The sequence below is a fragment of the Ureibacillus sp. FSL W8-0352 genome (genome assembly GCF_038004345.1).
GTDB lineage: Bacteria > Bacillota > Bacilli > Bacillales_A > Planococcaceae > Ureibacillus > Ureibacillus thermosphaericus.
In genome coordinates this window covers 1384117-1614802 of the sequence record NZ_JBBOQT010000001.1, presented here as the reverse complement: position 1 = coordinate 1614802, position 230686 = coordinate 1384117, and the positions used below count along the sequence as shown (strand labels likewise).

Annotated in this window: 214 protein-coding genes, 1 tRNA gene, 1 other RNA gene, 10 pseudogenes and 4 riboswitches (1 of these 230 cut by a window edge); of the genes and pseudogenes, 169 read left to right on the top strand and 57 right to left on the bottom strand. The window is 35.5% G+C overall.

Annotation, left to right across the window (positions count from 1 at the left end):
- Positions 1–185 precede the first annotated feature (185 nt).
- A complete protein-coding gene (locus tag NST98_RS08280) occupies positions 186–329 on the top strand; it encodes a hypothetical protein (protein ID WP_340714232.1) in 144 nt (47 codons plus the stop codon).
- Between the two features lie 212 nt (positions 330–541).
- Here NST98_RS08280 and NST98_RS08275 read toward each other — a convergent pair whose 3' ends face one another.
- Positions 542–1033 carry a helix-turn-helix domain-containing protein gene (locus NST98_RS08275; RefSeq protein WP_340714884.1) on the bottom strand — a complete coding sequence of 164 codons (492 nt, stop codon included), beginning with the start codon at positions 1031–1033 and terminating at the stop codon, positions 542–544.
- A 132-nt stretch (positions 1034–1165) separates the two neighbouring features.
- On the opposite strand from NST98_RS08275, the gene NST98_RS08270 reads away from it, so the two are divergent.
- Together NST98_RS08270 and NST98_RS08265 are read left to right on the top strand one after the other, a co-directional pair.
- Positions 1166–2494 (top strand): MFS transporter, encoded by a 1329-nt coding sequence (locus NST98_RS08270; protein WP_340714883.1) that lies wholly within the window; start codon positions 1166–1168, stop codon positions 2492–2494.
- A 21-nt stretch (positions 2495–2515) separates the two neighbouring features.
- Positions 2516–3502, top strand: coding sequence for an ornithine cyclodeaminase family protein (locus NST98_RS08265; RefSeq protein WP_340714882.1), 987 nt, complete (start codon positions 2516–2518; stop codon positions 3500–3502).
- A 270-nt stretch (positions 3503–3772) separates the two neighbouring features.
- Here the strand turns inward: NST98_RS08265 and NST98_RS08260 are convergent, their stop codons facing one another.
- The gene (locus NST98_RS08260) at positions 3773–4300 is read right to left on the bottom strand and encodes an antibiotic biosynthesis monooxygenase family protein (protein ID WP_340714881.1); all 528 of its coding nucleotides are present in this window, start codon (positions 4298–4300) and stop codon (positions 3773–3775) included.
- Positions 4301–4604: 304 nt separating this feature from the next.
- Between NST98_RS08260 and hemE the strand changes: the two genes are divergently transcribed.
- The 9 genes from hemE (at position 4605) to NST98_RS08215 (ending at position 12361) form a co-directional block, all read left to right on the top strand.
- Complete coding sequence (gene hemE, locus NST98_RS08255; RefSeq protein ID WP_096551932.1) at positions 4605–5660, top strand: uroporphyrinogen decarboxylase; 1056 nt, start codon at positions 4605–4607, stop codon at positions 5658–5660.
- 27 nt (positions 5661–5687) lie between these two features.
- Positions 5688–6620: a ferrochelatase gene (gene hemH / locus NST98_RS08250; protein ID WP_096551930.1), complete on the top strand. Its 933-nt coding sequence runs from the start codon at positions 5688–5690 to the stop codon at positions 6618–6620.
- Between the two features lie 12 nt (positions 6621–6632).
- Positions 6633–8057 (top strand): protoporphyrinogen oxidase, encoded by a 1425-nt coding sequence (hemY, locus tag NST98_RS08245; protein ID WP_340715700.1) that lies wholly within the window; start codon positions 6633–6635, stop codon positions 8055–8057.
- A 213-nt stretch (positions 8058–8270) separates the two neighbouring features.
- On the top strand, positions 8271–8489 hold the full coding sequence (locus tag NST98_RS08240; protein ID WP_340714880.1) for a hypothetical protein: 219 nt from the start codon (positions 8271–8273) through the stop codon (positions 8487–8489).
- Positions 8480–8809, top strand: coding sequence for a hypothetical protein (locus tag NST98_RS08235; RefSeq protein ID WP_340714879.1), 330 nt, complete (start codon positions 8480–8482; stop codon positions 8807–8809). The genes NST98_RS08240 and NST98_RS08235 overlap by 10 nt, the downstream gene beginning before the upstream one ends.
- A 16-nt stretch (positions 8810–8825) precedes the next feature.
- The gene (locus NST98_RS08230; protein WP_339288056.1) at positions 8826–9779 is read left to right on the top strand and encodes a YncE family protein; all 954 of its coding nucleotides are present in this window, start codon (positions 8826–8828) and stop codon (positions 9777–9779) included.
- 2 nt (positions 9780–9781) lie between these two features.
- Entirely contained in the window at positions 9782–10459 is a 678-nt protein-coding gene (locus tag NST98_RS08225) for a response regulator transcription factor (RefSeq protein ID WP_016838123.1), read from the top strand.
- Positions 10456–11841, top strand: coding sequence for a sensor histidine kinase (locus NST98_RS08220; protein WP_340714878.1), 1386 nt, complete (start codon positions 10456–10458; stop codon positions 11839–11841). Before NST98_RS08225 ends, NST98_RS08220 begins: the two co-directional genes overlap by 4 nt.
- Before the next feature lies 1 nt (position 11842).
- A complete protein-coding gene (locus tag NST98_RS08215) occupies positions 11843–12361 on the top strand; it encodes a FixH family protein (protein WP_096551920.1) in 519 nt (172 codons plus the stop codon).
- Between the two features lie 212 nt (positions 12362–12573).
- On the opposite strand, the gene NST98_RS08210 is transcribed toward NST98_RS08215, so the two are convergent.
- Together NST98_RS08210 and NST98_RS08205 are read right to left on the bottom strand one after the other, a co-directional pair.
- Entirely contained in the window at positions 12574–13185 is a 612-nt protein-coding gene (locus tag NST98_RS08210; protein WP_340714877.1) for a transposase, read from the bottom strand.
- Positions 13130–13849 carry a transposase family protein gene (locus NST98_RS08205; RefSeq protein WP_340714876.1) on the bottom strand — a complete coding sequence of 240 codons (720 nt, stop codon included), beginning with the start codon at positions 13847–13849 and terminating at the stop codon, positions 13130–13132. Before NST98_RS08205 ends, NST98_RS08210 begins: the two co-directional genes overlap by 56 nt.
- A gap of 285 nt (positions 13850–14134) precedes the next feature.
- Between NST98_RS08205 and NST98_RS08200 the strand changes: the two genes are divergently transcribed.
- Entirely contained in the window at positions 14135–14914 is a 780-nt protein-coding gene (locus NST98_RS08200; protein ID WP_340714875.1) for a hypothetical protein, read from the top strand.
- A 297-nt stretch (positions 14915–15211) separates the two neighbouring features.
- Here NST98_RS08200 and yhfH read toward each other — a convergent pair whose 3' ends face one another.
- On the bottom strand, positions 15212–15337 hold the full coding sequence (gene yhfH / locus NST98_RS08195; RefSeq protein ID WP_016838724.1) for a protein YhfH: 126 nt from the start codon (positions 15335–15337) through the stop codon (positions 15212–15214).
- 236 nt (positions 15338–15573) lie between these two features.
- On the opposite strand from yhfH, the gene NST98_RS08190 reads away from it, so the two are divergent.
- From NST98_RS08190 to NST98_RS08060, 27 genes are all read left to right on the top strand, one after another.
- Complete coding sequence (locus NST98_RS08190) at positions 15574–16278, top strand: response regulator transcription factor (protein ID WP_016838723.1); 705 nt, start codon at positions 15574–15576, stop codon at positions 16276–16278.
- Between the two features lie 2 nt (positions 16279–16280).
- Positions 16281–17261, top strand: a complete 981-nt coding sequence (locus NST98_RS08185) for a sensor histidine kinase (RefSeq protein WP_096551914.1) — start codon at positions 16281–16283, stop codon at positions 17259–17261.
- 56 nt (positions 17262–17317) lie between these two features.
- Positions 17318–18091, top strand: coding sequence for an ABC transporter ATP-binding protein (locus tag NST98_RS08180; RefSeq protein ID WP_168412530.1), 774 nt, complete (start codon positions 17318–17320; stop codon positions 18089–18091).
- Positions 18063–19994, top strand: coding sequence for an ABC transporter permease (locus NST98_RS08175; RefSeq protein ID WP_340714874.1), 1932 nt, complete (start codon positions 18063–18065; stop codon positions 19992–19994). The genes NST98_RS08180 and NST98_RS08175 overlap by 29 nt, the downstream gene beginning before the upstream one ends.
- A 15-nt stretch (positions 19995–20009) precedes the next feature.
- Positions 20010–21551: a long-chain-fatty-acid--CoA ligase gene (locus NST98_RS08170; RefSeq protein WP_340714873.1), complete on the top strand. Its 1542-nt coding sequence runs from the start codon at positions 20010–20012 to the stop codon at positions 21549–21551.
- Between the two features lie 70 nt (positions 21552–21621).
- Entirely contained in the window at positions 21622–22089 is a 468-nt protein-coding gene (locus tag NST98_RS08165; RefSeq protein ID WP_340714872.1) for an S-ribosylhomocysteine lyase, read from the top strand.
- Between the two features lie 339 nt (positions 22090–22428).
- A complete protein-coding gene (locus NST98_RS08160) occupies positions 22429–23658 on the top strand; it encodes an EAL and HDOD domain-containing protein (protein ID WP_168412533.1) in 1230 nt (409 codons plus the stop codon).
- 309 nt (positions 23659–23967) lie between these two features.
- Positions 23968–24330 (top strand): cytochrome c551, encoded by a 363-nt coding sequence (cccB, locus tag NST98_RS08155; RefSeq protein ID WP_096551902.1) that lies wholly within the window; start codon positions 23968–23970, stop codon positions 24328–24330.
- A gap of 134 nt (positions 24331–24464) precedes the next feature.
- Positions 24465–25403, top strand: a complete 939-nt coding sequence (gene hprK / locus NST98_RS08150; RefSeq protein WP_016838715.1) for an HPr(Ser) kinase/phosphatase — start codon at positions 24465–24467, stop codon at positions 25401–25403.
- A 36-nt stretch (positions 25404–25439) separates the two neighbouring features.
- Positions 25440–26258, top strand: a complete 819-nt coding sequence (gene lgt, locus NST98_RS08145; protein ID WP_096551900.1) for a prolipoprotein diacylglyceryl transferase — start codon at positions 25440–25442, stop codon at positions 26256–26258.
- Between the two features lie 18 nt (positions 26259–26276).
- A complete protein-coding gene (locus NST98_RS08140) occupies positions 26277–27215 on the top strand; it encodes a nucleoside recognition domain-containing protein (protein ID WP_340709793.1) in 939 nt (312 codons plus the stop codon).
- 2 nt (positions 27216–27217) lie between these two features.
- The gene (gene ppaX, locus NST98_RS08135) at positions 27218–27853 is read left to right on the top strand and encodes a pyrophosphatase PpaX (protein ID WP_016838712.1); all 636 of its coding nucleotides are present in this window, start codon (positions 27218–27220) and stop codon (positions 27851–27853) included.
- Position 27854: 1 nt separating this feature from the next.
- Positions 27855–28394, top strand: coding sequence for an acyltransferase (locus NST98_RS08130; RefSeq protein WP_016838711.1), 540 nt, complete (start codon positions 27855–27857; stop codon positions 28392–28394).
- Between the two features lie 247 nt (positions 28395–28641).
- On the top strand, positions 28642–29805 hold the full coding sequence (locus NST98_RS08125) for an ATP phosphoribosyltransferase regulatory subunit (protein ID WP_340714871.1): 1164 nt from the start codon (positions 28642–28644) through the stop codon (positions 29803–29805).
- Positions 29802–30449 (top strand): ATP phosphoribosyltransferase, encoded by a 648-nt coding sequence (gene hisG / locus NST98_RS08120; protein ID WP_340714870.1) that lies wholly within the window; start codon positions 29802–29804, stop codon positions 30447–30449. The genes NST98_RS08125 and hisG overlap by 4 nt, the downstream gene beginning before the upstream one ends.
- Entirely contained in the window at positions 30446–31726 is a 1281-nt protein-coding gene (gene hisD / locus NST98_RS08115; RefSeq protein ID WP_340714869.1) for a histidinol dehydrogenase, read from the top strand. Before hisG ends, hisD begins: the two co-directional genes overlap by 4 nt.
- The gene (hisB, locus tag NST98_RS08110; protein ID WP_340714868.1) at positions 31727–32332 is read left to right on the top strand and encodes an imidazoleglycerol-phosphate dehydratase HisB; all 606 of its coding nucleotides are present in this window, start codon (positions 31727–31729) and stop codon (positions 32330–32332) included.
- On the top strand, positions 32329–32961 hold the full coding sequence (gene hisH / locus NST98_RS08105) for an imidazole glycerol phosphate synthase subunit HisH (RefSeq protein WP_340435629.1): 633 nt from the start codon (positions 32329–32331) through the stop codon (positions 32959–32961). The genes hisB and hisH overlap by 4 nt, the downstream gene beginning before the upstream one ends.
- Positions 32962–33720 (top strand): imidazole glycerol phosphate synthase subunit HisF, encoded by a 759-nt coding sequence (gene hisF, locus NST98_RS08100; RefSeq protein ID WP_096551886.1) that lies wholly within the window; start codon positions 32962–32964, stop codon positions 33718–33720.
- Positions 33720–34364, top strand: a complete 645-nt coding sequence (hisIE, locus tag NST98_RS08095) for a bifunctional phosphoribosyl-AMP cyclohydrolase/phosphoribosyl-ATP diphosphatase HisIE (protein ID WP_340435637.1) — start codon at positions 33720–33722, stop codon at positions 34362–34364. Before hisF ends, hisIE begins: the two co-directional genes overlap by 1 nt.
- 117 nt (positions 34365–34481) lie before the next feature.
- Entirely contained in the window at positions 34482–36014 is a 1533-nt protein-coding gene (locus tag NST98_RS08090; protein ID WP_340714867.1) for a tetratricopeptide repeat protein, read from the top strand.
- A gap of 62 nt (positions 36015–36076) precedes the next feature.
- Positions 36077–37027, top strand: a complete 951-nt coding sequence (gene trxB / locus NST98_RS08085; protein ID WP_340435624.1) for a thioredoxin-disulfide reductase — start codon at positions 36077–36079, stop codon at positions 37025–37027.
- A 253-nt stretch (positions 37028–37280) separates the two neighbouring features.
- A complete protein-coding gene (locus NST98_RS08080) occupies positions 37281–37772 on the top strand; it encodes an NUDIX hydrolase (protein ID WP_016838699.1) in 492 nt (163 codons plus the stop codon).
- On the top strand, positions 37765–38637 hold the full coding sequence (rapZ, locus tag NST98_RS08075; protein ID WP_096551879.1) for an RNase adapter RapZ: 873 nt from the start codon (positions 37765–37767) through the stop codon (positions 38635–38637). The genes NST98_RS08080 and rapZ overlap by 8 nt, the downstream gene beginning before the upstream one ends.
- Before the next feature lie 14 nt (positions 38638–38651).
- Positions 38652–39611 (top strand): gluconeogenesis factor YvcK family protein, encoded by a 960-nt coding sequence (locus tag NST98_RS08070; RefSeq protein ID WP_340714866.1) that lies wholly within the window; start codon positions 38652–38654, stop codon positions 39609–39611.
- 33 nt (positions 39612–39644) lie between these two features.
- Positions 39645–40592 (top strand): DNA-binding protein WhiA, encoded by a 948-nt coding sequence (whiA, locus tag NST98_RS08065; protein WP_340435616.1) that lies wholly within the window; start codon positions 39645–39647, stop codon positions 40590–40592.
- Between the two features lie 92 nt (positions 40593–40684).
- Positions 40685–40942 (top strand): HPr family phosphocarrier protein, encoded by a 258-nt coding sequence (locus tag NST98_RS08060; protein WP_026019099.1) that lies wholly within the window; start codon positions 40685–40687, stop codon positions 40940–40942.
- A 367-nt stretch (positions 40943–41309) separates the two neighbouring features.
- Here the strand turns inward: NST98_RS08060 and clpP are convergent, their stop codons facing one another.
- Positions 41310–41900 (bottom strand): ATP-dependent Clp endopeptidase proteolytic subunit ClpP, encoded by a 591-nt coding sequence (gene clpP / locus NST98_RS08055; RefSeq protein WP_340714865.1) that lies wholly within the window; start codon positions 41898–41900, stop codon positions 41310–41312.
- Positions 41901–42234: 334 nt separating this feature from the next.
- On the opposite strand from clpP, the gene NST98_RS08050 reads away from it, so the two are divergent.
- The 8 genes from NST98_RS08050 to NST98_RS08015 all read left to right on the top strand — a co-directional run bounded on the left by NST98_RS08050 (position 42235) and on the right by NST98_RS08015 (position 50510).
- A tRNA-Arg gene (locus NST98_RS08050) sits at positions 42235–42306 on the top strand.
- Positions 42307–42759: 453 nt separating this feature from the next.
- Positions 42760–44115, top strand: a complete 1356-nt coding sequence (locus NST98_RS08045; RefSeq protein WP_340714611.1) for a transposase — start codon at positions 42760–42762, stop codon at positions 44113–44115.
- A gap of 349 nt (positions 44116–44464) precedes the next feature.
- Positions 44465–45616: an ATP-grasp domain-containing protein gene (locus NST98_RS08040; RefSeq protein WP_340714864.1), complete on the top strand. Its 1152-nt coding sequence runs from the start codon at positions 44465–44467 to the stop codon at positions 45614–45616.
- A gap of 3 nt (positions 45617–45619) precedes the next feature.
- Complete coding sequence (locus tag NST98_RS08035) at positions 45620–47338, top strand: methyl-accepting chemotaxis protein (RefSeq protein ID WP_340714863.1); 1719 nt, start codon at positions 45620–45622, stop codon at positions 47336–47338.
- A 1-nt stretch (position 47339) separates the two neighbouring features.
- Complete coding sequence (locus NST98_RS08030) at positions 47340–47474, top strand: hypothetical protein (RefSeq protein ID WP_340714862.1); 135 nt, start codon at positions 47340–47342, stop codon at positions 47472–47474.
- Positions 47475–48235: 761 nt separating this feature from the next.
- Positions 48236–49060: a basic amino acid ABC transporter substrate-binding protein gene (locus NST98_RS08025; RefSeq protein ID WP_445684034.1), complete on the top strand. Its 825-nt coding sequence runs from the start codon at positions 48236–48238 to the stop codon at positions 49058–49060.
- A gap of 20 nt (positions 49061–49080) precedes the next feature.
- Positions 49081–49791, top strand: a complete 711-nt coding sequence (locus tag NST98_RS08020) for an amino acid ABC transporter permease (protein WP_340705125.1) — start codon at positions 49081–49083, stop codon at positions 49789–49791.
- On the top strand, positions 49788–50510 hold the full coding sequence (locus NST98_RS08015; protein WP_016838687.1) for an amino acid ABC transporter ATP-binding protein: 723 nt from the start codon (positions 49788–49790) through the stop codon (positions 50508–50510). The genes NST98_RS08020 and NST98_RS08015 overlap by 4 nt, the downstream gene beginning before the upstream one ends.
- 50 nt (positions 50511–50560) lie before the next feature.
- Here the strand turns inward: NST98_RS08015 and NST98_RS08010 are convergent, their stop codons facing one another.
- Complete coding sequence (locus NST98_RS08010; protein ID WP_016838686.1) at positions 50561–51178, bottom strand: spore coat protein; 618 nt, start codon at positions 51176–51178, stop codon at positions 50561–50563.
- Between the two features lie 128 nt (positions 51179–51306).
- On the opposite strand from NST98_RS08010, the gene NST98_RS08005 reads away from it, so the two are divergent.
- The 11 genes from NST98_RS08005 to tnpC (NST98_RS07955) all read left to right on the top strand — a co-directional run bounded on the left by NST98_RS08005 (position 51307) and on the right by tnpC (NST98_RS07955) (position 61189).
- A complete protein-coding gene (locus NST98_RS08005; RefSeq protein ID WP_016838685.1) occupies positions 51307–51543 on the top strand; it encodes a glutaredoxin family protein in 237 nt (78 codons plus the stop codon).
- Between the two features lie 119 nt (positions 51544–51662).
- Entirely contained in the window at positions 51663–52676 is a 1014-nt protein-coding gene (gene gap, locus NST98_RS08000) for a type I glyceraldehyde-3-phosphate dehydrogenase (protein ID WP_340714861.1), read from the top strand.
- A gap of 230 nt (positions 52677–52906) precedes the next feature.
- Positions 52907–54091: a phosphoglycerate kinase gene (locus tag NST98_RS07995; RefSeq protein ID WP_339288086.1), complete on the top strand. Its 1185-nt coding sequence runs from the start codon at positions 52907–52909 to the stop codon at positions 54089–54091.
- Positions 54092–54104: 13 nt separating this feature from the next.
- The gene (gene tpiA / locus NST98_RS07990) at positions 54105–54866 is read left to right on the top strand and encodes a triose-phosphate isomerase (protein ID WP_096551863.1); all 762 of its coding nucleotides are present in this window, start codon (positions 54105–54107) and stop codon (positions 54864–54866) included.
- On the top strand, positions 54859–56400 hold the full coding sequence (gpmI, locus tag NST98_RS07985; protein WP_340714860.1) for a 2,3-bisphosphoglycerate-independent phosphoglycerate mutase: 1542 nt from the start codon (positions 54859–54861) through the stop codon (positions 56398–56400). The genes tpiA and gpmI overlap by 8 nt, the downstream gene beginning before the upstream one ends.
- A gap of 86 nt (positions 56401–56486) precedes the next feature.
- Positions 56487–57782 (top strand): phosphopyruvate hydratase, encoded by a 1296-nt coding sequence (gene eno / locus NST98_RS07980; protein ID WP_340714859.1) that lies wholly within the window; start codon positions 56487–56489, stop codon positions 57780–57782.
- 182 nt (positions 57783–57964) lie between these two features.
- Positions 57965–58450: an IS200/IS605 family transposase gene (gene tnpA, locus NST98_RS07975; RefSeq protein ID WP_340433309.1), complete on the top strand. Its 486-nt coding sequence runs from the start codon at positions 57965–57967 to the stop codon at positions 58448–58450.
- A 133-nt stretch (positions 58451–58583) separates the two neighbouring features.
- Positions 58584–58883, top strand: a complete 300-nt coding sequence (locus NST98_RS07970; RefSeq protein ID WP_340714858.1) for a hypothetical protein — start codon at positions 58584–58586, stop codon at positions 58881–58883.
- A 109-nt stretch (positions 58884–58992) separates the two neighbouring features.
- The gene (locus NST98_RS07965) at positions 58993–59187 is read left to right on the top strand and encodes a hypothetical protein (RefSeq protein WP_340714536.1); all 195 of its coding nucleotides are present in this window, start codon (positions 58993–58995) and stop codon (positions 59185–59187) included.
- On the top strand, positions 59184–59537 hold the full coding sequence (tnpB, locus tag NST98_RS07960; protein WP_340714537.1) for an IS66 family insertion sequence element accessory protein TnpB: 354 nt from the start codon (positions 59184–59186) through the stop codon (positions 59535–59537). The genes NST98_RS07965 and tnpB (NST98_RS07960) overlap by 4 nt, the downstream gene beginning before the upstream one ends.
- A 77-nt stretch (positions 59538–59614) precedes the next feature.
- Positions 59615–61189: an IS66 family transposase gene (tnpC, locus tag NST98_RS07955; protein ID WP_445684053.1), complete on the top strand. Its 1575-nt coding sequence runs from the start codon at positions 59615–59617 to the stop codon at positions 61187–61189.
- 518 nt (positions 61190–61707) lie between these two features.
- Here the strand turns inward: tnpC (NST98_RS07955) and NST98_RS07950 are convergent.
- Both NST98_RS07950 and NST98_RS07945 read right to left on the bottom strand, forming a co-directional pair.
- Positions 61708–62667, bottom strand: a complete 960-nt coding sequence (locus NST98_RS07950; protein ID WP_340714857.1) for a nuclease-related domain-containing protein — start codon at positions 62665–62667, stop codon at positions 61708–61710.
- A 176-nt stretch (positions 62668–62843) separates the two neighbouring features.
- Positions 62844–63782 carry a bile acid:sodium symporter family protein gene (locus NST98_RS07945; protein ID WP_340714856.1) on the bottom strand — a complete coding sequence of 313 codons (939 nt, stop codon included), beginning with the start codon at positions 63780–63782 and terminating at the stop codon, positions 62844–62846.
- 240 nt (positions 63783–64022) lie between these two features.
- On the opposite strand from NST98_RS07945, the gene secG reads away from it, so the two are divergent.
- The 12 genes from secG to NST98_RS07885 all read left to right on the top strand — a co-directional run bounded on the left by secG (position 64023) and on the right by NST98_RS07885 (position 79264).
- Entirely contained in the window at positions 64023–64250 is a 228-nt protein-coding gene (secG, locus tag NST98_RS07940) for a preprotein translocase subunit SecG (protein ID WP_340705131.1), read from the top strand.
- Positions 64251–64384: 134 nt separating this feature from the next.
- Positions 64385–65131: an alpha/beta hydrolase gene (locus NST98_RS07935; RefSeq protein WP_340714855.1), complete on the top strand. Its 747-nt coding sequence runs from the start codon at positions 64385–64387 to the stop codon at positions 65129–65131.
- Positions 65132–65161: 30 nt separating this feature from the next.
- On the top strand, positions 65162–67453 hold the full coding sequence (rnr, locus tag NST98_RS07930) for a ribonuclease R (RefSeq protein WP_340714854.1): 2292 nt from the start codon (positions 65162–65164) through the stop codon (positions 67451–67453).
- Between the two features lie 121 nt (positions 67454–67574).
- Positions 67575–68039 carry an SsrA-binding protein SmpB gene (gene smpB / locus NST98_RS07925; protein ID WP_016838673.1) on the top strand — a complete coding sequence of 155 codons (465 nt, stop codon included), beginning with the start codon at positions 67575–67577 and terminating at the stop codon, positions 68037–68039.
- Positions 68040–68194: 155 nt separating this feature from the next.
- Positions 68195–68549: a transfer-messenger RNA gene (ssrA, locus tag NST98_RS07920) on the top strand.
- 488 nt (positions 68550–69037) lie between these two features.
- Positions 69038–69181, top strand: coding sequence for a hypothetical protein (locus NST98_RS07915; RefSeq protein WP_340714853.1), 144 nt, complete (start codon positions 69038–69040; stop codon positions 69179–69181).
- A gap of 495 nt (positions 69182–69676) precedes the next feature.
- Positions 69677–69826 (top strand): hypothetical protein, encoded by a 150-nt coding sequence (locus NST98_RS07910; protein WP_172597782.1) that lies wholly within the window; start codon positions 69677–69679, stop codon positions 69824–69826.
- 213 nt (positions 69827–70039) lie between these two features.
- Positions 70040–71533: a class I SAM-dependent DNA methyltransferase gene (locus tag NST98_RS07905; protein WP_340714852.1), complete on the top strand. Its 1494-nt coding sequence runs from the start codon at positions 70040–70042 to the stop codon at positions 71531–71533.
- On the top strand, positions 71523–72821 hold the full coding sequence (locus NST98_RS07900; protein WP_340714851.1) for a restriction endonuclease subunit S: 1299 nt from the start codon (positions 71523–71525) through the stop codon (positions 72819–72821). The genes NST98_RS07905 and NST98_RS07900 overlap by 11 nt, the downstream gene beginning before the upstream one ends.
- Positions 72800–75811: a type I restriction endonuclease subunit R gene (locus NST98_RS07895; protein ID WP_340714850.1), complete on the top strand. Its 3012-nt coding sequence runs from the start codon at positions 72800–72802 to the stop codon at positions 75809–75811. Before NST98_RS07900 ends, NST98_RS07895 begins: the two co-directional genes overlap by 22 nt.
- Positions 75812–75987: 176 nt before the next feature.
- Positions 75988–77784 carry an ATP-dependent nuclease gene (locus NST98_RS07890; protein WP_340714848.1) on the top strand — a complete coding sequence of 599 codons (1797 nt, stop codon included), beginning with the start codon at positions 75988–75990 and terminating at the stop codon, positions 77782–77784.
- The gene (locus NST98_RS07885; protein ID WP_340714847.1) at positions 77756–79264 is read left to right on the top strand and encodes a UvrD-helicase domain-containing protein; all 1509 of its coding nucleotides are present in this window, start codon (positions 77756–77758) and stop codon (positions 79262–79264) included. The genes NST98_RS07890 and NST98_RS07885 overlap by 29 nt, the downstream gene beginning before the upstream one ends.
- A gap of 473 nt (positions 79265–79737) precedes the next feature.
- On the opposite strand, the gene NST98_RS07880 is transcribed toward NST98_RS07885, so the two are convergent.
- Positions 79738–79860 carry a hypothetical protein gene (locus tag NST98_RS07880; RefSeq protein ID WP_340714846.1) on the bottom strand — a complete coding sequence of 41 codons (123 nt, stop codon included), beginning with the start codon at positions 79858–79860 and terminating at the stop codon, positions 79738–79740.
- Between the two features lie 4 nt (positions 79861–79864).
- Here NST98_RS07880 and NST98_RS07875 point away from each other — a divergent pair, with 4 nt between their 5' ends.
- The 5 genes from NST98_RS07875 to istB (NST98_RS07855) all read left to right on the top strand — a co-directional run bounded on the left by NST98_RS07875 (position 79865) and on the right by istB (NST98_RS07855) (position 84585).
- Positions 79865–80059: a hypothetical protein gene (locus NST98_RS07875; protein ID WP_340714536.1), complete on the top strand. Its 195-nt coding sequence runs from the start codon at positions 79865–79867 to the stop codon at positions 80057–80059.
- On the top strand, positions 80056–80409 hold the full coding sequence (gene tnpB, locus NST98_RS07870) for an IS66 family insertion sequence element accessory protein TnpB (RefSeq protein ID WP_340714537.1): 354 nt from the start codon (positions 80056–80058) through the stop codon (positions 80407–80409). Before NST98_RS07875 ends, tnpB (NST98_RS07870) begins: the two co-directional genes overlap by 4 nt.
- Positions 80410–80486: 77 nt before the next feature.
- Entirely contained in the window at positions 80487–82061 is a 1575-nt protein-coding gene (tnpC, locus tag NST98_RS07865) for an IS66 family transposase (RefSeq protein WP_445684053.1), read from the top strand.
- Positions 82062–82324: 263 nt separating this feature from the next.
- Positions 82325–83857, top strand: a complete 1533-nt coding sequence (istA, locus tag NST98_RS07860; protein ID WP_016839663.1) for an IS21 family transposase — start codon at positions 82325–82327, stop codon at positions 83855–83857.
- The gene (gene istB / locus NST98_RS07855; protein ID WP_340714845.1) at positions 83854–84585 is read left to right on the top strand and encodes an IS21-like element helper ATPase IstB; all 732 of its coding nucleotides are present in this window, start codon (positions 83854–83856) and stop codon (positions 84583–84585) included. The genes istA (NST98_RS07860) and istB (NST98_RS07855) overlap by 4 nt, the downstream gene beginning before the upstream one ends.
- Positions 84586–84783: 198 nt before the next feature.
- Here istB (NST98_RS07855) and NST98_RS07850 read toward each other — a convergent pair whose 3' ends face one another.
- Complete coding sequence (locus NST98_RS07850) at positions 84784–86220, bottom strand: DDE-type integrase/transposase/recombinase (protein WP_340714634.1); 1437 nt, start codon at positions 86218–86220, stop codon at positions 84784–84786.
- A 168-nt stretch (positions 86221–86388) separates the two neighbouring features.
- On the opposite strand from NST98_RS07850, the gene NST98_RS07845 reads away from it, so the two are divergent.
- The 4 genes and pseudogenes from NST98_RS07845 to NST98_RS07830 form a co-directional block, all read left to right on the top strand.
- Complete coding sequence (locus tag NST98_RS07845; RefSeq protein WP_340714844.1) at positions 86389–87474, top strand: hypothetical protein; 1086 nt, start codon at positions 86389–86391, stop codon at positions 87472–87474.
- Between the two features lie 473 nt (positions 87475–87947).
- Positions 87948–88964 (top strand): phospholipase D family protein, encoded by a 1017-nt coding sequence (locus NST98_RS07840; protein ID WP_340714843.1) that lies wholly within the window; start codon positions 87948–87950, stop codon positions 88962–88964.
- Between the two features lie 997 nt (positions 88965–89961).
- A complete protein-coding gene (locus tag NST98_RS07835; RefSeq protein ID WP_340709819.1) occupies positions 89962–90111 on the top strand; it encodes a hypothetical protein in 150 nt (49 codons plus the stop codon).
- A 202-nt stretch (positions 90112–90313) separates the two neighbouring features.
- Positions 90314–90412, top strand: a pseudogene (locus NST98_RS07830) (IS200/IS605 family transposase); the annotation flags it as partial.
- A 58-nt stretch (positions 90413–90470) separates the two neighbouring features.
- On the opposite strand, the pseudogene NST98_RS17285 reads toward NST98_RS07830, so the two are convergent.
- A pseudogene (locus NST98_RS17285) lies at positions 90471–90635 on the bottom strand (hypothetical protein); the annotation flags it as partial.
- A gap of 740 nt (positions 90636–91375) precedes the next feature.
- On the opposite strand from NST98_RS17285, the gene NST98_RS07825 reads away from it, so the two are divergent.
- The 9 genes and pseudogenes from NST98_RS07825 to NST98_RS07785 all read left to right on the top strand — a co-directional run bounded on the left by NST98_RS07825 (position 91376) and on the right by NST98_RS07785 (position 97900).
- A complete protein-coding gene (locus NST98_RS07825) occupies positions 91376–91951 on the top strand; it encodes a sulfurtransferase TusA family protein (RefSeq protein WP_340714842.1) in 576 nt (191 codons plus the stop codon).
- Positions 91952–91954: 3 nt separating this feature from the next.
- Positions 91955–92350, top strand: a complete 396-nt coding sequence (locus NST98_RS07820) for a DsrE/DsrF/DrsH-like family protein (protein ID WP_016839191.1) — start codon at positions 91955–91957, stop codon at positions 92348–92350.
- A gap of 84 nt (positions 92351–92434) precedes the next feature.
- Complete coding sequence (locus tag NST98_RS07815; RefSeq protein ID WP_340714841.1) at positions 92435–93562, top strand: MBL fold metallo-hydrolase; 1128 nt, start codon at positions 92435–92437, stop codon at positions 93560–93562.
- Between the two features lie 67 nt (positions 93563–93629).
- Positions 93630–93857 carry a sulfurtransferase TusA family protein gene (locus tag NST98_RS07810; RefSeq protein ID WP_340714840.1) on the top strand — a complete coding sequence of 76 codons (228 nt, stop codon included), beginning with the start codon at positions 93630–93632 and terminating at the stop codon, positions 93855–93857.
- Positions 93858–93925: 68 nt separating this feature from the next.
- Positions 93926–94702 (top strand): sulfite exporter TauE/SafE family protein, encoded by a 777-nt coding sequence (locus tag NST98_RS07805; RefSeq protein ID WP_016839194.1) that lies wholly within the window; start codon positions 93926–93928, stop codon positions 94700–94702.
- Between the two features lie 173 nt (positions 94703–94875).
- Positions 94876–94992: pseudogene (locus NST98_RS07800) on the top strand (IS3-like element ISBce13 family transposase); the annotation flags it as partial.
- A gap of 405 nt (positions 94993–95397) precedes the next feature.
- Positions 95398–96699 (top strand): NCS2 family permease, encoded by a 1302-nt coding sequence (locus NST98_RS07795; protein WP_340714839.1) that lies wholly within the window; start codon positions 95398–95400, stop codon positions 96697–96699.
- 129 nt (positions 96700–96828) lie between these two features.
- A pseudogene (locus NST98_RS07790) lies at positions 96829–97188 on the top strand (group II intron maturase-specific domain-containing protein); the annotation flags it as partial.
- 397 nt (positions 97189–97585) lie between these two features.
- A complete protein-coding gene (locus tag NST98_RS07785) occupies positions 97586–97900 on the top strand; it encodes a hypothetical protein (protein ID WP_340714838.1) in 315 nt (104 codons plus the stop codon).
- Positions 97901–98221: 321 nt separating this feature from the next.
- Here NST98_RS07785 and NST98_RS07780 read toward each other — a convergent pair whose 3' ends face one another.
- The 7 genes from NST98_RS07780 to NST98_RS07750 form a co-directional block, all read right to left on the bottom strand.
- Positions 98222–98656, bottom strand: a complete 435-nt coding sequence (locus tag NST98_RS07780) for a hypothetical protein (protein ID WP_340714837.1) — start codon at positions 98654–98656, stop codon at positions 98222–98224.
- 246 nt (positions 98657–98902) lie between these two features.
- Positions 98903–99829 carry an ABC transporter ATP-binding protein gene (locus NST98_RS07775; RefSeq protein WP_096551806.1) on the bottom strand — a complete coding sequence of 309 codons (927 nt, stop codon included), beginning with the start codon at positions 99827–99829 and terminating at the stop codon, positions 98903–98905.
- On the bottom strand, positions 99822–100874 hold the full coding sequence (locus NST98_RS07770) for an ABC transporter ATP-binding protein (protein WP_096551805.1): 1053 nt from the start codon (positions 100872–100874) through the stop codon (positions 99822–99824). Before NST98_RS07770 ends, NST98_RS07775 begins: the two co-directional genes overlap by 8 nt.
- Positions 100875–100888: 14 nt before the next feature.
- Entirely contained in the window at positions 100889–101782 is an 894-nt protein-coding gene (locus NST98_RS07765) for an ABC transporter permease (RefSeq protein ID WP_172597922.1), read from the bottom strand.
- 41 nt (positions 101783–101823) lie between these two features.
- Positions 101824–102756: an ABC transporter permease gene (locus NST98_RS07760; protein WP_096551801.1), complete on the bottom strand. Its 933-nt coding sequence runs from the start codon at positions 102754–102756 to the stop codon at positions 101824–101826.
- A 126-nt stretch (positions 102757–102882) separates the two neighbouring features.
- On the bottom strand, positions 102883–104514 hold the full coding sequence (locus tag NST98_RS07755) for a peptide ABC transporter substrate-binding protein (protein ID WP_340714836.1): 1632 nt from the start codon (positions 104512–104514) through the stop codon (positions 102883–102885).
- Positions 104515–104676: 162 nt separating this feature from the next.
- The gene (locus NST98_RS07750) at positions 104677–106032 is read right to left on the bottom strand and encodes a transposase (protein ID WP_340714835.1); all 1356 of its coding nucleotides are present in this window, start codon (positions 106030–106032) and stop codon (positions 104677–104679) included.
- Positions 106033–106551: 519 nt separating this feature from the next.
- Between NST98_RS07750 and NST98_RS07745 the strand changes: the two genes are divergently transcribed.
- From NST98_RS07745 to NST98_RS07735, 3 genes are all read left to right on the top strand, one after another.
- Positions 106552–107823: a hypothetical protein gene (locus NST98_RS07745; RefSeq protein WP_340714834.1), complete on the top strand. Its 1272-nt coding sequence runs from the start codon at positions 106552–106554 to the stop codon at positions 107821–107823.
- Positions 107824–107846: 23 nt separating this feature from the next.
- Positions 107847–108713: an ATP-binding cassette domain-containing protein gene (locus tag NST98_RS07740; protein ID WP_096551793.1), complete on the top strand. Its 867-nt coding sequence runs from the start codon at positions 107847–107849 to the stop codon at positions 108711–108713.
- Between the two features lie 1224 nt (positions 108714–109937).
- The gene (locus tag NST98_RS07735) at positions 109938–110081 is read left to right on the top strand and encodes a hypothetical protein (RefSeq protein ID WP_340714833.1); all 144 of its coding nucleotides are present in this window, start codon (positions 109938–109940) and stop codon (positions 110079–110081) included.
- Between the two features lie 80 nt (positions 110082–110161).
- Here NST98_RS07735 and NST98_RS07730 read toward each other — a convergent pair whose 3' ends face one another.
- A complete protein-coding gene (locus NST98_RS07730; RefSeq protein WP_340714832.1) occupies positions 110162–110386 on the bottom strand; it encodes a glutaredoxin family protein in 225 nt (74 codons plus the stop codon).
- A gap of 139 nt (positions 110387–110525) precedes the next feature.
- Between NST98_RS07730 and istA (NST98_RS07725) the strand changes: the two genes are divergently transcribed.
- The 11 genes from istA (NST98_RS07725) (at position 110526) to NST98_RS07675 (ending at position 122100) form a co-directional block, all read left to right on the top strand.
- The gene (istA, locus tag NST98_RS07725) at positions 110526–112043 is read left to right on the top strand and encodes an IS21 family transposase (RefSeq protein WP_340714831.1); all 1518 of its coding nucleotides are present in this window, start codon (positions 110526–110528) and stop codon (positions 112041–112043) included.
- Positions 112031–112750, top strand: a complete 720-nt coding sequence (gene istB / locus NST98_RS07720; RefSeq protein ID WP_340714830.1) for an IS21-like element helper ATPase IstB — start codon at positions 112031–112033, stop codon at positions 112748–112750. Before istA (NST98_RS07725) ends, istB (NST98_RS07720) begins: the two co-directional genes overlap by 13 nt.
- Before the next feature lie 283 nt (positions 112751–113033).
- A complete protein-coding gene (locus tag NST98_RS07715; protein WP_340714829.1) occupies positions 113034–113474 on the top strand; it encodes a winged helix-turn-helix transcriptional regulator in 441 nt (146 codons plus the stop codon).
- A gap of 257 nt (positions 113475–113731) precedes the next feature.
- Positions 113732–114502, top strand: coding sequence for an ABC transporter ATP-binding protein (locus tag NST98_RS07710; protein ID WP_340715699.1), 771 nt, complete (start codon positions 113732–113734; stop codon positions 114500–114502).
- 49 nt (positions 114503–114551) lie between these two features.
- Entirely contained in the window at positions 114552–115520 is a 969-nt protein-coding gene (locus NST98_RS07705) for an ABC transporter substrate-binding protein (RefSeq protein ID WP_340714828.1), read from the top strand.
- Between the two features lie 4 nt (positions 115521–115524).
- The gene (locus tag NST98_RS07700) at positions 115525–116289 is read left to right on the top strand and encodes an ABC transporter permease (RefSeq protein WP_340714827.1); all 765 of its coding nucleotides are present in this window, start codon (positions 115525–115527) and stop codon (positions 116287–116289) included.
- Between the two features lie 90 nt (positions 116290–116379).
- Positions 116380–116574: riboswitch (cobalamin riboswitch) on the top strand.
- 603 nt (positions 116575–117177) lie between these two features.
- Entirely contained in the window at positions 117178–118122 is a 945-nt protein-coding gene (gene nikB, locus NST98_RS07695; protein WP_340714826.1) for a nickel ABC transporter permease, read from the top strand.
- Positions 118119–118937, top strand: coding sequence for a nickel transporter permease (gene nikC, locus NST98_RS07690; protein WP_340714825.1), 819 nt, complete (start codon positions 118119–118121; stop codon positions 118935–118937). The genes nikB and nikC overlap by 4 nt, the downstream gene beginning before the upstream one ends.
- Before the next feature lie 15 nt (positions 118938–118952).
- A complete protein-coding gene (locus NST98_RS07685) occupies positions 118953–120494 on the top strand; it encodes an ABC transporter substrate-binding protein (RefSeq protein ID WP_340714824.1) in 1542 nt (513 codons plus the stop codon).
- A gap of 23 nt (positions 120495–120517) precedes the next feature.
- Positions 120518–121309: an ABC transporter ATP-binding protein gene (locus NST98_RS07680; protein WP_340714823.1), complete on the top strand. Its 792-nt coding sequence runs from the start codon at positions 120518–120520 to the stop codon at positions 121307–121309.
- Positions 121310–121317: 8 nt separating this feature from the next.
- Positions 121318–122100, top strand: coding sequence for an ABC transporter ATP-binding protein (locus tag NST98_RS07675; RefSeq protein WP_340714822.1), 783 nt, complete (start codon positions 121318–121320; stop codon positions 122098–122100).
- Positions 122101–122118: 18 nt separating this feature from the next.
- Here the strand turns inward: NST98_RS07675 and NST98_RS07670 are convergent, their stop codons facing one another.
- Positions 122119–122742: a LysE family translocator gene (locus NST98_RS07670; protein ID WP_340714821.1), complete on the bottom strand. Its 624-nt coding sequence runs from the start codon at positions 122740–122742 to the stop codon at positions 122119–122121.
- A gap of 116 nt (positions 122743–122858) precedes the next feature.
- Here NST98_RS07670 and NST98_RS07665 point away from each other — a divergent pair, with 116 nt between their 5' ends.
- Positions 122859–123350: an ABC transporter substrate-binding protein gene (locus NST98_RS07665; RefSeq protein ID WP_340714820.1), complete on the top strand. Its 492-nt coding sequence runs from the start codon at positions 122859–122861 to the stop codon at positions 123348–123350.
- On the opposite strand, the gene NST98_RS07660 is transcribed toward NST98_RS07665, so the two are convergent.
- Both NST98_RS07660 and NST98_RS07655 read right to left on the bottom strand, forming a co-directional pair.
- Positions 123312–123866, bottom strand: coding sequence for a hypothetical protein (locus tag NST98_RS07660; RefSeq protein WP_340714819.1), 555 nt, complete (start codon positions 123864–123866; stop codon positions 123312–123314). The two genes, NST98_RS07665 and NST98_RS07660, sit on opposite strands and share 39 nt — an antisense overlap.
- Before the next feature lie 25 nt (positions 123867–123891).
- Entirely contained in the window at positions 123892–124896 is a 1005-nt protein-coding gene (locus tag NST98_RS07655; RefSeq protein ID WP_340714818.1) for a transposase, read from the bottom strand.
- A 139-nt stretch (positions 124897–125035) separates the two neighbouring features.
- Here NST98_RS07655 and NST98_RS07650 point away from each other — a divergent pair, with 139 nt between their 5' ends.
- The 3 genes from NST98_RS07650 (at position 125036) to NST98_RS07640 (ending at position 127753) form a co-directional block, all read left to right on the top strand.
- Entirely contained in the window at positions 125036–125365 is a 330-nt protein-coding gene (locus NST98_RS07650) for an ABC transporter substrate-binding protein (protein ID WP_445684033.1), read from the top strand.
- Between the two features lie 151 nt (positions 125366–125516).
- Complete coding sequence (locus tag NST98_RS07645; RefSeq protein WP_340714817.1) at positions 125517–125945, top strand: hypothetical protein; 429 nt, start codon at positions 125517–125519, stop codon at positions 125943–125945.
- Positions 125946–126004: 59 nt separating this feature from the next.
- Entirely contained in the window at positions 126005–127753 is a 1749-nt protein-coding gene (locus NST98_RS07640) for a methyl-accepting chemotaxis protein (protein ID WP_340714816.1), read from the top strand.
- 456 nt (positions 127754–128209) lie between these two features.
- On the opposite strand, the gene NST98_RS07635 is transcribed toward NST98_RS07640, so the two are convergent.
- Positions 128210–129325, bottom strand: coding sequence for an IS4 family transposase (locus tag NST98_RS07635; RefSeq protein ID WP_096549683.1), 1116 nt, complete (start codon positions 129323–129325; stop codon positions 128210–128212).
- Between the two features lie 137 nt (positions 129326–129462).
- Between NST98_RS07635 and NST98_RS07630 the strand changes: the two genes are divergently transcribed.
- From NST98_RS07630 to NST98_RS07605, 6 genes and pseudogenes are all read left to right on the top strand, one after another.
- Positions 129463–130299, top strand: coding sequence for a methyl-accepting chemotaxis protein (locus NST98_RS07630; protein ID WP_340714815.1), 837 nt, complete (start codon positions 129463–129465; stop codon positions 130297–130299).
- 220 nt (positions 130300–130519) lie between these two features.
- Positions 130520–131608, top strand: a complete 1089-nt coding sequence (locus NST98_RS07625; RefSeq protein ID WP_340715698.1) for a PQQ-dependent sugar dehydrogenase — start codon at positions 130520–130522, stop codon at positions 131606–131608.
- Between the two features lie 99 nt (positions 131609–131707).
- A complete protein-coding gene (locus tag NST98_RS07620; protein ID WP_340714814.1) occupies positions 131708–132382 on the top strand; it encodes an SOS response-associated peptidase in 675 nt (224 codons plus the stop codon).
- 123 nt (positions 132383–132505) lie between these two features.
- Positions 132506–133227, top strand: a pseudogene (locus NST98_RS07615) (GTP pyrophosphokinase).
- A gap of 460 nt (positions 133228–133687) precedes the next feature.
- A complete protein-coding gene (locus NST98_RS07610) occupies positions 133688–133831 on the top strand; it encodes a hypothetical protein (protein WP_172597780.1) in 144 nt (47 codons plus the stop codon).
- A 497-nt stretch (positions 133832–134328) separates the two neighbouring features.
- On the top strand, positions 134329–134472 hold the full coding sequence (locus NST98_RS07605; RefSeq protein ID WP_340714232.1) for a hypothetical protein: 144 nt from the start codon (positions 134329–134331) through the stop codon (positions 134470–134472).
- Between the two features lie 73 nt (positions 134473–134545).
- Here the strand turns inward: NST98_RS07605 and cobT are convergent, their stop codons facing one another.
- The gene (cobT, locus tag NST98_RS07600) at positions 134546–135619 is read right to left on the bottom strand and encodes a nicotinate-nucleotide--dimethylbenzimidazole phosphoribosyltransferase (protein ID WP_340714813.1); all 1074 of its coding nucleotides are present in this window, start codon (positions 135617–135619) and stop codon (positions 134546–134548) included.
- A 91-nt stretch (positions 135620–135710) separates the two neighbouring features.
- Positions 135711–135883: riboswitch (cobalamin riboswitch) on the bottom strand.
- 72 nt (positions 135884–135955) lie between these two features.
- On the opposite strand from cobT, the gene NST98_RS07595 reads away from it, so the two are divergent.
- Together NST98_RS07595 and NST98_RS07590 are read left to right on the top strand one after the other, a co-directional pair.
- Positions 135956–137695 carry an ABC transporter ATP-binding protein gene (locus tag NST98_RS07595; RefSeq protein ID WP_340714812.1) on the top strand — a complete coding sequence of 580 codons (1740 nt, stop codon included), beginning with the start codon at positions 135956–135958 and terminating at the stop codon, positions 137693–137695.
- A pseudogene (locus NST98_RS07590) lies at positions 137688–139387 on the top strand (ABC transporter ATP-binding protein); the annotation flags it as partial. The gene NST98_RS07595 and the pseudogene NST98_RS07590, both read left to right, overlap by 8 nt.
- A 2-nt stretch (positions 139388–139389) precedes the next feature.
- Here the strand turns inward: NST98_RS07590 and NST98_RS07585 are convergent.
- Complete coding sequence (locus tag NST98_RS07585; protein WP_096550514.1) at positions 139390–140751, bottom strand: IS4 family transposase; 1362 nt, start codon at positions 140749–140751, stop codon at positions 139390–139392.
- An 894-nt stretch (positions 140752–141645) separates the two neighbouring features.
- Between NST98_RS07585 and rarD the strand changes: the two genes are divergently transcribed.
- Positions 141646–142575: an EamA family transporter RarD gene (gene rarD, locus NST98_RS07580; protein ID WP_340714810.1), complete on the top strand. Its 930-nt coding sequence runs from the start codon at positions 141646–141648 to the stop codon at positions 142573–142575.
- A 130-nt stretch (positions 142576–142705) separates the two neighbouring features.
- On the opposite strand, the gene ytaF is transcribed toward rarD, so the two are convergent.
- Positions 142706–143341, bottom strand: a complete 636-nt coding sequence (gene ytaF, locus NST98_RS07575; protein ID WP_340715697.1) for a sporulation membrane protein YtaF — start codon at positions 143339–143341, stop codon at positions 142706–142708.
- Positions 143342–143556: 215 nt separating this feature from the next.
- Positions 143557–143751: riboswitch (cobalamin riboswitch) on the top strand.
- Positions 143752–143945: 194 nt separating this feature from the next.
- On the opposite strand from ytaF, the gene NST98_RS07570 reads away from it, so the two are divergent.
- From NST98_RS07570 to NST98_RS07560, 3 genes are all read left to right on the top strand, one after another.
- Entirely contained in the window at positions 143946–145271 is a 1326-nt protein-coding gene (locus NST98_RS07570; RefSeq protein WP_340714809.1) for an MATE family efflux transporter, read from the top strand.
- Between the two features lie 159 nt (positions 145272–145430).
- Positions 145431–146705 carry an ISL3 family transposase gene (locus tag NST98_RS07565; RefSeq protein WP_340714808.1) on the top strand — a complete coding sequence of 425 codons (1275 nt, stop codon included), beginning with the start codon at positions 145431–145433 and terminating at the stop codon, positions 146703–146705.
- A 154-nt stretch (positions 146706–146859) separates the two neighbouring features.
- Complete coding sequence (locus NST98_RS07560) at positions 146860–146985, top strand: hypothetical protein (RefSeq protein WP_340714807.1); 126 nt, start codon at positions 146860–146862, stop codon at positions 146983–146985.
- Between the two features lie 314 nt (positions 146986–147299).
- On the opposite strand, the gene NST98_RS07555 is transcribed toward NST98_RS07560, so the two are convergent.
- Positions 147300–147992 carry a response regulator gene (locus NST98_RS07555; RefSeq protein ID WP_340714806.1) on the bottom strand — a complete coding sequence of 231 codons (693 nt, stop codon included), beginning with the start codon at positions 147990–147992 and terminating at the stop codon, positions 147300–147302.
- 21 nt (positions 147993–148013) lie between these two features.
- The gene (locus NST98_RS07550) at positions 148014–149591 is read right to left on the bottom strand and encodes a sensor histidine kinase (RefSeq protein WP_340714805.1); all 1578 of its coding nucleotides are present in this window, start codon (positions 149589–149591) and stop codon (positions 148014–148016) included.
- Positions 149592–149724: 133 nt separating this feature from the next.
- Between NST98_RS07550 and NST98_RS07545 the strand changes: the two genes are divergently transcribed.
- The 4 genes from NST98_RS07545 (at position 149725) to NST98_RS07530 (ending at position 153691) form a co-directional block, all read left to right on the top strand.
- Positions 149725–150774: a DctP family TRAP transporter solute-binding subunit gene (locus tag NST98_RS07545; protein ID WP_445684032.1), complete on the top strand. Its 1050-nt coding sequence runs from the start codon at positions 149725–149727 to the stop codon at positions 150772–150774.
- Between the two features lie 704 nt (positions 150775–151478).
- Positions 151479–152765 carry a dicarboxylate/amino acid:cation symporter gene (locus NST98_RS07540; protein ID WP_340714803.1) on the top strand — a complete coding sequence of 429 codons (1287 nt, stop codon included), beginning with the start codon at positions 151479–151481 and terminating at the stop codon, positions 152763–152765.
- A 488-nt stretch (positions 152766–153253) separates the two neighbouring features.
- Positions 153254–153403, top strand: a complete 150-nt coding sequence (locus tag NST98_RS07535; protein ID WP_340714173.1) for a hypothetical protein — start codon at positions 153254–153256, stop codon at positions 153401–153403.
- 120 nt (positions 153404–153523) lie between these two features.
- A complete protein-coding gene (locus NST98_RS07530) occupies positions 153524–153691 on the top strand; it encodes a hypothetical protein (protein WP_340714802.1) in 168 nt (55 codons plus the stop codon).
- A gap of 4 nt (positions 153692–153695) precedes the next feature.
- Here NST98_RS07530 and istB (NST98_RS07525) read toward each other — a convergent pair.
- Together istB (NST98_RS07525) and istA (NST98_RS07515) are read right to left on the bottom strand one after the other, a co-directional pair.
- Positions 153696–154447, bottom strand: a pseudogene (istB, locus tag NST98_RS07525) (IS21-like element helper ATPase IstB).
- A pseudogene (gene istA, locus NST98_RS07515) lies at positions 154447–155991 on the bottom strand (IS21 family transposase). Before istA (NST98_RS07515) ends, istB (NST98_RS07525) begins: the two co-directional pseudogenes overlap by 1 nt.
- Positions 155992–156063: 72 nt before the next feature.
- Between istA (NST98_RS07515) and NST98_RS07510 the strand changes: the two are divergent.
- The 10 genes from NST98_RS07510 to NST98_RS17280 all read left to right on the top strand — a co-directional run bounded on the left by NST98_RS07510 (position 156064) and on the right by NST98_RS17280 (position 166976).
- The gene (locus NST98_RS07510; RefSeq protein ID WP_340714801.1) at positions 156064–156348 is read left to right on the top strand and encodes a hypothetical protein; all 285 of its coding nucleotides are present in this window, start codon (positions 156064–156066) and stop codon (positions 156346–156348) included.
- 152 nt (positions 156349–156500) lie between these two features.
- Complete coding sequence (locus tag NST98_RS07505; RefSeq protein ID WP_096550514.1) at positions 156501–157862, top strand: IS4 family transposase; 1362 nt, start codon at positions 156501–156503, stop codon at positions 157860–157862.
- 295 nt (positions 157863–158157) lie between these two features.
- Positions 158158–160470, top strand: coding sequence for a HelD family protein (locus NST98_RS07500; RefSeq protein ID WP_340714800.1), 2313 nt, complete (start codon positions 158158–158160; stop codon positions 160468–160470).
- A gap of 520 nt (positions 160471–160990) precedes the next feature.
- Entirely contained in the window at positions 160991–161134 is a 144-nt protein-coding gene (locus NST98_RS07495; protein WP_340714232.1) for a hypothetical protein, read from the top strand.
- A 233-nt stretch (positions 161135–161367) separates the two neighbouring features.
- A complete protein-coding gene (locus NST98_RS07490; RefSeq protein ID WP_340714799.1) occupies positions 161368–161883 on the top strand; it encodes a hypothetical protein in 516 nt (171 codons plus the stop codon).
- Positions 161884–161927: 44 nt separating this feature from the next.
- Complete coding sequence (locus NST98_RS07485) at positions 161928–162548, top strand: hypothetical protein (protein ID WP_096551753.1); 621 nt, start codon at positions 161928–161930, stop codon at positions 162546–162548.
- The gene (locus tag NST98_RS07480; RefSeq protein WP_096551751.1) at positions 162548–162745 is read left to right on the top strand and encodes a hypothetical protein; all 198 of its coding nucleotides are present in this window, start codon (positions 162548–162550) and stop codon (positions 162743–162745) included. The genes NST98_RS07485 and NST98_RS07480 overlap by 1 nt, the downstream gene beginning before the upstream one ends.
- 65 nt (positions 162746–162810) lie before the next feature.
- A complete protein-coding gene (locus NST98_RS07475; protein ID WP_340714798.1) occupies positions 162811–165360 on the top strand; it encodes an AAA family ATPase in 2550 nt (849 codons plus the stop codon).
- A 1-nt stretch (position 165361) separates the two neighbouring features.
- Positions 165362–166393 (top strand): McrC family protein, encoded by a 1032-nt coding sequence (locus NST98_RS07470; RefSeq protein WP_096551747.1) that lies wholly within the window; start codon positions 165362–165364, stop codon positions 166391–166393.
- Positions 166394–166895: 502 nt separating this feature from the next.
- Entirely contained in the window at positions 166896–166976 is an 81-nt protein-coding gene (locus NST98_RS17280) for a hypothetical protein (protein WP_331855368.1), read from the top strand.
- Positions 166977–167210: 234 nt separating this feature from the next.
- On the opposite strand, the pseudogene NST98_RS07465 reads toward NST98_RS17280, so the two are convergent.
- Positions 167211–167675, bottom strand: a pseudogene (locus NST98_RS07465) (transposase); the annotation flags it as partial.
- Between the two features lie 37 nt (positions 167676–167712).
- Positions 167713–167850, bottom strand: coding sequence for a hypothetical protein (locus NST98_RS17275; RefSeq protein ID WP_445684031.1), 138 nt, complete (start codon positions 167848–167850; stop codon positions 167713–167715).
- A gap of 277 nt (positions 167851–168127) precedes the next feature.
- Between NST98_RS17275 and NST98_RS17270 the strand changes: the two genes are divergently transcribed.
- From NST98_RS17270 to NST98_RS07455, 3 genes are all read left to right on the top strand, one after another.
- Positions 168128–168745: an accessory gene regulator ArgB-like protein gene (locus NST98_RS17270; RefSeq protein WP_445684055.1), complete on the top strand. Its 618-nt coding sequence runs from the start codon at positions 168128–168130 to the stop codon at positions 168743–168745.
- A complete protein-coding gene (locus NST98_RS07460; protein ID WP_172597880.1) occupies positions 168720–168884 on the top strand; it encodes a hypothetical protein in 165 nt (54 codons plus the stop codon). The genes NST98_RS17270 and NST98_RS07460 overlap by 26 nt, the downstream gene beginning before the upstream one ends.
- 199 nt (positions 168885–169083) lie before the next feature.
- The gene (locus tag NST98_RS07455; protein ID WP_096551743.1) at positions 169084–170403 is read left to right on the top strand and encodes a sensor histidine kinase; all 1320 of its coding nucleotides are present in this window, start codon (positions 169084–169086) and stop codon (positions 170401–170403) included.
- A gap of 78 nt (positions 170404–170481) precedes the next feature.
- On the opposite strand, the gene NST98_RS07450 is transcribed toward NST98_RS07455, so the two are convergent.
- The 3 genes and pseudogenes from NST98_RS07450 to brnQ form a co-directional block, all read right to left on the bottom strand.
- Positions 170482–171204, bottom strand: coding sequence for a PilZ domain-containing protein (locus NST98_RS07450; RefSeq protein ID WP_340715696.1), 723 nt, complete (start codon positions 171202–171204; stop codon positions 170482–170484).
- Positions 171190–171435, bottom strand: a pseudogene (locus tag NST98_RS07445) (diguanylate cyclase domain-containing protein); the annotation flags it as partial. The pseudogene NST98_RS07445 and the gene NST98_RS07450, both read right to left, overlap by 15 nt.
- A gap of 518 nt (positions 171436–171953) precedes the next feature.
- Positions 171954–173306, bottom strand: coding sequence for a branched-chain amino acid transport system II carrier protein (brnQ, locus tag NST98_RS07440; RefSeq protein WP_096551737.1), 1353 nt, complete (start codon positions 173304–173306; stop codon positions 171954–171956).
- A gap of 275 nt (positions 173307–173581) precedes the next feature.
- On the opposite strand from brnQ, the gene NST98_RS07435 reads away from it, so the two are divergent.
- From NST98_RS07435 to NST98_RS07415, 5 genes are all read left to right on the top strand, one after another.
- Positions 173582–174250, top strand: a complete 669-nt coding sequence (locus NST98_RS07435; RefSeq protein WP_016838626.1) for a hypothetical protein — start codon at positions 173582–173584, stop codon at positions 174248–174250.
- 248 nt (positions 174251–174498) lie between these two features.
- The gene (locus tag NST98_RS07430) at positions 174499–175542 is read left to right on the top strand and encodes an iron-siderophore ABC transporter substrate-binding protein (RefSeq protein WP_340714797.1); all 1044 of its coding nucleotides are present in this window, start codon (positions 174499–174501) and stop codon (positions 175540–175542) included.
- 1 nt (position 175543) lies between these two features.
- Positions 175544–176581 carry a FecCD family ABC transporter permease gene (locus NST98_RS07425; RefSeq protein ID WP_408647298.1) on the top strand — a complete coding sequence of 346 codons (1038 nt, stop codon included), beginning with the start codon at positions 175544–175546 and terminating at the stop codon, positions 176579–176581.
- On the top strand, positions 176578–177609 hold the full coding sequence (locus tag NST98_RS07420) for a FecCD family ABC transporter permease (protein ID WP_096551733.1): 1032 nt from the start codon (positions 176578–176580) through the stop codon (positions 177607–177609). Before NST98_RS07425 ends, NST98_RS07420 begins: the two co-directional genes overlap by 4 nt.
- A complete protein-coding gene (locus tag NST98_RS07415) occupies positions 177609–178421 on the top strand; it encodes an ABC transporter ATP-binding protein (protein ID WP_340714796.1) in 813 nt (270 codons plus the stop codon). The genes NST98_RS07420 and NST98_RS07415 overlap by 1 nt, the downstream gene beginning before the upstream one ends.
- Before the next feature lie 150 nt (positions 178422–178571).
- Here NST98_RS07415 and NST98_RS07410 read toward each other — a convergent pair whose 3' ends face one another.
- Both NST98_RS07410 and NST98_RS07405 read right to left on the bottom strand, forming a co-directional pair.
- The gene (locus NST98_RS07410) at positions 178572–179129 is read right to left on the bottom strand and encodes a glutathione peroxidase (RefSeq protein WP_339288120.1); all 558 of its coding nucleotides are present in this window, start codon (positions 179127–179129) and stop codon (positions 178572–178574) included.
- Between the two features lie 127 nt (positions 179130–179256).
- Positions 179257–179457, bottom strand: coding sequence for a cold-shock protein (locus NST98_RS07405; RefSeq protein WP_016838632.1), 201 nt, complete (start codon positions 179455–179457; stop codon positions 179257–179259).
- A 273-nt stretch (positions 179458–179730) separates the two neighbouring features.
- Here NST98_RS07405 and NST98_RS07400 point away from each other — a divergent pair, with 273 nt between their 5' ends.
- A complete protein-coding gene (locus NST98_RS07400) occupies positions 179731–180309 on the top strand; it encodes a nitroreductase family protein (protein ID WP_340714795.1) in 579 nt (192 codons plus the stop codon).
- Between the two features lie 157 nt (positions 180310–180466).
- Here the strand turns inward: NST98_RS07400 and NST98_RS07395 are convergent, their stop codons facing one another.
- The 6 genes from NST98_RS07395 to bioD all read right to left on the bottom strand — a co-directional run bounded on the left by NST98_RS07395 (position 180467) and on the right by bioD (position 186172).
- Positions 180467–180739 (bottom strand): hypothetical protein, encoded by a 273-nt coding sequence (locus NST98_RS07395; RefSeq protein ID WP_340714794.1) that lies wholly within the window; start codon positions 180737–180739, stop codon positions 180467–180469.
- A 142-nt stretch (positions 180740–180881) separates the two neighbouring features.
- The gene (locus NST98_RS07390; RefSeq protein ID WP_340714793.1) at positions 180882–181364 is read right to left on the bottom strand and encodes a hypothetical protein; all 483 of its coding nucleotides are present in this window, start codon (positions 181362–181364) and stop codon (positions 180882–180884) included.
- Between the two features lie 1194 nt (positions 181365–182558).
- Positions 182559–183557 (bottom strand): biotin synthase BioB, encoded by a 999-nt coding sequence (bioB, locus tag NST98_RS07385; protein WP_016838636.1) that lies wholly within the window; start codon positions 183555–183557, stop codon positions 182559–182561.
- Positions 183554–184132, bottom strand: a complete 579-nt coding sequence (locus NST98_RS07380; RefSeq protein WP_016838637.1) for a biotin transporter BioY — start codon at positions 184130–184132, stop codon at positions 183554–183556. Before NST98_RS07380 ends, bioB begins: the two co-directional genes overlap by 4 nt.
- Positions 184129–185499, bottom strand: a complete 1371-nt coding sequence (bioA, locus tag NST98_RS07375) for an adenosylmethionine--8-amino-7-oxononanoate transaminase (protein WP_016838638.1) — start codon at positions 185497–185499, stop codon at positions 184129–184131. The genes NST98_RS07380 and bioA overlap by 4 nt, the downstream gene beginning before the upstream one ends.
- Complete coding sequence (gene bioD, locus NST98_RS07370; protein ID WP_016838639.1) at positions 185471–186172, bottom strand: dethiobiotin synthase; 702 nt, start codon at positions 186170–186172, stop codon at positions 185471–185473. The genes bioA and bioD overlap by 29 nt, the downstream gene beginning before the upstream one ends.
- Positions 186173–186521: 349 nt before the next feature.
- Between bioD and NST98_RS07365 the strand changes: the two genes are divergently transcribed.
- The 4 genes from NST98_RS07365 to NST98_RS07350 all read left to right on the top strand — a co-directional run bounded on the left by NST98_RS07365 (position 186522) and on the right by NST98_RS07350 (position 190797).
- On the top strand, positions 186522–188222 hold the full coding sequence (locus NST98_RS07365; RefSeq protein ID WP_340714792.1) for an S-layer homology domain-containing protein: 1701 nt from the start codon (positions 186522–186524) through the stop codon (positions 188220–188222).
- Positions 188223–188497: 275 nt separating this feature from the next.
- Positions 188498–188845 carry a hypothetical protein gene (locus NST98_RS07360; protein ID WP_016838641.1) on the top strand — a complete coding sequence of 116 codons (348 nt, stop codon included), beginning with the start codon at positions 188498–188500 and terminating at the stop codon, positions 188843–188845.
- A gap of 44 nt (positions 188846–188889) precedes the next feature.
- The gene (locus NST98_RS07355; RefSeq protein WP_168411982.1) at positions 188890–189879 is read left to right on the top strand and encodes a ketoacyl-ACP synthase III; all 990 of its coding nucleotides are present in this window, start codon (positions 188890–188892) and stop codon (positions 189877–189879) included.
- A 237-nt stretch (positions 189880–190116) separates the two neighbouring features.
- A complete protein-coding gene (locus NST98_RS07350) occupies positions 190117–190797 on the top strand; it encodes a DUF554 domain-containing protein (RefSeq protein ID WP_016838643.1) in 681 nt (226 codons plus the stop codon).
- 383 nt (positions 190798–191180) lie between these two features.
- Here the strand turns inward: NST98_RS07350 and NST98_RS07345 are convergent, their stop codons facing one another.
- Together NST98_RS07345 and NST98_RS07340 are read right to left on the bottom strand one after the other, a co-directional pair.
- Entirely contained in the window at positions 191181–192932 is a 1752-nt protein-coding gene (locus NST98_RS07345) for a B12-binding domain-containing radical SAM protein (protein ID WP_340714791.1), read from the bottom strand.
- A gap of 112 nt (positions 192933–193044) precedes the next feature.
- The gene (locus NST98_RS07340) at positions 193045–193536 is read right to left on the bottom strand and encodes a hypothetical protein (RefSeq protein WP_340714790.1); all 492 of its coding nucleotides are present in this window, start codon (positions 193534–193536) and stop codon (positions 193045–193047) included.
- Between the two features lie 265 nt (positions 193537–193801).
- Here NST98_RS07340 and NST98_RS07335 point away from each other — a divergent pair, with 265 nt between their 5' ends.
- From NST98_RS07335 to NST98_RS07325, 3 genes are all read left to right on the top strand, one after another.
- Positions 193802–194572 carry a metallophosphoesterase family protein gene (locus NST98_RS07335; RefSeq protein WP_340714789.1) on the top strand — a complete coding sequence of 257 codons (771 nt, stop codon included), beginning with the start codon at positions 193802–193804 and terminating at the stop codon, positions 194570–194572.
- Between the two features lie 150 nt (positions 194573–194722).
- A complete protein-coding gene (locus tag NST98_RS07330; protein ID WP_340714788.1) occupies positions 194723–196714 on the top strand; it encodes an ABC1 kinase family protein in 1992 nt (663 codons plus the stop codon).
- Between the two features lie 200 nt (positions 196715–196914).
- Positions 196915–197802 (top strand): 5'-3' exonuclease, encoded by an 888-nt coding sequence (locus NST98_RS07325; RefSeq protein ID WP_016838648.1) that lies wholly within the window; start codon positions 196915–196917, stop codon positions 197800–197802.
- A 44-nt stretch (positions 197803–197846) separates the two neighbouring features.
- On the opposite strand, the gene NST98_RS07320 is transcribed toward NST98_RS07325, so the two are convergent.
- On the bottom strand, positions 197847–198365 hold the full coding sequence (locus tag NST98_RS07320; RefSeq protein WP_340714787.1) for a C39 family peptidase: 519 nt from the start codon (positions 198363–198365) through the stop codon (positions 197847–197849).
- Between the two features lie 323 nt (positions 198366–198688).
- On the opposite strand from NST98_RS07320, the gene NST98_RS07315 reads away from it, so the two are divergent.
- From NST98_RS07315 to NST98_RS07305, 3 genes are all read left to right on the top strand, one after another.
- On the top strand, positions 198689–200167 hold the full coding sequence (locus NST98_RS07315; RefSeq protein WP_340714786.1) for a methyl-accepting chemotaxis protein: 1479 nt from the start codon (positions 198689–198691) through the stop codon (positions 200165–200167).
- A gap of 775 nt (positions 200168–200942) precedes the next feature.
- A complete protein-coding gene (locus NST98_RS07310) occupies positions 200943–201965 on the top strand; it encodes an NAD(P)H-dependent flavin oxidoreductase (RefSeq protein WP_340714785.1) in 1023 nt (340 codons plus the stop codon).
- A 70-nt stretch (positions 201966–202035) separates the two neighbouring features.
- Positions 202036–202452 (top strand): hypothetical protein, encoded by a 417-nt coding sequence (locus tag NST98_RS07305; protein ID WP_340434476.1) that lies wholly within the window; start codon positions 202036–202038, stop codon positions 202450–202452.
- A 54-nt stretch (positions 202453–202506) separates the two neighbouring features.
- On the opposite strand, the gene NST98_RS07300 is transcribed toward NST98_RS07305, so the two are convergent.
- Complete coding sequence (locus NST98_RS07300; protein WP_340715695.1) at positions 202507–202860, bottom strand: thioredoxin family protein; 354 nt, start codon at positions 202858–202860, stop codon at positions 202507–202509.
- A 294-nt stretch (positions 202861–203154) separates the two neighbouring features.
- Here NST98_RS07300 and NST98_RS07295 point away from each other — a divergent pair, with 294 nt between their 5' ends.
- Genes NST98_RS07295 through NST98_RS07285 form a run of 3 tightly spaced genes read left to right on the top strand, consistent with a single transcriptional unit; the run spans position 203155 to position 208565 of the window.
- Positions 203155–205539 (top strand): 3-hydroxyacyl-CoA dehydrogenase/enoyl-CoA hydratase family protein, encoded by a 2385-nt coding sequence (locus tag NST98_RS07295; protein WP_340714784.1) that lies wholly within the window; start codon positions 203155–203157, stop codon positions 205537–205539.
- Positions 205540–205569: 30 nt separating this feature from the next.
- On the top strand, positions 205570–206745 hold the full coding sequence (locus tag NST98_RS07290; RefSeq protein ID WP_016838655.1) for an acetyl-CoA C-acetyltransferase: 1176 nt from the start codon (positions 205570–205572) through the stop codon (positions 206743–206745).
- Positions 206746–206783: 38 nt separating this feature from the next.
- Positions 206784–208565 (top strand): acyl-CoA dehydrogenase family protein, encoded by a 1782-nt coding sequence (locus NST98_RS07285; protein WP_340714783.1) that lies wholly within the window; start codon positions 206784–206786, stop codon positions 208563–208565.
- A gap of 236 nt (positions 208566–208801) precedes the next feature.
- On the opposite strand, the gene NST98_RS07280 is transcribed toward NST98_RS07285, so the two are convergent.
- The 4 genes from NST98_RS07280 to NST98_RS07265 all read right to left on the bottom strand — a co-directional run bounded on the left by NST98_RS07280 (position 208802) and on the right by NST98_RS07265 (position 212916).
- Positions 208802–209674 carry an IS3 family transposase gene (locus tag NST98_RS07280; protein ID WP_096550742.1) on the bottom strand — a complete coding sequence of 291 codons (873 nt, stop codon included), beginning with the start codon at positions 209672–209674 and terminating at the stop codon, positions 208802–208804.
- Complete coding sequence (locus tag NST98_RS07275) at positions 209671–209964, bottom strand: helix-turn-helix domain-containing protein (protein WP_172597841.1); 294 nt, start codon at positions 209962–209964, stop codon at positions 209671–209673. The genes NST98_RS07280 and NST98_RS07275 overlap by 4 nt, the downstream gene beginning before the upstream one ends.
- A 535-nt stretch (positions 209965–210499) precedes the next feature.
- Positions 210500–211603, bottom strand: coding sequence for a hypothetical protein (locus NST98_RS07270; protein ID WP_340714782.1), 1104 nt, complete (start codon positions 211601–211603; stop codon positions 210500–210502).
- Positions 211604–211614: 11 nt separating this feature from the next.
- A complete protein-coding gene (locus NST98_RS07265; RefSeq protein WP_340714781.1) occupies positions 211615–212916 on the bottom strand; it encodes an SPFH domain-containing protein in 1302 nt (433 codons plus the stop codon).
- Positions 212917–213107: 191 nt separating this feature from the next.
- Here NST98_RS07265 and NST98_RS07260 point away from each other — a divergent pair, with 191 nt between their 5' ends.
- The 7 genes from NST98_RS07260 to NST98_RS07230 all read left to right on the top strand — a co-directional run bounded on the left by NST98_RS07260 (position 213108) and on the right by NST98_RS07230 (position 217652).
- A complete protein-coding gene (locus NST98_RS07260; protein ID WP_340714780.1) occupies positions 213108–213464 on the top strand; it encodes an arsenate reductase family protein in 357 nt (118 codons plus the stop codon).
- Positions 213465–213543: 79 nt separating this feature from the next.
- Positions 213544–213924 (top strand): glycine cleavage system protein GcvH, encoded by a 381-nt coding sequence (gcvH, locus tag NST98_RS07255; protein WP_340436428.1) that lies wholly within the window; start codon positions 213544–213546, stop codon positions 213922–213924.
- Between the two features lie 114 nt (positions 213925–214038).
- Positions 214039–214380, top strand: coding sequence for a toprim domain-containing protein (locus tag NST98_RS07250; protein ID WP_016838661.1), 342 nt, complete (start codon positions 214039–214041; stop codon positions 214378–214380).
- 12 nt (positions 214381–214392) lie between these two features.
- On the top strand, positions 214393–214695 hold the full coding sequence (locus NST98_RS07245) for a thioredoxin family protein (RefSeq protein WP_340436426.1): 303 nt from the start codon (positions 214393–214395) through the stop codon (positions 214693–214695).
- A gap of 62 nt (positions 214696–214757) precedes the next feature.
- Positions 214758–214870, top strand: a riboswitch (SAM riboswitch).
- Positions 214871–215048: 178 nt separating this feature from the next.
- Positions 215049–216074 carry a methionine ABC transporter ATP-binding protein gene (locus tag NST98_RS07240; RefSeq protein WP_340714779.1) on the top strand — a complete coding sequence of 342 codons (1026 nt, stop codon included), beginning with the start codon at positions 215049–215051 and terminating at the stop codon, positions 216072–216074.
- Positions 216067–216735, top strand: a complete 669-nt coding sequence (locus tag NST98_RS07235) for a methionine ABC transporter permease (RefSeq protein WP_340436422.1) — start codon at positions 216067–216069, stop codon at positions 216733–216735. The genes NST98_RS07240 and NST98_RS07235 overlap by 8 nt, the downstream gene beginning before the upstream one ends.
- A 62-nt stretch (positions 216736–216797) precedes the next feature.
- Positions 216798–217652 carry a MetQ/NlpA family ABC transporter substrate-binding protein gene (locus NST98_RS07230; RefSeq protein ID WP_016838665.1) on the top strand — a complete coding sequence of 285 codons (855 nt, stop codon included), beginning with the start codon at positions 216798–216800 and terminating at the stop codon, positions 217650–217652.
- Positions 217653–217797: 145 nt separating this feature from the next.
- Here NST98_RS07230 and NST98_RS07225 read toward each other — a convergent pair whose 3' ends face one another.
- On the bottom strand, positions 217798–218700 hold the full coding sequence (locus tag NST98_RS07225; protein ID WP_026019096.1) for a LysR family transcriptional regulator: 903 nt from the start codon (positions 218698–218700) through the stop codon (positions 217798–217800).
- Positions 218701–219254: 554 nt separating this feature from the next.
- Between NST98_RS07225 and sufC the strand changes: the two genes are divergently transcribed.
- The 5 genes from sufC to sufB are packed head-to-tail and all read left to right on the top strand — an operon-like array spanning position 219255 to position 224438.
- Positions 219255–220040 carry a Fe-S cluster assembly ATPase SufC gene (sufC, locus tag NST98_RS07220; RefSeq protein WP_016838667.1) on the top strand — a complete coding sequence of 262 codons (786 nt, stop codon included), beginning with the start codon at positions 219255–219257 and terminating at the stop codon, positions 220038–220040.
- 19 nt (positions 220041–220059) lie between these two features.
- Positions 220060–221364 (top strand): Fe-S cluster assembly protein SufD, encoded by a 1305-nt coding sequence (sufD, locus tag NST98_RS07215; protein WP_340714778.1) that lies wholly within the window; start codon positions 220060–220062, stop codon positions 221362–221364.
- Positions 221364–222590: a cysteine desulfurase gene (locus tag NST98_RS07210; protein ID WP_340714777.1), complete on the top strand. Its 1227-nt coding sequence runs from the start codon at positions 221364–221366 to the stop codon at positions 222588–222590. Before sufD ends, NST98_RS07210 begins: the two co-directional genes overlap by 1 nt.
- The gene (gene sufU / locus NST98_RS07205) at positions 222577–223020 is read left to right on the top strand and encodes a Fe-S cluster assembly sulfur transfer protein SufU (RefSeq protein WP_340714776.1); all 444 of its coding nucleotides are present in this window, start codon (positions 222577–222579) and stop codon (positions 223018–223020) included. Before NST98_RS07210 ends, sufU begins: the two co-directional genes overlap by 14 nt.
- A gap of 20 nt (positions 223021–223040) precedes the next feature.
- On the top strand, positions 223041–224438 hold the full coding sequence (gene sufB / locus NST98_RS07200) for a Fe-S cluster assembly protein SufB (protein WP_016838671.1): 1398 nt from the start codon (positions 223041–223043) through the stop codon (positions 224436–224438).
- 174 nt (positions 224439–224612) lie between these two features.
- On the opposite strand, the gene NST98_RS07195 is transcribed toward sufB, so the two are convergent.
- A complete protein-coding gene (locus NST98_RS07195) occupies positions 224613–224927 on the bottom strand; it encodes a transposase (protein ID WP_340714775.1) in 315 nt (104 codons plus the stop codon).
- A gap of 857 nt (positions 224928–225784) precedes the next feature.
- Here NST98_RS07195 and ltrA point away from each other — a divergent pair.
- A complete protein-coding gene (gene ltrA, locus NST98_RS07190; protein WP_340715687.1) occupies positions 225785–227047 on the top strand; it encodes a group II intron reverse transcriptase/maturase in 1263 nt (420 codons plus the stop codon).
- 111 nt (positions 227048–227158) lie between these two features.
- Here the strand turns inward: ltrA and cysC are convergent, their stop codons facing one another.
- From cysC to NST98_RS07175, 3 genes are read right to left on the bottom strand one after another with little or no spacing between them, the layout of a single operon-like run.
- A complete protein-coding gene (gene cysC / locus NST98_RS07185; RefSeq protein ID WP_096551688.1) occupies positions 227159–227755 on the bottom strand; it encodes an adenylyl-sulfate kinase in 597 nt (198 codons plus the stop codon).
- Between the two features lie 12 nt (positions 227756–227767).
- Positions 227768–228907, bottom strand: coding sequence for a sulfate adenylyltransferase (gene sat / locus NST98_RS07180; RefSeq protein ID WP_096551686.1), 1140 nt, complete (start codon positions 228905–228907; stop codon positions 227768–227770).
- 12 nt (positions 228908–228919) lie between these two features.
- On the bottom strand, positions 228920–229624 hold the full coding sequence (locus NST98_RS07175; protein ID WP_340714774.1) for a phosphoadenylyl-sulfate reductase: 705 nt from the start codon (positions 229622–229624) through the stop codon (positions 228920–228922).
- Between the two features lie 361 nt (positions 229625–229985).
- On the opposite strand from NST98_RS07175, the gene NST98_RS07170 reads away from it, so the two are divergent.
- Positions 229986–230686, top strand: partial view of a sulfate ABC transporter substrate-binding protein gene (locus tag NST98_RS07170; protein WP_339288157.1) — the 5' portion only. 352 nt of this gene lie beyond the right edge of the window; the window shows 701 of its 1053 coding nt (coding positions 1–701); its start codon is at positions 229986–229988; its stop codon lies off the right edge, out of view.

Below are 230686 nucleotides of genomic sequence, written 5' to 3'. Positions count from 1 at the left end.
TGGTGTGAAAGTGCATGTACTTACCCGGGGAGGTCTGGCGGATAGGTGAAGTTCGCTTCATAACCTACTTAGTGATAAGTAGCTGAACCGTCAGAAGTCAGCAGAGGTCATAGTATTAGTTGGTTTAGAACTACTAAGAAGGACCGAACAATTAAGAGAGAATAGCCCTTGGCATTCAGTGAGTCATGATGAACACAGAAAACATAGTACCTCACTTGAGGAAGGAAGCGGTGAATCCCGTGGGAGTCCTCTTGGAGGGTGGAGTGACCACTGGCATAAAGAGAACAGCTATTCACGGAAGTTATGAAAACTTGCGTCAATTATCTTAATTGAACCGCCGTATACGGAACCGTACGTACGGTGGTGTGAGAGGACGGGAGCTAATCACTCCCTCCTACTCGATTTGAGTTCTATTATGGAGAATCCAGAAAGTACAATTTACAACATGATAATCGTTTACTGTTTTTATTGTTGCGAGTTTTTTCCAATTTGTATTCATGAATATCCTACATAATGAGATGAACTAGCGTAATTCCCATTCTCATAAAGTAGACACTAGAAGAAACTGCACATCTTCTTCTCCATCATTCCACCAATAATGATTACGGCTAGATTCGAACATAATGGATTCCCCATTTCTTAATTCAAAAACGTTTCCTTCGAGAGAAACCGTTAAAACTCCAGATAACACATAAATAAACTCATGGCCGTAATGGGAAAATTCATTTCCTTTGTTTTCCTTTGGCTTTAGTGTCGCTAAGATCGGGTGAAATGAAGCCCCTTGAACATTGTTGGACAAGTCTTTGTAAAAAAACGGAAAAGATTTTGCTTGATAATTTGTATCAGAGAAGAACAAGCTTGGATTGACATTTAACGCATCGCTAATTTTTCTTAACGATTCTAAAGTAACACTGCATTTATTTCTTTCTACTTGAGATAAAAAACTAATTGAAACCCCCGTCTGTTCAGACAAATCTTTTAAAGTCATCTTCTTCATTTTTCGGATTTTTCGAAGCTTTTCCCCAATCATCATAAATAAACATCCCCCTAAAAAATAATAGAACTAATACCTAAATTTTTCATAGAAAATTCGAATGAATGTATGATTTCTTGCATAAATTTAAGTGACACTTCAATTTTTATATATTCAATAGGAGGGACTAACATGAGTACAAGCAAAAATGTTATGACGAAAGTTTGGATTGCAAGTTTAGTAGGAAGTTCAATTGAATGGTTCGACTACTTCCTTTATGGAACGGTAGCGGGACTTGTATTCAATCAAGTGTTCTTTGTAACCGACAATCCGACGGTAGGGTTGTTGGCTTCTTATGCATCTCTTGCGCTTGCATTCTTCATCCGTCCATTTGGAGGAATCATCTTTGGATATATTGGAGATAAAATCGGAAGAAAACGTACACTCGTCTTAACATTATCAATTATGGGGATAGCGACAGTATTAATGGGATTATTACCTACATATCAAGCAATTGGCATAGCGGCTCCAATCATATTAATTGTTTTACGATTAGTTCAAGGACTTGGGATTGGAGGAGAATGGGGAGGAGCAGTATTACTTGCTGTTGAATATGCTCCAAAAGAAAGACGGGGCTTTTACGGTGCCTTCCCACAAATGGGAGTCACAATTGGGATGTTTTTAGGTTCGGGAGCGTTATCTTTTATTACTTCTATTGTTTCGCCTGAAAGTTTCGTTGCTTGGGGATGGCGTATTCCATTTATTTTAAGTGCTTTATTAGTAATCTTTGGTCTTTGGATTCGTAAAGGATTAGATGAAACGCCTTCCTTTAAAAAAGTACAAGAATCCGGAGAAATTCCGAAGTTGCCTTTCATAGAAATTTTTAAAACGCAGTGGAAAGAGGTTATTATTGCTGTAAGTGGAAAAGTTGTAGAAACTGCACCATTTTACATTTTCTCTACATTTATTGTTTCCTATGGTACGAACAACTTAGGATTTAAAAGTTCACAAGTGTTAATATCCATCATGATTGCTACAATTATTACAACAATTTTAATGCCGTATATGGGTAGCTTATCTGATAAAATTGGTAGAAAAAAAGTTTATATTACGGGAACAATCGGAATGATTTTATATGCGTTTCCTTATTTTTGGTTGCTCGAACAAAGAACATTTGCGGCACTCCTAATTGCTACAGTGCTTGGATTGGGAATTATTTGGGCTCCGATTACTTCTGTGCTGGGAACAATGTTTTCTGAAATATTCGATGCAAAAGTTCGTTATACTGGGGTTTCATTAGGATATCAAATTGGGGCTGCCTTGGCTGGAGGAACAGCGCCGTTGATTGCAACATGGCTGCTAGTTGAATTTAATAATTCTTACGTTCCTGTTGCGTTATATATCATCTTGACAGCGGTCATCTCTTTTATTGCTGTATTAACAGTGAAAGATAAGAATAATCAAGAATTGGATGAATTTAAAGGTAAAGAAGTGAAAAAGAAAGAATTGCAAAGTGTTTAGTAAAAATGGAGCGTGTGGTCATTGATTCTATTAAATGAAAAACAGATTAAGAGCATCTATAAAATGGAAGATGCATTAAAAGATGTGGAAGAAATGCTAATAGCAAAGCAAGAAAATAAAGTGTTGGCACCAATCAGAACAGTGCTTGAATTTCCGGAAAAAAATGCTTCTTCTTTATATATGCCGAGTGCAGATTTGGAACATCACTTTGCCAGTGTTAAAGTAGTAACAATTTTCCCGAACAATTCAGCAAAGGGGCTACCGACAACGCAAGGGATTATTGTTTTAACTAGCACGGAAAACGGAGAGCATTTGGCAGTTATGAATGCTTCTTATTTGACGAGGCTTCGCACCGGGGCGATGACAGGATTAGCAACAAAGAAACTTGCGATACAAAATGCCAAGGTGTTGACAATCGTAGGTACAGGTCGCATGGCTTTTGAGCAAGCGCTAGGCGTAATGGCTGTAAGGAAGATTGAGAAAATTTTATTGTTTAATCGTTCAAAGAAAAAAGCGTTTCAATTTAAACAACAATTAATAGAGCAGGGTGTAACTGCATCTATTGAAATAGTTGAAGATGTGAACGAGGCCGTTTCGGAATCAGATATTATTTGTTGTGCGACAAATTCAACAACACCAGTGTTTGATGGGAAATATTTAAAATCTGGTGCCCACATTAACGGAGTTGGATCTTACTTACCTCAAATGTTTGAAATCGATCGTACAACCATTTTACGAGCTTCCAAAATAGTAGTGGATGATCTTGAAGGAGTTATGGAAGAAGCTGGTGAATTAATTGACGCAAATAATAGTGGTGAATGGTCCTTTGAAGATGTGCATGGTGAACTTGAATTATTAGTGAGTGGGAAAATTGCTCCGAGGGAAAGTGAGGAAGAAATTACTTTTTTCAAATCGGTTGGTGCATCCTATTACGACCTTGCAGTTGTAAAAGGCGTCTACTATAAAGCATTAGAACATCGTATAGGAACAATTATCGATTTAATGTAAAGAGGCTGGGACAAAAGATCAAAAACACCATTTTCTCACGGGAGAAAATGGTGTTTTTGATAATTGAAGAAAATTGATTTCCGTTCCGGGGACGCTTTCCGCGGGCCCGGCTCGAGACCCTTCTGATTCAATCCTTCGCTCCTGCGGGGTCTCGAGAGGGCTCGTCGCAGGAAAGCTTTGCTTTGCGACTAAGCGTGAGCGACAGGAGCACCAGCCCCGTCACTCCAATCAATTTTTTACAAAAAATCTTTTTGCAGCTTGTTCACTTTATTAGTTATGTCCCAGCCTCTCTTCATTATTTTTTTGTTTTGCGCCAGAATAAGTTGTAATGTATGTTGCAGCATTAAAAATATTGTCTTTTTTTACTCCTACGGAAAAATGTTCGAGTTCATAAGCGAATGGATCGTATTTTTTCCATATGTCATAAGCACGTTTATTTGTCCATTGGAAGAGAATTATATATGTCTCAGATTTTTTTGGGCGTAGTATTCGATAAGCCATTAATCCAGTTTGATCTTTCATTCCGCCCAATCGCTGTAAAATGTTTTTTTCAAAGACAGGTCGTCCTTCATCAGAAACTGGGATATGGTAAAAAGTAAAGAAACCTGCTTGTTGTAGTTCATTTAATCCATCTACCACTTCATATTTCCGCGGTGTTTGAAAGACGGTTTTTCTTTCAGTTTCATGTAGTAAAAGCGTTTCGTTTATGCCATACAAGATATACATATTTTCGTTTTCATACTTTTGATGCAATTTTTCCATAAATTGTGGAGTTCCTGTCGTCATGTAAATATTCATATTTTATTCCTCCTTAAATAATAAATGCGATTTATTGTCTAAAATTTGTCATAATTTAATTGAGAAAAATGTGCTATTTAAAGAACAAATTTATGACATTTGTCAGAGAAAGCTATACAATGGTAAAGGAACAGTATATATTGAAGGGTATCAATGACTTAGTAGATTATTTGTAAGTATAAAGTTATTATTATGAATTGTAGCATTATATAGCGATGAAATTTGTAGAAAAGTGAAAGATTGAAATCGATTTCATTGCACTTTTCGTCAAATTGATTATTTTTGAGGGGAAGGTAAAGAAAAAATGAGGCAAATAAACGACACACTGATTAGAGCAGCGAGAGGAGAACGAACGGAATATACTCCTGTTTGGTATATGCGTCAAGCAGGGCGCTCTCAACCAGAGTATCGAAAATTAAAAGAAAAATATTCACTGGAGGAAATTACTCAACAACCAGAACTTTGTGCATATGTAACAAGATTACCTGTGGAACAATATAACGTTGATGCCGCAATACTTTATAAAGATATCGTGACGCCTTTGCCTGGTATCGGGGTCGATGTAAAAATTCAAGCCGGTGTTGGACCAGTGATTTCAAACCCTATTAGAAGTGCGGAAGATGTTGAAAAGTTAGGGGAATTTTATCCGAAAGAACATACTCCATACGTGCTTGAGACGATTAAAATGTTAACGGAAGAGCAATTGAATGTGCCGTTAATTGGATTTACAGGTGCTCCCTTTACTTTAGCTAGCTACATGATTGAAGGCGGTCCATCTCGAAATTACAGCAAGACAAAATCGTTCATGGTATCCGATCCAAAAGCTTGGTTTAAATTGATGGATAAATTAGCAGATATGATTATTGCTGATATCACAGCTCAAGTGGAAGCTGGAGCTAGTGCAATTCAAGTGTTTGACTCTTGGGTTGGCGCATTGAACGTTGAAGATTACCGAGTATTCATTAAACCAGTTATGACTCGCATTTTTGCAGAATTACGAAATCAAAATGTACCATTAATTTTATTTGGTGTGGGCGCAAGTCATTTAATCAACGATTGGAATGATTTACCGATTGATGTAATTGGACTTGACTGGCGCATGCCAATTCGAAAAGCTCGTGAACTAGGAGTAGAGAAAGCTGTTCAAGGAAACTTAGACCCTTCCATTTTATTAGCGGACTGGTCCGTAATTGAACGCAGAACGAAAGACATTATTGATCAAGGAATTGAAGTGCCAGGACATATATTTAATTTAGGACATGGTATATTCCCAGAAGTAAATCCGGAAGTATTAAAACGATTAACAGCATTGATTCATGATTATAGTCGTGAACGGATTGCAAAACTAAATAATGAATGATGAAAAAATTTTTTTGAGGTGAAAACATTGAAACCAGTACACGGTCTACTAGTAATGGCTTATGGAACGCCATATAAAGAAGAAGATATTGAAAGATATTACACGCATATTCGTCATGGACGAAAGCCTTCTGATGAACATTTAGAGGATTTAAAAGATCGTTATAAGGCGATTGGCGGAATTTCTCCTCTTGCAGAAATGACTAAGAAACAAGCAGAAGCGCTTGTCAATCGATTAAATGAAGTACAAGACGAAGTGGAATATAAACTTTATATCGGATTAAAACATATTGAACCATTTATTGAAGATGCAGTCGAAGAAATGGTGAAAGATGGAATTCGAGAAGCCGTTTCGATTGTATTGGCGCCTCATTTTTCAACGTTTTCTATTAAATCATATAATGGTCGAGCGAAAGAAGCTGCTGAAAAATTAGGCGGTACACTAAACATCACTTCAGTAGAAGCATGGTATGATGAACCGAAATTTATTGAATATTGGTCACAAGCGATCCTAGCAGAATTTGATAAAATGACGGAGGAAGAAAGAGAAAAAGCTTGTGTAATTGTTTCCAACCATTCACTGCCAGAAAAAATTAAAAATTTGGGCGACCCATATGAGGAACAGCTCATTGAAACGGCTCGTTTGATTCAAGAAAAAACGGGGATTCAAAATATTGAAATTGGATGGCAATCTGCAGGACAAACACCTGAACCGTGGCTTGGTCCAGATGTTCAAGATTTGACTCGAGAACTTTATGAGAAAAAAGGATACCGTTCGTTCGTATATGCACCAGTCGGCTTCGTAACAGAGCATTTGGAAGTATTATATGACAACGATATTGAATGTAAAGATGTATGTGATGAGCTAGGGGCGCATTACTATCGCCCACCAATGCCAAGTACCCATCCTTTATTTATCGATGCGATGGTAGATGCCATTTTTAAAAAGTTAGAGAAATAATAGAAAGTGATGATGAGGGTGACGATTAGAAAGAAAATTGCTGTAATTGGCGGCGGTATAACGGGATTAACAGCAGCGTTCTATTTAAATAAGTGTGCACGGGAAAATCACTTACCATTAGATGTAGTGTTAATCGAATCTTCATTAAGATTAGGTGGTAAAATCCAAACGTTAAGGAAAGATGGATTCATTATTGAACGGGGTCCGGAATCTTTTATTGATCATGATGAGAGCATGATTGAAATAACCAAACATTTAGGCATTCAAGATGAAGTTGTATGCAATAGAGAAGGTCAAACTTATGTGGCTGTAGGTAAACACCTATATCCAATTCCGAAAAGCATTTTGTTTGGTGGAGCACCTATTGTCCCCTCATTATTAACTTCTGGGATTGTTTCATTAAGTGGAAAATTTCGTGCTGCAGGAGATTTATTATTGCCTAAAACTAAAGAAGATAAGGATGAACCGATTGGGGACTTTTTCCGGCGCCGTTTTGGGAAAGAAGTAGTTGAAAATTTAGTGGAGCCGCTGCTAGCAGGTACTTTCGCAGGAGACATTGATCGGTTGAGTATCCAATCAATGTTTCCTGAAATTTATGAAATGGAAAAACAATATCGTAGCTTAATTTATGGAATGAAAAAAACGCAATTTTCATTACTTCATAGTCAGGTGAAAGGGTTTCAAACTTTCAAAAATGGCTTGGAAACTTTAGTGGAAAAAATAGAGGAACATTTACCGCCTAAATCGATTTTAAAAGGAGTCAAAGTTGAATCGATTGATAAATTGCAAGATGGGACACTACAAATCTACTTTAATAATATTGCTCCATTAAAATGCCATGCAGTGATTGTGACAACGCCTTTAAATGAAGCGAAAAAAATGTTTGAGCATTACGGATTTTTTCATGAAATACTCGATATGAACTATGCAACGATTGCAACGGTAACGATGGCTTTTCAAAAATTAGAAAATCAGCTTTATGAAGATGCAATTAATTTTTATTTCTCGAGAAATAGTGATATTTCAATTACGACTTGTACATGGTGTAATCATAAATGGGACAATGTAGCTCCAGCTGGATATGATTTGCTCCGAACGTATATTGGTCGTGTAGGGGATGAAGCAATCGTTGAATTGTCAGATGCAGATATAGAAAAAACGGTTCTTCATGATTTAGAGAAATCTCTTGGCATCAAGCAACAACCTCAATTTACGGTAGTTTCTCGCTGGAAGCAATCAATGCCACAATATACGGTTGGCCATGAGAAACGTTTGCAGAAAATGAGAGAAATCCTGAAGAAAGAATTCCCTCATGTTAAATTAGCCGGAAGTTCTTATGAAGGAATCAGTGTTCCAGATTGTGTATCGCAAGGAAAACAGGCTGCACGTGAAATCATGTCGGAATTATTTCATGAAGAGTCTAGTATTTTAGCGTAATAATGTGATGGTAGCAGAGTAAAAAAATTGCTGAACAGTTTTATGGTATCTCATCATTCACTAGTTAAAGTGCTGCTCCGGAATGTCAATATTCATTGACTTTCGGAACAGCACTTTTCGTATTTTTAGTAGGAACTGGAAAAGCTAATAATGCATATGAAATGCACGTGCAAATGAGTTAAATGCACGAGCACGGGTGTTATATGCACGAGCGTGGAGTTAAGTGTACGAGTGCGGGTGTTATATGCACAAGCCGAGGAGTTAAATGCACGAGTGAGAGTGTTATATGCACAAGCCGAGGAGTTAAGTGCACGAGCGCGGGTGTTATATGCACAAGCCGAGGAGTTAAGTGCACGAGTGCGGGTGTTATATGCACAAGTGCGTTGGATAAATGCACGAGCACGGGTGTTATATGCACGAGCGTGGAGTTAAGTGTACGAGTGCGGGTGTTATATGCACAAGCCGAGGAGGTAAGTGCACGAGTGCGGGTGTTATATGCACAAGCGCGTTGGATAAATGCACGAGTGCGGGTGTTATATGCACAAGCCGAGGAGTTAAGTGCACGAGCACGGGTGTTATATGCACAAGTGCGTTGGATAAATGCACGAGCGCGGGTGTTATATGCACAAGCCGAAGTTGCATCTGCACAAGCCGAAATAGTATCGACACAAATTTTAGCTATAATAAATAAAAAAATTGAATTGATTGTCAAATTTATTTCATTCAAACTTCACAATTTTTCATTACTATAGAACTTGGGGTGATTGTTTGAAAAGATGGATAACCTTCATAATCATTTTCTGTTTTTGGATATTACAAGGATGTGAAGATGAGCGTTTTCAATCGATAAATCAACATCAATCCTTTGTTGCTTCTCTAAATATAATAGATCCTTCCCTTGATTTTTTTGATTCGAAAGGTGAACGAATTGCAACATGGAAATTCGATAAATCATACACTGGTGCAACGCTAATTCCTTACGATCGACTTGTACTATACGGGCATCAACTAAATGAAATCGATATTTATGAGCTATCCACAGGAAAATTAATTCAGTCGATTGAAACGGGGATAGGAACAACAAATGCCTATTACGATCAAGAAGAACATTTACTGTTCATTACCAATAGTAAACATAATACAGTCACTTCCTTTGATGAACATGGAAAAAAACAAGGAGAACTTCGTTTAACGGATTATCCAATGTCAATGGATAGTCATCAAGGGAAATTATATATTATCAACTACAAGGCACCTGTACTTTCAGTTGTAGATATAAAATCAATGACACTGGTTGATGAATGGAGTATAGATAAATCATCTAGTGGTTTAATGATTGTGGAAGAAACAAACACCCTTTGGATAGGTGGACACGGCGCTGGAAGTCGTCCAAATCAAGTTGTAAAAGTACATGATTTAAAAACGGGGCAGTTCATTCAAGAAATTCAAGTTTCCCATATGCCTGTTGGATTTACTAGAAATGAAGATATTATATACATCACGAATCATGGCTCAAATGAATTGTTTGCTTGTGATGTGAAGGGTAATGTGTTATGGAGAAAAGAAGTAGGTGCAAACCCATTTGCTGTAGCTTCTTTTAAAGATCAAATCATCGTTGCTGGCTTTGACGACAATCAAATTTATTTTATACAAAATGGGGAGATACAGAAATCGGTTTCCACCGAACATGGACCGTTCCAGCTGCTAGTGAGGGAGGTTTGAAGATGCCGACAGTACTAATCATAGATGATGAACAAGATATGAGAAATTTAATAGAAGTGATGCTTTCTAAATCCTTTTTTCATACAATCGCCGTTGAAAGTGGAAAAGATGCTTATCCAATAATCGAATCAAATGAAGCGGATATCGTCCTTCTGGATGTCATGATGCCCAATGAAGACGGATTTCTTGTCTGCCAAAAAATCCGTAATATTTCTTCCGTACCAATAATCTTTTTAACAGCAAGAGATGGCAATGAAGACAAAGTGAAAGGTTTGACAATCGGTGGGGATGATTACATCGTGAAACCTTTCACTGCTAGCGAATTAGTTGCCAGAATACAGGCAGTTTTAAGAAGGACGGGCTTAAATAGACAACCGATTCTTGAAAGAGGCGTTATTAAGTTAGATGAAGTCTCTCGAAAAGTGTATGTCAACAATCAAAAAGTAACATTAACATTAAAAGAATTCGATTTGCTTCAATTATTTATGAAAAATCCAAGTACAGTTTTTTCCCGCGAACAATTATTAGAGAAGATTTGGGAGATTGATTATGATGGTGGGACGAGGACGGTCGATACCCATATTAAAACATTAAGATTAAAATTAGGGAAAATTTCAAAGGAGGCAAGCGACTACATCCAAACAGTGTGGGGGATTGGCTATCGCTTCGAACTAGTATGAGAAAGTTATCAACAAAAATTTGGGTATTAATCATTGCTTACTTAATGGTGACCATCGTATTTATGTATCTATTTGCAGATTTTCTATATGAACAATTTTATGTGGAAGATACAAAAAGCGAGATGATGGAGATTGGTGAAAACATTCAATCCATGTATACAGGTGGTAAAGTAACCGATGAATATGTGGAGATGGTTGAAGCGTTTAATATGCATTCGAACTATCATATATTTGCAGTCCGGAACCCTCGTGAACTAAGTGCTTGCGTCCCTTTTGAAATCGATTATAATACGTTGATTGGTCCGAACGAACGGCGGATTTTATTAAATGGAGAGACTGTTACAAAAATCGGATACGAAGAGCGATTCAAGCGAGAAGTGGTTTCGGTGATATTGCCACTCACGGATCAAAAAAGATTGGAAGGAATTATTTATATTTATTATCCTTTGGCAAAAATTACTGAATTAGCTAAAAATGAAGTGGCTATATTGATGGTGGGAGGATTGCTTTTTACTCTCGTCATTGCCATTTTTGTTTATAAAAGTTTACAGCGAATTATGCGTCCGCTCAATGAATTGCAACGAGCAGTAGAACAAATGTCAGAAGGGGATTACAGTGCAAGGGTAAAGGTGACTTCAAAAGATGAAGTCGGAATGCTGTCAGAAGCATTTAACCATATGGCAGAAGCGATTCAACGAGAAGACGAAAAACAAAAATCCTTCTTAACAACCGTTTCTCATGAATTACGTACACCAATTAGTTATATTAAAGGTTATAGTGAGGCTATTCAGCAACAACTATTAGTAGGAAAAGAACGAGATGAGGCAATGGAGCTAATTCATCGTGAAGCGAATCGCATGGAACGCATGACAAACGAATTGCTTCAGCTTGTTAGAAAAGATAGTGAAGAAATCGAACTGTTTCCGATTGTTTTATCCGAGACCATTCGGGAGTCAATTAAGCTATTGGAAGGACAAGCTCATGAAAAGAACATTATCATTGCAACAAACCTAGACGACAATATAATTGTCCAAGGGGATGAAGAAAAATTAAAACGAATTTTCATTAACGTGATTGAAAATGCAATACGCTACTCAAATGAAAATGGCAAAGTCGCCATCAATTGTTATCAATCTAATCATCATGCAATCATCGAGTTTCAAGATGAAGGAATCGGTATTCCAGCAGAAGATCTCCCTCATGTGACCGAAAGATTCTACCGGGTCAATAAGGCGCGAAGTCGATTTGACGGTGGGGCAGGATTAGGATTATCAATAGTAGAGCAATTGGTGAAGTTACATGATGGAAAATTGCATATAGATAGTGTTCTCGGAAAAGGAACGCTTGTGAAAATATCATTACCAATAATGGAGGAAGATTAATATGAAAAAAATGTTGATTACATTATTAGCTGTACCAATGTTGATGATGGGGTGTTCATCAAATGAACCGGAAGTTGATACAAATGAAGAACCAATTGATGTATCCGATTTGGAAGTAAAAGTAGAAATATTAACGCCTACAGAAGTGAAAGTCGGAGAACCGGTGGAACTAGCTGCTCATGTAACACAAAACAATGAAAATGTGGAGGATGCAGATGAAGTAAAATTTGAAGTTTGGGAATCAGGATTGCGCGATCATGGAACAATGATTACAGGGGAACATGTCGGTGATGGCGTTTATAAAGCAGAATATACTTTTGATCATGATGGCGTTTATTATATGTATGCACATACGACAGCTCGCGGCTTACATGTCATGCCGAAACAACAAATCGTGGCAGGAGAGCCGGATATGGATAAAGTAATCCCAGAAGAAGATACTTCAAAAGAGGATACTGAACAAATGCAACACGATCATAGTCAGCATGGACATGGAGATTCTCATGGAAGTAATCACTAGTTTCAAATAATGAAAAATAATATACACTTCAGAAATGAAAGCCTGTGAAATTTTACGTTTCGTAAAAATTTCACAGGCTATGATATTTTTTAGAATTAACAGATACTTTTATGATTAAATCGGTTCTTTGTCAAATGGTGTTGGTGAATAAATTTTAGTGACATTATTTGGTGATATGTAATCGGATGGCTTAGGGGAAATTCGAGGTTCCCCTAAGCTGTTTTTATTTTCGCTAAGTTTTGGGTAATGAATATTCGGTTTCTAAAGTGATAGAAGGATCGATAACCGAAAGAAATGCGTTTAATCACTTTGATTTTGTTATTAATCCCCTCTAAAATGCCGTTATTATAATCGTACTTTAGCGTATTCTCGACGTAATTGATGTATTTGTTGATTGTCTTGATGGCGGTTTTCATATAGCTGGAAACGATATTTTGTTTATTCTCTAATGTTTTCTTTAGGAGCTCAAAGTCTTTGGTTTTGATGTAATGTCGAACGTATTGGTATAACTCATAGGACGCTTTTAATTCAGAATCTAAATCAATGAGATAGTGGAGAATCTCCACCTCACACATATGCTTTTTAAAGCAACGATGATATGTATAGTTCTTATAATCAAGTTTTGTTTGATCTTTCAGAAGGAGCTTCCAGTATTTTTTCAATTTATTGTAATTCTTTTTATCCCGATTCATGACGTTGATGCGCGTTTTGTTTAAAGCTCTGCTAAATAGTTGGAGGATATGGAATTTGTCGAGTATGTTTTCCGCTTTAGGGAAAACTTCTTGGATTAAGGAAAATATAAGGGCTGTACATATCGATGACAATCGTTTTTGCCGCATCTCTCGCCTTTTTGGAATACCGTAAGAAATACTCTTTGAGGACATGTAATCTTCGGTCCTCCACGATATCCACAATCTCCCCCGTTTCAGAGTCGCAGAAAATAAAGGACATCGCTCCAGCTGCGGATTTCACTGATTTAAACTCATCAAAACACAAATGCTTTGGAAGGTAGTGAACATTTGGTTGATAGTAGCTATAAAAGCTGTCAATGACTCTACTGACAGTGGCATGAGAAACATTATGTTTCATCGCAATATCTTTTTCGGATATTTTATCTTTGGCGTTTAAAGCAATCGATACTTTGGTATTGTTGGAAATACAACAGTTTTTAGCCACGACGCTCGTTTTTAAAGTAAACGTGGAATGACAATGTTTACAGAAATAACGCTGTTTACGCAATTTTAAGTAGGTATGAAAACCTGAAACACTAGGCATTTTAATGAGAGACGTTTTAAAACCGTGTTTAATGATTTGATCATCAAAGACATGTCCACAAGCATAGCACGCTTTTGGTTGGTAAGTTAATTGGCCATAAAAGACTTTTGATTGGACCCCTTTAATGAGTTCTTCTGCACAAAAATTTTCATCAAATGTGATATTTTTGTCTTTTATATTGAGTAGGTTTCGTATAGAATGATGGTGAGACATGTGACACAACTCCTTTGGGAAATGAGGTTTTGTTCGATTACATTTTACCAGAGTTTGTCACATGTCTCATTTTTTTGTGTAAAAAAATGGTGCTGGTTGTATCCACCAACACCAAATATTATAGAGCCATTAAATCTTATAACATGAGTAAAAGGAGAATTTTTTCGTTAAATATATATTTTCCGATTTTTGATAAAAATAGTATTTTCAGTCTATTTCTAATTTTTGGTTATTGGTATATAGTGAAAAAAATAATTCACTTTTGAAAGAGGTATTAGTTTATTAATGATGAGAAAAATTTTCATTATTTTGTTTGGCATTAGTTTCATTATTTTATTGTTTTGGTTAAATCTAGAGAAAGAATTAGATTACGATGATTATGAAAATATGGAATTGCTTTCAACGAAAAATAAATCTCAATTAGAAAACGAAGGATATTCGAAAGTAGATATTGAGAAAATTAAAGAGTTTGATAAAAACTATCAAAACCATTTATCTTTAGTAAAGATGATTGAAAATAATACAGTTAAACACTATGGATATAATAATAGAATAATTGAGGAACATCGAAAAATTATTTATGAGAAAAATGATTTTACTAAACAGCATAATCATTTAATGTTTAATACAATTGTCATGGATTTAGCAAGAGATGAAGAGAGAGATGCAGCCAGAATCATCATTGAATTCGAATGGAATAATAAACCTAGTAGTAACAGACATGCAATTAACGTGACATATAACAATTTTATAATGAAAAATATTTATACGGCGTTAAAATATGTCGATTCAAAAGATCAAAATGATATTGTTTATAAAATGGCTGAACTAGAGCCTGTAAATTTTCTTGATGGATTCTATACGGATTTTGATTCGAGGAAAAGAATTGATGGGAAAAATTATGTGTTAACAGCAGGTATCATAGTTTTAGATGTTCGATCTTATATTGTAGGTAAAGGGATCGCACCACTATCCATTACTTCTAGATATGTAACAAAACCGCTTATAGGTAGTCAGGAAATATTGTCAGAACAAGTAATCGTCAATGCTGGAAACGAAATTTAAAGCAGTACAGACCTTACAAGGGATGTGCTGCTACTTTTTTTAAATAAACATCCATCATGACAGACTTTTCAAATGAAAAAAATGGCTTAAGTTCTCCTGATTGAAAACTTAAGCCGACAAACATATATGATAACAGGAAACAGCGAATTTAATCTTTATCTATTGATAGAGGCGAATTTGTTCAAGCCTCTTCACGTTTGAAAATAAATAAGCGAATTTATAAGCGATTTTCAATGTTGTTAAGCGATTTAATAGTAAGTTCATTCAATTAGGTAAGCAACTATTTATAAACAATCATTATAGTGAACTGCATTTGTCACATGTGTTAGTGTAGCATTCACTTTGTTCTTCAATTTTTTCACCGCATTTTACACAGATTTTATCTGGCAAATTTTTGAAGAATTCAACAATATTTTCTAACATAGGGGGACCTCCTTATGATTAACTGTTTTATAATAGGTGTTTGTATTTGTAATTGTATTATAACAGTTTGGATTCGTCAATAAGGAAAATGCCCATTTTACAAAACTGTTTTGTGAATATTTTGTGAATCGGTAAGAAAAAATTGCCAAAATCGAAAATCAAAATGTGCTATGAAATGAACGTTATAATTTTTTTGATAAAATAGAGTTAGACATTCCAGAAAAGGGGGAATGATTTTGGAAAATTCGAGGATTTTTATAATAGAGGATGATTATAAAATTGCTTCACTATTGGCTGATACGTTAAAAAGATACCAATATGAAGTTGAGATTGTGAAAAACTTTGAGGAAATTGTGGAAGAATGTATGGCATTTTCACCACATTTAATTTTGCTTGATATAAACTTGCCTTCTTATGATGGCTATTATTGGTGCAGACAGTTAAGACAATATACGAAATGCCCAATAATATTTATTTCCGCACGTTCTGGGGAGATGGATCAAATATTTGCTTTAGAGAATGGCGGGGATGATTTTATTACAAAACCATTCAATTATGAAATAGTGTTAGCAAAAATTAAAAGTCATTTAAGACGGACTTATGGTGAATATTCTTCACGACAAGAAGAGAGAACTGTTCAATTAGGTCAATTGACTCTTTATTTAGAACGAATGGAATTGCATGTGAAGAATACGGAGATACCGCTACAGAAAAAAGAATGTGCCATTTTAAATATTTTAATGAGAGAGTCGCCAAAGGTCGTATCGCGAGAAAAATTATTGGAAGAGCTTTGGGATGACCAAGCCTTTGTCGATGAAAATACATTGAATGTCAATATGACCCGAGTACGAAAGAAACTAACAGAATATGAAGTTCAATCTGTGATTGAAACAGTTCGTGGGGCTGGTTATCGATTTGTTTTAAGTTCGGAGGAAATGTAAGCATGGGATTGAAATTATTTGTAAAGGAAAATATTTCGTTCATCCTCTTTGAGCTAATTGTCGTTTTATTCATTTTATCGCTATATTGGCTAGATGGTTTTCGGAATTTAGATACAGCAATTTATTCTGTCATCATTAGCCTATTACTTACATTTTCCTATCTTGCCATTCGTTATGTGTTTCGAAAAAACTTTCTAGAACGAATCTCCAATATGCCGAACTCGATGGATGATGCGCTTCAAAAAAATGCAAAAACACCAGAGCATCTACAAACAGAAGCCTATTTCCAAGAACTGTATCGACTGTATCAAAATGAAGTTCAAAATCTATATGCAACCCAAAATAGACAAGAAAAGTTTTTAAATCAATGGATTCACCAAATGAAAACGCCTATCTCTGTTTTAGAATTATTATTACAGGAAGAGGAAAATAACCTAGATAAAACGAGTCTCCAAGAGGAAGTGGATCGACTAAAAAGAGGCATGGAAATGGTATTAATGAATGCAAGGCTTGAGAAGTTTGAAGAGGATATGCAAATTGAACAAGTGAACTTAAAAGGTGTTGTCACTGCAACAATTAATGACAATAAGCGTTTATTTATTACGAAACATGTCTTTCCGGTCATTGATATTGATGAAAAAATAACAGTTACAACAGATTCCAAATGGTTAAAATTTATGCTTAACCAGTTTATTACGAACGCAGTAAAATATACTTTCGAGCAAAATAAAAAGGTAAAAATTTTTGTGAAAAAAAACGATTCAAATGTTACGTTGTATGTTCAAGATGAAGGAATTGGAATTCCAAAATCTGATTTATCGCGAGTGACTAACCCCTTTTTTACAGGAGAAAATGGTCGAAAAACGGGAGAGTCTACAGGTATGGGGTTATATTTGGCGAAGGAAATTTGTGAGAAGTTGGGTCACGAATTAAAGATTGAATCCGAAGTCGGTAAGGGAACAATCATTTCGGTGAATTTCTAAAACATTTCCCAATAATAATGAATCTTAAACAGAATTTGCTTAAAGAGGGAGCTTATATGGCAATTTTACAAGTCATCGATGTAACAAAAGTGTATGAAGGGAAGGTAACGAATCGAGCATTAAATCAGTTGAGTTTTGAAGTGGAGAAAGGCGAATTTTTAGCGGTCATGGGGCCTAGTGGAAGCGGCAAAACGACGTTATTAAATTTAATTTCCACAATTGATAAACCCACTTCAGGCGAAATAATTTTTAATGGGACGAAACCTCATTTATTTAATAAAACGGAACTTGCTTATTTTCGAAGACGAGAACTTGGTTTTATATTTCAAGACTTTAACTTGCTTCCAATGTTGACGGTGGAAGAAAATATTGTACTGCCTCTTACCCTTGACAATCAGCCAGTTTCTTTAATGGAAGAGCGAGTAAACACGCTTGCAGAAAAGTTGGGATTAATGGGAGTACTAACGAAAAGGCCAGATGAGTTATCGGGTGGTCAAGCACAAAGAGTAGCGATTGCAAGAGCTCTCATTCATGAGCCAGCGATTATTTTGGCAGATGAACCAACTGGAAATTTAGATTCCCACAATTCAAGAGAAGTGCTCGAACTGTTAAGTAAAATAAATAAAGAACGAAATGCAACCATTATCATGGTAACTCATGACCCGATTGCAGCTAGTTTCTGTGATCGAGTGCTTTTTATCAAAGATGGAGAATATTTTAACGAAATCTATCGAGATGATCGTAGGCAAACATTTTTCCAACGAATATTGAATGTGTTGAGCTTGTTAGGGGGAAGAGTCGGTGACCTTTCATCAATTCGCTTACCGTAACGTCATCCGTAATTTTCGAATATATGCAGCATTCTTTATGGCAAGTTTCTTCTCCGTATTTGTGTTTTTTATTTACTCGATGATTATGTTCCATCCCGAAATTGATGAAGGTTATTTAGGGAATGTGCCGATTGGCGGTTTAGTATTTGCTGAAATTATTTTAGTCGTGTTTTCATGGTTTTTTATTTTTTATTCGATGAAAGCATTTTTAGAAGCGCGTGCTAAAGAATTTGCCATTCTGCTTCATTTAGGAATGGAAAAGCGTCAGCTCAGCAGACTCATCTTTTTGGAAACAACGTTGATTGGAACTCTTTCGATTGCGTGTGGCATCCTTTTTGGATATGCTTTCACAAAATTTTTCTTTATGATTGTTCGGGAAATTTTAATGTTGGACCAACTGCCTTTATATTTTAAATGGGAGCCGTTTGTCTTAACAGCAGCCGTTTATTTTAGCGCATTCGTCATCATTTCCATTATTAGCATTAACTTTTCTCCAGAAAGAAAAATAATTGATTTATTGAAATGGTATCATTTTGTTAATATTAACGATCATTTTTCAAAAAAGAGAGCAATTTTAGCAGTCATTCTTTTAGCAATTGGATATGTATTAGCGTTATTAACAAATCGAGTGAATTTTTATCCGTTCGTTGTTTTAATACCAATTCTCATTACCATTGGGACGTATTTTTTCTTTACAGATTCTACTTCATATTTCGTTCATTACATGAAAGAGCGGAAGAGTTTTTCGTGGAAAAAATCAAGAATGTTATCCATTGCAGAGCAAACATTGATCATGAAAAACAATGGAAAAATGTTTTTTGTTGTGACAATGGTCTCAGCTGCTGCTTTTTTATGTGTAGGGTTGCTAGCGGCCCTGTCTTCGTACACTTCAAAATACGATCAACTAAATCCATTAGGTTTGATATATAAGGGACATATTGATAACCCTTATGAAAGGGCTCATATTCAATCTATTTTGAATGAGTTGGAATTGAAAGGTCTTTCATACCATTTAACAAGATTTGAAGTAAAAAAACAGACGTCCTCTTATACGAATTACGAAGTGGAAGTATTTCGAGAATCGGATATAAACAGTCTGTTGTTCTCTTATGGTTATCCGATGGTGCGATTAGATTCTGGTGAAGGAATGTTTATTCCGTACTCCGAAGAGGCAATTAAAAAACTATCGAAAAGAACTGTGCATACGGTATTGAAAGAAAATAATGTACCGATTTCGATTAATCAAGTATATCCGGAGTTGATTTTTCCAAGTTCCATTGTCAGTCCAAACGCCATTATTATTAGCGATGAAGATTTTTTACGTTTAAAAAAGCCTTATAGTGGATATCCACATGTGGAACCTGGATATCATTTGTTTGCATTTGATATTCCCCAATGGTTAGAAGCACAAGATGTTGGATTGTCCATTTACAAAGAGGTACAAAAAGAATATGAAAAAGAGCGGTATGGATTGCCTTTTTATTTTGAAAATGCTGGTTTAAATTATTCTTTTGTTTTATCAACTTACGCATTATTTACACTGGTAGGGTTATTAGTTGCAGCAGTATTTTTACTAGCTGCTGGAAGTTTTATTTACTTTAAAATTCATACCAATTTAGATTCAGAAAAGCGAAAGTTTGATGTGTTAAAGCGAATGGGCATTGCAGATAGTGAAATAAAACGCCTTGTGACAACACAATTATTTCCTCAGTTTTTCTTGCCTTGGGGTGTGGCGATGGTTCATAGTTTATTTGCCTTTTTAGCTTTGCAAAATATATTAAAGGATATTGCCAATATATCAATTGTAAAAGAAATCATCTTTGCTTTTTCTTTCATCATTTTATTGCAAGTGATTTATTTCTATTTAATTCGATGGAGATATATTGCTCACGTAAAAAATTAAGTTGGGGATGCTAGTATGAATTTAGTAAAAAAAGTTCGCGAACAGTCTTTAAACCACCCAGAAAAAATCGCTTATATTTTTGAAGGTCGTTCAACAACTTACGGTGAATTTGAAGAAAAAGTAAGCAGTCTTGCTTTTGCGATGAATCAACTGGGCATTCAAAAAGGGGACCATGTAGCACTAATTTTTCAAAATTGTCCCCATTTTTTAATTGCTTATTATGCATTGATGCGTATTGGAGCAGTTTCAATTCCCATCAATCCGATGTATACTCTAGATGAAATGTCTTACATTGTTGACAATGGAGATGTAAAGTGGATTATTGCTGGAGAAGATTCGATAGAGCGAATTAATCAATTGTCCAATAAATTTTCACAAATAAAAGGTTCAATTCTTTGTGAAAAAGATTCATCACATCTTTTTCATGATCGGCAAGAAGGCAAGTACCATTTTTACTCTGATTTAATAAAGCATTCATATTCGATGAAGCCGGTTTCGTTGGAAGCGGACGATATCGCGATCATTTTATATACATCTGGAACGACTGGCCATCCTAAAGGTGTGATGTTGACTCACGGAAATCTATATGCCAATGCACGAGACGTTGGAGATTATTTTTTGTTTTCGGAAGAAGATCGAGTGATTGCCACCTTGCCTTTTTATCATGTATTTGCTTTAACAGTCGTGTTGAATGTTCCATTAAGCACTGGTGCCACGATACTAATTGCACCAAGGTTTTCTCCAAAATATATTTTTCAGCTTGCAAAGGAATCTCATGCCACCGTGTTTGCTGGGGTTCCTACGATGTATAGTTTTCTTCATCAATACAAAGAAGGAGAGCCTTCAAGTTTCTCTAGTTTACGATTAGCCATTTCCGGAGGTGCTCCGCTCCCAATCAAAGTACTCGAAAATTTTGAAGCAATGTTTAACATCCCAATTTTTGAAGGGTACGGATTATCGGAAGCAGCGCCAGTTACATGTTTTAATTCTCCGACACAAAAGCCAAAACCCGGTTCAATTGGTACCTCCATTCCGAACGTAATAAATAAAGTGGTAGATGATCAGGGGAATGATGTAGCGATTGGAGAAGTTGGAGAATTAATATGTAAAGGACCAAATGTCATGAAAGGATATTATAAGTCTCCTGAGGAAACAGATAAAGCCATTCGTGATGGTTGGTTATATACTGGCGATTTGGCAAGACAAGATGAAGAAGGATATATTTATATCGTCGATCGCAAAAAAGATTTAATTATTGTAGGGGGATATAACGTATATCCGCGTGAAGTGGAAGAAGTATTATATGCCCACCCTAAAGTATTGGAAGCAGCTGTAGTAGGTTTTTCTAATGAAGATTATGGAGAGGAAGTACATGCCTTTATTGTTTTAAAGGAAGAAGCCTCTTATGATGAGTTACTTCAACATTGTGAAAAACATTTGGCAACTTATAAAATTCCAGAGGCTTTTCATATTATACAATCATTGCCGAAAAATTCTACTGGGAAAATTTTGAAACGCCATTTAAAAGAACGGATTGAGCGAAAAGTGACAGAATAATGGGGAAGCAGTACAATAGATGAAGTGTAACCTTAAAGATAGTTAAATATGGAAGAAAGAGGGAAGAAAAATGAAAAAAATGAATGTGGAAAGTTTTAATTTAGACCATACAAAAGTTAGTGCACCATATGTACGCCTAGCTGGTGTAGTCACAGGAAAAAATGGTGATGTGGTTCGAAAATATGATATTCGTTTTAAACAGCCAAATAAACAACATATGGAAATGGCAGCACTTCATTCAATAGAGCATTTAATGGCTGAACATATTCGTAATCATACAAATCAAGTGGTGGATTTGAGTCCGATGGGATGTCAAACAGGATTTTATCTTACAATGATTAACCATGATGACTATGAAGAAGTCTTGAATATTTTAGAAAAAACGCTTCGCGATGTAATGGAAGCGACAGAAGTACCTGCTTGCAATGAAGTGCAATGTGGCTGGGCAGCAAATCATAGTTTAGAAGGGGCCAAACAATTGGCGAAAGAAATGTTGGAAAAACGTAGTGAATGGTCCATTGTTTTTAAAGGAGAATAAATTTTATGTAGAGGCTGTCCAGAAAGTCGAACACTTTCTGGACAGCCTTACTTCTTATAGTAATATTCTCTTAAAAACTTTGCTCCTGCGGTGGTCACAAAACGCGCCTCCTCGTCGCAATTTATCTGTGGCTAAGCACTGGCGACAGCCGCAATTTATCTGCGGCTAAGCACTGGCGACAGCCGCAAAGAGGGCGTCTCAAAATGACTTTGATATGCTTCCTTTTTTGTATAATTTTCATATGTCTATTTTTGTTCTACGTTTTACTTTTTGTTGTATTTCATCGTAAAATTTGTATATTATTGGAATAGTACATGATGAAAAAGTGGGGATATTGGTATGGAAGTGCTTGTAGGTAGGCAACCAATCTTTAATACACATGAGGAAGTGGTTGCTTATGAACTTTTATACAGAAGAAATGAATCAAATCAATTTGAACAAGTTGATTCAGATAATGCAACAATTCAAGTGTTGAAAAACTCCGTATTTACTATAGGAATGAATGAATTAACAAATGGATTACCAGGGTTCGTAAATTTTACGGAAAATTTGTTAATGACGAATAATATCATTGATTTAATTGATCCTTCTACATTTGTAATCGAAATATTAGAGGATGTGCCGATTACGGATCAATTGATTATGCGGATTGTAGAATTGAGAAATCGAGGTTTTACAATTGCGTTAGATGATTTTGTTTTAAGACAAAATATAGAATATTACAACACGTTATTTGCAAATGTAGATATTATTAAAGTCGATTTTTTAAGCACTCCTAAATCCGGAAGAGCTATTATTGAAGAGCGTGTGAAAAATTTCTTTCCCCACATTCAACTGTTGGCAGAAAAAGTAGAAAATCGTACTCAATTTGAAGAAGCAAAAGCGGCAAATTATTCACTATTTCAAGGATATTTTTTTGAACAGCCTCAAATTATTAAATCAGTGGATATACCCATGAATATGTTGCAGTATTTTGAAGTAATGAGCTTATTAAAAGAAGAAAATTCCAACGTTCAAGAAATTGCTGAAAAAATAGAACAGAACATATCTATAACTTACAAGTTACTTCAGTTAATTAATAATATTTCCAGAAAAAAATCGAAAGTGCGATCGGTAAAGCAAGCGATCGTGATGTTAGGGTTAATCGAACTGCGTAAATTTCTTTATTTACTAGCAGTTGATGAAGGGCTAGCGGATGAACCATCAGATGTTTACATTGAATTAATGAGAACATCCATTTTCCGTGCCAAAATTTGTGAATTGCTTGCAAGAAAAAAGAATAAACAAAATTATTCCGAGTATTATTTAGTAGGGATGTTTTCATTAATCGATACAATTTTACAAAGACCCATTCAATTAATTGTTCAACAATTACCGTTTTCGGAAGTAGTCATCGAAACGATTTGTGGCAGGGAAACGGAGATGACTATTTATTTACAACTGAGCATTGCATTGACAAAAATGGATTTGGAAAAAGCAAATCAATTAGCGAAAGAGTTAGGCATTTCTACGGCTGATTTAGGATATATATACAGAATGGCTTTAGAATATACGAAAAGCTCCATATAAATGATGGCGAAAAAATCCTATTCAATGATTGTTGAATAGGATTTTTTTATTTGCGCACAATATTCTTACATGAACCTTCGTAAATAAATTTTAAAATTATACTAAAATAATTTATTCCTTTTTTATTTGAATGTGAACACACTTTCACAAATAATTCACAAACCTGAAACAAATGCTAGAAGTATTGATACAAGTGGTTTTAGCGGTATTATCTAAACTTTGGATATTTGTCCAAATGTTTCTTTGTCCAACAATTTTGATATAATGAACATGTATTGCATTTTTTATTATTTTTTTGGAGGGGTTCAGATGAAAAAAGCATGGTTAGCATTATTATTCGGATCCGCCCTTGTTCTTGGTGCTTGTGGTGGCGGCGGAGACGAAGCTACTGACGGAGGTTCAACTAACGACAATACTACAGATGAACAAACAACAGATGGCGGTACAGAAGCTAACAAAGGTGAAGAACTTGTAATGAGCAATTGTACAACTTGCCATGGCGGTAACTTGCAAGGTATGGGGAATACTCCAGCACTTTCAGATGTTGGTTCAAGATTGTCTGAAGAAGAAATTTTAGATATCATTCTAAACGGTAGAGGTGCAATGCCTGGCGGATTACTGAAAGGTGAAGATGCTGAAGCCGCTGCTGCATGGTTGGCACAACAAAAATAATTTTGTTTAAAAAATAAAAGCGTTTACATTAGTGAGTCTTGGGAGACGTTATGAGCACGTCTCCTTTTTTATTTTGGATAAGTATACTATAATGCTAAAATAAATACATATGTGAAAAAAGGTGGGAGAGAAGAATGGCACAAGTAACAACTAAAGATGTAATGGAGAAATTTAAATTAACCCTTGTAAGTGGTCATGAAGGGATTGGTCGCCATATCACAACGAGCGATATTTCTAGACCAGGCTTAGAAATGGCAGGTTATTTTACCCATTATCCTGCGAATCGTGTGCAACTTATTGGAAGAACGGAATTATCATTCTTTGAAATGCTCCCTCCGGAATTAAGGCAAGAACGGATGATGAAACTATGTTCGCAGGAAACACCAGCAATTATTATTTCTAGAAATATGGATGTTCCTCAAGAATTAATTGATGCCTCTAATGAAAACAATGTACCAGTATTAGTTACGTCCATGAAAACGACAAGGTTTTCAAGTAGGCTTACCAATTATTTGGAAAGTAAATTAGCACCATCAACAGCTATCCATGGTGTATTAGTCGATGTGTATGGAATTGGTGTCTTAATTATTGGAAAAAGTGGGGTAGGGAAAAGTGAGACAGCTTTAGAATTAATTAAGAAAGGACATCGACTCGTAGCGGATGATTGTGTAGAAATTCGACAAGAAGCCGAAGATATATTGATTGGGAGTCCCCCACCTTTACTAGAGCATTTATTAGAAATTCGCGGAATCGGCATTATCAATATTATGACTTTATTTGGTGCGAGTGCTGTTCGACCATATAAACGCATTACATTAATCGTGGAGTTGGAAACTTGGGATCCAAATAAAACTTACGATCGATTAGGGCTAGATGAAGAAAAAATGAAAATCATTGATACGGAAATTACAAAATTAACGATTCCGGTTCGCCCTGGACGAAATGTTTCCGTTATTATTGAAGTAGCAGCAATGAATTATCGTTTAAAAAGGATTGGCATCAATCCTGCATTGGAATTCTCAAGAAGATTAGACGAAGTTATTGCAATGCATGATGAGATTGATGAATATTAATTATTGAAAGATGATTTAAATTTGAGAGGAGTTCATATGGAGAATATTTTGTTAGCAATCGATCCGGTTGCCTTTAGCATAGGTCCTTTATCTGTGCGATGGTATGGTATTATCATTGTTACTGGTATCATCATTGCTTATTTTGTCGCACAAGCGGAAGGAAAAAAACGTGGATTGCCTGAAGATTTCTTTGGAGATTTGTTGCTTTGGGCAGTGCCGATTTCCATACTTTGTGCCCGCCTATATTATGTCATCATGAAATGGGATTATTATGGTGCTAATCCAGAAAAAATTATTGAGATTTGGAACGGCGGTATTGCTATACACGGAGCGTTGATTGGGGCAATTACAACTGCATATGTTTTCTGTCGTGTGAAAAAAGTAAGCTTTTTAAAAGTTGCGGATATTGCTGCTCCAAGTATATTAATTGGCCAAATCATTGGCCGTTGGGGAAATTTCATGAATCAAGAAGCATATGGCGGCCCCGTTTCCCGTGAATTTTTAGAAAGTTTATTTTTGCCAGATTGGATTATTGAGCAAATGTACATTCATGATTTAGGGACATATGTTCATCCAACTTTTTTATATGAATCATTATGGAATTTAGTTGGCTTAATTATTTTATTGCTATTTAGAAAAGCCAATTTACAACGAGGGGAAATTTTCTTCTCTTATTTAATTTGGTATTCAATAGGACGATTCTTTATTGAATCGATGAGAACAGATAGTTTGTATTTAATTGGAGATTTACGTTCAGCCCAAGTCGTTTCAGTGACGTTAATCATCGTCGGATTTGCCAGCATTTTTTATCGCAGATGGAAAGTTCGTCCTGTTGTTCGATATTTTGATGAATAGATAGAAAGGAAAATGAGAATGTCAACGTTGAAAAAGGGGTTCATTGCAGGCGGTAAAACAGCCTGGTCTTTAAGTAAAGTTATTTTTCCAATTACGTTTATTGTGACAATTTTACAATTTACACCAATATTACCTTGGCTCATTGACTTGATTGAACCATTCATGGGAATTCTAGGATTAAGTGGTGAAGCCGCTATTCCCCTTGTGCTAGGGAACTTTTTAAATTTATATGCAGGGATTGCTGGAATACTTTCAGTTGAGTTGACTGTCAAAGAAGTGTTTATTCTTGCAGTTATGCTATCTTTCTCCCACAACATTTTCATTGAAACAGGTGTTGCATTAAAGGTAGGAGTAAAACTATGGGTAATTCTTACTGTCAGATTTGGTTTAGCGATTTTATCTGCTTTAGTGATTCGATTTCTTTGGAACGGTGGAGGAGAAATTGCAAAGTATGGCTTAGTTGCTGTACAAAATCCTAATCCGGACGGTTGGGGAGAAATATTATTACTTGGACTCCAAAAAGCGGGTTTAGGGATTTTGCAATTATTAATTATTGTCATTCCTTTAATGATTGTCGTGCAATATTTACGTGACTATCATTTCTTAGATAAATTATCAAATTTACTGGCTCCATTGACGAAAGTAATTGGAGTAAAACCAAATGCAGCGATGACATTAGTTGCTGGATTAGTAATTGGTTTAGCCTATGGAGCAGGTGTGATGATTCAATCAGTACAAGAAGATGGTGTGAGTAAAAAAGATGCTACATTATGCTTTATCTTTTTAGTTGCATGTCACGCGGTGATTGAGGATACGCTTATTTTTGCGCCTTTAGGAATTCCGATTTTACCTTTATTAATTATACGAGTAATTACAGCATTTGTACTGACGATTATTATTGCATTTATTTGGAATAGAACAGAACTAAAGGCATTAAATAGGGAAGTGGTCCAGTAAGAATGAAAGCCTTATTATTTGACTTTGATGGAACGTTATTAAATACAAATGAATTAATTATCCAAACATTTATGCATGTATTAAACGACAAATTTCCTGGGCAATATTCGCCACAAGATTGCATCAACTTCATTGGTCCGTCATTAAAAGAGACTTTTGAACAAATTGCGCCAAATGAAGTCGATGAAATGATTGCAAAATATCGCCAATGGAATCATGCTTATCATGATCATTATGTGAAAGAGTTCGATGGTGTCAATGAAACTTTAGAAGAATTAAAAAAACAAGGGCATAAATTAGCAATTGTCTCAACGAAAAAAAGAGATACGATCGAACGAGGACTTCAATTCATGAAAGCAGAACATTACTTTGATTTCTGGATAGGTTTAGAAGATGTTACGAAAGTAAAACCGGATCCGGAACCTGTTTTACTAGCATTAGAGCGTTTGAAAATGCCAAAAGAGAAAGCTTTGATGATTGGGGATAATTATCACGATATTTTAGCAGGAAAAAATGCAGGTATTAAAACAGCTGGAGTTGCTTGGTCAATTAAAGGAGAAGAATATTTAAGACAATTCCAACCGGATTATATGTTGCATCATATTTCCGATTTACTAACAATCGTTAAGGGGTTGTAATATGCGGAGAACTGAAACATACAAAGTTCAAGGAGGCGCCAACTCTTTATGGCATGTATATAAAACCGTTTCTTTTTGGAAGGTTGTAAAATGTTTTATTTTTATTCAAATTGGTCGAATTACTCCGTTTATGGGATTAAAAAATTGGATTTATCGCACCTTTTTGAAAATGAAAATCGGGAAGAGAACTTCTCTTGCACTAATGGTAATGCCTGACACGATGTTTCCAGAGCGTATTTCAATTGGTGATAACACGATTATTGGATATAATACAACGATTTTAGCTCATGAATATTTAATTGATGAATATCGATTAGGCGATGTGAAAATAGGAAATGAAGTGATGGTGGGAGCGAATTCCACCATCTTGCCTGGTGTCGAAATTGGCGATGGAGCAATCGTTTCGGCTGCTACATTAGTGAATAAAGATGTTCCAGCTGGGGCGATGGTCGGTGGAAATCCCATGCGCATCATTTTCACAGCTGAAGAAATGGCGGAGCGGAGAAGAAAAAAACAGGTGAGTGGGAAAGAGGATGTTTAGAAAGATGAATCTTTCTAGGCATCTTTTTTTATAAAATAGGAGTAATTAAAAGTTCTATTCAAAGGATATAACATAATCACTCAAATTATCAGAATAGTAGCAACAGTTTAGAAAATATATAATTTCCTATTACCTCCAATTTTGAATTGACGAATCTTTGAAAGTTCGATAAAATGCTTTCATATACTAATTCTCTAATTATCTAACACTCTAATATGTTAAAGTATAAATAACAGGATGTGTGAATATGTCATCAATCAAAAAGTTTGAAAAACCTCTAGGAATGAGAGATACATTCCCGCCTATATATGAAAAGATCGAAAGAACAAGGCAAATAGGTCGACAATTTTTACGTTCTCGTGGGTTTGATTTTATTGAGACACCAACTTTAGAATATTACGATACTGTTGGAAAAGCATCAGCTATTTCTGACGCATCCCTTTTTAAATTGGTGGATAGCCAAGGAAATACCCTTGTCTTGCGTCCTGATATGACGACACCCATCACAAGGGTTGCGACATCTAAATTATTAAAAGAAAAAATCCCACTCCGACTAGCTTATTCGGCAAATGTTTTCCGTGCGCAACAAATGGAAGGTGGAAGACCAGCCGAATTTGGTCAGATGGGCATTGAAATTATTGGAGATAAATCGGTTTACGCTGATGCGGAAGTACTGATAATAGTAATCGAATTGATGAAAGAGTTTGGAATTGAATCATTCAAATTAACCATTGGGCATGCAGGTGTACTGCATGATATTTTAAATGATTATACAGACCACTATTATCAACGGGAAACTTTACAAAGATTGCTTGTTGAGCGTAACTATGTGGGATTTGAAGAAGCGGTGCATGAATTTGATTTGCCTGTAACAAAAGCAAATGCATTGCTCGAATTTATTAATGAAGCAACAAACTTAGCTGCCATCGAAGATATGGAAAAATATGTACGAAAAAACGATGGTGTAGAATATATGAAACAACTTGCTAAATTAATTGAAGCATGCAATCTTTCACAATATGTTTCTTTCGATTTTACACTATCTAGCCACATGAATTATTATACTGGCATGTTATTTGAGATTTTCGCATCAGGAAGTGGTTTCCCACTAGGAAATGGTGGACGTTATGATGGTTTATTAAATTTATTCGGTAGTGATGTAGGAGCAACAGGTTTTGGCATTCGCATCGATCGACTTCTTGAGGCATTGCCTAAAGAAGAAATGGTTGAAGAGACTGTTTGCATCCTATTTGAAGATGAGGAATTTAATAGGGCGTTAGAACTTGCAAATAAGTTAAGACAACAGGGTGCTCGTGTAACGGTACAAGCGAAAGAAGGATTGATTAATAAAGATGCATTTACAAAATTGTTTAGTCGGGTCGTTGAATTGAGCCAGGGGGAAGAACAATGAATAGTGAATTAACGATTGCTATGCCGAAAGGACGCATTTTTGAAGAAGCGTTTCAAATGTTAATAGATGCTGGATTTCAATTGCCGGAAGAAGTGGAAATGTCACGGAAGCTAATGATTGAAATTCCAGAAGAGAACATTCGATTTATTTTAGCGAAACCAATGGATGTTCCCGTTTATGTAGAGCATGGCGTTGCAGATATTGGAATTGCAGGGAAGGACGTATTATTAGAACAGCAAAGAATTGTGCATGAGCTATTGGATTTAAAAATTAGTAAATGTCATATCGCATCAGCAGGCTTGCCAAATACAGAAATGGATGTAATTGCACCTCGCATAGCTACGAAATATCCAAATATTGCAATGAATTATTATAAGGGCATTGGTGAGCAAGTGGAAATCATTGAATTGAACGGGTCTATTGAACTTGCGCCGATGATTGGTCTTGCTGATCGCATTGTGGATATTGTTTCAACGGGAAGAACATTAAAGGAAAATGGTCTAGTGGAATATGAACACATTGCCGATGTGTCTTCCCGTTTAATTGCAAACCCAGTAAGCTACAGAATGAAAAATGCACGAATTCAAGAAATTGTATCCCGATTGAAGAAAATTGTGAAAAAGAGGGAAGGTCAAACAACATGAAAATTTCTAAGTTATCTAAAAACATTTCGTTAAAAAGAGAACTTGAGAGCGGAAATGAAGAGCAGTTAAAAACGGTACGTCAAGTGTTGGCAGATGTTCGTGAAAACGGCAATCAAGCTGTTCGTAAATATACGGAAATGTGGGATGGAATTGTTCTTTCTGATTTACGTGTGACAGAAGAAGAAATCAATGAAGCGCTTCGACATTTTGACCCCCTATTAAAGCAGGACTTAGAAGAAGCGGCAAACAATATTCGCAATTATCACGAAGCGCAAAAAAGAAATGGGTATACATTGCCGTTAACTGACGGATCGTACCTTGCTCAACGGATTGTTCCACTAGATTCGGTAGGATTATACGTGCCGGGTGGGTCTGCCGCTTATCCTTCCTCTGTATTGATGAATGTTATTCCTGCTCAAGTTGCAGGGGTAAAACGCATCGTCATTACTTCTCCTTGTGGAAAGGATGGTAAACTTCCCCCTGCAGTTCTTGTTTCAGCTAACATTCTGGGCGTGAATGAAATTTATAAAATTGGCGGTGCCCAAGCGATTGCAGCGTTGGCCTATGGAACGGAATCAATTGCTCCTGTCGATAAAATTACAGGGCCAGGGAACATTTTTGTTGCATTAGCAAAAAGAGAAGTATTTGGTGAAGTAGCGATTGATATGATTGCTGGACCAAGTGAAATTTGTATAATCGCAGATGATTCGGCTTATCCAGATGAAATCGCAGCAGATTTATTAAGCCAAGCGGAACATGACAAACAGGCATGCGCCATTCTAATTACAACGAGCGAAAAGTTGGCACAAGCTGTGAGCGAACAGGTGGAAAATCAATTAAAACAACTTCCGAGAGAAGAAATTGCAAGAGCTTCTATTGAAAACTTTGGACATATTTATATTGCAGAAAATATGGATCAGGCAGTGGAAGCAGTAAATACGCTTGCACCTGAACACTTAGAAATTGTGACTGAAAATGCGGAAAAAGTGAGTGAGGGTATCCGCCATGCGGGTGCAATCTTTATCGGCCGTTACAGCTCTGAGCCGGTCGGGGATTACTTTGCTGGTCCGAACCACGTATTGCCGACAAATAGCACAGCGCGCTTTGCTAGCGGATTAAATGTAGATGATTTTATTAAAAAGACAAACATTGTTTATTATACAGAACAAACATGGAAAGAGAATGTGCAAAAAATTGCAAGACTTGCCCGCATGGAAGGCTTAGAAGCTCACGCAAGAGCTGTAGAATCGAGAGGTTGGAAGAAAGGTGAAAACTAAATGACACAAACAAAGAAACGATTTGCTCAAATCGAACGAACAACGAAAGAAACGCAAATCAAAATAGAATTTTATTTAGATGGAGAAGGAAAAGCAGAAGTTGATACAGGTGTTCCTTTTATGGATCACATGCTCGATTTGTTTATGAAGCATGGATTGTTTGATGGGAAGATTGTTGCAAACGGTGATACTTATATTGATGATCATCATACAACAGAAGATCTCGGAATTGTTTTAGGACAAGCAGTTCGAGAAGCGTTAGGTGATAAACGAGGTATTCGCCGATACGGAAATGCTTTCGTACCAATGGATGATGCATTGGCACAAGTGGTTGTAGACTGCTCTAATCGTCCTCACTTAGAATATCGTGTTGCTCCTGAATTGAAGGAAAAAGTAGGAACATTCGATACGGAATTAGTACATGAATTTTTATGGAAGTTTGCTTTAGAAGCAAGAATGAATGTCCATGTAATCGTTCCTTATGGACATAACACACATCATATTATAGAAGCGATTTTTAAAGCCCTTGCTCGCGCGATTGATGACGCTATTCAAATCGATCCACGAGTTAAAGGAGTACCTTCAACGAAAGGACTACTTACATGAAAATTGGTGTAATCGATTATGGCATGGGAAATTTATTTAGCGTTGTACAAGCGTTAAACAAATTAGATGCAGAAGTAATTCTTTCATCCAGAACAGAGGAGTTAAGTGAAGCAGATGCTCTCATATTGCCCGGAGTCGGCGCTTTTCCTGATGCAATGAAGAAGCTAAAAGAAACTGGGCTTGATCAGTTTATTCGAAATGAAGTAAAGAACAGTAAACCACTTCTTGGCATTTGTTTAGGAATGCAGCTGTTATTTGAAGAAAGTGAAGAAGTTGCTCCGACAAAAGGTTTCGGGTTTTTTGAAGGAAAAATCGTTCGTTTTTCTGGAATTTCTGAGCAGGGAGAAAAATACCGAGTTCCTCATATGGGATGGAACTCATTGATATTCCACACTATTCCAAAATGGTTGGAGGGGGAAGAAATGCCAGAGGACAAACATGTCTATTTTGTTCACTCTTATTATGCAAATACTACCTCCTCTCAAGTGGTGGCATTTGCCGACTATTTTGGTGTGAATGTTCCCGGCATTGTTCAAAGTGGCAATGTTTGCGGTATGCAGTTCCATCCTGAAAAGTCAGGAGAATTCGGCGTTTATTTACTGAAAAAGTGGCTGCAAGGGGTGAATTAGATGTTAACAAAACGGATTATACCTTGTTTAGATGTAAAAGATGGAAGAGTCGTAAAGGGTATACAATTTGTAGGTCTGCGGGATGCAGGAGATCCGGTGGAACTGGCAAAGTATTATGATGAACAAGGTGCAGATGAACTTGTGTTTTTAGATATATCAGCCTCTTTCGAAGGCAGACAAACGATGGTTGAAGTTGTGAAAAAAACGGCTACAGAACTTGCGATTCCCTTTACGGTGGGAGGCGGAATTCGCACGTTAGAGGATATGAAACGAATTTTACGAGCTGGAGCGGATAAGGTATCAGTCAACACATCAGCAATCGAAAGACCAGAATTAATTAGAGAAGGTGCAGATTATTTTGGTTCGCAATGCATTGTTGTCGCTATTGATGCACGTTATTCTGAAGAAGACGGTACTTGGATGGTTTATACCCATGGTGGGCGAAATAAAACGAATTGGACTGCTGTTGAATGGGCAAAAAAAGCGGTGGAACTTGGAGCAGGGGAAATTTTATTAACAAGTATGAATAGAGATGGCGAAAAAACAGGATTTGATTTAGCGTTAACGAAAGCAATTCGTGATGCGGTGACTGTGCCGGTTATCGCAAGCGGTGGTGCAGGCAATAAGGAGCATTTCCGAGAAGTATTACAAGATGCTGATGCTGACGCAGCCCTTGCAGCATCGATTTTCCACTATAAAGAAACAAGCGTGGCAGAAGTAAAAGCCTATTTGCGCGAAAAAGGAGTTTGTGTCAGATGATGGAAATCGAAAATTTAAAATTTGATGAAAAGGGTCTAATCCCTACTGTTGTACAAGATGCACGTACGAAAGAAATATTAACAGTCGCTTATATGAATTTAGAATCGCTACATAAAACGGTGGAAACTGGGGAAACATGGTTTTTTTCACGTTCTCGTAATGAACTTTGGCATAAAGGAGAAACGAGCGGAAATACGCAGAAGGTTGTTTCAATAACAACTGATTGCGACCAAGATGCGCTAGTTGTTGAAGTCATCCCTGCTGGCCCTGCTTGTCATAATGGAACAACTTCCTGCTTCACAGAAATAGTTGTGGAGAAAGGGAAAGTTGGAAGCGTTGGTATTATCCCAGAATTAGTAGAAATCATTGAGAAACGCGAAAAAGAGATGCCAGAAGGAGCTTATACTACTTATTTATTCAATGAAGGCATCGACAAAATCTGTAAAAAAGTTGGTGAAGAAGCAACAGAAGTAGTGATTGGTGCGAAAAATCGAAATCCGGAAGAAGTGAAATGGGAAGCAGCTGATTTGATTTATCATCTACTTGTATTATTACAGGAACAAAAAATTAGCGTGTACGATGTGCTAGAAGTGTTGGTAGAACGCCATCAACAAAAGAGAGCGAGCACAAAAATTACAAAATAATTTCATCATTCTTTTAAAGCATTTGCCATGACGTAGGTTGGAAATGTGATATAATAAAATGGATTAGAAAAGGGACGTTTTTAAAACGTTCCTTATTTATTGTCTCGGAGGTTCATTTTGGAAAAGAAGCAACAGAAAGGTAAAAACAACATTGTCTCGTTTATTCCAGATGGTGAATATTATTTCAATAAAGCAATAAAAGCGTTGGAAAAGGACCAAATGGATCGAGCTTATAAATATATGAAAAGAGCTGCAGAATTGAGTCCGGATGATGCTCATGTATTAATGCATTATGGCCTATTAGAATTAAGCGCCCAAAATTTTGAAAAGGCTTATGAATTAATTCATACTGCATATTGCATCGAACCAGATGAACCGGAACATATTTATTATTTAGCGGAAGTGTCCGGTTATTTAGGTTTAATGAATGATGCAAAAAAATATGCTGAAAAATATTTAGAACTTGATCCTGATGGTTATTATGCATTGGAAGCTAAGGAAATAATCGATTTCGCTTATTTTGAACAAAATGAATTGGAAGATTTGGAAGAGGATTCATACGATCAATTCATTCAGCAAGAAAAAGCTCGTCGATTAATGGAAAATAGCCAATTTAATGAAGCGATTGAAGTGTTAGAAGAGCTTGTTGATCAATATCCTGAGCTTTGGGCTGCTTATAACAATTTATCTCTTGCATATTTTTATGTAGGAGATTTGGAACAATCAAAAGCAATTTTACATCATGTTCTTCGAGAAAATGTTGGAAATTTGCATGCATTATGTAATTTAACCATCATTGCATATTATGAAAAAGACGAGTCATATCTGAAACAATTAGTGGACATATTAAAAAAAGTGCATCCATTTGATTTTGATAATCGATATAAACTTGGTGCAACATTAGCATTGATTGGGGAATATGATTTAGCCTACAAATGGCTTCACAGCATGTCGAAACGAATGGCACCAAGTGATTCAGGTTTTTATTTTTGGTTAAGTCAAGCGGCTTACTTTTCCAATCATGTGAAGGAAGCAGAAAAAGCTTGGGAAATGTTAATTCGTATTGATCCTTCGAAAAAGGGAATGGAGCCATGGAAACACATTAAAAATAAAGAAATCACGGAAATTCCAACGCTTGATCAAAATCGAGAATACATTATTAAGAAAATTAATAGCGATTATCCGGCACATCGAATGTTTGGCTTTTTCCTGCTCAGTAAATCGGCATTTAAACAGGAAATTATTTCTCATCCGAAATTAATAGATCTCTCAAAATACAACGGATTAGAAAAACTTTGTTTAGCTTATGCACTTAATCATCAATTTAATCTTAAAAACAAAATGGAAAGAAATTTCACTCGTTTAATTGGAGTGGCGGAAGAACTTTATAATAAAACGGAAGCATTAACACTTGAATTACAGTACTTATATCAAATGTGGTTTGTCCTATCTGAAAAAGCCTTTTTGAATGGCTATGAATTTAAAAATGTAAAAGCTCTTGCTGCTGCAGTGGAATATATGTATTTTTCAACGGTTAAGTCAAATCGAGTGACGAAAAAACAATTTGCGGAAAAACACGAAATTACTGTTTCTACATTAACGAAGTATGTTGACCAATTACTAAAATTTCTACCTTTTGACGAGGAATAAGCAAACTATTTGAAGTTCCTAATTTATTAGACTACATTAGAAGTAATTAGGAGGAATTAAAAATGGCTGAAGAAAAAATTTATGATTGCATCATTATCGGGGCAGGTCCAGCAGGGATGACGGCAGCGGTATATACTTCACGTGCAAACCTTTCAACTTTAATGTTAGAACGTGGAATTCCTGGCGGACAAATGGCAAATACGGAAGAAGTGGAAAACTATCCAGGATTTGAATCCATTTTAGGACCAGAATTATCAACAAAAATGTTTGAACATGCGAAAAAATTCGGTGCGGAATATGCTTATGGCGATGTAACAGAAATCATTGATGGCGAGGAATATAAAATCATCAAAGCAGGATCAAAAGAGTATAAAGCTCGTTCCATTATCATCGCAACTGGTGCTGAATATAAAAAATTAGGAGTTCCTGGTGAAAGCGAACTAGGTGGCCGTGGTGTAAGTTATTGTGCAGTATGTGATGGAGCTTTCTTTAAAGGAAAGAATTTAATTGTTGTCGGTGGTGGAGACTCAGCAGTTGAAGAAGGAGTATATTTAACTCGATTTGCTGAAAAAGTTACAATCGTGCACCGCCGCGATAAATTACGTGCACAGAAAATTTTACAAGACCGCGCTTTCGCTAATGAAAAAGTTGACTTCATTTGGAACCACACAGTGAAAGAAATTAACGAGAAAGACGGAAAAGTTGGCAGTGTAACGCTTGTTTCAACAGTAGATGGTTCTGAAAGGGAAGTTCCATGTGATGGTGTCTTTGTTTATATCGGTATGGTACCATTAACTGCTCCGTTTAAAAATTTAGGTATTTTAAACGATGATGGTTATATTATGACAAACGAAAAAATGGAAACATCTGTAAAAGGTATTTTTGCAGCAGGAGACGTACGTGATAAAATGTTGCGACAAATTGTTACAGCAACGGGTGACGGAAGTATTGCAGCCCAGTCTGCACAACATTACGTTGAAGAACTAAAAGAAAAATTAGTGAACAAAAGGTAATAAGAAATTAACTATATTGTAACTTTTATTACCATTGATAAGGGGTATAATAAAATTAGAATTTAACCCCCCTTTTAGTTTATATATTTTGTTGTTTCCATTATGGGAACAACTTTTTTTTGAATATTCTACGGAACGCCTTCCAATCATAAACTGAAATAATAGATTATTTCCATAGCATTTTTTGTACCGAACGAAAAGAGTCGCGGTATAATAATAGTAGTAGGAGTAACAAAGATTCGAGGTGTCGTTTATGCAAAGAATTGCAAATTTATTAGCAATACAAGATGGACAAGTTCTGCTTCTTAAAAAACCGAGAAGAGGTTGGTATGTCGCACCAGGCGGGAAAATGGAAAGTGGTGAATCCATTGTTGAAGCAGCAGTAAGGGAATTTCGAGAGGAGACGAATGTTACTCCTAAAAATGCCCATTTAAAAGGTGTCAATACAATTGTTATTAAAGAAAATGATGAAGTAATTGATGAATGGATGCTATTTACATTTGTAGCGACTGGTGTTGAAGGAATTCCAGATAAAGAAAATCGAGAGGGAATTTTAGAGTGGCGTCCAATTGAAGATCTTTACCACCTCCCAATGGCGGAAGGGGATCGAAAAAATTTATTATTTGCAGCGCTAAAACAAGGGATTCAATACGGTACGTGTGTATATACAAAAGATTATGAATTAATCGAGGCGAAATATCAAACTTCGATGGAGCTAATCGAAGGGGATGAAAAAAATGGGTGAAATCGATCATGAACATGAATTAGTCATCATTACTGGCATGTCCGGTGCAGGCAAAACAGTAGCTGTTCAAAGTTTTGAAGATCTAGGGTATTACTGTATAGATAATTTACCTCCAGAATTGTTAACCACTTTTTTAAGATTGATGAAACAGTCGAAAAAAAGAATTTCAAAAGTTGCAGCAGTAATGGATATGCGAGGGGGAGAATTTTTCAACTCTCTCATTGATGCACTTGATATTTTAGAAAAAGAGAAAAATGTAAAGATGCGAGTTTTATTTTTAGACGCAGATGATGAAACACTTGTTCGTCGATATAAAGAAACGAGACGCCAACATCCGTTAGCACATGGAGGATTACCTCTAGATGGAATAAAAAAAGAAAGAGCAATGCTATCAGAGCTAAAAGGCAGGGCTCATTATATTTACAATACCTCCAATATGAAACCACGAGAGCTTCGTGAGCGAATTGGAGAGGAATTCGCCGTATCAACGAGTCCAAAGTTTTCAATCAATGTGATGTCTTTTGGCTATAAAAATGGAATTCCTATTGATGCGGACTTAGTATTCGATGTAAGATTCTTAAAAAACCCTTATTATGTTGAGGAATTGCGCAATAAAACAGGGTTGGATAAAGAAGTCTATGATTACGTTTATAGCACAAAGGAAACACAACTATTAATTCAAAAATTAGAAAACTTATTTGATTTTATTATTCCTCAATATGTTAAAGAAGGAAAATCGCAATTGGTGATTGCCTTTGGATGTACGGGCGGTCAACATCGCTCTGTAACATTAACTGAATATTTTGGAAAATATTTAAGTGAAAAATATCAAACGGAAATAACACACCGTGATATTCGATCTTAGAGAGGATTGTTTTAATGGAAAAAATCAATATCGTTGTCATTGGAGGAGGGACCGGTTTATCAACAGTATTACGAGGGTTAAAACTCTATCCATTTCATATTACTGCCATTGTTACGGTAACGGATGATGGCGGTTCTTCCGGAAGACTTCGGGATGATTATGATATTCCGCCTCCTGGAGACATTCGGAATGTCATTGCCGCTTTATCTGATACGGAGCCTTTAGTGGAACAGATGTTTCAATATCGCTTTTCCAATTCAAAAGATCTTGGGGGCCATTCATTAGGGAATTTAATGATTACCGCATTGACTGACATCATTGGCGATTTTTCCAGTGCCATTGCCGAGATGAGTAAAGTGTTGAAAGTTCACGGAAAAGTTATTCCATCCGCAAATAGACAAGTGAATTTACATGCAGAATTATGGGACGGAGAAATCATAAAGGGTGAATCGAAAATTCCTTTATCCAACAAACGCATAAAGCGCGTTTTTTTAGTGCCAGAAGATGTTAAGCCCCTTCCAGAAGCAATAAGTGCAATCAAAAATGCAGATTTGATACTAATCGGTCCTGGTAGTCTTTATACAAGCATCATACCGAATTTGATAGTGAAAGAAATTGGTGAAACTGTTGTACAATCGAAGGCTAGAAAAATTTACATTTGCAATTTAATGACACAACAAGGGGAAACGAATCAATATAAAGCGGCTGATCATATCAAAGCAATATATGAGCATGTCGGGAAACCGTTCTTAGATGCCATTCTAGTGAACAGCAATGATTTGCCATCCCTCATCAAAGCAAATTATAAAGAACAAAACGCTGAACCTGTTAAAGTTGATGTGGAAGAATTAGAAAAGCTCGGATTAGAAATAATTAAAAAAGATATCGCTACAATTAAAAACGGCGTTGTGCGACATGAAGGTGAAGCGATTGCGGAATGGTTAATCGATTACTCATTAAAAATAAAAAATTAGTATGAACGATTTACATAAGAGAGGGGGGCTTCGATGTCATTTGCTTCAGAAACGAAAAAAGAATTGACTCAAATTGAAGAGAGCAATCAATGTTTAAAAGCAGAAGTCTCTGCAATTATCCGCATGAATGGGACGCTCTCTTTTTCAAATAAACAACTTAGTTTAGATGTGCAAACAGAAAACGCTGCAATAGCTAGAAGAATTTATACGATTATTAAAAAGCTTTATCCGTATAATGTAGAATTGCTGGTTCGCAAAAAAATGAGATTAAAGAAAAATAATGTTTACATTTGTCGCATTCGTGAAGGTGCGCAAGAAATATTAAAAGATCTTGATATTTTACAAGGAGAGTTTCAATTAAATCATTCTATTTCCCAATCGTTATTGAAAACAGATGAGCAAAAAAGAGCCTACTTAAGAGGGGCTTTTTTAGCTGGTGGTTCTGTTAATAATCCAGAGACGTCATCGTATCATTTAGAAATTTATTCAATGTATAAAGAGCATAGTGAAGCTTTAGCCAATTTGATGAATGAATTTCAATTAAATGCGAAAACCATTGATCGTAAAAAAGGGCACATTACTTATTTAAAAGAAGCGGAAAAAATTTCAGATTTTCTTGGCTTAACTGGCGCATTCCAAGCGATGTTAAAGTTTGAAGATGTTCGTATTTTACGAGATATGCGTAATAGCGTAAATCGAATCGTGAACTGCGAAACAGCAAACTTAAACAAAACCATTGGTGCAGCATTAAGACAAGTAGAAAACATAAAATTTATTGATCAAACAATTGGTATCGATAATTTGCCAGAAAAATTGCGAGAAGTGGCTAGGCTGCGCATCGAACATCAAGATGTCACGTTAAAAGAATTAGGAGAAATGGTGTCGACGGGAACGGTCAGCAAGTCAGGAATCAATCATCGTTTAAGAAAGATTGATGAAATTGCCGAAAAGCTGCGTCGTGGTGAAAATGTAATAAAATAATAAAATTGAATTCACATTGTTCTTTTTAAATAATTTCGTTAAGATAGATATAAAATGAGATGAACGGTTTTAGAAAGGGTGTGAAAATGAAAATGGTTGAAACCACAGTGGAGGTTAAACTGAAGACCGGCTTACAAGCTCGACAAGCGGCGTTGTTTGTTCAAGAGGCGAATCGTTATAAGGCAGATATTTTTCTGCAAAAAGATGATAAAAAAGTAAATGCAAAATCTATAATGGGAATTATGAGCTTGGCCATTGCAAGAGGTACAACAGTAAAATTAATCGCTGAGGGTAATGATGAAAATGAAGCAATTGAAGGATTATCTTCTTTCATTCAAAAAGAAGTTTGATTTATGAATAAATTGAAAACGCTCGCAATTTTTCGAATCATTTCGAGAATTGTGAGTTTTTTTATTTTTAAATATTCAAACAAATTTTCAAGTGGGGAATATAAAAAAGAATAGGGTTTTTTGAACGAAACGATATATTAGTATAAATTATGATGAATATTTGATATGTCGATTTGAGTAAAGACGGCAAGTAAACTTGTCGCATATGTTTTGTCGCAATTTATTAGTGACAAAACCAAGGGTTGAAAAAGGGCGAGGGCCTCGAGTTTGGCCTTGGAATCCAGCGAAAGAAAATCGACAAAATAAAAAATTATCACCCAATTATTATTGGGTGATAATTTTTATTTTCGTGCAATCCAAGTAGGAATTATTTTTCATCACTTGAAGAAATAATGTGGTCAATTAAACCGTATTCTTTAGCTTGTTCAGCTGTCATGAAGTTATCACGGTCAGTATCTTGCGCAATTTTTTCAATTGGTTGACCAGTATGATCAGCCAATAGTCTATTTAATTTATCACGTAAGAATAGAATGCGCTTAGCTGCAATTTCAATTTCAGTAGCTTGCCCTTGAGCACCGCCAAGTGGTTGGTGAATCATCACTTCTGCGTTAGGCAATGCATAACGTTTTCCTTTTGCACCTGCAGATAGGAGGAAAGCACCCATGGAAGCTGCCATACCGATACAAATTGTTTGTACATCTGGTTTAATATATTGCATTGTATCATAGATTGCCATACCTGCAGTAATTGAACCACCAGGTGAGTTAATGTATAACGAAATATCTTTTTCTGGATCTTCTGCAGTTAAGAATAACAATTGTGCTACAATAGAGTTTGCTACATTATCATCAATCGGGCTTCCAAGTAATATAATTCGGTCTTTTAATAGGCGAGAATAAATATCGTAAGCACGCTCACCACGATTTGTTTGCTCAATAACTGTAGGAACTAAAATCATTATTACGTCCTCCTTAAACCAATTTTCTTTATATTTCTACGTACCGAAACGGAAATTGTTTCAGCTTGTATATTTATCATACACTTATTAGTCAAGAATGGTCAAATATAAAGTAAGGGCAATTTATTGAATATACACAAATTCCTAAGCATCTATAATAGAATAACTTTCTTCTTGCTAAATGGTTGAATTGTTATGAAGACCTGTGTATAATAATAAAGTCGTTAATATTCATAGACGAAAGAGATTATTTACAACACAATGCATATTTATTATTATATGAAAAATAGTAATAAAATATGCAAATTTTGGGAACACCTTTTATCTGATATGTGCCCTCGTGGTGTAATGGATAACACTCAAGATTCCGGTTCTTGCACTGGGGGTTCGATTCCCTCCGAGGGCGCTACAAACATCCGATGATACGACTGCGTTTGCAGTTTTTTTATTTTTTGGATATCTGAAAATATCCGATAGAATTACCAATTTCTTAACATCATCAGTTTAGGTGCTTTAATTCCTTCTATTTTGTATCTACCTCCCCCCTTGATTATCACTTTATATGATCACAAGTAATGATTCCGTCCTCAATGCGTTCCAGTTGAGTAATTTTTACTGATTTCATTGATGAATTTTGGTACATAATTTGCTACTTACTATTACTTAGCAATAAGAGTCGGAGTATTTTATAGTAAAAAATTATGCCGGGAAACTTAATAAGCTCATTTATTTGAGTTAATTTCATAATTCTCACCCCTTGATTTTCAAGGGATTCAAGACAATAAAAAATGGGTACCTCCCCAAATTTCGTTATAATGGTAGGTAACCAAACAAACCATACGAAAGAGGTGAGTACCCTATGACTATTGTAAAACAAATTTCTCTTTTTGACATCCATCAATTATTAGAAATGGAAAGTTCCCATCGTTATGAAGCCATTTTTAGTGCTATCGACATTCAGCCTATATTTCAATTGTTTTCTAAAAAGACATTGAAAGGTGCACCACGTGAATTGAATTATGGTGCAATGATTCAATCGCTGATTATACGTATTGTCGAACGTATTCCAACTATCAAGGATTTAGTCAAACGTTTGGTTCATGATCCTTTATTTCGTTTCGACTGTGGATTCCTTGTGTCTGATGTCGTACCATCTGAAAGCTCTTATTCACGCATGATTCAAGTCATTAGTGAATCAGATGTGCTAGATAAAATGAACGATACACTCATCAAAACAGCGATGTTGGAAGGCTTTCTAAATGATGAACATGTCGCCATCGATGCGAGTCACTTTGAAGCTCGTGATGCTTTCACACCATCAGAAAAGAAAGCACCTAAAACTCCTAAAAAACGTGGTCGTAAAACTAAAGCTGAACGAGCTGTTTGGTTAGCCGAACAAGTAGAGAAAAAAGGAAATCAATCAACCTATGAAAAAGAACTGAAAGAACAGCTGGATATCCCATTAGAAACCCTTTGGAAGGATGTACCGATTGAGCCAAAATGGGGTGTGAAAAAGAATAGTAAAGGAAAAAATACATTCTGGTTTGGTTATAAAGCACATTTAGCTGTTTCGACGAAAAGTCAATATATCATCACTCGTTTGATGTCCTCAGGTAATTTAAGTGATTGTAAAGCTGCGATTCCATTATTGAAAAAACTTCATCACTTAGGAAACGGTCATTTTACAATAGCTATATTTGATGCTGGTTATGATGTTGAACCTATTTACCGTCAAGCCGTATCACAGTCCATGCGAGTCGTGATTCCTTACAACGTTCGTCGAGAAGGAGAATATATAGGATTCGATGAACATTTTCGTCCAACCTGTGTGCGTGAACATCGTTACCAATATGACAGCTTTGACGCTAAGTACAATACATTAAAATTCACACGTCCAAAGGAATGTGCAACTTGCCCATTACGAGAAGACACCCTTTGCCAAAAAGTTTTCAAAATCAAATGTGATATAGATATCCGTAAATTTACCTATCCAGCACGTGGGACAGAACGATGGAAACAGCTTTATCAAGAACGTACAGCAGTCGAACGCGTTAACGCTTATTTAAAGGAATACTTTCAATTAAACAATGTCCGTCATCGTACAGGAAAGAAAGCAAAAATGCATTTCAATCTGGTGACGTTAATTTATAATACCTGCAAACTAGCAGTTGATCGAATCAATGCTTTATTACAGCAACAAAACCAAGTTGCATAATTTAAAAAAAACAAAGTTTTTAGTATAGGGGTACTCTATACTTCAGAAAAACTATGATTTATGAAATTGATTCATTTAACAATGAATAATAAATTTACCTAAAAAGTTAAAACTTCTCATTATTTTGACGATAAGAAAAATGGCCCATTCATCGCAACTTTTCCGTCATAGGAAGTAGGTCTCAATTCGTTTTATTTTGTTCAGCAATTGGATTGATTAGATGCCATATTAATGTATGCAGAACGAGAGGTAAAAGAGCCATCTGTCTAGTTTATCTTATTTTTGCGTTTGAAACATTTTAACTTTATGGAAAGAAACAGAAACTCTGCTTTAAGAAAGGGGATTCAAAATGATTCTCATAAATGATCAAATTATTTCTCCAATTCTGGTCAAATCGTTGCAAGAACTTAATGTACCTGTTATTAAACAAGGTAACAGTTCGGAAATGCCAGATGGAGATTTTTTTTCTATTATTAACGAACACCAAAAGATATTGACAAACTCTGAAAGCTGCTTAGCATTGCTTGAATCTTATGCTCCTAATAGTGTTCAAAATCGTTGGTCAAAACAATTAAAAGATAAAGGGATGTTCCGTCAAATCCTTTCTAAAATGTACCCTGATTATTTCTATAAGGTAGTAAACCTGGATGAGCTTTTTAACATTCCGGTGGAGGATATTCCTTTTCCCGTTGTAATTAAGCCAAGCAAAGGATATTCAAGCGTTGGAGTGTATAAAGTAAAAAGTGCAGATGAATGGCAGGATGCAATACATAAGTTAAGTGTAGATTTACTTGTTATAAAAAACATGTACGACAATGAAGTGATTAACGGAGAGAGCATTTTAATCGAGCAATGGGTATTTGGAGAAGAATATGCTGTTGACTGTTATTACGATCATAATGGTAATCCTGTGATTTTAAATATTTTTAAACATTTGTTTAAAGATGAATATGATACGTCAGATCGAATCTACTATACATCAAAACAAGTAATTCATGAAATCTACGATGACATATTGGCTTTTATGCATAAGTTTAGAGAAGTTGTTCCGTTGAAAAATTTTCCAATTCACTTTGAAGTGAGAAAAAATAATCATGGCATTATTCCAATTGAAATGAATCCCCTCAGATTTGCTGGGGCGGGAACGACAGATCTCGGATTTCATGCTTATGGCTGTAATGTGTATAAGCATTATTTTGAAGGAACTAGCCCTAACTGGGAAGAAGTGCTTCGCCAGATGGACCAAGGTATTTACGGTTTCTTCTGCGCGGAAATCCCTATGGACATTTCACAAAATCTTATAAAGCACATTGATCATCAATCATTCAAAGAACAGTTTAACCAAATTTTGGAATATAGAGAAATACAAGCAACAAATGATAGAACGTTTGCTGTTGTGTTCTTCAAAAACGAAACAATGGAAGAACTTTATCAATTACTGCAAATGGATATACGGCCATTTATTGCATTAAAGGAAATGGAACATTCGAGGGAGAGATAAGGAATGAGAGATATAACTCTGAAAAAATCGATAAAAACCCAATTAATTGTTAGTTTTTTATTACCTTTTCTTATATTTTCACTGATTCTTTTTGGATTTGTTCGATATGTATCAGATTACATTATTCATGAACATGTAATCCCACAGTTTGACGAACGGTTAAAAGAAAATGGCTATGCACTAGCAAAGTCGATTGATCCAGATTTAATTAAGAATACAATGGTTTCCCCAGAGGAATATGGGACGGAGCTGAAGCAGGAATTAGATACATTTATTGAAGGAAAAAAAGGAATCGAATATGTATATGTATTGTCCAGAAAAGATGGAAAGGATGTCATTGTCGCTTTAAATGGCAGTGACGAATTTATGGTTGAGTCTCCGTTTACAGATAATCAAAAATTATCATATGAAGAAAAAGAGACTGTACTGAGTCCTATTTATAGAGATAATTGGGGTGTTCATAAATCATTTTTCATTCCTTTAGACGAAGATGGTGTGGAAGCCATTTTCGGAATCGATATGAGCGCTCAATTTATAGACCAGTTAGAAAAGCGGATAATGACTGTTTCGCTTATTGTAACAGCTGTTATGATTGTTATTGGAATTTTGTTGGCTTTATTCATTGGAAATAGAATTTCTAAACCTCTTATTAGTTTAGTGCAATATGCGCAAATCTTTTCTACTGGAGATCTTAGCAAATCGGTAAATATTGAGCGACAAGATGAGATAGGAATCTTAGCAAATAGCTTTGAAGAAATGAGAAAAAATTTAAGTCACATCATTGATAATGTAAAAGAGAAATCGGTAGGAATTCATCATACTAGTCAAACTCTTTTCGAATCCTTTGAAGAATTAGCTCAGGCTTCTAAACAGATTGCGACGAGTACAGATGAAGAGGCAAAAGGTGCCGAAGAAAGAGCCAACCATATTGAACGAATTTCAAATATGATATCTGAAATATCAACATCGATATCCGATGTAGATGAACAAACTAAGTTCATTAAAAACCTTACTGATCAAACAAGTCAGCAAGCTGAAAAAGGAAATGTTCAAGTTCAAATGATTACCGAACAAATGAACAAAATAAAACAAAATGGCATGATAAGTAAAGAGAACTTGTCTAATTTAGGTAAAAAATTAGAACATATTAATGAAATCATTAAGATTATCCAAGAAATTTCATCCCAAATTCATCTTCTGTCTTTAAACGCATCCATTGAAGCAGCACGTGCTGGAGAGGCGGGTAAAGGATTTTCGGTTGTTGCCCAAGAAGTTCAGAAACTTGCAAATCAAACAGATGGATCAATCAAAACAATTTCTGAAGCGATAGATGAAATCAATGAACAGGCTAATATCGTGCTAAATCTGAACCAACAAGATTATGAAGACATTGTAAAAGGTGTTGAGATTGTCGAGGATAATGGGCGATTATTCAATTCTATTTTTGAGTCAGTAGAGCAATTGGCAGATGGAATTGAAACGATTGTTAAAAGCACGGAAGATCTGGATCAAGCATCCGATAAAATCTTAACGTCCGTTCAAGAAATTTCTGCAATTTCAGAACAGGGCGTGGCTGCGACTCAAGAAATTTCTGCTTCTGCTGTTCAACAAAACAACACAATTGATTACTTAAAACAACAAAATTCAAATCTAAAACTATTGGCTGACAACCTTCAAGATATGATTAAGCAATTTAAGACAAGTGAAACTGCAACAAAATAAATTGAAACTTTATCAGGAGATTTCTTATATTCCATTAGTGGAGATGCTCTTACTTCTGAAGACTTTGATTCTTTTAACTTTATATTATATGGAATGTGTAGTTGGCGATGTTGAACAACAAAAGCGGCCAGATTAAAAACTATGGTAGATTCAACAGAAAATACTACTGATGATGAAAAAGTTAAAACAATTTCGAGGATGAAATTGGGCATGACACTTTATTTGATAAAACATAAATATAGATGTTGTTCCAAACGACCAGGACAATAAGCCTACTTTTTAAGTAGGCTTATTGTGCAAAAAGAAGGCGGAGAGACCTCCACCGCCTTCATGGACTTACGCACTGAAAATAATTATGTACAGACATAAATTTAACAACTGAAAAACATTGAAATATCGATACGTTTAGGTGCATGGTTATTATTCCTTCAAGGGTGCCATTTTACTTACTAGCAGGTAAATAAGTTGTACTCTTTAGTTTAGCAGCCTAAAGATAGATGTGTGGGATAAAATGGAAAGTGAACTTTTCATTTTATCCCCAATTCATTTTTTTAATCAGTTTTTTTAAATAACTTTTTTCAAAAAAATTAATATTCATTCAATAAGATTCCCCCTTCCTCATCTAGCGATTTCGCTTAGGTATGGAGGGGGTTTTTGGAGGTGTAGGGTATTTTTATACAAGAGATTGAAAAATCTATCTTTTCGAAATGTTATATCAATAACATCGAAAAATAAGATATTTCACAAAAATAATGTAATAAAATATAACTTTTTTAATAATGTGAAAAATTAAATGTTGTATAAATATTTTTTGGTTTATATAATTAAACATATCGGTGTCACAAATTTTTATCTAATGCTGATGAACAAGTTAATGACTAAAGGAGGATATTGCAAGTGGTGAAAAAAAATCGCAATTTATTTATGATGTTACTTTTAACACTACTATTAATGTTAACTGCTTGTGGAGCGGGTGGTGAAAAGAACACAACAGGAGATGCTGGCGAGAATACAGGAGATGCCACAGGTGAAAATTCAGGATTAAAAGACAAAAAAATCTTAGTCGGAACAGAAGCGACATTCGCTCCATTTGAATATATGGACGATAAAGGAAATATCATTGGAATCGACGTAGATATTTTAGATGCAATTTTCGAAGAATTAGGCATGGAATATGAAATTCGTCATGTTGGTTGGGATCCAGTGTTCCAACAAGTGCAAAACGGCGAATTGGACATGGGGGCTTCTGGTATCACAATCACTGATGAGCGTAAACAAACTTTCGACTTCACTAACCCATATTTCGAGGCTACACAAGTGATTGTAGTTACTGAAGATTCAGAAATTGAATCAGCTGAAGATTTGAAAGGGAAAAAAGTATCTGTACAAATCAACTCAACTGGACACCAAGCAGCGAAAAAACTTTTAGGAGAAACAAGCCCAGATATATTAGCGTATGAAAACCTTCCGTTAGCGATTCAAGAAGTAATCAATGGAACAACAGCAGCGGCAATTGGTGATAACGCGGTAGTGTATGAATATATTAAAAATAATCCAAATGTAAAATTAAAAGTTATTGAAGACGATGCATTCGATAAAGAATATTACGGCTTTATGGTGAAAAAAGGAAACACTGAGCTATTAAATTTATTAAATGAAGGATTACAAAAAATTAAAGAAAACGGCAAATTAGCAGAAATTACTGGACAAGAAATTGAATAACAGAGTGGGGGGTGTTTCAGATGGAATTCCTGGATTTTCGCTGGGATATAATCTGGAACTACCGTGAAAGCTTCATACGTGGTATTTGGGTAACGTTAATCTTAACAATTTGTGGATTTATAGGCGGATTCATATTAGGAGTTTTACTCGGATTAGGGAAAAATTCGAAAAAGAAATGGATTTATTTCCCTTGTAAATTATATATCGATTTATTCCGAGGAACGCCTCTCCTAGTTCAAATATTTATTATTCACTTAGCTTTAATTCCAACGTTGTTTGGACATTCACTAGGGTTTATGGTTTCAGGGATTACAGCACTTGTATTAAATTGTGCTGCCTATACAGCTGAAATTATCCGTGCGGGGATCCAATCAATAGATAAAGGTCAAATGGAAGCGGCGAGATCTCTCGGTTTAAATCAATTCCAAGCGATGCGGAAAGTTATTTTACCGCAAGCTTTCCGCCGCATGATTCCCCCTCTTGGAAACGAATTTATTACTCTATTAAAAGATTCGTCCTTAGTGACAGTAATTGCTGCCAACGATATTTTATATGCTGCGAAAGTCGTTTCAGGAGCATATTTCCGTTTCTGGGAACCATATCTTGCTGCGGCAGCGCTTTATTTAACACTAACGTTTATCGTTTCGAAAATCGTTTCACTCATTGAGAAACGCTTTAGCATTGAATACAATCCGCGCAAAAATAAAAATGAAGGGCGGGTTGGTGCATGATTAAGATCGAAAATCTTCATAAAAGTTTTGGCGAGTTACATGTGTTAAATGGAATCGATTATGAGATTCAAGAAAAAGAAGTTGTTTGTGTGATTGGTCCTTCTGGTTCTGGAAAAAGTACATTTTTACGTTGTATCAATTTATTAGAAGAAATTTCAGATGGCGCCATTTATATTGACGGTACGAAAGTCAATGATCGAAATACAGACATTAATAAAATCCGTACAGAAGTAGGAATGGTGTTTCAACAATTTAATCTATTCCCACATATGACGGTGATAGATAATATTACGATGGCTCCTATGCTCATTCGAAAAATGAATAAACATGAAGCTGAGGAACTGGCGCTTGAATTGCTTTCTAAAGTAGGTCTTCGTGAAAAGGCATACAATTATCCTCAACAGTTATCTGGAGGTCAGCAACAACGAGTAGCCATCGCAAGAGCACTAGCGATGAAACCGAAAGTCATGTTGTTTGATGAACCAACTTCTGCTCTTGACCCAGAAATGGTAAATGAAGTGTTGGATGTAATGAAACAATTGGCTTTTGAAGGAATGACGATGGTCGTTGTTACACATGAAATGGGATTTGCTCGTGAAGTTGCGGATCGGGTCATCTTTATGGATGGCGGCGTTATTGTGGAAGAAGGAAAACCAGAAGACATTTTTGGAAATCCAAAACACGAACGAACAAAAGCATTTTTAAGTAAAGTTTTATAAATCAAAAAGGACATCTCCACATATCAAGAGATGTCCTTTTTGATTTTTCATTAGTTAGGCATATCTTTTGCTCTATCTGCTTGACCATACATGTTTAACATAGTTTGCATATCTTGTGGTGAAAGTTGTGGAACTTGATAATATCCTTTTTTGTTTTGGTAAAGAGAAAGTTCGTATGCCATTTCAATGCAGTTTGGAACAGAGTCTTGCAATACGCGGCGTACTACTGGGTTTGTAGCTTCTAATGCAGCGGCTGTTTTACCAGTCGCCAACGCTTTATGCTGACTTAACATGAAACCTGAAATGATGCTGTCATCAATTTCATTTGCTGAAGTAATTGGTTTTTTCGGTTCAGATGGTGTTAAGCCGTATTTTGAATCATTTCCGATTTGCATGCAGTACTTACGAGTTGGATGGCTTGGATCTTGACCCGTTTTAAAACATTCAGCAGTAATATTGTATTCATCGAGCATAAACGCATATTGTCTATCTAAAATATTTAATAATTCAGGGTCTTGAACATGTGGACGTAACATGACAAACATGTTTAATGCGCCAATGGAAGCACTTAATACTTCATGAACATCCATCACCTCGTGAGCACCGTGATTCATCGACATAGGGATATTTTCTGAAGTTTGTTGTTGGTTTGTAAATTGATTTTCCATTGCATGTATCCTCCTTAATTTATGTTTCTGTACACTCGTACATAACTATTTTGGCTTCTTCATCATTTGATTATTCATTGAAGATTTGGGATAGTGAAAGTAGGAATTGAAGAAAAGAGGGAATGTCAATGAAAGTTCAATTTTTTAGCAGACCAAACTGTCATTTATGTGATGAAGGATTAAGTATTTTAAAGCTAGTCCAAGACGATATTCATTTTGAAATAGAAATCATCAATATTGAAGATGATGATGACATTCATGAAAAGTACATGTTGATGATTCCGGTCGTTGTAAAAGATGGTGAAATCATTCAATATGGCCAATTAGATTATGTGACGTTATACGAAGCTTTTTTGAATAAATAGAACATTAAATCATTATATTGATATAAAACCCTTTGCTGTGATTATTCCTTTGGAGGTTTATGAATACATGTTTTGAGGAAAAATGGAATGAAGGAAAATAGCAAAATGGAGGATGCTATATGACAATAAAATTGGCGATTAATGGGTTTGGTCGAATTGGACGTCTAGTATTTCGAGAAGCAATGAAAAAAGAACAATTTGAAGTCGTTGCAGTAAATGATTTAGCGGATGCAAAGCAATTAGCTCATTTGTTAAAATACGATTCCGTTCATGGCATTTATGATGCGGAAGTTCAACATGAAGAAGATGCGTTAATCGTCAATCATAAACGAATTCAAGTATTTTCAGAAAAAGAACCTGAAAATTTGCCATGGAAGGAAATGAATGTTGATATTGTATTGGAATGTACGGGACTTTTTCGTTCGGAAGAAGATGCCTCTAAACATTTAACGGCTGGTGCAAAGAAAGTCATTTTATCCGCCCCTGGAAAAGGAGAGATGCCAACATTTGTGATGGGGGTTAATCACCAACAGTATGATCCGAAACAACATCATGCCATATCCAACGCATCATGTACAACGAATTGTTTAGCACCAGTAGCGAAAATTCTTGATGAAAAGTTCGGCATGAAACGAGGTTTGATGACAACCATTCATTCGTACACAAACGATCAACGGCTTCTTGATTTACCTCACAAAGATGCACGCCGTTCTCGTGCAGCAAATTTATCTATGATTCCAACAACGACGGGCGCAGCGATTGCTGTTGCTAAAGTGTTGCCACAGTTGAAAGGTAAACTAGATGGCTTTTCCATTCGCGTACCAACGCCCAACGTTTCTTGTGTGGATTTAGTAGCAGAGTTAAATTCGAATGTCACAATTGATGAAGTCAATGCAGCCTTTCGAGAAGCAGCGACTGGAGAACTAAAGGGCATTTTAGATTATAGTGATTTGCCGCTTGTATCAATTGATTACAATGGCAATCCTCATTCAGCAACGGTAGACGGGCTTTCGACGATGGTATTGGATGATAATATGGTAAAAGTTGTTGCTTGGTATGATAATGAAGCAGGGTATTCTGCACGATTAATCGATTTAGCGCTATACATTGCAAATCAAGGGCTCTCATATTAATCAATGTGTCATATTCATTTTGCATTATTGAAAAAGTGTAGCATATTAGTGAATTTCTAATGAAAAAGTATAGCCTAAATATAAAGAACGATTTATAATAATGGAGGGTAAAAGGAGTGGTGGAATAACCCATCGCTTCTTATTTTTTGCTAATCAAATTGGAACAATAATTCAATAACTGTTGTCTTATATTAATGTGGAATGACGGTAAACACTTAGGAGGTTACTTCATGTTTTCGAAAAAGACGATGAATGATATTGACGTACAAGGAAAAAGAGTATTTGTACGTGTAGACTTTAACGTGCCAATGGAAAATGGAGCAGTAGTTGACGATACAAGAATTCGTGCAGCTATTCCAACTATTCAACAATTATCAGAAAAAGGTGCAAAGGTGATTTTAGCTTCCCACTTAGGTCGTCCTAAAGGTGAAGTAAAAGAAGATATGCGTTTAACAGCTGTTGGAGAGCGCCTTTCTCAACTAATGAATAAACCAGTGAAAAAATTGGATGAATCCATTGGAGAGCTTGTAGAGAAAACGGTAAATGAAATGCAAAATGGGGACATTGTGTTACTTGAAAATGTCCGTTTCCATAAAGGTGAAGAAAAAAATGACGAAGAGCTAGCTAAACAATTTGCTAAGTTAGCGGATATCTACGTAAATGATGCATTTGGTGCTGCTCATCGTGCTCATGCTTCCACTGAAGGAATTGCAAAATACATTCCAGCAGTTTCTGGATTGTTAATGGAAAAAGAATTAGAAGTATTAGGAAAAGCTTTATCCAATCCTGAAAGACCATTTACTGCCATCATTGGTGGAGCAAAAGTAAAGGATAAAATCGGTGTCATCGAAAACTTGCTTGATAAAGTGGACAACTTAATTATCGGCGGCGGACTTTCCTTTACATTCATCAAAGCGCAAGGTTATGAAATTGGAAAATCTTTATTAGAAGAAGATAAAATAGAATTAGCTCGCGGCTTCATTGAAAAAGCGAAAGAAAAAGGCGTTAACTTCTACATGCCAATCGATGCAGTTGTAGCAAAAGAATTTTCTCCAGATGCAGAAGCGAAAGTGGTAGATATCGATCAAATCCCAGAAGACTACATGGGCTTAGATATTGGACCAAAAACAGCTGAAAAATATGCAGAAGTGATTAACAATTCCAATCTAATTATTTGGAATGGACCTATGGGCGTATTTGAAATGGACAAATTCGCTAACGGAACGAAAAAAGTTGCAGAAGCGATGGCCGAAACAAAAGGGTATACTATTATTGGTGGTGGAGATTCTGCCGCTGCAGTTGAAAAATTCAACTTAGCTGAAAAGATGGATCACATTTCAACGGGTGGAGGAGCTTCTCTAGAATTGATGGAAGGTAAAATTTTACCTGGTATTGCCGCGTTGAACGACAAATAAGGAGAGAAATTTAATGCGTAAACCGATTATTGCTGCTAACTGGAAAATGTATAAAACCTTTGATGAGGCAGTGGAGTTTGTAGAGGCAATTAAAGACAGAATTCCTTCTGAGAATAAAGTGGATGCAGTTGTTTGCGCCCCAGCCTTGTATTTGCCAACCCTTGTGGAAATTGCTAAGGAAACAGACTTGGCTATTGGAGCTCAAAACATGCACTATGAGGAAGAAGGTGCTTTTACAGGCGAAATTAGTCCAAAACAGTTAGAGGCTATTCAAGTTGACTATGTTATTTTAGGTCATTCTGAGCGCCGTGAATATTTCAATGAAACAGATGAAGCGGTAAATAAAAAAGTAAAAGCTGCTTTAGCTCACGGTATTGTTCCAATCGTATGCTGCGGGGAAACATTGGAAGAACGTGAAGCTGGCCTAACAGAAAAGAAAGTAACGAACCAAGTGAAAAAGGCTTTAGCTGACTTATCCCCAGAAGAAGTACAGCATATAGTTATCGCCTACGAACCAATTTGGGCAATCGGAACAGGTAAAACGGCTACGGCAGATGATGCAAATGCGGTATGTGGCCATATTCGCCAGGGAATTGAGGAATTGTTTGGAAAAGATGTGGCTGAAAACATTCGCATTCAATACGGTGGAAGTGTCAAGCCTGAAAATATTGATGAATTATTATCAAAAGAACATATCGATGGCGCACTCGTTGGTGGTGCCAGCTTACAAGTTGAATCATATTTAAAATTATTGGAGGCGGGGGCAAATGCCTAGAAAGCCAGTCGCATTAATTATTTTAGACGGCTTTGCATTACGCGACGAAGTATTCGGTAATGCAGTGGCTCAAAGTAAGAAACCAAATTTTGATCGTTACTGGTCAACGTATCCACATGCAACTCTAACAGCATGTGGAGAAGCAGTTGGACTTCCAGAAGGCCAAATGGGTAATTCAGAAGTCGGACATTTAAATATTGGTGCAGGCCGAATCGTATACCAAAGCTTAACACGAATTCATAAATCAATTCGTGAAGGTCAATTTTTCGAGAATGAAAAATTGCTTGGAGCAATCGAACATGTAAAGAACAATAATTCCAAACTCCACGTTATGGGGCTATTGTCAGATGGTGGGGTACATAGTCATTATGAGCATTTATTTGCATTATTGAAATTGGCAAAACGTCATGGCCTTGACGAAGTGTATGTTCACGGATTCTTAGATGGACGCGATGTAGGTCCGAAAACAGCAATTGGTTATATTGAAGAAACAGAAAGACAAATGGATGAAATCGGAATCGGAAAATTCGCTACGATTCATGGTCGTTATTACGCAATGGACCGTGATAAACGCTGGGAACGAGTGGAATTATCTTACAAAGCTCTAGTGGATGGTATTGGTCATACTGCTGCTAGTGCAAAATTAGGTGTAGAAAACTCCTATAATCGTGATGTAACTGATGAATTTGTCATTCCATTTGTCATTACTGAAGAAGGAAAACCAGTAGCAACCATTGACGCAAACGATGCAGTCATTCATTTTAATTTCCGACCTGACCGCGCTATTCAGCTATCGACTGTATTTACGAATGACAAATTTATCGCATTTAAGCTATCAGATAAGCATCCTGAAAATTTAAAATTCGTCACATTTACTGAATATAGCGACGACGTATATGCAGATGTAGTGTTTGAAAATGAAGATTTAATTAATACTGTAGGGGAAGTCATCTCAAGACACGGTTTAACGCAATTACGTATTGCTGAAACAGAAAAATACCCTCATGTTACATATTTCATGAGCGGCGGCAGAGAAGAGAAGTTTCCTGGTGAGGAAAGAATCTTAATTGCATCCCCAAAAGTAGCTACATATGATTTAAAACCTGAAATGAGTGCTTATGAAGTAACAGAGGCACTGCTTAATGAATTAGAAGCAGATAAATTCGATGCCATTATTTTAAATTACGCAAATCCTGACATGGTAGGACACAGCGGTATGTTAGAGCCGACAATTAAAGCAATCGAAGCAGTAGATGAATGCTTAGGCCGAGTTGTTGATAAAATTTTAGAACTTGGCGGTACTGCCATCATTACGGCAGACCACGGCAATTCTGATGAAGTGGTTACATTAGACGGCAAACCAATGACGGCTCATACAACAAATCCAGTACCAGTCATTATCACAAAACATGGTATTGAGATGAGAGAAAATGGAATTTTAGCCGATTTAGCACCAACTATGTTAAAATTATTAAATATACCACAACCTGAAGAAATGACAGGACAACCACTTTTTGAGGTAGTGGAAAAGTAAGAATATTGATTATGATTTTCGCTTAATTGTTATAAATATACCCAATCTCAGCTAAATTAAAATTTTTTATATAGAGGAGAATTGATATGCCATTTATTACACAAGTATATGCTCGTGAAGTTTTAGACTCTCGCGGTAACCCAACAGTTGAAGTAGAAGTATTTACGGAATCAGGTGCATTTGGACGTGCTATCGTTCCATCTGGTGCATCAACTGGTGAATATGAAGCTGTTGAATTACGTGATGGCGATAAATCTCGTTATCTAGGAAAAGGCGTATTAAAAGCTGTAGAAAATGTTAACACAATCATTGCAGAAGCTTTAGAAAACAACTATTCTGTATTAGATCAAGTAGAAATTGACAATGTTTTAATCGAACTTGACGGTACTGAAAATAAAGGAAAACTTGGCGCCAATGCCATTTTAGGTGTTTCTCTTGCTTGCGCACATGCAGCGGCAAATTATCTTGATATTCCTTTATATCAATATCTTGGTGGCGTGAATGCAAAACAATTACCAGTGCCTATGATGAACATTTTAAATGGTGGGGCACATGCAGATAACAACGTAGATATTCAAGAATTCATGATTATGCCTGTTGGAGCAGAATCTTTCCGTCACGCATTACGCATGGGAGCAGAAATCTTCCACAATTTAAAAGCTGTATTAAAAGAAAAAGGTTACAACACAGCTGTAGGTGACGAAGGTGGTTTCGCACCAAACTTAAATAGCAACGAAGAAGCAATCCAAGTGATTTTAGAAGCAATCGAACGCGCTGGCTATAAACCAGGAGAAGAAGTTCGCATTGCATTAGACGTAGCTTCATCTGAGCTATACAACAAAGAAGATGGAAAATATCATTTAGCTGGTGAAGGCGTTGTTAAAACTTCTGAAGAAATGGTGGATTGGTACGAAGAATTAACTTCTAAATACCCAATCATTTCCATTGAAGACGGCTTAGATGAAAACGACTGGGAAGGCCACAAACTATTAACTGAGCGTATTGGCCATCGCGTTCAACTTGTAGGTGATGATTTATTCGTAACTAATACGAAGAAGTTAGCGCAAGGAATTGAACAAGGCGTGGGTAACGCAATTCTAATTAAAGTAAACCAAATCGGTACATTAACAGAAACTTTAGATGCAATTGAAATGGCAAAACGCGCTGGCTACACTGCCATCATCTCCCACCGCTCCGGTGAATCTGAAGACTCAACAATTGCAGACATTGCAGTAGCGACAAACGCTGGCCAAATCAAAACAGGCGCTCCTTCTCGCACAGACCGCGTAGCAAAATACAACCAATTATTACGTATTGAAGATCAACTTGGCTCAACTGCTCAATATCTTGGCATTAAGTCATTCTATAATTTGAAAAAATAACATGAATTGAACTGAACCGAGCTTCCGAAAAGCGGAGGCTCGGGTTTTTTGTAAAAAAGAAAACCCCCTGCTAGGCAGGGGGTTCCGTATAGCTTATAGCGAGGTATTAAAAAAGATCCCACTTGATGCTAAAATAAATTTTGGTTCGCCAACCAAATTTTAGTATCAAGGAGGGACCTATTATGTCTTCTGACATAAATAGTTTAGCACATACTAAATGGAATTGTAAGTATCACATTGTATTTGCACCAAAATATAGAAGACAGATAATCTATGGAAAGATAAAGAAAGATATAGGACAAATATTAAGACAACTATGTGAAAGAAAAGGTGTAGAAATTATTGAAGCTACCGCATGTAAAGACCACATACATATGTTGGTTAGTATTCCACCGAAATTAAGTGTTTCATCATTCGTGGGATATTTAAAAGGAAAAAGTAGTTTAATGATATTCGATCGACATGCCCATTTAAAATATCGATATGGAAACAGAAAATTTTGGTGTAGAGGATTTTATGTGGATACGGTAGGCAGAAATAAAAAGGTAATAGAAGAATATATTCGAAATCAAATACAAGATGATATCATTGCGGATCAACTCAGTATGGAAGAATTTATTGATCCATTTACAGGTGAAGAGATAAAAAGAAAATCGAGGAAAAAATAAAAGAGACCCTTTAAGGGTCAGCTGGAAAAGTAGTGCGGTTGGCGAACCATTCGATGCCCCTTTAGGGGTTGGCCAGTAATAAAGGCTTCTAGCCGCAGAACAAACCACCCGTTCACACGGGTGGTTTTGATTCATGGCAATGAGAGAATGGGAGAACTTCGGGGAAATAGTCAACCCCGAGAATTTTATTGCTAAAGGGAAAAACAGCAACAAGAGAGAACAGATAATAGTAAACTTCGAGGAGATAATAGTCAAAGTGGCTGCGATAATAGTCAATCTCGGGAATATAATAGCCAAAGGGAAAAAACAGCTACGAAAGAGAACGGATAATAGTCAACTTCGAGGAGATAATAGTCAAAGTGGCTGCGATAATAGTCAATCTCGGGAATATAATAGCCAAAGGGAAAAAACAGCTACGAGAGAGAACAGATAATAGTCAACTTCGAGGAAATAATAGTGTAAGCCCGTAATCAAATAACGCATATAATATATTTGGCACCTTCGGTACGATAGACGTATCAATTAAAGGAGGTGCCATATCTATGTCCAAAAATAAATTAACAATTGTCCCTGTTAAACTTAATCCTCTTCCAACTGAAGCTACTTCGTTTCATTCTCCACATGATGCAGCTAAACCAGGTTGCGTCATTAAAACTGCTCTCGCTGAGATTTCCTTCTTTAATGGCGTAGATGAGCACATTATTCAAACCATTATGAGGGAGTTGAAAAATCTATGAAACATGATTTTACGAGCGTAAAAAATATTTATATTATTTGCGGGAAGACCGACATGCGAAAAGGTATCGATGGTCTGGCTACGCTCATTCAAGATTCGTTTCAATTAGATCCATATGGTGATTCAATTTTTCTATTTTCAGGTTGGAGTAAGGATCGCTATAAATGTTTGTATTTCGATGGTGATGGATTTGCGATGCTTTATAAACGCTTGGATAATGGAAAATTACAATGGCCAAAAAATGAAAATGAAGTAAGAAAACTCTCTCAACAAGAACTACGTTGGTTGTTAGAAGGATTATCCCTTCAACAACCGAAGGCTATTGTAAAATCTAAAAAAGGTGTCTTTTAATCAAAACACTTTCAATGGTATAATTATCCATAGTATATATTGAACGAAATGTGGTGAATGATTTGGGCAACACTTCTATGCAACAAAAAGAACGATTGATTCAATTACTGGAACAACAATTAGCACATTCAAATAAGCAGAATAACGAATTAGCAAAGAAATTGGAGCAATCGTTGAAACAAATTGAGGTGTTAACTGAACAAGTTCGCCAATTAACAAAAGCTTTATATGGTTCTAAATCTGAAAAGTCTAAGTATCGAGCGCCTGATGGGCAAATTTCTTTATTTGAAGATGAAGATGACCCTTTTTTTAACGAATCTGAGCACACAGAAGAACAAAGCACGGAAACAATTTGTTATACCGTTACTCGTAAAAAGACAAATAAAAAGCGAAATGATTCCTTTCGTGGAGATATTGAAATAGAAGAAATTCATCATCATCCAGAAAACATAATTTGTGACTGTTGCCATGGAGAAATGGTGGAATTTAGTTCAGTCCTTGTGCGTGAAGAGGCGAAATTTATTCCAGCAACAATGAAACGGGTACAACATTTTGAACATGTATACGAATGTAAAACATGTAAAAAAGACAACTTACAAAAAGCTCAAATTAAACGTGGGAAAGCACCACAAGGTGCCATTCAAAGAAGTATTGCCGGGCCTACTGTTCTAGCGAAACTTATTTATGATAAGTTTATTCAGTACTTACCTCTCTATCGTCAGGTAAAGGAATGGGAACGTTATGGTTTACTAACGAATGATAAAAATTTATCGAATTGGGTCATTCGTGTATCTGAAGATTGGCTACAGCCCTTATATGACTTGATGAAGCAGCAGCTAATGAAAAAATCAGTGTTACACATTGATGAAACTTATTCGAAAATCATCAAACGTTCCGATGGAAAGGCTCCTCAATCAAACGCCTATAATTGGGTGTGTCGTAGCGTCCAAAGTGAAGGTCCGATTATTGTTTTATTTAAGAGTGCTCTATCTCGTGGACGAGCTATCTTAGAAGATTTAATCAAGGACTTTAAAGGAACTGTCATTTGCGATGGTTATTCAGCTTACAATCAATTGCCTAATGTGAAATTCGCCAACTGTTGGGCCCATGTACGTCGATATTGGTTAAAAGTAGACAGTAAGAATGGTCGAATAGGTGTGGAATATTGTGATCGGTTATTTCATATCGAGCGTAAAATAAAACATCTGTCACCAGAAAAACGTGTGCAAATTCGGCAAAAAGAAGCTAAACCCATCATCGACGAATTTTTTGATTGGATTGATCGCTCACCTTTCTTCGGTAAAAATGCCATTGCGAAAGCTGCGGAATATACATTGAGCCGAAAAGAAGAGTTAAAGGTGTTTCTCGATAACGGAAACGTTGCCATTGATAACAATCCAGCTGAAAATGCCATTCGTCCCAATGTGATTGGTCGAAAAAACTGGCTTTTTTCTTTTAGCGAAGCAGGTGCAAAAGCAAATGCGATTTGTTTAAGTTTAGCTGAAACAGCCAAAGCAAATGGGATTGACTTCTATCGATATTTAGTAAAGCTGATGACAGATCTTCCTAATTTACCAATTCATCAGCAACCTGAAATTTTACATGACTATCTGCCTTGGTCTGAAAATATCCAAGCCACATGTGCAAAATAGCCAGCTAACCGAAAAAATTTTCAGTTAGCTGGCCATTCGTCGTGCGTACCGAAAGGTGCGCTATTTTTATTTCGGGCTTACATAATAGTCAAAGTGGCTGCGATAATAGTCAAACTCGGGAATATAATAGCCAAAGGGAAAAAACAGCTACGAGAGAGAACGGATAATAGTCAACTTCGAGGAAATAATAGTCAAAGTGGCTGCGATAATAGTCAATCTCGGGGATATAATAGCCAAAGGGAAAAATCAGCTACAAGAGAGAACAGATAATAGTCAACTTCGAGGAGATAATAGTCAAAGTGGCTGCGATAATAGTCAATCTCGGGGATATAATAGCCAAAGGGAAAAATCAGCTACAAGAGAGAACAGATAATAGTCAACTTCGAGGAGATAATAGTCAAAGTGGCTGCGATAATAGTCAATCTCGGGAATATAATTGCCAAAGGGTAAGCATGCCTATTTAAAGAAGGCCATCTAGAACCCCCAGACTCTAGATAGCCAAAATATACTTTCATATCCTAACGATTGAGAATATCTTCTGGAATAATATAATATCTTCCCTTTTTATAACCCACCGTTTTTAAATTTAGTCGAGACAATATTTTAGAAGATGCATACATTGATTCCACATGGAAAAACTCCCTAAACTCTTGATTCGTAATCCGGTCGCTAATCAATAATCGATAATCATCTAACGCTCTTAGAAAAGCTTTTCTACTTTGAACGCCGCACTGCGGACAAGACCAAATTCCTCTTTTGTAAGTCATGACCACACTATAATTGCAATTTTCGCAAAGCACTCCTTTTCGGATTCTCTCAACACTGATATTTAAATCAAAATCTCGTGTGACCACATTAGAAAGAAGATATTTCGCTAATTTATCCAATTGACTTGTAGTAAGTTTACTTTCGTGCCGAACAAGACATTTTTTGATAAATGAACGTAACCCGCTCGCATGAAAAATTGGAGGAGATTTCGGAACATTTCCGATGATGGAGGAAGGATTTGCCATGACAACCGCTTTCTCAATTGGCAAGGAAATTTTTAATTTCGATAAAATCCGTTGAAATAATTCTTCATGGCGATGCAATTGATCAAAAGGATTCGTTAAAATATCTTCTGTGCCTGTTGGACGAGTGCGAGTGAGTTGATGTTTCTGTTCATCATAATCAACTCGGCCAGAAATATTTTTCACTTCCAAAATTAACAAAAAGTGTTTCGTTAATAGAATCGTATCCACTTGATGAGAAAATCCAAATTCATTTTCAATTTCATAATTAAAAAATAAGTAATGTTCATTCAAATATGGCATTTCAAACCATTCACGGTCGACTCTGTGCTCACCCTCGTATCCATACTTTAGACGTGTCAAGTAATCTTGAAAGTAGGAGAAGTCTCGATCATTTACATCTAATCTGCGTAAAAGAGCTTCGATAATGAGAATGCTTTTTGGAGTTTTTCGATCCAATAAAAGCAACGTGTCACCCCCTTTATCCAACATAATAAAACCTGGATTATCAAAAAGGAATAAATCTCCTGAAACTTTTATTTTGGACGGAAAATTGCTGTGAAAATAAAAATTTGACTACCTTAAATTAGCCATAAAAAAGCAAGATGACGAATCACCTTGCCTCCATACCAATATACAACTACTTATTCTTCCACTTTTCCAGCTTTCTTTGACCAATAGGTTGCAAGTATCGGTCCGGAAATATTGTGCCAGAAGCTGAAGATGGCACTTGGTACTGCAGAAATTGGATCAAAATGTGTTGCCGCTAAACTTGCACCTAATCCAGAATTTTGCATTCCCACTTCGATGGCAACAGCTTTTTTGTCTTCATAATCCATGCGGAAAATTTTCGCTGCTAAATATCCGATAGCGTAACCTAATCCGTTATGTAAAATTACGACAGCTAAAATTAACAATCCAGATTCGATAATTTTATCGCGGCTGCCGCTTACGACTGCTGCAACAATTAACACAATTGCAACAACCGAAATTGTTGGCAGAATATCGATGCTTTTTGCAACAACTGGTTTAAAGAATATTTGAGCAAGAATCCCTAAAATAATAGGAATTAAAACCACTTTTACGACAGACATAAACATGGCCATAAAGGATACTGGAAGCCATTCACTTGCTAAAAAATAAATTAATGCAGGTGTTACAATTGGAGCAAGCAACGTTGTAAATGACGTAATTGTTACAGATAATGCCGTATTCCCTTTCGCTAAAAATGTCATAACGTTTGAAGCAGTACCGCCAGGACAACATCCAACTAAAATCACTCCGACAGCAATTTCAGGTGGAAGTTGGAAAAGTTTTGCTAATACAAAAGCAAGCAACGGCATGATCGTAAATTGTGAAATGATTCCAAGAATAACTCCTTTAGGGTGTTGCAAAACGAGTTTAAAATCATCTAATTTTAACGTCATCCCCATACCGAACATGACAATTCCGAGAAGCGTCGTAATCCAAGGTGCAATCCATGTGAAATATTGTGGAACCCACATTGCGAGAGCAGCAGCTAATAATACCCAAAGTGCAAAGGTATCTCCTGCAAATTTCCCGATTTTTTGAAACATATTCATCGAAATCCTCTTCTTTCTATTAAATTTGTGAGTGGAATTTATTTTATGAGAATAATATAGAAAAATCAATAAATTTCTGAAAAAATAGAACTTTTAGAATGAAATGAATTATGAAAGCGTTTTAAACATAACGGTTTTGATAAATATTTTTTCAATTTTTTAACATTGTTGTAACGGAGAATCGTTTTTGATATACTAACTATTAGTGTAAAAGTACTGTTCGTTCAGGAGGTGGGACTAGTGCATACTGTATTATTAGTATTATTAATTCTTGTGTCTCTTGCTTTAATCACCGTAGTATTATTGCAATCTGGTAAAAGTGCAGGTTTATCAGGTGCCATCTCTGGTGGAGCTGAACAACTATTCGGTAAAACGAAAGCTAGAGGAATGGATTTAGTTTTACATAGATTGACAATTGTTCTTGCAGTATTATTTTTCATTTTGACATTGTTAATAATTAAATTTTAATGGATAAAATAAAAGTCTAACCGAGCATGGTTAGGCTTTTTCATTTATAATGGAGTAGAGTTTGAGAAAAATTTGCATACTCGTGAAAATACTGGCATCAATTCAACAAGATTCACATATAATTGGAGGATTTTATGAAAATTAAAGAGCAACAACCATTCTTTTTTCAAGCAGGAAAGCGGGCAGTATTATTGCTTCATGGATTTACAGGAAGTTCAGCCGACGTACGAATGCTAGGTCGTTTTCTTGAGAAAAAAGGTTATACATGTTTTGCCCCTCACTACCGAGGCCACGGTGTACCGCCAGAACAACTGATTGAAACAGGTCCAAAAGATTGGTGGGAAGATGTTGTTAAAGCATACGAAACCTTAAAAGAAAAAGGATATGAAGAAATTGCAGTTGCCGGACTCTCTCTTGGCGGCGTTTTAGCATTAAAACTTGCCATGAACTTCCCTCTCAAAGGAGTCATCACCATGTGCTCTCCTATGACAATGAAAACGACGGATATCATGTTCAAAGGTGTTATCAAATATGCAAAAGAGTATAAAAAATATGAGGGAAAAACAGAACAACAAATTAGTGAAGAAGTTGAAGCTATTCGCCAAAAAGGAATGCCAAGCTTACCTGATCTGCAGCAATTCGTGCAAAATGTTCGAAATGAACTGGATTTAGTGTATGCACCGATTCTAGTCATTCAATCAAGAAACGACGAAATTATTGACCCGAAATCCGCTCATATTATCTATGAAAATGTGGAATCCTTAAATAAAAAACTGATTTGGTTTGAAGAGTCCGGACATGTCATTACATTAGATAAAGAAAAAAATCAACTGCATGAAGTAATCTTCGAATTTCTAGAAAGCCTAGATTGGGAAGATTAACTCATTTCGAAATAAAGGAGGGAAATCGCAGTGTTCAGTGAGCTAGAACAAAGAATATTTAATTTAATGAAGGAAGAAGACTATAAGCCGCTTAAAGTGGATGAGCTAGAAGAAGTGCTCGGTATCGAAAGTGCGGATGAATTTAAGGAATTAGTAAAAGCGCTCGTACGCATGGAAGACCAGGGATATATTGTACGCTCCCGTTCGAACCGTTACGGCTTGCCGGAGCGAATGAACTTACTTAGAGGAAAATTTATCGGCCATTCTAAAGGTTATGGATTTGTGGTGCCTGAAGAAGAAGGATTGGATGATATTTTCATCCCTCCACATGAAGTCAATGGCGCATTAAATGGAGACATTGTGCTAGTTCGGGTATTGAAAGAATCTTCAGGCGATAAGCGAGAAGGTACCATCATCAAAGTGGTAGAACGTTCGAAAACAACGTTCGTTGGTACGTATCAAGCAAATCGAGGATTCGGATTTGTTGTGCCGGATGATAAACGATTAAACATGGATATTTTCGTAGCGAAAGAAGATTCTTTAGGTGCGGTGGATGGCCATAAAGTGGTTGTGGAAGTGACAAACTGGCCGAGCGAAATTAAATCGGCTACAGGGGTCATTATTAAAATATTAGGGCACAAAAATGATCCAGGTGTTGATATTTTATCTATTATTTATCAATATGAAATACCGCCTGAATTTCCTGATGAAGTGCTAAAAGAAGCAGCACAAATGCCTGATGTGATTACGGAAGAAGATTTAGTAGGCCGCAGAGATTTGCGAAATGAAACGATCGTAACGATTGACGGCGCCGATGCAAAAGACTTAGACGATGCGGTAACGGTCACGAAAAATGAAGATGGTACTTACAAATTAGGCGTTCACATAGCGGACGTAAGTTACTATGTGAAGGAAGGGTCTCTCATTGACCAAGAAGCATTTGAAAGAGGAACAAGTGTTTACTTGGCGGACCGAGTGATTCCAATGATTCCCCACAGGTTATCAAATGGCATATGCTCATTAAACCCTCAAGTCGACCGCTTGACGATTTCCTGTGAGATGATTGTTGACCAAAACGGACAAGTCATTGAACATGAAATATTCCCAAGCGTGATTCGTACAACAGAGCGAATGACTTATCGAGATGTTTATAAAATATTAGAAGAGGAAGATGAGGAGCTTATCGAGCGGTACAAACCTCTCGTTCCAATGTTTAAAGAGATGGCAGAATTAGCTTCGATTTTACGTAAAAAACGCATGAATCGAGGAGCAATCGACTTTGACTTTAATGAAGCAAAAGTCGTTGTGAACGAAGAGGGTTGGCCAATTGATATCGTGTTACGTGAACGCACAGTTGCTGAACGCATTATTGAAGAATTTATGCTTTGTGCAAATGAAACGGTAGCAGAGCATTTCCACTGGATGGAAGTTCCTTTCTTATATCGTATCCACGAAGATCCAAAACCGGAAAAATTACAACGTTTCTTTGAATTCATCACAAACTTCGGCTTAATTGTAAAAGGAACAGGTAATTCCGTTCATCCGAAAGCGTTGCAAGAAATTATTGAATCCATTGATGGATTGCCGGAAGAACCGGTGATTTCGACAATGTTGCTTCGTTCATTGCAACAAGCACGATATTATCCAGAATCTTTAGGACACTTTGGTCTATCCACTGATTTTTATACGCATTTCACATCACCGATTCGTCGTTATCCAGACTTAATTGTTCACCGATTAATTCGGACGTATTTATTTGAAGGGGACGTTTCAAAAGAGACGATTTTTAAGTGGGCTCAAGAAATGGAAGACATCGCGGATCATACTTCTGAACGGGAACGAAGAGCGGTGGATGCAGAGCGGGATGTAGAAGCATTAAAGAAAGCCCAATACATGTCAGATAAAATTGGCGAAGAATTTGTTGGAATTGTTTCTTCTGTCACAAGCTTCGGTATTTTCGTAGAGCTGCCAAATACGATTGAAGGGCTCGTGCATATTACAAACTTAACGGATGACTATTATCATTTTGATGAACGCCAAATGATTATGGTGGGCGAATATACAGGACGCATCTTCCGCATTGGAGATGAAGTGAAAGTCCGCGTTGCCAACGTGAATTTGGATGAGTCTTCTATTGACTTTGAAATTGTAGATATGGTGAAATCTTTCCATAAAGTTCGCAGAGAAGCGCCAAAAGTGATTCATGCTGAACGGAAGAAGAAAAAACGGAAAGAGGAAGAAGAGCGCGGCCGCAAAGGGAAAAAGAAAGAGAAATTCTACGAAGGCGTTGCAAAAAAAGGGAAAAAGAAGAAAAGAAAGTAGCCCGATGATTCGACAAATATCTGTCGAACAATTATACTAGAGGCTGTTATGAAATTACTTTAAAATAGAAGAAGGAATTTCTAGCAGCCTTTTATTTTGTGTGTTCAGCGAGGTGTAAATTATGCCAAAGGGTACAGGAAAAGTCATTGCTCAAAATAAAAAAGCAAACCACGATTATTTTATTGAAAAGACATTTGAAGCTGGTATGGTATTGCAAGGAACGGAAATTAAATCCATCCGCGCCGGCCGTGTGCAATTGAAAGATTCCTTCGTGTTGGTACGGAACGGGGAAGCATGGATTCACAATATGCACATCAGCCCATATGAACAAGGAAACCGATTCAACCATGATCCGCTGCGAGTGCGGAAACTGTTATTACATAAAAAAGAAATCGCAGAACTTGCCGGTGCAGTCAAACGGGACGGCTACACGATTGTACCTTTGAAAATTTATATTAAAGACGGCTATGCCAAGTTGTTGATCGGCCTTGGCAAAGGTAAGAAAAAATATGATAAACGTGCGGATGAGCGGAAGAAAGAAGCAAAACGAGAAATGGAACGCGCATTGAAATTAAAAAATCAATAGTGTGTTAGTCAAAAAAATAATATTTATGAAAGAAAAATGCTAAATTTTTATTTCGGATAGTTGCAAATTATTTATGAGTGAAGTATAATAATAAACGTAGACAGCCAGTTTGGACGTTCTAATATAACCGTAGTCCTTTTGTAGTATACTATGAAGGGGACGTTACGGATTCGACAGGAATGGTTCAAGCTTGAGCTGCGCGTCGGAGGGCTCGTCTCCGTGATCAACGGCAGTTAAAAATAACTGGCAACAAACAATCTTACGCTTTAGCTGCTTAATTGCTGAAGCACTCTAATCAACCATCGCCCATGTGGTTGCATTAGGGTTCATCCTGAGTGGGCTACGGCTAGTGCCTTGCTTGGGGCGCTGGCAAGAGATTTCACAAGCTAGCGTGCAGGACGCCTGTTTGTCGGCAGAATGCAACGCGAAACCTCAGTAGACAAACTACACGCGTAGATGCTTAAGTATTGAAGTTTCTGGACGTGGGTTCGACTCCCACCGTCTCCATACAATTGAATTTCGTACTATTTCAATGAGCGCCAAAATCCTTTAATGATAAGGATTTTGGCGTTTTTGGTGCGCCCGGCATGTACATGAACTATAGGGTGTAAGTCCCGAACCCCGAAGACAGAAGTAGAGGTTAGCCAAGAGCAAGGGTGTCCGTGGTGACGCGGAATCTGAAGGAAGCTGGAGGCAAAACACCGGTCCGAGGAACACGAACCTCATATAAGGCTAGGTATGATTGAGTGAGTTTGCCAAACAAAACAAAGCTCTTTCTGTCGAAGGTCATATCGAGTAAATGAGGCGGATAGATGGTGTGAAAGTGCATGTACTTACCCGGGGAGGTCTGGCGGATAAGTGAAGTACGCTTCATAACCTACTTAGTGATAAGTAGCTGAACCGTCAGAAGTCAGCAGAGGTCATAGTATTAGTTGGTCTAGAACAACTAAGAAGGACCGAACAATTAAGAGAGAATAGCCCTTGGCATTCAGTGAGTCATGATGAACACAGAAAACGTAGTACCTCACTTGAGGAAGGAAGCGGTGAATCCCGTGGGGGACCTCTTGGAGGGTGGAGTGACCACTGGCATAAAGGGAACAGCTATTCACGGAAGTTATAAAGACTTGCGTCAATCATCTTAATTGAACCGCCGTATACGGAACCGTACGTACGGTGGTGTGAGAGGACGGGAGTTAATCGCTCCCTCCTACTCGATTGCGCCCGGCATGTACATGAACTATAGGGTGTAAGTCCCGAACCCCGAAGACAGAAGTAGAGGTTAGCCAAGAGCAAGGGTGTCCGTGGTGACGCGGAATCTGAAGGAAGCTGGAGGCAAAACACCGGTCCGAGGAACACGAACCTCATATAAGGCTAGGTATGATTTAGTGAGTTTGCATAACAAAACAAAGCTCTTTCTGTCGAAGGTCATATCGAGTAGATGAGGCGGATAGATGGTGTGAAAGTGCATGTACCTACCCGGGGAGGTCTGGCGGATATGTGAAGTACTCTTCATAACCTACTTAGTGATAAGTAGCTGAACCGTCAGAAGTCAGCCAAGGTCATCGTATTAGTTGGTTTAGAACTATTAAGAAGGACCGAACAATTAAGAGAGAATAGCCCTTGGCATTCAGTGAGTCATGATGAACACAGAAAACGTAGTACCTCACTTGAGGAAGGAAGCGGTGAATCCCGTGGGGGACCTCTTGGAGGGTGGAGTGACCACTGGCATAAAGAGAACAGCTATTCACGGAAGTTATATAAAGACTTGCGTCAATCATCTTAATTGAACCGCCGTATACGGAACCGTACGTACGGTGGTGTGAGAGGACGGGAGTTAATCGCTCCCTCCTACTCGATTGAAGATACATTGTATAAAAATATAATGTAGTCAAAAAATATCAATTAGGATAATTTTACAAATTTTTGATTAATTACTAGATTATTAGTAGATATTGTTATAATAGAACTAGAAAAATATTCATATACAAGGAGAAAGATATATGGCAACAATTGGTTTTGAGGAAAAACTATGGCAAGCTGCAGATAAGTTGCGAAACAACATGGATGCCTCTGAATATAAGCATGTTGTGTTAGGGCTTATCTTTTTAAAATATGTATCTGATACATTTCAAGAAAAATGGAATGAATTAATGGAACTTGACCCTGACTTTGCAGAAGATCGGGATGCTTATACAGCAGAGGGGGTTTTCTGGGTTCCTGAAGATGCGCGGTGGGGTTATATTGCAGAACGTGCAAAACAACCTGAAATCGGACAAATTATTGACAATGCATTAGATAAAATTGAAAAAGAAAATCCTACATTAAAAGGAGTTCTACCAAAGAATTATTCCCGTCCAGAATTAGATAAGCGAATTCTTGGAGAAATTATCGATGTATTTACCAATATGGATGTAGGTGGAAGTGAAGCACGTGAAAAAGATGTATTAGGTCGTGTGTATGAATACTTCCTTGGAAAATTTGCGGAGAATGAAGGTAAAGGTGGCGGCGAATTCTATACGCCAAAAAGTGTTGTTACATTATTGGTAGAAATGATTCAACCATTTAAAGGATATGTGTATGACCCATGTTGTGGAAGTGGAGGGATGTTTGTTCAATCATTAAAATTCGTTGAAGAACATTCTGGAAATAAGTTAGATGTTTCTGTTTACGGGCAAGAATCGAACCCGACAACATGGAAATTGGCAAAAATGAATCTTGCTATTCGTGGTATTGAAAGTAATTTAGGTTCCAAAAATGCAGATACATTCCATGAAGACTTACATCCAAATCTAAAAGCAGATTATATTTTAGCAAATCCACCTTTTAACGATAGTGACTGGGGACAACCAAGCCTTGTTGATGATCCTCGTTGGAAATTCGGGATTCCACCTGCCAATAATGCTAACTACGCATGGCTTTCACATATGCTTGATAAATTAGGTCAAAACGGAAAAGCTGCCGTAGTTCTAGCAAACGGATCTTTATCAACGACTACTTCAAATGAAGGGGAAATTCGAAAAAATATTGTAAATGCTGACCTTGTGGATGCTATTGTCGCATTACCGGATAAATTATTTTATACAACAGGTATCCCAGTATCCATTTGGATTTTAAATCGAAATAAGAAAAATAAAGGTCAAACTCTATTTATTGACGGACGAAAATTTGGAACAATGGTAAATCGTCGTTTAAGAGAGTTAACAGCTGAAGATATTCGCAAAATTGCAGATACTTACATCAATTGGCAAAATAATGAGAACTATGAGGATGTGCAAGGTTTCTGCAAATCTGCAACCATTGAAGAAATTCAGAAGCAAGATTATATTTTAACACCAGGACGTTATGTTGGTATTGAAGAAGAAGAGGATGATGGTGAACCATTTGAAGAGAAAATGGAACGACTAACAACATCCCTTGCCGAGCAATTTAAAAAGTCACGTGAATTAGAAGAAGAAATTCGTAAACAGCTTGGGGGGATTGGATTTGAAATATAAGTTAAAAGAATTGTTAGTAGAGAAAGGGTATATAAGAGGTCCATTTGGTTCGGCATTAAAAAGAGGAGAGCTACTTTCAGAGGGCATACCTGTATATGAACAGCAAAATGTAATAAATAATCATAGAGATTTTAGATTTTTTATTAATGAAGAAAAATATAAAAACTTAAAAAGATTCACAGTTCAACCAAACGATTTACTTATTAGCTGTTCTGGAACTGTAGGAAAAGTATCAATAATAAAAAATGACGATCCAATTGGTATTATAAGTCAAGCGCTTTTAATATTACGTCCGAATACAACAAAAGTTTTACCAGAATTTCTTTATTACTTTTTTTCATCATCTAAAGGGTATAATTCCATAGTTAGCCGTTCTTCAGGAAGTGTTCAAGTCAATATTGCTAAAAGAGATGTAATAGAAGAAATTGAAATCGAAGTACCTAATTTAAATATACAGAGAAAAATAGTAAATATATTAAAAGTATTAGATAGTAAAGTGGAATTGAACAAAAAAATTAACAATACTTTAGAACAAATCGCCCAATCCCTTTTCAAACATTGGTTTGTCGATTTTGAGTTTCCAAATGAAAATGGTAAACCGTATAAATCAAGTGGTGGGAAGTTTGTTGAAAGTGAATTGGGGATGATTCCTGAGGGATGGGATGTTCAACCGATTAATAAATTGGCTCAAGTTAACATAGGTAAAACGCCCCCACGAAAAGAAAAAGAATGGTTTTCAAATAATCCAAATGATGTTCGATGGATATCTATCAAGGATTTAGGAGAATCAGAAACGTATATTTTAAATACTTCAGAATATTTAACAAGCGAGGCAATTGAACGATTCAATATAAAAAGAATTCCAAATAATACTGTTGTGCTTAGTTTTAAATTGACCATTGGAAGAATAGCGATTACTATCGGTGAAATGTTATCAAATGAGGCAATAGCACATTTTCTGATAAAAAATAATATGTTAAATACACCATATTTATATCTTTATTTAAAGAAATTTAATTTTGATACATTAGGTAATACTTCATCAATTGCTACAGCAATTAATTCGAAAATTGTAAAGTCTATTCCAATAATGGTTCCGGAAATGAAAATTATTAATGAATTTTATAATATAGTAGAGCCTTTATTCAATTTAATTAAAGAGATTACAGTTGAAACACAAACGCTTGAAAATCTTAGAGATACCCTCCTTCCCAAACTCATGTCCGGGGAGATTCGTATTCCTGAAGCTGAAGAGGCGGTGGAGTCATGTTTACAGAAGAACAATTAGAAAATACGGTTATCGAATATTTCGAGGAGCTGGGGTATAACTATCTCCCAGCTTCCCAATTAAATCGAGACGAGCGAGAAGTATTACTTCTAGAACGTTTGGAAACGGCTTTAACAAAGCTGAATCCAAGCGTTTCCTCGGATGTTTTACAACAAGTCATTCGTAAGCTTCAACATTTCGATACAAATGATGTATTTACAAATAATAAAATGTTTTATAAATATTTAACTGAAAATTTGGAAATCCCTGAGTTTGTTGATGGAGAAACGATTTATCATCGAATTCAGCTTATTGATTGGGACAGACCAGAAAACAATGATTTTCTAATAGTGAATCAATTAGAAGTAATTGAAAGGGATACAAAGAAAATTCCGGACATTGTTTTATATGTCAATGGACTACCACTTGTTGTGATGGAGTTGAAAAGTACTTCACGAGAAGAAGTGGATATTGAAGATGCATATAAACAATTAAAAAATTACATGAATATCCATATTCCATCACTTTTTTACTATAATACATTTTTAATGATTACAGATGGTGTGAATGCAAAAGTAGGTACCATTACAGCGCCTTTTGATCGTTTTTCGGCTTGGAAGAAAATTGATATACAAGATGAAGTTTTAGAAAATCGAGAACTTGATACCTTGATGTATGGGTTATTTAACAAAGAGCGCATGTTAGATGTCATTCGTAACTTTACCCTCTTTACAAATGAAGCAAAAATCATGGCTGCTTATCATCAATATTACGGTATGAAAAAAGCGATTGATTCCACGATTCGTGCAGTTGCTACAGATGGCCGCGCAGGTGTTATTTGGCATACTCAAGGGAGTGGGAAAAGTTATTCTATGACCTTTTTAGCAGGTAATTTAATAAAAAGTCCAATTCTAAAAAATCCAACAATTGTTGTGATTACAGACCGTAATGATTTGGATGGACAGCTATTCGGTACATTTAGTGGTGCCAATGAATTCTTACGACAAACGCCTCTTCAAGCGGAAAGTCGAAGCCATATTAAAGAATTACTTGAAAACCGTCAAACAGGAGGAATTATTTTCTCCACCATTCAAAAATTTGAAGAAGAAACAGGACTTTTATCCGACCGAAAAAATATTATTGTGATGGTGGATGAAGCTCATCGTTCTCAATATGGTGTAGATGCAAAATATGAAATTGAAACTGGTGAGCAAAAGTACGGCTATGCTAAATATTTACGTGAAGCCTTACCAAATGCAACATTCATCGCCTTTACAGGAACACCAATTGAGACAACTGATAAATCTACAACAGGACTTTTTGGCGATATTATCGATGTTTATGATATGACACAAGCAGTTCAAGACGGTGCAACGGTGAAAATTTACTATGAATCTCGAATTGCAAAAGTAAAATTAGATGAAAGTAAAATGGATGAAATTGACCGTGAATATTGGAACATACAAGTTAATGAAGGTGTTGAATCATACACAGTAGAAGAAAGTCAAAAACGCCTAAGTCGCATGGAACAAATTATTGGTGATGATGATCGTATTCGCCAAGTTGTTACAGATATCATTGAACATTATGAAGAACGTAAAAATCTTGTAGCTGGAAAAGCGATGATTGTTGCTTACAATCGAAATACAGCTTATAAAATGTATAAAGAAATTATGCGTCAGCGTCCGGATTGGGAAGAAAAAGTAAAAATTGTCATGACGGAAAACAACCAAGATTCTGAAGAATTAGCGAAATTAGTAGGAAACAAGCAAACGCGGAAAGATAGAGAGAAAGAATTTAAAGATGTAAATCATCCATTTAAAATCGTGATTGTAGTAGATATGTGGCTAACTGGTTTTGACGTGCCAGCCCTTGATACCATGTATATCGATAAACCAATGAAAGCACACAATCTAATGCAAGCAATTGCCCGTGTTAACCGAGTTTATCCAGGAAAAACGGGTGGCCTTATTGTTGACTACATTGGTTTAAAACGAAACTTAATGGAAGCATTAAAAACTTATACAAAACGTGACCAAGATAAAGTTCAAGAAAACGAAGAAGCACGAATTATTGCTTTGAATCTTTTAGAAGTATTGAAAAATATGTTCCACAAATTTAACTATAGTGGATTTTTTGGAGAGAACGATAAAAAACGTTATGAAGCGATTCGTGACGGTGCTGAATTTGTACAAGCAACAGAAGAACGTAAAAATATGTTTATGCACGAGTCAAAAAAATTAAAAGATGTTTATAAGATTTGTACAGGATTGTTAACACAAGAACAAAAAGATGAAATTTCTTACTTTATTGCAGTTCGTTCATTTATTATGAAAACAACGAAAAAAGGTGTGCCGGATTTAAAAGAAATTAATGAACGAATTTCAAAAATGCTAGAAGAAGCCATTTTAGGTGATGAAGTATTAGTGTTAACAGAAGCAACATCATCCGAAAGTTTTGACTTATTAAATGAAGAAAACATTGCGAAACTACAAGCAATGCCACAAAAAAATATTGCAACAAATATTTTAATGCGTGTCATGAAACAAAAACTAAGTAGCGTAAAGAAAACGAATTTAGCAATCAGTCGAAGCTTTTCAGAACGATTTGAATTAATTGTAGAGCGATATCATAATCGTACAGATGATACAGATGTAATTGAAGTATTTAAAGAATTAATTCAATTTAAAAATGAACTGGAAGAAGCCATCGAGGCAGGGAAACATCTAGGATTATCTTACGAGGAGAAGGCCTTTTTTGATGTGCTTGGAGCAGATCCAGAAATTAAACAGCTTATGGAAGATGAAAAACTAATTGCCATAGCAAAAGATTTAGTGGAAACTGTAAGAAAATATCGTACACACGACTGGGATAAAAAAGTACAAGCCCAAGCAAGAATGCGATTATACATCAAGAAGGTTCTCCGTAATCACGGATACCCTCCAAACAAAGAACCAAAAGCAGTCGAAGATGTCCTCGAACAAGCAAAACTCCAAGCTGTGGGGATGTGAAATTTGGGTAGTACTTTAATTAAGTACTACCTTTTCTTTTTTATAATCTTAAAAATCCTAAGGATTCAAAGGATAAAATTTACTATTTGTAATGGTAATAATTAGGTATTTGTTATGTTTGCAAAAGTTATGGAAATAAAATTAGTTGTATTTTATTCAATATGGGGGAAGAAATAATGAAATTTAAAAGTATAAAAATAGAAAATTTCCGTAATTTTGATAAAGCTTGTTTGAATTTAAATAATAAAAATATAGTTTTTGGAAGAAATGATTTTGGTAAAACTAATTTTTTATATGCTCTTCGTTTTTTATTTGATCCAACAATGAGGAGAAATGGTTTTCAAATAACTGATTATCATAAAAGAAATACTGAGAAAAAAATTATAATTCAAGTGGAACTTGATATCAGTGAAGAAAATAATGATAATAATGATTTTATTAGGGCAAGAGTAAGAGAGGCAACAGCCTTTTCTAATGGAACATTAATAATACAGTTAGAAGGTGAATTTGATCAAGATAAACAAATTGGAATTCCAATATTAAAATGGGGTGGAGTCATTGATGAATTATCAGAAATTCCACAGAAGGGTATTTTTTCTTTATTAGATAATATATTTGAGGTTGTGTATATAGATCCAAATATATCACCAATAGAATTATTTAAGAAACACAAATCATTATTGTATAAAGAATCGAAAACTAATAAGACAGATGAGATTAAGAAGGCTATTGAAGAGTTAAATAAAGTTATAAGTCAAGATAGTAGAGTCCAATTTATCAATAGTCAGTTAACTGAAAAATATAATGAAATAAGAAAGGAAAATGTTGAAATCAAACTTCAATCAGAACATGTGGTAAATGGAGCTTTTAATCATTTAACACCATATATTCATGATAAGTTTTTAGATGAAAACGAATTATATCCAACATCTGGAGACGGAAGACAAAAAATTTTGGCTTATGCACTTACTAGTTTAATAGAAGAATTAAAACTTAAAGAAAAGAGAGATAAAAGGATTACAATATTTTTAATGGAGGAAATAGAAAATAGTCTACATCCTTCTATGCAACAAATAATTTCCAGACATTTGTTCGTAGAAAATAGGGATTTGTATCCATTTCTCTTTGTTACCACTCACTCTGAGCATATGTTTACTTATATGGATGAAGTGGAATTAATAAGAATATACAAGAATCCAAAAGGAAAAGTAGTTAACGAATCAACTTTCTTTAAAATTCCAGAAAAATTTAAAAATACAAGAAAAATATTCAATGAAAAACTATCAGATGCATTATTTTATGATAAAGTTTTATTAGTAGAGGGTATGTCAGAAAAAATATTATTTGAATCAATTATAGAAAAATTGATATATGAATTAGATACAGTCGGTACGGAAATAATTGAAAAAATAAAAATACTAAGTATCGAAGGGATAGGATTTGAGGAATATGTCAATATATTAAAGGCTCTTAGTATAAAAATATTAATAAAAACAGATAACGATATTAAAAAGGTTCAAGGTCAAAATAAAGTTTCATTACTTGGGATAAGAAGATGTCAAAAAATTAGCGCTTTATTAGAAGATAATGAAATAAGCGATGAAGATTTAGCTAAACCATATGAATATACAGATGTAGATGATTTTGATTTATTGAAAAATAAAATAAAAAGAGAAATTTATACACAATATAGTGATAAAATAGAAAGTTGGAGAAAAAAGGGGATATTCTTATCTGAAATATCACTAGAAGAAGATTTAGAAGCAGCATTACCTAGAAATCATCTAAACGAATTACCTTTTAACTTAACCAGCTTTTTACAAGAATCGAAGAAAATTAATATGAATGAATATGTTAATAAATATTTAGACATAAAAACAGCAGAAATTATTTTTAATGATGAAAGATTTAAATGTTTGAAGAAATTAGTAGAGGTTGATGATAATGACAAGGATAATCGATCAAAACATTAGAGATGATATTATAAATAGTGACCATAAACATTATCTAATATCTGCAAGTGCAGGTTCTGGAAAAACCACTATTTTAGTTAAAAAAGCATTTTCAATGATAGAAAAACATCTTATCAGACCATATCAACAAATAGCAATGATAACATTTACTAGATTAGCCACAAGACAGATTCGTGATAAAGTAAAAGAATATCTTATAAAGCTTAATAAAAAAGAGAAGTATTTAAATTCAATAAAAATCATTACAACAGAATCCTTTATATTATCAGAAGTAATCAAGCCTTTTATTAGAGATGCTTTTGGAAAGGAATTTCCACGAGGAGAAGAATTAATTCAAAATTATAATTCTAGATTTAACAATTTTGATGAAGGATTATTGCAAGTTAAATTACAGAAAGTAGTTGGTAGTTATTTGAATAGTACTAGAAACTTTACGTATCAATTAGGTTTAAAAGTATTAAAAAAATCGACTAATGCTCAAAAGTATTTAAAAGCCAGATTTCCTGTTATTATGATTGATGAATATCAGGATGTAGATTATGATATGCATCAATTATTTATGTATTTAAAAAATGATTTAAAAATCAGATTAGTAATTGTAGGTGATATAAAACAAATGCTTTATGGATTTCGAGGAGCAAATGAAGAAATTATGAAATCTTTAGAAGACGATAGTGAATTAAAAAATTATAAATTAGTTCATAATTTTCGCTCGCATTTATCAATTGTAAATTATAGTTATCAATTTTTTAAAGATGAACTTGATGTTCCAGATATAGAATATGAAGAAAATAGAATTAGATTTTATTCTCAACAAGAATCTTTAAATGAAAATATCTTTAAATTTCTAAATGAAAATAGTTCCACAGAAAATGATACTTTTGCCTATCTATTTGCGAGAAGATCTATCTGGGAAGATGAAAAGAGTGATTGGGAAAAGTATAATTTTTTGTTTGTAGATAGAACACCGTTAGACTCTAGTTTTCCTAATTTTGATGTATTAGAACCTGTTTTAAAATTACATTTTGATAATAAAAATTATAATATTTATAATTTTTTAGATGATTTAAATACGGAAATTACAAATTCAACAGTTAATAAAGCTCATTCAATTAAAAAAGCTATAAAAGTTGATAATAATAAAGTATTAAAAATTGTTGAACAGTTAACAGGAAGAATTCTATTAGAAGAAGAAAAAGAGAATTTTAGAAAAACTTTAGAAGAAAAATATAAGGTAAACTTTTTATCTAAAAAACCTAAAAAATTAGCGTTAACTATTCATGGTGCAAAAGGATTGGAATTCGATCATGTTTTTATAAATGCAGATTCTTTTTTTGATTTAAGGGGAAATTTTTTAAAGCAAAATCATTATGTTTCAATAACGAGACCAAAAAAAAGTTTACACATTGTAATTAATGATGGATATGAATCATTGTTGAAAGAATTAGGGATTTTAGCAGAATACACATTACACATATAATTGTAAAATTCTACTGTTTATTAAAACATTCATTATAATGAAATTTTCCATAGTTTATCGAGATATTAAATTAAAGTAGAAATAAAACTTAAAAGATTTATGTGAAAAATATTCCTTATTGAAATTTCCTTTTTTCAGGGCTAGATTAGGATTTAAAGAAAACAAGAAGCTCACTCATTGAAAATATAATATAAAGCTGTCTCCGTAAGCAAAATTTCATTTTTTTCTCCGTTTGGGTCAAACTGTGGGTCATTCATCAAATTTGATGTTGAGTAGTGCTTGAAAACACTGATATATCAACACTTCTTTAAAATTTTATTTTGATACCCGCCGTCTCCATACAATTGAATTATTAAACTTCATCTAAGGTCAAAACACTTGATATATCGAGGTTTTGGCCTTTTTGTTTTGTCATTAAATTTCATTTAAAATCATTTGGACGTATTTAAAAACGTAGTTGAAAAATAAATATATCAGAGGTGTAAGAATGGCAAAATGTATTTATTGTAATTCATCGTAAGCCCGTAATCAAATAACGCATATAATATATTTGGCACCTTCGGTACGATAGACGTATCAATTAAAGGAGGTGCCATATCTATGTCCAAAAATAAATTAACAATTGTCCCTGTTAAACTTAATCCTCTTCCAACTGAAGCTACTTCGTTTCATTCTCCACATGATGCAGCTAAACCAGGTTGCGTCATTAAAACTGCTCTCGCTGAGATTTCCTTCTTTAATGGCGTAGATGAGCACATTATTCAAACCATTATGAGGGAGTTGAAAAATCTATGAAACATGATTTTACGAGCGTAAAAAATATTTATATTATTTGCGGGAAGACCGACATGCGAAAAGGTATCGATGGTCTGGCTACGCTCATTCAAGATTCGTTTCAATTAGATCCATATGGTGATTCAATTTTTCTATTTTCAGGTTGGAGTAAGGATCGCTATAAATGTTTGTATTTCGATGGTGATGGATTTGCGATGCTTTATAAACGCTTGGATAATGGAAAATTACAATGGCCAAAAAATGAAAATGAAGTAAGAAAACTCTCTCAACAAGAACTACGTTGGTTGTTAGAAGGATTATCCCTTCAACAACCGAAGGCTATTGTAAAATCTAAAAAAGGTGTCTTTTAATCAAAACACTTTCAATGGTATAATTATCCATAGTATATATTGAACGAAATGTGGTGAATGATTTGGGCAACACTTCTATGCAACAAAAAGAACGATTGATTCAATTACTGGAACAACAATTAGCACATTCAAATAAGCAGAATAACGAATTAGCAAAGAAATTGGAGCAATCGTTGAAACAAATTGAGGTGTTAACTGAACAAGTTCGCCAATTAACAAAAGCTTTATATGGTTCTAAATCTGAAAAGTCTAAGTATCGAGCGCCTGATGGGCAAATTTCTTTATTTGAAGATGAAGATGACCCTTTTTTTAACGAATCTGAGCACACAGAAGAACAAAGCACGGAAACAATTTGTTATACCGTTACTCGTAAAAAGACAAATAAAAAGCGAAATGATTCCTTTCGTGGAGATATTGAAATAGAAGAAATTCATCATCATCCAGAAAACATAATTTGTGACTGTTGCCATGGAGAAATGGTGGAATTTAGTTCAGTCCTTGTGCGTGAAGAGGCGAAATTTATTCCAGCAACAATGAAACGGGTACAACATTTTGAACATGTATACGAATGTAAAACATGTAAAAAAGACAACTTACAAAAAGCTCAAATTAAACGTGGGAAAGCACCACAAGGTGCCATTCAAAGAAGTATTGCCGGGCCTACTGTTCTAGCGAAACTTATTTATGATAAGTTTATTCAGTACTTACCTCTCTATCGTCAGGTAAAGGAATGGGAACGTTATGGTTTACTAACGAATGATAAAAATTTATCGAATTGGGTCATTCGTGTATCTGAAGATTGGCTACAGCCCTTATATGACTTGATGAAGCAGCAGCTAATGAAAAAATCAGTGTTACACATTGATGAAACTTATTCGAAAATCATCAAACGTTCCGATGGAAAGGCTCCTCAATCAAACGCCTATAATTGGGTGTGTCGTAGCGTCCAAAGTGAAGGTCCGATTATTGTTTTATTTAAGAGTGCTCTATCTCGTGGACGAGCTATCTTAGAAGATTTAATCAAGGACTTTAAAGGAACTGTCATTTGCGATGGTTATTCAGCTTACAATCAATTGCCTAATGTGAAATTCGCCAACTGTTGGGCCCATGTACGTCGATATTGGTTAAAAGTAGACAGTAAGAATGGTCGAATAGGTGTGGAATATTGTGATCGGTTATTTCATATCGAGCGTAAAATAAAACATCTGTCACCAGAAAAACGTGTGCAAATTCGGCAAAAAGAAGCTAAACCCATCATCGACGAATTTTTTGATTGGATTGATCGCTCACCTTTCTTCGGTAAAAATGCCATTGCGAAAGCTGCGGAATATACATTGAGCCGAAAAGAAGAGTTAAAGGTGTTTCTCGATAACGGAAACGTTGCCATTGATAACAATCCAGCTGAAAATGCCATTCGTCCCAATGTGATTGGTCGAAAAAACTGGCTTTTTTCTTTTAGCGAAGCAGGTGCAAAAGCAAATGCGATTTGTTTAAGTTTAGCTGAAACAGCCAAAGCAAATGGGATTGACTTCTATCGATATTTAGTAAAGCTGATGACAGATCTTCCTAATTTACCAATTCATCAGCAACCTGAAATTTTACATGACTATCTGCCTTGGTCTGAAAATATCCAAGCCACATGTGCAAAATAGCCAGCTAACCGAAAAAATTTTCAGTTAGCTGGCCATTCGTCGTGCGTACCGAAAGGTGCGCTATTTTTATTTCGGGCTTACAATTCATCTGATGTTTCTCTTTCAGATATAATTGTAAACGCTAAACTAGAATCAACAGTTTTCCACAAATAGAACTCAACAGAATTCCCCAAATAAGATTAAACAGTTTCCCCACCATCAATCACTTTCAAATATACTGTTACTAGTCTATTGAAAGTGAGGAATTAGGAGTGAACAGATTTATGCTTTACATCGAGATTCATCGTTTATACAAAGAGGGATTCTCCAAGAGTGCTATTGCAAGAAAACTAAATATTTCAAGAAATAGAGTGATAGATTATTTGAATATGAGTACTGATGAGTTTGAAGAATTTTTAAGTACATTACGTACAAGAGAAAAGAAACTAGACCCTTATCATGATCAAATTCTAGGGTGGTTGAAGGAACATCCTGATTTAACTGCTGCACAAGTTTATGATTGGTTGGAAGAAAAGTTAGGTTTCAGGGAAGTCGCTGAGAACACTGTACGAAATTATTTAAACGAAATGAGGGATTACTATCGGATTCCAAAGGTAAAGGTTCAGAGGACATATAGTGTAGTTCCAGAATTACCAATGGGAAAACAGGCTCAAGTGGATTTTGGACAAACTACCGTCAAAAACAGACAAGGTGAGAATAAAAAGTTGTATTTTATCGCATTTGTTTTATCACATTCAAGATATAAATATGTAGAATGGCTCGATCGACCTTTTCGTACTTCCGATATGATTCGAATGCATGAAAATGCATTTGAATACTTTGGAGGAATGCCAGAAGAAATGGTCTATGACCAAGATGCGTTATTAGCAGTTAGTGAAAATGCGGGTGATTTAATTCTTACAGCTGAATTTACTAAATATCATCATACCCGTAAATTTAATGTTTATTTATGTAGAAAGAGTGATCCGGAATCAAAAGGTAAAATTGAACAGGTTGTGAAATTTGTAAAAAATAATTTTAGCAAAAATCGAGTATTCGATCATCTTTCAGATTGGAATCAATCGTGCCACGCTTGGTTGAAAAGAACAGGAAACTATAAAGTTCATCATAATACGAAAAAGAGACCTTCTGAAGTGCACGCCCTGGAAAAGCAACACTTAAAGAAAGTCTCTGGTACTTACATTTTCGCAAATGTTTCAACTCCAAGTATAACAAGAAATATCCATAAGGACAATGTTATTCGTTATGAAGGAAATCGATATAGCGTTCCTAAAGGAACATATAGAGCAGATGCCCCAAATCTTGCTTATTTACAAGAAGAGGATGGTTGGTTAATTATTCGACTGAAAGAAACTGGGATGGAGTTAGCAAAGCACCGAATATCCGAAGGAAAAGGATTGATTATTACAGATCCCTCCCATCGGGAACATAGCACAAGTAAACGAGATCTTTTAATTCATCAAATTCAAGAAACATTCATAGATAAAGAGAATATTCAATGGTTAATACACAAATTGAAAGAACGATATCCACGTCATTTAGTGGATCAACTCAAAGTACTACAACAAGCCATCAGAATTTACCCAAATCATTGTGAGGAAGCTTTATCTGAAATGAAGAAACTTGGAATGACCAGTGCAAATGATTTTCGGGATATTGCACATGCATTATCTGTACAATATCAAAAAAGTTCACCTAAAATCGTTGAATTGAATGAGAAGTATAAAGATTTATCAGCACCAGAACGATCCGAAGACATTTATTTAAAAGTCTTATCTGGAGGTGAAAATGAATGAATCATCATCCCTATGAAATTTTACAAGATAAATGTCGTACCTTGCGCCTCGCTGAGACGGCTAAAGAATTACCGAATTTACTCCGTGAAGCTGAAGCAAAGAATTGGACATATCATGAACTGGTTTATGAAATCTTAAGCTATGAGATGCGATGTAGAGAGCAGAAAAATAATGAGAGATTAATGAAATGGGCAGAGTTCCCAGAAATATTGACGTTTGATACCTATGATTTGAAGGAACAAACAGCTCTTGGTGAAAAACAACTAAATGTATTAAAAGAACTGAATTGGATTGAAGAATTTTTTACTTTAATTTTGATGGGACCAACAGGAGCAGGAAAAACACATTTATCCGTTGCATTAGGAATACACGCTGTGGAGAGAGGATACAAAGTATCCTTTGTCTCCATGAATCAGCTTATGTATATTTTAAAAACAAAAGAATATATCAATAAATCTAAAATACGCTACAAACGTATTATAGCTTCGGATTTAATTATTATTGATGATGTCATGTACATGACTTACGAGACTCAGGAAGCCAATCTATTTTTCCAGTTTATCTATGATTTATATGATAAAGCAGCATTCATTCTAACCTCTAATAAAGGGCCAAATGAATGGGGAAAATTTCTTGGTGATCCTACTTTAACAACAGCTATACTTGACCGTTTATTAGGTAGTGTCAAAAGTTCTATGAAAACTCAGTATTGGAAGGATGTGTTCTAACGAAAATAGAGAAAATGCCGCCGCAATCGCTCTTGACAAACACGTCAATGGTTTGATTTCGAACCAACAAGGGCGAAGGGAACAAAAAGAAGGCACACCAAAGAAGCCCTTGCCAATTCCCATTTTAAACCATTGACTGGTTCGGTTTGTCAAGAGTTCGCTTCGCCGATGCTGGTAAGGGCTCTGCTAAACAAAAAGTTAGGCAGTTTGCTCTACTAGCCATTGTTGAGCTAAACCAATCAGTTTTGTCCAACGTGCAGGCATATTCGGCAGTCCTTTTAGCTCTGGAATAACTACAGGCACTTTGCCTTCCAGGGCTGAATGTGGCCGCAAGAAATTAAAATAAGCCACAAACAAAGTCACATAAGAAACGGATCCGTGATCGGATCCAAATCCGTGTGTCGATCTGTAATTGCCCTTAAATGTTCGATTCAGTCTTTCAATAATTTGTTTTAGCGGTCTGTATTCCGTTGAAACCTGGTCTTCGTTGGTTAGTCCAATGACCTGCTTCACATCAAACGTAATACCGTGCTGGGCAAAAAAGTGTTGTGCTAAAAGGTAAATCGGATTGCCATCTACGACAAAGGTGAGGTCTTCCGGGATCTCTTTCATCTTCCATAAGGCCTCATCAATCGCACGAATGGCTGATACCGTATCACGATTTGGAGAAACAGGGTAGGACAGAATAATTTTCTTTACCGCATCAAAAAAGAAAAAAAGATAATGCCAACGACCATTCACCTTAATGTATGTTTCGTCTCCGCAGAATTGATCAGAAAGCTCGTAAGGATAATGATCCACATAAGGTTTGAGAAGAAGTGCTACGCTGTTTTCGTAATTCAATATACTCTGGTGAGAGATGGGTACGCCATGAACATCCTTCATCAGTGCAGCTGTTTTCCGAGCCGATAAGCCATAGTTTACATGGTAGGTTAAAATGAGCCCCAATGTGTGCGGTGACACATGAAGCCTGGACAAATCCACTTTTGGCTTCTTAGGTGAATGTTTGGCTAACGGCTGATAATCAATTTGAAACTGACGGAATATGTATCGAACTTTAAAAGACGGAGGATCCTTTTCGAACTGCTTTTTCTCTTTTTTAGACATTCCTTGCAGTTTCTTTTTGTAATACGGACAGTCATTGTTTTTGCACTTAAATACGAGAAAATCTTTTCTTTCCTTGATCTTCTCGAGTGTTTTCGAACAGTGTGGACATTTTAGTATAGCCTCCTTGGCATATTGATTCTTTTTATTAAACAGACACGCACACACCTTGCATTGATACTGTCCTTTACCTCCGTTATTGGCATAAAGATAATCTGACGGAGCACCACACCTTGGACATTTCATGGATGAAGGTACTTTACCTTTTGAATTGGAACGCCTCTGAACAGGTTTGAGAGGTTTCCCGTTCTTCTCCAAATATTCTTTGAGAAGAATTTGATAATCGAGCTTTTGTAGAGTTTCAATGATTGGCAGCTCATCCACCTGGAGTTTTTGATAAGGCTTATTGACAGGCTTTTCAGTTGGCTTATCAAACATGTTTTTTCCAATCAGAAGGGTAAGTAATGTTCGAATCATTTGATCTTGGTACTTGATATATTCAAGCAAATAGGTTAATAATTGAGGTAACAACTTGTCACTTCCTTCATTAGGGATTTTTGAGTGTGTGGTTACCTCATAAATACCCTAATTTTAAGGGGGTGGCAAGTTTTTTGTTTATAAAACCTTATATATCAATAAATCATCTAGATTTTATCTATAAATTTTTGACAATACGATTCAAATGGAAGGAGGATAAGAATGAATAGACGATATTTGAAGAATAAAGCAAAGATAGAAAATAAAACAAATTTATCTTTTGGTGAAAGGTCAACTAGAATCGTTTTATTAATTACTTTATTTGGTGCGCTAGGTTATATAGCAAAAACTCTTTTGAAAATTTATATTTCAATATTTTCGGAGAAAATATATCTTGATTTTCCATTTAGTGCAGAGCATATAATAATAGTATTAATTATTTCATACTTTTTTATAATTTTTATAAAAATACTGCAATATTTATATTATGAACTATATAGTTTTAGTTTTTATTTTGGAAAAAATAGCAATATAAATCATCAAATTAAAACTGTTGAACAAGCAAATAAATATTATTACTATATATTTCTTGCATGTAAAGAAGTAGCTATTTATTCAATTGTGATTGGATTTATTACTATCGGTATATTAAACATATATTTAAAAAACATAATTGTTATAGCAATATTGATTATTTTACTATTAATAATTATTTTGTTAATTTCATTGAAAAGAGAGAAATTTTCAGAAATTTTTAGGATTAAAAAATTATTTAATAGTACATTAGGTTTGTTGATAGGAATCTCGTTTTTTTCATTCTTTATAGGAGTACATTTTTATATTCAACCAGTAAATTTAGAGGTGGCATTTGAAACACAAGGGGAAGAAGAGTTACTAGTGATTAATAGTAAATATTATTTACCTTCTTCTGCTAATATAATTTTTCTAAGCGAAGATGAAAATGGTGAATATATATTGTCAAAAAGTATAATTCTTGAAGATAAAGACTTTATTAATACTTTTATAGAAGTTAAACAAAGTGAAGTTAGTTCGAACAATAAATTTCTTAAAGTTATCGATAATTTAACAAAAAAATCCAAAGAAGTGTATGTAATAAAAGATACGGATATAAAATATACCTATAAACTTAACTATGAAAGTTATTTGATAGAAGGTAATAATAAAGTTGTAATTAATTTGGATATTGAAGAAGGGATATTAAATAAGAGTTTTAAAATTGTGAACCATATTAATGTAAAAAATGACGAATACGATATTTTTGAAAGACATTTTTCCGTCGGTGAATAAAAAATTTTTATTAAAGTAATGATTTTTTTGAAAATATGAAGATGAATGTATATTTAAATGATCTGAGAGATTGTCCAACATGTTTTACTTTATTATAAAATATTGAATATGCAAGATATTATTTTAGAAACTATTGACCACGATTAAGGAGAAAAGTAGGAAGGTAACTTATTACTGACAAGGTATGATTAAGTGAAAACGGATTAAGGACACATAATATCATTCATACCGATAATATCATGAGGAGAAAAAATATGTATGAAATATTAAAAGCTTTCAGAGAAGAGGAGTTAATAACCTCACAACAAGTATTCTGATAAAATAAGTTTAGAAAAAAGATATATTTGTAAATTCGTAACAATGTATCGGACCTTTCTTCTACGATGATATCATTTTGTCGGACTAATTTATAGATAGATGGTTTATAATTCTGTTTTAAAACCTTGAAAAATACATTTAAATGGTGAAATTAAATGAAACTATTTAAAAATAATCTAGAGCAAGAATTATTTAAACACTTACAAATGAGTAAAAGTAAAATTATTATTATTAGTCCATATATTGGCTTAAATATGGCAAAGAAATTATTGGAAATTGTCAAAAATAAAAATCTACATTGCAAAATCATTACTAGATTTGAGCGTAAAGCCTTTATTGAAAAATCCAGTAGTCTAGAAGCGTTAAAATTATTAATCGAAAATAATGTTCAAATATTGGCTTTAAAAGATTTACATTCTAAGGTCTATCTCATAGATGGAGAGAAATGTTTTGTTGGATCTGCTAATTTTACTACTAAAGGTTTGACCACTAATCATGAGCTCTTATTATATTTTAGTGAAGAAACTGATGTAGATAATTTTAACATATACGCGAATGAGTTAATTAAACATTTAAATGGTTGGGACATAACTATTGAGCGGATACAAAGTGAGCAAGAGTTTATAGAAGAATATAAAGAAATCGAGGAAGAAAAGGAAAAAATTAATGTTTCATGGGGAGCGGAATTAAAAAAAGAAAAATCTGTTGATGAGAACGATATTGTGTTATCAGTTTCAGCAGGAGATACTATGCATTTGATTGAAAAATATTTTGTTCACGCTCACCCAATATCAAGAGGATATAATTATGCAATTACAAAATATATAACATTTCGTAAGTCAAATGGCGGGATAATGGAAAGGATTTATAAAATCGAAAAGAGTTTTTCTATAGAGATGAAAGAATGGAAAAATGAAATAAATAAACTAGAAATATCCGACAGTATGAAAAAGAGAATTGCTAATTATATTATTGATAGATATAAGGATTTTGAATTTAATAAGGCTCCAAAATATAAATTCTATATTTTAAGTTTACTTTATGATCTTCCAACTGCACCAAAACCTCCAAAAAATAATACGGGGGGATGGTTATATACAATAAAAGATTTAAAAGAGAGCAATGGTTTTGTTCTTACTATTAATCAAAAGAAGAAAAACAATCTTAAGTAATTTTAATGGAGAAAAAAGTTATAATTTCATAACTCTTAGGATGTTAATACGGTAAACGAAATGCATGGAACATTATGGTAATGAATCGCTATTTTGTTCCATGTAAATTTGTGGGAAAACTGTTTAGGTCAAAATTTTTATCGATTAAATTATTATGGTGGTTCAAAATCAAGTAATTACACAATATGTCTGAATTTTTTAACAAAACCAAATGATTACAGTATTAGATGATTATTTAGAGGCATTCTTAAAGAAGTCTTATGCAATACGTGATGTGCATGACTTATATTTAAAATTAGTCCCATCAATAAGGAAAACGATTCTTTAATAGATGGAAACTAGAATGTCGACATCAAATTAAACATTTATTAAAAGAGTGCAATACTTTTCACATGATATTTTATTTTTATTAAAGTGTTATCGACTCAAGTGGCAGATTGTCAGGATGCCCTAAAGATTTAAAATTAGAATTCATACTTAAAATACTTAAATCATTCAAAATCACAATATTCCAGGTTTTTGAGATGCTAGTAAAGGAAAAGGAACATCAAGAATAATGAAGTTCCTTTTTTTGTGTGCGCCCGGCATGTACATGAACTATAGGGTGTAAGTCCCGAACCCCGAAGACAGAAGTAGAGGTTAGCTCAACGCAAGGGTGTCCGTGGTGACGCGGAATCTGAAGGAAGCTGGAGGCAAAACACCGGTCCGAGGAACACGAACCTCATATAAGGCTAGGTATGATTGAGTGAGTTTGCAAAACAAAACAAAGCTCTTTCTGTCGAAGGTCATATCGAGTAAATGAGGCGGATAGATGGTGTGAAAGTGCATGTACTTACCCGGGGAGGTCTGGCGGATATGTGAAGTACGCTTCATAACCTACTTAGTGATAAGTAGCTGAACCGTCAGAAGTCAGCAGAGGTCATAGTATTAGTTGGTTTAGAACTACTAAGAAGGACCGAACAATTAAGAGAGAATAGCCCTTGGCATTCAGTGAGTCATGATGAACACAGAAAACGTAGTACCTCACTTGAGGAAGGAAGCGGTGAATCCCGTGGGAGACCTCTTGGAGGGTGGAGTGACCACTGGCATAAAGAGAACAGCTATTCACGGAAGTTATATAAAGACTTGCGTCAATTATCTTAATTGAACCGCCGTATACGGAACCGTACGTACGGTGGTGTGAGAGGACGGGAGTTAATCGCTCCCTCCTACTCGATTGTAAAAAAGAAAACCCCCTGCTAGGCAGAGGATACCGTATAGCTTATAGCGAATATTAAAAAAGATCCCACTTGATCCTAAAATAAATTCTGGTTCGCCAACCAAATTTTAGTATCAAGGAGAGACCTATTATGTCTTCTGACATAAATAGTTTAGCACATACTAAATGGAATTGTAAGTATCACATTGAATTTGCACCAAAATATAGAAGACAGATAATCTACGGAAAATACATGTTACGAAAAACAAAAATATCGACACAATGATAGAAAAAATGCTAATCCCTTGACTTTTTTTATTCTTCAAGTTTTCAAACCCCAATATTAAGAAAAATACCCCGAGGAAGAAAATAGACAAGAAGTTATATGAATAATCATTCGTGACTAAGCCGTATGATGAAATTCCAATTACAATTAAAGCAAGTAATATTTTTAGCCATTTCAATCGTATCACCCTTAAGTGGAATGATAAATAAAGGAAATTAAAAAATATATGATTTTTCAATAAAGTTTGATATTTTTCCAATTTTACTGTTTTGGGCAATTAAAAATGCATGAAATGGCAATTAGATTTATTCGATACCTTGAATAATTATTCACATCTATAATCGCTTGACATGGAGCCTTTGCGGGCATGATTTCTTGCAAAGGGGGCAAGCCATAATTATATTTGGACTTTGCAAGGTAAAGTAGCCTATCATGCTCGCCACCATGTAAAGCGTCAAATATGCAAAAATTTATGCATAACCTTAATTGCCAAACATTACAAAAATTAATTACCATCAACAATTTTACGACTTGAATAGAGAATTCCCTTCTTTTAAGGGCTACATTTCCTTTACGGAATTGTACAAAAGTTTTGGAAATTTTAGTTAATCTTTTAAAAACAGTAAAAATAATATTTAAGTGTTGACATTATACCCTAATGGGTATATGATATCGTTAGAGTAACAAAGAAAGGGAAAAGGAGGTTTCAAATCATCTATCTTAAGATAATGTATTGCTGTCAATTCAAGTTTTGCTCTAATTTGTGTTGGAATTCTATTCAATATTAGAAGAAAAAACCAATTTCTGTAATAAAATATTTATTCATACATGAAGAAAAAGATTCCATGACGGCAAATTTTTGATTTTATATTCAACAAAAAATTTTTCTAAAATAAAATACCCTAATAGGTATATGGAGGTTTTAAGATGTCGATAAAAGCACATGTACAGTTAGATTGTACGGGGCTTTCATGTCCAATGCCGATTGTGAAGACGAAAAAGGCAATGGAAGGTATCGAGGAAGGCCAAGTATTAGAAGTGAAAGCGACCGATAAAGGTTCAATTGCCGACTTAAAAGCATGGTGTGACAGCGTTGGACATCAATATATCGGTATGTTTGAAGAAAATGGCGTGCTGTTTCATTACATTCGTAAATGTAATGAGCAAGTTGTTGAAAAGAAATTTGAACATACAATCTCGAATGATGAAGTTCTGAGTCGAGTGAAAAATGGCGGAATTCTTCTAGATGTTCGAGAAGAAGTGGAATACGCTTTTGGTCATATTGAAGGCTCCATATCCATTCCAATGGGGGAATTAGAAGACCGTTTAGATGAATTAGACAAAGACAAGGAAATCTATGTCATTTGTCGAACAGGTACACGCAGTGATTTAGCTGCTCAAAAATTAGTAGAAAAAGGTTTTACAAAAGTTTATAACGTCTTACCAGGAATGAGTGCTTGGAAAGGCGATTTAATAAAAAATTATAAATTCGGAGGGGTTTGAAAAATGTCTAATAAAGTTGCAATTATTGCAAGTAATGGTGGATTATTTGATGCATATAAGGTATTTAATATCGCAACGGCAGCAGCTGCTACAGAGAAAGAAGTAGCAATCTTCTTTACATTTGAGGGTCTGAACTTGATTCATAAAGAAGCGATGAAACAATTGCCACTTCCAGAAGGAAAAGAACATTATGCAGAAGGATTTGCGAAAGCAAATGTTCCGAGTATTCCGGAATTAGTAGAAATGGCAAAAGAGATGGGAGTAAAATTAATCGCTTGTCAAATGACAATGGATGTTATGAATTTAACGAAAGAAGACTTTATTGATGGAATTGATGTAGGTGGCGCAGTTACATTCCTTGAGTTTGCAAAAGATGCTGCACCAACATTAACGTTTTAATCATTTGTTTTATTCCATTCTTTAGTGGAAGGGATTACTCTTCCACTTCATATCACAAAAATATACCTGCAGGGGGTAAGTGGAATGGCAGTTCAAAAAATGACATCAGCACAAGTAGCTCGTAAAGTAATCGAAAATCAACCATTATTTATTTTAGATGTACGAAACAGAGAAGATTTTGAAGATTGGAAAATCGAAGGACACCGATTTGAATATTTAAATGTACCTTACTTTGAATTATTAGATGGTGTGGAAGAAATTCTTCCAAAATTACCGTCCGATCAAGATATTTTAGTTGTTTGTGCGAAAGAGGGCTCTTCTGTCATGGTTGCGGAAATGCTTTCAGATGCAGGATACGATGTGTACTACCTTGAGGGGGGGATGAAAGCTTGGAGCTCTTACCTCGAGCCAATTAAAGTAGGTGATTTGACTAATGGAGGTGAACTGTATCAATTTGTTCGTCTAGGGAAAGGCTGCTTATCTTATATGGTCATTTCTGATGGTGAAGCTGCCATTATTGACGCAGTTCGTTTTAAAGATGTGTTCATCAACTTTGCGAAAGAGAAAAATGTGGAAATTACCCACGTATTTGATACACACTTACATGCGGACCACATCTCCGGAGGACGCCATATTGCAAAGGAAACAGGGGCGAAATATTATTTACCACCAAAAGATGCAGATGAGGTGGTTTATGAATATAATCCATTGGAAGATGGTTTAACAGTGAAGGTTGGGAATTCCAAAATTGAAGTAGGCGCTCTGTATTCACCAGGTCATACAATTGGTTCAACTTCCTTCATCGTAGATAACAAGTATTTATTAACAGGAGATATTTTATTCATTGATTCCATCGGTCGACCTGACTTAGCAGGACGTGCTGAGGATTGGGTAGGAGATCTTCGCGAAACGCTTTATCGCCGTTATCGTGAGTTAGCGGAAGATTTAATTGTATTGCCTGCACACTTCATGATTATTGATGAGTTGAATGAAGATGGAACAGTTGCAAAACGTTTAGGGGATCTATTTGCGGAAAACCATGGTTTAAATATTGGAAGTGAAGAAGAATTCCGTAAGACAGTAACAGAAAACTTGCCACCACAACCAAATGCATACCAAGAAATTCGTCAAGTAAATATGGGGAAATTGACACCAGATGAAGAAGAACAAATAGAAATGGAAATCGGTCCAAACCGTTGTGCGGTACGTTAATTATGAAACAGGTGGGGAGAATGATAAACTCCCCCTTTTTAATGAGAATTAAAAAGGAGCGTTTGAAATGGAAGTCAATCAAGTGTTAGATGCAAAAGGATTATCTTGTCCACTCCCGATTGTACGGGCAAAAAAAGCAATGGATACGTTAGCGACAGGTCAAGTGTTAGAAGTGCATGTGACTGACAAAGGCGCACTATCTGACTTTTCTGCTTGGGCTAAATCAAGTGGACATGAAATATTAGATCAATCGATTGAAGCGGATGTAATCAAATTCATTATTAAAAAGGGATAACGAATCGATAAAGAGGAGAGGTGACATTCGGGAGAGGGTGTCACCTCTTCTGGAAAGAAGGTATCAACATGGACATCGCTTGGATTCTAACCATATTTGCAATAGGATTTGTTGGGTCATTTATCTCAGGAATGGTTGGAATTGGTGGATCGATTATTAAATATCCAATGCTTTTGTATATCCCTTCTTTATTAGGCTTTACCGCATTTACAGCTCATGAGGTATCTGGGATAAGTGCTGTACAAGTATTCTTTGCTTCTCTTGCTGGTGTTTGGGCATATCGAAAAGGTAACTTTTTAAATAAATCCCTTATTTTCTATATGGGAAGTGGAATTTTAATAGGAAGTATCATCGGAAGTTTTGGTTCATCCTATTTTTCGGAACAAGGTGTTAACATTGTATACGGAATCTTGGCATTAATCGCCGGAATTATGATGTTTATTCCAAAGAAGCAAATTGATGATATCCCGTTAGAACAAGTCACTTTCAATAAACTACTTGCAACGATTTTATCTCTCATAGTGGGAATTGGTTCAGGGATTGTTGGCGCAGCCGGTGGTTTCCTCCTTGTACCGATAATGCTTGTCGTATTAAAAATACCAACTCGCATGACCATTGCAACAAGTTTAGCTGTTACGTTTATTTCATCGATAGGAAGTGCAGTAGGGAAACTATCAACAGGGCAAGTAGATTACTTGCCAGCCATTATTATGATTGTCGCAAGTATCATTGCTTCACCTTTAGGAGTGAAGGTTGGTAAAAAAATGAACCCTTCTATTTTGAAGTGGATTTTAGCGATTCTCATTATCGGTACAGCTATTAAAGTATGGATGGATATACTATAAAAGCAAGTTACATGAATAAAGGAAAAATCTTATTGAATCAATCAAAAAAATATTAGACTTCCCAAAGGTATTATGAGATAGATTTTAGTAATAAATAAATAGAAAGAAGAAAATGGGTGTTGGCGATAAACCAGCACCAATTTTTTATTCCTTCTTTTAATTCAATTTTTTCGGTAAATGTATTAAATCAAGATTTCACTACAACAACAATCAACGAAAAATGGGTAGCTGATATTACATATATCCATACGCTTCGTGATGGTTGGTGTTATCTAGCGTCCGTTCTAAATAATACTATAAGATCGTCACTTTGACGGTCTTTTTGTATGTTTAAGAACTTATTAATAGAAGATTTTTTGAGAGATAATCTAATTTTAGTTAAAGTTTTTTCTAAGACCCTTGTAAAAAAAAGAACATATTAACCTCTAACTCGAAAAAATGTTCCATACTAGTGAAATCCCTCATTTAACACCAGAAGCTTCAAACCGACTAATATTTCATCATTATAAGGAGAAAATAGTTGTTGCCACTAAGTCTTTTTGTAAGAGGAAAGAATTCTTTATTCTTAATTTTCTCTATTTTTAAAATTTTGATACACAGAGAAAATTCCCGTAAAAAACACTTGCATTTAAGTTAAAGACCGAATATTATTAATTCTGTTGTTTTAAATGTTCGTATTTAGGGGGCTGAACATTTTGTTTCGACTACAAGAAAATAAGACAACTGTAAAAACTGAAATTTTTGCAGGTTTAACCACTTACTTAACAATGGTATATATTGTCATCGTTAACCCTTCGATTCTAGCGATTTCTGGTGTGCCTAGTGAACAAGTATTCACAGCGACAATTATTGCAGCGGTATTTGGTACATTATGGTTGGCGTTATTTGCCAATTATCCAATTGCAATGGCTCCAGGTATGGGGTTAAATGCATTCTTTACGTTCTCGGTTGTCCAAGCTTCTAAAGGCGAAATTGACTATATGACAGCATTTTCTGCTGTATTTGTAGCGGGTATTATTTTCTTTATTATTAGCTTAACGCCTTTACGACAAATGCTCGTTAAAGCCATACCGAATAATTTAAAATTAGCTATTACTGCTGGTATCGGTTTATTCATCGCTTTCATTGGTATGCGATCAGCAGGCATCGTGACAGATGACGAAGCGACATTAGTCCGATTAGGAGATTTATCAAGCCCTATGGTTTGGTTAACAATTGTAGGGGTTCTTGTTACGGCTATCTTCATGATGTACCGTGTATTCGGTGCAATTTTCTGGGGTATGATTGTGACAGCAATCCTTGCAGCATTAACTGGCAATTTAACATTCAATGGTGTTATTTCAATGCCATCATTACCAGAAGGGATTTTAGTATGGAATCCAATTGAAGCCTTTGGCGATGTCATTAAATATGGTTTATATGGGACAGTATTTTCATTTATTTTAGTTACATTGTTTGACACGACAGGTACGATGATTGGCGTTGCGAAACAAGCGGGTATTTTAAAAGATGATAAGTTGCCACGAGCACGTCAAGCTTTCCTTGGTGATTCGATGGCAACGATCATCGGTTCAATGTTTGGTACAAGTCCATCAACAGCCTATATCGAATCTTCTTCTGGTGTAGCAGTAGGTGGACGTACTGGATTAACGTCGTTAGTAGTTGCAGGGCTATTTGTCATTACCTTATTCTTCTCGCCATTAGCAGCTACATTAGCAAGTGTACCTGCTATTACTTCTCCTGCCTTAATTATCGTGGGTAGTTTAATGATTGGTGTTGTCCGCCATATCGAATGGGATAAAGTAGAAGAAGCATTTCCAGCATTTTTAGTAATTTTAATCATGCCATTAACGTCCAGTATTTCAGATGGTATTGCATTCGGGTTTATTTCTTACCCATTATTTAAGTTACTGAAAGGTAAGGGTAAAGAGGTTCATCCATTACTTTATCTCTTTGCGATTTTATTCATTATCCTGTTAGTGATTATGTCTCATTAATCATTAAAAGCCTCTCACTTTACGAGAGGCTTATGTTTATTTGTGCGGAGTAATGGCTGCTATTATACCTGTAAAGTTTACACATTAAAGCGCCCATAAGATGAGCATAATAAATATAAAATGTGGGAAAGGTCGAAACCGTATCCAATGGAGAAAAGGATTGAGGAACTGAACAAGTATTTAATGGGATGGTGCGGATATTTTGCCTTGGCAGAAACACCAAGTAAGTTCAAAGAATTTGATGAATGGATTAGACGAAGGCTTCGGATGTGTTTATGGAAAGAATGGAAAACCCCGAAAACAAGAATTCGGAAACTCAGAGGATTAGGGGTTCCAAGCCATAAAGCATTCGAATGGGGCAATACACGCAAGAAATATTGGCGGATTGCCTGCAGTCCCATTCTACACAAAACCCTCGACAACTCCTATTGGAAGCGTCGAGGGTTAAGAAGTCTATTCGAAAGATATCAAGCACTACGTCATACTTAATTGAACCGCCGTATACCGAACGGTACGTACGGTGGTGTGAGAGGTCGGGGGTTAGTCACCCCCTCCTACTCGATTTGAGAAGTATCATTGGACTTATTATTGTTCTAATCAAAATAATTTGTAATAATAATTTCCTGATCTCAAGTGAATTTGTAAAATTATTTTAATTTCTAATAAACATTGAAGTTTATAATAATGAAAAAGGCTAAAATATACTTAAAATCTAAGATCTATAAAAAAGTTTAGTAAAAATATAAAAGTTAGTTATTTGGGGTGGTAATTATGAAAAAAATAAGAATAAGAAAGACAAAAGAAAAAAAATCCTAACAAAAGAGCAGCGATATGCCAAAAATAAAGAAGCAGTTCGATTTTGGAGTAGAAGAATTGATAATCGATTATGAGTTTACGTATAAAATTAAACGATAATGAAATCCCAAAATTAGGGATTGTCACATATATAAATAGGGAAAAAAGATATGGATATATTTTTGATGAAGAGGGTAAGTCGCATAAATTTTATCATGAAAATGTCCTACAAAGAAAACATCTTGAATGGAATAAACCTGTACTTTTTGTATTGAAAGGGGAAAAATTAAAAGTTTTAGCTATTCCAGCTCGTGAAATTGTACGTGAGAGAGGTGCGTCTTTAAATAGTAATAGTTATAGATCCTTTGGAATAAATGGAAAGGGAAGAGTAACATTGCTAGGATAATTTAAAATTAATTGCTGAAGTGATATCACAGTTTTTGAAATTTATTCTTGTTCCTGTTAGTATTTTTGAAATGGTTAATGATTTTTAGAATATGCTAAACTAATTGAAATCATGGCTGTTACTACTTTATTCGAAATACGGAGGACTTCCACCGCCACCATAAATAAATTTCGTATAGACTGTTAAAACAACAGGCAGATTTTTTTCTACAAAAGTTTAGTATAAATCTGCCTGCTTGTATTGATGAATTAAAATATTAAGCTAAAATTATCATTCTAACTTTCTTCAACATTAATAACGAGTTCCTCAAAAAATTGATCATTAAAATATATCACTTGAAGGGAACATCATATTAGATGGAATATGGGAATCTGCACCGTTATGTGGGCTAATGGAAACATCAGAATATTGCCATACTGCATCATTGCCAAATAACAAAACAGGATGTTCTTTTCCGTCTTCATCAACACCAACTACTTTAAAATCACCGCTGATTTTATCTTCCTCTCCCCAGAAATGCCACATATATTTATCCGGTTGATTCGCAATAAACTTTGTTGCGACTGCTTCACCTTCGTTACCCGAACCGACCAAAATTCCCATCTTACCTTCTTTCCCAATCAATACATACTCACCCTTTATTCCGTCATGAAAAGTCACGGGTAATGTAAAAGTAGGGCTTGCCTCTAACTTTTTGTTTTCATCAAAATTTTTACAGCCGACAAGAGTCATTAACAATAGTACAGAAATCAACATAATGATTTTATTCCTCATATGACTCTCCCTTTATTAGCTTGAAATAAACGACATTTTATATTACTTTCAACATTTTTACTAATATTCCTTCTTATTTAATCATTCGGATGCCGAATGCCAAGCCTCTTAGAGCGGAAAATAAATAAAAGATTTTCATTAGCCTCTTCTTTCCGTCAAGTACTCCCCAAAAAACAAAAAAAGGCCTAAGGGGATTTAGGGCCCCTTAAGCCTTTTTTACACTAAGCCCTACAGCTTTGCTTGTTTTACCCATTTATTGACTTGTTCATCCGTACCGTAAACAAAATGATTTGGCAATGGCTCATGCATTTTAGCTGTATCCGGTGTTTCTTCATGGACATAAGGAATTCGTTTCCGTTTTCTTTCCAAAATCGGATCTGGAAGAGGAACAGCGGATAATAAAGATTTTGTATACGGATGAATTGGGTTGTTGTAAATTTCGTCTGCATCGCCCAACTCCATAATTTTTCCCCGATACATAACCGCAATCCGATCGCTGATATATTTAACCATCGATAAATCATGGGCAATAAATAAATAAGTCAAATTTCGTTCCTTTTGCAGATCTTTTAGCAAATTGACTACTTGCGCTTGAATGGAAACGTCGAGAGCGGAAATCGGCTCATCGGCGATAATGAAGCTTGGATCTAAACTTAACGCTCTAGCAATTCCGATTCGTTGTCTTTGGCCACCGGAAAATTCATGTGGATATCGTGTCATATGTTCACGATTTAAGCCAACTGCTTCCAATAAAGAAATAATCTTTTCTTGACGTTCTGCTTTGTTTTTATATAGGCCGTGGATATCAAATCCTTCGCTGATGATTTCACCAGCTGTCATCCGCGGGTTCAGTGAAGCATATGGGTCTTGGAAAATCATTTGTATTTCCCGTTTTAATTGCTTTTGTTCTTTTTTCGATTTGATTTGATGAACATTTTTTCCTTTGAAAATCACTTCGCCGCCAGTAATGTTATAGAGTCCGATAATGGAGCGGCCTGTAGTGGATTTACCGCAGCCAGATTCACCAACGAGGCCTAATGTTTCACCTTCAAAAATATGAAAACTAATGCCGTCAACAGCTTTTATTGGATTGGAAGGAGAGCCGAAATATTGAGTTAAGTTTTTTACTTCCAAAATTTTATTCTCTTTATTCACCTAATCCAGCCTCCTTCTTATATCTTTCCATTCTTCTTACGATTGGCTCAGGAATGTCGATTTTCGGTGCATATTCATGCAATAGCCATGTTTTAGCATAATGTGTATCGGATACTTTAAACATTGGAGGTTCTTTTTCAAAATCGATGGCCAATGCATATTTGTTCCGAGGTGCAAAGGCATCACCTTTTGGCGGATTAGTCAAATCCGGTGGAGAACCTGGAATCGCATACAATCTTTCATCACTTTTGTTATTTAGATCAGGCATGGAGCCAAGAAGTCCCCAAGTGTATGGATGTTTTGGATTGTAGAAAATATCGTTGACCGTTCCGTATTCCACAATTTGTCCTGCATACATAACCGCCACCCGATCGGCGACATTTGCTACAACCCCTAAATCATGGGTAATAAAAATAATAGATGTTTTATGTTTTTTTTGAAGTTCCTTTAATAATTCCAATATTTGCGCTTGAATCGTCACGTCAAGGGCTGTTGTCGGTTCATCGGCAATCAATAATTTCGGATCAGCCGCAAGCGCAATGGCGATAACAACACGCTGTCTCATACCGCCACTAAATTCATGTGGATATTGGCTGAACCGTTTTTCTGGCATTGGAATGCCGACTTGGCGAAGCAATTCAATTGCTCTTTCTTTTGCTTCTTGCTTTGAAACTTTTTTATGTTTTAAAATTACTTCCATAATTTGTTTTCCAACACGGATAGTTGGGTTTAAAGCAGTCATTGGATCTTGGAAAATCATCGCAATCTCATTGCCACGAATTTTGGACATTTCTTTATCGGAAAGGGGAATTAAATCTTTTCCTTCCAATAAGATTTGACCATCCGCATATATTCCTGGTGGCTGCGGAATCAATTTCATAATGGCATTGGTTGTCACACTTTTACCCGAACCGGATTCGCCAACAATTGCCAAAGTTTCCCCTTCATATAATGTAAAATCAACGCCACGTACTGCTTGAACAAGCCCTGCGTATGTTTTGAAGTTGATTTTTAAATTTTTGACTTCGAGTAATGGTTTATTCATGCTTCCACCCCTTTCTATTTGCGTAATTTTGGATCAAGTGCATCGCGCAAACCATCACCAACGGCATTAAAAGCAAAGATCGTTAAAGAAATTAAGAAAGCAGGGAAGAATAAACGCCAAGGGGCTACACGTAAACCGCCCATACCTTCTGATGCCATTGTTCCCCAGCTGGCAACTGGTTGGTTTACTCCTAAACCTAAAAAGCTTAAGAACGATTCTGTGAAGATGGCGCTTGGAATTGTTAATGTCATCGTTACAAGAATTGCACCTAAAGCATTTGGGATAATGTGGCGGATAATTAAATGCCAATTTCTTGCGCCAAGAGTTCTCGATGCTAGTACGAATTCACGGTTTTTAATGGATAACACTTCACCGCGGACAATCCGTGCCATGTTGATCCAACCGGTAATCGATAAAGCGATAATCATCGGTAAAAGACCTTGTTCCATTACTACCAATAAAATGATTACCACTAAAAGATAAGGGATGGCAGATAAAATATCGACAATCCGCATCATAATATCATCTACACGTCCGCCAATAAGTCCAGAAATGCTTCCCCATAAAACGCCAATGATTAAATCAATAATGGCAGCTGTGATACCGATAAATAATGAAATGCGGGCACCAAACCATACACGAACAAAAATATCCCGCCCTAAATCATCTGTTCCAAACCAATGTTCCTTTGAAGGAGCTGCATTATAAACACCTAATTGATCGCGATAACTGTATTGCGACAGTTCAGGAACAAATATCGCAAACAGTGTAATGAGGAATAAAATGATAACACCTGTAACCGCCAATTTATTTTGGTTAAAGCGGAGGAATACTTCTTTCCAGAAAGATACAGGCTTTTTTGCCAATTTATCGCCTTCTTCCAACCGCGGTCCGACTACTGTAAACATTTCAGGAGTTAAATTGTTGGTCGTTTCATGCTGTTTTACCATTATTTCTTTGCTCCTCCTTTCAATTTAATGCGCGGGTCAATGATAGTATATAAGATGTCTACGATTAATACAGCGAGCATTAAAATAATTGCATAGAATACGGTTGTTCCCATAATGACTGTATAATCACGGTTTGTGATACTTTGAACGAAATGTCTACCTAATCCAGGAATGGCAAAAATTTGCTCTATAACAAAACTTCCTGTTACAACACCGGCTGTTAAAGGCCCTAAATAAGTAATAACCGGCATTAATGCATTACGCAAAGTATGCTTAAAAGTGATTGTCCATTTGCCAAGCCCTTTGGCACGGGCTAATTTCACATATTCACTGTTGTTTTGTTCCAACATGCTGGAACGGACCAATTTTGCGATATACCCCGCATGTGTCAAAGCGATTGCCAACGCTGGCAGAACTGAGTATTTAAAGCCGTTCCACCCGGCAACAGGGAATAGGCCCAATTTTAAAGAGATGAAGTATTGCATTAATCCGGCCATAACGAATGAGGGGATTGAAATGCCCAAAACCGCGATGGTCGTTGCAAAATAATCAATCACGCGGTTATGGTAAAGGGCCGCAATGATGCCAAGTAATACACCGATTCCAACCGCTAAAAACATGGCTTCAAGTCCAAGAGATAACGAAACCGGGAACCCATCGGCAATAATATCGTTCGTGGAGCGGTTTTTATATTTCATGGACTCGCCAAAGTCAAACGTCAACGTATTGAGTAAATAATCCTTATATTGAATATACCAAGGATTATCTAATCCATATTTCGCTCTTAAATTTGCTTCAATTTCAGGTGGAAAATCCTTTTCACTTGCAAAAGGATTACCAGGTGCAGCCTTCATCAAGAAAAAGGTTGCCGTGATGATAATTAATAACGCAATGAACATAAGAACAATTCTTTTGAGAATGTACTTCAGCAAAGTGCTCCCTCCTTTATCTAAAAATTCTGTATAGTCCTAAAAAATAGTGAAAGGCTGCTATGAATCAATACAATCGATTTCAGCAGCCTTACAACTATGAACCTAGAATTTAATTACACCAATTTATTATTCAACATCTACATATTTTAAGTAAATATTACCTAAAATATCTGTCTCCATGTTTTTCACATAGTCTTTAGCAACACTTAGGTTAGTGTAGTAGTAAATTGGTGCAACCGGCATTTCTTCAATAATGATCGCTTCTGCTTGTTTTAATAATTCTAAACGTTTTTCTGGATCAGTTTCTTTGTTAGATTCTCTTAATAGTCTTGTATATTCTGGGTTTTCCCAACCTGTATCGTTGTTACCGTTTTGAGCAGAATCATATTGTTCTAGGAATGTATAAGCATCGTTGTAGTCTGCAATCCAACCTAAACGTCCAACTTGGTAATCTAAATTTGACAATTTGTCTAAGTAAACTTGCCATTCAGAGTTGTCAAGAGTTGCATTGATGCCTAAGTTTTTACGCCAATTTTCTTGAATGAACTGAGCGATTGCTGCGTGAGCTTCACTCGTGTTAAATGAAATTGTGATATTGATATCTTCAGGTTTGCTGATTCCTAGCTCTTTCATACCTTGTTCAAGAGCTTTTTTCGCTTCTTCTACATCATTGTCTTTGAAGTAGCCGCGATCTTCTTCAAAGCCTTTAATCGCTACAGGAACCATACCTAATGCAGGTTTTTGTTCACCTTTTGTAATGTTGTCAATCAATGATTGACGGTCAATTGCAAGTGCTAATGCACGACGGATATTTTTGTTTTTAAGAATTTCATCTGTTGTATTAAATTTGTATACATAGATGGCTGCATAGTCTTTGATTTTTAAAATACCTTCTGATTTGTATTGGTCAATTGCATCTAAAGCTACTGTTTGGAATGGAGAACCTAAGAAGTCAATTTCGCCATTATCAAACATAGTTGTTGCTGTTTGTTCAGATTCAACCATTGTAATATTTACTTTTTCAAGTGCTACATTATCAGCATCCCAGTAAGTAGGGTTTTTCTTCAATGTGATATCTTTGTTATGATTCCAAGAATCAAGCAAGAATGGACCGTTTGTTACATAATCTTCTCCAGCTTCTGTGTACCATTTTGGATTTTTCTCAGCTACATTTTTATTAACTGGGAAGTATGTTTTAAATGCTAACATTTCTAAGAAATAAGGTGTTGGTTGTTCCAATGTAACAACGATAGTTTTATCGTCTTCTACTTTAATACCAACATCTTCAACTTTCGCTTTACCTTTGTTGTAAGCTTCTGCGTTTTTGATTGGGTAAAGCATAGAAGCATATTCGGAAGCGTTTTCAGGATTTAATACCCACTTCCAAGCGTATTCAAAGTCATATGCTGTTACAGGATCTCCGTTTGACCATTTTGCATCGCGTAATTTGATTGTGTAAGTTATTTGGTCATCGCTGATGGAAATGTCTTCTGCTGCCGCATTCACAACTTCAGAACCTTTGCGAGTTGTTAAACCTTCAAAAACGTTATTTAGAATTGCACTAGAAGTAGAATCTGTTGCAAGACCTGGATGTAAGGAAGGCGGCTCAGAAGCGATGACTAAATTAAGTTCTTTTGAACGAGAAGTTTCTTTTCCTTCACCTTCGTTTTTGTTTTCTTCTTTGCTGCCGCTGCAGGCACTTAGCACTAAAGTAAGTGTGAATAGTGCTGCTAATAAGAGCCAAAACTTCTTTTTCATTTTTTCCCCTCCATTAAGCATTTTAAAAATTTTCAGAAAAAACGCGGACGTGCCATTTTTCTGAAATTTGCGTGCTCGATAATCATAATGAATCAATTTCATAAATCATAGTTTTTCTGAAGTATAGAGTACCCCTATACTAAAAACTTCGTTTTTTTTTAATTATGCAACTTGGTTTTGTTGCTGTAATAAAGCATTGATTCGATCAACTGCTAGTTTGCAGGTATTATAAATTAACGTCACCAGATTGAAATGCATTTTTGCTTTCTTTCCTGTACGATGACGGACATTGTTTAATTGAAAGTATTCCTTTAAATAAGCGTTAACGCGTTCGACTGCTGTACGTTCTTGATAAAGCTGTTTCCATCGTTCTGTCCCACGTGCTGGATAGGTAAATTTACGGATATCTATATCACATTTGATTTTGAAAACTTTTTGGCAAAGGGTGTCTTCTCGTAATGGGCAAGTTGCACATTCCTTTGGACGTGTGAATTTTAATGTATTGTACTTAGCGTCAAAGCTGTCATATTGGTAACTATGTTCACGCACACAGGTTGGACGAAAATGTTCATCGAATCCTATATATTCTCCTTCTCGGCGAACGTTGTAAGGAATCACGACTCGCATGGACTGTGATACGGCTTGACGGTAAATAGGTTCAACATCATAACCAGCATCAAATATAGCGATTGTAAATTGACCGTTTCCTAAGTGATGAAGTTTTTTCAATAATGGAATCGCAGCTTTACAATCACTTAAATTACCTGAGGACATCAAACGAGTGATGATATATTGACTTTTCGTCGAAACAGCTAAATGTGCTTTATAACCAAACCAGAATGTATTTTTTCCTTTACTATTCTTTTTCACACCCCATTTTGGCTCAATCGGTACATCCTTCCAAAGGGTTTCTAATGGGATATCCAGCTGTTCTTTCAGTTCTTTTTCATAGGTTGATTGATTTCCTTTTTTCTCTACTTGTTCGGCTAACCAAACAGCTCGTTCAGCTTTAGTTTTACGACCACGTTTTTTAGGAGTTTTAGGTGCTTTCTTTTCTGATGGTGTGAAAGCATCACGAGCTTCAAAGTGACTCGCATCGATGGCGACATGTTCATCATTTAGAAAGCCTTCCAACATCGCTGTTTTGATGAGTGTATCGTTCATTTTATCTAGCACATCTGATTCACTAATGACTTGAATCATGCGTGAATAAGAGCTTTCAGATGGTACGACATCAGACACAAGGAATCCACAGTCGAAACGAAATAAAGGATCATGGACCAAACGTTTGACTAAATCCTTGATAGTTGGAATACGTTCGACAATACGTATAATCAGCGATTGAACCATTGCACCATAATTCAATTCACGTGGTGCACCTTTCAATGTCTTTTTAGAAAACAATTGAAAAATAGGTTGAATGTCAATCACACTAAAAATGGCATCATAACGATGGGAACTTTCCATTTCTAATAATTGATGGATGTCAAAAAGAGAAATTTGTTTTACAATAGTCATAGGGTACTCACCTCTTTCGTATGGTTTGTTTGGTTACCTACCATTATAACGAAATTTGGGGAGGTACCCATTTTTTATTGTCTTGAATCCCTTGAAAATCAAGGGGTGAGAATTATGAAATTAACTCACCCTTGCGAATAGAGTTATGAATTATCATTACTCTATTCAACTTACATATCACTTGTAAATAAAAAGGACCTCCATACTTGTAAGTAGAAAGGACTTCCATAAGATATGAGTAATATTAAATTATTACCAAACCAATCAACCTTTTTTTATTTAAAATTAAATATAAAGAATATTCTATTTTTTATTGTAATGTTAGTAGCTATTTTACTTACATTACGTATAAGTGAAACTTTGAATTTTTCGATATTTCAATTTACCACATTTAGTTATTTTACCTTTATAACCTTAAACTTCTTTTTCTTAATTTCCTCTACTATAACCACACAAAAACAATTGGAAATTATAAGTTTTTTGGAAAAAGATTCTTGGAAATTTATAAGCAAAATCTGCATGGCAAATTTAATATTAATGTCTTTAATTGTAATATTTCCTGTGTCTATTATGTTTTTTTTAAAAAATTCTTTTACAATGAACGAATATTTGTGGCTAGGAATCATTCATTTTTTTATTATCTATTATTCTTCAAATTTTCTATTTACTGTAATTGGAATTAGTGTAGGCCTTACAGTAAAAAATAATTTTGCAATTGTAATCTCTATTTTGATATTTATTCTTTTAATTAGAATTCCATATATGATTCATCCAACTTCACCATTTGGAAGGTTATTTAATATTTATGATGATGAGGTATTTTTTTCAACAAATGATTTGGCTGGTGTCCTTTTCAATATATCCTATTTATTAGATAAATTATTCGTTGTTTTATTCATTTTATTAATTGGTTTATTGATAAGAATTATAGTAAATAAAAAGAAAAAACTATTAAATGTTGGATTAATTTCCATAATCTTACTGTCTCAAGTGATTGTAGTTTATAACTACATTATCCAAAAAGAAGTTCATCATCAATATAATGAGTTTTTACAAAACGAATATCAAATTCTCTCCCATAAGATGAAATTAAATTTAGGAAACAAATTAACGAACGAGAGCATACTAAATATAAAAATTAATGAGGATACGAATACGATTCAATTATTTTTAGATCGAGTTTTTGATATTAATGAAATCAAAATAGATAATACTCGATTTGATTTTACCCGTGAAAACGATTTATTAGAAATTACAGGAGACTTTAAAAAAGATCAACAGCATATATTAAAAATTACATATCAAGGTAAAGTAAATATTGTTGACGATTTAGGTTTTCATCTATTTTACGTTTCACCATTATCGGTCAATCTACCTGGAGATAGTTTTTATTGGTATCCTAAGACATCTAATTATCCTAATAAAGAGATTTATTTTGACGTTGAATTAGAGAAAAAAGGAACAATATTTAGCAATCTAGCGGTAGTTAAAGAAACGGATGATAAATATAACATTAGAGGTAATGCTTCTGATTTGTTTCTTTTTTCTGGACAATACAAAGTCATGAATGAAAATGAAATTGAGTACGTAATACCTATTGGTTATGAACCATCGATAATTCAAATGCAATTATCGTCCATTACTACAAGGGAAGAGGTACCTAATGAAGTAAAGAAAAAAATTATTGATAAAAATTATTCAAGGGTAGTAATGGGGATATGGCCATTAGAAGATTCTTCAGCATTAGTAAAAGTTTCTGGAGACACCATTTTCGTTCGATTTTTTAATTAAAAAATTAAAAAAGGTGATAGATTATGTCAAACCAATTATCAGTAGAAGGCATCAATTTCTCATATAGAAAAAAGAAAGTATTAGAGAATGTTTCTTTTACTTGTCAAAATGGTGTGATTGCATTATTAGGAAATAACGGAGCTGGAAAAACAACGTTAATGAAGGTGATTGTAGGTTTAAAAAATCCAGATTCTGGAACAATAATATTGAATGATACTAATTTAGTCAATGTTGATAAATATCCTATTCATAAAGTTGGGTATTTACCACAAAATTTTGATATTTATCCAAATATCAGCGGATATGATTTTTTATCTTATGTTTATGATGTGAAAAAATTACCCAAAAACTCAAAAAAGCAAGCTCTTGAAGAAGTCATTACAAAATTTGGACTTCGTGATGTCATTAAAAAAAGATTTTCCTCATATTCGGGAGGTTATAAAAGAAGATTGGGAATTGCTCAAGCAGTACTCGGAAAACCGGATTTAATCATTATTGATGAACCAACAGTTGGGCTTGATCCGGAACAAAGAATCGAATTCAGAAGTTATCTTGCTGAAATTAGTTTGGATGCAATTACATTAATATCAACGCATATCATTGAAGATGTCGAACTATATAGTAATGAGATTTTAATATTAAAAGATCACACTATAAAATTCCAAGGTACTGTTGAAGAAATTATAAATATTAGTGTGCCTTTTATTTCTACAAAAAATATACCTATTACTGAGTTAGTTTCATTTAGAAAAGAATACAAAATTATTGAGGAAAAACGAATTTCTGATGATTTAATCAAAGTTAAATATATTGGAGACTCTGATATTCATCATGATGAAAAGGAGATTTCTTTAGAAAATGCATATATCTATTTTCAAAACCAAATTTGAACAGATATCAAAGTTTGTTAATTATTATGATTATAATCATACATTAGGAAAAGGTGTTTTATATATTACTTTATTATTTTTAGTTATAGGAATTTTTTCACCTGCCCCTACAGACTACTTGAGCTCAATACGAGCTGGTTATTCGTTGTACGGATTCGATAATTTATATGATTATACTTTTCCAATGATATCTGTTTTCTTTGTTTTTTTTGCTTTTCTAAAAGATTATATAAATAATCGCTATGAATTAATTATTTACTTTAATGCTTCTAGATTTAATTACAATATGTTGTTTAGATGGGGTTATTTTGTGTTCATTTGTTCTTTAAGCAATTTTATAACGGCTACCTTCTATTATCGATTTGTTTCTTTTTTAGATTTACTAAGTATCGTTTTAAGTTTAAGATTTGTACCTAATATTCTATTTTTAACTTCGCTTCTACTATTCCTCATTACGTTAACAAAAAATTGTTATGCTGCTTTATTTGTTGTAGGTAGTTATTTATTGCTTGATTTTTTATCTTCAGCGAGGATGTTTAAGTGGTTTTCATTAGGTGTCCATTCTTCAAACTATTATTACACAATATCTCCTGCTTATTATTTGTTAAACAGAGCATTATTAGTGATTCTTAGTGTTTTATTCGTTTTTATAGCTTGTAAAATATCTGCTAAAGAAAATTTATGATTTGATGAAGGTTAACTTTGTTTTACTAAAAAGGATGTTCAAATAAAGTGATTCCTTCAAGCTAATTTCTAATAAGTAAGGGGGCGTCTGAAAAGTCATTTTGAGACGCCCCCTTTGGTGTGCCCGGCATGTACATGAACTATAGGGTGTAAGTCCCGAACCCCGAAGACAGAAGTAGAGGTTAGCTCAACGAAAGGGTGTCCGTGGTGACACGGAATCTGAAGGAAGCTGGAGGCAAAACACCGGTCCGAGGAACACGAACCTCATATAAGGCTAGGTATGATTGAGTGAGTTTGCCTAACAAAACAAAGCTCTTTCTGTCGAAGGTCATATCGAGTAGATGAGGCGGATCGATGGTGTGAAAGTGCATGTACTTACCCGGGGAGGTCTGGCGGATAGGTGAAGTACGCTTCATAACCTACTTAGCGATAGGTAGCTGAACCGTCAGAAGTCAGCAGAGGTCATCGTATTAGTTGGTTTAGAACTACTAAGAAGGGCCGAACAATGAAGAGAGAATAGCCCTTGGCATTCTGTGAGTCATGATGAACACAGAAAACGTAGTACCTCACTTGAGGAAGGAAGCGGTGAATTCCGTGGGAGACCTCTTGGAGGGTGGAGTGACCACTGGCATAAAGAGAACAGCTATTCACGGAAGTTATAAAGACTTGCGTCAATTATCTTAATTGAACCGCCGTATACGGAACCGTACGTACGGTGGTGTGAGAGGACGGGAGTTAATCGCTCCCTCCTACTCGATTATGGACTACTTCAAAAGTAATTCAGTTAATTTCGATTGATCAAAGCCAGCTACAATTTCCGTTTTTTCATTATTATTAATTACAGTAAAGGGTGTTCCAATGCCGCCCAAATTCATTAATTCATCATAGTATTTCTTTTCTGAAATATCTTTTTCGATAAAAGGAATATGATGGTTTTCTAAGAATTCTTTCTGTTTTACACAATAACCACAATTTTTATTTGAATACATGTTTATGGCAAACTAAAAATGTAACGTTTGGCAATTAATTTATGCAGGTCCTATAAAACAAAAAACCACTTGCCAACATTCCCCAAATACACTACCCTCCTAGTTGGACAAAACAGTTCAACGGGAGGTATTCAAGGAGATGTTAGCAGTGGCTGAAATTCATTATATCAGATATGAAGCAAACCAAAAAGGATGTTCCTATTCCGATATTGCCAAAAGAATGAATCGTGATCCAAGAACAGTGAAGAAGTATGCGGAAATGGAAGACTTCAGTCCCTCAAAAGTTAAACAAACGAGAAAAGCGAAAGTGATGGATCCAGTGAAACCGATATTGGATCAATGGATTAAAGAGGACTTGACAAAGAAGAAAAAATATCGAAGAACTGCGAAACGAATGTATGAAATCTTAAAAGAAGAATATGGATTTACAGGTTCAGATCGTTCTGTTCGGCTCTATGTATCAAAAAGAAAACAAGAACTGCTCGAACAAAGTGAACCAGCTGCGTTACCTTTAGAATCGAAACCTGCAACGGCTCAAGTTGATTTTGGAGAAGCTCCTTTTCTCTATCAGGGGAAATACGTCGATTTTCCTTACCTGGTCGTTTCATTCCCTTACAGTAATGCGGCCTATGTGCAAGTCATGCCAGCTCAAAATCAAGAATGTTTCTTGGAAGGATTAAAACGAATCTTTCACTATATGGGAAGGGTTCCAAGGGTCATTCGTTTTGATAATCTCTCCCCTGCAGTAAAAACGATCTTGCCAAACGGAGAAAGAGAATTGACAGAGACATTTCAACGATTCGTTTTACATTATGGCTTTGAATGCGAGTTCTGCAACCCAGCCAGCGGAAATGAAAAAGGGAATGTCGAATCAAAGGTGAAATATATTCGAAACAATTTCTTTTTACCTGAACAAACAATCTATCAACTAGAAAGTTTTAATGAATCTTTATGGGAAAAATGTGAGAAGGACTGGAATCGTCCGCATTATGAGAAGGAGCGACTCATCGCTGAATTATTTGAAGAAGAACAAGCGTTATTTCTTCAATTGCCAGCCAAAGAATTTGAATGTGTCCGATATGAGCAGGTCACGGCTGATAAGTACGGTTTCATCCATTTAGAAAACAATTTATATTCCACGTCTCCCCGTTTTGCCAAACAAAAGGTTTTGGCAAAGATCTCTTATCATGAGATTGCCATTTTAACAGAAGAGCATGAGCTGATTATCAAGCACGAGCGTTTATATGGCACAAAACAAAAATCAATGAAATGGCAACCATATCTTACGTTAATGGCCAAAAGGCCAAATGCATTAAAATATACGGATTTCTATGAAAAGATGCCGGAAGAATGGAAAAATTATTTTTCCAATTGTACCGTTCAAGAAAAGAAGGAAGCATTACAACTACTAGCTGTTTTACTAAAAGAACATGATTTCGAAGTTTCGACACAGGCTTTGAGGATTGCCTCCCAGTATGGTCATCCGAAAGTAGAATCGATTAAACAGGTATTTTATCAATTAATCAATGGAAGAGGTATACGAGAGCCAATTCAACCGAAAAAACACGTTCCAGATATGCCGGAAGCCATCCGAGGAGTAAGGCATTATGACCGCCTATTCGAATCCCAAGGAGATGTGGCATCATGGAACAAATGATTAAGGAATATGCCAAAAGACTAAAATTAAGCTGGATTCCAGCCAATTACCATACCATCCATGCGGAAACAAATGAGGAATTTTTACTGAAGCTGTTTGAACGAGAAGTGCAGCATCGAGATGAGAGAAGGATAAATTTACTACTAAAACAGGCGACATTGCCGAAAATTCCAAATAAACCTTATGATTGGCGGGAGATTCAACTAGCCCCAGGCATCACAAAAGATTATATTTTAGAAGGTGAGTTTACGAAAAATCAGGAAAACCTTATCTTCTATGGCGGAGTGGGAACCGGTAAAACATTCCTTTCCACTCTCATCGCCCTCAATTTGATGAAAAAACAAGGAAAAAGAGTGAAGTTCTATACGGCCGCCTCCATTGTCAATGCTTTATTGGAGGCCAATGAAAAAGGTGAACTTGGTAAATTTCTCAATCAAATCGAAAAGTTGGATCTCTTGATTCTTGATGAATTGGGCTATATTCCATTGCATAAACAGGGGGCAGAGTTATTATTTCAAGTTATTTCCATGTGTTATGAAACCAAAAGCATCATTGTGACAACCAATTTACCATTTAGCCAATGGAATAATGTCTTTGGCGATCCCATTTTAACAGAGGCCGTCATTGATCGGCTGATTCATCATTCTCATTTAATCATCTTCAATGGTGAAAGTCACCGATACAAAGACTCAATCTCTCAACGTTAACCATGGAATTTGGCAAGTGTATGTATGCATTTTTAATTGCCATTTCATACATTTTCTACTTGCCAAAAACATTGTAATGCATCTACTTTTTGATTTAATTCCTCTTTAGTAGAGACGATTCCTTTTAATGATGATTCGATTAAAAATAATCCCATTTTTAAACCCCTCACTTTGATTAAATTTTAATTTATAGGGTTATATTATTATACTAAGTTCAAAAAAAACAACTTTGTAATGAAAATTATATTTATGTTAAGATAAAAAAGTGGAGGTATTTACAAATATGAAAACGAAAACACGTTACGATATTCCTTGTAATATAGCACAATCTTTAAATATCATTGGAGATCGTTGGACATTATTAATCGTTCATGAAATTTATTGTGGACATACACTATTTAATGAAATTAAAAAGGCTTTAAATGGTATCTCCTCGAATCTTTTATCAGAGAGATTAAAATATTTAGAACAAGAAGGAATAGTTAAAACAGAATTATATTCTGAGCACCCACCTCGCTACTGTTATCAGTTAACGGAAAGTGGAAAAGAGTTAGAGCATGTATTTAATGCATTGATCATTTGGGGTAGTAATAATTTAAAAAAATGTTATAAAAAAATTGTTGATGAAGAAACAGGCGATGATGTAGATATTGCTTACTACTCAAAAAAGACTGGAGAGCGAGTAAAAAATATTGTTGTTGTTCCTGTAGATGAATCTTTATAAGTAAAATTCATTTCAAAAGCTGACAAATGGATGTTTGGACTTATTGTCTCCATCCATTAAGTCAGCTTTTTAATTTTCTTAGAAATTATCTTTCGTTCCACAACATTTATAACTTCTAGAAAAATTTTCAAATGGTAGTTGAATAAAATGACAAAGTATAATAAAATAACTTAAAATTAATTAAAACTAAGTAATCTTATAAGGATATATGAATTTAAAAAGGGGTGGTGAGAGTGGTAGTTCAAAAGGAACAAGCAATGATTCAAGTTCTTCAAGTGAGTAAAAGTTTTAAAAATAAAGATCAAGAAGTGAAAGTGTTAAATGATATATCATTCAACGTAGGAAAAGGAGAAATTATTTCAATTTTAGGGGAAAGTGGATGTGGAAAAAGCACATTGTTAAATATTATCGGTGGATTCGAACAGACCACTAGTGGAGAAGTATTACTAGATGGCACAAAAGTAAATGTGCCAAGTCAAAAATGTATTATGCTGTTCCAAAATTATGGACTCTTACCATGGCGTTCAGTCTTAAAAAATGTGGAGCTAGGCCTTGAAAAAACAATATCAAACGCCAAGCTGAGAACAGAAAAAGCAATGCACTATATTGATTTAGTTGGTCTAAAAGGTAAGGAAGATATGTTTCCTCATGAACTATCCGGTGGAATGCAGCAGAGAGTAGGAATTGCTAGAGCACTTGCGATTCAGCCCGAATTAATATTGATGGATGAACCGTTTGCTGCTTTAGATACTTTTAATCGATATCATTTACAAAATGAACTTCTGCGAATACAGTCTCAAGAAAAGACAACGATGATTCTTGTAACGCACGATATTGATGAAGCTATATATTTATCGGACAGAATTTTTATTATGCATCCGAATCCTGGACGAATTCACAAGGAAATCAAAATTGAACTTACTAAACCTCGTGACCGAAGTGATGGTGATTTCCAGTATTACCGAAATATCATTTTTAAAGAATTCCATTTTAATAGACCGGAAACATTATTAGAGTTCAATATCTAATTTTTTACAATGGAAATAAGCTGACAAAATTTAGAATGGATGAGGGATAATGGTGAACGTATTTAAAAAGGGTTTATTAACTTTTATAGTTGTTGTCCTCCTGCTAACACTATACGCATGCAATAACAGTGCGGATGGTGAATCAAATAAAAATGATGAGAAGCCAACAATAAAAATTGGATATATACCAATTACTCATGCAGTGCCACTATTTATTGAAAAGGAATTGGAAGAGTATGAGAAATTTAATTTAGAATTAATTAAGTTTGGTTCTTGGACAGAGCTTTCCGATGCGCTTAATACAGGACGTATCGATGGTGCATCAATGCTAATCACTCTTGCAATGAAGGCGAAAGAACAAGGCATTGACTTAAAAGCGATTGCGTTAGGGCATCGGGATGGAAATGTTTTAGTTACATCACCTGAAATTGATAGTGTTAAAGATTTAAAGGGTGAAAATTTTGCTATACCACATAAATTTTCAACTCAAAATGTACTTCTCTATCAGATGTTAAAACAAAACGGATTAGAATATGAAGATGTAATCCCAATCGAATTACCACCAGCTGAAATGCCAGCTGCCCTTTCAGAAGGAAGAATTGCGGGATATGTTGTAGCGGAGCCTTTTGGCGCAGTAGCAGTTTCAATGGATAAAGGTAAGGTACTCTATAAAGATAAAGAGCTATGGAAAAACTCCATTGACTGTGCCTTAATTCTACGTAGTGATTTCATAGAAAATGATAGAGAGATTGCAGAGGAATTTGTAAATTATTACGTTCAAGCAGGCTATTTTGCTGAACAAAAAGATGAACATGTACAGGAAATGCTTTTAAATTATATGAACGTAGATGAAAATGTGCTGAACTTGTCTTTAGAATGGATTGCTTACGATCAATTAAAAATAAATAAAGAAGATTACGAGGAATTAGCAAACAATCTAAAAGAGATGGAATTGTTAGAAAATCCTCCATCATATGAAGATTTCGTTGATAATTCCTTCATTGAAAAAGTGAAGTGATAGTATGAAGAAGATTAATTATTTACGAAATGCAATTATCGGCTTTGTTATATTAATCACTATATGGCAATTGATTATCGTTGTTGGAAATTATGAGGCAGCTTTATTTCCACCTCCATTGTTAGTGTGGAAAGGGATTGTTTCCTTAATTCTCGATGGTACATTATTTGTTCATTTGCAAGTAAGTTTATTGCGTTTCATCACTGGTTACCTTTCTGCAGTTATTGTCGCCATTGGATTAGGACTTATTCTTGGAAGAATCCCGTTATTGTGGGGAGTTATTGATCCTATTGTTCAAGTATTACGACCGGTTTCACCGATTGCATGGTCACCTTTTATCGTCCTTTGGTTTGGAATTGGGAATATACCAGCAATTGTAATTATATTTATTGCAGCCTTTTTCCCAGTGCTATTGTCTACTGTTGGGGCTGTTAGAAAAGTTGACCAAACTTATTTAAAAGTAGCGCAAAACTTTGAAATAAAGAGATTTGAACTTTTAAGAAAAATTATTTTCCCAGCGATTTTCCCGTATATAGCAAATGGGCTCCATATTGCTGTAGGAACAGCATGGATTTTCTTAGTGTCTGGTGAAATGATAGGAGCCCGATCAGGATTAGGCTATTTAATTGTTGATGCCAGGAATTCTATGAGATTGGATTTGGTTATGGCGGGCATTGTCTTTATTGGCGTAGCAGGTCTATTTTTAGATAAAGCAGTTGGAGTATTCGAAAACTGGATTAACCGTGTTTGGGGAAGACAAAGTGCATAACTGTTTGTCCCCTCTATATGATTTCCAGTTATAGTGAATATACTCTTGATAAATATAGACGTATGTTTTATTATTAAGATAATTTAATAATGAATCGTTAGATAGATAGGTGTCGATTATCGACTTAATAGGGAACTTGGTGAAAATCCAAGACTGTCCCCGCAACTGTAAGTGCAGACGAAATGAGAAGACCACTGTATATGACGCTAACTCGGTGCATATATGGGAAGGTTCAAAGTAGGATGAAGCACAAGTCAGGAGACCTGCCTATACATCTATAGTTTCAATTCTCCGGGGGGTGAGATGTAGAAACGGCTGAGACGCGTATACTATGTAAATTTTATGTACGTTAATGAAATTAATTATGATAGCCGATTTTTCTACAAACTCTTCCGGTAAAGGAAGGGTTTTTTTATTTGGAAAAAATATCTGTAACGACTTGCAAAAAGGTAATAAATTTTGTAAGGAAACTTTTATTCTTGGTTTTTATTTAGTATTTAGGAAGCAAAGTGTGAATAAAATAGTAGAGTTTAAAAAAGTGAATCATATTAATCTTTTTAAAGAATCCGATATTGTCCCCCTTTACAAGTTGTGATAGCGACTAGCCAAGCTCATAATACTCCCGTTTGTTATTGGTATTGGGCTTGTATATTATGGGGTTTCTACGGGATGTATATATACCGGACCAATTAGAAACTCAATGGTTGTAGCGTTGATATTATTTTTAATAGTCTATTACACAATAGTTCCTATTTATGGGAACTCTGGATTATGGTTTGCTTTCATCTTATTTAGCCTTGGTAGAAGTGTGTTTTTAATTTTTTATGTCAATAAGCTTATAAATACCGTATTTCTTATGAAAACAAGGCGCAAAACGGACGTGATACGATGATAAATTATATAATTAAAAGATTTATACAACTTCTGATCGTCATGCTCTTAACTTCTTTCATTACGTTTGGACTTACTTATTTATCTCCAGGTGACCCAGCTGAATTGATGCTGACATCCCGTGATGTAATACCTACGGAAGAAATGCTAGAAAAAGCGAGAGAAGAAATGGGTTTAAATGATCCATTTATCATTCAATACGGTAAATGGCTTTTCAATTTATTAACCGGTGATTTTGGCTATTCATTTTCTACAAAAGGGCCAGTAACTGAAATTTTAGGTCAAAGAATTATTATGACAGTGAAACTAGCAATTGTTTCCTTGTCGTTTTTAGTAATTGTTTCACTTGTTTTAGGGATTGTATCGGCAATTTATCAAAATAAATGGATTGATATTGTAATCCGTCTTATTTCTTTAATGGGGATATCGATACCATCCTTCTGGTTAGGGCTTATACTGATTTACTATTTTATTGTGAAATTAAATTGGTTTAAGATTACTGAACCAACTGCTTTAAGTAGTGTGATACTTCCTGCTTTAACATTATCCATTCCTTTAATAGGTAAATATACGAGGCAAATAAGGATAGCGATATTAGAACAGTATTCAGCTGACTATGTGGTTGGAGCAAGAGCGCGCGGAGTGAAAGAAAGCAGAATATTAATAAGACATGTTTTACCGAACTCATTATTAGCGATCATTACGCTACTTGGATTAACTGTTGCCACATTATTAGGAGGTACCATTATCGTCGAGAGTGTTTTTGCTTGGCCAGGCCTAGGTTCGATGGCGCTTGAAGCAATTACCTATCGGGATTATCCATTACTGCAAGCCTATGTTATTTTTATGGTTTTTATTTATGTGGCAGCTAACTTTCTTGTTGATATTGTTACACAAGGGATTAATCCTAGAGTGCAAATTAGGGAGGAGGGGCAAGAGTGAAAGTACAAAAGAGAAAAATGATTTACTTCTACATCGTTTTAACGATTGCTGTTTTGTTCGTTGTACTTGCCATAATTGCTCCTATTTTTGCACCTCATGATCCATTGGAAACGAATTTTGACCGAATATTAGAAGCCCCGAGTGCTGAATATCCTTTTGGAACAGATCAAGTAGGAAGATGTATACTTTCAAGAATTTTATATGGTGCTAGCGTTTCACTAGGGATGACAAGCGCACTTTTAATTATAGTTTCGATTTTGGGCTTTATTATTGGTGTGATTTCTGGATTGTGGGGTGGAATGGTAGATACTCTAATTATGCGAATTACTGATACCGTACTATCTTTTCCTGATATTGTTTTTGCCATTGCCATTGTAGGAATATTAGGTCCTGGTATTACAAATACAATCATTGCATTTTCGATTGTTTGGTGGACGAAGTATGCTCGTCTAACGAGAGTGTTAGTGTGGGAATTAAAAAATAATGAATTTATTCAAGCAGCAAAAATGGCAGGGGCCGGAAAAGTAAAAATAGTAACTCATTATATCTTTCCGAATATTTCACCTACATTAATCGTTCAATTCATGATTGATATTGGAGGAATTATGTTAGCTCTTGCGGGTTTATCATTTTTAGGTTTAGGAGTTCAAGCACCTACACCAGAATGGGGCAACATGTTGAATGAAGGAAAAGCATATTTGCAAACTGCTCCATGGTTACTATTTTTCCCTGGACTAGCAATCTTTATTGTAGTAGTGATTTTTAATACATTAGGAGATTTAGCAAGAGATGTATTAGATCCAAAACAAAATTAAAAGGAGATTAAAAGGATGAAAGCAAGACTAATAGTGATACTAATTTTATCGATACTTGTATTATTTGGATGCCAGAAAAATGAACAGATTTCAAGCCAAACAAAGGGTGATGAAGATACTAAAATATTAAATTTAGCACTGTTTTGGTTGGACGCAAATATTGACCCAATAGAAGGATGGAATGGCTGGACATTATCACGATTAGGTATAGGTGAAACGTTAGTACGTTTTAATGAGAATATGGAGCTTATCCCTGTTGTTGCTGAGTCTTGGGAACAAGTAGATGAACGAACAATAGTATTTCAAATTAGGGATGGGGTAAAGTTTCATAATGGTACTCCTGTTGATGCAGAAGACGTGAAGAAATCCATTGAAAGAGCACTAGAAATCAGCAATCGAGACGATGTGAAATTTCCAGTGGAGTCTATTGTTGCAGATGGTTTAACATTAACGATTAAAACAGAAAAACCTTTTGCCACTTTATTAAATAATTTAGCAGATCCTGTTTTTACGATTATCGACACAGAGGCAGATTCAGAAAGTATTAAATATCATCCGATAGCAACAGGACCTTTTAAAGTGATAGACTTCCAACCGGATGTTGGGTTAACGCTTCATAAACACGAAGACCATTGGAGTGGTGAGATTGGTGTTGATGTAGTGAATGTGAAATATATTCAAGATGCCACTACCCGAGCAATGGCTTTACAATCAGGTGAGATTGACTTTGCAACACAGATTGAAGGTAAGGATTTAACTTTATTTGAAAATAATGGGGAATATAACGTTCAAAAAGGTCCAAACTTACGTATATTTTTACTACGAATAAATATGGAGAAGCCTTATATGCAAAGTCTAGAATTTAGACAAGCATTATCTTACGCCATTGATAAAGAAACGTATGCTACAAAAATTGTGAATGGTATTCCTGCAAAAGGTCCTTTTAATGAGTTGTTAAGTTTTGGACATAAAGGGGAAGATGCATATCCATATAATCCTGAAAAAGCAAAGGAATTACTAGAACAAGCTGGTTTTATTGATACAAATGGCGATGGAATTAGAGAAATAGATGGTAACAATATTGTATTAAAATTTGTTTCTAGAACGAATCATGGTAGCGATGCGAAAGATATCGGAACGGCTATGCAGTCTCAATTGAAAGAAGTAGGAATCGGGTTAGAGGTAATTCAAGTAGAAAACTATGAAGATATGGCGAAGTCCGGTGATTTTGATTTGCTTTGGGAAAGATGGACATCTGCGCCGACTGCAGATCCCCAATACTTTTTTGAAGCAAGCTTTACAACAGGAAGTGCAGGTAACTATGGCAACTATTCAAATAACGAGCTAGATCAAATTATTAAGCAACTAGATAATACTCTGGATAAAAACGAAAGAGATAGGCTAGGAAAAGAAGGCGCAAAAATTTTAATGGATGATGTAGCTTCATTATTTTTATATTACCAAGAAGGAACTGTTGTAACGAGAAAGAATGTGGAAGGCGTGTATCGTTATATTTCAGAACTTTACTATATCGATGAAAGAATAAAGGTGAATTAATTCAAGAAAATGGGGGCTTGAAGATGAACAAATTACTTGAAGTAAAATCTCTCACTGTCACATACGATGGTGAGAGAAAAGCGATAAACAATATTAATTTCAGCATCGACTCCAATGAAGTGATTGCTATTGTTGGTGAAAGTGGGTGTGGAAAATCAACATTAATAAAAGCGATTATAAATCTACTTCCGAAGAATGCAACAATCGAAAAAGGTGAAATTCTTTTGAATGGCAAAAATTTATTAACATTGACCCACGAACAATGGAGAAGCCTTCGTGGAAATGAAATTGCAGTTATTTTTCAAAATCCAGGTTCCTACTTCAACCCATTAATGAAAATAGGAAATCAGTTTGTTGAAAGCATTCGAGTCCACCGAAATATATCAAAGGCAGATGCTATTAAAAAAGCAAAACAAATGTTATTGAAAATGAATCTTCAAGATACAGAACGAATTTTAAACGCCTATCCACATCAGTTAAGCGGAGGAATGAAACAACGGGTAGCTATCAGTATGTCATTATGTTTGGAACCGAAATTAATACTCGCAGATGAACCAACCAGTGCTCTCGATGTACTAACCCAAGTTCAAATTATGGAAGAATTTCTTGCGGTAAAAAATGAATGTCAATCGAGTATTGTATGGATTACCCATAATATCGGTACCGCTACATATTTAGCAGATAAAATTATGGTCATGAACAAAGGGGAAGTAATAGAGTTTAATGGAAAAGATCAAGTCATTACTCAACCAACAATGGATTACACGAAGGAATTAATAAATTCTATTCCTGAATTGAAAGGAACTATTGTATGAAGGATGAGATGATTCTTGAATTAATAAATGTGACCAAGGTGTATAAAGAAAGGAGCGGAAAAAAGTTTCAAGCAGTAAACAATATAAATATGCATATTCTTAAAGGAGAATGGGTCGGTATTGTAGGTGAAAGTGGCAGCGGAAAAAGCACCATTGCTAAAATGATATCGCATTTAACATCTGTAACGAGTGGAACAATGATGTTCCAAGGTCAAGATAGTACATCTCTCAAGAAAAAAGAATTAAAAGAGTACTATAAGCAAGTGCAAATGATTTTTCAAGATCCCCTTTTAACCTTTAGCCCAAGAATGAAGATTGGCCATTATTTAATAGAACCATTCATTAATTTTAAACTAGCAGATAAAAAAGAAGCTTTTAAAATGGCAGAAGAATTATTAGAGTTGGTCGGACTTAATAAAGAATTTATGGGAAGATACCCCCATGAATTAAGTGGAGGCCAGCTACAAAGAGTTGTCATTGCAAGGGTTATTGGTTTAAACCCATCATTAATCATATGTGATGAGTGTACCTCTGCACTAGATGCAACAACTCAGAAACAAATTTTACAGCTACTAATGGACTTACGGAAAAGAATAAACTTTTCCTGTATGTTTATTACCCATGATTTAAGTGTTGCAAAGGCGATCTGTGATCGAATCTATATTATGCGACAAGGAGAAATCGTTGAAGAAGTTTATTCTACTAATTTACTAAAAGATGCAAAACATCTCTATACAACAGAATTATTACAAGCTGCAACTGCATTACAACCATTAAGACCCTCGATATAATGATCAAGGGTCCTTTCCTTAATGAGACTTCTCAAGTGCCAGTTTTAAACCGAAACCTATTAGAATGGCGCCTGTCACTCCTTCAATGACTTTTTGTGTTCGTATATTTTTCATAAAGGCACTAATTTGATGGATTAAATAAACATAAAGAATAAACCATATAGCTGTTAAAATGGCATAAGTGATTCCCATGATGAGAAAAGGAATAAAAGTGCTACCCGAATCAACGAATTGGGGGAAGAATGTTAAGAAAAATAGTGCCACTTTAGGGTTTAATATATTTGTAAAAAACCCTTGTTTAAAACAAGATCCATTACTAAATCGATGTACGTTATTGATTTCAGATTCTGTTGTCTCACTTTTACGTAATGATAGAAGTGCTTTTATCCCAATATAAATTAAATAAATGGCACCTATATATTTAATGATAGAAAATAATAGTGCTGATTTAACGATGATTGCAGATAGGCCTAAAATGGCAAAAGTCGTATGAATTAATAGAGCACAACAAGTACCTGCTGCTGTTTTTAGGCCGCCAGCTTTCCCAAGGGTCAACGTATTTTTTGTAACGACGGCAAAATCTGGACCAGGTAAAATAATTAGTAACATACACATTACAACAAATAAATAAAAGTTCTCCATTGTATCAACCCTTTACCGTTTAGAAGATTCTGAACATTGTATTCTTACTGTATTATAATTGAACTATCATTCTATGAACAAGTTAGGTGTTTTTTGTTCTATAAGGGGGAAATATTATGAGATTAATCACAACTTGTCCAAGTAATACGGAATTAGTCGGCTATTTAGGATTAACTTCTTCACTAGTAGGAATAGACCGTTATTCTGATTGGCCAGAAGAGATTGATTCATTACCGAGAGTTGCTACTGATTTGGATATTGATATTGAGAAAGTGGAGGAATTACAGCCGGATTTAGTACTTACTTCTCTTTCTGTTCCTGGGATGGAAAGAAATATTGAGAAGTTGGAAAAACATAAAATACCTTACGTTATAGTTCCTAATCCAAAGACATTATCGGAAGTGGCAGAATGTATTTTATTTGTAGGTGAAGTAACAAATACGACTGAAATAGCGAAGGATATATATATAAAATTTTTGGATATAGTTGATAAGTATCGTACATTATCAAAACAAATTGAAAATCCAAAGTCTGTTTTTTTTCTTAGACGGCACAACCAACACAATAAATTAGTTGTGCCTTTTCCATTTCTCTTCAATAGTGTTTAAATATTCATTTGGTTCTTTTTTGAATCTTCTTTGTTTTATATGCTCGCCAATACGTTGTTCCCATTTATTCGCTTCAGTTTTATATGCTGAATAATTAACATTTTTTATCATTTGTAGCCCTTCCTGTTCATTAGAGACATTTTCTACAAATACAATGTTTTCACCGTGTCGGAAAATATATCGATTCCAAGTCCGACTATCTGTGATTCTTCGGTGTTTTTGCTTTATTCTTCTAAAAAAGAGTTCTAAATCATTATTCGTTCTCGGTATAAGTGGATAATCATAAAAGGTGAAAAGTCCTTTCCAAAATCCTTTACTATACTTTAATAGGTTCTCTACAAACGGTTGATCTTCTTTCCGATTGAGCTCTTTTTCCATTTGGTTTAAATATTGCTTCAATCTGTTTTCGACCCAAAAACTTGTTTTATTCTCAGAAGGTTCCATAATGGTGGCAATCCTTTTAAATCGTGTATCCCAACGTTTTACGAGTTGATAATCTTCCTTATAGTTATCCACATTTCTGACTATTCTGAACAACTTTTCAAGTAGAGGAGTCCCCTTTTTTATCCAGGCATTTTTCAATCGAATCTTTAATCGCATTCGTTCGTTCAAAAACACAAGCGCCTGGTAATTCGAATGGTGGCTTACCATCTTCTAGAAGAACGGATCGAATAGCCGCAATATAGTCACTTGCTACCTCTTCTTCTATGTTTTTAGATGGTGAATTTTCAATTTTTCTTTCAACTTCCCTTATTCCCCTTAGCTTCTTTTTGATATTCGTTTTTAGTTTTCTATCTTTTTCAACTAATGGTTTGGCTATGTCTTTAAAGTAATGAAACTGACAATATTGATACGGAATATCTGGAGCTATTTGTTCAATTGCTAAACGAATGGATTGTTGCCCATCACTGATAAAACCTTGGATTGGATAACCCCAGTCTAAAATGGGTTGAATAATACTTATCAGTTCTTGAGAAGCACTGCTTTTTAAATTATGTGCAGCTAAAATAGTACCACTAAGAACTTCACGGATGACATACAATGTTTCGTTACCTTTTTCGGGTTGGACACCATCAATAGATAAGACAAGTCCTCCATGTTCTTTCACAATATTTTCTAATGTCTCTTTCATATTTTCTTTAACGCTTGCCCGCAGTAATAACGCATATCTTTCATAAAGTTTCTGTACTTGCCTCTCAGAAATTTTTACTTCTTTTTCCGATAAGATAGTAGCTATCTCAGATCGAGTCTTATGTTCTTTAAACCGTAAATATCCGATATAGGCGATGACATCCATTCCATAAGTAATGTGCTTCATACTTAATTGTTCGGCTTCAGCTGAACGATATACGGTGTCATTAGAACAGGAGTTATTCTCACATCGGTATCCTAGATTTATGATTTTAAATTCACCTTTTAGGGTAGAAATTGTTTTTCTCCAAACAGGGTGACAGTATACTAATTTATTACCACATTCTGGACAATTAGTTATCTCGGGTCTAAAGTATTTTGATTCGATTGGATTTAATCTATTTTTGGTACGCATAAATAATCACCAACTTAAATAAAATTCAGGTCTATTATAACCTAAATTTAATGTCGGTGTTATTTATTCCGTCTAAGTTTTTTTTGAATGGTGGGCAAAACCGATTTTTACCCCTGGAGCAACGAATTGGTTAACCGAAATGGCTGAACTTGCTGGAGGACGCAACATTTTTGAAGATATGCCACAAGCAAATGTACAAACGGATTGGGAAGAAGTAAAGAAAAGAAATCCAGACGTTTTTTGTGTTGCTTGGGTTGGTGTGGAAACGAAGAGAGCGAATCCGAAAGTTATATTAAAACGACCGGGTGTTGAGGAAATCACTGCGATCCAAAACGACGAATTGTATATTTTAGAAGAGTTTTTATTTTGTCGCCCTTCCCCTAGGCTTCTCCAAGGGCTTACAAAGTTAGCTGCTATTTTACATCCTGATATTTATCCTAAATATAAACATATCGATCCGTTAATATGATGAACTATAGACCTACTCTACTAATTTGAGTAGGTTTTATTGTTTTGTTTACAAAAGTTTTTTATAATTCAATTTTTCAGATGAAAAGAGACGTTTTTTTAATATACTAAAAAGGGATAAAAATATATAGATATAAGGATATGAGATGAGGATGAAGTTTAAAAGTATTAAACAAAGGCTGATTTTTCTAACACTTTTAATAAGCATAGTACCATTACTTTTCGCTATCGTAAGTATTTATATTACGGTAGAGGGTAGTTTAGAAAAAGTAATGGAAGATAGCCAACATAATGTTGAAGCAGGGGTCCAAACCCAATTACAACACGTATCGTCGGAATTACTTCTTCTTGCAGAAAAGTATGCGAAAGATCCCCTTGTTATCGAAAGTTTACTGTTGATGGTAATTAATTTTTGTAGTGTTTGGCAATTAAGGTTATGCATAAATTTTTGCATATTTGACGCTTTACATGGAGTGGCGGGCATGATAGGCTACTCTGCCTTGCAAAGTCCAAATATAATTATGGCTTGCTCCCTTTGCAAGAAATCATGCCCGCAGAGGCTCCATGTCAAGCGATTATAGATACGAATAATTATTCAAGATATCGAATAAGTTTAATTGCCATTTCATGCATTTTTTAATTGCCAAAAACAAGTTTACTGAATCCAAATCGAGATGAAGCGGGGAAGGAACTAATACATATATATGAACGGTTACATAATGAACATCAACTCAATGTATTCGAAGTTGGAAACAGTAATGGAATCGTACATATACGTGCCCATAACTTTGATAAATACGGAGATGATAAAAGTGATATACCGGCTATTCAAGGAGCTTTAAAAGGACAATCTTACTCTGGATTTGAATTTGGTAATAGTGGATTAGGAGTACGTGCTTTTTCTCCAATTGAATACAATGGTCAAATTATCGGTACTCTTCAAATCAGATTGAAAGACTCCTTCTTACAAGAAATTATTGGAATGCTTCCAGGTGCAAACATTAATTTATACGACTTGGAAGGAGTAATTGTACAATCCTCTGAACAATCAAGAGTTGGGATAAAGATTGAGGAACAAGGCGTACTAGAAAAAATCCAAACTGGTGAAATCATTCGAAAAAATAACGAAGATTTTACGATTTCATATATTCCAATGTATGACCCGACAGAAAGTAAAGTTATCGGTACGATTCAACTTATGCAAGATGCATCGATCATAAATGATTTCATGAATCGTTATACGTTGATTTCTTCTATTATATTAATAGCAGTCCTTCTATTAATCATTATTGGAACTATTCTTTTGGGGCATTCAATATCAAAACCGATTGCTGCAGTTTCTGAAATGATGCACCGTCTAAAAGATGGCGACTTAACTATTAGAATTGAAAAACAAAAAAGAGCTGATGAAATTGGGAAGCTTTACAAAGATATGAGAGAGCTTCAAGAACAATTGCATCATACGATTAAACAAGTCGCAAATGCATCAACCGTCGTTTTAAATGAAAGTGAGTTGTTATCCCGTTCAACTGAAGAAGTTTCCAGTGGTTCTGAAGAAATAGCAAAGACGATGGAAGAATTAGCAAAAGGTTCAGAACGACAAAGCAATGCCGTGAGTGAAGTGTCGGTAATTATGGCGATGTATGCTTCGAATATGAGTGAAACGAGTAAAAAAGGAACAGAATTACAACATACTTCTGAAAGAGTGTTAGAGCTTTCCAATAACGGATATGAATTAATAGAAAAATCAAATGAACAGTTTAAATGCATTTTTGAAGTCATGCAACAATCGGTACAAAAAATGCAAATGCTAGATAGGGAGACTAAGGAGATTTATAGGTTCGTTGATATTATTAAAGATATTTCCAATGAAACGAATTTATTAGCACTAAATGCTTCCATCGAAGCTGCCCGGGCTGGGGAACATGGTAAAGGTTTTGCTGTTGTTGCGGAGAAAGTACGCCAGCTAGCAGTAGAGGTGGGCTCTTCAGTTACAGAGATTACAACATTAGTTCAAAACATTCAACATGAATCTACAAGTGTTAGCCAATCGTTGCAAAGTGGCTATAAACAAATTGAACAAGGTTCCGAACATATGAACACTACAACAGAAACCTTTAGAAATATTCAACTATCTGTATTTAATATGATTGAATTCATTCATACAATTATTCGAAATATTGAGCAGATGGCAGAGGAAGGACAAGATATTAATGCTTCCCTTCAAGAGATACTAGCTATTTCAGAAGAATCTACAGTAGGTATTGAAGAAACAACGGCAACAGTTCGTTCTTCAAGTAAATTAATGAATGAAATAGCAAATGGCACAAAACAATTATCACAATTAGCAAATGATTTAAATTCGATTGTTAATCAGTATAAAATATAATCTCAATACGATTGAAAAAGAACTGTACAGAAGGTATATAAGCTTTTGTGCAGTTCATTTTATCTAGGATTGATTTTTATTACATACCTTCAACCTATCTCAAATTTTTACAATTTTGTGTCTTTACATTTCGTGTTATACTAAAAGTAATATTATAAATGAATCTTTATGGGGTGAAGGGGAAGCTATGTTTAAATTATTTCAATCTAGAGAAGAGGATATTGAACTATTCAAGAAGAAAATTGATGAGCTAAATAACAAATTAGATGAAAGAGAGCATGCATTTCAAATTTTCTTAAATGATTTACATCATTAGCATTGCATAAATATAGTTAGAATTTTCTGTTAATTATTTTTTGTGAATTTGTGCCAAAAAGACAAAACCTAAAGAAAGGTGGCACTGCCCATTTGGTAAATATATACAGTTAAACCAGAGCGACAACGACAAAAGGGAGATTATGGACTGGCTCGCCCATCAAATTTTCGCAACCAAACATAAGCTGGTTTCCACAGAGCTCTCTTTAACCAACGAGTAATTCGAAGTAGAGATTTCTTACTTTTCATCTCCAATTGAATGAGAACATGTAAGCAATACGTGATAAGGGCTAAGAAAATTTGATTTTGAATAGCTGTTTCACTCATTCCATAAAAGTGCTTAATTTCTACGTGTTGCTTGAGCCATTTGAAAAAGAGTTCAATAGCCCAGCGAGATCGGTAAATATCACTTATCTCTTCTGGTTTTAAATCAAATCGGTTGGTGATGAAACGAAGTAAGTTCCCTTTTGTGTCCATAACTTCTAGTAGACGAAAGACATTTTCAGTACGATTTTGTGTGGTACCAATGTAGACCATTTTATCGGATAGAACGTGACAATCATCAGGAAGTGAAAATGTATAGACTTCACGAATGACTGCGTTTTTCTTCAGTCTTGAAACGAAGAAATAGCCATCATCTGTCATCCGATCAAAACGTTCATAGTCCACATAACCGCGGTCAAACACATACATGGCTTCTTTATCATCCACTAGGACTTCGAGTTGATTTCGGTCATGTTCTTTTGCTGTCGTAATCACTGCTTTTTCAGGATAGACGGTGTCTTTATCCATGAAAACGAGCCGTAAGTGTAGCTTTACACCAGCTTTTGTTTTACGGAATTTTGCCCATTTATAATTGGTCAAATTCAACGGGAGTGTACTTGAATCAATGATTTTCAGTGGCATATTCTTTCCGGTTTTATAATGGTACCGTTGAATTTTCCAAACAAGATCCAAGAACAAATTTGCAAGAATTAGTGGGTTGATCTGATTGTTTTTTCGGGATAGCTGAGAGGCACTTATCGATTCAAATCCGAGTGCTTTTTGAAGATCTTCGTCTACAAGTGCATCACTCATTTCCTCTAAGCTCTTAAATTCGAGCAGCTGGGCTACCAATAAAAGTTTAATATAGGCTTCTGTTGTCAGCTTTTTTGTGTAATAGTCCTGTTTCAATTCTTTGACTTGTTCGCTAAGTTTTTGAATATTTATGGGTGAAACCCATTTACCAAATGATGAAATTAGTGTATTCTTGTCCATAACGTTTATCCTTTACGATTGGATTTGGACAGGAACCACCTGTACTTCCATTGTAAAGGATTTTTTTGTTTCGAAATCAATAAAAAATTGAACATTCTTAGTATTTTGAATCATCAGATTTAATTAGTGCAATGCTAGTGGATTTACATAAAGAATTAATTACGACAATAACTCAGCACGATAAAGTGAATAGTCAACATTATATATTGGGAGAAATGGTGGAAAAAATATTACAAGAGTTCCATCGAGTTGAAGAAAGTACCCTTCATTCAAATGAAGTTTCTGATCTCGTGTTACATAAAGGGCATGGATTAATCAATGCCTCCAACCAAATGGTGATGGTATCTGAAGAAAGTAGAGATGCAGTTTCGGAAGTAGAGAAGTTAATTGATCAATTAGGTGAACAATCTACCGAAACTTCTAAAAGTATGAATGAGCTAAGTGAACATTCGAAGCAAATTGAAGAAATTGTACAAGTAATAAGTGATATTTCGAACCAAACGAATCTTCTTGCTTTAAATGCCTCAATTGAAGCAGCAAGAGCCGGTGAACATGGACGAGGGTTTTCTGTTGTGGCTGATGAAGTAAAAAAGCTAGCTGAAAGTACGAAGGCCAGCGCGGAAGATATCGTGGCATTAACGAATAAAACACAAAAACAAATATCGAAAGTCTATCAAGACGCTCAAAATAATATGAGTTTAGTTGAAGAAGGAATTAAAGTAAGTGAAAAAACATCGGAGCAAATTCATCGCTTACTCGATATGATTAAACAAGTTCAAAATGGGATTAATGAGTTGTTAGGAGATATAGAAAATCAAAAAGTATCGAATGTGGATGTTCTCCAAAAATTCAAAATGACAACTCAAACTTTTGATGAAATAAATGAAGTTCTGCAAAATCATATCGAAGAATCGGATGTTGTAACAGAAAAACTATTAGAAGCAGTGGATAAAGTAAAGAACTTTCAACATTAAAATATAGTGATAAATCTAAGGTGGCTGAGGCCACGCCTGGGGAAAGCGTCACCGGAACGGAAATCAATTTTCAGTTAAAAAACTCATCATTTTCTCTTAAGAGAAAATGATGAGTTTTTATTTTTTTCACCTCTTTTTATTGAAAGCAAAGGGTTACAAGGGATTAGATCAGGGGAAGATGGTTAATGTTAAAGATAACAGAATAATAAGGAGGATGTCGATGAAGGCGCTCATTCCAATAATCATCATCGCTTTTTTTATTACTGGTTGTTCACCAAAGCAGCCACAGCCACCGAAAGTAGCTGAAACAGCTGTACATCAAACAATCGAAACAACAGCAAATATACAAATTGAAGAAATAGCAAGCAATCTTCAAATCCCTTGGTCGATTGAAAAAATAGGAGATATTTTCTACCTTTCCGAACGAAGAGGGAATATCGTTAAAGTGGAGAACGGCAATATCGAAAGACAAGAGGTACATTTCGAAAAAAGACTTTCAAGTGCTGCGGAAGCGGGATTTTTAGGATTTGTATTAGCACCGGACTTTTCACAAACAAATGAAGCTTATGGATATTACACTTATGAAGATGAATTCGGACAATATAATCGAATTGTTCGATTAAAGCTTAACGAAAATCGTTGGACTGAAGAAGAGATATTACTTGATAAAATACCAAGTGGTCGAGTACATCATGGTGGAAGATTGAAAATTGGCCCCGACGGTATGCTTTACGCTACAACAGGAGATGCACTGCGATCGTCCATTGCCCAAGATGTAAATTCGTTAGGTGGGAAAATCCTTCGAATACAATTGGACGGCTCTATCCCATCAGACAATCCTTTACCAAATTCTTATGCATTTAGTTACGGACACCGAAATCCCCAAGGGTTAACATGGGTGTCGGATGGTACGATGTATGCGAGTGAACATGGTAATCAAGCAAACGATGAAATCAACCGAATAGAAAAGGGTGAAAACTATGGCTGGCCTATTATAGAAGGAACGGAACAGAGAGATGGTATGATTTCTCCCCTCTTTACATCCGGTCCTAATAAAACGTGGGCCCCTTCTGGAATGGATTATTTCGACAATAAACTATATGTTGCAGCATTACGAGGCAATGCCATTTTAGAATTTAATTTAAATACAATGGAACAAAAAGAGGTTGTGAATAACCTAGGTAGAATTCGCGACATTCTAATTGAGGGAGATTATTTATACTTTATTACGAATAATGCAGACGGTAGAGGAAATCCTCGTGAAAATGATGACAAATTATATCGCCTTGCCATTTCGAATATTGAATAGTGAAGTAAAACCATCCACCTAATAACAAACACTATAAAGGTTTATACCCCCAACTTTTTATGTATGATGAATATAGCTGAATAAGTTTATGGAGGGATTATGATGTGTGGTCGGTTTACTTTATTTGCTTCCTATGAAAAACTACTTGAAGAATTTGATGTGGAAGTTGCGATTGCTGAAGAACTTTATCGGGAAAGTTATAATATTGCCCCTTCTCAACAAGTAATTGCTATTATTCATGATGGTAGTAAAAACAGAATGGGTTATTTAAAGTGGGGATTCATTCCTTCGTGGTCAAAAGACGAAAAATTTGCTTCTAAAATGATCAATGCAAGATCTGAAACAGTAGATGAAAAACCAAGCTTTAAACAATCTTTCTATCGTAAAAGATGCATCATCCCAATGGATTCCTTCTATGAATGGAAAAGAGAAGGCAATTCGAAAATCCCTATGCGAATTAAAATGAAAGACGATTCACTCTTCGCGGTAGCTGGTTTGTGGGATACTTGGCAAAGTCCTAACGGAGCTGTTCATACGTGTACAATTTTAACGACAACTTCTAATAAATTCATGTCGACAATTCATGAACGAATGCCAGTAATTTTACCAAAGGAACATCAACATACTTGGTTGAATCCCCAAATTCAGAATCGGGATCAATTAAAAACATTACTAGTGCCGTATCCTTCAGAATTGTTAACAGCTTATCCAGTTTCCGATAAAGTAAATTCTCCTAAAAACAATGGAAGAGAGCTCATTGAAGAAGTTTCATAAATTGGAGTCAAATTTGAAACAGCTTATCCACATTAATTGTTCTATTTTTATGAGATAATAGTATTGTGATAGCGTTTTCATTACACTCTATCACAAAACAATATTGAATTAGAGGGGTAAAAAATGAGGCAACTAGAAGAAAAAAGTCTACTATCAAATGAGTTCCTTCAAGTTCGAACAGAAATGACTCGTTTTGGTATGGCTTATAAATTTGCCCTTGAAGAAATTTCAACGAAAGTAAATATATTAAAGGAAGAATTTCGACTAACTCATGAATACAATCCGATAGAGCATGTGAATACACGAATTAAAACCGTAGAAAGCATCATTAAAAAGGCGGAAAAGAAGAAAATTCCCCTCACTTTAGAGTCTATTAAGGAAAATATTCGTGATATTGCAGGCATTCGCATCATTTGCTCTTTTGTTTCTGATATTTATCGCATTAGTGAAATGATTCAAAAACAATCAGATATTCAAGTGATAGAAATAAAAGATTATATAAAAAACCCGAAGCCTAATGGTTATCAAAGCCTCCATATTGTCATGAAAATACCTGTGTATATGTCGGACCGTAAAGAAAATGTGTTTGTAGAAATGCAAATACGTACGATTGCAATGGATTTTTGGGCGAGTCTAGAGCATAAAATATATTACAAGTACAATCGTCAAATACCAGAACGAATAAAAGAAGAATTAAAAATGCGGCATTAACGGCAGCTGAATTAGATCAAAAAATGGAGAAAATTAATCAAGAGGTCAATATTTTAAAGGATCAAGAAAATCAACTAACGCAGTATATACATAAACCAACAACCGTCGTAAACCTATTAGATTTGAGAAAATAAGAATGGGCTTCCAAATAACTTGGAAGCCCATTCTTAATGTGCGCCCGGCATGTACATGAACTATAGGGTGTAAGTCCCGAACCCCGAAGACAGAAGTAGAGGTTAGCCAAGAGCAAGGGTGTCCGTGGTGACGCGGAATCTGAAGGAAGCTGGAGGCAAAACACCGGTCCGAGGAACACGAACCTCATATAAGGCTAGGTATGATTGAGTGAGTTTGCGTAACAAAACAAAGCTCTTTCTGTCGAAGGTCATATCGAGTAAATGAGGCGGATAGATGGTGTGAAAGTGCATGTACTTACCCGGGGAGGTCTGGCGGATAGGTGAAGTTCGCTTCATAACCTACTTAGTGATAAGTAGCTGAACCGTCAGAAGTCAGCAGAGGTCATAGTATTAGTTGGTTTAGAACTACTAAGAAGGACCGAACAATTAAGAGAGAATAGCCCTTGGCATTCAGTGAGTCATGATGAACACAGAAAACGTAGTACCTCACTTGAGGAAGGAAGCGGTGAATCCCGTGGGAGACCTCTTGGAGGGTGGAGTGACCACTGGCATAAGAAGACAAGCTATTCACGGAAGTTATGAAAACTTGCGTCAATTATCTTAATTGAACCGCCGTATACGGAACCGTACGTACGGTGGTGTGAGAGGACGGGAGCTAATCACTCCCTCCTACTCGATTGTGCGCCCGGCATGTACATGAACTATAGGGTGTAAGTCCCGAACCCCGAAGACAGAAGTAGAGGTTAGCCAAGAGCAAGGGTGTCCGTGGTGACGCGGAATCTGAAGGAAGCTGGAGGCAAAACACCGGTCCGAGGAACACGAACCTCATATAAGGCTAGGTATGATTGAGTGAGTTTGCGAAACAAAACAAAGCTCTTTCTGTCGAAGGTCATATCGAGTAAATGAGGCGGATAGATGGTGTGAAAGTGCATGTACTTACCCGGGGAGGTCTGGCGGATAGGTGAAGTTCGCTTCATAACCTACTTAGTGATAAGTAGCTGAACCGTCAGAAGTCAGCAGAGGTCATAGTATTAGTTGGTTTAGAACTACTAAGAAGGACCGAACAATTAAGAGAGAATAGCCCTTGGCATTCAGTGAGTCATGATGAACACAGAAAACATAGTACCTCACTTGAGGAAGGAAGCGGTGAATCCCGTGGGAGTCCTCTTGGAGGGTGGAGTGACCACTGGCATAAAGAGAACAGCTATTCACGGAAGTTATGAAAACTTGCGTCAATTATCTTAATTGAACCGCCGTATACGGAACCGTACGTACGGTGGTGTGAGAGGACGGGAGCTAATCACTCCCTCCTACTCGATTAAATCGATTGTTGTTTTGACATAATTTGTTGCATATATTGTTGGGATTCTTCTAAAGTTGTCATATGATTCATCATTGCGCTTGCTGCATCAAGTAATGGGAATGCTAATGCAGCCCCGGAACCTTCACCTAAACACATATTCATATGTAACAATGGTTCTATCCCTAACACTTGATTTGCAATTTTTGCACCAAGCTCTTCAGAAAAATGAGAAGGTATAATATAATCTTTTACTTTCGGTTCTAGTTGATACGCAATGAGTGCAGCAACTGTTGAAATAAACCCATCAATGACTACAGGTACTCGATTTGCAGCAGCACTTAATACAACTCCCGCCATCCCACCTAATTCCAAACCACCAACTTTTGATAGAACATCAATGGCATCGTCAGGGTTCGGTTGATTTACTTGAATTGCTTGTCGAATGACCGATATTTTGTGTTCAATACTGTCTACACCAGCTCCTTTTCCCGTAACGATAGAAGGATCACATTGATGGAAAACAGATAAAACTGCGGAGCTAGCAGTTGTATTGCAAATGCCCATTTCTCCCGTGGCAAGTACATTCATACCATTTTTTATTTGTTCATTAGCAACTTCAATACCAACTTCAATCGATTGAATTGCTTCCTCTCTCGTCATTGCAGGGCCTTTTGCCATATTGTCTGTTCCGTATTTTACTTTTTTAATAATGACCCCTGCATCTTTAGGTAAGTCTTCTTTTATACCTACATCTACGGGAATCACTTTAGCTCCAGCAGACTTTGCAATGACACATACCCCAGTAAATCCTTTAGCAAAACCAAGAGATTGCATTACTGTTACAAATTGAGGATTATTTGAAACATTTTCTTCATGGACTCCATGATCCGCAGCTAATGAAATAACCGCTTTATTCGTTACATCCAGCTCAAGTTTTCTATAAATCCCCGCCAGTTGAATTGCGATAGATTCTAACTTTCCTAAACTTTTTAACGGTTTACAAAGAGCATCAACTTTTTGTTGGGCTTGTTCCGCAATGTTCTTGTCTAATCCCTTAATCTGTTTTAATGTAGCGTTTAATAATTCCATAAAATCTCCTCCATATTTCAGTTAATAAAAAAGGAAAAGTCCGCAGTTTATTCCATAACAAAATAAACTACAGACTTTTCCATCGTACTGTATGTATACGCGTAATTAGGCAGGTCTCCTGGCTTAGGTTCATCACATATATGGGCCTTCCCAGTTTCCTAGTGGCATTTCCATATTGCTCTCCATTACAGTGGTGGGACCGCTAAAGATTTTCACTTTATTCCCTATTCTCCCTTAACGGGCACCTAATTACAGCTATTTACTTTTAAAATAAATGTATAATGAAGTGGTATTATAGTCAAGGATTCAAGAATCTATATGGAAGAGGAGTTATCAATGGTAGCTGCATTAAAGCTTATAAAATATTTAAAACCATATAAACATTTTGCTATATTAGCTCCGCTATTGATGGTATTAGAGGTGGCGATGGATTTAATTCAGCCTACGATTATTCACAAAATTATCGATGAAGGAATCGCAAATAATGACACATCCTACATCATTATGATGTTTATTGCCATTTTGCTATGTGCTTTTATAGGATGGCTTACCGGGGCTGGTTGTGGCTATTATAGTTCGAAAGCTGCTGTAAATTTTGCAACAGATATAAGAGCAGATTTATATGAAACGATTACATACTTTTCTAATAGTAATAAAGATAAATTTACGTTAGGTAAGCTGATCACGAATTTAACGAATGACGTGGAAATGTTACAAAAAGCATTAATAATGCTTTTAAAAGTTTTTGTCCGTGGTCCTTTAATGTTTATTGGAGCAGTAATCGTTGTTTTCTTTACTGCAAGAGAGTTATTTCCGGTGTTATTTTTTGTAGTTCCAGTATTAATCATTAGTTTATATGTATTTATTAAATTATCGATAGTGTTGTTTCGAAAAGTACAAGAAGCGATGGACCAAATTAATACTCGGGTACAAGAAAACCTTGCAGGAATTCGTGTCATTAAAGCATTTAACCGAATGGCGTTTCAAGTAAAGCAATTTAAAGTAGTAAACGATCGCATAACGAAACGGAATATGACAGCAGATCAAGTTGTAGCTGCGTTAATGCCAATTACTCAGTTCGTTGTAAATATCGGAATTGTTTTAGCGCTAATGCTAGGGGTAGTGAAAGTTGAAGCAGGTACAATTGAAATTGGGGTAATCGTTGCATTTATCAACTATTTAATGATGATAATGAACGGTTTAATGAGCTCCAGCAACGTACTTATTCAAATTGCTCGTGCCATTCCAAGTGCGGAACGAGTTGTAGACGTATTAGAGGAAAGCCCGGATATTACCAATGTAAAAAATCCAGTTACTAAAGAAATTAAAGGCGATGTGAAATTTGAACACGTGAGTTTTTCTTATACGAAACTAGGAGAGCCAGTATTAAAAGATATTTCATTTGAAGTGAAAGCCGGTAGTACGGTCGGTATTATCGGGATGACAGGGAGTGGGAAATCGACTCTCATTAAGTTGCTTGCCCGTTTAATGGATGTAGATGAAGGAACGATTTACATTGACGGTATTCCAATCCAACAATACAACATTGAAACTTTACGAAATTCATTAGCCTTCGCTCTACAAAAGGCAACGTTATTCTCTACAACGATTGAAGAAAACTTGAAATATGGAAAAAATGATGCATCCAAAAAGGAGATACAAGAGGCGTTAATCGCATCAAATGCTTTTGAATTCGTTGAAAAATTAGATTATAAAGAACAACACGAACTAACACAAGGAGCAACGAATTTATCTGGAGGACAAAAACAACGTCTAGCGATGAGTCGTGCCCTCATTCGAAAGCCAAAAATATTAGTGTTAGATGATACAACGTCTGCAGTAGATAGTATTTCAGAAAAAATCATTCAAAATAATATGAAAGAAAATAATAGTGAAAGTACGAAATTTATCGTATCGTCAAAAATTTCTTCCATTCAACATGCGGACTTAATAATTGTGCTAGAAGACGGCCGCATTGTTGCGAAAGGAACTCATGATGAATTGTTGGAGACAAATATATATTACAAAGAAATTGTAGCAACTCAAGTGAATAATGGAGGTGCTATTCATGAATAGATTACAGGAGTCCATTTCCGGAAGAGGAGGCGGTCGTGGGCAAGGACCGACGGCAAAGCCGAAAAATCAAAAAGAAACATTAAAACGGATTTGGAGCTACTTAAAATTACAAAGATTGGGCATTGTTTCTGTAATATTGTTAGTGTTTATTACTTCTATTTTAAGCATTTTAGGACCTTTGCTTATTGGAATAATCATCGATGAATATATTTTACCCCTCGATATTGAAGGAACCATTCGGATGGGGATTTTACTTGCAGCAATATTTATAGTTTCTTCTATATTAACATGGTTGCAAACGTTTATAATGATCCGGGCAACGTTAAAAACAATTCAACATTTAAGGATGTTATTGTTTGAAAAAATACAATCATTGCCCATTCCTTTTTTCGATAAAAAGCAGCAAGGGGATTTAATGAGTCGTATGACAAACGACATCGATAATTTAAATTTTGCTCTTTCTCAAAGTGTCATTCAAATCGTTTCTTCTATTTTAACGATCGTTGGGACTGCTATTGCAATGGTGTATTTAAATTGGATGTTAGCGATAGTTACACTATGTGTCATCCCATTAATTTTTTGGACGACAAAACAAATCGTAAAGCGTAGTAGTGTGAATTACAGAAATCGACAACGGGATTTAGGAAACTTAAATGGATTTATAGAAGAAACTATTTCAAATTCAGAAATCGTTACTCTTTTTGGAAAGGAAAAGCAAACAATTCAACAATTTAAAGAAAGAAATGAGAAGTTGCGCTATTCTGCAATGCAATCGGAAATCGTTTCAGGTTTTCTACCTCCAACAAATAACTTTATAAATAATATTGGACAAGGCTTAATTGTTGGAGTTGGTGCTGTACTGGCAGTCAATTCCCTCGTAACAGTTGGTGTCATTGCTGCCTTTATAACATATGCAAGACAGTTTTTTAGGCCGATCAATCAACTATCGAACTTGATAAATACTTTTCAAGCGGCGATTGCAGGTGCTGAACGGGTATTTGAAGTTTTAGATGAGCGAATCGAAATTATGGATTCACCCTATTCCCTTCCAAGAAAATCACTAGAAGGGAAAGTGGAGTTTCGAAATGTATATTTCCATTACGAAAAGGATAAGCCGGTGTTACAAAATATTTCTTTCCAAGCCAATCCTGGTGAGATGATTGCCCTTGTAGGTCCAACTGGTTCTGGAAAAACTACGATTGTTCAATTACTCAGTAGGTTTTATGATGTATCGAGTGGCGAAATTTTAATAGATGGAGAAGAAATTCGTTCTTACCCAATGGAGCATTTGCGAGATTCCATCGGAGTTGTGCTGCAAGATACCTATTTATTTTCAGGGACAGTAAGAGAAAATATTCGATACGGAAAATTAGATGCAACCGATGAAGAAGTAGAAAGAGCAGCAAAAATTGCTTATGCCGACTCCTTTATTAAATATTTGCCGAATCAATATGAAACAAAATTGAATTCCGGCGGAAAAAATTTAAGTCAAGGGCAGAGGCAGCTTATTGCCATTGCTCGAGCAATATTGAAAGATCCAGATATTTTAATTTTAGATGAAGCCACTTCCAGTGTGGATACGATGACGGAAGTACATATTCAAAAAGGTTTAAATAACTTAATGAAGGGCCGTACTAGTTTCGTCATTGCCCATCGTTTAAAACAATTGAAAATGCTCATCAAATTTTAGTTACTCAACTTTCGCACACAGATATTGTCAGACATCTCTTGATGTAATTGGGTAAAGACGCAATCCATTCTTGTACTTTACTTTTAAATAATTCCATGTTCAAACAAACATTAGCTTCTGCTAATGTTTGGAAGATCGCTAATAATTGATTCAATGCACTCTCTAGATTCATATCTTTTACATCTTCACATAATAGAAAAAAGAGATTTCCAATCGTTTTAGGATCGTTGTTTTGTCTACGCTCCCACTCTAAGAGTATAAAGCGAGTAAACACAATCGTTGTATGACTAATCAACAGATCATACGAACGACCTTGAAATTCTTTTGCTAGGTTAAGCAATGATTTGGTACACTTGAAAAATGTTTCGATGTCCCAGCGCATCCCGTAAATACGCACAATTTCTTCATCTGAAAGTGTGGTATCTGTACTCAAAATGGCTAACCATTCACTCTTTTTATTGCGGTTACGCACGAATACAATCTTGACTTGTCGTCCTTTTGCAAGATGAACATGGATCGAACCGAGTAGGTCTTTCTTTTCCATGGTACGCTTTGCTTTTTTAAAGAGTTCATCCAGAGTATGGGCTTCACCATCTATGAAATAACGTTGTTTTAGCTGCTTGACCATACCAATGACAAATAAACCTTTATCCGTGATTTTTTCAATCAAAGGCTCATGCGTAAACCAAGTATCCATTAACACATAATCAGCTGTAATTCCTGCATTTAAGGCATGATCCAATAAAGCAGAGACAACGCTTGGCTTATCTTGTTGTGCTTCAAGACGACGCTTGTAGCCGGAAGTGCGTTTATCAATGGATTCATCGACCCCGTTAAGTTGATTTTCCTTTTTCGCTGAACTCAATAAAGCAAAGTCTACAGGTAGAAAAGAATATCCATCAGACCAACCAAGAGTAAGCAACTGAAACCCCTTATAGAATCGTTTCTCTGTATGATCAAATACTCGTGAAAGAAGTTCAACAGACTTGCTTCGGTTGCGTGAAAAGAGTGAATCATCAACAATAAACACCTTCACTCTGTTGTTTGATGTAAGCTTTTTTATACGTCCAGTAAGATCTTGACATAAGGAAAGTAAAAAAGTTCGCCAAGCATAAGTAGATGAATTTAGAAAACGGTAGATCGTATCTTTTTTAGGTAAGTCCACGGCTTTCTTACTTTGAAGTGCTTGAAACCAATTTTTATATTGGAAAACAAGCAAAAAAATAAGACGGAAAATAGATAAGCATGAATAACCAAATCCCTTAGTAATTCTCGCTTTTCTCAAATGTTTGCCTATATTTAATTCAGAAAATCTTCGTTCAAGTTCTTTTGGTAGTTGTGCAAAAGTATCTTTTTTCGTTATCATAATGGTGACACCTTCTTTGGTATTTGGTTTGTTCACCATAATTTTACCAAAAGATAGGTGTCTTTTTCTTTTAAAAAAATAAAATCAATAAAAAACAAGAGAAATAATGAAAGACGATATAAAACAGTCATATCAAGAGTTGCAATAAGATATTACTCTGCGAAAGTTGAGTAACTAACAAAAAGTGTTCACCGTAAATGAGAAAAAAATGTTCATTTGGGGTTGACGTTCACAAAAAAGTGATAAATTAATGTTACCTATTAACAATGAAGGGAATTTAGATTTAGATTTCATGGAAAATTACATGAAACAACAAGAATTAAAACAACTAGGAAAAATAAAAAGTTATTTAACCAAGTAAATAGTAGGAAATGACTCTTATTAATTATTTTTAAGCCACTCTAATGAATAAATTTATAGTATTCAACTAACATCTATCTTATTGGTTCAAATTGGTTCAAGTAATACCATCTTTAATACTTTTTCATACATTTTAATCCATATAACAACTCCCAAAACGTTGATATAAATGGATTCAGATGTATTCAATACACTTAGAATTTATCTGTATATTTCTCAAAACGTTAATATATACGTTTCGCGACTCTTTTCACTTCGGTGGAAAGGGTCTTTTTTATGCATGAAAATACCTCGTGACTACTTTTGATGCTCAACAAACTATTGGATTTTTCCGCAAACTCATCTTTAAAGAGTGTGGGAAAAATGTATGAATCCTTTTAATGGATTTCATTTATAATACTCAACAACATTACCAATTAAACTAATATATCTTATATAAGCAGCAGCTCCACTAGCATAACAAGAGTATGATATAATTACTTATCAATTTAGGAGTATTTAATATACTCGAAAATAAGAAACTGGTGAACAAGTATGGAACGTGAAAATACAATTGGGATTGCCTTTACAATCGGTGCTTATATCGTATGGGGGATACTACCTATATACTGGAAGTTTTTAGACGAAGTCCCGCCCCTTGAAATATTAGCCCATCGTGTACTTTGGTCGTTGATTTTCGTATTAATCATTGTGAGTATTTTAAAGAGAAAGCAATTAAAAAACTTCTTTCAAGTTGAAATGAGTGAGAAAAAGACATGGTTTGGACTGATTCTTGCTTCTCTATTTATTAGTATTAACTGGCTCACGTACATATTTGCTGTGAATTCAAATCACATAGTCGATGCAAGTTTAGGGTACTATATTAACCCCCTCGTCTCTGTTTTGTTAGGGGTTTTTGTATTGCGTGAAAAAATTAATAAATTGCAGGTAGTCTCGTTCGTATTGGCTGGAATCGGTGTGATTTATATGACAATATCTATTGGGAAGCTTCCGTGGATTGCACTCGTATTAGCACTATCTTTTGGTTTTTATGGACTGGCTAAAAAATTAATAAAAGTAGATTCGATGTTAGGCCTATTATTAGAAACTTTATTTGCGGTCCCCTTTGCGCTATTATTTTTAGCGTATTTAGGAGTTAATGATCAGCACAGTTTTTTAGTTGGGTCTGTGAAAAATGATTTATTTTTACTCGGATCCGGTATCGTTACAGCTTTGCCTCTTTTATGGTTTGGTATGGGGGCGCAAAAGATTCCACTTTATATGGTCGGGTTCATACAATATATTGCCCCAACCATTAGTTTAATTCTTGGCGTACTTATGTTTGGAGAGTCATTTACAATAGATCATGCCATCACTTTTGCATGTATCTGGCTAGCCATAGCTATTTTTACTTTCCCAACTATTCGTCAAATCATAAAAAAACGAAAAGAACCAACAGGAGATCCAAATGTAGGCGGCATTTAGAAAAGATTGTTGTGTATCCTTATTTCATTAATGAAGTTCAATACAAATACGATTCTTAGAACGAAATTAAACCCTTTCTCGAATGGTCAAGAAGGGGTTTTTTTATCTTATAAAATGTTTCGTATATTTCCTATAAAAAGCTCGCAAGCCCAAGCGATATCAATATAAATGGTGGTAAGAATGCCACTTGCTGAACCCACTTTTTTTGCGACAAAAACACCCCTAATTTAATACCAATGGAAACACACAATCCACTCATAATGGCAACGAATATGGCACATATAAGGGGTGGATAGCCGAGCATCGCAGCACCAAGTCCAGTACTAAAAGCATCTAATGATAGGGCCAAACCAAGTAAAAAGGCTTCTTTTTTTGAAATAACACCCGAGTTATCTAAATCCGCTTCTTGTGGTTCTTTTAAAATGGTAATAATGATCCCTAATTTTTGCAGATGAATTTTCCATTGTTTTTCTTGTGGAATACTTTTATTTATTGGAGCATTGTCAGGTGATCTCTTCTTAGAGCGGATGACATTCACTAAATTAAATAGCCCGATGGAAATTAATATGAATCCTCCAATTATTTTTGCAGTCTCAGGAGTTAAGTACGAACTTAATACATTTCCAATAGTCATGGATGCTAAAACCATGATTCCAGAACAAAACATGATGATGAATATTGCTATGAATGGAACGCGAATACGACTTAATCCATAAGAAATTCCGAGGCCAAAACTATCCAAACTTACAGCAACCGTTAATACGATTAATCCAATAAAAAAAGCAAGACTATTTTCTCCTCTAATTAGTGATTAAGCTTATTGTATGAATGTTTATGGGAGATGTGAGGAAGTTCTTGTATTACATTTTGTTCTCTTTTTTATCGTAAGATTAGGGGCCTGTAGAAATATTATTACTACCCTCATCGATTCCTAACAAAGATTGTAGACATTTGTGTTTTTTTGTATTATAATAAATGAAACTTAATATTGCTTATTTAGGTGTTATATGGATTAATTCCAATGATATAACTTAAAAGGGAAGTTTGGTGAAATTCCAACACGGTACCCGCCACTGTAATACAGAGCAACTTGCATGATGTCACTACTTTTAATAGTGGGAAGACGCAAAGAGCGATGATGTTAGTCAGGAGACCTGCCTATAATAAGAAAACACACAAAACCCACGGGATATGGAGAGGAGTGTTTACGGAAAGTATATCTGTTAATGAAACTTAAAATAATATATCTTTTGTGGGCATTTGAACCAATGTGGTTTAAATAGCCTTTTTTATTGCCTTTTTCTTAAAGCGATTTTCTTGAATTCCAAAAGCAGTTACAAATGACCAATATTATGTGTGTGGGGGGAACTATGAAATTTAAAGAATATCTACTGTTAGCCATCCCTTTTATGATTTCAACGGTTACCCAGCCACTACTTGGAGCAGTAGATACCGCTGTAGTTGGCAGACTTGAAAATGCATCATATCTTGGCGGAGTAGCAATTGGAACAGTCATTTTTAACACAATGTATTGGCTATTTGGATTTTTAAGAGTGAGTACATCCGGTTTTTCGGCACAATCGTTGGGAAGTCGAAAAGAAAAAGACCGATACGATGCTTTTATTCGCCCCTTCGCAATGGCACTTATTTTGAGTATTCTCTTTATTACATTTCAATCAGCCATAAAAAACATAGCACTCTTAATTTATCAACCCTCACCAGAAGTGGCCATTCATGCAACAACCTATTTTAATATATTAATTTGGGGAGCGCCCTTTGTGCTAATAGGTTATGTGAACTTAGGATGGCTCATGGGACGGAAACATGTTAAAGAGACTTTATTTTTACAAATATCTATGAATCTCATAAATATAATTTTAGATATTGTATTCGTCTTTGCCTTTGAAATGTCTATTGCAGGAGTGGCCTATGCAACGTTAATTGCTCAGGCGTATGGGTTTATTCTTGGAATCTATTTTGTATTGAATAAATTAAGTTTAACGAGAATATTCCAATTAAGAAACACACTATTAGATAAGGTAACCTTTAAAAAAATAATAGGGGTCAATGCGGACCTTTTTATTCGAACGGTTTGTCTTTTAGTCATGACCAATATGTTTATTGCAAAAGGCGCGGAATTTGGAACAGTAGTACTCGCGGCAAATGCTGTGCTTTTCCAAATCCACTATATCATTTGCTATTTGTATGACGGTTTAGCCAATGCCTCTAGTGTGTTTGCAGGGAAATATGCTGGAGAGAAAAATGACAAAGCCTTTAGTGAAATGCTATCTATATCGAATGTTTGTATCGTTGTACTGAGCATCATCATCTCATTGAATCTCATCTTTTTTAAGGAACCAATCCTATCTGCATTTACGGATATTGAAAGTGTGCTTGGGACGAGTCATGACTATTATGTCTGGCTTATAATACTACCTTTTGCCATCGGAATTGGACTTGTTTACTATGGAATATTTACTGGGTGTACATACACTGGACCGATAAGAAATTCAATGATTCTATCTCTAATTGTATTTCTAATAGCATATTATTTCTTTATCCCAAACTATGAAAATCATGGATTATGGTTAGCTTTTATCTTTTTTTGCCTCGGTCGAAGCGTATTTCTTATTCTCTATTTAAAACAGCTTATCAACAATATCTTTCTCAAGAGAACAGGGGAAAAATGGACGTGACAAGATGAAAATTTCTGTATTTAAAAGATTTGGCTCTATAATATTTGGTGTTGGTGAGTATAAACCAGCACCAATTTTTTTGAACAAAAAAATGAGACAGTGACAAAACTCTGGTAAAATGTAATCGCCAAAACACATTTTCCAAAGGAGTTGTGTCACATGTCTCACCATCATTCTATACGAAACCTACTCAATATAAAAGACAAAAATATCACATTTGATGAAAATTTTTGTTCTACCGAAACAATCAAAAAAGTAAAAGCGAAAGTCTTTCATGGGACGTTAACGTATCAACCAAAAGCTTGTTATGCTTGTGGACATGTCTTCGATGATCAAATCATTAAACACGGTTTTAAAACGTCTCTCATTAAAATGCCTAGCATTTCAGGTTTTCATACCTACTTAAAATTGCGTAAACAGCGTTATTTCTGTAAACATTGTCATTCCACGTTTACTTTAAAAACGAGCGTCGTGGCTAAAAACTGTTGTATTTCCAACAATACCAAAGTATCGATTGCTTTAAACGCCAAAGATAAAATATCCGAAAAAGATATTGCGATGAAACATAATGTTTCTCATGCCACTGTCAGTCGTGTCATTGACAGCTTTTATAGCTACTATCAACCAAATGTTCACTACCTTCCAAAGCATTTGTGTTTTGATGAGTTTAAATCAGTGAAATCCGCAGCTGGAGCGATGTCCTTTATTTTCTGCGACTCTGAAACGGGGGAGATTGTGGATATCGTGGAGGACCGGAGATTATCTGTCCTCAAAGAGTATTTCTTACGGTATTCCAAGAAGGCGAGAGATGCGGTAAAAACGATTGTCATCGATATGTATAGCCCTTATATTTCCTTAATCCAAGAAGTTTTCCCTAAAGCGGAAATCGTACTCGACAAATTCCATATCCTCCAACTATTTAGCAGAGCTTTAAACAAAACGCGCATCAACGTCATGAATCGGGATAAAAAGAATTACAATAAATTGAAAAAATACTGGAAGCTCCTTCTGAAAGATCAAACAAAACTTGATTATAAGAACTATACATATCATCGTTGCTTTAAAAAGCATATGTGTGAGGTGGAGATTCTCCACTATCTCATTGATTTAGATTCTGAATTAAAAGCGTCCTATGAGTTATACCAATACGTTCGACATTACATCAAAACCAAAGACTTTGAGCTCCTAAAGAAAACATTAGAGAATAAACAAAATATCGTTTCCAGCTATATGAAAACCGCCATCAAGACAATCAACAAATACATCAATTATGTCGAGAATACGCTAAAGTACGATTATAATAACGGCATTTTAGAGGGGATTCATAACAAAATCAAAGTGATTAAACGCATTTCTTTCGGTTATCGATCCTTCTATCACTTTAGAAACCGAATATTCATTACCCAAAACTTAGCGAAAATAAAAACAGCTTAGGGGAACCTCGAATTTCCCCTAAGCCATCCGATTACATATTACCAAATAATGTCACTAAAATTTATTCACCAACACCATTTGACAAAGAACCGAAATATTTTGCCGATTTAAAACGTCGACGCTTACTTAAAAAAATCACGTGTCTTTGTTTAGCATGGGGCATTTTGTAACGGATCATTACAAGGCAGTTATTCCACTAAAAAAGTGGGGTAAAAAATTTAAAAGCAAAGTTGAAAATGGTAATGGCGAAGGAACAGATAAAGAGCGGACAATAGGTTGAAGGAAAGCAAGGGAGGAGGGGTAAAAGTTGAAAATTCAACGCATTGAAAGGCAAAGTCGGCGGAAAATTCTGAACCTGTTTCTAGAATAATCGTTGTTATTGAGAACTCATAATGTGGGTTCGAAAGCCTTTCTGTGTCCCGATTGAAAAAGCAAAATGTCCGATAAGAGAAAATTGACACCATTAGTATTCAACGTGCAATGACTGTTCCCCTGATAAAGCCAACATAGCATTTATTTGTCCTAGCAATATAAAAATGAGAAAAGTGGTCCAGCTCAATGGTTTTTTCGTTTGTTTTTCACCTCTAGCCAAGATTAATCAGAATGAAACATATATCGATTGACAGGTCTTCCGATGCTGCCATACTGAACATGGATTGAGACTTTTTTGATTTTCGCCAGGTAGTCTAAATATCTTCGTGCAGTAACGCGTGCAATACCGATTCCTTCCGCAACTTCTTCAGTGGAAATCGGTTCTTTTTGATTTTGGAGGAAACGGATGATCTTATCAAGTGTTACTTGGTTCAACCCTTTAGGCAGGTCTGGATCCTCTGGCTTGTTCTTGAATTTATTGTTTAACAACATAGTGTCTACATCTTTTTGCGTTAATTTTTCTTTTTCCTTCAGCTGGCTATGATAAAGCAAATAGTTTTTTAACGATTGTTGGAGCCGTTCAAATTTAAACGGTTTCATAATGTAGTCAAAAGCGCCGTTTTGCAGGACACGGCGAACAGTTTCCATATCTCTCGCAGCGGTAATCGCAATGACATCTACAGAATGACCCTCTGACCGGATTTGCTTAAGCGTTTCTAATCCATCCTGATTAGGCATGTAAATATCTATAATAACTAGTTCAGGTTTCAATTCCCGAACAAGCTCTATGCCTTCTTTTCCGTTCCCTGCGATTCCAATCACAGTAAAGCCGTCGACTTTTTGGATAAATTGTTTATTCACCTCTTGAACCATGGGATCATCTTCAATCAACAATACGCTAATTTTTTTGTTCAAATTTTTTGCCCCCTTTGTTTTTTACATATCAAATGTGATGATAAATGTAGTTCCCATACCTTTTTGCGACTCAACCTGAATGTGACCGTTTGCTCGGTCAACAATTTGTTTGACCAGATATAAGCCTATTCCATGATTTTGCTTGTTTTTTGTGGAAAAACCCTTTTCAAAAATGTTCGGTAATACAGAATCGTCTATGCCTGGACCGTTATCTTCAACTAATATCGTGCAAATTTCTTTATTTTGATCGATGCTGACGAATATTTCTTTGTCAGGATCAGTCGACTCTTGAAAGGCATCAAAAGCATTTTCAATTAAATTCCCAATGATGATCACCAGGTCGTTATGATCGATATTTTTTGGAAATCGCTCCAAATGGCTGTTTCTGTCAATGACTACTTTAATTCCGAGCTCTTTGCCCCGGCTGATTTTGCTGAGTAAAAGGCCCGATATGCTTTCATCTTTAATATGTTCAGTTAAAAAGTTTGTCAGCTCTTCTTGCTCTTCCGTTATTTTGAATACATATTCTAACGCTTTTTCTTTATGTCCAAGCTGAATGAGACCTGCTATCGTGTGCAATTTGTTCATATGTTCATGATTTTGAACACGAAGCGCGTGGACAAAAGCTTTCACTCCGGTTAATTCTTCCGCAAGCTTTTTGATTTCAGTTCGATCCTGGAAAATGGCGACAGCTCCGACCGTTTCGTTATTCACTCTGATCGGGATGCGATTGCTTAAAATGCTTAGATTCCTTACCTGCAATTCTTTGTTATAAATAGGACGGTCAATTACTAATATTTCCGGGAGTCGGGTGTCGGAAATAACGTCGCGAATCGGCTTTCCGATCACATCTCCTTCAATGCCCATCATTTGTTTGGCACGGTCATTAAAAATAGTTATACGTTCATTTTTATCAATGGCAATGACTCCTTCGTGCATAGCATTAAATGTTTCAGTTCGTTCAACTAGCATTTTAGCTATTTCAAAAGGCTCCAAGTGAAACATCTGCTTTTTTATATGTCTTGCCAGGAGCCAGGCCCCCAAACCGCCTAATAGTAAGACAAGAAAAGAAATCGAAAAAATTTGCGATTTTAAATTTGCAAGCAGCTCATATAAGCTTGGAAGCTTATAGGCTGCGATGACGACTCCAACTTGTTTATGTTCTTTATTCATGACAGGTACAAAGGCGCGGATAACAGTGCCGATTTCTCCATTTGCTTTTGACGTATATGTGTGTTCGGCAAAGGCAGGACCCTCATCTTCTCCTTCCGATTTTGTTCCGATTAACGATTTGACCGGATGGGAAAGGCGGGTACGATCCATATCGAGCACAACAATATATTCTGTTCCGTTAATGATTTGAAGACGTTCAATCATCGAAGGAATCAGCTGGCGATCTTTCATGCTTCCATTGAGCCCGTTTCTGACTTCAGGCAGCGCCGCAACCGTCCTCGCAGCTAATATAGATTGCTGTTTAAGCTCTTCTTCTTTTTGGTTTAAATATTCGTTTACAATAAATAATCCTCCGAAAAAAAGCGATAAAAAGACAATAATAAAAATTAAACCTGTTATTTTCCATATGATTGGTAATCGCTTCATAAGGCAACCTCTTTTAGCTAAACGTTCATACTTGCTTTATTTTATCACAGATTTACTTTCCTTTACTTTAGAGAAAGAGCATGCTTGGTATAATTTATGTTAAAATGATCAAAAACAAATGGTGTGATGAATCATGAAGAAAAAAATCGTGAGGTATTTGGCTATAGTATGTGCCGGGTTAGCCTTTGCGTTATTTTCCTATAATATCATTATACAATCTCAAAATGATCCACCGGTTTACGATGATGAGCAAGAGGGGCTAAAAGAGCAAATTAAAATCTATTTCAGCCATGTAGTGGCGGAGGATACGCCAAAAGGCTTGGCTGCACAAAGGTTTGCAGATTTGGTCGATGAAAAGACGAAGGGCCGAGTAAAAGTGATTGTGTTTCCAAACGGTTCATTATATTCAGATAAAGATGAAATAGAAGCTTTAAGAAAAGGCAAAGTGCAAATGATCGCTCCTTCCTATTCAAACGTGGCAGAATTGGTTCCGGAATGGGAAGTGTTAGATTTACCGTTTATTTTTCAAAACGATGATAATGTTGAAAGGGTTTTAACAGGAAAAATTGGCGAAGAGCTGCTCAGTATGTTAGAACCGAAAGGATTTAAAGGACTGGCTTTTTGGGGAAATGGATTCAAACAAATGGTAAATAGTCAAATGTTTATGAAGAATCCGGATGATTTCAAAGACCAAAGATTTCGGATCATGCCTAATAAAGTCATAAAAAAACAATTTAACATGTTAGGAGCGGAACCGATTGCCCTCTCATTTGATCAAGTTTATGAATCATTAGAAGAGGAAGCATTTGACGGACAAGAAAACACAATTTCGAATATTTATTCAAAAAGATTTTATCAATTTCATCCGTATGTAACAATTAGCAATCACGGTTATTTAGGATATGTCGTAATGGTCAATGAAACATTTTGGAATCAGCTACCTAAAGACGTTCAAAAACAAATTATGGAAGCAATAGAAGAAACGACAGCTTGGAATATGAAGCAATCGAAACAGCAAAATATAAGACAGCTTGAAGAAATGAGGCAAAATCCAAATATACATATTCATACGTTAACGGAAAAAGAGCGAAAGAAATGGCAGGAACGATTTGTGCCGCTTTACCAAGAATATGAAGCGAAATATGGAAAGCTATTAAAAGAAATAAGAAATGCAGCAAGCTGAACTAGCCATCGTTTCAGCAAAAATGGACTGTCCGCGAGGCGGCAGTCTTTTTTTATGGAATTTGAGAGAAAAAATTTGTTCAGTGAGGTGTTATATTCGCCGCTCTCATCCATTTTTACGCATGATACACCTCATGAAATAGCCCAATGAGGATTAGGTGGTTAAGATAAAGTACATGCACATCACAGCGGCTGCACTTTCTTTACAGGAATGGCTGAAATAAAACCTTTCAGCTTATCGGCAGTAACTATTTGAAACGAATGAATGATTCTAAGAAACTAGATCTCATGGTTTATCGCCCGTTGTGTTTTGATTTTTTTGGGGTTACCAATGGACAATCGGTTATGAAAATGGTCATCGTTGGAGTTACGACTGAAGCATGAGAGTCGTTGGGCAGTAGTTAACCAGCTCTGTTAAGGAAGGAGAGCAAGCCGTTTACGTTTCTTTGGAGTGTCAAGCTCGTTAGACTTTAAGTGGGAGTAGTTGAAAAGCAAAAATGAATCTATTAAGAGTTTCCGCTTTTGTTTCCCAGAATGACTAGGGAGGTGCTGATTTTTTCTCATTTTTGGCCATTCAAATTAATTTTGAGACCAAAAAGAACAAAAAGATTAATAAAACCATAATATTAAAACTTTTTGAACATTCTATTAACATAAATGTACGGACGTTTGAAAACGTTATCAAAGGGGAAAGGAGAGAGATAGATGCGAATAAACTTTAAAAACCTGACTGTACAAGTTATTATCGGTATCATTTTAGGGATTACAGTTGGATTTTTATTCCCTGAGTTCGGGGCGAAATTAAAGATTTTGGCAGATATTTTTATTAAACTAGTGAAAATGGTGATTGCACCAATTGTATTTTTCACCGTTGTCATCGGCATCGGATCGATGGGTGATCTGAAAAAAGTAGGCAGGATCGGCGGGAAAGCTCTGATCTATTTTGAAATTGTTACGACGATTGCTCTTGCTATCGGGATCTTTGTCGTAAACATTATGAAGCCAGGTGAGGGCTTTAACACCGATAGTGTGCAAGGAAGCGATATTTCTCAATATACGAAACAAGCAGAGGAAACAAGTCACGGTGCTTTAGACTTTATCATGAGCATTGTGCCAGAAAATGCAGTGGGAGCGCTTGCGAACGGAGAACTCTTGCCGATTTTATTCTTCGCAGTCCTTTTCGGATTAGCAGCGGCAAGACTAGGGGAAAAAGCAAAACCTGTTATCAATTTGTTTGAACAATTGACAAATATCTTTTTTGGCATCGTAAATATGGTTATGAAAATTTCACCGATTGCGGCTTTTGGTGCAATGGCCTATACAATCGGAAATTTCGGTCTGGGATCGCTTGTGTCTTTAGGAAAATTAATGGCCTCTGTCTACATGACGATGTTCTTATTTATCGTGATCGTGTTGGGACTGATCACAAAATTTTACGGGTTCAGCATTCTAAAATTTATCGCATATATAAAGGAAGAAATATTGCTTGTGTTAGGAACTTCCTCCTCTGAATCCGCATTGCCAAAATTGATGGAAAAGCTTGAGAAGTACGGATGTTCTAAGTCTGTTGTTGGTCTTGTTGTTCCGACTGGGTATTCTTTTAACCTAGATGGAACGTCGATTTATTTGTCAATGGCGGCTATCTTTATTGCACAGGCATATGGGATCGATTTAACCATTTGGCAAGAACTGACACTACTTGGAATTTTAATGCTGACTTCCAAGGGCGCTGCAGGTGTGACTGGTTCCGGATTTATTACATTAGCCGCTACTTTGGCTGCATTTCCAATGGTTCCGGTTGAAGGAATTGCTCTTCTCATCGGTGTTGACCGATTTATGTCAGAAGCCCGTGCGATTACGAATTTAATTGGAAACGGTGTCGCAGCAGTTGTTGTGTCAAAAATGGAAGGAGAGTTTCATCCGGAAAAAGCTTCTCAAGAAGAGCAGGTTTCCAGTCAGGCGGCTGGCACTGTATATGCTAACGAACAGTGATCCGAAAATTTGATAACAAATCAAAAAGAAAAGGATGTTGAAAGAATTCGGCATCCTTTTCTGTTTGTGCGCCCGGCATGTACATGAACTATAGGGTGTAAGTCCCGAACCCCGAAGACAGAAGTAGAGGTTAGCCAAGAGCAAGGGTGTCCGTGGTGACGCGGAATCTGAAGGAAGCTGGAGGCAAAACACCGGTCCGAGGAACACGAACCTCATATAAGGCTAGGTATGATTGAGTGAGTTTGCGAAACAAAACAAAGCTCTTTCTGTCGAAGGTCATATCGAGTAAATGAGGCGGATAGATGGTGTGAAAGTGCATGTACTTACCCGGGGAGGTCTGGCGGATAGGTGAAGTACGCTTCATAACCTACTTAGTGATAAGTAGCTGAACCGTCAGAAGTCAGCAGAGGTCATAGTATTAGTTGGTCTAGAACAACTGAGAAGGACCGAACAATTAAGAGAGAATAGCCCTTGGCATTCAGTGAGTCATGATGAACACAGAAAACGTAGTACCTCACTTGAGGAAGGAAGCGGTGAATCCCGTGGAAGACCTCTTGGAGGGTGGAGTGACCACTGGCATAAAGAGAACAGCTATTCACGGAAGTTATATAAAGACTTGCGTCAATCATCTTAATTGAACCGCCGTATACGGAACCGTACGTACGGTGGTGTGAGAGGACGGGAGTTAATCGCTCCCTCCTACTCGATTGATATTGAAGGTTTCTCTTCAGCGAGCTCTGTATAAAAAATGAAAAAAGGTGAAAAAATTTCAAGAACTGTTTAATATAAATAATGGGGAAATTATTGCAGAAAGGGAGTGGAACAAGGTGGTGCAGTCTCCAATTTTTTTAAAGCCTGTTTTTAAAGATCGAATTTGGGGTGTATTTCGCAAGTTAAATTTGAGCCAATTGTTAATTAAAATGTGAGCCACTAAAAGTTGCTCTGTTCCATCCATTCTTTCGTTTCTAAAATTCGGTAAGATCCACCAATCATGTTAATGATGTGCGCACGATGCGTGAGTCGATCGGTTAACGCTGAGGTTAAAACTGGATCATGGAAGACCTCTTCCCAACGTTCAAATGTGAGGTTACTTGTAATAATCGTTGCTGCTCGACCGGCACGTAACGATAAGTGCGTAAACAGAAGCTCTGCTCCTTCTTTATCGAACGAAATGTAGCCAAGTTCGTCAATGATGACTAGATCATACTTTTCAAATTTCAATTCAAACGAGCGTAACGTTCTTGCAGAACGGCTTTCCTTTAATTGATTCACAAGTGAGGCTACACTCGTGAAATACACTTTATAGCCTGCTAAACAGGCCTCGATTCCTAATCCAATCGCAAGATGGGTTTTACCAGTACCAGGTGAGCCAATTAATAACACATTCTGCTTGTCCTGAATAAACTTTAGCTCTTTCAAATGAGGAAGGCGGACCGCCGCATTTTGCGGCAGTGCCTCTACATCTAATTCTTCTAACAGTTTTTTCTCTGGAAAATTGGCTAATCGAATTCGGTTAGCTTTTGCTCGTACGTAACGATCCTTCATTTCTTGTTTAAAGCGAAATAAAGAAACTCAGCTGGCGATGTATATTGTTCAACTAAGACTTCCTGTTCAAGTAAAGAACGAATACTTGGTAAACGTAATTCTTTGCACATATCAATCATTTCTTTTTGCTTGTCCATTAATGAACCACTCCTGTTCCTTTAGAATGAAATAACGCTGCTAATGAAGAGAGATTATCTAAGGATTGGCTGGCGACATCATCTTGGCCAGTTAGAACAGTACGTACTTCCGCTGATTGTTCTGCTAAGAAAATGATTTTTTCAGTTGTTAGTTGAACCAAAGGGTTCTTTTCTAGTTCAGTAATGACTTCTAATACTCTTGCTAGGCAATCTCGTTCTTTGGTATAAACAAGCAGCTCTAGAAAATCTTTTTCATTTCCGATATAATAACGTTGGTAGATATTTTTTATTTGTTTTGGTGCTTGGCTCAAACATTCACTTTGGGCTAAGGCACCTTTTTTCTTTTGCAGCGTGTTTAAATAGTGGTAAATATTCATCACCCAGACATGCACTTGCCAGCTTCGTTTATGCTTTGCGATACATTCACCTTCACTAAACAGAAGCACTTCCTCAGCACGAGCTTTTAACTTAATATATTCTCCTACATGCCCCTCAGGTACAGAATATCGGTTGTGCCGATAGGTAACAGTACTATATTTGTCCACACGTAGTTCTACTAATTCTGCCGGATCGAATGGTGCAGCTGTTAAGCTACCAGCACGTTCAGCTTTTTCTTCCAACATCAATTCATGATGTGTTTTCTCCTTCAAATAATGAGGACGTTGATTTAATTTTTCGATGATCGAAACTAAATATTCCTGTGCCTCTTCTAAAGAAGTAAACGTATCACGGTGCGCAAATGCTTTCCGGCGTATATATTCTACACTTCGCTCTACGTGGCCTTTTTCATTGCCTTTACGAGGCTGACAAAGTCGAATCTAAAAATGATAATGCAAAGATAAACTTTTCATACCGTCGGTAATAAAGCGGTCGTAACCAATAAAGTTTTTGACGACGGTACGCATATTGTCGTATGTAAAAACATTCGGTACGAAGCCCAAGTCTTCAATACATTTTACGTGTGCATCCTGTACACAAACCATTGTTTCCGATTCATAGAGTCGGGCATAACGATCATTGCTATAGGCTAACGTAAATACAGCCATTGAAAGACTTCTTAGCTTACCGTCAATGAATAATTTTACTTCTCCCCAATCAAACTCAATTTCACGACCAGCTGTTGGCTCTTGACGAATGAAGACTTCTTTTTCCTTTTTTTCCTCACGATTCACGAAGTTGCGAACCGTAGTGTAGCCAATTTTAAAACCTTCGTCTAAAAGTTTTTCATGTATATCAATAATCTTTAATTGTTGCTTATGCATATTCACTTCACGCTTATTTTTGTTCTGTTTCATCATTTCGCGAATACGTTTCATAACTGTATTTGTTAAAGCTCTCTTTTTTCCATTACGCTTTTTATATGCTGGAGGCGTAACGTAATTATCTGTGATTGGTAAATTCCTTGTGTCTTGTTGTCTAGCTACTAGATCTTGCTCAATGTATTTTTTTACGGTATTACGAGACATTTTGAGCTTTTCTGCAATTTGACGTTGGCTCATATTGTGCTGATAGTACTCAATCAGTACTAATTGCTTTTTCTCCAAACTAATCACCTCTATATCCTCCTAACTATTTACAGTTAGGACTATTTTGATATAAAGTGGCTCTCATTTCAATTGCGTTGGCGGCTCATTTTTAGCTTAACAAAAACATACAAACAAATTATAAGTGATTTATTATCCTTATTTAAAGAAAATTTACTTTATTTGAATGAGTTAAAATATATTAATCGCTTTATTGTCAGTACAGCAAAGAAAAAAATAGTTGAAAAAGAAATGTTAACACAAATGTTAATCGAATATCTGAAATTATGTGTGAAAGATAATAAATTTATCGAATTTGATAGAGTAGGTTTTTACAATAATTTGATTAATATTATTAACTCAACTTTCGCAGAGTAATATCTTATTGCAACTCTTGATATGACTGTTTTATATCGTCTTTCATTATTTCTCTTGTTTTTTATTGATTTTATTTTTTTAAAAGAAAAAGACACCTATCTTTTGGTAAAATTATGGTGAACAAACCAAATACCAAAGAAGGTGTCACCATTATGATAACGAAAAAAGATACTTTTGCACAACTACCAAAAGAACTTGAACGAAGATTTTCTGAATTAAATATAGGCAAACATTTGAGAAAAGCGAGAATTACTAAGGGATTTGGTTATTCATGCTTATCTATTTTCCGTCTTATTTTTTTGCTTGTTTTCCAATATAAAAATTGGTTTCAAGCACTTCAAAGTAAGAAAGCCGTGGACTTACCTAAAAAAGATACGATCTACCGTTTTCTAAATTCATCTACTTATGCTTGGCGAACTTTTTTACTTTCCTTATGTCAAGATCTTACTGGACGTATAAAAAAGCTTACATCAAACAACAGAGTGAAGGTGTTTATTGTTGATGATTCACTCTTTTCACGCAACCGAAGCAAGTCTGTTGAACTTCTTTCACGAGTATTTGATCATACAGAGAAACGATTCTATAAGGGGTTTCAGTTGCTTACTCTTGGTTGGTCTGATGGATATTCTTTTCTACCTGTAGACTTTGCTTTATTGAGTTCAGCGAAAAAGGAAAATCAACTTAACGGGGTCGATGAATCCATTGATAAACGCACTTCCGGCTACAAGCGTCGTCTTGAAGCACAACAAGATAAGCCAAGCGTTGTCTCTGCTTTATTGGATCATGCCTTAAATGCAGGAATTACAGCTGATTATGTGTTAATGGATACTTGGTTTACGCATGAGCCTTTGATTGAAAAAATCACGGATAAAGGTTTATTTGTCATTGGTATGGTCAAGCAGCTAAAACAACGTTATTTCATAGATGGTGAAGCCCATACTCTGGATGAACTCTTTAAAAAAGCAAAGCGTACCATGGAAAAGAAAGACCTACTCGGTTCGATCCATGTTCATCTTGCAAAAGGACGACAAGTCAAGATTGTATTCGTGCGTAACCGCAATAAAAAGAGTGAATGGTTAGCCATTTTGAGTACAGATACCACACTTTCAGATGAAGAAATTGTGCGTATTTACGGGATGCGCTGGGACATCGAAACATTTTTCAAGTGTACCAAATCATTGCTTAACCTAGCAAAAGAATTTCAAGGTCGTTCGTATGATCTGTTGATTAGTCATACAACGATTGTGTTTACTCGCTTTATACTCTTAGAGTGGGAGCGTAGACAAAACAACGATCCTAAAACGATTGGAAATCTCTTTTTTCTATTATGTGAAGATGTAAAAGATATGAATCTAGAGAGTGCATTGAATCAATTATTAGCGATCTTCCAAACATTAGCAGAAGCTAATGTTTGTTTGAACATGGAATTATTTAAAAGTAAAGTACAAGAATGGATTGCGTCTTTACCCAATTACATCAAGAGATGTCTGACAATATCTGTGTGCGAAAGTTGAGTTATTAAAAATGAATTTGATAAGTAAGCGTAAAATAACGCCCACGAAAAAACACGTGGGCGTTATTTTACGCTTACTTATATACGTTTGGGATTATAATACGAATTTAATCATGATCTATACTCTTCACTGTTTGTTGCTATCTTTCTTCTTCTGTATCTCATTAATTTTTAACAAGTCTTAACTTCTATTAAAAATTATGTAAAATAATGTTTATAATGGTCGGAAATTTACAACTTATTAAATTTATTTCAGAATAATTCATTACTATCAATGGTTTCGGGGGAATATTTCCATGGATAAAAAAGAATTACAACTAGAGCAAAAAAAACTAGATGAGACCATTCAACGGATAGAAGATCAAACATATTACATATGGGAGCTCCTTGAAAGAAAGAATACGTTATTGAAAGAGAAAGCGAGTTTAACAGGCGATGAAATAGCATATCGAAGAGGTATTAAGGATCAAGAATTATTAAAAAAGGCGAAAGAAGAACCTTACTTTGGACGTTTTGATATTGTTTCGGAAGAAGAAGGGGAAGAAACCTTTTATATTGGAAAGCAAGGGGTAAGAGATAAGGATGAAAACTTAATTGTCGTGGATTGGCGAATGCCGATTGCCTCTGTTTATTATAACTTTACCCCTGGACAACCTACGCAAGTATATACTGTAGAGGATGAAAAGACGAGGCGAAAAACAAAAATAACTGTAGACGTTGTAAGAAAAAGAGAGTTTACAATTAAAAATAAGAAAATAAAAAAGATTGTTCAACAAGTTGCTGAACCGAATAGTAGTCTGAATGTGACATTTACAGAAACAGGTGAAGAGCTGACAATCACTGACGATTTTTTAAGAGAGATATTAGAGCAAAGTGAGACAACAGGATATCTTAAGGAAATTATCGCTACGATTCAAAAAGAACAAGATAAGGCGATTAGACAACCGATTGATCGTAATGTGATTATTCAAGGGGTTGCAGGTTCGGGGAAGTCTTCCATAGCACTGCATCGTCTGTCATTTTTGTTGTTCAACAATAAACATATCAAACCTGAAAATGTGTTAATTTTAGGACCATCCAAATTATTTATTAGTTCCTTTAAAGGATTGCTTCCAGAATTAAACTTGGAAGGAATTCAACAAATGACTTTTCAACAGTTAGCTTTAACTATTTTAGAGACTATTTTAAAAGATAAAGTCGATTTATCATACAATTGGTATTTTGAAAATGTTTTATTTACTAGAGATTCAGATGATGAACGGAAAAGGATAGAATTTAAAGGTTCTGAATCATTGGCTCTTTTATTAGATATTTTTGTTGAAGAAATGAAGGACCAATATGAAAATCGTATTCAACCGATAACGATTTTTGATGAGCGTTTAGATAAAGAAACATTAAAGAAAATATTTGATGGATACAACTATTTACCTTTTGGAAAAAAAGTAGAGCGCTTTCTACAACATATAGAAAATCATTTCAAAAATGTAATGGAAAATAAAATCGACGAAATTACAAAACAATACGATTTTATCGTACACACGTTCTTGAAAAATGGCGGTTTAACACAAAACGAATACAATCAGTTAACTGAGCAAATAAAATCGATATATCAATATAAAGTTCGTCAGCTACAAAAGCAATTTAAAGAAACATTTTCTCTTTGGAAAGAGAAAATGATACTGCCAGATCCAGTGTCAATCTATAAACAAGTGCTAACTTATGAAGTGTTGGATGCGTTTCAACATGAAGTTGGTTCAGATATTCCTCATTTATTTAAAAACTATATATTGGAGGAAATAACATACTTCGATTTACCTCCACTGTTGTACATTTATTTGTTGCTGTATGATAGACCGATTCAATATGCCCATATTGTTGTTGATGAAGCGCAAGATTTTAGCTATTTACATTTTGCCGTTCTTAATAAAATCACGAAAACGATGACAATACTTGGGGATAAAGATCAGTCTATTTATCTAAGGTACGGTCAATATGATTGGGACGAATTAATGGATTCTCTTTTTGCACGAGATCGGGATACAATTTTAACATTAGAAACTAGCTATCGTTCTACCAAGCAAATTATTGAAGTGGCTAATACAGTATTAGCCAATCAGTACGGTACGTCACATCAACCGATAACACCGATAAATAGAAATGGGGCCGCTGTTCAGTTTGTTGAAGTCAAGTCAGGACAAGACTTGCTTGACAATATTGTCTCAACAATCAAAGAATGGAAGAAACGATACAAAAGAATTGCCATTATTCATAAAGATGAACAGAAGGCGATGAGGTTGGCCCAATACTTAAAACAAGAGTATAAAAGTGATGTTGTGTATATTAGTCCAGATCAAGAGGTTGCTAAGCAATCCATCTCAGTCCTTACGTCTTACTATAGTAAAGGAATGGAGTTTGATGCAGTAATATTAGTCAATGTAAATGAAGAAAGTTTTCCAAAGGATGATTTACATGCTAGATTACTATATGTTTTAGTTACTCGTGCTCAGCAGGAATTAAGAGTGTTTTATCAAAATACTCCTTCTCCGTTGTTAGAAGGGCTAATTCATTCGGCACCAAAGGTAGTATCGAAATTTGATGATATTTTATAAATATGAATGATTTATATGAAAAGCAGAAAATGATTGTAAGAATTTTTCCCTCTATTTAGAAACTCTAAACAGAAGCTTTTTGCGCTTCTGTTTTTTTCGTGCGCCCGGCATGTACATGAACTATAGGGTGTAAGTCCCGAACCCCGAAGACAGAAGTAGAGGTTAGCCAAGAGCAAGGGTGTCCGTGGTGACGCGGAATCTGAAGGAAGCTGGAGGCAAAACACCGGTCCGAGGAACACGAACCTCATATAAGGCTAGGTATGATTGAGTGAGTTTGCGAAACAAAACAAAGCTCTTTCTGTCGAAGGTCATATCGAGTAAATGAGGCGGATAGATGGTGTGAAAGTGCATGTACTTACCCGGGGAGGTCTGGCGGATAGGTGAAGTTCGCTTCATAACCTACTTAGTGATAAGTAGCTGAACCGTCAGAAGTCAGCAGAGGTCATAGTATTAGTTGGTTTAGAACTACTAAGAAGGACCGAACAATTAAGAGAGAATAGCCCTTGGCATTCAGTGAGTCATGATGAACACAGAAAACATAGTACCTCACTTGAGGAAGGAAGCGGTGAATCCCGTGGGAGTCCTCTTGGAGGGTGGAGTGACCACTGGCATAAAGAGAACAGCTATTCACGGAAGTTATGAAAACTTGCGTCAATTATCTTAATTGAACCGCCGTATACGGAACCGTACGTACGGTGGTGTGAGAGGACGGGAGCTAATCACTCCCTCCTACTCGATTTTTTACGACATTAATCGACAACATTTTCTTACAAAATTAGCTAACATAAGCATGGTAAAACTTTACTGAACCTTTAGAATTATATAAAGCTTTTTTTCATTAAAAGAAAAACATGAATAGACTATTTACAAGAAAGAATGGAAAGGGGGAATAAAACAATGGGCGTGCTTTGCAAGGCCGATTATTATTATGGAGCATTACTCTCTGTACTCATTAATGGCGGTTTGGCGCCGGCATTATTTGAAAAAGAGAATGAAAGTCGTCAAATATATGAAGTATCGACGAATAATGATGATTACATGATTTATACAAAATATCATACTTCACCAACAGGATCAAAAGATTTTACATGGTCATTTACGTTTTCAGATCGTGAGCTGGAAGAGATTAAGAAATTAAAAGATGAGAATAAAAACAAGACACTCGTTTTTGCATTTATTTGCAGTCAAAAGCAGCTAAGCGATTACAATCAAGAAATTGCTGTCGTGTACTGGGACGAATTCACGGAATGTATCGATATGAACAAAAAAGACTATCGGGGAACCGCGCGCCTTTCTGTCAAATTGATGAAAGGGGCCAAAGCGCTGCGAATTTACGGCAGCAAAAGAGCTGACGTCCTGGATGGAAAAGATAACACAATTAAAATAGAAAGAAATCGGTTAAGCAGTTTGTAGTATAAGATTGGGGCCATTTAGAAAGTACAAGGAGAGGAATAAACATGTTTTCTATTAAACAGGAAATGAAAAAATTAGCACAAAAACATCCATTTTTTTCTTCAAAAGAAGCTTTTAAAAATTCATTAAAACATCAACTTCAAGAAAAGTTTTGCGTGATTGAAAACAAGGATTTTCATGGATGTGTAGTCGACCTTTGGGTGGAAGGCCCGAATTCCGAGCAACAACATGCGATATATTTAATGAATAAACTAGCTAGATTAACAATTAAGCTAGAAAATCAATTAATAGAATTAAAACATCACAATGCCCAAGATATTGGTCGTTATGATTTTCTTAAACAAGTGGAGAAACTCGAAAAGATTACAACTGGGCGGGATAATATCAAAGGGATTGCGATTCTATTAACAAATGACCATTTGTATTGGAGTGAGCCAACTAGAGCCAATACTGTTGACAGCTATTTTCGAATTCATGAAAACCGTATTCTGACTGGAGAATTGAAATGGCTGGAACATGCTTCAGCAGGAACTACGAAAGGTCGTGAAGCTCCGATCGTTATTAAAGGAACTTATAAATTACAATGGCAACATTATTCAACTGTTAGTAATGAAAAGCATGGAGAATTTCGATACTTAGCCGTTCATGTAGGAGAAGATAGATAATGAAAACAGACATAGGAGAATACATAGTTGGCGGATATTTAAAAGTCATCAAACAATGTGACTTTGTCGATTATAATGTTCGTATGCCAGGCGGTGGGCTGAGAGGATTGAGTGAGCTCGATGTTGTCGGATTAGATTTTAAAACAAAAACAGCGTATTTATGCTTAGTGAATAAGGATGATGATTGGCTGCCATGATAGAATGAATATAACACTTATCTAGAAATAGACTATTTAGTATTTGAGGTATGGAGGTATGATAGATGAGTTACGAATTACTAAAGAAACAGATGTTGAAAGATACATACATCGATATATCATTTAGAAAGTATTTACAATTTAAAGAAAGCGACACATATGATGAATCATACAAAATCGATATCTTGTCTCGTCTAAATGATTTCCTAAAAGGACAAGATATTAACGAATTTACTGTGCTTGATATTGTGAAAAAGCTGCAGAAAGAGAATCCTTCCTCTGGAAGTTTTGTACATTGGAGCAATATGGCTGATTTAGTGAAGTATGCTGAGGAGCGCCCGCATGAGGTTGCTATGTTGTTAAATCAGCTAATCTATTCATCTTTATCGGTTGAAGAGCGAATTGAATTGTTTCGGGAAAAGGGGAAAGCATATAATCCAAGCATTTCGCTTGGAGCACCGCTGTTTGCCTATTTGCTTGCCGCATTTGATTATAGAAAATACCCTCTGTACAAGCAAGAAGTGTTTACGGATTTAAAAAAATCATACGCGATTGAGATGAAGCTTGGAACCGTTGGTAACAACTATGAGACGTATTTACAAATGTGCGAAATTGCCCTTGAACACTTAAAGAACTCTTATCCTGATTTGACCATGCTTGATATTCAAGATTTCTTCTTTTGCAGTACGCAGTACAATCAGATTAAAGTTGAAAGTGCTGTCGAATATTTGTATGGATTAGCAAAAGAGTTAAGTAAATTTATGAAACAGCCAGAACTTATGCTAGAGGCGATATCAAAGCTAGATTCCGACACGCTTCACTTGCTCAGAGAACAGTACCGAAACACAGAAAAAATAAATCTTATTAAATTTATGGTTCTAGACAGAATCATTGAATTTGGGTCGATATCCATTGCTGAATTGGAAGAAATTAAAAATGATGTCAAAGCGAAATACGACACCAACATTTTGCAATCGTGGAATAACTTCACCATATTATTTCAGCTGTACTATGCGAATAAAAAGCAGAAAGTACAAGAAGAGCAACGTAAGATTCATGAAGCCATTCGTCAGCTGGAACCGTTTAAAGACTTGGATCTAGTAGAAGATAAAGTGTTGAATGGTTTCAACTGGAATCAAAATTTTGGATGTTCTGAGTGCTGGCTAGCTGTTTATGAAAAGGGACATACAAGTCATCGAACAGCACCACAATTCTTTTTATCTATTGATGAAAAGGGGATCCGTTACGGTTTACTTTATGGTGACCAGCATCCAAAAAGAGGACAAGCGAATTTATCATTTGAATCCAGTTCCGATTCGTTTCGATACGAAAACTTTTGCGAAAAAATGGTTGAAGTGTTAGAAGCATTTAAAGAAGACAACTTGACTATGGATAGGAGCGATCCAGATTCATTTATCAGTGTTGAAACTTGGATAGAGCTTCTTCAAAATGATTCTATTTTTGGCAAAAAAGATTTAGTGTATCTTCATAAAATGTACGAACTTGGAGGAGAAGCAACAGCTACCCAGCTAGCAGCTGCTCTTGGAAAGCATTCGGCTTCATTTAACTCACAAGTTGTGCAGCTTGCGAAACGAGTGATGGAAGCTACTGGCACAGCTCCGGTGAAAAGAGAAGATGGAACGATTTGCTACTGGTGCGTTCTGTTTGAAGGGGAGTATGACGAGAATCGGCATTTTATTTGGCGGCTGAAGCCTAATCTAAAAGAAGCTATTTCATCTTTACATGCCGATCAACCTTCGGGTGTATTAGAAAGCTATACAAAAGAAGATTTCTTAAGGCAAGTATTTATTGATGAAAAACAATATGATACGATTAAGGGCTTACTACAGTACAAGAAAAACATCATTTTGCAAGGGCCTCCTGGTGTTGGGAAAACATTTTTAGCAAAACGTCTTGCATATTCCTTAATGGGAGTTAAAGATGAAAATAGAGTTGAAATGGTCCAGTTCCATCAGAACTATGCTTATGAAGATTTTGTGATGGGATTTAGACCGGATGAACACGGTTTTTCTCTACAGTATGGTATTTTTTATGATTTTTGCCAACGTGCATTAGAAAATCCTAATAAAGATTATTACTTTATTATTGATGAGATTAATCGAGGGAATTTGGCCAAGATTTTTGGTGAATTGTTTATGCTTATTGAACATGATAAACGTGATGAATTTGTCACGATGGGTTATTCAAAAGATAAGTTTACCGTCCCTAGTAATGTATATATAATTGGGACAATGAATACAGCGGATCGATCATTAGCTCAGTTGGAAGTAGCTCTGCGTCGTCGCTTTGCATTTGTGACGCTAAAACCTGCTTTTAATGAGAAATGGAAGCGTGCCGTTCAGGCCTCAGGTGTTTCTGACCAAATGGTGGCGAGGATTTTATCTGCAGTTGAAAGGATAAATAACGAAATTGTGAATGATTTTCAGCTAGGGAGCGGCTATGCTATTGGCCATTCATTTTTTACAGCAAAACCTAAGCATATGGATGAAAATACATGGTTTGAAAGCATTTTAACTTTTGAAATTACTCCGTTATTAGAAGAGTACTTCTTTGATCGACCAGACATTGTTAGAGAACTGATTGAGGGAATATAGTATGAAGTCTGTATTAAAAGTCCCTATTCGCAATTTGTTTTGCTTACTCAGTTATGTGAATGAAATGCCAGAATTAATTGAGAGTTTGAATGATGTCGACGAAGACTTGATTACTTATGATTTCATTGCCAACCGATTTTTGTACGAAGTAGATCTTTTGCATCGTCGTGGACTTGTTAAGAATTATGTAACTAGGATTGAATCCACGAACCGACTTGGTGGGCGAGTCATTATGAATGAATCCATGCCGTACATTTTGTCAAAAAAGCCTACCGTCGTATGTGAGAAAGATGAATATTCAGCGAATATTTTATTAAACCAAGTAATGAAATCCACGTTAAGATCCATCTGTGTGAATCGTTATGTAAAAGAAGAAACAAGAAAGCGAAGTTTTCATTATTTAGAATTAATTTCTGAAGTGGATCCACTCCCAATAACAAGGGAAGTATTTTCTCGCATCTACTTTGGAAGACACGATGCGTATTATAAGCGTATGGTGCATATTGCTAAATTGCTGCATGAACTAACGCTGTTATCCCACAAACATGGTAACTGGAGTTTATTTTCAGCTGAACTAGATGAGAAATCGTTAAATCGCATTTTCGAGAAATTCTTGTTTAACTTTTACAGAATTGAGCAGAAAAAGTATCGAGTGTCCTCCGAAGTTATGCAGTGGAAGCTAGAGGGAAATCAAACCTACTTGCCAACGATGAAGACAGATGTCTCATTAACACATAAAAATGGCTTTGAGAAAATTGTAATCGATGCGAAGTTTTACAAAAATATCTTCCAAGAGAATTATGGAAAATCGTCGTTTCATAGCCACAATCTGTATCAATTGTTTACCTATTTGATGCATCAGCCAAAGGAGATTATCAACTTGAAAGGTATTTTGATTTATCCATTTAATGGGATTCAAATCAATGAATCGTTTCGTTGGGATGATCGCATGACGATGGAAATCATGATCATTAACTTAGAAGATTCATGGAAAGAGATTTATAAGAATCTCATGAGGATTATTGGGGAGTGAAATCTACTCATATTGGTGAACAGTGCACTGGCACGCCCCGAAGTATGTGGAGGAAGATTGTTAGAGTAAAAGAAAAAGAGAGCCCTCCAACTTCCCATCATGAACTTATCCCTATCAGTGGACAGTAAATAAAAAGGAACTTATTAGGCAGCTGTAGCCGGATATGCTTTAGGGCGACAGCTGTTTCATTTCGTTTGTATCCGTTCATTGTTGCAGAATTCAATGTATTGTGAAACTGCTTGCTTCAATTCTACAGCCGGTTCAAATTGATACATGTCTTTAAATGACTAAAAAAGTTCTCCATACAAGCATGATCTAAACAATTTTATTTTCTAGAAATACTTGCCCTTATATTGTCATATTTAAGTAGTGTGTGATTATTTTCTTGATGTGGGCTGAAATCCTTAGGCGCTAAAAAGCTAATGGAAGATGAGAAGTTAATCGCCGTTGAAAAGAAAATCGCACTCATGATTGGGATAAGAAAGAACAAGTCCAAGCACGTATGCGTTTATCTATTAAGAAGGTGCTCCAGAAACATGGGTATCCGCCGACAAAGAACCAAAAGCTGTTGAGGATGTATTAGAACAGGCGAAGTTACAGGCTGCAAACATGTAGGGAGATGATGGCTAACTTGTATCATTATGAGTTAGCCCTTCCTTTTATAAAAATACTCACTACCGTCGCATAAATGATGTCTGAATTTTCAGTTTTATTTTTTCTGGACTTTAGAGAAAAAACGAAAACACCTAAGCGAGGGTAGTAAACATCCATTTTTTTACTATAACCTATGACTTGTGCAACAACGACTGGCAAACCTTTATGGGACGCCGTTTCCTTCGATTTTTCGTAACCAAATGTGAGCGGATTTCCACAAAGAAGCCTTCAAATAGCGACTAATTTGTAAGTAACTGCGTTCGCTATTCGTGTTCAACTGAGCTAAAACATTCAAACAGTACACTATCATGGCTACGTACACTTGATTGTGTACAGCTTGTTCACTGTGACCAAAAAACTTTTTAATGTTCAGATGTTGTTTCATCCATTTGAAAAAAAGTTCGATTGCCCAACGTGATTGGTAGATTTCTGCAATTTCATCTGCGTCAATGTCAAACCGATTTGTCAGTAAATGAAGCTCATTTCCTTTTGTATCATGCAATTTGAGTAAGCGAAACACGTTTTCAGAACGATTTTGCGTGGTTCCAATCACCACCATTTCATCGGAGAATACAGGCGAATCTTCAGGTAACGAAAAGGAAACTAACACACGGACGACAGCGTTTTCGCAAACTCCCGGTTTCATGTAATTGAGCGTACAACAGTCATTTCAGAAATGAAGCCATATAAAGCTTCTTTGTATAGCAATCTAGTTGATAGACTTTCACCATATCGTCAAATAAGTTGAAATGAATTGGTGAAAACCATTGTTCAAATGATGTGTTTCGTGTAAACTTATCCATGGTTTTGTCCTTTGTATTGGATTTGGATGGTTTATTACCACCCAACCATTATAAAGGATTTTTTTGTGTTTAGATTATATTTCAGAAAATTCGGTTTATTTGAAGGTGTTAAATTATTTTAATGCGACGCTAGTAGGAAAATATAGTTACAGAAAATTCAGATTTATTATGTCTATTGATATTTTTTATGAGAGCATAATGAATTCTAATATTCACCATTAAATGGACTGATGATAAAATAAGAGATGGAGGTGATGAATTAATAAATTTAAAATGAATACATCGAAATAAAGGAGGGAACAAGAAGATTTCTAGAATTGAAAATGCAATCTTTCATCTATTAGATCAAGAACATTTTTCTCATTTGGAAAAAGAAAAATTAAAATTAGGTATTCAAATCATTATCTCAGAGTCTTACAAGCTTATATTAATTTATTTATTGGCTTATTTATTAAATTGTATAGTTCCAACATTGATTGCGCATCTTACATTTTTCATATTAAGGCAAGTTTGTTTCGGCTATCATTTTAACAACCTAATTATATGCCTCGCTACTAGCATCATAGCATTTCCAATCACTATTAAATATTTAGCTGTTTATTACTCAATTATTCCTACATTCCTCTTATATATTATTTTTATCATCATACTAGTATTTATCTATAAACTTGCACCTAAAGGAACAGAAAAGCACCCGATTATCAATCAACATCATAAAAAATATTTGCGAAGAAAAATGGCCTTCCGAGTATTCATAATAGTTGGAATATTTTGTATTTCGCCATTCGAAATAAAAGTTTTTATCGCTTATGGGGCTTTATTAGAATCTCTAATGTTACTATCTCAATCAATTAAGGGGGAGTATTTTTATGAAAATGAATTGGATGAATGTTAAAAATTTAATTTCTAAAATTGCGATGGTTGTAGTTGCTGTTGGAGGTACAGCTACGATTACTGGATGTACAACATTATTCCATGAGAAAAAGATTTCAAATGAGTTACTAGAAAATCATCCTTTTGCTACAAAAAAATAACTCCGTAAAATGTTTTTCCATTGTTTTCCGACTAACTCTATTAGTCGGAATTTTCTTCCTCTAATTTATAAGCCCTACTAATTTATACATAAATTAGTACAAAATTACGAAAATCCGTTGCGTTCATGTGTACTATCGTAATATAGTTATTATATTATTGATTCATTCCAGAATAGAATTATACATAGTAGGAGAAAAAATGAAGCTAGTATTGATAATGATTGAGTTAATCTTGATAGTGTGGGCAGTCACGTATACATCACAAATCAAATTGCGAATGAAGCAAATTTTATTTTTCGCCTTAACCGTATTTTGTCCTACAAGTTTTATTTTCTTATGGGTAGGTCAATGGCAAGGAATTATTTACTTTATTGTTAGTTCATTAATTTATTTCTTTTTACTCACAAAAAAATTTATTATACTAATACAACTTTGTTTCTTTATTATTATAGGTATCTTAGTAGATAATCTTGCCCAATATATTATGCAATCACTCTCAATTAACTTTTTACCTGGTGTCTTAGATCAATATTGTTTTTTTATTGTTTTATTTATTATTAGTGTCTTTATTTATCGATATTTTCACAAAAAATTTATTACATTGTTACCTGAAATAAAGAGTGCTATCAAATTTATTTTTTTTGTTGTGATTGTAACGATGGTCACTTTTTACATTAATATCTACTTAACAGATTATTTATCTAAAGATACAGTGTTAATATTCAATATCGTGATTCAGATTACGTATTTTGTCATCATGCTGTTTATACTTTCATTGACGATATTAAACATCAAAAAACAACATGATATTCAAAAAATAGAGTTTGAAAATAATCAGTTTAATAGTTATATGGAATCATTGGAATTAATTAATAATGATATGCAAAAATTCCGACATGATTACAACAATATATTGTTTACTATGCAAGGTTACATTGAAATTAATGATTTTGAGGGTTTAAAAGAATATTTTAAACAACATATATTCTCTACAGAAATGAACACATTAAAAAGAAATCAATTGTTAGCAAATTTATCGAAAATGAAGGTCACAGGAATTAAGGGTCTGCTTTTAACAAAGATTTTACAAGCTGAAAAAGAAAATATATCAATTAATATTGAAATTCCAGAAGATATTGAAGACTTTCATATGAATGTCATTGATTTAGCTAGAATTCTAGGAATCTTTTTAGATAACGCAATTGAAGCGAATTATCAATCCAATCAAAAAATTAATTTTGATAGTGAAATTGATATTGCATTTATTAAAACCAATGATGATTCGTTGATGATCATCATCGAAAATACATTCTATGATGAAGAGGTAGATTTAGAAAACATTTTCGAAGATGGATTCTCTACGAAAGGAAAAAATCGTGGAAAAGGATTAAGTAATGTGAAAAGTATTTTGAAAAACTATCCGAATGTTAAATTAAACACCACTGTAAATGACTATAACTTTACTCAAATTCTTGAAATAAAAAATATTCATTCAAAACTAATAAAAGTTGAGAGATAATCAAATAAGCAAACAATATTGGGTTGGATAGGGGAGAACCTACCTAACCCAATTTTTTGATATCAAAAGTGTACATCATTAGTTTATTACAACGATATTGAAGTACTCATTAATATCGTCAACAATCGCTCTCTTGTATGGTGGTACCTTTTTATGATTTTTTGCTAAAGTGTCAAGAATTGTGGTGAACTTAGCTCTTTCTTCATCATTTTCAAAAATAAACTTAACACCATATTCCGCTAGATCTTCATTCACTTCTTCTTTCCAAACAATTTTCGCATTCAATAAAATGGACTCTCTAAGCAATTCTGTAATAAATTGGTAAAGAATGTCCGTACGGATTGGCAAATTAAGATTTGATATAAATCTAAGTCCTCCAGCACCGATTTCTGTAACTAATACTTTGGATACCCCGATATCCAAGTTTCGCTTTGCTATCGATGAGATTTTTAATTTTGCTTCAAGCGGGCAGTGGAAGTAAAACGATGATGTTTTCTTCTGTCTTGTATTATTTTTTCCATCAAATGGTAAGTTATCCAAATCAGTTATTAGGCCATTTTCTTTTGCAATATTAATGAATTCACCAGGTAAAAGAAGCCCCCATTTTGGATGTCTACACCGAATTAACGCTTCAGCACCAGTGATTTGTTTAGTAGTTGTATCCACTCGAGGTTGAATGTAAAATTCTAATTCATTGTTTTCGATTGCCTTCTTTAAATCTCGTCCTATGGAATAATTTTTATAGGATTGGATACTATTTGTATGGGAGAGGATATGATAAGTTCCTTTTCCTTCTTTCACAGCCTTTTGTAAAGCTACGCTAGAATTTCTTAATAACTCCAAGCTGGTTGTCCCATTTTCAGGGAAGATGCAAGCACCAATACTTACGGTAATATAAAGTTGGTATTCTTTTACAAAAAATGGATCGTTTAAGAAATTTGTAATTTGTTTAATTTTTTCTTTTAAAGCATCGATGGGCTTTATTTCTTTAATGAATAAAATAAATTCATCGCCGCCTGTACGTGCTACGAAATCCTGAGGAGATAAATACTATTTTAATTGTTTAGGAAGTTGTTTCAAAATTTCGTCGCCTATTTCATTTCCGAGGGTATTGTTGAAGTAAGTAGCTTAAATAAAAAAGTGGAAAATCATTTATCGATACACTTTTTTGATTGGGATGGATGCGATGAAGAAAGTGAATAATGGAGGAAATAAAAAAGAAGGGAGTTATGAATTGACTCCCTTCTTTTAAGGAAATATTACTTTTTTCTTAATAGATAGTCACCAAGTGGTAGAAGAAATACAATAAATAAAACTGTTAAAATAGTCAGTGCTTCTAAAATAGTAATTGCAACTTGGTCAAACATCCTTATTAGCCTCCTTTCAGTCACAAATTATGTTACCTTAAATGATAGTAATTTTCCATCTTATTTAATTGGAGTAAACAATGTAAAAAATTCTTGTTCCTGTTTCAATTGTATTATTGCAATATTACATTTCCAAACTTATGTCAATGTTGAAAAGGGCGCCATAAAGTGACGCCCCCTTTTTTATTGTGTCACGATTTGTTTTGAACCTTTTGGCCACAAAATTCCGATGATGAATCCAAAGGCAGCCGGCAACATCCAGCCTAGTCCAATATCATAAAGTGGCAAATAATCGGAATAAAATGACTTAATTGATTCGAACAATGAAATAGTTGTACTTGGTAAACTTGCAACTAATGTACTGTAACCATCAAATAAGCTTACACAGAAAGTGAAAAACATCGTTGAAGTATAGACACTTTGCTTATTTCCGTATAAAGGTGAGCAAAGGGTTAAAATAATTAGAACAATCGCTAATGGATACAATAACATTAATACAGGAATAGCGAATTGAATAATATTATTTAAACCAAAGTTCGCTATTGTAAATGATACAAGACATAAGATGAGTACGAACCATTTGTAACTAATTTTAGGATATACTTGGTTGAAAAACTCACTACAAGACGTTATCAATCCGATACTTGTTTTTAAACATGCAAGAACAATGATAATCGCAAGTAATATTGCCCCATAATCACCGAAATAATATTGAGCGACTGCGGCAAAGATTTGTCCACCATTTTCGAAAGTGCCGATTGCCAAAACGCTAGATGCCCCCATATACGTAATAAGTCCATAAATGAGTGCCATCAATGCCATGGCAAATACGCCGGCTTTCAGAGTTGACTTTGCAATTTCTGTTTTATTTGTAATTCCTTGTCCTTTTATTGCGTTAATCACAACAATCCCGAAAGCCAATGATGCAAGAAGGTCCATTGTATTGTATCCTTCTTTAAATCCTGTTATAAATGCAAGGTCGCGATAATCGCCAATTGGTTGATCGAATGACCCCATTGGTTTTATGATTGCGATAATAATTAAAATGAATAAGAACAATAAAAAGGCAGGAGTTAAATATTTCCCAATATAATCGACGATTTTCGCTGGATTTAAAGAGAAGTAATAGACAATGGCAAAAAATACAAAACTAAAAATTCCTAACAACAATGTGCTATATTCGGGATTGATATATGGTTCAAAACCTACAACGAAAGGTACCGTTGCTGTTCGTGGAATTGCGAAAAATGGACCAATCGTTAAATAAAGAGCGATTGCAAAAATCACGCCGAACAGTGGATGAACTCTTCCAGCTAATTCCCGTAAACTATTGCTACCAGATAACCCAAAGGCAATGATTCCTAAGAAGGGTAACCCGATGGCTGTAATGAGGAATCCAATTAATGCAGGCCAAAAATTTGTACCAGCTAGTTGTCCCATTTGGATTGGGAAAATTAAGTTCCCTGCACCAAAAAACATCCCAAATAGCATTGTACCAATGACTGCATAAGTAGAAAATGAACTCATCTTTTTCATAATCTCTGCTCCTTCTAAGTTGAATAATTCTAATTTTAGCAACTTTTCAGAAAGGAATCTATGTAGATTGAAAAAGTAGGAAAATGAGGAATTTTCAATTTAGTTTTTAAATTGGGAATATTATCAAAATATATGGAGTTATCATTTGCAAAAAGGTAGAATGATATTGATATAATAAAATGGAAAAAATTCAGAATAATGTAAAATTAAACTTTACAAGAACTTTTGTTCGTGTTATTGTAATTGATAATAAAAGATGAAGAGGAGTTGTTTTCATGGAAAATAGAGACGAGGATCTCCATTTTCAAAAGATGAACAAGTTTTTTATTGAATCATCAAAGAAAAAAAGAAATGCTCCAAATACTAACCCGTTTTTATTAGGTAAACAAACCGATTTTATATTAGAAGAATTTCAAAATAGTTATATACGAATTGATACTTCTATTGAAACAAATCCGGAATATCAATTGATTAATGGATGGACAAATATCATTCTCATGAATGAAGGCGCAAAAACGATAGGTTATCTAAACTTCAAAATTTACAACTCTTTTATAATGGATAAATCTGATTTGTTAAAGGTAGCCAAATCATTTTCAGATGAGGAATATACAATCATTTCTACTTTTAAAAAACATTTTCAATCTACCTTTGATGAAGGTTACATTAAGTTCCTAATAGTAAATGAAATATTCTTAAATAATGAATACCAGCAAAAGGGATACGAATTAAAAGCGATGGTAGAATTAATAAGCTTATGTCGTATTTTAGAGATTGATTACATCATTTCAAAACCTCTACCAATCATAAAAGAGAATTTTAATTACGGAAAATCCAAAAAACAAATGGCAAAAATGGCTTTTCTCAATAATAAACTAGTTTTTGATGTATATTATTTAGAGGAACAAGAACCAATCATTGTATTGGATATTAGCCGTATATGAAAACTATTTTTATGAAACACCATTTTACTCATTGACGATGGGGAGAAATGGTGTTTTTATTATGAAGGGATATTTTATTTTAATGTATGTCGGATAAAGAATCCTATTAAGGAATTATATTGAAATGAATTATGAAATTCCCATTTATAAATAGTTAATTAGTGATTGACAATCGGTTTGTAAAAATATTATATTATCATCGAAAATGATAATTATTATCAATTGCGAAATAAAAGAGGTGTACTAAGATGAAAAATAAAATATTCTCAATAGTTTTTACATTATTATTCATACTCTTGTTAGCAGGTTGTTCTGAACAATCCTCTAATCAATCAAATGGTGAAGAAAAAGAAACGAACACAAGCAATGAATCATCAGTAGAATATCCGATTGTCATTCAACATGCATTTGGTGAAACGGTAATTGAAAAGAAACCAGAACGAGTTGCAACTATCGCTTGGGCAAACCATGATGTTGCGCTTGCTTTAGGAGTTGTACCAGTAGGTTTTTCTGCTGCTAACTATGGCGTTCAAGATGATAGTGGCATGCTTCCATGGACAAAAGAAAAATTAAAAGAACTTGGTGTAGAAAAACCAAATATTTACCAAGATACAGATGGATTAGATTTTGAAGCAATTGCAGATAGTGAACCAGATGTTATTCTTGCGGCTTATTCAGGCATTACAAAAGAAGAATACGATATTTTAAGTGAAATTGCGCCAGTTGTTGCTTATCCAGAAACGCCTTGGGTAATATCTTGGAGAGATCAAATCTTATACAATGCAAAAGGTATGGGAATGGAAGAAGAAGGTAAACAACTGATTGCTGATACAGAAAACTTAATTAAAGAAAAGGTAAGCAAATATCCTGAATTAGCAGGAAAGAAAGCTGCTTTTGCGTCTATCAGTGCAGCAGATTTATCAAAATTCTATATCTATACAACGCAAGACCCGCGCGGAGAGTTTCTTGAAGAGTTAGGAATGAAATATCCTGAAAGCTTACAAGAATTTATTGGAGATCCAAATAGTTTCTATATCGAAATGAGTGCAGAAAACGCAGATGTATTAAATGATGTAGACATTATCGTGACATATGGTGATGAGCAAACATTAAAAGCTCTTCAACAGGACTCAATTTTAGGAAAAGTACCGGCAATTCAAAAAGGTGCCGTTGTAGTCATTGGTGATAATACACCATTAGCAGCAGCTGGTAATCCGAATCCGCTTTCCATTGCGTACACCATCGATGAATATTTAAGTTTGCTTGCGGAAGCGGCAAAAAAGCTAAATTAATATGATGAAAACAACAACCTATAAAGAAAAAAAGCAAAACCTTATCCCGAAAAAATTGTTTGCACTGCTAATTGTACTAATTGTTTTGCTGGGTGTTTGCATCATTGCTTCATTATTATTTGGTTCTCGAATCATTAGTTGGACGGATATAATGGATGGACTATTCCATTCCCATGTAGATTCCCATGAAGCAAATGTTGTACGGCAAAGGGTTGTCCGCACCATTTTTAGTATTATGACCGGAGTCGCTCTCGGAGTTTCGGGTGCCTTAATGCAATCGGTGACCCGAAATCCGATTGCGGATCCAAGCATATTAGGAGTCAATACGGGGGCAGCCCTTTTTGTCGTATGTGGAATTGCGTTCTTTCATATTAGCTCTGCCAGTCAATATATTTGGTTTGCGATTGTTGGAGCAATGATTGCTGCAATATTTGTCTATTCCATTGGATCGATGGGAAGTGGCGGTGCAACACCATTGAAACTTGTGTTGGCAGGTGCCGCGACAAGTGCCATTTTGTCTTCGCTTGTTTCAGCGGTCATGATTCCGCGTACAAATGTTATGGATCAATTTCGATTTTGGCAAGTAGGTAGCGTGGGATCAGGCTCTTGGGATTCCATTTCAATTTTTCTCCCTTTCTTGTTAACAGGATGTATCATTGCCGTTATTACAGCTCCCGCATTAAATGCCATACTTTTAGGGGATGAGGTTGCTACTAGTTTAGGTGTACGGATTGGGTTCATTCGGCTAATTGCTGCATTTGGTGGCGTACTATTATGTGGTGCTGCAACAGCTCTTGCAGGCCCCATAGGATTTATCGGTTTACTTGCAACTCATGTTGTTCGATTAGTAATCGGACCGGATATGCGCTACATTATACCGCTGTCTGCTCTTACAGGAGCAATTATATTAACATTGTCAGATGTATGTGGAAGGTTGTTAGGTAGTCCTGGAGAATTAGAAGTCGGGGTTGTAACAGCCTTTATTGGTGCTCCTATATTAATTTTCATTACAATGAAATCGAAAGTTCGTGAAATATGATGAATGATACATTGAGTTTAATTCGATCAGCTCGTTCAAAAAGACAACGTCGCTTTGTAATTTTGACAGCATTATTGGGCTTAATCTCAGTAGTCTTATGCTTCATGATGCTGATGGTTGGTAACACGATTTATCCTGTAAAAGACGTAATACGGGTACTTTTTGGTGAAGAAGTAAAGGGTGCATCCTTTGCTGTCGGAACAATTCGGTTACCTCGAATGGTGGCAGGAGTGTTTGCAGGTTTCGCCTTTGGTGCTGGTGGTTATGTATTTCAAACGATGTTACGGAACCCATTAGCCAATCCCAATGTGATTGGGATTACGACAGGTTCAAGCGCTGCGGCTGTTTTTTGCATCGTTATTCTTCATGCCAGTCTTGCAACCATTTCAATCGCTGCCGTAATTGGTGGTCTATGTACAGTATTGATTATTTATTTTTTAGCAAAAGGGAGTTCCTTCTCCATTGGAAGATTGATTTTAATCGGCATTGGCATTCAGGCGATGTTAAATTCTGTTATTTCTTATTTACTGTTGATTGGGAATCAACACGATATACCAACGGCAATGCGCTGGCTGAGCGGCAGTTTAAATGGGTTGAAATTGGAAACTCTTTATCCACTCATTTTCACTGTCATTCTTTTGACTCCGATTTTAATTATGTACGGTAAGCAATTGGAGATGTTGGAATTAGGAGATCAAACAGCGACATCGATTGGAGTAAATGTAAATAGAACGAGAATCATGTTGATGATAAGTTCCGTATTGATGATTGCTTTAGCTACGGCAACAACAGGGCCAATTGCTTTCGTTGCATTTCTTTCGGGGCCCATTGCCAATAGAATCATGGGTACAGGCTTTTCAAATATCATTCCTGCCGGGCTTGTTGGCGTAATCCTAGTATTGGCTGGGGATTTAATTGGTCAACATGCTTTCGAAGCTAGATATCCAGTGGGTGTGATTACCGGTATCCTTGGTGCACCTTACTTGTTATATTTATTAGTTCGTTTGAATCGAAAGGGTGGATTGTAATGAAACCTACACACGTGCTTTCAGTTGAAAATCTGTTTGCAGGATACGATAAGAAGACCGTTCTGCAAGACGTAACCATCACTATTCCAAGCAATAAAATCAGTATAATTATTGGAGGGAATGGTTGTGGGAAATCAACATTATTAAAAACGATGGCAAGATTAATAAAACCTGACTCTGGCCAAGTATTGTTGGATGGAAAACCGATTCATCAAATTCCCACTAAACAATTAGCTCGTGTGTTAGGGTATTTACCACAATCTCCTATCGTTCCAGAAGGAATTACGGTGGTTGATTTAGTAGGTCGAGGAAGATTTCCACATCATTCGTTTTTAAAAGGTTGGACGAGTCAAGATGATGATGCTGTAAGCGAAGCAATGGAAATCATGAACATTACCGATTTAGCCGATTGTTATATTGATGAACTTTCGGGTGGCCAAAGACAGCGTGTATGGATTGCAATGGCCCTTGCTCAACAAACGGATATTTTATTTTTGGATGAACCAACAACCTATTTGGATATTACATATCAAGTAGAAATACTGGATATGCTTACAGATTTAAATCGAAAACGCGGCACAACGATTGTTTTGGTGCTTCATGATATCAATTTATCTGCCCGATATGCAGATCATATTTTTGCCTTTAAGCAAGGTAAATTAGTGGCGGAAGGGACTCCATCAGAAGTTATCAGTAGCCAATTAATTAAAGATATTTTTGGACTCGATTGCACTGTCGTTCAAGATCCTGTTTCATTATCACCATCAATCGTCCCAATTGGACGATATCATAATCATCTGGTGAAGAGTTAGAAAGGGAATAGGGACTCGAGCCTTCTAGAAAATTTCTAGAAGGCTCTTAAATTTCCTATTTTTCCGTTAACAGCTTTTGCAAATAAAGAGCAAATTAGAATATATCCCCAATCCTTTTCTAATCCGCTCATAAATTGACAATCCCATCATTTATGCAATAGAAGTTTTTACTGCGTCTTGAATCGCATTTTCCACATCTAGTATAGAATCGGTTGGTTCAAAGCGTTTCACTACATTTCCATTTGCATCCACAATAAATTTAGTAAAATTCCATCGAATGTTTTTTCCATCAAGGGCAAGAGGGGTACTTTCTTGAATTTTAGATTTTAGTATCTTTTCTTCAAAATCGATTCCGAACTCGCGGCATTCTGCTTGTTCTTTTAAATATTCAAATAGCGGATGAGCTTCATCTCCATTGACATCAATTACATCAAAAATCGGGAACGTTACACCGAAATTTATTTTACACATTCTTTCTGTTTCTTTTCCATCTTCAGGATTTTGTTCAGCAAATTGATTGCTTGGGAAACCTAATATGATGAGACCTTGATTTGCAAATTTTTCATACAATCTTTGTAAATCTTCAAATTGATATGTAAAACGGCAGTGGTTTGCAGTGTTTACGATTAACATCGTTTTATTGCGATAAGTTTCCATTGAAAGAATTTCACCGTTTGGTTTTTTTATAAGAAATTCATAAATAGACATGCTCTAATCCCCTTCATCTATTATTTTATTCTAATAATTATTATATAATAATTATTATAAAAGTCGAAAAAAATGCTTATCATATGGAATAAAAAAATCCTCTGCCTTTTGCAGAGGATCAACGTATTTATCGTTTCACAACGTTTGTTGCTTGAGGTCCACGGTTGCCTTCTTCCACTGAAAACTCAACTTTTTGACCTTCTTCAAGTGTTTTGAAGCCGTCTCCTTGAATTGCGGTGTAATGGACAAATACATCGATTCCACCTTCAACTTCAATGAATCCATAACCTTTTTCTGAGTTAAACCATTTTACTGTACCTTGATTCATTTTAAAAAAACCTCCAAATTTAATTTTCCATAATTACATTTTTAAACTAAAAAAATTCACACATTACAAAAAGTACCAAACGAACACGATTACTTTTTGTAATATGTGAATTCATTAGATAAAAGTTATATAATTATTAATTCATAATAAAACAAAAAATAGATTTTGTCAAATGTTTTTCGTTACAAGAATCCGTGTTGATAAGCATTATTTATTAATTTTTCATTAATTTATGTTAATATAACAAGCGCAACTAAATAGGAGGGAATATAAATGGATTTTTTTGAAGCAGTGAAAAATCGCCGTTCTATTCGTGTATTGGAAGATGTAGCTGTTGTTCCAGATGAACAAGTTATTGAAATTGTAGAATCCGCATTAAATCATACACCAACTGCATTCAATGGACAGGAAACTCGCGTGGTGATTTTGTTTGGGGAAAATCATAAAAAACTTTGGAACGATACAGAAGAAATTGCCCTAAAGAAAACTAAGGAGGATTTTGCACGAATAGAGGAGCGAATTAATGGGTTTCGCAATGGTCATGGAACGATTTTATTCTTCCAAGACAGAGATGTAATCAGAGGTTTACAAGAAAAAATGCCTCAATTTCATGATGAGTTAGAAGTATGGTCTCAACAAAATCAAGGTATGCTTCAATATGTAGTTTGGACAGGGTTGGAAGCTGTAGGCTATGCAGCATCCCTTCAACATATGGAAATAAATATTCAACCGGAATGGAATGTTCCTGATAACTGGAAGATGATTGCTCAAATGCCTTTCGGAAAACAAGTACAACCATTAATGGAAAAAGAAATAATTCCAGTCGAAAAGAAACTTATTGTGGTTAAGTAAAAGATTGCGATCGTTAAAGATAGGGGAAAGTGGCTGGCTGTGAGCTGATTTCTGTTTAGATTAGGAATGATGGAAAATTATTTCATCATCATAAAATGAGTAGCTTGCGAAAAGGCAATTAGGACTTGTTGCAAGCTTTTATGTTCAGTACACTCTTTCAATAATATTTTTTGCTTCCTTTCTGTTTTTGAATTTCTTGTGTTAAATATTGAACTTGTTTTTCAAGCTTTGCTATTCTTTCATCATATTCTTGAACTTTTTGTTGAGATTGTTGAAATTCATCTATGGAAAGTAGTTCTGCATAGGAAGAAATGATATCCCCTATTGTTGAAAGAAAAATTCCGATAATCCCTAATTTTATTGAGATATCTTCAGATGAGTTGGAGGATGTTGAATTCATCGGATTTGAATGATTATAATTTTTCATCATTCTTCCCCCCAATTCCAGTATCTTTTATATTATATGAATAACTATTGAATTGGGAACAGCAAAATCGAATATTAATGAAGTTTAGCTATCATTGCGAAGCATTACTATGAATGAAGGGCGTCGTAAAATTTGACGCCCTTTTTTATAGTGGAGCCCTCATTGGTTCGTTGTGAAAGAACAGATTGACTTCGCGATTTTCTTTAATAACATTATTCTCATGTAAAAAGGTCATTGGGGATGTTATAGTAAATTCCACTGAAAATTCCCCGTTTTGATAATTTGTATTTTGATAGAGTTCATCGATACTTTCACCAGATAAAATACCGCCATAATGAAGGGTATATGTTTGGTTCAATTTCAAATCAGGAGTGCTAATGACAATCGATTGGAATTCTTTTTCAGGTTTAACAGCAATAATTTCATTTTCCTTTGAATCGGTGATATAAAGGTTGGTATTTGCTTGTTGCTCTTTAAGAAAAGTCATCATAATTGTGTTTTGACTATTGGAAATCCCATGTGCTTTACCGTTGCTGCCCGCAGCTATGAGGATACCGCCTTCCATTAGAAATGTGTGGTCATAGTCTAATGGACCATTGTTGTTATTGGTTGCACCATAGACAATCACCGTACCACCTGTTATTCTAATGGAACCGCTCGAGTCGAGTCGATAAAAACAGCCTAGCGTGACGGGAGATAATAGTCAAACTCCCAAAGATAATAGTCATTCACGAGAGGATAATAGTCAAAGGAGCAAACATAATAGCCAATCGATAAAAAAAGCCGTGAGCAAAGGGAGATAATAGTCAAACTCCCAAAGATAATAGTCATTCACGAGAGGATAATAGTCAAAGGAGCAAACATAATAGCCAATCGATAAAAAAAGCCGTGAGAGATGGGCGATAATAGTCAAACTTCCGCAGATAATAGTCATTCACGAGAGGATAATAGTCAAAGGAACGAACATAATAGCCAATCGATAAAAAAAGCCGTGAGAGATGGGCGATAATAGTCAAACTTCCGCAGATAATAGTCATTCACAAGAGGATAATAGTCAAAGGAGCAAACATAATAGCCAATCGATAAAAAAAGCTGAGAGCAAAGGGAGATAATAGCCAAACTTCCGCAGATAATAGTCATTCACAAGAGGATAATAGTCAAAGGAACGAACATAATAGCCAATCGATAAAAAAAGCCGTGAGCGATGGGAGATAATAGTCAAACTCCCAAAGATAATAGTCATTCACGAGAGGATAATAGTCAAAGGAGCAAACATAATAGCCAATCGATAAAAACAGCCGTGAGCGATGGGAGATAATAGTCAAACTTCCGAAGATAATAGTCATTCACAAGAGGATAATAGTCAAAGGAACGAACATAATAGCCAATCGATAAAAAAAGCCGTGAGCAAAGGGAGATAATAGTCAAACTCCCAAAGATAATAGTCATTCACGAGAGGATAATAGTCAAAGGAGCAAACATAATAGCCAATCGATAAAAAAAGCCGTGAGAGATGGGCGATAATAGTCAAACTTCCGCAGATAATAGTCATTCACGAGAGGATAATAGTCAAAGGAGCAAACATAATAGCCAATCGATAAAAAAAGCCGAGAGCAAAGGGAGATAATAGCCAAACTTCCGCAGATAATAGTCATTCACGAGAGGATAATAGTCAAAGGAGCAAACATAATAGCCAATCGATAAAAACAGCCTAGAGTGATGGGAGATAATAAACAAGCTACACAAAATAATAGCCATGCCTCCAAAGAAAAAAGAGCGAAACAACTATTCGCTCTTATTCAATCATAGAGGGTATATTCCATTAAACATTTAATAATTCCTGTTGTTTTTCAGTGAGTTCAATTTCAAATCCTAAGTCCTCAAGCATTTTATAATCTTGATTTTTTTCTTGTCCTTCCGTTGTTAAGTAATCACCGACAAAGATGCTGTTTGCTGCGTATAGTCCAAGCGGTTGCAAGGAGCGCAGATTTACTTCACGCCCACCAGAGATACGAATTTCTTTTGTTGGATTCATGTAGCGGAATAATGCAAGCACTTTTAAGCAATAGCGAGGATTCAGCTCATTCGTCCCTTCCAGTTTTGTTCCCTCAATGGCATGTAAGAAGTTAACTGGAATTGAATCTGCATCAAGTGCTCGTAAAGCCCGAGCAATATCAACTACATCTTGCTTTGTTTCTTTCATTCCGATAATGGCGCCAGAGCAAGGTGAAAGGCCGTGTTTTTTCACGATATCGATCGTATTGATCCGGTCTTGGTACGTATGAGTTGTCGTAATGAATTCGTGATGTCTTTCTGAAGTATTAATGTTATGGTTGTATCGATCAACCCCTGCTTCTTTTAACTGTTCTGCTTGTTCCTCTTTCAATATCCCTAAACAAGCACATACTTTTAATCCGTACTTTTCTTTAATTTCTTTTACTGCTTCACTAACCACGTTCACATCTTTTCGAGTTGGACCGCGGCCGCTTGCAACAATGCAATAAGTGCCAATTTTATTTTCAAAAGCAATTCTCGCGCCTTCTAAAATTTGTTCTTTTGTAATAAAAGGATATTTTTCGATAGGGGCTGTGGATTTTGAAGATTGAGCACAATAGCCGCAATCTTCAGGGCAGTACCCGCTTTTAGCATTCATAATCATGTTCAATTTCACTTTTTTGCCGAAGTAGTGTTTACGAATCGTAAAAGCTCCATGTAATAATGGCAGTAGTTCATCATCGTCAGCGTTCAAAATCTCCATTGCTTCTTCATTAGAAAGTTCTTTTCCGTTAATAACTTCTTGTGCTAAAGTTTGCCATTTCATTTAGGTACCTCCAATACATTGAACATTTTTTTATTTAATAAGAAGTAAATTCTTCTTGCAAACAGTCCAGTAACTATTGCTAATACAATGTCAACACCAACAGTGCTTAAAAAAGCAGTCATAAATACGGTTGATGCACTTGTTGGCATGTCCAGCAAGAAATTTAGTGCAAAGTATACGTATGGCGCACCAATTGCATAAATAACGAAAGTGCCGACTAAATTTGCAACAACAAATCGTAAGCGGGAAGGTTCTTCTCCTCCACGTTCAATGATGTATCCTATAATAAAAGCACCAACAGCAAAGCCGACTAAATAACCGAAAGTAGGTTGCAATACATATGTCAGTCCTCCACCTTGAGTAAAGACAGGTAGCCCTGCTAAACCAACAAAGATATATACTAATTGACTTTGTAAACCTCTTTTACTGCCTAAAATGGAGCCAGCTAAAAAAACAATGATAATTTGCATTGTAAATGGAACGATTGGCAATGGTATTTTGATAAATGCTCCTATCGCGGTCAATGCAGCGAATATCGCTACTAATGTAAGTGAAAAAATCTGTGAATTTCTCATATAATTCCCACCTTTTTCTTTTTGAAAAATTCGACAATTTCTTCTTTAGCTGTATTAACCATCCATTCTATTTCCTCTTCAGAAATGATATATGGTGGCATGAAATATAAAATATTGCCAAGGGGTCTTAGTAAAATTCCTCTATTTAATGCTCTTTTATAAATTCGATAGCCGATTCGCTCTTCACTTGGGAGAGGGGCTTTTGTTTTTTTGTCTGCAACTAATTCAATTGCGCCAACAAATCCTGTTTGTCGATATTCACCGACATATGGAAGTGAATCGAAGGCTTCGTGTGCTAATTTATTTAAAAGTTTTGCTTTCTTTGCAATTTTTTCTAATACTTGCTCTTCTTCAAATATGGCAAGCACTTCTTGGGCCGCTCGCAATGCAAGTGGATTGCCTGAGTAGCTGTGGGAATGCAAGAAAGCTTTCATTGTGCCGTAATCGTCATAAAACGCATAGTAAATTTTGTTTGTTGTTAGCACTGCTGAAAGCGGCAAATATCCTCCGGTAATGCCTTTCGATAAGCAGAGAAAATCCGGTGTTATATCTGCTTGTTCACATGCAAATAACGTTCCAGTTCTTCCAAAACCAACCGCAATTTCATCCGCAATAAGATGCACGTCGTATTGATCGCACAATGTCCGTAATTTTTTTAAGAAAACGGGAGGATACATATTCATGCCGCCTGCAATTTGAATTAACGGTTCAATAATGGCAGCAGAAAGAGTATCAGCATGCATCTTAAATTGCTCTTCCACAAACATTGCACAAGGAGCATCGCAAGTACCTGGATGTTCAGCAAATGGACAGCGATAACAATTTGGTCCTTCTGCTTGAACAACATTTAATAAAAGAGGTTGAAAAACTTTGTTATATAAATCTACCGCCCCGACTGACAAAGCTCCGAGCGTTTCTCCGTGATAAGCATTTGTAAAAGTTAAGAAGCGTTGTTTTTTTGGTTGTCCAGTTTGAGCACGATATTGAAAGCTCATCTTTAACGCTATTTCAATGGCAGCTGAACCGTTATCTGCAAAAAATACTTTTTCTAATCCATCCGGAGTTTTTTCAACCAGTTTTGTTGCCACATGTATAGCTGGTTCATGGGTAAAGTTCGCAAAAATTACATGCTCTAATTTTTTTGCTTGGTCGGCAATTGCCTTGTTAATGCGCGGATTGGCATGGCCAAATAAGTTGACCCACCAAGATGAAACGGCATCTAAATAGCGATTTCCTTGCTTGTCATATAGCCAAATGCCTTCACCTCTCTCTATAACGATTGGTGGAAATGTTTCATAGTCTTTCATTTGGGAACATGGGTGCCAAATATATTTAAAGTCAAGATCTTGTAGTTCGGAGTAATTCACGATTCATCAGCCTTTCGAAAATCGTTTCTTCATCAAAGCTTTCAATCGTTCGATTTCCTTCCACAACGACAAATTGTTGATGGGGAATAAAACGTTGTAAAGTTTGAATATTATTTTTTTCGATTTCACTATGTTCGTATTGGTTGATGACGATTCCGAGCAATTCAATTCCTCTTGCATTTAATGCGCCAATTGACAACAATGTGTGATTGATTGTGCCAAGTTTCGGATGGGTAACTAATACAACAGGTAGTTTCGAGCGTTGAATGATATCTAGTAAAGTTAAAGAAGTATGAGATTGCAGAGGTACATAAAGTCCTCCAGCCCCTTCACAAATCACAACATCATATTCATCCTGTAATTGTTCAATTTTATTGAGTATTTTTGCTCCGCTAATCCACTCTCCCTCAAGTTCTGCTGCATAATGAGGAGAAGCAGGAGCGGGGAAAGAATATGAATTAATGGAATTAGGCGATAATGGTTGCAAACTATAATTTAGGTAACTAGACGTATCATGATAGTAGGTTTTATTGTTCTTTTTCATGACGCCTGTTTGTACCGGCTTATAAGGAACCACTTTGAATCCTTTTTTTTGCAAATAGCGCATTAATAATGTGGCAATAAAGGTTTTTCCTACATCTGTGTCTGTTCCAACGACCCAAAAATGGTTCAAAACATCACCTTCTTAGTTGTTTTTTGTTAACTGGATTAATTCATAAGTTAACACAATTTATTTTCCACGTAAATACCAATTTTTGAATTTTATATTCGAATAGGTAATTGGGAGGCTTTCATAAACAGAAAGTAATGGGTGGAAGAGAGAATACTATTTTGAAACAATATGGAACATTTCTTTTGTTTATACGGACTAATAAATAGGGGGTTGGAATTTGTATTATTTTCCAAACGAAAGATAGACTGGAATTAATTGCTGAAACTATCATCTATTTTGTAGAAAAGGTATAATTATCATATTGAAGCGGATGACGTTCATTTGATTAATGCATATTGGAGGATTTTTTATGAAAAAGAAAAAATGGTTGAATTTATTTACCGCAGCGACTGCTGTCACGATTGCTGCAACAGCAGTTCCCGTTGCTTCAAGTGCGGCACAATTTTCAGATATAAAAGGTGACACTCATGAACAGGCAATTGTTCAATTAGTGGATGCAGGAATTATTAAAGGATATCCTGATGGGACATTTAGAGCTTATCAAGATTTAACGTGTTCCGATGTAGTGAAATTGATTGGTAGATTTATAAAGTTACAAGGCTATGAAATTCCTAGCGATTATAAAACGAATATGCGCTTTTTAGACCTTTCTAAAAATACGGATGATGAGTTGCTTCAGTATTCAGCACTAGTAAAAGATGCAGGGATTTTTGAAGGGAATCGATTAAATCCAACACAAGCAATGACCCGTGAAGATATGGCGGTGATTTTAGCAAATACATTATCAAAAATTTATCAAGTTGACGTTCATCATTATGTTGATGCTCAATCTTTTGAAATTGAAGTGACTGATATACAAGAAGCGAAAGAAAGTGCCCGTTCATCAATTCAAGTATTAGACTACTTTAACATAACGAATGTAAAAGAATTCAAACCCAAAGCTACTTTAAAGAGAGGGCAATTTGCTTCATTTTTACAAAGACTGATAAACACTACGCTAACGGAAAAACTCTTCCAAGTGAAAAAGGTTGAAGTAGTAGGGAACGAAATCGTAGTTCAATTTAATGAAGCAGTCAACTTGCCAACATCAACTAGTTCGAAGGAAATAGCAACATATTTCAAATTAGTAGGATTAGAAAATGAAGTATTTGCAAAAGGTGAATTAAATAAAGAGGGGGATTCATACACAATTACCCTTAATTCAAAAAATGAAGGAAACTATCGCTTCGAAATAAAAGGGGTACCTTCAAAATCAGGAAAAATTTTACCAGCATTTGACAAACGAATTAGTATTCAGAAAACTGAAGAACCAAAAGAAGAAACAAGGTTTGTAGTAGAAAGTGAAAAATTCGTTCTTGGAGTTACTCCAGATGGTCAAATAGTAGATAAATATGATGCAAATATTAAGGTTTATGGTTTCGTGAATCATGATAAAGTCGAATTACCAAACAGTGCTTACACCATTACAACGAATAGCAAATATTTAAATGTAGAAGGTAATAAAGTGACTGCGAATGTTGATGCCATTGAAGCAGATGGTATTTTAGATGAGGAAAATCAAACTTATGAAGCTGATATTTTCATCACCATTAACCAAACAGGCGAACAAATCAAGCATACTCTTACACTTTCAAGTGAAAAGGTAAAGGTAAATGGTAAATTCGTTTTAATCAATAAAAATTCTTTAAGTCAGAAAGAATTAAAAGAGATTGATGTAGAAGTTTCTGAATATGGTTTAGTATTAACAGCAACTGATTTATTCAAAGAAATCTATGAAGAGGGTTATTTTGAAATAGAGGATCAATACGGTAAAGAAGCAAACTTTAATCCGAATACAGGGCTAGTTACCTTTGCAGACGGATCCTCAAGGGAAATTCGTCCAATTATTACAAACATTAATACTACAAATGATCAATATGAAATCTCCTACAATGGAACAATAAACTTAATGATTGGTTTAGGAGAAAAAGGGCTATCCCGAGGAGACTCTTTCAATTTAAAATTAAGCATTGATGATGCAACGGTTATTGTAAAAGTTTATATGAGATAAATTTGTAATTAGGGATATTAAACTAGATTAGGGTTTAGTTTAATATCCCTTTTTTATTATGTTTCAAAAAAATTGATAGTTATTTCTAACTTTTTAAAAAATTCCGCAATAGGTAATTGATATTTTTTGATGAACTTGATATATTACTATTGGTATAAATTGTTATACTTTGAAAAACAAAACTATTATACTTATAGTGTTATTGAATTATTAGGTATATAGTTTTATTTTTCTGATTTATTATTACAAATTTATTATTGGAAGGATGGAATAGTATGAGAGAAGGATTTTACTCTATTCAAGTAAATTCAGTGCAAAAAGTAGTGAATATGGTTGTAGGAGGCTCATTTTCTCCAGAAAAAGTGCAACAATTTTTAAATGATTACCATAAGAACCTTGATCCGATTCCAGCTAGTCAATATGAATTACGCTTTGATTGTCGTGATTTAAATGTTATAACGCAAGATATGATTCCACATTTACAAGGATGTTTCGAACTTTATAAAACTACAGGGTTTAAAAAAGTAGTTGTGGAAATTAAACAAAGTGCAATTATTAAAATGCAATTGAATAGAATTGCAAAAACTGTAGGTTTAGAGCCATTTGAAGTAGTTGAAGTATAATTGTTCTTCTCGTTTCAAAGTTGTATAGGAGGCTTTTAGTAAGCATGACGCATGTTCAAATAAAAGAAGTGGAAGTCTATCATCCAAATCATGTTGTAAATAGTCAGAAGTATATTGATTACTTTAAAGAAAATAAAGGGAAAGATATTTCTAATTTATTAGAAACTTTAGGAAGAAAGAATTATTATCAAATAAATAATTCGGAAGAAAATAGTATAACGATGGCAATCGACGCTTCTAAGCGAGTTTTAGAGAAAGCAGGAGTAGAAGGAAAAGATGTCGATATGATTATCTTTTCTTCCCAAGTACCTGAGTTGACATTCCCTACAAATGCAATTTTTGTTCATGAGGCAATTCAAGGGAAAAAAGATTGTATTGTTTACGACAGTAATGCTAACTGTGCAGGAATGACGATTGCGGTTGAACAAGCTTCCCGATACTTGTTAAGCAATCCCCACATCACCAATGCATTAGTAGTAGGTTCTGACTATTTGTCTCTTGTTGCAAATCCGGATGAAGAAATTACATATGCTAGCTTTGGAGATGCTGCAGCGGCTGTATTTCTTGAAAAAACGGAAGAAGATACAGGGTTTATCGATGCAATTTACGAAACGGATTCTTCTTTTAAAGAAAATATTTTATATCCAGATCAAGGTTTTTCTAAATATGTATTGAATAAAGAGTTTCCTGGTTATATTCGTTGGCTTCCATTCGATGGTGCTGTTTCATTGCCGTATGCGTATGAAAAAATAGAAAAACTTTTGCATCGAAATAATTTACAAATTGAAGATGTGGATGCATTTTGCTTTTCACAATTTGCCCTATCAAATATCAAAAATCTTCAAGAAAGATTTAATATACCTGATGAGAAAATTATCTATATAGGAGACCAGTATGGTTATACTGGAACAAGCTCACCATTCGTCTCTCTTTATGAAGGAATTCAATCCAATCGAATTAAGCGAGGAGATATCGTATTGTTCTGGACAATTGGTGGTGGGCACGAATTTATTGCAATGCTTTATAAGTATTAATACATATTAGAAAAAATATAAAATGATAGCCCCGTAAAAGTTAAACACATTACGAAACTTTTACGGGGGTTATTTTTTGTACATTGATAATAGAAATATGTGTTAAAACTTTTTAAAATTCTATTAGTATAAAAGTAAAATATGCTTCCTAATATAAGTTGTGTTAAAATTCTTTAATATTACAAAATTAATATTATTAAAGGATAGTTTTGTTACTTTTGATGGGAGTGTTAAGTGATGATTGGCACAATCGTAAATACAATTTGTATTCTGGTAGGGAGTTTTGTAGGAAGCGCATTAAAAAAGGGAATTAAAGAAGAATATCAATCTGCATTATTTACAGCCATGGGGTTTGCCGCTACTGCTTTAGGAATCAATGCGATTGTTCAAAATATGCCGAATAGCAAATATCCGGTCTTATTTATTGTTAGTTTATCTGTTGGTGGTTTAATTGGGACCATTATTGATTTTGATGGGAAATTTAAGAATGTTGTTGATCGGTTTTCTAAAACAGATTTAAGTAAGGGCTTGTCTACAGCCATTTTGCTATTTTGTATCGGTACTTTGTCGATATTAGGTCCGGTGGAAAGTGCTTTAAATAATAATCATACATACTTATTTACAAATGCTACGCTGGATTTAGTGACATCTATGGCTTTAGCTGCCACTTATGGAATCGGTATCGCTTTTGCTGCAGTTGTATTGTTTATTTGGCAAGGTTTGATTTATTTATGTGCAAAATATATTGAACCATTTTTAACAGCTGAACTAATGACGGAGGTTTCCATCGTAGGAGGCATTTTAATATTAAGCTCTGGATTATCGATTTTAGGTATTAAAGACAGCAAATCGTTAAATATGTTGCCAGCACTTTTTGTTCCTGTACTTTGGTTTATTGGATTAGCATTGTTTCAGTAAAAGTTAATGAATAGAAGGAAGGATTTTCAATACTAGTGGGAGATTACCCAAATAAGTAGGGGTGCTATCTGCACGAGCTAAGGTGGTATATGCACAAGCAAGGGTGGTATTTGCACGAGCTAAGGTGGTATATGCACGAGCTGATGTATTATCTGCACGAGTAGGAGAGTTTTATGCACAAGCAAGGTAGTTATTTGCACAAGAAGCACCGTATCTTCACGAGTAAGAGTGCAATCCACACGAGCAATGAGAAAATCCATGTTTTAATAAAAAAAGTAGCATAAACCATCATTGATAAACTCCCTATTAGATAAACAGTTTTATTTTTTTTACTGTCTACCTAATAGGGAGCATAACAAACATTCGGTTTGTACTACTATTTTTTATTTTATGATACTTTTTTGAAACGTTGCAAAGTATGGAGTCGTTCCTTGTCTGAAGAAGACAAACAAATACGTATCACTTTCAACAATTTTTCCTTTTTTATATTCATCATAATCTATACTAAATGGAACAATAAGTGAATGCTTCACAAGTTCCTTTTCATTAATCTGCAATTGGGCAAATTCTTCTCCAACAATATTAGGAGATTCAATTAATTTCTTATTTATTGCTTTCAATTCTTCTTTTGGAATTCGTTCTTCCCACCAAAGCTTTCGAGGGTGGAATTGTTGCTTCGATAAGAAATCGAGCTTCATTAAACTATGAACGATACCTAAATTCACGTTTGGTAACGTGCGTAAAAATTCATCCAATCTCGTAAATAAGTCCTCCAATTGATGACCTATTCTCGACCATCCTTTTTCTTCCCAGAAAGTACCAAAGTTTTGGAAGAAATCGAATGGGGTTTCAAATACTTCTGACACTAGATATTCAATTGTATCGTCCATTCGATGAGCATTCCAATATTTTTCGAGCACATCTTCCGCTTGTTTGATGCGAATAATTTCATCGAAGCTTAATACGTTGTTTGATAAAATTTCATAAGGTGCGATATCAACATATGTATATCCAAACTTTTCGGCTTCAATTCGTAAACCTGTACCGCGCAATAGTTTTAAGAAGCCGAGCTGCAATTCCTCTGGACGCATCGCAAATACATCATTAAATGTTTTGCGGAAACTCTCATAATCTTCTTCAGGAAGTCCAGCAATTAAATCTAAATGCTGATCGATCTTCCCGCCTTCTTTCACCATTGTGACCGTTCTTTTTAATTTTTCAAAGTTTTGTCTACGTTTCACCAATTCATTTGTTAAATCATTCGTAGATTGGACGCCAATTTCAAAACGGAATAAAACTGCTGGTGCATTGTCATTTAAAAATTGAATGACTTCAGGTCGCATAATATCAGCAGTAATTTCAAATTGGAACACCACGCCAGGTACATGCTCATCAATTAAAAATTGGAACATGTCCATTGCATAACTGCGACTAATGTTAAAAGTTCGGTCAACGAATTTAATGGTTTTTGCACCATTGGCCATTAAATAACGAATATCGTCTTTTATTTTTTCCCTATTAAAATAGCGAACGCCTACTTCAATAGAAGATAAGCAAAATTGACAGCTAAATGGGCAACCGCGGCTTGTTTCAATATATTGAATGCGTTTTGAAATAGAAGCTCGATCTTCTTCAAAACGGAATGGGCTTGGAAGTTCCCGTAAGTCAATTTTCTTTGGCTGTGGATGAATATTCATTTTTCCATCTTGTAAGTAAGCAATGCCTGGAACTTCTTCTAGTGGGATTTCTCCATGAACATATCGTAGCAATTGTTTAAAAGAATATTCACCTTCTCCCATAATGATGAAATCAACAAGCCCTTCCAATCGTCGCAACCAATAATGCACATCATAAGAGACTTCTGGCCCGCCTAATACAATTTTTGTATGTGGGCTAACAACTCGCAGCATTTGAATAACTTTAATCGTTTCTTCGATATTCCAAATATAGCAACTAAAACCGACTAAATCAGGTTTTCTTTGATGAAGATCAGTCACAATATTTAACGTCGGTTCTTTTATCGTAAATTCTACAATCGTTGGGTCAAACTCTGGACGTGCGAATGCTTTTAAATAACGAATGGCCAAGTTCGTATGAATGTATTTGGCGTTCAAAGTTGTTAATAGTATATTCATTAGTCGAACTCCTTTAAATCCTATTGGTAGAATGAAATACTTTGATTACCATCACTATTATACAATGATAACTCTAGACAATCTTGTATTAAAAAAAATCAGTCACTTTCATCTATTCATAAATGATTTTCACGTGGTGATTTTCAACATAATTTGGATCATCTAAAGACAAAATATATAATTCCATTTCTAAATCATTTTTAAATTCGGGAAATTCGATGTCATCTAATTGTTGGATGACTAGTTTTACAGTGGCTGCTTTTTTTGGTGAGATTTCCTGTTCCAATTGATAAATCGCTTCATCTACCATCCGATCATCTACTGATAGCCTTTGTGCTTGTATTTTCATTGTATCTTTTCGTTTATTTAAAATGTCAAACGTAATCGTGACAGTTTGCTTCGATTGTTCTTTGTTTTTCTTCATGTTTAATATGGTGATTTTTACATTTTCATTATCAACGACTAATTGGTTGATTTCTCTAAATTCGTGATTAGATTTTTTTCTATCGTTTTCTGGCGTACCTAAGTTTGCTTCTGAGGGTACACCACAAGCATACAATATGAAGATAGGCAAGAATAAGAAAATTAGAAACAACTTCCTCATAAGAATCTCCTTTACCAAAGAAATAGATTAATTTTCATTATGAAATAATGTCGTATAAACTATACGTGATTCGATTCGTATGAATAAACATTTATAGAATAATTAAAATAATAAACTATTAGTCAATATGAAATTCTTAAATTGTATAGAATTTCGCGGAATATTCATATAATTCTGTAGTATAATTGAATAAAAATTGAACGGATTGAAAATTTTAGAAAACATTCAACTTTCTCTTTTGAGTGTTGAATAAAGAGGTGTATAAATGGATAAAGTATTTGCCATTGGAGATATACATGGAAGTTTTCATTTATTAGAGAAAGTATTGCAGTACTGGAAACCCGATGAAGAGATGCTTATTTTTTTAGGTGACTATATTGACAGGGGAAAGGATAGCTTAAAAGTATTGCGCAAAGTGATGGAGCTATCAAAAGATTATAAGGTGATTACGTTAAGTGGAAACCATGAACAAATCTTCTTGAACTGGTTAAAAAAGCCGAAAGAAATGACCGAATTTTATTTCCATCCGAAAGTTGGAGGTGCAAGCACCATCCAAAGTTTTTATTCCGAATATTCCAGCGAACACGAACAAACTGTAGATGAAATGAATGTTGAACAAATAGTCGAATTTATCAAAACGCATTTTGAAGATGAAATTGAATTTATAAAAAATCTTCGTTTGTATTATTATTGGAATCCGTTTGTTTTTGTTCACGCAGGGATCAATGCAAAAGTAGAAGATTTTTTAGAAACAAGTACGGATGAATTTCTGTGGATACGTGAAGAATTTACGAAAGTCCCCCATAAAGCAAAAGAATATGTCGTATTTGGCCATACACCAACATTATTATTAAATGAAGATGGTTCGAGCAAAGTATGGATTTCACCTTGCCGTAAAAAAATCGGTATTGATGGAGGGGGAAATATTTATGAGGGTGGAAATATCCATGGGGTTCGTTTCCACAAAAAATCAACAGATATTGAAATATATTCTGTAAATGAAAGGGAGAGTATTACGAATTATTTTACATTATAGATAGGATTCACCTCCAAGTGAATCCTTTTTTGTATGAATTTCGTTTGGAAAATAGAAGAAATCAATTTAATAACAACGCTTAGGAATGACAAGAATGAAACTTTAGCCATACTAATTTTAATGGATATTCGATTGGAAGTGGTGAAGTGAATGAGTACAATTAGCGCACTTTTGCAAATATTAATTGTGTCAATCATTATATTTTTTATTAGCGGAAGGCTTATTGGTTCCAATGTGAACTTATTTAGAAGAGTATTGTCCGTCATCATCAGCGTCTCATTCACTACTTTTGTGTTTTGGTATACGTTTGTTCGGGAAAATGCACAATATCATACTGAAGATGGCGTTGTAAGTGTTGCAACGTTATTATGGATCGGAAGCATGTTGCTTATTTCCATGCTGATTTATTTATTCTTTGAGCTATTTGATCCGATTGCATTAGATGAAAATACTGGGCGTTATTCGGAAAAGAAGACGATTTTTAGGAAAGCATTGAATTATTGGCGTTATCAAAAGCGTCTACGAACGGTATTAAAAGTAGCTGTAACGAACGGCATTACAAGAACGGTAAAATATGCGCGAAGTCGCGATACAGATAGACAGTTAGCAATTGCATTGCGTTCTACTCTTGAAGAGAGCGGTGGCATTTTTATAAAGTTTGGACAAGTGTTATCAACTAGAAAAGAATTGTTTTCCCCAATCTTCATTGAAGAACTAAAAAAATTGCAGCAAAAAGTATCGCCAATGACCTTTGATGAAGTAAAAAGGATATTAAAAGAAAATTTTTCATGCGAAATCGATGAGGTTTTTTCTTTTTTTGACGAGAAACCATTAGCAGCAGCTTCCATTGGACAAGTTCATCGAGCGGTTTTAAAAAATTCTCATGAAGAAGTGGTTGTAAAAATTTTAAGACCGCAAGTAAAAACAATTATGAGGGAAGATTTAAGTATATTATTGGAATTTGCAGATTGGATTACGACGAAATCCCAGTGGGCTGAAAGTTTTGGGTTCAAATCGTTAGCAGAAGGATTTGCCAATTCAATGAAAGAGGAAACGGATTTCGAAATAGAAGCCCGCAACATGATCCAAATTCGGAATATATTAAAACGGAGTAAACTGAATGTCAAAATTCCACAAGTTTATGAAGAATTAAGTAATGAAAATATTTTAGTAATGGAATACGTAAAAGGTGTAAGCATTTCGGATTTAGATAAAATAGAGGATCTTTCCTTTGAACGAAAAGAGCTTGCGCGAACGATTGTTTATTCTTATTTAGAACAAGCGTTAATATCAGGAATTTTTCATGCTGACCCGCATCCAGGAAATATTTCTGTTAATCCAGAAACAGGGGAAGTAGCGATTCTTGACTTTGGAGCAGTTTGTCGATTATCAGGGCAACAACAAGAAGGATTAAAACTATTTTTCATGGGTATTCAGCAGGGAGATTCGTCGTTATTATACGATGCAATTTCCTTACTAATCAAAAATAAAAATGAAATTAACCGTCAAGAATTGGAACAAGCGATTGGCCAAATTTTATTAAAAATAACATATGTTAATAAAGTCCCAACAGATGAAACGATTTATTCCATTTTTACAGTCATTAGAGAATCGGGGTTACAGTTTTATTCATCCGTCAGCTTGGCTCTCAGGGTAATCATTACATTAGACGGCACAATCAATATGATCGATCCTACTTTTAATATTTTTGAAGAAGCGAAGAAATTTACAAATGATTATATGAAATCTTCGTTAAGAAAACCGATTACAGAGCCAATTGAAACGATGGAGAAAATGCAAGAAGAATTGGCAATACTAATACCGAATTTGCGAAAAATTCCAAGGCGGATTGACCAATTAATTCGAAAAGTTGAAGATGGAAAAGTGATCTTGCATCACGACATCTTTTCGGATAAAACCAACTCCAAATTTGTGACGCAATTGTTTTCAAAATTTGTCTTATTGATGGTGGGCATTACATTTGGAATTATTTCAACAGCACTTCTAGCCATTTCCCAATTTATTGAAACTGCCTATGCGATTTATTTAAATACAGCAGCATATCTCGGATTATTTTTATGTTCCATTTTACTTGTACGATTATCGATTCAAGCAATTCGCGATATGAAACGGAGAGATTAATGAAAGCACTTTTCCCATATGCAATGAAGTCTAAACTGATAGGAGGATAATATGTTCTATTTTATGAACGTATTATCCTCTTCTTTTGTTTGTCAGCAGTAGCGTCACTTAGAATTGTAATAGGGAAGGAGAATTTTTCCGTCGCAAATGGGCTGTCTCAACATGTTATAATGAATGAAGTAGAAAGTGAGGATTTTTGAATGAATAATCAACCACATATTTTAGTCATTGACGGAATGGCTCTATTATTCCGTTCTTTTTATGCCACGAGTGTAATAGGACATTTTCAATATTTACCGGATGGCAGACCATCAAATGGGGTGCAAGGTTTTGCACGACATGTTTTAACAGCCCAATCAATTATTAAGCCTAGCCATATTGCAATTTGTTGGGATATGGGAGCTAACACATTTCGCAATGAACTATTTGAAGGATACAAAACGAATCGAAGCGAGCCACCGGAAGAAATGATTCCACAATTTGACATGGCAAAGGAAGTTTCTGAGTGGATTGGCTGGAAAAACATTGGAGAAGCAGGAATGGAAGCGGATGATTGCATTGGTTCCATCGTTGAAAAATGGAAGGAAGAAGCCCAAATTACAATAATTAGTGGCGATAAAGATTTATTGCAATTATTGAATCCTTCGACGAACATCGCTTTTACAAAAAAAGGCTATTCTGAGTATGATGTCTATACAATGGAACGATTTAAAGAGGAATATGCGATTGAACCTCATCAATTTGTAGATGTGAAAGCATTCATGGGAGATTCGAGCGACGGCTATCCAGGGGTCAAAGGCATTGGACCGAAAACAGCGCTGCAATTGATTCAAAAATACGGTACTGTTGAAGGAGTATTACAAAATTTAGATGAATTAAAACCAGGTCAACGAAATAAAATTGCAGATAATCTGGAAATGTTAAAGCTTTCTTATCGATTAGCATCCATAGAAAAAAACATACCAATCAAAGAACGTTTAGAAGATCTCTCTGTACCTGAATATTCCGCTAACACTTTCAATCAACTAGCAAACAAGGGCTTTACATCCATTGCAAAACATGCCTATTCACTATATACATGTATATAAAGTATTGAGAAGGGACACAAACTTGTTTGAATGTTTGAGTCCCTTTATTTTTTCTTTCTTGGCTCAATTTTTACGAAGCTAATCACTTTATAGTTTTGAGAATAGGGAACTTTTCGTATTTGACTATCACGATTTATTCCACCATGATCATGCACAATTAATAATAACTCATTTTGCTCAATTTCATAGCCAATGAAAGGAACCCAATGATAGGTAAAAGTAGGTTTTGATTTCCATTGTAGAGTAAAGTATTTATCAAATTTTATTGCTACTGGCCTGCCCTCATCGATTTGTTTCATCGCTTCCTTTAATGAACAGTTTTTTACAACCCAGTCCGTTCCTAAATAGTTTTGTAAATTTTTAATAAGCCTCCAGCGAAATAAACCGATTTTCGTTGTACCTAGCATTCGATAAAGAATATTTACATTCTGTGCAACATGCTTTCCAAACATAAATTTCAACATAACGAATATTGTAGTAGGTCCACAGGCAGAGTTTTGGTAGGATGGATAAACTTCAGGGCTGAACTGAGACATTCCTTCTAAAGGTATGAACTTTTTCATAGCATCACCTTGTTCAATATTATAACTAATATAAATTTTTTTGAAAGACTAGGGCAGTAATGAACATAAAATGATGATTGCACTGAGTCTTACTGCAAGTTTTATTGATATAATTTTCGGAATTAATAAGAAAAATTAGAAAAATGAAGGGATTTTTGGTAAGTATATCGAATAATAAAGCAGAGTTGTATTTCCTAGGAAATATACTCAACTTAAATAGTTCGAATATTGCATCAAATCATCAGTTATAGTGATTTTTTGATGTTTTTATTTGCGTGAATAATCAAATAGTCCTTACCGCAAAAAGAAAGGGGAAGAATTGAATGTATCAAGATCAATACAACACTCACAGAGTACATAAAGTCAATCTTCTACTAACTATTATTTTAGTATTTCTTATTTGTGTACCGATTGTTTCATCTAGGGGATTTGAAGAGGGAGCAATTATTTTTGTAGCAGGCTTGATAGTTCTTGTGATGTCGATAATCACTTTCTTTTTACCAATCAATACATATGTAAAAGGCTTAACCATATCATTAATTCCAAGTATAGTGGTATTAGCACTCTTAATTTTGGATGGATTTTCTATTATTAAACACTATATTATTATTCTAACAATTGCGATGGTTACACTCTATTTTAAGAAAGAACTGATTTTAGCGTTAGGTCTTTTGCTAGATGTAGTATATCTCGTATTATTTTTCCTTTTGCCAGAAAACTTATTAGGACTGAATAACAATTTTTCTGGGTTCTTGACTGTCTTCTTTATCATAAATGCATTTATGGTTCTTTTATATTTGCTGATGAAATGGGGAAGACAACTGATTGTTGATGCATTTCAAAAAGAACTTGAAGCGAAAGAGGGAATGAATAAGTTAACATCCACTTTTGCATCCATCGAATCTGTATCTGATTTGCTTGATAACCATATTACAAAATTTAATACAGAATTAAATACGATCTATAGTTCAAGTAACGACATTGTACAATCTGCAGAACAAATGGGTACTAGTATACAAGAAGAGGCGAATAGTGTAAATATCATCAATGATTCAATGGTTCAGTCATCAGAAAAAATGGGACAAATCGTTATCGTTGCTGAAGACATTGTAAAAAAATCAGAAAATATGAATAGAAAAGTACAAGAAGGTTGGAATAAAATCAATCAAGTAACTGATTATATGGATTCAGTTGGTACAACGATTAGCAATACAGCTATAACGGTTTCTGATTTGCAAACTAGTTTGGAAAGGGTAAATACATTACTCGAAAGTATAAAAGAAATTGCAGATCAAACGAACTTGCTTGCACTGAATGCTGCCATTGAATCTGCTCGAGCTGGTGAGCATGGAAAGGGATTTGCAGTAGTAGCGGAAGAAGTAAGAAAGCTAGCAGAACAAAGTGCCCAAATGACCGAGAATATTAAATTGGTGACGGATGAATTATTCACCAAATCCAAAATAGCTCAAGAAAAATCAGCTCAAGGAGAAAGTGCGATTACGGAAGGTAGATTATTGCTTAAGGAAATTTCTCATTTCTTTGAAGAAATAAAAAGTACATTTACAGAAATTCATAATGGACTATCAATTGAAATGTCAGAAATCGAATTGGCAAATCATAATTTCTTTACAATTCGAAATCAAATTGAAAACGTATCTGCTATATCTGAAGAAAATGCTGCGTCAACGGAAGAAATAATCTCTACATTAGAAAATACACATGATTTAATCGCTTCTATACATTCATCAATAAACGAAATAAATGTATTAATTAAACAGTTGAGAGACTTGACAAAAAGTTAGTCATATCAGTTTTCTGGATTAGTTCATCTCGCTGCAATGATTATTTTAATTTTGGCAGGCACTCAAAGACTAATTGTTAAAGGGAAAATCATTGAAGAAGGATAAGCGTTAAATTTCCCCAACCTTCCAGCGGCCAGCTTCATTTGAGCAGATGGAGGAAATCAATCCATAAAGGAGGTTGCCTCTACGTTATTACGGCGAAAGAACAATTATATTAATAATGGCAAGAATGAACCTCCCGCCGGCACAAAATGGGTTGGACTTCTACAATTGGATCTATACCTTGGAAATCGTCAACAATCGAAGCGAGGGTTCCATCAAACTGTTTATCCTATAGAAATAAAGAAAATTTCCTATAAATACTATTGTATAAAGTAATAATAGGAACTGGAAAACCCTGTCTAATTTAAAAAAGGTGAAATCTACGTCTTTTTAATATTGGGCAGAGTTTTGTTAATGTTTATCATCATTTCATGAAAAAATTGCCTAATATGTTATTTTTTGAATTTAAATTGAAAATTTGTAATTTTTTTAAAATTTTTTGATAATAGAGTAAAGATGAATTGTTAAGCTTTAATGTTATCAAAGAAGCGGCTCAACTGTGGATACACAGAAACAATATTACGCTTTAATCAAATGTATTGTTTAAAATACATCCACTTCCATATTAAAGAGCTGTTCTGTTTGTGAAAAAGGTTGCAGTTTGAAGTAACTCCTAAGAATTTTTGTGAATGTCTAATAGACTATTTATTGATTGAAAGGAGTAGATAAATACATGTTCAGCAACTTAAAATATCCAATAATTCAAGCGCCGATGGCAGGGGGGATTGCAACGGTCGATTTAGCTCTTGCAGTTTCAAAAAATGGGGGACTTGGGTTTCTAGCAGCCGGTTATAAAACACCAGAAGCAATTGAGCAGGAAATCATCAAATGCAAAGAAGCCGCTTTACCTTTTGGGGTGAATATTTTTGTTCCTCAAAACGACTCCCTTGATAAGTCATTGTATTTGTATAAGGAGCGCCTTGAAGAAGATTTCAAAATTCCATTAACAATTCCAAAACCCGATGACGATTATTGGACGGAAAAATTGGAGTTAGTCAAGACGTATAAAGTCCCTTATGTTTCGTTTACATTTGGTTGTCCATCCAATGAAATCATTGAACAAATTAAAGAGAATGACAGCTATGTAATCGTTACGGTGACCAATTTAGAGGAAGCAAAAATTGCTGTACAACAAGGAGCAGATGCAATTTGTTTACAGGGGATAGAAGCTGGAGGGCATCGAGCAACTTTTCAAAATGTGGATGAAGAATCTTATGTACCACTGATGGAATTCATATCTACGGTTCGAAAAGAAATGGCAGTTTCAATAATTGCAGCTGGAGGAATTATTAATGGAAAGGACATTCACCTCGCATTAAATGCTGGAGCAGATGCGGTGCAACTAGGTACAGCTTTCCTTTGTACAGAAGAAAGTGGAGCTAATCCAGTTTATAAACAGGCTCTTCAATCAGGAGAGTTTACAGAAACAGCTCTTACACGTACATTCTCAGGTCGACTTGCGCGGGGATTGAAAAATGAATTTATGGTAAAGTATGAAAGCATTGCACCAGCCATTTATCCCGCTGTCAATACATTAACGCAGCCGATTCGTGCAAAAGCATTGAAAGATCAAAACCCTCAAGCCATGTCACTTTGGGCAAGTACACGTTTTAAAGAGATTCAGTCAGGTACAGTAAAAGAGATATTTGACCGACTTATTAAAGAATTGGAGCTATGTCGCTCTTCATGTTTTTAGACATAGGAGGAATTTGTTATCATATATAATAATTGGAAATTCTTACAATTTGTAGGCAGGGAGGACATTTGTGAAGAAAATTTGGCCATATGTATGGAAAATAATTTGGTTTGTTGGGTTAGTTATTTTAACAATTATTAGTTATAATATTGAACAATATTTATCAAATAAAGTTCTTTATAATGTAACTCCATTAAATTGGAGTCATTTTATCATTCATTTTATTTGGGGGATTTATTTATCGCTTATTTGTATTAATAGATGGAAGATTCAGTTCAACTTTCCATTATTCATTTGCGTATTTATTCCTAGTTTTGTGTTATCGCTTTATCTTCCTTTAACGTCGGTGTCAATCATTAACATCCCTGTAGGTATGTGGTTTGCTAAAGTATACTCTTCAGGATTGATTGAAATAGTAGCCGGTTTATCGTTAATGGTTAGCTTATTTTATCCTGCGAAAAATGAAAAAGAAAACATATTTTTATAGAAATTGAAAGGACATAACTTTTTTGATAGAAGTTATGTCCTAAATTTTTCAAAGTTACACCGTTTGCGCATCCAAAAATTGCGTTACATCTTCCGGTGTTTTGGCGTTGGCACTATGAAGGTGAGCTAATTTTTCACCGTTTTTATAAATTAATAAACTTGGAATTCCCAATACTTGATATTTTTCAGCAAGTTCTGGGAAATCATCGCGATTGATTTCGTACCATTCATACTGATTGTACTTTTCAATAATTGGATCAATAAACATGTTCATGCGTACACAATCAGGGCACCAACCTGCATAAAATTTAACTATCACTGGCTGGTCCTTGCTAATAATTTCATTAAATTGTTCAATAGACGTAATTTCTTTCAATTTTTTCGCCTCCTTACCTAGTAGTTTACACATTTTAGCGAATGTCGGAAAGAAATATGTTTGGAGTGTAAATAACAAACTATTAAAATATCAATTAATTTTTCGAAAATTTGAATAAAAGGATTGCGAAATTCTGTAAAATCATCTACACTAAATACAAGAATAGTTGCTTCATGTATTTTTTTTAAACTAGAAATGAATAGCCATTCATTTTCTTGAAAAAAACATCTTCAAATGAGGAATTGAATAAACTATGAATGAACAAAGGGGAAACTTATAGCGAAAATGAATGATTGTTCATTCAAAAGAGTGAAGGGGGAATTGTTTGTGAAGTATAAAATTGAAAAAGTAGCAGTAATTGGATCAGGGGTTATGGGTTCCGGTATTGCAGCTCATTTAGTAAATATCGGTATACCAACATATATGTTGGATATTGTTCCAAAAGAACTAACGAAAGAAGAACAAGAAAAAGGATTGACACTTGAACATCCAACAGTGAGAAACCGCATTGTGAATAATGCTGTACAAAAATTGTTGAAACAAAAACCAGCTCCGCTAACTTCACCAAAAAATTTAGCACTGTTAACAGTTGGGAATTTAGAGGACGATTTAGATAAGTTAAAAGAAGTAGATTGGATTATTGAAGTAGTTGTCGAAAATCTTGATGTGAAGCGAAACTTATTCGAAAAAATAGAACAGGTGCGAAAGCCTGGTGCCATCGTTAGCTCAAACACTTCCGGAATCAGTGTAAATAAGATGGTGGAAGGCAGAACGGAAGAATTCCAAAAACATTTTTTAGGAACGCATTTTTTCAATCCGCCACGCTATCTAAAATTGCTTGAAATTATTCCTACTGAACATACATCGCCAGACGTTGTAACCTTTATGAAAAATTTTGCGGAAGATGTGTTAGGCAAAGGAGTTGTAATAGGTAAGGATACACCAAATTTCGTGGCCAACCGAATTGGTACGTATGGCTTGCATATTACACTCCATGAAATGCTAAAACGAGGATATTCAGTTGGAGAAGTAGATTCAGTAACAGGACCTTTAATTGGCAGACCGAAATCTGCAACTTTCCGGACACTTGATGTGGTAGGGTTGGATACGTTTATTCATGTGGCAAAAACAGTGTATGACCAAACTACTGGTGAAGAACAAAAAGTTTTTGAAGTTCCAGAACTGATTCATAAGTTAGTGGAAAGAGGAGCCCTCGGTGCAAAATCTGGTCAAGGTTTCTATGTGAAGAAAGGAAAAGACATTTACGAAATCGATCCAAACACGCTAGAGTATGTTCCACAAAAGAAATTAAAAGCTCCTTCCATCGAAATGGCAAAACAAACAAAAGGGTTAGATAACAAGTTAAAAACATTAGTATACGCAAATGACCGAGCTGGTGAACTACTGTGGAATATTTTTGCTCCAACATTGATCTATTCTGCAGAATTAAACGGCATTATTGCAGACAACATTGTGGAAATCGACAATGCCATGAAATGGGGATTCGGTTGGAGCCAAGGTCCGTTTGAAATGTGGGATGCAATCGGCGTAGAAAAATCCGTTGCGAAAATGGAAGAAGAAGGTCGCAATGTTCCTGAATTTGTGAAAAAACTATTAGCGAAAGGCTATAAATCATTCTATCAAGAAATAGATGGCCAATTAGCATTCTTTAATGGAGAAGATTATGAAATTATTCCTGTCAATGAAAAAGCAATTGATTTAAAACGTTACAAAAAACAGCACGGCGTTCTTAAATCAAACTCTGGTGCTAGTTTGATTGATATCGGGGACGGCATTTTACTTCTTGAATTCCATTCGAAATCAAATGCCATTGGATTAGACATCATTCAAATGATTAACTATGCAATCGATGAAGTAGAAGCAAATTACAAAGGGCTTGTCATCGGAAACCAAGGAAAGAATTTCTGCGTTGGTGCAAACCTTGGCATGATTTTAATGGAAGCGCAAGATGACAACATATTTGAACTTGATTATGTTGTGCGTGCATTCCAAAAAACGATGCGTCGCATTAAATATTCGAGAAAACCAGTTGTGGCAGCTCCGTTTGGCATGACACTCGGAGGTGGAGCGGAAGTTTGCTTGCCAGCAGCACGCATTCAAGCTTCAGCAGAAACGTATATGGGACTAGTGGAAGTTGGTGTTGGATTAATTCCGGGAGGGGGCGGAAACTTAGCTCTCTATGAAAAGGCATTGGAAGGTCTTCCAAAAGGTGTGGAAATTGATTATCAAGCCGTTGCGAATAAAGTATTTGAAACAATTGCGATGGCGAAAGTGTCCACTTCTGCGGAAGAAGCTCGAGAAAATAACTTCTTAAGCAATCAAGATGGCATTTCCGTAAATCCGGATCATCTTATTTACGATGCGAAGCAAGTAGCACTTTCCTTATATAAATCTGGTTATAAGCCACCAGTGAAAAAGAAAATCAAAGTGGTTGGTGCACCTGGTTATGCAACGATGTTGTTAGGAGCACAGAACATGTACACAGCAGGTTATATTTCAGAACACGATTTAAAAATTGCGAAAAAACTTGCTTATGTACTAGCTGGAGGCCTTGTACCATATGGAACGGAAGTAGATGAAGAATATTTGTTAAATTTAGAACGCCAAGCGTTTTTAGAACTTGTGGCTGACCGTAAATCGCAAGAGCGTATGCAACATATGCTCGTAACTGGTAAGCCGTTGCGCAATTAATTCGGAAAAAGAAACAAAGGGGGATGTAATATGCGTGAAGCAGTTATAGTGTCAGGAGCGAGAACGCCAATTGGTAAAGCAAAAAAAGGGTCACTCGCTCAAATGCGACCAGATGATTTCGGCGCAATCGTAGTAAAAGAAGCCATTCAGCGTGCAGGCTATGAGGGAGAAATAGATGATTTAATTTTAGGATGTGCAATGCCTGAAGCGGAGCAAGGCATGAACGTAGCAAGAAATATTGGAGCATTAGCAGGACTACCAGATACAACTCCTGCGATTACAATTAATCGTTTCTGTTCTTCAGGTTTACAATCCATTGCATATGCAGCTGAAAGAATTATGCTTGGTCATGCGAAGGCTATTGTTGCTGGTGGAGTAGAGTCAATGAGCATGGTGCCAATGATGGGACACGTTGTTCGACCAAATCCAAAATTGGCAGAAGAAGCGCCACAATACTACATGAGCATGGGCCATACGGCGGAAGAAGTTGCAAAACGTTATGGTGTTAGCCGTGAAGATCAAGACGATTTTGCGGTGCGTTCTCACGAATTGGCTTATAAGGCGATTCAAGAAGGAAAATTCAACGATGAGATTGTTCCAATTGATGTTGTACAGCATTACGTTGATGAGAATAACACGTTAAAAGAAAAACGCTTTACATTTTCTATGGATGAAGGGGTACGACCAGATACATCGAAAGAAGTTTTAAGTAAACTGCGTCCAGCATTCAGTATAAATGGAACGGTAACAGCGGGTAATGCTTCACAAACTTCTGACGGGGCTGCAGCACTTCTTGTGATGGATCGAGAAGAAGCTGAAAAGCAGGGATTAAAACCGATGGCAAAATTCTTAAGCTTTGCAGTGGGCGGCGTTCCACCTGAAGTGATGGGAATTGGACCAATTGAAGCAGTACCAAAAGCGTTAAAACTTGCAGGGTTAAAACAAGAGGATATCGACTTATGGGAACTAAATGAAGCATTTGCTTCTCAATCTATTCAAGTTATTCGGCATCTTGGTCTCGATCTCAATAAAGTTAATGTAAATGGCGGTGCGATTGCGTTAGGACACCCGCTTGGAGCGACGGGAGCAATATTGACGTTAAAGCTAATCCATGAATTAAGACGACAAGAAAAGAAATATGGCGTTGTTACGATGTGTATCGGTGGCGGTATGGGAGCTGCTGGCGTGTTGGAAGTTTTATATTAAACAATTTGTTAGCAATAAATCGATAGGGAGGAATTGACATGGTTCAAACAACAGATTTTGTAAAGGGTGGAAGTTTTTTAATTGAAGATGTAGATTTAGAAAAAGTGTTTACACCAGAAGATTTTACTGAAGAACATTTAATGATTGCCAAAACAACGGAAGAGTTTGTAGAAAATGAAGTATTGCCTTTAATAGATAAATTGGAAAATCATGAATTTGAACACTCCGTAAAATTAATGAAACAAGCAGGTGAACTAGGGCTACTTGCTGCAGACATTCCTGAAGAATATGAAGGTCTTGGATTAGATAAAATTACATCAGCTCTTATCGGCGAAAAAATGTCTCGCGCAGGAGGCTTTAGCTTAACGCACGGTGCTCATGTAGGAATTGGATCATTACCGATTGTCCTGTTTGGAAATGACGATCAAAAGAAAAAATATTTACCGAAATTGGCTAGCGGTGAATGGATTGCTGCATACGCATTAACAGAGCCAGGATCCGGTTCCGATGCGTTAGGTGCAAAAACAACTGCGAAATTAAATGAGGCAGGAACTCATTATATTCTTAACGGTGAAAAACAATGGATTACGAACTCAGGCTTTGCAGATGTATTCGTTGTGTATGCGAAGGTAGATGGTGAGCATTTTACAGCATTCATCGTTGAACGTTCATTCCCTGGCGTTTCTGTTGGTGCAGAAGAGAAGAAAATGGGTATTAAATCTTCATCTACTCGTACATTGATTTTAGAAGATGTACCAGTTCCAGTGGAAAATGTATTAGGGGAAATTGGTCGAGGACATGTTGTGGCATTCAACATTTTAAATATCGGTCGTTATAAATTAGGTATTGGTACAGTGGGTGCATCAAAAAGAGCATTGGAGCTAGCAATCCAATATACAAATCAACGCAAACAATTTAACACACCGATTTCTAGCTTCAATTTAACAAAAGAAAAAATTGCGACAATGGCATCTGAACTATATGCTTCTGAATCGTTGAATTACCGTACAGTAGGATATTTCGAAGATCGTTTTAGCAAACTTTCTTCTGAAGAATTAAAAGATGGTAAAGCGGTAGCAAAAGCTGTTGCGGAATATGCAATTGAATGCTCGATTGCAAAAGTTGTTGGTTCTGAAACATTAGATTACATTGCGGATGAAGCAGTACAGCTTCATGGTGGATATGGTTTTATGTCTGAATATGAAGTGGAACGCATTTACCGCGACTCCCGTATCAACCGTATTTTCGAAGGAACAAATGAAATTAACCGTTTAATAGTACCTGGTACATTCATGAAAAAAGCATTGAAAGGAGAACTTCCTTTATTACAAGTTGCTCAAAACTTGCAACAAGAACTTCTCATGCTCATGCCTGAAGAGGTTAGCGATGAGCCATTAGCACAAGAAAAATATCTTGTGAAAAATGCGAAGAAAATCGGTATCTTAGCTGCTGGTGTTGCTGCTCAACGCTTTGGTACAAAGCTTGAACAGGAACAAGAGGTATTGGTAAATATTGCGAATATCGCAAACTTTGTATATGCAATGGAATCAGCAGTATTACGCACTGCAAAAGCAATTGAACGCGACGGACTGGAAAAAGCGAAGCAAAAATTACTATATACTCAAATTTATTGCCAAGAAGCCTTTGCTGAAATTGAAAAAGAGGCAAAAGAAATTGTCATTGCTTCTGTTGAGGGAGATAATGCACGTATAACACTTTCTGCTTTACGTAAATTAACTCGTCACAATCCTTATAATTTAATCATGAAAAAACGTGAAGCTGCTGAACGACTAATTGCAGCAGAAAAATATATCGTGTAATGGTAGAGAGCTGCTCACAAGCGAATCACTTGTGGGCAGCTTTTTTGTCTTTATAGAGTGAAAAATAACTGCACAAGCAAGGGTTGTATCTGCAGAATGGGTTATCTGCACGAGCAAGGGAGCTATCTGCACGAGTAGAGATTGTATCTGCACAAGTGATGGAATTATCCGCACGAGCAAGGGTGCTCATGCTCCTGTCAAGTAGACATTTTTATCCGCCCCGTATTAATCCAAATTTATGCTGCTTTTGTTCTATATTCCATCGGGCTCATTTTTAGTTTAGTTACGATACGTTTGGTGTTATAATAATTAATATAGTTTTCTACTGCTTCGTAAATTTCTCGTACAGTTTCGGGTTGACTAAAACATCCAAGTTCAACCTTCAGATGACTAAAGAAATTTTCAATGCAGGCATTGTCCCAGCAGTTGCCTCTGCGGGACATGGATTGAGTTATCTCCATCTCACGGAGATACTCTTGATAATCGGGATTAGTAAAGTGAGTGCCTTGGTCACTATGGAGAATCGCTCCTTTACTATATCCCCTTTTTTTAAGCATTTCTAAGGCGCGATACACTAATTTCATTTCCAAACTTGTCCCCATTGAATAAGCCACGATTTCCTCATTAAATAAGTCTTTAATGGCACAGAGATATACCCATTTTTGACGTCCTCTTTTCACGCGAATATACGTAATATCAATGGAAAACTTTACTCCTTCTCGAATGGCTTTGAAGTTACGGCTAAGAAGATTGGGAATTTTTCCATGAACACTTGGACGATATCTAAATTTCTTTTGGCGAATTTTGCATACCAATCCATATTTCCTCATTAAACGGGCAATCCGTTTTTCATTGATGACTAACCCATATTGTCTTTCCAATTCAATTTTGATTCGTTTTCTCCCCACAGTACCACGGTGATCGTTAAACACCTTTAGGATATAAGGGATTAACCGTTCATCAATTTGATCACGATGTTTTTCTCCATTTCTCTTTAACCATTTATAATAACCCGCACGGGATACATTGGCGATTTCCGCTAAAATAGAAATCGGATATTGTTCTGCGTAAGCGTGAATAAAGGCAAATTGTTGTTCTTTATCATTCACCCCTTTCTTAGATCTAACAACTTTTTTAAGTATTCGTTCTCCAACTGTAATAGAAGATATTTTTCTTCCAAAGATTTTTCAACAGGCGACTGTTTCTGTTTAGCTACTTTTTCTCTTTTGGTTAAGAGAGCTTCATAGCCTCCTTCTTTCACAATTTTCACCCATTCAGAGACTCTTCTCCGATGAATGTTATATATTTTAGCTACCTCTGTGGAAGAATACCCTTCGAAATATTTTTCAATGACTTGTTTTTTGAATTCAAATGTGTAATATCGATATTTTTTCGCCATTTCCATATCCTCCATTCATGTACGAAGTACGCCACCATTGACACCTACCTGATTGTCCGTAGTGATTGTAGATTGCAGATGATCTCAAAAAATAGCTCCTTGCGCTCACTCCGTTTGTCATTGTACTACGGACAAATCGATTCTAAGTACTTGTTGGCGGGGCCCCGACCCCATCCACCAAGTACTAAGAATCGTGGTAGGTGTCAATGGCATTGCAGCTACGCTGTGGCTTTTTAATAAACCCAATAAATTCCCACATTTTATATTTATTATGCTCATCTTATGGGCGCTTTAATGTGTAAACTTTACAGGTATAATAGCAGGGAGCTATCTGCACAAGTGGAGGAATTATCCGCACGAGCAAGGGAGTTAACTGCACAAGTGATGGATTTATCCGCACAAGCTAGAATGTATCCGTACGAACAAGGGAGCCAACCGCACAAGCAAGAGCGCTATCCGCACAAGATAAAGGGTTATCAAAAAAAAAGAGCGACTTGCAAACATATACATTTTCTCAAGCCACTCTTCATTCTAACTATGAATTCTCCATAAAAAAGACATAACCTAATAGGACAAATAGAAGAAGGATGAAGATTGTGATTGTAACTTTAATAGGAGAGATTGGATATTCTCCACCGACTTTGCCCGTTTGGCCATTCACCATAAATTGATAGACTTTATCTCTGTATCGAAAAGTCGATAGCCACAAAGGCAACATCAAATATTTATATGTAATATCTGAATGGACTGTTGAAAATCGTAAATTTCTAACTACATGGGCGCGATGTTTCCATAAAATATGTTGTGTAATTTGAGATTCTAGATAATGATGGATTTCATTTTTGGCGATTTTCCAGCCTTCATCAAGACCAATACTGTATCGTTCAGCTACAAAACCATGCAAATACTCTTTTTGGTATGGGCGAGCATTTGTTAAATAAAAAGGTTCCACTTTGCTTAAAATATGAGCATCATAGCGAGTAGAAGCGAGAACAAGGTGATTATCAATAAATTCTTGATAAAATCCTTTAGTGCGATACCAATCAGTAACAGTTTGAGGTTTTCCATCTTTATCGTATACCGTTCTTCTTCTACCGTATGTTGCTGTATACTGTGAAGCGGTCTTTGTATCAAAAGTCCAGTAAGGCAAATAGATGCCTGTAAATGCTTCGGCTTTAGCTGATTGTCTAGCCTCATTAGGAGCAAACCATCTCCCTTTTATCCATTTTTGAAAGTTTTCATTTGCTTGTTCCAATGTTAATTGAAATGGAATAATTCCGTTAGGAGCGATAGAATGATCGTCTTTAATTTCCATCACATGATTTGATCCGCAATAAGGACATACGTTGGCTACTTCCAACGCATCATAGACTAATTCAGCAGCGCAGGCATCACAAATCACTATCTTTTTTTCGGCTCCCCAACGGAAGCTACTTCTAGCCTCTGCTTGATGGAAATCTAGCTCATCTATTTCTAAATCAGCCTCTAATTCTGCATTTGGAATCTCTTCTGTATGATGACAATAGGGACAAACTAACTTGCCTGAAGCAGGATGAAACTTGATGGAAGCACCACAGGATGGACACTTCGCATCATACTCATCTACTTCAATGAACTCTTGTTTTTCATTGGTACTCATACCAATCCTCCTTATTTGCGATCGTTTTCATCAATCACATCTCCGCATTCAGGGCAGAATTTCGGTGTAAAGGATGGATCTTTTGGTTGCCATCCACATTTATCGCATGTCAATGCAAAGTTCGCTGGCTTTGGTGAACCGCATTCATAACAAAACTTCCCCTTATTTTCTGTGCCGCATTGACAAATCCAAGTATTTGATGTTGGTCGTTTGTTTCCGCATTCGGTACAGAATTTTCCTTGATTTTGCGCACCACAACTACATTGCCAAACAACATTTTGAGGATTTTGAACGACGGGTTGTTGTTTTTCCCCCATTTCAAATAAATCTTTTGCATTGACACCGCCTACTTGCTGAGCCATTTGCATTCCTGCAAAACCGACAAAGGCTCCCGCTTGATTTTCTGCCGCTTTTCTCATTGCTTCACTTTGAGCGTCAATTATTGTTGCTCCAGCCATAGATGGATTTCTGAACACCGCACTTCTTTGGAGTTGTTTAATCATTTTTTCATCTTCTTCTGAAGCATTGACCGCACTAATACCAAACGAAACGATTTCGATGCCTCGCTTTTTCATCCATTTATCAGATAATACTTCATTTAATGCTTTTGCAATTTCTAACGTATGTTGTGGAAGTTCGCTATAGCGTATCCCCATTGCAGAAATTTTAGCAAAAGCAGGTTGTAATGCTGTTAATAGTTCTGAGCGAAGTTGACCGTCGATTTCAGAACGTTTAAATTCATTTTGAACATTGCCAGAAACGTTCGAATAAAAAAGAATTGGATCCACAATTTTATAAGAATATTCCCCGTGACATCGGATGGAAATATCGATATCTAACCCGATATTTCGATCAATAATCCGGAATGGAATCGGTGTGGGAGTACCATATTTATTACCTGAAATCTCCTTCATGTTAAAAAAGTATACTCGCTGATCTTTTCCAGGCTCTCCACCGAAACTTAAACGCTTTCCAAAAGACTCAAAACTTGCTTTAATTGATTCGTTTAAGTCTCCATAAAAGATGCTTGGTTCTGTAGAAAAGTCATATACGTATTCTCCAGGTTCAGAGCAAAATTCAACTATTTTTCCCTGATCGACAATAATCATGCATTGCCCTTCATTGACTGCTATTATCGAACCGTTGCTAATGATATTGTCGCTTCCTTTACGGTTAAAACTTCTTTTACCGCCTCGTTTTTTTCCTTTGGTTATTAATACATCTGCAGGAATAGAGTCACAGTAAAAATACTCTCTCCATTGGTCAGATAAAACGCCGGCTAATGCACCGACACCCGCTTTTAATAAGCCCATACCATTCCCTCCAATAATCAAAATTTACATATAATTCATTCTACTTTGATTCTCTTATGAATGCATTATTTTTATTGATGTTAAATATCACTAAAATTTATGAAAATTCATACTTGAACACATGATTTCAATCGTGCATGATAAAAATAAGAAAGATTTGAAAAATTATTTAAAAATAAGGAGCCAATGAAATGTCGTTGAAATTTATTCATTATCCTAGATGTACAACTTGTAAAAAGGCGCAAAAATGGTTGGATGATAATGGAATAAAATATGATGCTATTCATATTGTAGAACAAACCCCAACGAAAGAAGAATTAAAATCGTATTGGGAAAAAAGTGGACTACCATTAAAAAAGTTTTTTAACACATCTGGACAAAAGTATAGATCCCTTGGTCTAAAGGATAAACTAGGTTCGATGCCTGAAGAAGAACAACTAGAATTATTAGCTTCAGATGGCATGTTAATTAAACGACCAATTGTTACAGATGGAGAAAAAGTGACTCTTGGGTTTAAAGAAGAAGAGTTTGAACAGACATGGAAGTAATCATCTAAAATAGCTTGTTTTTGAAATTGAAATATGTCAAACTGAAAAAAAGATTACATATCAGATGGAGGGTAAAAGTATGTCAATACCAAAGGAATTACGTTATACGAAGGAACATGAGTGGGTAAAATTAGAAGATGGTAAAGTACGTGTTGGAATAACTGATTTCGCTCAATCTGAACTTGGTGATATCGTATTCGTTGAACTTCCTCAAGTTGGAGACGAAATTCAAATGAATGAACCTTTCGGAAGTGTGGAATCAGTGAAAACGGTTTCTGAATTATATGCACCTATTTCTGGTAAAGTTGTTGAGGTAAATACTGAGCTTGATGATAGCCCAGAATTAGTGAATGAGTCTCCTTACGAAAATGCTTGGATGATTGTTGTTGAACCTGCAGATTCTTCTCAACTTGATGAATTGCTTACTGCAGAACAATACGAAGAAATTATTTCTGAATAATCTGTCTAAAACGCCAGGGAAAGAACTGGCGTTTTTTTAAAATCAAAATATAATATGTAAACAACACTATTCATCGTTTCTTCAGTTCTTATATAATACGTGGGGTGAGTAAAAATGCATTACGAAAAATGTATCATTGTAGAAGGTCGTTCAGATATGTTGAAATTGGCCCCAATTTTAGCGGAAGATGTGAAGATTGTCTGTACAAATGGTACTATAAGTGAAGAGGCGTTACTAGAGCTTATTGAGCCCTATGAAGAATGTCAGCTATATACTTTTTTTGATGCCGATCAATCCGGAGAAAAACTAAGAAAATTAATGAAAAGAATTTATTCGGAGGCTACTCACCTAAATGTTCCAAGAACATATATGGAAGTTGCAAACGCACCACGAAAAGTGTTAGCTCAATTACTGAAAGAAGCGAGATTTTTAGTTCATAAAGAATATTTAGCATAGGAAATGATTGATATGGAAGAATGGACAATAGAGAATTGGGAAGAAAAAGTAAAAGAAAATAATATCACAGCATTTTATTTATATACCCCTATTTGCGGAACATGTAAAATTGCATCAAAAATGATGGAAGTTATTGAAGAACTTCTTCCACACATTCCGATTGGGAAAGGAAATATTAATTTTTTGGAAGAATTTGCATACGAACAACAAATCGAAAGTGTTCCTTGTCTACTTATAACAAAGGACGGAAAAGTGCATGAAAAAGTCTATGCATTTAAATCCGTACAAAACTTATATGAAAAGTTGATTTTATAGTTGACAGATGATAGATTACGTGTTACATTGTTTCCATAATTAAATAACCGAATAGCAAAAAACTCTTATTAAGAGTGGTGGAGGGAAGTGCCCTATGAAACCCGGCAACCATCATATCATTGATATGATAAGGTGCCAAATCACGCAAAGTATTTATTACTTTGAAAGATAAGAGGAAGTTTTACGATATCTAAGTAGGTTGTTCAACTTCCCTTCTACTTATCAAAGTAGAAGGTTTTTTTATTGAAATGAAAGATTATATACATAACACTATAGTCAAAGGGTAATAAAAAGTGTAAAATGCACAATTGTAATATCAATACATATTGCGGTTTATAAAGGAGTACTCAAACATGATTGAAGTAAAAAATGTCACAAAAATCTTTAAAACGAAAAATGGGGAATTAACCGCAGTTGATCATGTAAATTTGTCTATTCAAAAGGGTGAAATTTTCGGAATCATCGGATATAGCGGTGCCGGAAAAAGTACATTGATTCGCCTATTGAATGGACTCGAGAAACCAACGAGCGGTTCTGTCATAGTGAATGGTCTTGAAATTTCTTCAATTAAAGGAAAAGAGTTACGGCTTGCTCGCCAAAAAATCAGCATGATCTTCCAACATTTCAATCTTTTATGGTCAAGAACAGTCGCAGAAAATATTGCTTTTCCTTTAGAAATTGCAGGGGTACCAAAAGAAGAAAGAGAAAAAAGAGTTCACGAATTAATTGAACTTGTAGGTTTAAGTGGAAGAGCGGATGCTTATCCATCCCAGCTTTCCGGTGGACAAAAACAACGGGTTGGTATAGCAAGAGCATTAGCTAACAATCCAGAAGTATTGCTTTGTGATGAAGCCACAAGTGCTCTAGACCCAGAAACAACTGATTCAATTTTGCGATTATTATCAGATATTAATCAGCGTCTTGGGTTGACAATTGTTTTAATTACCCATGAAATGCACGTGATTCGAAAAATTTGCCATCGCGTTGCGGTGATGGAAGCTGGACGTGTCGTTGAACAAGGTGATGTTCTTGAAGTGTTCCAAAATCCTCAAGCTGAAATAACGAAAAATTTTGTGATGCAAGTTTCGGATTCAAGAGAATCAAAAGAATCCATTGAACACATTTTGAAAAATTATCCTTCTGGAAAATTAGTAAAATTAATTTTTGTTGGAAATACAACAGAAAGACCGATTATTTCATATTTAATTAAAGAGTTCCAGCTGGATATCAACATCCTTCACGGCAATATTTCACAAACGGTGAATGGCTCTTATGGAACGTTAATTGTTCAACTTGACGGTGATTTTGAAAATGTCGAGAAGGCTTTGGAAAAACTGAAATCGATGAACATTAAAACGGAGGTGATTACGAATGATTGATGCATTATTTCCGAATGTAGATTGGACAAAAATGTGGGAAGCAACCTATGACACACTCTACATGACAGCTATTTCTACAGCAGTTACCTTCGTTCTCGGCATAATCATAGGTATACTGTTATTCTTAACAAGTCCACACCAACTTTGGGCTAACAAAATTGTTCATTTCTTGACGGGGTCCCTTGTGAATATCTTCCGTTCAATTCCGTTTATTATATTAATTATTTTATTAATTCCGTTTACAAAATTTTTACTCGGAACTATTCGTGGTGTAAATGCGGCTTTACCAGCGTTAATTATCGGTTCAGCGCCGTTTTATGCGCGTTTAGTATTAATCGCTTTACGCGAAGTAGATAAAGGTGTTATTGAAGCAGCAAGATCGATGGGTGCGAATACTTTCACAATTATATGGAAAGTATTAATTCCTGAATCCAAACCTGCGCTCATTTCTGGAATTACTGTCACAGCTGTTGCTCTTGTTGGTTATACAGCGATGGCAGGAATCATAGGTGCAGGAGGTTTAGGGAACTTAGCTTTCTTAGAAGGTTTCCAAAGAAGTAGAGAAGATGTCACGTTAATGGCAACGATTTTAATACTTGTCATTGTATTCGTCATTCAATGGATTGGTGATACGATTACTGCCAAAACGGACAAGCGCTAATTTAGGTGATGGAGGCGATTTGCCTTTCACATAAAATTTAATGGAGAAGGAGTAATGGAAGGATGAAGAAAGTATTATCATTTTTATTCCTATCAGTGCTTGTACTAGTATTAGCTGCATGCGGTACAAGTTCAAATTCTTCAACTGATGAAGGAACAAACGACGATCAACAAGCAACAGAAAAAGTAACATTAAAAGTAGGTGCTTCACACACACCTCACGCAGTAATTTTAGAGAAAGCAAAACCAATCCTTGCTGAAGAAGGAATCGAGTTAGAGATTGTACCATATCAAGATTATGTTTTACCAAATCAAGATTTAAATAATGGCGATCTTGATGCAAACTATTTCCAACACATTCCGTATCTTGAACAAAAAGTTGCTGAAGAAGGTTATGATTTAGTAAATGCTGGTGGAATCCACATTGAGCCAATGGGGATTTACTCTAAAAAATATCAATCTTTAGATGAACTTCCTGATGGTGCAACAATTTTAATTTCAAATTCTATCCCAGATCATGGTCGTATTTTATCACTACTTGAAGCAAATGGCTTAATCACATTAAAAGAAGGTATCGATAAAACAAAAGCAACTTTAGAAGATATTGTTGAAAATCCGAAGAACTTAAAAATCGAAGCAAGCGATGCTCCTGAGATGATGGTTACTTATTATGAAAACAAAGAAGGAGATGCGGTTGTTATTAACTCTAACTTCGCAATCGATGCTGGAATTAACCCAGTGGAAGATTCAATCGCAATTGAAGGTTCAGAATCACCATATGTAAACGTAATTGCTGTACGTTCTGGCGATGAAAATAGAGAAGAAATTAAAAAGTTAGTGGAAGTATTGCGTACAAAAGAAATTCAAGACTTCATTCTTGAAGAATGGGGCGGCTCTGTAGTACCAGTGAGCGAATAATAAAACGAAATAACCTCCTAATCGAAAACGATTGGGAGGTTTTGCATGTTTAAGAGAATTAAATAAGGTGACCTTTGCCTTCTTGATTTTGAGTATGTTGGCCATTACGAAACAGTTCTTTAACAATGAAATTATGTTATATCCTCTATTGAAATTGATTTAATCTGGAGAAGAATGTTTGAACAAATTTGATAAATACTTGTTCTGAAGGAGCTAATTCTCTGTTTGTTGGATAAATAATTCCTACATTGCGGGTGATATTTGGATTATCGATTTTCATTTTGATAGTTAACCGTGGTGTAGAATCGTAGAAAGAACTTTCTGGCAATAATGTTACGCCAATTCCTGCTGCTACAAGCCCCTTTAAAGCATCCATATCTTCTCCCACCGAAGTGGCTATAGGAGAAAAGCCTGCTGATTTGCAAGCATCGACTACGACTTTATGTAAAATATATCCTTCAGGGAAAAGGACAAAGTGATCATGACGTAGTTCATCTAAATGAATTTTATCCCGCTTCGCCAGCCGGTGATTGGCAGGAAGCAATGCACAAATGTTTTCATTGAATAAAATCATTGAATCGATTGTTTCATCTTTCTTTGGTACCGGTCCTAAAAATGCAAGGTTTAATTCACGGTTTTTGACTGCCTCAATTAAATAGCGATAGGATCCTTGGCGTAGATGGAAAGAAACGTCAGGATATTCTTTTTTAAAGGCAGAAATAACTGTTGGGAGGACGTAACTTGCTAAACTAGTAGGGAAGCCAATTTTAATGGACCCCTTTTCAGGATCTAAATATTCTTCCACTTGCTTAACAGCATAATCAATAGCATTCAGAGCGGTAATTGCATGCTCTAAAAAAATTTTACCAATCGGTGTTAGTTTCACGTTTCTCCCTACACGTTCAAAAAGTGCTGTGCCAAGCTCTTCTTCTAGATTGGCAATTTGTCTGCTTACAGCTGATTGGGCAACATGAAGGTGTTCAGCTGCCTCGGAGATATGTTCCCGTTCTGCAACTTCAACAAAATATCGTAATTGACGTAATTCCAGTGTTCTCCCTCCTAATCATCTAAAAAATAGATGGGTTGATAAAAAAATATATACAATTTATATTAATGGAAAATGCCAATAATGTAAACGTTTAGGAAAAGGAACATTGTTGCATAGATTGTATATATCAGTCAAAGTCAAGGGGCATGAAAGGGCAGAAATTTGATTTACTACTACTTTAGAAATTTCTTAAATAACAATTATTTCAAAGGATGAATTTAAGAACTCTGAAAAGAAGCATAGACTGAATGCAATTAAAAAAAATATATCGAAAGATGTTGGTTGATAATAGCTTTCTATTCAAAAAATTCTTTCATTAATAACTGTTCTCAATTACGATTTATTTATTGAAAATAAACATTCCTTCTTTTTACATTGTCTTGATTTGTTGTTAAGAATTTAATGTTCGGAAATTCTAATATTGATGAGGATTTTACTCAATGATGGGAATAAATGATTAAATGTTTTGCATGCTCACTTGTTTTCGGTTAAGATTAGAATGATAATAAATTAGAAATGGTATTACCATTTATAGCAAAAATGGAGGTATATAGATGTCAACATTAGTTATTAAGGATCTTCACGTTTCAATTGAAGGTAAAGAGATTTTAAAAGGTGTAAACTTAACAATTAACACAAATGAAGTACACGCAATCATGGGTCCTAACGGTACAGGTAAATCTACTTTAGCATCTGCTATTATGGGTCACCCAAAATACGAGGTTACTCAAGGAACAATTGAAATAGATGGACAAAACGTATTAGAAATGGAAGTAGACGAGCGTGCTAAAGCAGGTTTATTCTTAGCAATGCAATATCCATCAGAAATCTCCGGAGTAACAAACGCTGACTTCATCCGTTCAGCAATCAACGCACGCCGTGGTGAAGGTAATGAAATTTCCATTATGAAATTTATCCGTGAGCTAGATAAAACGATGGAATTCTTAGAAATGGATCCAGAAATGGCTCAACGTTACTTAAATGAAGGTTTCTCCGGTGGGGAAAAGAAACGCAATGAAATTCTTCAAATGATGATGATTAAACCTACATTTGCTATTTTAGACGAAATTGACTCAGGTCTTGATATCGACGCATTGAAAGTTGTATCTAAAGGCGTTAATGAAATGCGCGGTGAAAACTTCGGTTGCTTAGTGATTACTCACTATCAACGCTTGCTTAACTATATCACTCCAGATTACGTACACGTAATGATGCAAGGTAAAGTGGTGAAATCTGGCGGACCTGAGCTAGCTAAGAAATTAGAAGCTGAAGGTTATGAATGGATTAAACAAGAATTAGGTATCGAAGATACAGATGCAGTAACGGAAAAAGAAGCTTAATTTAGGAGGACGATTATCGATGACGGTTGAAACAAAATTGGCGTTATCAGCTAGTGAAGTCCGCTCGTTCTCTGAGTTAAATAATGAACCGAAATGGTTTACTGATTTACGTGCGGCTGCGATTGAAAAAGCTACTGATTTACCAATGCCTAAACCAGATAAAACAAATATTGAAAAGTGGGATTTTATCAATTTCCCTAAACATACGGTGAAAAGTGAATCTTTCACGATTGAGCAATTGCCTGAAGCAGTAAAAGATTTAATTGACATTGAACAACAAGAAAATCTTTATATTCAAAGAAACAACACACCGGTAGTTATAAAGCTTTCAGAAGAATTAAAAGCACAAGGTGTGATTTTCACAGACTTCTTAACAGCAGTTCGTGAACATGGTGATTTAGTACAAAAATATTTTATGACAACAGCTGTTAAATTAGATGAACATAAATTAACTGCTTACCATGCAGCATTAGTAAACGGCGGCGTATTCTTATATGTTCCACAAAATGTTGTAATTGAAAAGCCGATTCAAGTTGTGTTCCTAAATGATGATGAAGAAGCTTCATTATTTAATCATGTATTAGTGGTTGCAGATAAAAATTCTTCTGTCACTTATGTAGAAAACTACTTATCAACAGTTGACAGTGCAAAAGGACAAGCGAACTTAATTGAAGAAGTTATTGCATTAGACAATGCACAAGTTTCTTTCGGTGCAGTTGATGTGTTAGCAAAAGGCTATACAACATATGTAAATCGCCGTGGACATTTGTATCGTGATGCAAAAATCAACTGGGCATTAGGATTAATGAACAACTCAGATACTATTTCTGAAAATATCACTCACCTTGTTGGTGATGGTTCAAGTGCTGATACAAAAACAGTTGTTGTTGGTACTGGAAGTCAAAAGCAAAACTTTACAACAGAAGTTCGTCACTGGGGTAAAAACTCTGAAGGCTTCATTTTAACTCACGGAGTAATGAAAGATGCTGCTCAATCTGTCTTTAACGGAATTGGTAAAATCGAGCATGGTGCTTCCAAATCAAATGCTCAACAAGAATCCCGTGTACTCATGCTTTCAAGTAAAGCTCGCGGTGATGCAAACCCAATTTTATTAATCGATGAAGATGATGTAATAGCAGGACACGCGGCATCTGTTGGACGAGTTGATCCAACTCAACTGTACTATATGATGAGCCGTGGTATTTCAAAAGAAGAAGCAGAGCGTTTAATCATCCATGGATTCCTTGCACCGGTTGTAAGCTCATTGCCAATTGAAGGAGTTAAGAATCAATTAACGAAGGTTATTGAAGGGAAAGTTCGCTAATGAATGAAATTCGAAAAGATTTTCCTATCTTAAATCAAGAAGTAAACGGTCATCCGCTCGTTTACCTTGACAGCGCTGCAACATCACAAAAACCTGTTCAAGTGTTGGAAGTTGTTCGTAAATATTACGATTTTGATAATTCCAATGTGCATCGTGGTGTTCATACGCTAGGAAACCGTGCAACGGATTCTTATGAAGGGGCGCGCGAGAAAATCCGCAAATTTATTAATGCTAAATCAACAAAAGAAATCATTTATACTCGAGGAACAACAACATCTTTAAACACGGTTGCTAGTGCTTATGGAAGACAAAATGTTCAAGAAGGTGACGAGATTGTCATCACATATATGGAACATCATTCCAATCTAATTCCATGGCAACAACTAGCGAAGGAAAAAAATGCAGTATTAAAGTACATTGATTTAGAAGAAGACGGGACAATCTCTTTAGATACTGTGAAAGAAACGATTACTCCAAAAACAAAGATTGTTGCAATGACGATGACTTCTAATGTGTTAGGTACCATTAACCCGATTAAAGAAGTTGCTAAAATTGCGCATGAAAATGGTGCGGTAATGGTGGTTGACGGAGCCCAGGCAGCACCTCATATGCCAATTGATGTTCAAGATTTAGATTGCGACTTTTTAGCATTTTCTGGCCATAAAATGTGTGGGCCAACAGGTATCGGAGTACTTTACGGTAAACAAGAACTTTTAGAAAACATTGAGCCAATTGAATTTGGCGGTGAAATGATTGACTTCGTTGATTTATATGATTCTACTTGGAAAGAGCTTCCTTGGAAGTTTGAAGGCGGTACACCAAATATCGCTGGGGCGATTGGATTGGGAGCTGCAATTGATTATTTAACGAATATTGGATTAGATAAAATTGCTAATCATGAACATGAATTAATCGAGTATGCTTTATCTGAAATGGATAAAATTGAAGGCCTTCATATTTACGGTCCAAGAGATCCAAAAAAACGTTGCGGTCTTGTTACTTTCAATTTAGATGGCGTGCATCCTCATGACCTTGCCACTGTACTTGATATGAGAGGAATTGCAATTCGTGCAGGACATCATTGTGCTCAACCGTTAATGAAATGGTTGAAAGTTTCTGCAACTGCAAGAGCGAGCTTCTATATTTATAACAATAAGGAAGATGTCGACGCTCTCGTTGAAGGATTGCGCGCAGCGAAGGAGTATTTTAACAATGTCTTTGAATAATTTAGATCAACTTTATCGTGCTGTAATTATGGAGCACTACAAAAAACCTCGCAATAAAGGTTACTTAGATGAAAATAATGTAACAGTAGATATGAATAACCCAACTTGTGGAGACCGCATACATCTTACGTTAAAAATCAATGATGGAATCGTGGAAAATGCCAAATTTGATGGTGAAGGCTGTTCGATTTCCATGTCATCTGCCTCTATGATGACAGAAATCATTAAAGGGAAAAAAGTGGAAGAAGCATTAAAATTAGCTGATATCTTCTCAAAAATGATGCTTGGAGAAGAAATTGATGAAGAAATTTTAGATGAATTAGGAGATATTGCTGCACTACAAGGCGTATCAAAATTTCCAGCTCGCATAAAATGTGCAACTCTTGCTTGGAAAGCGATGGAAAAAGGTGTAAGCAAAGAGATAGAATAACTTTGAACGGAGGAGAGAACATGGCAAAACAAATGCCGGATATTGGCGATTACAAATACGGTTTCCGTGATAAGGACGTTTCTGTATTCCGTTCAAAACGTGGATTAACCGAAGAAATCGTCCGTGAAATTTCAAAAATGAAAAATGAACCAGAATGGATGCTCGAGTCTCGCTTAAAGGCTCTTGAAATATTCTATTCAAAACCAATGCCACAATGGGGAGGCGACCTATCAGCTTTAGACTTCGATGAAATTACTTACTATGTAAAACCAACTGAAGCAACACAACGCTCTTGGGATGAAGTGCCTGAGGAAATTAAGCGAACTTTCGACCGATTAGGTATTCCGGAAGCTGAACAAAAATATTTAGCCGGAGTTTCAGCACAATACGAATCAGAAGTGGTTTACCACAATATGAAAAAAGATCTTGAAGAAATGGGAATCATCTTTAAAGATACAGATTCTGCTCTTCAAGAAAACGAAGAACTGTTCAAAAAATATTGGGGAACAGTCGTACCAGCATCTGATAACAAGTTTGCTGCTCTAAATACAGCAGTTTGGTCTGGGGGTTCATTCATTTACGTTCCACCTGGTGTGAAAGTGGAGACACCTCTTCAAGCATACTTCCGAATTAACTCTGAAAATATGGGTCAATTCGAACGTACATTAATAATCGTTGATGAAGGTGCCCATGTGCATTATGTTGAAGGTTGTACAGCACCAGTTTATTCAACAAGCTCACTTCACTCAGCGGTTGTTGAAATCATCGTAAAGAAAAATGCTTATTGCCGTTATACAACAATCCAAAACTGGTCTAACAACGTATATAACTTAGTAACAAAACGTACAATCGTTGAAGAAAATGGTACGATGGAATGGATTGACGGTAATATCGGTTCAAAATTAACAATGAAATACCCTGCTTGTATCTTAAAAGGTGAAGGTGCTCGTGGTATGACGTTATCCATCGCATTAGCGGGTAAAGGTCAACACCAAGATGCAGGTGCAAAAATGATTCACTTAGCACCAAATACTTCATCTACAATCGTGTCAAAATCCATTTCAAAACAAGGCGGTAAAGTAACGTATCGTGGTATTGTCCGCTTCGGTCCAAAAGCAAGCGGTGCTCGTGCAAATATTGAATGTGACACATTAATTTTAGACAATGAATCTGCTTCAGATACAATTCCATATAACGAAATATTTAATGACAATGTATCCCTTGAGCATGAAGCGAAAGTTTCTAAAGTATCAGAAGAACAATTATTCTATCTCATGAGCCGCGGTATTTCTGAGCAAGAAGCTACAGAAATGATCGTAATGGGATTCATTGAACCATTCACTCGCGAACTTCCAATGGAATACGCAGTAGAGATGAACCGCTTGATCAAGTTTGAAATGGAAGGTTCTATTGGATAAAACCAATAATATCAATATTATTAAGCGTTTGTGGGCAGTCGGAAAATACCGTCTGCCCACATTTTGCCCACGAAATTTATTTTTTTTCTTTGTCAAATGGTGTTGGTGAATAAATTTTAGTGACATTATTTGGTAATGTGTAATCGGATGGCTTAGGGGAAATTCGAGGTTCCCCTAAGCTGTTTTTATTTTCGCTAAGTTTTGGGTAATGAATATTCGGTTTCTAAAGTGATAGAAGGATCGATAACCGAAAGAAATGCGTTTAATCACTTTGATTTTGTTATTAATCCCCTCTAAAATGCCGTTATTATAATCGTACTTTAGCGTATTCTCGACGTAATTGATGTATTTGTTGATTGTCTTGATGGCGGTTTTCATATAGCTGGAAACGATATTTTGTTTATTCTCTAATGTTTTCTTTAGGAGCTCAAAGTCTTTGATTTTTATGCAATGTTGCACGTATTTGAAAAAAGGAGTCATTGTAGCCATATTCGATATCAACACATTGGGTATTCCGCTATATTTCCACAACTTAATAAAATACCAAAAAACGTTAACGCTAGTTAATTTTTACTATTGTAATCTTGCTTGTTTGGTTATTATTTGCATTTTTTGAATGAGGCAAGTCATATTCTTACACGTCTTCCCGTTTGGAATCCAAAAGTATCCACAGTGCGTTTGATTAATTTACAAAAAATACCATATTCAAACAAATCACAGGGTTCTTTTTTAGATGAAATATATTGTGTATGTTTTACAAATAAAAACAGGGCAAAAGGTGCCCTGTTTTTTATATGAGTGCGCCTGGCATGGATGTAATCTATAGGGTGTAAGTCCCGAACCCCGAAGACAGAAGTAGAGGTTAGCCAAGAGCAAGGGTGTCCGTGGTGACGCGGAATCTGAAGGAAGCTGGAGGCAAAACACCGGTCCGAGGAACACGAACCTCATATAAGGCTAGGTATGATTGAGTGAGTTTGCGAAACAAAACAAAGCTCTTTCTGTCGAAGGTCATATCGAGTAAATGAGGCGGATAGATGGTGTGAAAGTGCATGTACTTACCCGGGGAGGTCTGATGGATACGTGAAGTACACTTCATAACCTACTTAGTGATAAGTAGCTGAACCATCAGAAGTCAGCAGAGGTCATAGTATTAGTTGGTCTAGAACAACTGAGAAGGACCGAACAATTAAGAGAGAATAGCCCTTGGCATTCAGTGAGTCATGATGAACACAGAAAACGTAGTACCTCACTTGAGGAAGGAAGCGGTGAATCCCGTGGGGGACCTCTTGGAGGGTGGAGTGACCACTGGCATAAAGAGAACAGCTATTCACGGAAGGAGAATAACGATGCTTTTGAATCAAATCCTGTCACGGGAGAACATGCTTCAAGCACTAAAACGTGTAGAACAGAATAAAGGAAGCCACGGAGTAGATATGATGCCCGTACAAAATCTACGACAGCACATAGTTGAAAATTGGCTATCGATTAAAGAAGCAATTCTCAAGGGAACTTATGAACCGATGCCAGTCCGCAGAGTCGAAATCCCGAAACCTGATGGCGGTGTTCGTTTACTAGGAATCCCTACCGTAACAGACCGTTTGATTCAACAAGCAATCGCCCAAGTACTTTCAAAAGTGTACGACCCTACATTCTCTGAAAACAGCTACGGATTTCGACCAAACCGAAGTGCTCATGATGCGGCGAGGAAAGCGAAAGAATATATAAGAGATGGATATCGATGGGTTGTAGATATGGACTTGGAGAAATTCTTTGATAAGGTCAACCATGACAGATTAATGGGTACACTCGCGAAGAGAATCCAAGATAAACCATTACTGAAATTGATTCGTAAGTATTTACAATCGGGCGTCATGATTAATGGTGTGGTGTCAAGCACATTAGAAGGAACTCCACAAGGAGGACCATTAAGTCCGCTACTATCTAACATTGTACTAGATGAACTAGATAAAGAATTGGAAAGAAGAGGACACAAATTCGTTCGATATGCGGATGACTGTAACATTTACGTGAAAAGTAAACGAGCAGGACTTCGCACAATGGCAAGTATCCAGCGATTTATTGAAGGAAAACTACGACTGAAAGTAAATGAAAAGAAATCAGCGGTCGACCGTCCATGGAAACGTAAGTTTCTAGGATTTAGCTTTACCTATCATAAAGAGCCAAAGGTTCGTATCGCAAAAGAAAGCCTTAAACGAATGAAGAATAAAGTTCGTGAAATCACATCACGCAAGATGCCCTACCCGATGGAATACCGCATTCAGAAACTGAATCAATATCTAATGGGATGGTGTGGATATTTTGCGTTAGCAGACACCAAATCTATATTCCCTGAATTAGATAAATGGATTCGTAGAAGACTTCGAATGTGTCTATGGAAGAACTGGAAGAAACCGAAAACAAAGATACGCAACCTTATTCAACTTGGCGTACCACAATGGCAAGCGTATGAATGGGGAAATACTCGGAAGAGTTATTGGCGTATTTCAAAAAGTCCAATATTACACAGAACCCTTGGTAACTCCTATTGGAGAAACCAAGGGCTGAAAAGTCTTGAAGCTCGTTATGAAAACTTGCGTCAATTATCTTAATTGAACCGCCGTATACGGAACCGTACGTACGGTGGTGTGAGAGGACGGGAGTTAATCGCTCCCTCCTACTCGATTGGGAGTTTTCTATGAAGGATTATGGCGGATTGAAAGCTATTTGATATATCCTTTTTCAATTAAAAAATCAATCAATTGAGCTGTGCATTCCTCAATAGAATATTTTTCGCTATCTACAACAATTTCAGGATGATCTGGTGCTTCATAAGGAGCAGAAATGCCCGTAAAGTTCGGAATTTCATGATTTCGCGCTTTTTTATACAACCCTTTTGGATCTCTTCGTTCACATTCTTCAATAGAACATTTCACATATACTTCGATGAATTCACCCTCATCAACAAGGGATCTCACTAAAGCACGGTCTTCTTTATATGGTGAAATAAAAGCCGTCAACACGATTTGTCCGCTTTCCACAAATAGTTTTGAAACTTCACCGATTCGACGGATGTTTTCTTTTCTTGATTGTTCATCGAATCCTAAATCCTTATTTAAACCGTGGCGAATATTATCGCCATCCAGTACAAAGGCTTGATTTCCACGGTCAAACAATTCTTTTGCCAATGCGTTGGCAATGGAAGATTTTCCGGATGCAGATAAACCGGTAAACCAAAGAATGAAGCTGTGGTGGCCATTTTTCTTTCGGTAATCAGCTTTCGTAATCGATGTATTATGCCATACGATGTTTGAACTCATTGTAACAACTCCTTATGAATGAACTTCTTCACGAAGCCCGCGAATTAATACTTCTACTACTTCTTTGCGGCTGAATGTGCTTGGAGGGATCTCTCCATTACGCAACATTTCTCGTACTTTAGTTCCGGATAAAATGATACGAGAAGAAGCATCATGTGGACATGTTTTAGTTGTTGCCATGCCGTCGCATTCTGTACAATAGAAACTATGTTCAAATTTTAATGGTGTGATGCCGATTTCTTCTGGAGTGAAGTTGTCAAACATTTTTTGTGCGTCATATGTTCCGTAATAATTTCCGACACCTGCATGATCTCGACCAACAATAAAGTGAGTGCAGCCATAATTTTTTCGAACAAGCGCATGGAAAATGGCTTCTCTTGGTCCTGCATAACGCATTGCTGCAAGGAATACGCCTAACTGCACACGGTCTTTTGGATAATATTTATCGAGCAATACTTCATAACTTTCCATACGAATTTTTGCTGGAATATCGTCTGACTTTGTTTCTCCTACTAAAGGATTTAAGAAAAGGCCATCCACGATTTCAAGAGCTACTTTTTGAATATACTCATGCGCGCGATGCACTGGATTTCTTGTTTGGAAGCCAACAACCGATTTCCATCCTTTTTCTTCAAATAAAGCGCGTGTTTCTTTCGGGTCGAACGTGTAGTCAGGGAATAATTTTTTTGTTTTCTTCACAAGCGTTACTTTTCCGCCAACATATACATTTGGACGTTCAAATAGTTTTTTCACGCCAGGGTGGTTTAAATCATCTGTTCCATATACATTTTTTGCTTCAATTGATTTATCGGGTGTGTAAATTTCATGAACTTCAATCGTACCGTATACTTCTCCATTAAATACTAATTTCGCTTTTTCACCAACTTTTAATGTAGCAGCAACTTCTTCTGTGACAGGTAATGTGATCGGAATGCTCCAAACAATGCCGCTAGCCAATCGCATGTTTTCGACAACACTTTTATAATCTTCTTGTGATAAAAATCCATCTAATGGACTGTAAGCGCCTACTCCGATTAACTCCAAATCACTTAATGCAATTCCATCTAGAGGAATTTCTAATTGCAGATGCTCGTATTTTTCATTTGGGTTAAATCGATTAATTAATTCTCCACCGTGGGGTTGAATTGTCATTGTTCCATCCTCCTAATCAACATGTAATCCGCATTCTGTTTTATTGAGACCTGCCCATCTTCCTGAACGCAAGTCATCCATTGTATAAGCTGGTTTTGTGCAATGAGCGCAACCAATACTCGGATACCCCTGGTCGTGAAGAGGGTTGTATGTTAGTTGATGTTTGCTTACGTAACGCCATACATCTTTCCATGTCCAATGAATGAGTGGGCATATTTTTATCGATTGAAATTTATTATCTTTGTTAATAAACTCCACATGTCTTCTCGTTTCAGATTGTTCACGGCGTAAACCAGATATCCATGCTTTTGCTCCTGTTAACGTTTCATGGAGAGGGATTATTTTTCGTATTTCACAACATTTATTCGGGTTAGTTTTCCAAAGTTCATCCCCATATAATTTCGCTTGTTCTTCTAAGGAAATAGAAGGCCTCTTTAACTCAATATTTAATTGGGGATATTTTTCTTTAACTCTTTCAATTGTTTCATATGTTTCTTTAAAATGAACATCCGTGTCTAAAAACACAATGTTCGCATCAGGCTTTACTTTTGAGATTAGATCAATTAACACAATGCCTTCGATGCCAAAGCTACATGCATAAATCACATCATCTCCGTAATGGTCATAGGTCCAATGTAAAACATTCAATGCCCCTTTATAAGTTTCATCCACTTCAAAATCTATCAATGAATCTTGCCATGTGTGATACGTTAGCATGCGATTCCTCCTTTCAATAAAAAAGAGGCGTTTTAATGTAAACAAAAAAGAGAATTTACATTAAAACGCCTCTAGTGTTCTAGTCAGCGTATCAAGTTATAAAAAATTTTAGAAATGTAATTTTATTTAAAGTATACTATTTTTATTGAATTTATCAATATTAAAAATGATTTTTTAAAATTTTATAAAACCATGTTGACTAATCGGAAAAATTGGATTATTGTATGTTTCAAAGAAAAAGAATAATGGTTTCATTCGAAAACCGATCAGACAAACTGAAGGTTGCTTATTTATTCCTTGGATTAAAAGGGGAATGTAAGCAACCTTCTATTATTTTATGAAAAGAAAAGGGGAGAATGAGATGAGAAAAAAACTTTTATTAGGAATTGCCTTACTTATTTTATTGTTAGCAGCATGTGGCAAACAAGAACAGTCAAATGATAATGCATCTACAAACAACAATGCGAGCGAAAACAATACTTCTAAACCAGTTGAGTTGCTAAATGTTTCTTATGACCCAACACGTGAATTATATGAAGAATTTAATAAAGAATTTGCGGCTTATTGGAAAGAACAAACAGGTCAGGAAGTAACAATTCAGCAATCTCATGGAGGTTCAGGAAAACAAGCAAGATCAGTAATTGATGGAATTGAAGCGGATGTTGTGACGCTTGCATTAGCTTATGATATTGATGAAATAGCACAAACTCGACAATTATTAAATGAAGATTGGCAAACAGAATTTGAAAACAATTCTTCACCATATACATCAACAATCGTTTTTTTAGTTAGAAAAGGAAATCCGAAAAACATTCAAGATTGGGATGACTTAACGAAAGAAGGCATTTCGGTCATTACACCTAATCCAAAAACAAGCGGTGGTGCACGATGGAACTACTTAGCAGCATGGGCGTTTGCAAATAAAAAGTTTAATGGTGACGAAACAAAAATAAAACAATTCATGAAAGATTTATATAGCAATGTTGAAGTATTAGACTCGGGTGCACGTGGATCTACAACGACTTTCGTAGAACGTGGTATTGGTGATGTGTTAATCGCATG

Coding starts and splice junctions, on each gene's coding strand:
- NST98_RS07505 (WP_096550514.1), top strand. CDS start 156,501: ATGATAACGAAAAAAGATACTTTTGCACAACTACCAAAAGAACTTGAA.
- NST98_RS07230 (WP_016838665.1), top strand. CDS start 216,798: ATGAAGAAAGTATTATCATTTTTATTCCTATCAGTGCTTGTACTAGTA.
- NST98_RS08060 (WP_026019099.1), top strand. CDS start 40,685: ATGGTTGAAACCACAGTGGAGGTTAAACTGAAGACCGGCTTACAAGCT.
- NST98_RS08180 (WP_168412530.1), top strand. CDS start 17,318: ATGGCAATTTTACAAGTCATCGATGTAACAAAAGTGTATGAAGGGAAG.
- NST98_RS07675 (WP_340714822.1), top strand. CDS start 121,318: ATGATTCTTGAATTAATAAATGTGACCAAGGTGTATAAAGAAAGGAGC.
- NST98_RS08020 (WP_340705125.1), top strand. CDS start 49,081: ATGGAATTCCTGGATTTTCGCTGGGATATAATCTGGAACTACCGTGAA.
- NST98_RS08280 (WP_340714232.1), top strand. CDS start 186: ATGATGAACACAGAAAACATAGTACCTCACTTGAGGAAGGAAGCGGTG.
- NST98_RS07335 (WP_340714789.1), top strand. CDS start 193,802: ATGGATAAAGTATTTGCCATTGGAGATATACATGGAAGTTTTCATTTA.
- hisH (WP_340435629.1), top strand. CDS start 32,329: ATGAAAATTGGTGTAATCGATTATGGCATGGGAAATTTATTTAGCGTT.
- NST98_RS07350 (WP_016838643.1), top strand. CDS start 190,117: ATGATTGGCACAATCGTAAATACAATTTGTATTCTGGTAGGGAGTTTT.
- NST98_RS08270 (WP_340714883.1), top strand. CDS start 1,166: ATGAGTACAAGCAAAAATGTTATGACGAAAGTTTGGATTGCAAGTTTA.
- NST98_RS07880 (WP_340714846.1), bottom strand. CDS start 79,860: ATGGCACCTCCTTTAATTGATACGTCTATCGTACCGAAGGTGCCAAAT.
- sufC (WP_016838667.1), top strand. CDS start 219,255: ATGTCAACATTAGTTATTAAGGATCTTCACGTTTCAATTGAAGGTAAA.
- sufB (WP_016838671.1), top strand. CDS start 223,041: ATGGCAAAACAAATGCCGGATATTGGCGATTACAAATACGGTTTCCGT.
- NST98_RS07285 (WP_340714783.1), top strand. CDS start 206,784: ATGGTTCAAACAACAGATTTTGTAAAGGGTGGAAGTTTTTTAATTGAA.
- NST98_RS08125 (WP_340714871.1), top strand. CDS start 28,642: ATGTCATCAATCAAAAAGTTTGAAAAACCTCTAGGAATGAGAGATACA.
- NST98_RS07245 (WP_340436426.1), top strand. CDS start 214,393: ATGGAAGAATGGACAATAGAGAATTGGGAAGAAAAAGTAAAAGAAAAT.
- NST98_RS07650 (WP_445684033.1), top strand. CDS start 125,036: ATGGCTGAACTTGCTGGAGGACGCAACATTTTTGAAGATATGCCACAA.
- NST98_RS08205 (WP_340714876.1), bottom strand. CDS start 13,849: ATGTCTCACCATCATTCTATACGAAACCTACTCAATATAAAAGACAAA.
- NST98_RS08185 (WP_096551914.1), top strand. CDS start 16,281: ATGGGATTGAAATTATTTGTAAAGGAAAATATTTCGTTCATCCTCTTT.
- hisD (WP_340714869.1), top strand. CDS start 30,446: ATGAAAATTTCTAAGTTATCTAAAAACATTTCGTTAAAAAGAGAACTT.
- NST98_RS07475 (WP_340714798.1), top strand. CDS start 162,811: ATGAGTTACGAATTACTAAAGAAACAGATGTTGAAAGATACATACATC.
- NST98_RS07665 (WP_340714820.1), top strand. CDS start 122,859: ATGAGATTAATCACAACTTGTCCAAGTAATACGGAATTAGTCGGCTAT.
- NST98_RS07625 (WP_340715698.1), top strand. CDS start 130,520: ATGAAGGCGCTCATTCCAATAATCATCATCGCTTTTTTTATTACTGGT.
- ppaX (WP_016838712.1), top strand. CDS start 27,218: ATGAAAGCCTTATTATTTGACTTTGATGGAACGTTATTAAATACAAAT.
- gcvH (WP_340436428.1), top strand. CDS start 213,544: ATGTCAATACCAAAGGAATTACGTTATACGAAGGAACATGAGTGGGTA.
- NST98_RS07430 (WP_340714797.1), top strand. CDS start 174,499: ATGAAAAATAAAATATTCTCAATAGTTTTTACATTATTATTCATACTC.
- NST98_RS07825 (WP_340714842.1), top strand. CDS start 91,376: ATGTCGATAAAAGCACATGTACAGTTAGATTGTACGGGGCTTTCATGT.
- trxB (WP_340435624.1), top strand. CDS start 36,077: ATGGCTGAAGAAAAAATTTATGATTGCATCATTATCGGGGCAGGTCCA.
- NST98_RS07670 (WP_340714821.1), bottom strand. CDS start 122,742: ATGGAGAACTTTTATTTATTTGTTGTAATGTGTATGTTACTAATTATT.
- tnpB (WP_340714537.1), top strand. CDS start 80,056: ATGAAACATGATTTTACGAGCGTAAAAAATATTTATATTATTTGCGGG.
- eno (WP_340714859.1), top strand. CDS start 56,487: ATGCCATTTATTACACAAGTATATGCTCGTGAAGTTTTAGACTCTCGC.
- NST98_RS07570 (WP_340714809.1), top strand. CDS start 143,946: ATGAAATTTAAAGAATATCTACTGTTAGCCATCCCTTTTATGATTTCA.
- hisIE (WP_340435637.1), top strand. CDS start 33,720: ATGGAAATCGAAAATTTAAAATTTGATGAAAAGGGTCTAATCCCTACT.
- tpiA (WP_096551863.1), top strand. CDS start 54,105: ATGCGTAAACCGATTATTGCTGCTAACTGGAAAATGTATAAAACCTTT.
- NST98_RS07765 (WP_172597922.1), bottom strand. CDS start 101,782: ATGTTTACAGTAGTCGGACCGCGGTTGGAAGAAGGCGATAAATTGGCA.
- NST98_RS07320 (WP_340714787.1), bottom strand. CDS start 198,365: ATGAAAAAGTTCATACCTTTAGAAGGAATGTCTCAGTTCAGCCCTGAA.
- istB (WP_340714845.1), top strand. CDS start 83,854: ATGAATCATCATCCCTATGAAATTTTACAAGATAAATGTCGTACCTTG.
- NST98_RS07875 (WP_340714536.1), top strand. CDS start 79,865: ATGTCCAAAAATAAATTAACAATTGTCCCTGTTAAACTTAATCCTCTT.
- NST98_RS07715 (WP_340714829.1), top strand. CDS start 113,034: ATGAAAACGAAAACACGTTACGATATTCCTTGTAATATAGCACAATCT.
- NST98_RS07585 (WP_096550514.1), bottom strand. CDS start 140,751: ATGATAACGAAAAAAGATACTTTTGCACAACTACCAAAAGAACTTGAA.
- clpP (WP_340714865.1), bottom strand. CDS start 41,900: ATGATTTTAGTTCCTACAGTTATTGAGCAAACAAATCGTGGTGAGCGT.
- NST98_RS07380 (WP_016838637.1), bottom strand. CDS start 184,132: ATGAGAAATTCACAGATTTTTTCACTTACATTAGTAGCGATATTCGCT.
- NST98_RS07645 (WP_340714817.1), top strand. CDS start 125,517: ATGAAGTTTAAAAGTATTAAACAAAGGCTGATTTTTCTAACACTTTTA.
- NST98_RS07965 (WP_340714536.1), top strand. CDS start 58,993: ATGTCCAAAAATAAATTAACAATTGTCCCTGTTAAACTTAATCCTCTT.
- NST98_RS07545 (WP_445684032.1), top strand. CDS start 149,725: ATGAAGAAAAAAATCGTGAGGTATTTGGCTATAGTATGTGCCGGGTTA.
- NST98_RS07540 (WP_340714803.1), top strand. CDS start 151,479: ATGCGAATAAACTTTAAAAACCTGACTGTACAAGTTATTATCGGTATC.
- NST98_RS07250 (WP_016838661.1), top strand. CDS start 214,039: ATGCATTACGAAAAATGTATCATTGTAGAAGGTCGTTCAGATATGTTG.
- NST98_RS08200 (WP_340714875.1), top strand. CDS start 14,135: ATGATGAGAAAAATTTTCATTATTTTGTTTGGCATTAGTTTCATTATT.
- NST98_RS07410 (WP_339288120.1), bottom strand. CDS start 179,129: ATGTCTATTTATGAATTTCTTATAAAAAAACCAAACGGTGAAATTCTT.
- NST98_RS08215 (WP_096551920.1), top strand. CDS start 11,843: ATGAAAAAAATGTTGATTACATTATTAGCTGTACCAATGTTGATGATG.
- NST98_RS07935 (WP_340714855.1), top strand. CDS start 64,385: ATGAAAATTAAAGAGCAACAACCATTCTTTTTTCAAGCAGGAAAGCGG.
- NST98_RS07405 (WP_016838632.1), bottom strand. CDS start 179,457: ATGAATCAAGGTACAGTAAAATGGTTTAACTCAGAAAAAGGTTATGGA.
- NST98_RS07470 (WP_096551747.1), top strand. CDS start 165,362: ATGAAGTCTGTATTAAAAGTCCCTATTCGCAATTTGTTTTGCTTACTC.
- NST98_RS07415 (WP_340714796.1), top strand. CDS start 177,609: ATGAAACCTACACACGTGCTTTCAGTTGAAAATCTGTTTGCAGGATAC.
- cobT (WP_340714813.1), bottom strand. CDS start 135,619: ATGGAATTATTAAACGCTACATTAAAACAGATTAAGGGATTAGACAAG.
- NST98_RS07330 (WP_340714788.1), top strand. CDS start 194,723: ATGAGTACAATTAGCGCACTTTTGCAAATATTAATTGTGTCAATCATT.
- yhfH (WP_016838724.1), bottom strand. CDS start 15,337: ATGTTAGAAAATATTGTTGAATTCTTCAAAAATTTGCCAGATAAAATC.
- cysC (WP_096551688.1), bottom strand. CDS start 227,755: ATGAGTTCAAACATCGTATGGCATAATACATCGATTACGAAAGCTGAT.
- NST98_RS07300 (WP_340715695.1), bottom strand. CDS start 202,860: ATGTGTAAACTACTAGGTAAGGAGGCGAAAAAATTGAAAGAAATTACG.
- NST98_RS08035 (WP_340714863.1), top strand. CDS start 45,620: ATGAGAGATATAACTCTGAAAAAATCGATAAAAACCCAATTAATTGTT.
- NST98_RS07565 (WP_340714808.1), top strand. CDS start 145,431: ATGTCTCACCATCATTCTATACGAAACCTACTCAATATAAAAGACAAA.
- ltrA (WP_340715687.1), top strand. CDS start 225,785: ATGCTTTTGAATCAAATCCTGTCACGGGAGAACATGCTTCAAGCACTA.
- NST98_RS07895 (WP_340714850.1), top strand. CDS start 72,800: ATGTTTACAGAAGAACAATTAGAAAATACGGTTATCGAATATTTCGAG.
- istA (WP_016839663.1), top strand. CDS start 82,325: ATGCTTTACATCGAGATTCATCGTTTATACAAAGAGGGATTCTCCAAG.
- NST98_RS07835 (WP_340709819.1), top strand. CDS start 89,962: ATGATGAACACAGAAAACGTAGTACCTCACTTGAGGAAGGAAGCGGTG.
- NST98_RS07595 (WP_340714812.1), top strand. CDS start 135,956: ATGGTAGCTGCATTAAAGCTTATAAAATATTTAAAACCATATAAACAT.
- NST98_RS07995 (WP_339288086.1), top strand. CDS start 52,907: ATGTTTTCGAAAAAGACGATGAATGATATTGACGTACAAGGAAAAAGA.
- NST98_RS07495 (WP_340714232.1), top strand. CDS start 160,991: ATGATGAACACAGAAAACATAGTACCTCACTTGAGGAAGGAAGCGGTG.
- NST98_RS07705 (WP_340714828.1), top strand. CDS start 114,552: ATGGTGAACGTATTTAAAAAGGGTTTATTAACTTTTATAGTTGTTGTC.
- NST98_RS07815 (WP_340714841.1), top strand. CDS start 92,435: ATGGCAGTTCAAAAAATGACATCAGCACAAGTAGCTCGTAAAGTAATC.
- NST98_RS08130 (WP_016838711.1), top strand. CDS start 27,855: ATGCGGAGAACTGAAACATACAAAGTTCAAGGAGGCGCCAACTCTTTA.
- NST98_RS08220 (WP_340714878.1), top strand. CDS start 10,456: ATGAGAAAGTTATCAACAAAAATTTGGGTATTAATCATTGCTTACTTA.
- NST98_RS08160 (WP_168412533.1), top strand. CDS start 22,429: ATGGAAGTGCTTGTAGGTAGGCAACCAATCTTTAATACACATGAGGAA.
- NST98_RS07460 (WP_172597880.1), top strand. CDS start 168,720: ATGAAAATGAATTGGATGAATGTTAAAAATTTAATTTCTAAAATTGCG.
- NST98_RS07175 (WP_340714774.1), bottom strand. CDS start 229,624: ATGCTAACGTATCACACATGGCAAGATTCATTGATAGATTTTGAAGTG.
- NST98_RS07910 (WP_172597782.1), top strand. CDS start 69,677: ATGATGAACACAGAAAACGTAGTACCTCACTTGAGGAAGGAAGCGGTG.
- cccB (WP_096551902.1), top strand. CDS start 23,968: ATGAAAAAAGCATGGTTAGCATTATTATTCGGATCCGCCCTTGTTCTT.
- NST98_RS07740 (WP_096551793.1), top strand. CDS start 107,847: ATGTCAAACCAATTATCAGTAGAAGGCATCAATTTCTCATATAGAAAA.
- NST98_RS07550 (WP_340714805.1), bottom strand. CDS start 149,591: ATGAAGCGATTACCAATCATATGGAAAATAACAGGTTTAATTTTTATT.
- NST98_RS07915 (WP_340714853.1), top strand. CDS start 69,038: ATGATGAACACAGAAAACGTAGTACCTCACTTGAGGAAGGAAGCGGTG.
- gap (WP_340714861.1), top strand. CDS start 51,663: ATGACAATAAAATTGGCGATTAATGGGTTTGGTCGAATTGGACGTCTA.
- NST98_RS07315 (WP_340714786.1), top strand. CDS start 198,689: ATGTATCAAGATCAATACAACACTCACAGAGTACATAAAGTCAATCTT.
- NST98_RS08045 (WP_340714611.1), top strand. CDS start 42,760: ATGACTATTGTAAAACAAATTTCTCTTTTTGACATCCATCAATTATTA.
- NST98_RS07845 (WP_340714844.1), top strand. CDS start 86,389: ATGAATAGACGATATTTGAAGAATAAAGCAAAGATAGAAAATAAAACA.
- NST98_RS07485 (WP_096551753.1), top strand. CDS start 161,928: ATGTTTTCTATTAAACAGGAAATGAAAAAATTAGCACAAAAACATCCA.
- NST98_RS07480 (WP_096551751.1), top strand. CDS start 162,548: ATGAAAACAGACATAGGAGAATACATAGTTGGCGGATATTTAAAAGTC.
- NST98_RS07770 (WP_096551805.1), bottom strand. CDS start 100,874: ATGAATAAACCATTACTCGAAGTCAAAAATTTAAAAATCAACTTCAAA.
- NST98_RS07810 (WP_340714840.1), top strand. CDS start 93,630: ATGGAAGTCAATCAAGTGTTAGATGCAAAAGGATTATCTTGTCCACTC.
- NST98_RS07425 (WP_408647298.1), top strand. CDS start 175,544: ATGATGAAAACAACAACCTATAAAGAAAAAAAGCAAAACCTTATCCCG.
- NST98_RS07655 (WP_340714818.1), bottom strand. CDS start 124,896: ATGCGTACCAAAAATAGATTAAATCCAATCGAATCAAAATACTTTAGA.
- NST98_RS08275 (WP_340714884.1), bottom strand. CDS start 1,033: ATGATGATTGGGGAAAAGCTTCGAAAAATCCGAAAAATGAAGAAGATG.
- NST98_RS07490 (WP_340714799.1), top strand. CDS start 161,368: ATGGGCGTGCTTTGCAAGGCCGATTATTATTATGGAGCATTACTCTCT.
- NST98_RS07275 (WP_172597841.1), bottom strand. CDS start 209,964: ATGGCGAAAAAATATCGATATTACACATTTGAATTCAAAAAACAAGTC.
- whiA (WP_340435616.1), top strand. CDS start 39,645: ATGTCATTTGCTTCAGAAACGAAAAAAGAATTGACTCAAATTGAAGAG.
- NST98_RS07805 (WP_016839194.1), top strand. CDS start 93,926: ATGGACATCGCTTGGATTCTAACCATATTTGCAATAGGATTTGTTGGG.
- NST98_RS07270 (WP_340714782.1), bottom strand. CDS start 211,603: ATGAGTACCAATGAAAAACAAGAGTTCATTGAAGTAGATGAGTATGAT.
- NST98_RS07535 (WP_340714173.1), top strand. CDS start 153,254: ATGATGAACACAGAAAACGTAGTACCTCACTTGAGGAAGGAAGCGGTG.
- NST98_RS07290 (WP_016838655.1), top strand. CDS start 205,570: ATGCGTGAAGCAGTTATAGTGTCAGGAGCGAGAACGCCAATTGGTAAA.
- NST98_RS08260 (WP_340714881.1), bottom strand. CDS start 4,300: ATGAATATTTACATGACGACAGGAACTCCACAATTTATGGAAAAATTG.
- istB (WP_340714830.1), top strand. CDS start 112,031: ATGGAACAAATGATTAAGGAATATGCCAAAAGACTAAAATTAAGCTGG.
- tnpA (WP_340433309.1), top strand. CDS start 57,965: ATGTCTTCTGACATAAATAGTTTAGCACATACTAAATGGAATTGTAAG.
- NST98_RS07420 (WP_096551733.1), top strand. CDS start 176,578: ATGATGAATGATACATTGAGTTTAATTCGATCAGCTCGTTCAAAAAGA.
- NST98_RS08170 (WP_340714873.1), top strand. CDS start 20,010: ATGAATTTAGTAAAAAAAGTTCGCGAACAGTCTTTAAACCACCCAGAA.
- gpmI (WP_340714860.1), top strand. CDS start 54,859: ATGCCTAGAAAGCCAGTCGCATTAATTATTTTAGACGGCTTTGCATTA.
- NST98_RS08140 (WP_340709793.1), top strand. CDS start 26,277: ATGTCAACGTTGAAAAAGGGGTTCATTGCAGGCGGTAAAACAGCCTGG.
- NST98_RS07885 (WP_340714847.1), top strand. CDS start 77,756: ATGACAAGGATAATCGATCAAAACATTAGAGATGATATTATAAATAGT.
- NST98_RS07710 (WP_340715699.1), top strand. CDS start 113,732: ATGATTCAAGTTCTTCAAGTGAGTAAAAGTTTTAAAAATAAAGATCAA.
- hemE (WP_096551932.1), top strand. CDS start 4,605: ATGAGGCAAATAAACGACACACTGATTAGAGCAGCGAGAGGAGAACGA.
- NST98_RS07945 (WP_340714856.1), bottom strand. CDS start 63,782: ATGAATATGTTTCAAAAAATCGGGAAATTTGCAGGAGATACCTTTGCA.
- NST98_RS08225 (WP_016838123.1), top strand. CDS start 9,782: ATGCCGACAGTACTAATCATAGATGATGAACAAGATATGAGAAATTTA.
- NST98_RS07325 (WP_016838648.1), top strand. CDS start 196,915: ATGAATAATCAACCACATATTTTAGTCATTGACGGAATGGCTCTATTA.
- NST98_RS07700 (WP_340714827.1), top strand. CDS start 115,525: ATGAAGAAGATTAATTATTTACGAAATGCAATTATCGGCTTTGTTATA.
- NST98_RS07685 (WP_340714824.1), top strand. CDS start 118,953: ATGAAAGCAAGACTAATAGTGATACTAATTTTATCGATACTTGTATTA.
- NST98_RS07265 (WP_340714781.1), bottom strand. CDS start 212,916: ATGGGCTTATTAAAAGCGGGTGTCGGTGCATTAGCCGGCGTTTTATCT.
- NST98_RS07365 (WP_340714792.1), top strand. CDS start 186,522: ATGAAAAAGAAAAAATGGTTGAATTTATTTACCGCAGCGACTGCTGTC.
- NST98_RS07680 (WP_340714823.1), top strand. CDS start 120,518: ATGAACAAATTACTTGAAGTAAAATCTCTCACTGTCACATACGATGGT.
- sufU (WP_340714776.1), top strand. CDS start 222,577: ATGTCTTTGAATAATTTAGATCAACTTTATCGTGCTGTAATTATGGAG.
- hprK (WP_016838715.1), top strand. CDS start 24,465: ATGGCACAAGTAACAACTAAAGATGTAATGGAGAAATTTAAATTAACC.
- lgt (WP_096551900.1), top strand. CDS start 25,440: ATGGAGAATATTTTGTTAGCAATCGATCCGGTTGCCTTTAGCATAGGT.
- NST98_RS07635 (WP_096549683.1), bottom strand. CDS start 129,325: ATGGACAAGAATACACTAATTTCATCATTTGGTAAATGGGTTTCACCC.
- NST98_RS07240 (WP_340714779.1), top strand. CDS start 215,049: ATGATTGAAGTAAAAAATGTCACAAAAATCTTTAAAACGAAAAATGGG.
- rapZ (WP_096551879.1), top strand. CDS start 37,765: ATGGGTGAAATCGATCATGAACATGAATTAGTCATCATTACTGGCATG.
- NST98_RS07905 (WP_340714852.1), top strand. CDS start 70,040: ATGGCAACAATTGGTTTTGAGGAAAAACTATGGCAAGCTGCAGATAAG.
- NST98_RS07970 (WP_340714858.1), top strand. CDS start 58,584: ATGGCAATGAGAGAATGGGAGAACTTCGGGGAAATAGTCAACCCCGAG.
- NST98_RS07560 (WP_340714807.1), top strand. CDS start 146,860: ATGGGGCATTTTGTAACGGATCATTACAAGGCAGTTATTCCACTAAAA.
- NST98_RS07355 (WP_168411982.1), top strand. CDS start 188,890: ATGACGCATGTTCAAATAAAAGAAGTGGAAGTCTATCATCCAAATCAT.
- NST98_RS17275 (WP_445684031.1), bottom strand. CDS start 167,850: ATGGATAAGTTTACACGAAACACATCATTTGAACAATGGTTTTCACCA.
- NST98_RS08165 (WP_340714872.1), top strand. CDS start 21,622: ATGAAAAAAATGAATGTGGAAAGTTTTAATTTAGACCATACAAAAGTT.
- NST98_RS07260 (WP_340714780.1), top strand. CDS start 213,108: ATGTCGTTGAAATTTATTCATTATCCTAGATGTACAACTTGTAAAAAG.
- NST98_RS07610 (WP_172597780.1), top strand. CDS start 133,688: ATGATGAACACAGAAAACGTAGTACCTCACTTGAGGAAGGAAGCGGTG.
- NST98_RS07435 (WP_016838626.1), top strand. CDS start 173,582: ATGGAAAATAGAGACGAGGATCTCCATTTTCAAAAGATGAACAAGTTT.
- NST98_RS07455 (WP_096551743.1), top strand. CDS start 169,084: ATGAAGCTAGTATTGATAATGATTGAGTTAATCTTGATAGTGTGGGCA.
- NST98_RS07605 (WP_340714232.1), top strand. CDS start 134,329: ATGATGAACACAGAAAACATAGTACCTCACTTGAGGAAGGAAGCGGTG.
- NST98_RS07360 (WP_016838641.1), top strand. CDS start 188,498: ATGAGAGAAGGATTTTACTCTATTCAAGTAAATTCAGTGCAAAAAGTA.
- NST98_RS07780 (WP_340714837.1), bottom strand. CDS start 98,656: ATGTTGATTTCTGTACTATTGTTAATGACTCTTGTCGGCTGTAAAAAT.
- NST98_RS07235 (WP_340436422.1), top strand. CDS start 216,067: ATGATTGATGCATTATTTCCGAATGTAGATTGGACAAAAATGTGGGAA.
- NST98_RS17280 (WP_331855368.1), top strand. CDS start 166,896: ATGCGTTTATCTATTAAGAAGGTGCTCCAGAAACATGGGTATCCGCCG.
- sat (WP_096551686.1), bottom strand. CDS start 228,907: ATGACAATTCAACCCCACGGTGGAGAATTAATTAATCGATTTAACCCA.
- NST98_RS07730 (WP_340714832.1), bottom strand. CDS start 110,386: ATGTATTCAAATAAAAATTGTGGTTATTGTGTAAAACAGAAAGAATTC.
- tnpC (WP_445684053.1), top strand. CDS start 59,615: ATGCAACAAAAAGAACGATTGATTCAATTACTGGAACAACAATTAGCA.
- hisF (WP_096551886.1), top strand. CDS start 32,962: ATGTTAACAAAACGGATTATACCTTGTTTAGATGTAAAAGATGGAAGA.
- NST98_RS08040 (WP_340714864.1), top strand. CDS start 44,465: ATGATTCTCATAAATGATCAAATTATTTCTCCAATTCTGGTCAAATCG.
- nikB (WP_340714826.1), top strand. CDS start 117,178: ATGATAAATTATATAATTAAAAGATTTATACAACTTCTGATCGTCATG.
- NST98_RS08080 (WP_016838699.1), top strand. CDS start 37,281: ATGCAAAGAATTGCAAATTTATTAGCAATACAAGATGGACAAGTTCTG.
- NST98_RS08070 (WP_340714866.1), top strand. CDS start 38,652: ATGGAAAAAATCAATATCGTTGTCATTGGAGGAGGGACCGGTTTATCA.
- istA (WP_340714831.1), top strand. CDS start 110,526: ATGTTAGCAGTGGCTGAAATTCATTATATCAGATATGAAGCAAACCAA.
- tnpB (WP_340714537.1), top strand. CDS start 59,184: ATGAAACATGATTTTACGAGCGTAAAAAATATTTATATTATTTGCGGG.
- smpB (WP_016838673.1), top strand. CDS start 67,575: ATGCCAAAGGGTACAGGAAAAGTCATTGCTCAAAATAAAAAAGCAAAC.
- NST98_RS07785 (WP_340714838.1), top strand. CDS start 97,586: ATGAGTTTACGTATAAAATTAAACGATAATGAAATCCCAAAATTAGGG.
- hisB (WP_340714868.1), top strand. CDS start 31,727: ATGACACAAACAAAGAAACGATTTGCTCAAATCGAACGAACAACGAAA.
- NST98_RS07195 (WP_340714775.1), bottom strand. CDS start 224,927: ATGGCTACAATGACTCCTTTTTTCAAATACGTGCAACATTGCATAAAA.
- hisG (WP_340714870.1), top strand. CDS start 29,802: ATGAATAGTGAATTAACGATTGCTATGCCGAAAGGACGCATTTTTGAA.
- brnQ (WP_096551737.1), bottom strand. CDS start 173,306: ATGAAAAAGATGAGTTCATTTTCTACTTATGCAGTCATTGGTACAATG.
- NST98_RS07395 (WP_340714794.1), bottom strand. CDS start 180,739: ATGATGAAAAATTATAATCATTCAAATCCGATGAATTCAACATCCTCC.
- NST98_RS07210 (WP_340714777.1), top strand. CDS start 221,364: ATGAATGAAATTCGAAAAGATTTTCCTATCTTAAATCAAGAAGTAAAC.
- NST98_RS07620 (WP_340714814.1), top strand. CDS start 131,708: ATGATGTGTGGTCGGTTTACTTTATTTGCTTCCTATGAAAAACTACTT.
- rarD (WP_340714810.1), top strand. CDS start 141,646: ATGGAACGTGAAAATACAATTGGGATTGCCTTTACAATCGGTGCTTAT.
- NST98_RS08005 (WP_016838685.1), top strand. CDS start 51,307: ATGAAAGTTCAATTTTTTAGCAGACCAAACTGTCATTTATGTGATGAA.
- tnpC (WP_445684053.1), top strand. CDS start 80,487: ATGCAACAAAAAGAACGATTGATTCAATTACTGGAACAACAATTAGCA.
- NST98_RS07345 (WP_340714791.1), bottom strand. CDS start 192,932: ATGAATATACTATTAACAACTTTGAACGCCAAATACATTCATACGAAC.
- NST98_RS07750 (WP_340714835.1), bottom strand. CDS start 106,032: ATGACTATTGTAAAACAAATTTCTCTTTTTGACATCCATCAATTATTA.
- NST98_RS07735 (WP_340714833.1), top strand. CDS start 109,938: ATGATGAACACAGAAAACGTAGTACCTCACTTGAGGAAGGAAGCGGTG.
- NST98_RS07820 (WP_016839191.1), top strand. CDS start 91,955: ATGTCTAATAAAGTTGCAATTATTGCAAGTAATGGTGGATTATTTGAT.
- NST98_RS07400 (WP_340714795.1), top strand. CDS start 179,731: ATGGATTTTTTTGAAGCAGTGAAAAATCGCCGTTCTATTCGTGTATTG.
- NST98_RS08010 (WP_016838686.1), bottom strand. CDS start 51,178: ATGGAAAATCAATTTACAAACCAACAACAAACTTCAGAAAATATCCCT.
- NST98_RS07840 (WP_340714843.1), top strand. CDS start 87,948: ATGAAACTATTTAAAAATAATCTAGAGCAAGAATTATTTAAACACTTA.
- sufD (WP_340714778.1), top strand. CDS start 220,060: ATGACGGTTGAAACAAAATTGGCGTTATCAGCTAGTGAAGTCCGCTCG.
- NST98_RS07340 (WP_340714790.1), bottom strand. CDS start 193,536: ATGAGGAAGTTGTTTCTAATTTTCTTATTCTTGCCTATCTTCATATTG.
- NST98_RS07755 (WP_340714836.1), bottom strand. CDS start 104,514: ATGAAAAAGAAGTTTTGGCTCTTATTAGCAGCACTATTCACACTTACT.
- NST98_RS08015 (WP_016838687.1), top strand. CDS start 49,788: ATGATTAAGATCGAAAATCTTCATAAAAGTTTTGGCGAGTTACATGTG.
- bioB (WP_016838636.1), bottom strand. CDS start 183,557: ATGAAATGGCAAACTTTAGCACAAGAAGTTATTAACGGAAAAGAACTT.
- NST98_RS07745 (WP_340714834.1), top strand. CDS start 106,552: ATGGCAAATTTAATATTAATGTCTTTAATTGTAATATTTCCTGTGTCT.
- NST98_RS07500 (WP_340714800.1), top strand. CDS start 158,158: ATGGATAAAAAAGAATTACAACTAGAGCAAAAAAAACTAGATGAGACC.
- hemY (WP_340715700.1), top strand. CDS start 6,633: ATGAGGGTGACGATTAGAAAGAAAATTGCTGTAATTGGCGGCGGTATA.
- NST98_RS07310 (WP_340714785.1), top strand. CDS start 200,943: ATGTTCAGCAACTTAAAATATCCAATAATTCAAGCGCCGATGGCAGGG.
- NST98_RS07890 (WP_340714848.1), top strand. CDS start 75,988: ATGAAATTTAAAAGTATAAAAATAGAAAATTTCCGTAATTTTGATAAA.